The following is a 219,709-nucleotide window of genomic DNA, read 5'->3' on the forward strand; positions in this document are numbered from 1 at the left end:
GCGGCGGTTGATGGCGATTTTCGAACCCTCGGGCGCGCACACGGGCCGCTTGAGCTGGACGTCGCACTCGCCGTCGCGAGCGCTCGTCACGGAGCCGACGGTGGTCGCGGTGCCGACGGTCAACATCAGCGGTTCGCCGGTGTTGATTTCGTCGATGGTCTCGCCCTCCTCGGCGCCGACGAGGCGTTCGAGCAGGTCGACGTCCATCGTGAAGGAGTCCCACGTCGGCGGGAGCGTCTCCGGCGGGCCGGCGACCTGCCCGGCGAGCGCGTCACCCTTCGTGAGGCTCGGGTCGAGACCGGTTCCGACGCCGAGCAGGCCACCGGGCGACGCCGCGTCGACGTCCTCGCCGCCGGCCTGGAGGCTGCGGACGGTGGTAGACACCGACCGCCACTCCGTCTTGCCGCCCTCCTCGACCTCGCGGCCGGGGCGGAGTTCGATGTCCTCGTCGACGTCGAGTTCGCCCTGCACGAGACTGCCGCCGAGCACGCCGCCCAGCAGACCGTCCCACGTGGTGCCGGGGCGGTTGATGTCGAACGAACGCGCGACGTACATCCGGGGGTCCGCGTCCGGGTCGCGGTCCGGCGTCGGAATCTCGGACTCGAGCGCGTCGATGACGAGGTCGATGTTGATCTCCTGTTCGGCGGAGATGGGGACGATGGGTGCGCCCTCGGCGACCGTGCCCTCGACGAAGTCCTGAATCTCCTCGTAGTTCTGTCGGGCCTGCTCGCCGTCCACGAGGTCGACCTTGTTCTGGGCGATGACGATGTTCTCGATGCCGATGATGTCCAGCGCCATCAGGTGTTCCTCCGTCTGGGGCTGGGGGACGGGCTCGTTGGCGCTGACGACCAGCACCGCGCCGTCCATGATTGCCGCACCCGAGAGCATCGTCGCCATCAGGGTCTCGTGGCCGGGTGCGTCCACGAACGAGACCGTGCGCAGCACCTCCGTCTCGGTGCCGTGCTCGGGACACTCCTCGGCGACGGTGTAACACTCGGGCTCGTCGCAGTCCGGACACCGCCGCAGCGTCGCGTCGGCGTACCCGAGGCGAATGGAGATGCCGCGTTTCATCTCCTCGGAGTGCTGGTCCGTCCACTCGCCGCTGAGCGCCCGGACGAGCGTGGTCTTTCCGTGGTCGACGTGACCAACCAGTCCGATGTTCACCTCCGGTTGTCGGTGATTGTCTGCCATGTTCACAGAGTAATCTTGCGTGAATTTCGCCCCGAACGACTGATAAACCTACTGTTACAGAGGCGCCGGGTCAGCGAGCGTCAAAACGCCGTTCGCTGGCGCGATATAGCGTCGCCCACGCCGCGACCGAACCGGGCGTTTAACCCCGTCAACGACGAACGGAGAGGCGTGCGAGAGTTCGGATTCGAACTCCGGCTGTGCGCCCACCTCGAAGCCAGCGGCGTCCCGAGCGTCGGCGACGCGGGAATCGTCGCACGGCAACTCGGGACGAGCGTCCACGCCGCGGGCGGCCGCATCGTGGACACCGTCTGCGTACTCGGCGGCCCGGAGTTCGACGCCCGCACCGAACTCACCAGCGAGACGATTCCACCCGCGGTGTTCGACGCCGACGTCCCGGTCGGCGAGTACGAGCGCGTCACGCGGGTCTTCGACGGCCCGCCGGAGCGCGCCCGCAGCCTCGCCGAGCGGGGTGCCGATACGGGCTTCCTAGACCTCGACCGCCGCGGTGGACAGACGGTCGTCCGCCAGCACGCCCGCTACCCGGACTGGATAGGGGGACTGGTCGGCGTCGAGAACAAGCCCGACCTCGGACGGCCGGGCGACCTCGAAACCCAGATGCGCCACGACGCCAGCCTCGGAGTCCTCGACTACGCGGTCGTCGCGACCGCCTCCCACGTCACGCGCGCCCACCTGAACCGGCTCCCCGACGCGGTCGGCGTCTGGCGCGTGGACTTCGATTCCGACGAGCCAATCGACGTGATACGGGAGCCCGAGCCCCTGGACTCGGCGGGCCCCGGGCTGGAAGTGCTCGATTCGGAGCCGGGGAAGACGGACGTGCGACCAGTGACGGCCGCCGAGAAGGCGCGCCAGCGCCGTCGTGTCGCCGAGCGCGCGTACGGCAAGGGCTGGCGGACGTACGACCGCCCGGACTGCGCACGGGCCGCTCGCGGCGAGGCAGGCGATACTGCCACGCTCCCGTTCTGCGCGTACAAGAACCGGCTCGTCGACCCCGCCAGCGAGTGCGGCGCCGACTGCCCGGGCTACGAGCCGGCAGACGCACCCGAAGCGGACCTCGACGCCGAACGCGAGCGGAACACGCCGTGGAACGCGGACGCGGGCGGCCGCCGGCGGCAGTCCGGGCTCGACCAGTTCTGAGAGTGGGAGCCGGTCAGAGGTCGAACGTCTCGCCGTCGACGGCGAGCGCGTCGTCGAAGGCCTCGTCGGCCGGGTAGAAGTGTGAGACGTGGACGACGCGCGTCTCGTCGGCGTCGAGTTCGTCGCCGAGCGCGAGCGCGCCCTCCTTCGTCATGTGTTTCGTGCCGAACGTCCGCGCCACGCCGTCGTCGTCCTCGTGGCGGCCGCCGACGGGGTGGTGGTCGGCGAGGTGCGCGGGGACGATGCCGTCCGCGAGCAAGAGGTCCGGGTCCCGCATCGCGGCCAGCGACTCGTCGGGAATGTCGTACGTCGTGTCCCCGGAGAGTGAGAGTTTCGCGCCGTCCCGTTCGACGACCACACCGTAGCACAGCAGCGGCGGGTGGTCGACGGGCACGAGCGTCACGTCGAAGCCCGCGGCCTCGAAGGGCTCGTGCGGCGTGACCGCTCGCGGGTCGACGTTGTCGAGGTAGTCGTACTTCCGGGCGACGGTCTCGGCGACGCTCTCGTCGGTTTTTGGGTCGGTCTCGTCGGCGGCGTACACGGGAAGCTCGTCGAACAGCCGGTAGGAGTTCCCGAGGCCGTCCAGGTGGTCGAAGTGGATGTGGGAGACGACGCCCGCGTCCGGCAGCGAGACCTCTTCGCGGAGGAACTGCGTACGGAAGTCGGGGCTGAAGTCGAGGAGGAGCGCGTCGCCGCTGGCTTCGTCCTCGACGTGGACGGCGAACCGCGTGCGTTCGACGCCGCGGTCGCGGGCTGCCTGGCACGTCTCGCAGTCACACCCGGGCGTCGGCGTGCCCGTGGTGTCACCCGTGCCGAGCAGCGTGACCCTCATGCGTGGTCGTGGCCAGCGTGCGCAGCGTCGTCGTCGGGTTCGTCCGGGTCGTCGATAGCCTCCTCGAGCGTGTCGAGGTTGCGGAGGTGGTCGCGGTCCTCGAAGTCGGAGACGGCGGCCACGAGGTCGTCCTGCGTGAGCGTCCGGCGGTCCTCCATGAGCGCGTCGAGGACGGCCTCGCGGAGCACGAGCCGGAGGTCGCTCCCCGTCAGGCCCTCGGTCTCGGCGGCGAGCGCCTCGGCGTCGAGGTCGTCGACCGCGAGTTCGCGGGTGACGATTTCCAGTATTTCGGCGCGCATCCCCTCGTCGGGCCGCGGGAACGACAGAATCTCGTCGAAGCGCCGCCACGCCGCGGCGTCGAGTTCGTCGGGGTGGTTGGTCGCGCCGATGAGCAACACGTCGTCGTTGACGAGGCTCACCTCGTCGATGCTCTTCAGGAGCGTATTCACCGCGCGCTTGATGGCGTTGTGCTCGTCGCCCGTCCGCGTGGTGGCGACGAAGTCGAACTCGTCCATGAAGAGGATACACGGCGAGAGCCGCTTGGCCACCTCGAAGACCTTCTCGACGTTCTTCGCCGTCTCGCCGAGGTACTGGCTCGTAATCATCGAGAGCTTCACCTCCACGAACGGCAGGTCGAGCTGGTGGGCGAGCCCCCGGGCCGTCGACGTCTTCCCGGTTCCGGGTGGGCCGACGAACAGGAGCTTCCCGATTTCGCTGAGCCCGATGGTCGCGAGGTAGTCGCGGTGCTCGATGGCCTTCGCGACCTTCGTAATCTCGGCCTCCTGCTCGTCCGTGAGCACGATGTCGTCGAGAGTCACGTCGATTTCCGCGGGCGAGCGCACTTCCACGAGGTCCAGCATCTCCTCGTCGTCCTCGTCGAAGTACTCCGAGAGCAGGCCGTCGATCCACTGCGGGTCGGCCTGCACGGGTCGGTTGTCCTCGCGGACCTCCTCGTAGTCCACGTCGAACTCGTCGCCGACGGCGTACGCCAGCACGGGATTCTCGCGGACGCGGTCGGCGTCGGCGTTGTCGACGAACCAGTCGACGGCCATCTCGTCGTCCACGAGGCTCATGCTCCCCGCGAACGTGTCGCGGTCGGTGAACATCAGCCCGGAGATGGCTTCCCAGGGCTCGTCCACGCCGGAGCCCTCGCTGACGGCTGTCTCCGTGGTCTTCGGCGGTCGCGGGACGCCGTCGTCCCCCCAGAGCACGGTGCGGTACGCGGGCGGCAGGTCGTTCTCGTCGAGTTCCCGGTGCTTGTCGTAGATGCGGGCCGACAACAGGAATTCGACGACGTCGAGCGCCTCAGTCACTACCACTGACCTACCACCTCGGGGCGCATAAGCGCGTCGCAGTCGTCCTGGAAGGAGAACAGTACTGGAGTGGTTAGCGTTGATCTCATCTAAAACGCCTCGAAAGCCCCGGCGCGCTCGCGGTCGCTCGTCGACATATCCGCTCCCTCCGGTCGTGGATAGGGGTCGCCGAGACGACTAAACGAAGCGCGACCGCGCCGCCCCTTTCAGTCCCGGAAGACTCACTGCGTTCGTCTTCCGTCCCGCCCGCAGTCAGGCCGTCGCGTTCGCGCGGATGTAGAACACGACCGGGCGGCTGTGCTGGTAGCCCTGGTGGACGGTGCGGGTGTAGCCGCGTTCGGTGAGCGTGTCTTCGAGGGCCGCGTCCTCGTCGTCGAGCGCGATGACGACCGGCGGCTCGTGTTCGAACACCGTCTCGTTGTAGAGCGTGCTGGAGGCGTTCGTGCCGTACTGGTCGAAGTACCACGGCAGCGGCAGGCGCTCGAACCAGCCCGTGTAGCCGCCGCGCGTGATGTTCAACTCGGGCTTCTCCGAGAGGTCGTCGGGGTGGTGGAACTCGTCGCCGTAGTACATCACGTCGACGCCGTCGTTGGTCGCGGAGATGTCGCGAATCTCCTGTAGCGTCAGCTGCATCTCGCCGGCGGGCTGGGCGTACTGGACGAGCGTGTTGTCCGGCCCCTGCGGGTTCGCGTACGTCGTCTGCGCGGCGACCGCGCCCGTGCCGGCGGCAGCGACGAGCAGCGCGAGCGCGACGGCGCGAGCACCGGCGGAGTTCCCGGACGCGGCGGCCGCGCGGCCGCGCTCGTAGACGAGCGCAACGCCGACGCCAGCGGGCACCGCCAGCGGCACGATGGCGTTTATCATCGTCCACGCCGCGGAGATGTCCGCGACCGCGGGGTAGCCGAACACCGAGAACAGCCCCCAGTAGAAACAGACCTCGACGACCGGCCGCGGCTCCACCGTGGCGTACCGCTCGTAGAGGAAGCCGAGCACGGCGAACACGACGAGCGCGGTCGCGCCGGCGCCGAGCACTGTGAGGTCGTGTTTCAGGAACGCGACGTAGGAGTGCTCCTGCATCCCCGTCGACCCCCACAGTCCCAGGAACTCGTTCCACGACCCGAGCGTCGCGTCGCGGAGCACGCCCGGCAGCAGCGCGGGATCGCCGAGCGCCTCGTAGAGGTCGGGTTTGGGCGCGTAGAACGCCACGACGACGACCGCGCCCTCCGCGAGCGCGGCGCCGAGGTGGAGTTTGTACTGCCACGCGGCGCGCGCAGCACGTCGGACGTGCGACCGCGCGACCTCCCAGCGCGACGTCCCGTCGTCGGCTTTCGCGAGCACGAGCCGGCCGTCGAGAACGAGCGCGAGCGCGCCCAGCCAGCAGACGGGGTAGAGGAGCGCGTTCTCCTTGGTCGTGAACGCGAGCGCGAACGGGAGCGCCGCGGCGTAGAGGTAGCGCGCCTTCCCCGTGTCGAGCGCGCGGACGAACAGCCCGAACGCGGTGAACATGAACGCTGCCAGCAGCAGGTCGTTGCGCATGAACCGCGAGTAGTACAGCAACACGGGATTGGCGGCGAAGAAGAGGCTCGTCGCGACGAGTGCGGGCTGCGAGAGCCGCTCGCGCAGCAGCCACGGCGTCACCACGAGCAGCGCGCCGGCGACCGCGACGACCAGCCGCATCGTGAAGTCCGACGGCCCGAGCAGGTCGAAGACGACGCCGTTGACGTGCGGGAGGAACGGCCCGTGGATGATGGGGCGGTACGTCCACGCGCCGACCTCCATGTAGTGGAGAATCCAGTCGGCGACGCGGGCTTCGTCCTGGTGGGCGACCCGCCAGCCGAGGTTCCAGAGTCGCGCGAGGAGGGCGAGGGCGGCGACGGCGACGAGCGCGGCGGCGACGCGGCGTCGCGACGTCCGGCCGCCACTGGACCGAGACATACCACGCGATTGCGACGGGGTCGATAAACGCTTTCCGGATAGCGAGGGGCGGCGCGAAGCGCCGGCCCTCGGGAACGCGAACGGCGACCGTCGGAGTCGTGAGCAGCGAGAGGCCGAACGTAGTGAGGGCTCTCGGGAAGTGAGCGGTGAGCGCGGCGAGCCGCGAACAGCGAGGCGCGCCGCATAGCGGCGGTCCCCAAAAATGCGAGCAGCGACGCCCGAATTACGACCCGTCCAGCAGTTTGGCAACGGCTTCGATTGGATGCGGTGGAATGTCGTCGGCGGCGTCGCGGTCGCCGAGTTGGGAGCGACAGGAGCCGCCGGGGGCGACGACGCGGTCGGCGGGGCTGTCCTCGACTTGCTCGAACAGCCGACTACCGATGGCCTGCGAGAGGTCGTAATGTTCGTCGTGGTAGCCGAAGCTCCCGGCCATCCCGCAGCACGTGGTGTCGAGGGGGTCGACGTCGTAGCCGACGCGCCGGAGGACGCCGACCGCGTGGTGGTCCTTGTTGGTGGCTTTCTGGTTGCAGTGGCCGTGGTAGCTGAGCACGCCGGCGGCACCGGGCGAGCGGTTTGGAACCGAGAGGTTCTCGTCGAGACGGAAGGCGTCGAGGTACTCGCAGACGCCGTAGGCGCTGTCAGCGACGCGTTCGACCGGCGTGCGGGAGCCGCCGTCCGCAACGCGAGAAGCGTCGCCGAGCAAGTCGCGATACTCGTCTTGGAACATCACGGCGTCCGAGGGCTCGACGAAGACGACATCCCAGCCGTCGGCGACGCGCGGCGCGAACTGGTCGACGTTGGCGCGCGCTCGCTCGCCGGCCTTATCGAGCATCCCAGCAGAGAACGCTGCGCGTCCGGAGGGAGCGGTGTCGTCGGGAATCGTGACGTGGACGCCCGCGGCTTCGAGTGTGCGAACGGCGGCCTTCCCCGCAGCCGGGTAGGAGTAGTTCGTGTACGTGTCCGGGAACAGGAGCACGCGACGGTCGGCGTCGATGACGGAGACGGCGGACCCACCACGGTTCTCGAACCAGTCTTGCAGGGTTTCGCGGCGGAACGGCGGCAGTTCGCGTTCGGGGGCGATACCGAAGACGGACTGAAGGACCTTTCTCGCGCCCGGAAGTTCGGTCGCCCAATTCGAGAGCGGTGCGAGTGCGGAGCCGAGCTTCGAGGCCGCGTCGATGTCCGCGAACAAGCGCTCGCGCAACGTCGCACCCGCCTCCTCGTGGTGGCGGTGCTTGGTTTCGGCCTTGAGCTTCGCCATGTCGACGCCCGTGGGGCAGTCGCTCTGGCAGCCCTTGCAGCCGACGCAGAGGTCCAGCACCTCCGACTGGAAGCGCTCGGAGTGAATCTCGTCCTCGGGGAGGTCGCCGCTGATGGCCGCGCGGAGCATGTTCGCTCGGCCGCGGGTCGTCTGGACCTCTTCCTTCGACGCGCGGTAGGTCGGACACATCACGTCCGAGTCAGTCTGTCGGCACGTCCCGCAGCCGTTGCAGCGCTCCACGAGTTCGGCGAACCCGCCGTCCTCGGCGAAGTCGAGTTCGGTCTGCGGTTCGACGGACTGGTAGTCGGGGCCGTACCGGAGGTGCTCGCGGTTGTCCGCGCCGACGCCGCGCTCGGAGTCCGGGCCGATGTCGGCGGCGCTCTCGCGGTAGACGACGTTCCCGGGATGCATCCACCACTCGGGGTCGAACGCCGTCTTCACCTCCTTGAACGCCGTCCAGAGGTCGTCGCCGTACATCTTCGGCGTGAATTCGGTGCGCGCCATGCCGTCGCCGTGCTCGCCCGAAAAGGAGCCGTGGTGGTCGAGCACGAGGTCGGTGACGGCCTCCGTGATGGAGTGCATCGCCTCGATGCCCACTTCTTCCTTGAGGTTCAGAATCGGCCGGATGTGTAGCGTCCCCGAGCCGGCGTGCGCGAAGTACGCCGCGGAGGTGTCGTGGTCGTCGAGAATCGCCTCGAACTGCTCGACGTACTCCGCGAGGTCTTCCGGGGGGACCGTCGCGTCCTCGATGAACGGGTACGGCTTCGGGTCGCCCGGCAGCGACATCAGCAGCGGAATCGCGGCCTTCCGGAGTTTCCAGAGGTCGTCCTGTGCGGACTCCGTGTACGCCTCCAGGACGTCGAACGCGGGCCCCTCGTCGAGGAATCGCTCGTTCGTCGCTTCGATGGCGGCTTCGAAGTCGTCGTGGAGTTCGGAGTCGAACTCCAGCATCAGGGCGGCCTCGGCGCCGTCAGGAATCGGCTCGACGTACTCCGCGTAGCCGTCGGATTCGGCGGCCAGCCGGAACACCTCGTCGTCCATCAGTTCGACCGCGCTGACGTCGTACTCCAGTGCCACGGGAACCATCCGCATCGCGTCGGTGAGATTCTCGAAGCAGTACAGCGCCAGCGCCGTCTCCTCGGGCACGGTCACGAGTGAGAGTTCGGCCTCGACGACGACGCCGAGCGTGCCCTCCGCGCCGACGAACAGTTTCGCGAGGTTCAGCACGCGCTCGCCGTCGTCGTTCTCGTAGACGACGCGGTCGAGGTTGTAGCCGGAGACGCGGCGCTTGAGGTCCGGGTAGCGCGCCTCGATTTCGTCGGCGTGCTCCTCGACGAGCGCGTGGACCGTCCGGTAGAGGTCGGCCTCGCGGTCGTCGCCCGCCACGATTTGCTCCCACTCCGGGGAGTCGATGACGACTTCGCGGGCTTCGATGACTGAGCCGTCCGAGAGGACCGCGGTGACGGCCTCGGTGTAGGCGTCGGTGATGCCGTAGCGCACGGAGTGCGCGCCCGTGGAGTTGTTCCCGATGCCGCCGCCGACGGTCGCGCGGTTCGAGGACGCGGGGTCGGGCGCGAATTTGAGGCCGTGCTCGGCGAGGCAGTCGTCGAGGTCGTCCTGCACGACGCCGGGCTGGACGCGCGCCCGCTTCGCGCCCGGGTCCACATCCAGCACGTCGTCCATGTGCCGGGAGACGTCGAGGACGACGCAGCCCGGGCCGACCGTCTGCCCCGCGAGCGACGACCCCGTGCCGCGCGGGAGAATCGGCACGCCGTGGCCGGTCGCCACTTCTATCGCAGCCTGGACGTCGGCTACGTCCGTCGGGAACACGACGCCCGCTGGCTGCGCGCCGTAGATGCTGCCGTCCGTCGCGTACAGGACGCGAGCGTACTCGTCGAACGCGACCCGGCCGTCCACGCGCGAACGGAGGTCGCCCGCTAATTTGCGGTACTCGGCAGCGTCCGGCCGCTCGACGTCGAGTTCCTGCGCGGACCACGTCGCGTGCGTTCCCTCGGAAGTCACGTTCCGGAATCCACACGGTCGATAATTAAAGTTAGTCGTCGCGTCAAAACCAGCGCGGTAAACCGCGAGCACCGTGCGACGCGTTGTCGGAGGTTTATGGTCCGTCGCGCGTCAGTAGCAGTATGGCAAGCGACACCACCCCAGTCATCGCGGCGGCCTACCGAACCCCCCAGGGCAAGGAAGGCGGCGTGTTCGCGGACACCCGCAGCGAGGACCTCTCGATTCCGCTAATCGACCACATCCTCGACGAACACGACCTGACGAGCGACGACATCGACGATCTCCAGTGGGGCGTCGCCCAGCAGCGCAAGGAACAGGACAACAACGTCGCGCGCGTCATCGCGCTCCTCTCGGAACTCGGCGAGGACGTGCCCGCGGCGACCGTGAACCGCTGGTGTGCGTCCTCGATGGAGGCCATCATGCGCGCGGCCGACTCCATCAGGGCGGGCCAGCGCCAAGCCATCATCGCGGGCGGCGTCGAGAACATGTCCCGCGTGCCGATGGACGGCGACTCCTACCAGCACCTCCACCCCGAACTCGCCGAGCACTACAACGTGCCCGAACTCCAGATGGGGATGACCGCCGAGGAGGTCGCCGAGCGCCACGACATCAGCCGCGAGCAGCAGGACGAGTACGCGCTCCAGAGCCAGCAGCGCGCCGCCGAGGCCACCGACTCCGGGCGCTTCGACGACGAAATCGTTCCCATCGAGACGGACGAGGGCGTCGTCGAGGAGGACGAGGGCATCCGCCGCGACACCTCTCTCGAAGCCCTCGGCCAGCTCCCGACCGTGTTCAAGGGCGACGGGACGGTGACCCCCGGGAACGCCAGCCAGATTTCGGACGGCGCGGCCGCGACGCTCGTCACGAGCGAGCAGTTCGCCGAGGACCACGACCTCGACGTGCTCGCGTACGTCGGCGACCACAACGTCACGGGCGTCGACCCCCGCGTCATGGGCATCGGCCCCGTCCCGGCCACCCGGGAACTCTTAGAGCGCACCGGCGAGGACGTCGACGACTTCGACCTCGTGGAACTCAACGAGGCGTTCGCGTCCCAGACCGTCTACGCGCGCGACGAACTCGGCATCGACAACGAGAAGTTCAACGTCAACGGCGGCGCCATCGCCATCGGCCACCCACTCGGCGCCAGCGGCGCCCGGCTCCCCGTCACGCTGATTCACGAGATGAACAAGCGCGACGCCGAGAAGGGGATGGCGACGCTCTGCGTCGGCTTCGGGCAGGGCGCGGCGATTACGTTCGAGCGGAAGTAGCCTCTCATCAGCGCGTCGCCCGCGCCGAAACCACGAAACTGATACCGGAGCCTCGTTTCTCTCGGCGTAATGCGTTCCGTCGGCATCGTCGTCCCCGCGTACGACCCGAACGTCGAGGTGCTCGTGTCGTACCTCGACTCCCTCCAGGAGACCCTCCAACCCGAGCGCCTGCACGTGGAACTGGACGCGGGTACCACAGAGACGGCCGCCGCGATTCGTGAAACCGGAGCGACTGTCAACGACGCGGCCGAGCGCCGCGGCAAAGGGGCCGCCATCACCGCGGGGTTCGAGACGCTGGAGACGGACGTGCTCGCGTTCGCGGACGCCGACGGCGCGACGCCCGCGCCGTCGCTCGCGGAAGTCGTCGCACCAGTTCGCGACGGCGACGCCGACCTCGCGGTGGGGTCGCGGCGCCACCCCAACGCGACCGTCGCCAGCCACCAGACGTTCGCGCGCCGGTTCCTCGGCGACGCGTTCGCGTGGCTGGCGCGCCGGCTCCTCGACGTCGACCTCTACGACTACCAGTGCGGCGCGAAAGCCATCACCAGCGAGGGCTGGGAACAGGTACGGGACCACCTCTACGAGCCCGGGTTCGCGTGGGACGTCGAACTCGTCGCGATGGCGGGCGCGCTCGACCTCCGGGTGCGGGAAGTCCCCATCGAGTGGGAGGACCAGCCGGGGTCGACGGTGTCGCCGGTGGAGACGTCGATAGCGCTGTTCCGCGCGCTGCTGGCGTCCCGCCACCGGTCGAAACTCCTGCGGGACAGCCAGCTACACGAAGCCATCGCGGCGCGCCGCGACGACCCCGCCGCGCTCGTGGAGCGACACCGATGAGCCGCGTCGACCGCCTGCGGGAGGCGCTCCCCGAGCGGCTCGCGGCGCTCGTCTCGACGGTGCGGTTCGGGCAGTTCGTCTCCGTCGGCGCCATCGGTGCCGTCTTCGACGTCACGACGCTCGTCCTGCTCACCGAGCTGTTCGGCGTGCCGGCGGCCGTCGCGAACGTCGTCAGCATCGAGACGGCGATTCTCGTGATGTTCACGGTCAACGAGCGCTGGACGTTCGCGGAGCACGGCGCGACCGACCTGCACTCGATTGGCCGGCGACTCGTGCGCTCGCACGTCGTCCGCGCTGGCGGGTCGACGCTGCAGTACGTGCTGTTCGTCGCGGTGTTCTACAACGTCGCCGTCGACCTCTCGGTCGCGGGCGTGGACCTCTGGCTGGTCGTCGTGAAAGGCGGCGCCATCGGCGTGGCGATGCTCGTGAATTACGTCTTCGAGAGCCTGTTCACGTGGCGCGTCCACGCAGAAGAGTAGGAGAAGTCAGTCGTGGGGGTGACACCAGTCCAGCGCCTCGCGGACCGCTTCCTTTCGGCCGAGGAACGTGAGGTGGTCGCCCTGCTGGAGCGTGAAGTCGCCCGACGGCACCTGATTCTCGTCGTCGCGGCCGACGAGGGCGATGATGCAGCCGTTCGGGAGCTCCGCGTCGAGTTCGTCGATGGTCTTCCCGACGAGGTCCTCGGAGGTGACTTCGACCTCCTGAACGTCACCGGAGCGCCCGATTTCGGTCATCCAGTTGGCGAGCGCGGGGCGCTCGATGATGTTGTCGATGCCCCACGCGGTCGCCAGCGACGAGGAGACCGTGCGGACGCCGAGGTCCTCGAAGGCGTCGACGTTGTCCGGGTTGTTCGCCCGGGCGATGATGGTGTCGACGTCGAATTTCGAGTCCGCGAGCTGAGAGACGAGCAGGTTGGCGTCGTCGTCACCGGTCGCAGCGACGACGATGCGGGCGTTCTCCGCGCCCGCGGAGCGTAGCTCGTCGGTGTCCGTGCCGTCACCGTGGTGGACGGTGAACCCCTCGTTCCGCGTTCGTTCGACCATCTCTACGTCCTTCTCGATGAGGACGACGTTCTCACCGCGGTCTTCGAGGCGCTCACCGAGCGCCCGACCGACGGTGCCGCCGCCGACGATGATGACACGCATAGGTATGACCTCAAGTGCTTGCGCGATGTGTCTTGCGAACCCCCCTTCGAAGACGACAGTCAGCAGGATGACGAGGAAGACGACGCCGACCAGGAGGCTGGCTGCTTCCTCCATCCCGTTGCTCTGGAGCTGGACGGCGAACAGCGTCGCGACCGACGCGGGGATGATGCCGCGCGGCCCGACGACGCTCATGAACGTCCGCTCGGAGAGCGTGTAGCGCTCCCCCCGGGTGGAGAGGAAGACGCCCAGTGGCCGGATGACGAGCGCGACGAGCGCGACGACCGCGAGCCCGGCGACGCCGAGCTGGATGAGGTTGTCGAACGACAACAGCGCAGCGAGCCCGATGAACACGAACGAGAGGACGACCAGCGTCACATCGCCCTTGAAAGCCTCTATCTCCTCCTCGTAGGGGAGGTCGGCGTTCCCCAGCACCATGCCGGCGGTCGCGACCGCGGCGATGCCCGCTTCGCCGCGGAGGAAGTCGGCCGCGCCGTACGCGACGAGCGCGCCGGCGAGCACGATGAGGCGGGCGTTCTGCGGGGCGTTCCCCCGCGAGAGGTCGACGTGCCGCAGCAGGTACCAGACGGCGCCCGCGACGGCGAGCCCGAAGAGGACGCCGATGCCCAGTCGGACCGTGAATTCCTCGATAATCTGCATCCGGGTGAGCCCAGGGTTGTTCACGACCTCGAAGACGACGATTGCGAGGATGGCCGCGGTGACGTCGTTGACGACGCCCTCGGTTTCGAGCGCGGCGGCGACGCGGTTGCGCACGGGCACGATGTCCAGAATCGGCGTGATGACCGTCGGGCCGGTGGCGACCAGCAGGCTGCCGACGAGGAACGACATGTCCCAATTCGCGCCGAGCAGGTAGTGCACCGACAGCGCGGTCCCGACCAGCGAGATGGCGGCGCCGACCGTCGTGAGCCTGACCACCGCGCCCGGGGCTTCCCGGAGCTTCGGGAGCTTCAGGTGGAACGCGCCCTCGAAGACGATGATAGCGACGGAGAGCCCGACGATGCTAGACAGCGTCTCCGCGCCGCCGAACGTCTCCAGCGTGACGACGCCAAGCACTTCCGGGCCGACGAGAATTCCCGCGATGACGAGGAACAGCACGCTCGGCACTTGGAGGCGGTCCGCGATGACTTGCGACGCCACTCCGAGGGCGATTATCGTGGCGACCAGTGGGATGAGTTCGGAGCTCACAGGAGCACCTCCAGTGCCGGCATCGTCCCGTGATTCAGTGCCGCTACCCTTAAAGCGCCCGGATGCCGGCAGCCACGCCCGGCAGTGCGAGCTACTCCGCGTAGATGTCGCCGATTTCGTCGGCGAACGCTTCGAGGATGTTGCGGCGCTTCTTCTTCATCGTCGGCGTGAGCAGGTCGTTGGCCTCGGTGAATTCGGTGGGGACGAGGCGGAAGCGCTTGATTTGCTCGTAATCCTCGAAGTTCTCGTTGACGGCGTCGACCTCCCGCTGGATGCGGGCTTCGACGCGGTCGTCCCGGCAGATGGCGGCCTTGTCGTCGGGCAGGTCGACGCCCTCGCTGTCCGCCCACATGCGGAGCCCGTCGAAATTCGGGACGATGACCGCGGAGACGAACTTCCGGTTGTCGCCGACGACCATCGCCTGCTCGACCAGCGGGCTCGCCGCGAAGGCGTCCTCGATGGGACCGGGCGCGACGTTCTTCCCGGTCGACAGCGTGAGAATCTGTTTCGCGCGTTCGAGGAACGTGACGTAGCCGTCGTCGCGGAGTTCGACGACGTCACCGGTGCGGAACCACTCCTGGCCCTCGATTTCGGTGAACGCCTGCTCGGTGGCGTCGTCGAGCCCCCAGTAGCCGTCGAAGACCTGCGGGCCGCGTACGAGCAGCTCGCCGACCTCGCCGTCGCCTGGGTCGTGCTGCTCGGGGCTGGCGATGGTCTCGTCGACGCGAACCTCGGTGTCCACGACCGGCGGGCCGATGGTGCCGGGCTTGGGGTCCTCGGGCGGGTTCACGCAGAGCACAGGGCTGGTCTCCGTGAGACCGTACCCCTCCAGAATCGGGAGGCCCATGCCGTGGTAGAGCGCGCACAACTCCGGCGACAGCGACCCGCCGCCGGAGATGAAGAAGTCGACGTTTCCGCCGAGCGCGTCTCGCACTTGTTCGAAGACGAGTTTGTCCGCGACGGCGTGTTTCGCGCGGAGTGCCAGCCCGGGGTCGTCGGCCTCGTGGTAGTCGCGGCCGACGCCGGTCGCCCACTCGAAAATCCGCTCCTTGGTGGGCGATTCGGCGGCCTGCTCGCGGACCGCGTCGAAAATCTTCTCGTAGACGCGGGGGACGCTCGTGCCGACGGAGGGCTCGCAGAGCGCGAAGTCCTCCCGGAGCGTGTCCGGAGACTCGGCGTAACAGACGTGCGCGCCCGAGGCGAACAGCAGGAAGTGGCCGGCGAGCCGTTCGAGGACGTGCGCCAGCGGGAGAAAGGAGACGACCCGAGTCTCCTCGGTGATGGCGGGGAGGTTGGGCTTGTCGGGTCGCGGGCCGAAGCGCTTCCGGCACTGGTTGACGTTCTCCCGGAAATTCGCGTGGGTGAGTGCGACGCCCTTCGGCTGGCCGGTAGTGCCGGACGTGTAGATGAGGCTCGCGAGGTCGTCGTAGTCGGCCCCGTCGACCCACTCCTCGTAGGTCTCGCGGTCGAATACAGCCTTCCCGCGCTCGTACACCTCCGAGAGAGCGATGGCGTCGTCGTCGGCGACGTGGTCCATCGTGACGACGAACTCCACGTCGAGGTCGTCCTTGACCTCGCGGACGCGTTCGACTTCAGCCTCGCCCTCGACGACGACGCCGACCGCGCCGCTGTCACCGAGTAGGTGTTTCACCTGCCGCGGACTAGAACTCGGGTAGACGGTGGTGACTGCGCCGCCAGCCGCGAGAATCCCGAAGTCGCTCTGCGCCCACTCCATGCGGGTGTGCGCGAAGATGCCGACGCGCTCCCCGGCTTCGACGCCGAGGTCGCGGAACCCGGCCGCGAGATTGCGAACGATATCCCGCATCTCACCGTACGTGACGTCCGCGAACTCGCCGTCGGGCGCGGGCGGGAGCACGTCCGGGGTGAGCGTGCGGTCGTGGATGCCGCCCTTGTAGCCCTGTGCGGGGCGGGCTTCGTGTCGCTCCGCGGCGTCCTCGAACGTGCGGGCGAGGGTGGTCTCGCCGGTGACCTCGTCCTCGTAATCGCGTTCCGCCTCGCGGAAGTTCATACCACCTAGTGGGTCTCCCGGGTCTTAAGGTAGTGGAGAACTCCACGAACGTTCATTGCAGTTTCCGCGCGGGCCTTGTGGTCGCCCCAGACCTGCCAGACCTCGTTGGTGCTGGCGAGGTGGTCGATGGCGGCTTCCTCGCTGCCGCGCTCGATTACCTCCTGCTCGACGGTCTCCACCCAGCCGCGCAGTACTTGCTCGTACTGGCGGAGCACGGCGTCGACGTCGTCCGGGCCCGGTCCGAAGTGCGCGTACAGCAGGACGTCGGGGTCGAGGCGCCGAATCAGTTCGGCGTCGGTGATGCACTGTTCGAGGTCGAAGTTCGGCGGCGGGCTCGTCTCCCGGACGCGGTCCTGCTCGGGAATCCAGATGCCGGCGGCGTCCGCGGTGAAGACGGCGTCGTCGGCGTGGTCCTCGAAGACGACCTGGTGGGGAGCGTGCCCGGGCGCGTGGTGGGCGGTGAGTTCCCGGCTCCCGAGGTCGACGGTGTCGCCGTCTTCGAGTTCGACGATGCGCTCCTCGGGGACGGGCTCGGGTTCGACGTAGTACTGCCACTGGTCGCCTACTGCTTCCTTGGTGCCCTCCACGAGCCGCGAGGGGTCCACGAGGTGGCGCGCGCCGACTTCGTGGACGTAGACGTCCGCATTCGGACACTCCTCGGCGAGGAAGCCCGCCCCGCCCGCGTGGTCAAGGTGGACGTGCGTGACCAGAATCGCTTCGAGGTCCGCGGGCGCGATGCCGCACTCGTCGAGCGCGGCGAGGATTCGTTCGTAGTTCGTGCCGATGCCGGTGTCGACGATTGCCGGCCGGTCGGCGTCGACGACGTAGACGGAGCCGTACTCGGCGGTGTCGTACATGCCGGTGTCGACGTACGAGATGTCGGTACACTGTTCGACGTCGAAGACGTCGCCGGGTGCCATACCGGGAGTGGGGTGGCCGCACGCAAAAGATTTCGCGTGCAGGAACGCTTATGCGGGGCTACGCCGTCGAAGCAGACATTCCTGTGTCACGCCGTCACACCCTCGCCGTCGCGGCAGGTTCCCTAGCAGCGCTGGCTGGCTGTTCGGGCTCCTCGTCCTCGCCGACCACGACCCAGCAGGACGGGGGCACGACGACGCAGACGACCGCGGAGCCGACCGCCGAGCAGGTGCCGACGACCGACAGCGGGCCGGTCGTCCGCGTCGTCAACGACGGGGTGCAGATTCACACCGTGCGCGTGGAGGGCGTCCCGGACGCGGGCTCGGCGTCGCTCCCTCCGGGGAGCAGTTCGGATATCGGCACGCTGTACGCGCCCGTGGACGGCGAGATCGCCTACCACCTCGTCGTCTACGTGGACGACGAGCGAGTCGGCGAGCGCGACGTCAACGTCGCCGCAGACACCGACCTCACGCGCATCGAAGTCAGCGTCGACGGTGACGACATCTCATGGAACGAGGTTCGGGGCACGGCCTGACCGTCAGGGCGTCCCCGCCACGGGCAGCGCGTGGAACGCCAGATACGAGAACAGGGTCGCGGCGCTCGGCCCAAGAATCCAGAAAGAGACGAACCGCGCGACGGTCGACGGGTCGAACAGCGCCGCAGCGTTCTGCAGGTCCTCGGCGCGCGCCTCGCCGATTTCGGCGACGCCCTCGTCGGCTCCGGCGGCGACCGCGCTCACGGAGACGCCGCCCTCAACGTCGCCTCGCGCGAGTTCCGCCGCCGTCGCCGTCCGCGACGCGCGCCCCCAGCCGAGCCCGACGATGGTCATCACCGTCGAGAGCGCGAGGCTGATGGGGATACCGAGCCACGACGCGGCGGTCGTAATCGTCGCCGCGACCACCGTCACGACCATCGCGGCCAGCAGCGGGAGGTCCGTGAGTTCGCTCCCGACCGACGCCATCGTGCGCCGCGCGATGGTGAACGCGCCGACGCCGATGGCCGCCGCTGCGAGCACGACCGCCGGCCCCGGGTCGAGGAGCCCGCCGCCGACCAGCGGCGCGACCGCGTTCGCGACGTTGCTCGCGCCCGCCGAGAACGACATGTAACACGCGACGACGACGACGAGCGCGGTGCTGGCGAACTCCCGGAGCGACGTCCCCGGACCGAGCGCCGGTCGAGGGACGAACGACGACCAATCGAGAGTGATTAGCGGGCCGTCGGACTGCTCGATTTCGACGACGCGCTGCAGGTGGACGTAGAGGTAGCGCCCGACGACCCCACCACACCAGAAGCCGGCGACGGGCGCGACCAGCCACCAGACGACGATTTCGCCGAGCACCGCCCAGTCGAGCGTGTCCGTCGCGAGGCCGAGACCCGCGATGGCACCGACCGCCGTCATCGACGTCGAGATAGGGACGCCGTAGGCGTTCGCGACCACCATCCCGAGCCCGATGAACACGAGCACGACGATGCTCGCCTCGACGGTGAACGCGCTGGGTGCGACGACCCCGCTGCCCAGTGTTTCGACGACGTTCCGGCCGACCGTCCAGCCGCCCAGCAGGACGAACACCGTCATCAGCGCCGCCGCGGTCGTCTTCTTCGTGACGCCCGCGCCGACCGACGGCCCCCACGCGACGCCGGTCGACGACCCGCCGACGTTGAAGCCGACGAACGCCGCGGCGGCGACGGCGACGACCAACAGGACCTCCATGTGTCGCGGCGTACGCGATTCCGCGTGGTATAGATTCTGGGTGTCGCCCGGTTCGGGTTCGTGACCGGTTGACGGGGATGCGATACGTTCTTGCCGGCGCCCCCGCAAACTCCGGCAAATGCTGAGCAGACAGTACGTCCGCGAACACCCCGAGGAGGTCCGCGACGCCCTGCGGAAGAAGGGCGTGGACGCGGACCTCGACCGAATCCTGGAAGTCGACGAGGAGTGGCGCGACCTCAAGGCCCGCGGCGACGAACTCCGCCACGAGCGCAACGAGGTCTCCTCGAAAATCGGCGAACTCAAGCAGGAGGGCAAGGAGGAGGAGGCTCAGGAGGCCATCGAGCGCTCGCAGGAACTCAAGGAGGAGCTCGAGGAAATCGAAGCGCGAGCGGACGAACTCGAAACCGAACTGGAGCGCAAACTGCTCACGCTCCCGATGGTCCCCCACGAGGAGGTGCCGGTCGGCGAGGACGAGTCCGACAACGTCGAGCGCCGCCGCGAGGGCTTCGACGACCTCCGCGACCTCCCCGACGAGGTCACGCCGCACTACGACCTCGGCGAGGAACTGGACATTCTGGACTTCGAGCGCGGCGCGAAGGTCTCGGGCGGCGGCTTCTACTTCGCGAAGGGCGCGGGCGCCCGCCTCGAACACGCGCTCGTCCAATTCATGCTCGACGTCCACCGCGAGCAGGGCTACGAGGACGTCTTCCCGCCGATTCCCGTGAATTCGAAGTCGATGGAGGGGACCGGGCAGTTCCCGAAGTTCGTCGAGGACGCCTACCGCATCGGCGACGTCAACGACGCCGACTACGACGAAGACGACCTCTGGCTGCTCCCCACGGCGGAGGTCCCGGTGACGAACATGTACCGCGACGAGATTCTGCTCAGCGACGACCTCCCCCTGAAGCACCAGGCGTACTCGCCGAATTTCCGGCGGGAGGCCGGCGAGCACGGCACCGAGACCCGCGGCATCGTGCGCGTCCACCAATTCAACAAGGTGGAGATGGTGAATTTCGTCGAACCCGAGGAGAGCTACGAGCGCTTCGACGGCCTCGTCGACGAAGCCGAGTCGGTGCTGCGTCGGCTCGGCCTCCCCTACCGGATTTTGGAGATGTGCACGGGCGACCTCGGGTTTACGCAGGCGAAGAAGTACGACATCGAGGTGTGGGCGCCCGGCGATGACATGCCCGAGGGCCCCGAGGAGGGTGGGCGCTGGCTCGAGGTTTCCAGCGTCTCGAACTTCGAGGACTTCCAGGCGCGGCGCGCGGGCATCCAGTACCGGCCCGAGCGCCACGAGAGCGCGGAGTACCTCCACACGCTGAACGGCTCGGGGCTGGCGGTGCCGCGCGTGCTCGTCGCGATTCTGGAGTACTACCAGAACGACGACGGCACCGTCGACGTGCCCGAGGCGCTCCAGCCGTACATGAACGGCCAGGAAGTCGTCGAGGGCTCGGAGAAAGTCGGCGAGTCGGCGCTCGGCGCGGGCGAGCGCGAGTAGTCGGCGAGTAGGCTTTTCCTCGTTCGCTGCGACCCGCCCCGTATGAACGCGAGCGCACGGAGGTGTGGGTGAATGGTGGAACTCGGCTACACGCTCTCCAGCGAGGAGCACGAGCCCAACGACCTCGTGGAGTACGCCGCCCGCGCGGAGGACGTGGGGTTCGACTTCCTCTCGATTTCGGACCACTTCCACCCGTGGGTGAGCCAGCAGGGCGAGAGCGGCTTCGTCTGGTCGACGCTCGGCGGCGTCGCGCACGCCACCGACGACATCCCGGTGGGAATCGGCGTCGTCTGCCCGATCATGCGCTACCACCCCGCCATTGTCGCGCAGGCGTCGGCGTCGGTGGCGTCGATGCTCGACGGCCGGTTCTTCCTCGGCGTCGGCACGGGCGAACTGCTGAACGAGCACATCGTCGGGGAACACTGGCCCGAGCATGCGGTCCGCCTCGAGATGCTCGAAGAGGCGGTCGAAATCATCCGCAAACTCTGGGCCGGCGGCCAGCAGAGCCACCACGGCAAACACTACACCGTCCAGAACGCGCGGCTGTTCACGCGCCCCGAGGAGACGCCACCAATCATCGTCTCCGCGTACGGCCCGGCCGCAGCCAAGAGCGCCGCCGAAATCGGGGACGGCTTCTGGTCGGTCGGCCCGCAGGACACCGTCCAGACGTGGGCGGAGTACGGCGGCGAGGGCCCGCGATACACGCAGTTGAGCGTCTGTTACGCCGAGACCGAGAAGGAAGCAATCGAGACGGTCTACGAGTGGTGGCCCAATACTGCGCTCCCGGGCGAACTCGCCTCCCAGTTGCCGACGACCGCGCACTTCGAGCAGGCCTGCGAGATGGTCTCGAGGGAGGACATCGCGGAGTCGGGGCTCGTCACCAGTCCGGACCCCGAGGACCACGTCGCGTCCATCGAGAATGCCGTCGAGGCGGGCTACGACCGCGTCTACGTCCACCAGGTCGGCCCGAACCAAGAGGGGTTCTTCGAGTTCTACGAGGACGAGGTGCTGCCCGCCGTCGAGTCGATGGAGCCGGCGTAAGTCGTCAGTCCGCGGATTTCGCCGTCGGCAGTGTCGAAGGCGTCCACGAACGTGAACAGTTCGCGGCCGTCGTCGACGGCGAGCAAGCGTCCGTGGACCGCCACGCCCTCGGCGCCGTCGTAGATGGCGTCGACGACGTGGTGGGTGTCGGTGCGCGGACGGTCGTCGCGCATGAACGCGACGAACTCCTCGCGGCCCGAGAGCGTCATGTCCGGGCGGACGTGCTCGAAGTCGGGCGCGAGCACTTCACGGAGGGCGTCGTAGTCCCCGGCGTCGATGGCGTCGTAGTAGGCCCGCGCGAGCGAAGCGTCGTCCATGCATCGACAGTCGCCAGCGACGCCCAAGAAACCGCGGACTCCGGCGGACCGGGGCTACTGCCGCGGGTAGGCGTATTCGAGGACCGTGTTCCCGTCGGCGTCGCGGACCAGAATCGTGTCGCCGTCGTCGTTCCACACCGGCTGGCTCGCGCCCCAGTAGAGGTCGGTGTCGGTGCGCTCGCCGTCGCCCGTGTGCAGGCGGACCTCCTGACCCGCGTCGAGCGTGAAGCCGTCGGGGACGCGGAACTCGCGGCCGCTCTCGTCGCTGACGACGTAGCCGGACATGTCGAGGGGCGCGTCGCCGTCGTTCGTGAACGCGACGAACTCGTCAGCGAATGCATCCCCGTCGGGAGCGACGTCAAGGTCGCTGACGACGAGGGTCGCCTCGCTCGCAGCGGAGTTGTCGAAGCCGCCGGGCTGGACGGTGTCCTTCCCGCGGAACCACACCGAGTCGCTGACCTTCCCGACGACGAAGCCGTGCGCAGCGGAGAGGTCGAACTGGGCCGCGCGCGTCGTGTATTCGAGGTGGAGCGCGCCGTCCTCACGGGCGTACGACTGGGGCTGTGCGCCGTTCCCGCCGGCGAGGTACGACCGGCTGCCGAAATTCACCGAGTAGTTCCCGGGGTCGACGTCCGCGGGGTCGACCCAGTCGCCGTCGGCGGTCTCGGGCGGCGAGCGAATCGCGACCGTGATGCGGTCCTCGACGTACGGGTCGAACTCGTTGGGGTCCTCGCCGGGCATGATTTCGACGTTCGCGCGCTTCACCTGCCGCCCCTTCGCGGGCTTGAGCTGTGCCGGGCGGTCCTCGGCGAGGTCGATACGGCGCGGGTCGGCCGGGTCCCCGGCGAGGAACCGCCACGCGTCCACGCCGTTGAGGGTCTTCGGCGTGACCGAGATGGTGAAGTCCTCGCGGTCGAGGCCGCCCCAGAACGCGCCGCCGTCGGTCTTCCCGGCGCCCCACTGCCACTCCACGACGCTGTTGCCGCCCTCCCAGGGCTCGAAGTCGTCGTCGACGTTCACGGGGTCGTCGCGGACCGCCCACTCGCCGCTGTCCCGGGAGAGCCCCGAGAACGAGAAGCGCGCGGTACCGCCGTGCGGGACGTCGGGGCTCCCGTGGAGGAACGCCAGCGACGACCCGACCGGGCCGTCGTAGACGAACGTCCGCGCGACCTCGTCGTCCGCGAGGAGGTCGGTCGCGGGATTCGCGGACGTCCCCTCGGACTGGTAGTCGTAGAACTCCTCGACGGTGTCGTCGCCGTGGGACAGCGCCGTCACCGTCCACCGGAGTTTTCCCTGCCGGAGGAGGAACGTCCGCTGGTCGTCGCCGTCGTTCTGGAGGGTCTGGTAGACGCCCGCGCCGCCGAGCGCGAGCGCGCCGAGGCCGACGGCGCCAGCCGTGAACCCGCGTCGCGACAGCCCTCGCGTCGAGTCGCTGTCGGACACGGTGTCGCTCCCGTCAGTCATCTTAGCGGAGTGGTTGGTAGTTTGGTCGGAAAAGGTCGGTGGCCAGCACTGCAGAAATCGTGCGCGTGCGAGTGTCTACCGTGTCTGAGGGGTGGCTGGCCGAGCGGGGCGCTTTTGAGCGGCCGCGGCCTACGAGCGGTGTGGACCTGCACGTCCGGTACGAGGGCGACGACGACCCGAAGAAGTGCACGGCGCGCAAGCTCGCGCGCTTCGACAAGGCCGTCCTCCACGAAACGGCACGCGCGACGCCGTACGGCGTCGTCCTGAACCCGCACGCCGACACCGCGCTGTCGCCCGCGGACGCCGACCACGGGCGGCTGGTGGCGCTGGATTGCTCGTGGGAGACCGCCGGCGAAGCGATGTTCGAAATCGACGGCGAGCACCGCGCGCTCCCGTTCCTCGTCGCCGCCAACCCCGTGAATTACGGGCAGCCGTTCCAGCTCAACACCGTAGAGGCGTTCGCGGCCGGGCTGTGCATCCTCGGCGAGCGCGAGCACGCCGAGCGCATCCTCTCGAAATTCACGTGGGGGCACACGTTCCTCGAACTCAACGAGGAGCCGCTCCGGCGGTACAGCGAGTGCGCGAACTCCGCCGAAGTCGTCGCGGTGCAGGACGACTATCTCGCCGACGAGGACTGATTTTCCGGCATCCTTGCGGCAAATTCGACACCCGGTAACCTGGTGGAATCACCAAGGGCGACCGAGCGAGCACAGCGAGGCGCGGAGCGCCTCGGAGTGAGCGAACGGCGACTGGCAGGAGCCGTGGGAAGCGAGCGAGGGAGGGCTTGGTTTCGAACAGCTTAAACGCACCCCGAGCGAACGGGAGCGCATGAGCGAGACTATCGAGAAACGCCTGCTCGAGAAGCAGATTTGCATGCGCTGTAACGCCCGGAACCCGAAGCGCGCCTCCGAGTGCCGCAAGTGCGGGTACAAGAACCTGCGCCCGAAGGCCAAGGAGTCCCGCTCGACGTAATCAGTCCTTTTCGCCGTCCCACTCGTCTTCGAGCACCGAGTAGTAGCGCACGTCTCGGTACTCGCCGTCGACGAAGGCTTCGTCGCGGTGGGTGCCCTCCAACTCGAAGCCGAGTTTCTCCCAGATGCGCGCGGAGGCGTCGTTGTGCTCGAAGACGCGCGCGACGACGCGGTGGCGGCGGTGCTGGGCGAACGCGTACTGCGTGACGAGACGGCCGGCTTCGGTGCCGTAGCCGTTCTCCCAGAACTCCTCGGCGAGGAAGAGGCCGACTTCGGCGCTGCCGTTCACGTCGTCGACGTCGTTGACGCCGACGCTGCCGATTGGCTGGTCGTCCACTGCGACGACGAAGTCCACGCTCCCGTTGTCGGCGCTGGCGTGTTCCTCGTACCACTCTCGCTCCTGTTTCTCGGTCAGCGGTGTGCGCGCGGACAGCGACGGCCAGACGGCGGGGTCGTTGAGCGTCTCGCGGAGGAACTCCAGGTCGTCCTCGGCGACCGCACAGAGGTCGACGGCGTCGCCCTCGAGGAATGGTCTCCCGGGCATACGCGAGAGCACTACCCCCGTGGGAAAAAGGGTTTCTCGGGTGTGTCAGACCGCCTCATTCCCGAGATGCTACTCGTCGTACTTGGGTTCGCGGCGCTCGGCGCGTTCGAGCGCGCGCTCGACGACTGCGCGGACGTCGCCGTGGAAGACGCTGCCGTGACCCGCGTACATGTGCTCGACAGAATCGGACATGCGCTGGAGGAGTTCGCGGATGCTCCCGATGAGGCGCTCGCGAGACTGGCCGGTCATGTCGGTGCGGCCGAAACTCCCGTCGTCGAACGCGCCGTCGTCGTGGACGACGACGTCCCCGGAGAACAGCGCGGCGTCGGAGACCAGCGAGACGTGGTCGGGGGCGTGGCCGGGCGTGAACACGACGTTGAAGTCGTCGTCGCCGATTCGGACGGTGTCGCCGTCGCCGACTTCGTGCGTGCGGAGGCGGTGGTCGGCGAACGCGTACACGTCGGGGTCGAAGGTGTCCACGACCGCGTCCAGTTGCTCGACGTGGTCGCCGTGCTGGTGGGTGAGGACGACGCGTTCGAGGTCGTCGACGTGCCGCCGAACCTCGTCGACAACGCCGTCGTAGGCGCCGGCGTCCACGAGCGTCGGCTCGTCGCCGGGCACGAGGTAGGCGTTGCACGTGAACGTCTCGGCGTCGCGGGTGACGTGGACTACGTCCATGCCGACACCCAGGCCCGCGTGCGTGGTAAAACGGCCGGGTTTTTGACGGCCGCCCACCTACTCGGCGGGGAACTTTTGGGGGAGGAATCCGTATGTGTACACGAACATGGGTTTCGGGAGTTACGACGAATCCGAACAGGAGAACCAGTCTCTGGACTCGGATGACATCGACGCAGAGGAGGGGCTCGACACCGCGGAGTTCGAGCACAGCGGGGACGTGAATTACGAAATCGGGGCGTCGAACGACGAACTGCTCGACCGGCTGCAGGACATCAAAGGCGAGTAGCGTGGTCGTCCCCTGGACGACCACGAAGAGTACGAGCGGGGAGGAACGACCCGCGAGTAGCGTGGACGACCGCAGTGAGCCGCGAGTAGAACTGTGAAGTCCGGGACGCGGGCGCTCGGCGTCGCGGAGTCCTATCAGGGGGATACGTCGACGTTCGCCGGTGCGGTCGTGCGGGCGTCCCGCGTCGCGGACGGCTTCTCGTTTACTTCGTGTACGGTCGGTGGCCTCGACAGCACCGCGGCCGTCGTCGACTGCTACCAGCAGTTGGACCGCGAGGACGTCCAGTACGTCTTCGTGTCGGGCATCGCGCCCGCGTGGTTCAATATTGTCGATCTCCACGCCGTCCACGACGCCGTCTCGCGGCCCGTGCTCTCCGTCTCCTTCGAGGAGAGCGAAGGATTGGAAGCCGCCATCCGGCGGGAGTTCTCGGGCGACGAACGCGACCGGCGTCTCGCACGCTACGAGCGCCAGCCCGACCGCGAGCCCGTGACCGTGAACGACGAACAGGTGTTCGTGCGCGCGGTCGGCTGCGAGAATCCCAAAGAAGTCGTTCGGGCGTTCACGCCCGAAGGCGGCCGTCCCGAGCCGTTGCGGGTGGCACGGCTAGCGGCACGTGCGGCTGACCGAAGGGAGGCCGCAGACTGAGCGAGCGGAGAGCGCGTGCTCGACCGGATGGGAGAGCACGAAGCGACCCGTGAGCTGCGCGGCCGACGAGTACATGAGACCGCAGGCGACGACTCGGGTCTGTAACGCTTAACCCGGCGGCCGTGGTCGGCACACGCATGAGCGACATTGACGGCATGGAGGGCGTGGAAGTCACGGAGTGCACGCGCTGTGCGGACCTCGTGGAGTCCCGCAGCCAAATCGTGAACGGGGACGGTCCCGAGGACGCGGGCGTGCTGTTCGTCGGGGAGGCGCCCGGCGAGTCCGAAGACGAGGAGGGCGTGCCGTTCGTCGGGCGCAGCGGCGACGTGCTCGACGACGAACTCCGGGACGCGGGGCTGCCGCGTGCGGACATCCGCATCACGAACTGCGTGCGGTGTCGACCGCCCGAGAACCGCGACCCCAGTCAGGAGGAGTTAGCGAACTGCCGGCCGTACCTCGAACGCGAAATCGAGCTCGTCGACCCCGAAGTAATCGTCACGCTCGGGAAGGTCCCCGGCGAACACCTGCTCGGGCGGGACGTCGCGGTGACGAACGAAGCCGGCAGCGTCGAGCGCGTCGAACTCGGCGGCGAGCCCCGCGAAGTGCTGATTTGTCTGCATCCGGCGGCGACGCTGTACGACGCGAGCCAGCGCGAGACGTTCACGAGAACGATAGAGAAAGCGGCGACGATAGCGGGCGGGAACAGCGGACAGTCCCAGCTCGGCGAGTTTTAGGGCTGCCGGTCGCCGACACCGAGCCACTTCTTCGCGTCGAAGAGGCTCCGGACGGCTTCGAAGAAGCCTTTCCCCTCGTGTTCGCCGGGGCGGAGCCTGGCGCGAATCCGCGAGGAAATGAGTTCGATGCCCAGCACGACGACGAACACCATGATGAGTCCTGCTGCAGTCTGCCGGAACTGGAAGAGGTCCTGGCTGTTGCGAATCATCAACCCGAGCCCGCCGGCACCGACAACGCCCAGCGAGATGGCGATACGGGTGTTGATTTCGAGGATGTACAGCGTCCACGCGATGAACGACCGAGACACCTGGCTCAGCATGCCGAAGCTGACGGTCTGCGTTCCGGACGCGCCCGTCGAGCGAATCGCCTCGATGGGACCCTCGTCGATTTCTTCTAAGTCGTCCGTGAACAGGCGGCCCAGGTTCCCGATGCCGTCGGTCGCGATGGCCAGCACTGCGGTGACCTGGCCCGGCGGCCCAATAGGGATGTAGAGGAAGATCCAGACGATGGCGGGAATCGCGCGAATCGCGCTCAGAGTGCCACGGAAGATGAAGTTGAACGGGAACGGCGTGACGCGCTCGCTGCCGAGCACGCCCAGAACGAGCGCGAGTGGGAACGCGAGCACAGTCCCCATGAACCCCAGCAGAAGCGTCACCAGGCTGGCGCGGACCAGCGACTGCCGCTGCGACTGGAGGCTTTCGAGGATGTGAACGCCGCCGTCGCGGAAGCTAGCGGGAATGGCGCGCAGGCCGGTAATACCCTGGTCAGTCGTGTAGATGGTGAACCGCTGGAAGTCCGGGGGGAAGAAACCGGTCGCGATGAAGTCGTACATCGCGGGGTACCGGTCGGCGACGACGTTCGGCTGGAAGCCGACGAAGCCCAGCCCCCAGTACGTGATGGCGAGCACGGCGGCGACCAGGGAGACCCACAGCACGTACTTGATGCGACGCGCACGCTCTAGCTCCTGTAGCTTCTCTCGTACCGCGGGGTCTGTCGAGCCGCTCACGCGCTCTCACCACCGTCGGCGGAGGCGTTCCCGTCCGCGGCGCTGGATGTCACCGTGTCGGTGCCGGTCGGGTCCGTCTCAAGGTTTCCGTTGCTGTCCTCGCCGTAATAGATGTCGTCCATCTGTTCCATCGTGAGGTCGTCGGCGTCGCCGTCGAAGATGACTTCGCCGTCCCTGATGCCGAGGAATCGGTCGCCGAACTCGCGGGCGATGTTCACCTGATGGAGGCTCGTGACGGTCGTCAGGTCCTCCTCCTTGGCGGCCTTCTTCAGGTACCGCATTACGTCGCGAGCGGCCTTCGGGTCAAGGCTCGCGACAGGTTCGTCAGCGAGCAGAATCTGTGGTTCCTGGACGAGTGCGCGAGCGATGCCGACGCGCTGTTTCTGCCCGCCGCTCATCGACTCCGCGCGCTGGCCGGCCTCATCGAGGAGACCGACGGTTTGCAGCGCTTCCAGGGCGTTGATCTTGTCGTACTCAGAATGCATCCCGAGGGCGCTCCGCAGGAGGCCGTTCCGGGAGAGTGCTCCCGAGAGCGCGTTCCCGAATGCGGTCTTGCTCTCGAGGAGATAGTGTTCCTGAAACACCATACCGACCTCGCTGCGGTTGTGGCCAATCTCCTCGCCGCCGATGCGGACGGAGCCCTCGGTCGGTTCGGTGAGCCCGTTCAGGACGCGTAGCATCGTGGATTTACCGGCCCCCGACGGCCCGAGCAAGATGACGAACTCCCCCTCAGGAATGGTGAAGGACACGTCGTCGAGCGCGACGGTGTCCTCGTCGTATATCTTGGTGACGTTGTCGAACTCGATTTTTGGCATCGTGGGGTTCCTGTATCGGGGAATGTGTGGCCGTGGGAAAAACGGCCCGAACTAGCGCGAGAGCGCGCCGAGGCCTTACTCCTCGAATATTTCCGTGCCGACGCCGAGTTCGTTGGCGACGTCGATGACCGACTGGTAGTCCTCCTGGCTCGCTTCGCGGACGTCACTGAACCAGAGGTCGTCGTCGGTGCCTTCTTCGCCGTCTGCGCCGTGGTAGATGCTATCTGGTCCTTGGAGGAACGCCTCCTGGATGGCAGTCTTGACGTCGTCGCTGAGCTCTGGGGAGACGACGATGGGGGCGCGCGGCAGACCCGAGTCCTCGTGGAGCGTGGTTGCGACTGAGTCGAACTCCTCAGGCGACGGGCCGGTGCTCGTATCTCGGACGAATCCGCCCATCGCGGCGGCGTCGACCTGGCCCTGTTCAAGGAGCGTGTACGAGCCGACGTGGCCGCCGGCGAACCGAGCGTCGAACTCGGCTTGCGATCCGTTACCATCGGGAAGGTTCCCAATGTCGAGGCCGCCCTCCGAGGACATGCTGTACAGCGGGTACAGCGCGCCGCTGGTGGATAGTGTGTCGGAAAATGCAACCGTCTTTCCGGAGAGGTCCGATAGCTCCGTGATGTCGCTATCGTTGGGGACTGCGATAATGCTCTTGTACGTCCAGCCGCCGTAGCCGTACCGCTGGAGGATGATTTCGGCGTTGTCGGACATCACGCCGAGTGCGCCAGCGAACGGGCCAGTTTCGGCGACGTCCAGCGTTCCCTGTCCGAGCGACTGGATGATTGCGCTGTAGTTGCTGCCGATAGTCCCCTCGACGCTCAGGCCGCTGGGGACGTCGTAGTTCTCCTGGAGGTAGCTCCCGATGTGGTCTTCAAGGGGTGCGTACTGCACTTCGAGGTCCGACTGGGGGACCGACGGCGAGATGCCGAAGTCGATGGTCCCGTCGTCACCGAAGGACATCTGGTCGGAGGTCTCCGTGGTTGTGTCGCCACCGGAGGTCTCCGTAGTGGTCCGCGCTTCGGTCGTACCGCTGCCGCCGTCGCCGCCGTCACCGGTGCAGCCAGCGAGTCCCGTGAGTCCAGCGATACCTGTCGCACCTGCGATTTTGAGGAATTTGCGTCGTCCCGCCATGGGAAATTCGTTTGTGAATACGAGAGATAGTTGAAAAGGTTTGTCCTTCAACTATATCCAGCAGTAACCACCACTATGTAACAAACGGCGGAGGGAAACCCACTTGCAACTGGGGGTCGAAGTCACGAACATGAGTATCTCGTCGACCGACCAGACGACGGCCTCGGTCGTCGTCGTGGACTACGGGCTGGGGAACCTCCGGAGTGTCACGCGCGGGCTCGAACGCGCGAACGCGGCCGTGACAATCTCGGACGACCCCGGCGCACTCGACGACGCCGACGGCATCGTGCTCCCGGGCGTCGGCGCGTTCGGCGACGGCATGGAGAACGCCGGCCCGTTCCGCGACGCGCTCGTCGACGCCGCCGACGAGGGCCGCCCGCTGTTCGGCATCTGTCTCGGGATGCAGATGTTGCTCACGGAGAGCGAGGAAGCCGAACGCGAGGGGCAAGGCGACGTGAAGGGCCTGGACCTGATTCCGGGGCGCAACCGTCGATTCACGGGCGACGTGAAGGTCCCGCACATGGGCTGGAACGAACTCGACGTCGTCCGCGACCACCCGCTTGTCGAGGGCGTCGACGGCGAGTATGCGTACTTCGTGCACTCCTACTACGCCGAGCCGGACAGCGACGACCACGTGGTCGCCGAGACCGACTACGGCGAGGCGTTCCCGTCCATCGTCGCCAACGACGAGGGCAACGTCTTCGGCACCCAGTTCCACCCCGAGAAATCCGGCGAGACCGGGCTCCAGATTCTCCGGAACTTCGTGGACATCTGCGCCGACCAGTAGCCCGTCAGCTGTTCTCGGTCCCGAACAGCATTTTTCTCCCGTTCCGTCGACAACGAGCGTACGACCACCGTAGCGTAGGTTCGTGAGGCAGAGGAGGACGGCGTACTGACCAACCGACAACGAGCATCCGCGAGCGAGCGGCTCGAAAAGCCCGAGCGAAGCGGTTCACCGCGCGACCGCAGGGAGCGCGGGCCGACAACTGACCAGAGCGAGCGAGGCGAGCGTCGGGAAGAAGGAGTGCTTTTTCCGCAAGTTTTTGCCAGCGAGAGGCACGTAGCACCGTGAGCGCAGCAAAAAGTGTGTCTTAGAGAAAATCCCTAACTTCGCTGTAGAACATGTCGTGGTGGTCGACTTCGCCGACGCGTTGGGCGATGTCGGTGGCGATGGCATGCCAGCAGGATTCGTCGTGGTCGAGGTTGTACTGGCTGTCTTGGCAGTTGCAGTTGCCTTCTTCGACGATGTATTCGTCTTCGTGGCCGACGACGACGGTGAAGTCGTTGTACTGTTTGACGCGGCCTTCGCTGGCGGCTTCGATGGCGCGTTGGCCGCGGTCGCCGTGTTCGGCGAGGATGCGTTCGGTGATGGGGGCGGTGAGTTCGCCGGTGTCGGCGAGTGCGGCCCGCCAGTCGTCGACCTCGGGCACGACCCGCTGTTGGGTGGCGCGTGGTTTAGCAGGTTCGGTCGCGCGTCCGTGGTACGAGTTGGCGTATCAAAATAATTCCTTAATTATTGTTAATGCCATTCGAGCCATATAACATTATTATTCATTAACTTTATGCGGTTGGTCGTCCCGTCACCAGTTGCGATGCCCGTAGTACGCCACCGCACGACCGCTCGCACCGACTATCGACCACCACAACGACCCACAGAGACCCCACCATGCCCACCTACACGGACATAGAGAACACCGGCGCGCCGGTCGTCCCGGACCTCCGGGGCGACGCCGACGAGGAAGAATCGCTATCCGAGACCGTCTGGAGCCACCGACACACGGAGCCTACTGATGAGTGACGACTACCCTGACTACACGCACCGAGACATCGACAACGCCGCCGCGCGCGAATTCCGCGAACTGCTCGCGGACGACGACCCATACGTGTTCGCGCCCGGCCTCTACCACGCCCTCGACGCGCGGCTCGCCGAACGCGCCGGCCACGACGCCGTCTACATGAGCGGCTACTCGACGGTCCTCGGGCAGTTCGGCTTCCCGGACCTCGAGATGGTGTCGATGACCGAGATGGTCGAGAACGCCAAGCGCATCGTCGACGCCACCAGCCTCCCGGTCGTCGCCGACGCCGACACGGGCTACGGCGGCGTCCACAACGTCCGGCGCGCCGTCCGCGAGTACGAGAAGGCCGGCGTCGCCGCGATTCACATCGAGGACCAGACGACGCCCAAGCGCTGTGGCCACATCGCCGGGAAGGAAATCGTCTCCCGGGAGAAGGCCCAGGCGCGCTTCGAGGCCGCCGTCGACGCCAAGCAGTCCGAGGACACCGTCATCATCGCGCGCACCGACGCGTACGGCTCCGCGAACGGTGACTGGGAGGAACACCTCGAACGCGGCCGCATCTACGCCGACGCCGGCGTCGACCTCGTCTGGCCGGAGATGCCCGACCCGTCCCGCGAGGACGCCGTCGAGTACGCCGAGACCATCCACGAGACCCACCCGGACCTCGACCTCGCGTTCAACTACTCGTCGTCGTTCGCGTGGAGCGAGGAAGACGACCCGCTGACCTTCGAGGAGCTCGGCGACCTCGGCTACGAGTACATCTTCATCACCCTCTACGGCCTCCACTCGGGCGCCCACGCCGTCTACGAGGACATGGAGAACATCGCGAACAACGCCGAGCAGGCGCAGTTCGACCTCGAAGACCGCTACCTCGGCCACGAGACCGAGAGCCACCACGACCTCTCGCTGGTCAGTCGCTACCAGGACATCGAGACCCAGTTCGACCCCGAGGCCCGTCGCCGCATCAAGGAGTCCGAGGGGTACAGCGAGGACGAGAGCGACCCGATTACGGCCGACGACGAGGCCGCGGCGACGCAGGATGACTGACCCGACCGCGCGCCACTACGATCGCGAGTTCGTGCGGACGTTCTTCACGTCCCCGACGGCCGTCGAGGGCGAGGACGACTCCGCGAAACTGCTTCGCAGTGCAGCCCAACTCCGCGGCATCGAGGCACCCGACGTCTGGGTGCCGGACAACGAGGACGCCACCGCGCCCTCCATGCGCGCCGAAGGCGCACAAAACATCGTGGACGTGGTGAGCGACCACGGGAGCGAGTTCCCGGGCGAAATCCACCCGCGCGTGGTCTGGCACCGCGAGAGCCCGTCCACCCGCTACCGCGGCTTCCAGCAGATGCTCACCATCGCCGACCCCGACGCCGGCGCCGTCGACCACATCGACGGCTTCGTCATCCCTGAGGTCGGCGACATCGACGACTGGAAGAAAGCCGACGAGGCCATCACCGTCGTCGAAGCAGAGCACGGCCTCGACGAAGGCACCCTCTCGATGTCCGTCATCATCGAGAGCGGCGAAGCCGAACTCGCCATGGGCGACCTCCGCGAACAAATGGGCAACCCCTCGAACAACCTCGAACGCATGTTCCTGCTCGTCGACGGCGAAGTCGACTACACCAAAGACATGCGCGCGATGACCCCCACCGGCGAACTTCCACCGTGGCCCGAACTCCGCCACAACACCTCACGGGGCGCCAGCGCTGCCGGTCTCGTCGCCGTCGACGGTCCCTACGACGACATCCGCGACGTCGAGGGCTACCGCCAGCGCATGCAGGACAACCGCGCGAAAGGCATGACTGGCATCTGGTCGCTCACACCCGAGCAGGTCGAAGTTGCGAATACTGCGCCGCTCCCGCCCGAAACCGGGAGTTGGCTGCTTGAGGTCGACGGCCGCGAGGTCGAACTCGACGCCGAGGACGACCGCCAGGTCTACGACGGCGACCACCTCTCCCTGGAGCAAACAGAGGGCGGCTACGTGCTCCTTGAGGGCGGCGACGAGCGCGAACTCACCCAGGAGGAACTCCGCGAGGAACTGCTCGACCGCACCTCATACGTCCCCAGTATGAACGATATCGTCGACTCCATGGAGGAGTTCGAAGCCGCCAAGGAAGCCGGCAAGGGCGCCATCGCGATGACCCAGTCCGCCACCCTCGATATTGATGGCGTTACCATCGACCTCAGCAAGGACCGCATGTGGGACGAAGCCACTTACCAAGCGGCCCAGACGCCGATTACCCTCTTCCAGGACGTCTACCAGCACCGCCCCGACCAGCACGACGACCTCCAAGCCAAGTACGGCAAAGACGTCGTCGAACGCGCAACCAACGTCGGGAACTAACGACGCGCGGCCGCACGCGGACGTGCTCAGCCCGCCCGCGGCCGTTCCGTCGGCATCCAGAATCTCGTAGCTCGGGAGGTTCTCGCCTCCCACTTCTCACGACCCACAGTGCTGCACAACTCGGGAAACTACGTCTCCCGCTGCTCGCGCCTCGCTACGCTCAGCGCTCGCTTGACCCGAGAGACTTCGTCTCTCGCAACCGTCGGCCTTTTTTCCGCGTCGCACCGAGAAGCGGTATGCTCGTCGAGGAAGGCGGCGTGACCGTCGAAGTACCCGGGGAGGCTGGCGGCGGCGAGGGCGCCGGCGACGGCGTGTTCTTCAACCCCACGCAGGAACTCAACCGGGACCTGACGGTCGCGGCGCTGTCGGCGTACCGCGAGCGCGAGCCGCGCGCGGAGACGTACCTCGACGCGATGGCCGCCAGCGGTATCCGGGGCGTCCGCGCGGCCGCAAACGACTGGACGACGACGCTCGCGGACCTCGACCCTGATTCGGTCGAACTCGCGCGGGCGAACCTCGCGCGCAACGACCTCGACGGCGAGGTCGTCCAGCGCAACGTCAACAGCCTCCTCCACGAGGACGGCCAGTTCTTCGACGTGGTGGACCTCGACCCGTTCGGGACGCCGATTCCGTTCGCGGACGCGGCGTTCGCGAACGCCCGCAACCTCGTCTGCGTCACGGCCACCGACACCGCGCCGCTGTGTGGCGCGCACTTCGAGTCCGGCGTCCGGAAGTACTCCGCCGTCCCCCGGAACACCGAGTACCACGCCGAGATGGGGCTGCGCGTGCTGCTGTCCGCGCTCGCCCGGACCGCCGCGCGCTACGACGTCGGCGTCACGCCCATCCTCAGCCACGTCAGCGACCACTACGTCCGCACGTATCTGGACCTCTCGCACACCGCGACCGAGGCCAACGAAGCCATCGACGAACTCGGCTACGTCTACCACTGCCAGGAGTGTCTCCACCGCGAGCACGAGTACGGCCTGATTGCGGACCCACCGGAGACGTGCGCGCACTGCGGCGGCCGACAAGTGCTGCCCGCGGGCCCGCTGTGGCTCGGGGCCGCCCACGACCGGCAGTTCGTCGCCGAGGTCCGCGAGCACGTCACTGATTACATGGGCACCGCCAAACGCGCGCGCAAACTACTCGATACTGTCGCGGGCGAACTCCACGAACCCACGCACTTCGACCAGCACCGCCTCTACAAGCAGTGGGGAGAGCCCGCCGTGGGCATGGACGAGTTCCTCGACGAACTCCACGAGGCGGGGCTGGCGGCCTCGCGCACGCAGTACGGCGGCACGACGTTCAAGACCGACGGCACGCTCGCCGACGTCGAGGCCGCGGTCCGCGAGTAGGCGTCGCGCAGTAGCCCGATTTATGACCCACCACGTCGAAGTCCGTGACGTGACACGAATCGGGTCCGCCGTCGGGGTCGCGCGCCGCGTGGTCGGGACGGCCCAGGACGAGCAAGTGACGTTCCTCTCCGCGGCTGTCGCCTACTACGCGTTCGTCTCCCTGATTCCGCTGCTAGTGTTGTCAGTCGCAGTCGGGACCGTGCTCGGCGGCGTCGAACTCGTCGACGCCATCGTCGGCGCGCTCGGGCCGTTCCTCACCGAGTCCGGCGAGACAGCGCTCCGGGACGCGATGACGGACGGCCGCGGGCGGACGAGCGCGACCGTCGTCAGTCTCCTCCTGTTGACGTGGTCCGCGCTCAAACTGTTCCGCGGCCTCGACGTCGCGTTCTCGCAGGTGTACGGCGTCCAGGAGCCCGAGTCGCTGCTCGAACAGGTCGTCGACGGACTCGTCGTCCTGCTGACGCTGCCGCTGGCGGTCGGCGCGGCAATCGTCGTGACGGTGCTCGTGCCCTACCTCGACGTCCTGCCGTACCTCGACCTCGCCAGCGCGCTGACGCTGCCGGTCGCGCTCACGCTGGTGTTTCTGCCGTCGTACTACGTCTTCCCGGACGTCGAGATGTCCGTCCGGGAAGCGGTGCCGGGCGCAGCGTTCGCCGCGGTCGGGTGGACGCTCCTCGCGCAGGGGTTCCGCGTGTACGCCGCGTACGTCGGCGGCGGCGAACTGTACGGGATTCTGGGCGGCGCGCTCCTCCTCGTGACGTGGCTGTACTTCGGCGGCATCGTTATCACCCTCGGTGCGGTACTCAACGCCGTGCTGTCGGGACGACCTGACGACGACGAGAAGCCGGAGCCCGAGCCACCGAACGAGGCGCCGGACGTCGCCGAACTCGGCGCGGAAGTCGAAGCGCTGCGCGCCGAGTTGGACGCCAAGACCGTGCGCAAGTCCGAGCTGGAGGCGGACCTCAAGCAGTACGTCCGCCAGCGCCTGCGCCGCGGGAAAGCCCGCGGCTGGGGACCGTACCTCGTGTTGCTGTACGGCACCCTGATGACCGTCGGCGCGTTCCACTACCTCGACGGCGGCTGGTCCATCCTGGCGATGCTCGTAGTGTGGCTGTCGACGCTGGGCCTGTACGTGCTGATGGTGTTGTTCGGCCTGAGCATCAACGCAGTCGGACTGCCGGGCCGCATTGCCGACCGCGTGCGGTCGTGGCGACGATGAGCGCAATCGACAGGAGCGTCAGCGTCACGGAGACGCTCGCAGGAAGCCTCCCCGAGGCGCTGGTGCCGGTGTTCGTGGTGTTGACGTTCCTCGGGAGCACGTGGTTCGTGACGACTGTCGGCCCCGCGGTCTACCTGTTCGGCCCCAAACGCGACTGGCTGTCGCGCCGCGACGGCGCGCGCCTGCTCGCGGTGAGCATCGGCGCGCTCGCGCTCGTCGTCCTCACGAAGGGGCTGTTCGCGGAGCCGCGGCCGCCCGAGTCGGTGATGCGCATCGCCGAGGACGGCAACGGCTTCCCGAGCGGCCACGCCACCGGTGCGGCGGCGTTCTACGGCGGACTCGCAGCGCTCCTCGACGTGAGCGACCGCGCGCGCCGGTACGCTGCAGCCGCCGGGATGATTGCGCTCGTGGCGTTCACGCGGCTCGTGCTCGGCGTCCACTACCTCGGGGACGTAGTCGCGGGCGCGCTCCTCGGCACGGCGTTCGTCGTGGCGCTGCTCGCGCTCACCCGCCGCCGCGTCGGCTACGGGTTCGTCGTCGCGACCACTACCGCCGTCGCGGCCGTCGTGCTCGTCGGCCCTACCGAGGACCCAGTCGCGGCACTCGGCGGGACGGTCGGCGCGCTCGTCGGCTGGTGGCTGGTGACCCGCAGGGGCGCACTGCTGAACGACGTCTCGGTGAAGACCGCGGCCCCCATTCTCGTCGTGCTCGGCGGGACCGCCGCGCTCACGCTGAAAGTGGACGCGATGCTGCCCGCGATAGGTGTGGCACACGTCGTCGCCGGCGTCGCGTTCGTCGCGCTCCCGGTCCTGCGGCAGTGACGCCGTCGCTGGTCGGCGCGCGACGCGAAAGAAAACGTGGAGTAGAGCCGTCTAGAACTTCTCGAGGTAGCGGTCGAGCTCCCAGTCGGAGACGTCGACGCGGTAGTCGTCGTACTCGGCGTTCTTCGCTTCGAGGAACTTCTCGGAGACGTGGTCGCCGAGCGCGTCCAGGACGACCTCGTCGTCTTCGAGCTCGTCGAGGGCGTCGCCGAGGTTCGACGGCAGCGTCTCGATGCCGTACTCGTCGCGCTTGGCCTCGTCGAACTCGTAGATGTTCTCGCGGACCGGGTCGTCGCAGTCGAGGCCGCGCTCGATGCCGTCGAGGCCGGCATGGATGAGCGCCGCGAACGCCAGATACGGGTTACACGACGGGTCCGGGAAGCGCGCCTCGATACGGCTGGCGGCGGGCACGCGGGCCGCGGGCTTGCGGATGAGCGCGGAGCGGTTGCGGTCCGACCACGCGACGTACACCGGCGCTTCGTAGCCGGGGACGAGGCGCTTGTAGGAATTCACGGTCGGGTTCGTGACCGCGGCCAGCGCCGGCGCGTGTTCGAGGATGCCAGCCGTGAACTGCTTGGCCGTCTCCGAGAGGTCGAACTCGTCGTCGCCGTCGTGGAACGCGTTCTCGCCGTCCTCGGTGAACAGCGAGATGTGGGTGTGCATGCCGGAGCCGTTGATGCGCGGGATGGGCTTGGGCATGAACGTCGCGTGGAGATCGTGCTGGGCCGCGATGGCGCGCACGACCGTCCGGAACGTCCCGACGTTGTCCGCCGTCGTGAGGGCGTCGTCGTACTCGAAGTTGATCTCGTGCTGGCCCTGCGCGACCTCGTGGTGGGAGGCCTCGATTTCGAAGCCCATGTCTTCGAGGCCGTAGATGATGTCACGGCGGACGTCGCTGGCGAGGTCCTTCGGCGCGAGGTCGAAGTAGCCACCGGCGTCGTTGGTCTTCGTCGTCGCGCGACCTTCCTCGTCCTCCTCGAAGAGGAAGAACTCGGGTTCGGGCGCGGCGTTGACCTTGTACCCCATCTCCTCGGCGCGGTCGAGGGCCTGCTTGAGCACGTAGCGCGGGTCACCCTCGAACGGCTCGCCGGTCGAGGTGTCGACGACATCGCAGATGAGACGCGCAGCGCCGCCCTCTTCCTCGTCCTCGCGGGTGCGCCACGGGAGCACGGAGAACGTCTCGGGGTCGGGGACGAGGCGCATGTCCGACTCCTGGATGCGGACGAAGCCCTCGATGGACGAGCCGTCGAAGTAGATGCCGTCCTCGAACGCCTTCTCCGCCTGGCTGGCGGGGATGGAGACGTTCTTCACGGTGCCGAGGATGTCCGTGAATTGGAGACGGAGGAAGTCGATGTTCTGTTCGTCTATCTTCTCGAGTACCGCCTGCTCGCTCGGGCTGAGGCCCTCACTAGGATTCCCGTTCGTCATATCTGTGGACACTCCAGACGAGTACATCCACCATTAAAGCAGTAGCGGTTAGCGTAATTTTGGGAGACGCAGCGATAACTGAACATTCGTAAACTTCTATACGGCGGAGACGGTAGGGGTGGGTATGACGTACGAAAACCTCGACGCGCACCTCGTCAACGAGCTGCTGGCCGACGGCCGCGCCAGCCTGCGCAGCCTCGCCGACGAACTCGACGTATCGGTGACGACCGTCTCCAACCACCTCAAAGACCTGGAAAACGAGGGCGTCATCGAGGGGTACGTCCCAATCGTCGACTACGACCAGCTCGGCTACGACGTCACCGCCATCATCCAACTCAAGGTCGAGGGTGGCGCGCTCCCCGACATCACCGACCGCTTCCGCGACCACAAACAGATGGTCTCCGTCTACGAGGTCACCGGCGACCACGACGTCATCGCCGTCGGGAAGTTCAACGACACCGACGACATGAACGCGCTCATCAAGGAACTGCTCTCGGACGCCGACATCAAGGAGTCCAACACGAGCGTCGTGCTCAACGCCGCCGCCGAACACGAGCAGTTCGAGCTCGACGTCGACGACGAGTAACGCGACCACTCCTTTCTGCGACCGCGCGTGACCCGGAGCCGCCGCTATCCAGCGAAACGTCGAAAGAAAATCGCGAGTAGTCAGCCGACGGTGCAGCGCGGCGGAACGGGAGCATCCGGCGACCGGAGGTCGCCGGTTCACAGCGCGCGAAGCGCGCTGGCCCCGAGGACCCCCGAAGTGGGGTCCGTCGGGGCTTTTTAGCGTAGCTTTTTCCCAGCGAACGAGGGCGCGGTAGCGCCCGAGTGAGTGCAGGAAAAAGGTACTACATCATCCCGCCCATGCCGCCGCCCATGCCGCCTGCGGGGCCGCCGGCACCGCCCTCGTCACCCTTGTCGGTGGAGAGGTCGCCGGCGGAGATGATGTCGTCGATTTTGAGCACGAGGTTCGCGGCTTCGGAGGCGCTCGTGACGGCCTGCTCTTTGGCGTGTGCGGGCTCGACGACACCGGCTTCGAAGGTGTCCTCGAGGTTGCCCGAAAGCACGTTGAGGCCGGTGCGTTCCTCGCCGGATTCGTGCGCGGAGCGCAGGTCGACGAGCGTGTCGATGGAGTCGAGGCCGGCGTTCTCGGCGAGCACGCGCGGCACGAGTTCCAGGGAGTCCGCGAACGCTTCGACGGCGAGCTGTTCGCGGCCGGAGACGGAGTCCGCGAAGTCGCGGAGCCGGTCGGCGACTTCGACTTCGATGGCACCGCCGCCGGGGAGGACGCGGCCGTCGCTGAGCGTCTGCGCGGAGACGTCGAGCGCGTCAGTGACGCCGCGTTCGAGCTCGTCGACGACGTGTTCGGTGGAGGCGCGCAGGAGGATGGTGACGCCGTGGGCGTCCTCGTCGTGGCCCTCGACGTAGAAGAGTTCGTCCTCGCTGTCGCGAGAGATAGAACCGCTGGCGACGTTGGCTGCGGTCGCGGAGTCGAGGTCCGTGACGACTGCCGTGTTGAGGACGTTCGTCAGGAACTCGATGTCGGACTTCTTGGTGCGACGGATGGCGAGGATGCCCTCCTTCGCGAGGTAGTGCTGGGCCATGTCGTCGATGCCCTTCTGACAGAAGACGACGTTCGCGCCGGTGTCGACAATCTGCTGGACCTTCTGCTTGAGCTGCTCCTCTTCCTGGTCGAGGAAGGACTGGAGCTGGTCGGGGCTCTCGATGTTGACCGAGGTGTCGGCTTCGGCTTCCTCGACCTCGATAGCCTCGTTCAGCAGGAGGATTTTGGCGTCCTCGACGTCCGTCGGCATCTCGTCGTGGACCGGGTCCTTGTCGATGGCGGCACCGACGAGGAGCTCGGAGTCACCGACCGCGCGGCCGGTCTGGGTCTCGACGTTGATGTTCGCGGCGTCGACGACGGTGCTGCCGTCGGCGGCCTCGACGGAGACCTGATTGATGGCGTCGTAGATGATGCCGGAGAGCAGCTCCTTGTCGAGCTCGGCGCCCTTGCCGGTCATGGAGGTCTCGGCGACGCTGCGGATGAGGTCCTCGTCCTCGGGGTCAACGTCGATGGCGACGTTGTCGACTTCCTCGCGGGCCTGCTCGGCGGCGAGGTTGTAGCCCTTGATGATGGCGGTCGGGTGGATGTCGCGCTCGAGGAGGTCCTCGGCGTTCTTGAGGAGTTCGCCCGCAATGGCGACCGCGGTCGTCGTGCCGTCGCCGGCCTCGTCTTCCTGGGTTTCGGCGACTTCGACGATCATCTCCGCGGTCGGGTTGTCGATGTCCATCTCCTGGAGGATGGTGACGCCGTCGTTCGTGATGGTGACGTCGCCCATCGAGGAGACGAGCATCTTGTCCATCCCTTTCGGGCCAAGTGTGGAGCGGACGGCGTCCGCGACGGCTCGCGCCGCGGAGATGTTGTGCTCCTGAGCGTCCTTGTCCTTCACGCGCTGTGCGTCGTCTCCCATGATGATCATGGGCTGCCCCTGCATCCGCTGTTGTTGTGCCATAGGTACCTGGATGATTGATTGTGATTCTATATAAAATCTTCTATCCCGCTCCGAGGCCGGTCGCGCGCCGAATGGAAGAACACGCCCTGAGTCCCGCGGAAAATCACTACACGGCCCGAATAGTGTGTTAGTCGTTCACACGAGACGGGCGCGTCGAACCGGCCTTTAAGTTAGGCGACGTCGGATTCGTGCTCGACGAGCTCCGCCATCGCGAAGTCCGGCTCGACGCGGTCGATGCGCACCCGCACGCGGTCACCCATGTCGGCCTCGGGCACTAGCACCACGAAGTCGTCGACGTGCGCGACGCCGTCGCCCTCGTCGCCGATGTCCTCGACGTCCACGACGTACTCCTCGTCCTCCTCGACCGGTACGGGTGTGTCTGATTCGCGCATACACTCCCGTTCCCGACCCGGCGAAAAGAGCGCTGGGGCCGATGTGACGGTCAGGACTCGTGGTGCGAGCGCCACACGTCCTCGAGGTCGTCGCGGAAGTCGTGGAACTCGTTGACTGCGTAGTGGTGCGCGCCGATGCGCTCGCCGAGCGGCTCGCCGGTCTCCTCGTCCACGAGCGCGTAGTACTCTCGGGCGACGTCGCCGTCCTCGCGCTCCTCCTCAACTTTCTCCAGCAGGAGGTCGCCGTACTCGACGCTCTCGCCCAAGTCGTGGTAGCCCAGTTCCAGCACCTTCCGCGCGGTGTCCTCGTCGATGTTCGGCGGTTCCATACGGGCGACTCCGGCCGGCCCCCAAGTAGGCGCTGTGGCCGTTCGCTGGAAAATTCGAAGTACTCGACTACGCACTAGTTTGAGATGCCAACTCCCAAATAGAGCATACGCGCGGCTCTGCCTATCGGGATTTAAACTGGAGGAAGACGGTCCTGCTCGCTGTGGTGCGCGGGCTGCGACTTCCAGAGTTCAAATCCCGCCGTCGTTTACGAAACCATCGCGCGCCCAGCGACAGAACCGTCGCTGGGCGGCGCGAGTACGGTGAAAACGCCGGGACAGGGATTTGAACCCTGAACCCCGTAAGGGGACACGCTTTCCAGGCGTGCGCTTTGCCATTCGGCCATCCCGGCCCGTCGTAACCTATCCGGGTCTGTCGTTTAAACCCTTCTTTTCGCGTCAGTGGAGGCGAGTGGCCGCGAGGTGGGCGACCAGCGAGGACGCCGCGAAGACGACGACGGCGACGCCAAGCAGCGGGAGGAAGCCGACGCCCTCGTCGGCGAACAGTCGGTAGCCCTGGGCGAGCACGAGGAACGCGAGCGCGCCGACGGCGCCCCACGCCAGCGTGTCCAACGTGGAGCGACGCATCTAGTCGCGCTGGGCGGCGATGGCTTCGATTTCGACGGCCGCGCCCTTCGGGAGCGCCGAGACTTCGAGCGCGGAGCGGGCGGGCGGGTTGTCCTGGAAGTACTCCTTGTACGCCTCGTTCATCTCGTCGAAGTCGTCGATGTCGTCGAGGAACACCGAGACCTTGAGCACGTCCTGCATCGTGAGGCCCTCGGCTTCGAGGATGGCCTTGACGTTCTCGAGGCTCTGCCGGGTCTGGGTGGCGATGGGTTCGTCGTCGAGGTGGTCGCCGTCCGGCGTCAGCGGAATCTGGCCGGCGGTGAAGACGAGGTCGCCGTCGGTCGTCGCCTGGCTGTACGCGCCGACCGCAGCGGGGGCGTCGGGGGTGTCGATAATGCGTTTCATGTCCGGTGAGTCGCGGTCACACGTATTAAAGACCGGCGTCAGCGCTCGGCGGCGGCCGGGAAGCCGGCAGACGCCGGAGCCACCAGATTCGTGTCCGTTCGCGCGCAAGCGGGCGTATGCGTGGCCGAACAGTCGCCACCGGCGCCGTCGCGTCGCTGGCCGGCGCCGCGGCGTGGCGAGCGCGCGACGTGCCGTTCAGCCCGGTGACCGGCGGGGGCCACATCGGCGCGGAGTTCGTCGCACGGCGCGGACTCGCCGCCGAAGACCCCGCACTCGTCGGCGAGATGGACGACATGGCCGAGTTCGCGCGGCCGGACTTCGACCCCGAGCGCGTCGCGGGCGACGTCCGGCGGTTCTACGAGCGCACGACCGAGTACGAGATGCTGCTTCGCGCGCGCTGGCACCGCCCGTTCCGAAAGGGCGCGCGCCTCGCTGCGCCCGTGACGACCCGCATTCGCCAGTTGAATCTCCCGGGCCCGAGCGACGAGGACTGGCACCGGCTTGGAAGCGAGTTCGTCGCGCTCGACCCCGACGCCGACCCGCGGGACGGCGCGCGAGCGTGGATTCGCACGGACGAGTCCGGGGCGGCGGTGTTCGTAGCGCTGTACGCGAGCCACGAGTGCGACGGCGAGCGGTTCGTGAACATCGCGGCACCGCTGCCCGGCGGCAACCTCTCGACGGTGCTGCGCATCGGGCATCTCGGCGCGGGCGACGCGACCGGCGTGGAACTGACCACGAGAGCACCCGGCGACCCCGGGCTCTACTGGGTCACGCCGCCCGCTGGATTCGCGCTCCCCGCGGACCAGCGGTTCCGCGTGTGGCCGACGGACGGGACGGTGAGCGCGCCCGCAGAAGTAGACGACCCGACCGGCGGCGACGCGGTGGCGCTGGCGACCCACGAGATGTGGCTGTGTGGCGCGCAGTTCCTCACCGTCGAGTACGCGGTCGTGCCCGCGTAGTCAGTTCTGGGGGCGCGGTCCGTTGAGCACGGTGACCTCGAAGCCCGCCTCGCGGATGCGGTCCAGGAGCGCGTCGACGTGTTCGGGGCCGCGGGTCTCGAGGTCGAGTTCGACCTCCGCGGCGTTCATCGCGATGTCGCGGTTCGTGCGGTCGTGCTGGATGGCGTAGATGTTCGCGCGCTCGTCCGCGACGACGTCGATGAGGTCGTCGAGGGCGCCGGGGCGGTCCTTCAGGACAGTGCGAATCTTCACGTAGCGACCCTGATCGACGAGCCCGCGCATGACGACTGTCGTGAGGAGGTTGAGGTCGATGTTGCCGCCGCAGAGCGCGGGCACGACGACCTCGTCGTCCTCGTAGACGAACTTGCCTTCGAGCAGCGCCGCGAGTGGCGTCGCGCCCGCACCCTCGACGAGGGTCTTCCCGCGTTCGAGCATCAGCACGAGCGCGGTCGCGATCTCGTCGTCGGAGACGGTGACGACCTCGTCCACGCGCTCCCGGATGACCGGGAACGTCTGCTCGCCGACCCGGCGCACGGCGATGCCGTCCGCGATGGTGTCCACGGAGTCGAGGGCCTGCGGCTCGCCCTTCTGGAGCGAGGGGGCGACCGTGGAGGCACCTTCGGCCTGCACGCCGACGACGCGGACGTCCGGGTCGTGAGCCTTCACCGCAGTCGCGACGCCCGAGATGAGTCCGCCGCCGCCGATGGGGACGACGACGGTGTCGACTTCGGGGAGGTCGTCGACGATTTCGAGGCCAATCGTCCCCTGCCCGGCCATCACGTGCTCGTCGTCGAAGGCGTGGACGTAGGTGCGACCCTCCTCGTCTTCGAGTTCATGGGCGTGGGTCTGGGCGGCGTCGTAGTCGACGCCGTGGAGGACGACCTCCGCGCCGTAACTCTTCGTCGCCTTGACTTTCGAGATGGGCGCGGTCTCGGGCATCACGACCTTCGCGTCGACGCCCGAGCGCGAGGCCGCGAGCGCGACGCCCTGTGCGTGGTTGCCCGCCGAGGCGGTGACGACGCCGGCGTCGCGCTCGGCCTCCGACAGCGTGCGGATGCGGTTGGTCGCGCCGCGAATCTTGAACGACCCCGTCCGCTGGAAACACTCCAGTTTCAGGTGGACCTCCGCGTCGGTCATCCGGGAGAACGTGTTGGAGTAGTCCAGCGGGGTGTGGCGGGCGACGTCAGCGACGCGCTCGCGGGCGTCGAGCACGTCGTCGAGTCCAATCATGCTCGCGGCTACGGCGCTGTCGCTGTTAACGGTTGGTGGTGTGCTCCAAGAATACGTGGGGGACGGAGCGTGTGACGATTACGACGACGACCCGGATGGTGATAAAAGCGACCAAAGCACGGTAAAAGTGAAAGTGCAGGACTGCGGCGGGACGACGCGGGCAGCCGCGGACCGACAGCGGTTTTTCGCGGCGCTGTGAGTCTCGACCGTGCGCTCCCGACTCCGCGCGGTGTGGCGGCGCGTCTTCGCGCTCGCGTGGCCCGTGATGACCGAGCAGACGCTCCGCACGCTGATGCGGACCGTCGACGTCGTCGTCACCGCCGCCATCTCGCCGGCTGCCGTCGTCGCCGTCGGCATCGCGGACCTCTACGCGCGCTTCCCGCTGCGCGTCGGCCTCGGCTTGGGCGGCGGTGCCATCAGCCTCTCCAGTCAGGACACCGGCCGCGACGCCACCGTCACCCGCGACGAGGCCATCACGCAGGCCGTCCTCGTCGGCGCGCTCGCGGGCGTTCCGTTCGCCGCGTTCGGCGTGCTGTTCGGCCCGGCCGCCATCCGCCTGCTCGGCGCTGCACCGAACGTCGTCACGCTCGGAAGCACCTACCTTGCTGTCATCCTCCTCACCGCGCCCGCACGCCACGTCGCGCTCATCGCCGCCCGTGCCCTGCAAGGGACCGGCGACACGCGCACGCCGATGTACGTCAACGCCGTCTCCAACCTCGGCAACGTCGCCGGCAGCGTCGGCCTCGGCCTGGGCTACTTCGGCCTCCCCGAACTCGGCGTCGTCGGCGTCGGCGCCGCCACCGCCGCCGCGAACACCTTCACCGCCGTCGCGCTCACCGTCGCCATCGCGTCCTCGTACACCGCCGCCGGCTTCGCGCGCCCGCGCTCTCGAATCATCACGAAACAGCTGTTCGCGGTTAGCCTCCCGAAAATCGCGGAGGGGACCGTCTCCGCGCTCGCGGAGTTCCCGTTCAACGCCCTGCTGCTCTCCTTCGGGACGAACGTCAACGCCGCGTTCCAAATCGGCCGCCGCGTCTACCAGCAGGTCACCGGCCCGCTCTCCCGCGGCTACAACGTCGCGGCGAACGTCGTCGTCGGCCAGGCGCTCGGCGAAGGCGACCCCGACACCGCGCGCTTCGACGGCTGGGCGGTCGCCGCGCTCGGCGTGCTCACGGTCGGTGCTGTCGGCCTCCTCCTCTCGTACTACGCCCGGCCGCTGGTCTCGCTACTCGCCGACGAACCCGAGACAATCCGCCACGGCGTCTGGTTCGCCCGCGCGTACGGCCTGAGCGCGCCGTTCCTCGCGGCGTTCGTCGGGCTCTCGGGCGCGCTCCAGGGCGCCAGCGAGACCCGCGTCCCGTTCGTCGCGCGCGCCACCGGGATGGTCGGCTTCCTCGTCGGCTTCTCGTGGCTCGTCGGTCACACGCTCGACTACGGCCCGCTTGCGGCGTACTGGGGCATCGCGCTCTCGAACGTCTGGATGGCTGCCGTCGTCGCCGCCGGCTTCCACTACGGCGGCTGGGCGAGTCGCGCGGCGTCGATGATGGCGGAACGGAGCGACGCGTAGAAAGAAGTCGTTACGGCGCGACTGAGCCTACCGCTCGTCGAGCGGCACGAACTCCTGGTCTTCCTCGCCGACGTACCGCGAGCGCGGGCGGATGAGGCGGTTGTCCTCGTACTGTTCGAGCACGTGGGCAATCCAGCCGCCGGCGCGGGACATCGCGAAGATGGGCGTGTAGATGTCGACGGGGATGCCCATCTGGTAGTACGTCGAGGCGGAGTAGAAGTCGACGTTCGGCGCGAGGCCCTTCTCCTCTTTGACGTACTCCTCGATGGCGACGCTCATCTCGTACCACTTCGTGTCGCCGGCGGCCTCGCCGAGTTCCTCGCTGCGCTCGCCGAGAATCTTCGCGCGCGGGTCCTTGACGTTGTAGACGCGGTGACCGAACCCGGCGACGCGCTCGCCGTTCTCGAGGGCGTCCTCGACCCACTCGACGGGCTCCTTCTCGGACTCGTCGATGGTCTGGAGCATGCGCATGACGTTCGCGTTCGCGCCGCCGTGGAGGCTACCGCCGAGCGTGCCGACGGCCGACGTAATCGCGGAGTGGAGGTCCGCGAGCGTGCTGGACGTGACCATCGAGGAGAACGTCGACGCGTTCAGCCCGTGGTCGGCGTGGAGCACGAGCGCCTGGTCGAAGACGTCCGCGAGCACGTCGTCGGGCTCCTCGTCGTTCAGCATGTAGAGGAAGTTCGCCGCGTGGTCGAGGTCGTCCCGGGGCGCGACGGGGTCGTCGCCCTCGCGCAGGCGCGTGAACGCCGCGACGATGGTCGGAATCTTGGCGGTGATGCGCTTGCCCTTCCGGAGGTTCGCCTCGCGGTCGGTGGGGTCGGCGTCGGCGTCCGGGTCGAACGCCGACAGCTCCGAGACTGCCGTGCGCAGCGCCGCCATCGGGTCCTCGTCGGCGGCCGCGAGGTCCGCGACGAGGTCGAGCACGTCGTCGTCGAGCTCGCGGTGGGTGGTCATCTCCTCGCTGAACGCTTCGAGTTCCTCCCGGTCGGGGAGGCGGCCGTGCCAGAGCAGGTAGAGGACTTCCTCGTAGCTCGCGCCGCGCGCGAGGTCCTCGATGGTGTACCCGCGGTAGACGAGTTTGCCCTCGTCGCCGTCGATGTAGCTCAACTCGGACTCCGCGACGAGCACACCTTCCAAACCCTTCTTGAGTTCGTCGGCCATGTGCGTGGGTTCTTGACGGTTCTACCTAATGTGTGTCGGTTTCCTTCACGGTCGTCTACGAAAATATTGCGCGAGAGAACGATTACCGAGCGCTTCGTGTGAACAACTAACACGATTTTGGCGGTCGCCGCGAGCGCCCCGACTGACGCGAACGTTTTTCGGGGGCGGGGGCGAATCCGGGGGCATGAGCGGCCGCGTCGAGTACGAGCCCGCGAGCGTAAAAGACCTCCTCGCGGAGATGAAAGACACCGCCGAACTCCTCATCGACCTCTCCTACTCGGCGGTGCTGCACGGCAGCGACGACGTGGCGGCGGAAGTCCTCAAACTCGAAGAGCGCATGGACGTCCTCCAGTTGCGCGCACGCATGAGCCTCCTGATGGCGGCGCGCAACCCCGAGGACGCGGAGACGCTCGCGCCCGTCCTGGGCGTCGTCGGCGCGGCGGAGAAGATTAGCGACGCGGCCGGGGACATCGCGAAGGTCGTCCTCGAAGACATCCGCGTGCCCGACGCGATTCGCGCGGCGCTCCCCGAAGCCGTCGAGTCGCTGGAGCGTGCGGAGTTGACGGTCGACTCCGCGTACGCCGGCCGCACGCTGCTGGACGTGAATCTGGAGACCGAGACCGGGGTGCGCGTGCTCGCGATTCGGCGCGGCGGCGACTGGCTGCTGAACCCGGACCGCGACACGGAACTAGTGGCGGGCGACGTGCTGTTGCTCCGCGGGCCGGAGGACCGCATCGGCGGCGTCTACGAGACGGCGACGGGCGAGTCCTACGAGCCGCCTGCGGTCCCCGAACCGAGCATCGACGACCTCGGGCGCGCCGTCGACTCCGTGGTGACGATGAAGAACATGAGCGAACTCTCCGTCGACCTCGCGTACGGCGCCGTCCTCTTCGACTCGACGGACCTCGCGGCGGAGGTCGTCGAACTGGAAGCCGAAGTAGACGCGCTGAAGTCCCGCTTCGAGGCGTGGACGCTGCGGGCGGCCAGCCGCGTCGAGGACCCGGTGTCGCTGCGCGGGCTCGTCCACATCGCCACCGCGACGGAGGTCATCAGCGACGCCGCGGTCGAAATAAGCGAGGGGGTCCTCCGCGGGCTTGACACGCACGTCGTCGTCCAGGAAGCCGTCGAGGAGTCCGACGAGGTCATCGTCCGGGAGACCGTCGAAGCGGGGAGCGCGCTCGACGGCGCCACGCTCGGCGGGAAGGAGGTCGCAACCGAGACCGGGATGCGCGTCATCGCGGTGCGGCGGCCGGACGCCGAGACTGACGAGTGGGTCGTCCAGCCCGGCCCCGAGACGGAAGTCACGGCCGGCGACGTGCTGTTGGCGAAGGGGACGCGCGCGAGCGCCGACCGGCTCCGCGACCTCGCGTCGGCGTGAGTCAGTCCAATACGTCGCGCTCGGCCGCGACCGCGCGGAGCGCGAGGTCCGGCAGCGGCACGGAGAGGTAGTCGCGGCCGTCCGCGTAGCCGGTCACGGAGAGCACCGCGGTGTCTGTGGTCTCGAAGCGCAACTCGAAGCCCACGGGCTCGTCGGTGACGCGTGGCGTGGCGACGCGCGCGTCGACGCCGTTGGCGACGACCTTCCGGCGTCGTTTCGCGAGCCGAGCGACCGAGTCAGAACCGACGCCGAGCGCGTCGTACCCGGACTTGCCGCCCCGGACGCGAGACAGGAGCCCGCCGCTCTCTGGTGGGTGGACGCCGTGCCGGGCGTAGACGTAACCGTCCTCGCGATGGACGACGAGCCGGGCCGTGCAGTCGGTGCCCGCGAGTTCGACCGGGCACGTGAACGCGTAGCGTTTGTCGGCGTGGCTGGTCTCGGCGACCTCGAAGCGCTTCCCGCCCGGCGACTTGTCCGCCCCGCGCAGCGGCGCGAGCACGCCAGCGACGACGGCGGACGCCGACGGGAGTCCCTTCCCGTCGTCCGCGTCGTCGCCCGTGTACGCGGCGAGCCGGGTCGGGAAGTCCTCAGCCATCTTCGAAACGAAACAGACCCGCCGACAAGAGGTTTTCTTCGGCGAACCAACTACTCTAGTCGGCGGTAGAGCCGGTAGGCAGCGCCGGCGGTGAAGGCGAACGTCGCGAGCAAGCCGACCGTGAACGCGAGCACAGCGGCCAGCGCGACCAGGTACGGCGTCGAGTACGGCGACCCGCCCGACGCCACGACGAAGAAGTAGTACGTCGCGACGGCGACCAGCAGGCCGACCGCGAACCCGCGTTTCGCCTGCGTCACGACGCCGAGCGCGCGCACGAAGTTGTCGACGCCGGGGCGGTCGGACGCCGCGTCGGCGGACTGCTCGGACCGCTCGGACATACACGGGGGTTGGCTGTGGCACGTGAAAACGTCGCCGATTCCGGGACCGAACCGCTCAAGGCCACGCGTGCGTGGGATTACTGTAATGACTACGCTCGGCACGGCGTCCGCGGACCCCGGGGAGTTCGACACCGGTCGGCTCACCGTGGGTGAGATGCGGGACGGCACCGCAGTCGGCCTCCCGGTCGCGGTCGTGAACGGCGAACGCGACGGCAAAACCCTCTACCTGCAGGCAGCCAGCGACGGCGACGAACTGAACGGCGTCGGCGTGCTCCGCCGCGTCGTCCCCCAACTCGACCCCGCGGAGCTCGCGGGCGAAGTGCGCGTCGTCGGCATCACGAACTTCCACGCGTTCCAGGTCGCCGAACACCGCAACCCCATCGACGACACGAAACTCAACCGTGCGTACCCCGGCAGCGCGAACGGCTCCTCCTCCGAGCGCATCGCACACGCCACGTTCTCCGCCGCCGAGGACGCCGACCTCATCCTCGACCTCCACCAGGGCTCGACCTCCCGCATGATTAACGAGGTGCGCGTGCGCTGCGGCCGCCACCACCGCCTCCACAGCGACTGCCTCGAACTCGCGAAGGCGTTCGGCTGCGGGCACGTCCTCGACCAGAAAGGCCCCGAAGGCCAACTCGCACGTGCCGGCCCCTCCGAAGGCATCCCCACCGTCGACCCCGAACTCGGCGGCGCGGTCGGCTTCGACGAGGAATCGATCCAGTACGGCGTCGACGGCGTCTTCAACGTCCTCCGCTACTACGGCCTCCTCGACGGCGACGTCGAGACCGAACGCCAGACCCGCGCGAAGGACTTCGACCGCTACGGCTCCCCCGTCGGCGGCATCGTCGAGTACAAACAGGACCTCGGCGACGACGTCCGCGCCGGCGACACCCTCTTCGAAGTCACCGACGTCTTCGGCACGCTCAAAGCCACCGTCACCGCCGACAACCACGGTATCTTCTGGCGAAGCCGTCGCCTCCCACAGGTCGCCACCGGCGAGTACGTCTGTTCGGTCGGAACGGACGTGGATTCTTTCTAACCCACTTTTTCCAGCGCTCGGCGCGCTACGCGCGCCGTCGCTTGCAAAAACTTGGGAAAAAGCACTCCTCACCCCCTCCGGGGGTTCGTCGGCCTCCGCTCCCTCGCTATGCTCGGTCGCGGAGTGAATCGCGCAGCGGAGCCGCGCGAATGCTCGTTCATCGCCACGCTCAGGTAGCCCGTCCTCGTTCTCGGGAGTATGCTCGAATGCCGTTCCTGCGGTCGAACCTACGAGTCCGGACCCGAGGAGCCGTGGCGCTGCGAGTGCGGGCACGCGCTAGACTTCGCTGAGCAGCCGCTGCCGGACAGCGACGAGCCGGACGTCGACCCCCGCGAGGGGCTGTGGGCGTTCGACGAGTTCCTCCCAATCGGGGCGGAGGTGACACTCGGTGAAGGCTGGACGCCACTGGCCGATGCGCCGGAGTGGGACGCGCAGTTCAAACTGGACTACGTGTTCCCGTCGGGGAGCTACAAGGACCGCGGTGCGGCGCTGACGCTGTCGCGTGCAGCGGAGTTGGGCGTCGAACGAATCGTGGAGGACTCGTCGGGGAATGCAGGTGCGGCCATCGCGCAGTACGCCGCGCGCGCCGGCATCGACGCCGACATCTACGTGCCCGCGTCAGTCAAGCAGTCGAAACTCGACGCCATCGAGGCGGCGGGCGCGACGGCAGTCCGAATCGAGGGGAGCCGGCAGGACGTGACTGATGCCTGTATTCAGGAAGCCGTGGGCGGGGATGCGTGGTACGCGAGCCACGCGTGGAATCCGGCGTTCTACGCGGGGACGTCGACGTTCGCGCTCGAACTCGCGGCGCAACGCGACTGGACCGTCCCGGACACGGTGGTGCTCCCGCTCGGTCACGGCACGCTGTTCATCGGCGCGTACCGCGGGTTCTCTGCGCTCGAGGCGGCAGGGTGGACAGAGTCGGTGCCGCGGCTGCTCGGCGTGCAGGCGATGGGCGTCGCGCCAATCGTCGAAGAACTCCACGGCTCGGAAGAGGCAGGTACGAACGACGTCGCGGACGGCATCCAGATTCGGGAGCCCGCGCGGAAGGGGCAGATTCTAGACGCCATCGACGCGACCGACGGTGACGCCATCGCGTGCGACGCCGAAGTGACCGAGGACGCACTGGACGCGCTCCACGAGCGCGGCTTCTACGTGGAGCCGACGAGCGCCGTCGGCGTCGCCGGCTTAGAAGCGTACCGCGAGCGCGGCGTCCTCGACGCGGACGCCGACGTGGTCGTCGCGCTGACGGGCAGCGGACTGAAGAAGTAGGCCTACCGCCAGTTGGCGAGGGAGACGAACGCGTCGTCCTCGGCGGTCACCCACGTCGTGACGAGTTCGTCGCCGTCGGCGTTCGCGGGGAACAGCGTGCACGCCCGCTCGCCGTCCTGCACTTCGACGTGCGCGGCGAGTCGTCCCGCAGCGGCCTCGCTGTCGGTCGTCTCGCTGGCGACGCCAACCTCGTCAGGGGTACGGCGGTCCGGGCGCATGGTTACAGTTTAGGACGTGCTAGAATAAAGCGTTGTGGCTGCCTGTGAGAGTGTGACAACCAGCGAAAGCGATTTACTCGTCGGCACGCCGGCTACCGCTCGGGATGGATAGGAGCGTCCCAGTCGCCACGAATCAGTGGTTTGGCGACGTGGCGGCGCGCGCACGGCGGCACCTCGTACCAGCCGACGTCGAGGTCGCGGTCGACGGATTGCTCGACTTTCCCGGGCGCGGATGTCCCGCAGTCCCGGCAGCGGTAGCCCTGGTTCGCGCCCGCGCTCTCCATCGACGTCTCGCAGTCCGGGCACTGTGGCGTCACCGACTCCGTCTCGTCGAGGTCGCGGACCGCGAACTTCTCCAGTTTGAGCGTGCCGTCGCTGACCTCGCCACAGACCGTGACGCGGTCGCCCGGCCGGAGCGCCCGCACGCGGTCGCGGAACCGCTTGGTCGGCTCGAACGCCGCGCACTCCACGCGAACACCGTCGTCCTCAACGGGGGCGAAGACGTGCCCGCCGCGCCGCGTCGCGGGCTCCCCGACGACCGTCGCGTCCGTACAGTACGCGCGGCCGTCTTCGAGGTCGGCGAGGTCGACCGCGCGGAGGTGGGCGTCCGTCCCTTGGTTCGTGACGAACAGTTCGCTGGCGTGGACTGGCTCGCTCTCCACGGAGTTCGCGACTTCGGCGACGGTCTCGGCGTCGTCGCCGCGGATGCCGTAGAGGATGGGGCCGGGCGTGTGCGGCACGCAGACCAGCTCGGCCTCCTCGCGGTCGACGGTGTCCCACGCGTCGGGGTAGGCGTCGTCCGCGGCGGCGAACACGCTCTCGGCGTCGACGTCGCGCTCGGTCCCCCAGCGGTCGGGTGCACGGTAGTCGATGCGCTCGCAGGTCCAGTCGTCGAATGCCGTCCACGCGCCCACGGCAGCGAGTGCGCCGACGACGCCGCGGCCGTTCTCCCACTGCGCGGTCTCGTAACCGTGGGCGGCCGCCAGCGACTGCGCTTCGCCGGGGTCGAGGTGTTCGCGCATCGCGCGTTCGGCGAAGTCGGCGATTGGTTCGGGGGCGTCGGCCTCGGGCGCGACCACCACGCCCGGGTTCGTTCGTGGGTCGTCGACCTCGGCGACCTCGCCGACGACTTCCTCGGCGACCGCCAGCCCCACTCTGGGGTCGACGTCGGTGTGGATGGCGAGCGCGGCGTTCCCGCGCGTCTTGTACTCGACGGCGGGGTTCAGGCGCACGAGGAGCACGCGCTCGACGCTCGCGCCGCGGTCGCGCAGCCGCTCGGCGACCAGGTGGGCGGCGTACGTCGTGCACATCCCGCGCTCGCGGGAGTCCGTGTCGTCGAGGGCGACGACCGTCATCGCCTCCCGGCTAGTGCCCGCGCGCTTTTCGCGCTTCCGGTCCACGGCCCGAAGATAGTGGCGGCCGAATGACCGAAACCGCGGGGCAGCGCCGCCGTATCGGCACAACGCATATATGTCGCCGACGGCTTACACTCGTGTATGTCACGGTCGGTACTCATCGAGAACGTCACCGCCATGCTCGCGGACGCGGGGTTCACGGTGAGCGACCGGTGTGCGACGCGGCCCAAGAGCTTCGACGTGGCCGCCCGCCGCGAGAACGACGTCATCCTCGTGAAGATTCTCGGTAACATCGACGCCTTCGACGCGCCGACTGGCGCGGAGATGCGGCGGCTCGGCACCTACCTCGACGCCACCCCGATGGTCATCGGCCTCCGCACCCGCGACGAGGAATTGAAGCCAGGCGTCGTCTACTTCCGCCACGGCGTCCCCGTGCTCAGCCCCGACACCGCGATGGACTTCTTCGTGGAGGGCGTCCCGCCGCTCATCTACGCGGCCCCGGGCGGCCTCTACGTGAACATCGACGGCGACGTGCTCGCGGACCGCCGTCAGAACGAGGACTTGAGCCTCGGCCAGCTCGCCAACCAGCTCGGCGTCTCCCGGCGCACCGTCTCGAAGTACGAGGACGGCATGAACGCCAGCATCGAGGTCGCGATGGAACTCGAGGACCTCTTCGGCGGCGACCTCACCTCGCCCGTCTCCGTGATGGACGGCGCGGAGGAGGTCCGGGACGCCGAACCCACCCCGGAGGACCCCGAAGCCGACCCCGAGGACGTGCCCGTGCTCTCCGTGCTCGCGCGCGTCGGCTTCGAAGTCCACCCGACGGACCGCGCGCCGTTCAAGGCCGTCAGCGAGGACGCGTCCGGTGCGGACCGCATGCTGACGGGGCACTCGTCGTTCACGGACGCCGCCGTCAAGCGCGCCCGCATCATGAGTTCGCTCGGCGCGATTACGCACACCCGCGCCGTCTACGTCGTCGACGAGGCGTCCCGGGAGTCCGTCGACGACACCGCTATCGTCGAACGCAAGGAACTCGAAGACGTGGAGGACTCCGACGAATTCCGCGACCTGCTCGCCGACCGCGGCGCGCAGTCTGAAGCCTGACGGCGACTTTTATCGAAGCGACCAGTAGCCGAGGACGCCGCACACGGCGGTGAGCGAGACGGTGAGAAGGAAGCTCTCTGTCCACGCGTAGACGAGCGCGACGAAGCCGAGCAGCCCTAGAACCGACAGCAGCCCCACGCTGGAGGGGTCGTGGCGCGTCTCGGGGTCGTCGGTCGGAATCTCGGGCTCGGTCATCGTGTGGACGTTACGCTCGACTCCCGCTTCACCCTTCGCACGGTTCTCAGGCCGTCTCGTCCTCGCGTAGCCACTCCCACGCGTCGTCGAGGTCAGCCGCACCGAAGTACTCGAGGTCAACGTCGGTGACGCGGTCTTCGAGGTCCGTCACCCACTCTAGGAGTCTATTGTCACCGACGACGGCGTACTTCTCGAGGTCGTCGCCGTGGTGTAGCCAGAAGCCGATGTCCTCGTCGAGTGCGTCGAGGTCCGGCACCGGCACGGTCGGCATGTACACCAACACCCGCGCCGACCCCTCCTCGTGGATGGTCTCCTCGATGTCCTGGAGCATCGCCTCGACGTCCTCCTCTGAGAGTTCGTCGCGGACCTGGTAGCCGACGACTCGCCCACCACTCCGGTCGAGTTTCTCGTACATCGTCGGCGACTGCGTACGCCCGCAGCAAGTCGCTTCTGGCAGCGACTACCAGAAACCTAGGAAAACTCCGCTACGCCCCGTACGTCTCTTCTAGGTACTCCACGATGTCGTCCGACTCCGGCAGCCCCTCGATGCCGTGGTCGGTGTCGACGAGCACGGGGACGCCGGTCTGGCCGCTGACTTCTTCGACTTCGTCGCGCTGGCTGTGGGAACTCGGGACCTCGTGTTCGACGTAGTCGAGGCCGAGTTCGTCGAGTTTGGTCTCGACTTTCGCGCAGTACGGGCAGCCTGGCAGCTTGTACAGTTCGAGTGTCACACCCGAGCGTACGGGGCGGCGACGCAAAGAAGCCGTGGATGCGGCGGGCGGCGCTCAGACCGCGGCGGCGAGCGTGCCGCTGGTGCGGACGTAGAAGTAGACGACGAACGCGAGCGCGAGCAGCCACTGGCCCGCGGAGACCTCGTCGTACTCGCCGACCGCGACTTTCACGACCGGGTAAGAGACGATGCCGGCGGCGATACCGTAGCCGATGTTGTACGTGAACGGCATCATGAACACGGTGAGGCCGGCGGGAATCGCGTACGTCATGTCGTCCCACGCGACGTCGGTGACGTTCGCGAGCATGATGACGCCGACGACGACGAGCGCGATGTGGCTGGCGTAGAGGGGGACGATGGCCGCCAGCGGGACGACGGCGAGGCTCGCGAGGAACAGGACTGCGACGACGAGTGCGGTGAGACCGGTGCGGCCGCCCTCCTCGACGCCCGTCGCGGACTCGATGTACGTGGTGACCGTGGACGTGCCGAGCATGCTACCGATAGTGGTGCCGATTGCGTCCGCCATCAGCGGCTTGTCGATGTCCGGGAGGTTGCCGTCCTTGTCGAGGAACCCCGCGACCTGCCCGACGCCGACGAGCGTGCCGGCGGTGTCGAAGAAGTCCACGAAGAAGAACGTGAACACGATGAGCGCGAACGCGAACATGTCGATGCCCTCCGCGGGAGCGCCGACGAGCCCGTCGAGGAACGCGCCCGCGAGCGGCGTGATGTCGTACTGTGCGCCGGTGATGGTCGTCGTGAGCGTGCCCGGCGCGACGACGCCCGCCCACTCGATGACGTAGGCGGCGACCGTCGTGCCGAGGATGCCGACGACGATGGAGCCGGGGACGCCGCGTGCGTACAGCGCGAGCGTGAAGAACAACCCGGCGATGGCGAGCGTGGCGGCGGGGTCGGTCGCGATTTGGCCGAGCGTGACCATCGTCGCCTGGTCGGCGGCGACGACGCCCATCTCCTGGAGGCCGATGAGCGCGAGGAAGCCGCCGATACCCGCGCCGACCGCGAGTTTGACGGGTTCGGGGAACGCGCGGATGATGGCTTTGCGCGCGCCGGCGGCGGTCAGCAGGATGAAGATGATGCCTTCGACGAACACCGCGGCGAGCGCGACCTGCCACGGGATGCCGAGCCCGATGACGACGGTGTACGCGAAGAAGGCGTTGAGCCCGAGGCCGGGCGCTTGCGCGAACGGCCGGTTGGCGTACAGCGCCATCACCGTCGTCGCGACGAACGCCGAGATGATGGTGACGACCGCCAGCATCTGCTGGACCTGGTCGCCGGTGTACCCCGGGATGGAGATTGCTTGGCCGAGCGTCGCGGGGTTGACGAGGACGATGTACGACATCGCGAAGAATGTCGTCACGCCCGCGAGCACTTCCGTTCGGACGTCCGTGTCGTGTTCGTCGAGTGCGAAGTAGTCAGCGAGCCCCATTAACGATGCACGTTCGGGCATAACTACACCGCCCGCTTAAGCGTTGTTATGCACGTTGGTAGTTCGTGTCTGTCGACGATGAAGAATCGTCCAGAAGATGCACGGTCGTGTCTAGAATCGGGGGCTGCGACGGGTTGGGAGCGGCGTCGTGGTCGGAAGGTTATTCGAGTTCGGCGAGCGCGCCGACGGGGGCGTCCGTGAGTTCGCGAGCGCGTTCGACGCCGTCGTCGCCGACCGCGATGAGCGTGAACACGCCGGTGACGTCGGCGTCCGCGGCGCCGGCGATGTCCAGCAGAATCTCCTGGGTCTCGCCCGACCGGATGAGGTCGTCGACGACGAGCACGGTCTCGCCGCTGTCGATGGCCGACGCGGGGAGGTAGTAGGTCAGTTCGATGCCCGACGCGAAGCGCTTGCGGGCCTCGATGAACTCCTCGACGGCGGTCTCCTTGGACTTCTTGGCGTACGCGCAGCGAGCGCCGTAGTAGGAGGCCAGCGACGCCGCGAGCGTGATGCCGTCGGTGGCGGCGGTGAGCACGACGTCGGGGCGCTCGAAGTCGAACGTCTCGGCGGCGACCGGCGCGACCAGGTCGAGGAACGACTGGTCGAAGACGACGCCGGAGTTGTCGACGTAACCCTCGTCGTCGAGGCGGACGCGGGCTTCCAGTTCCTCGCGCAGGAGGCCAGCACCGGCGTCTTCGACGACTTCCCGGGCGCGCTCGGCGCTCGGGAGGACGTGACCGTTGACGTAGCGGTTGAGGTCGCCCGCGGGGAGCCCGGTCTCCTCGGAGAGTTCGTCGTACGTCCGGGTCTCCTTCAGCGTGCGCAGCACGTCGACCGCCCGCAACTGGAGGGCGGCCTTCTCTGCTCGGTTCATAGGGATACACACGTTTCCACAAACTTGAATATCCCGGAACTGTCGGCGTGCGAAGAAATCACAAACGCGCCCATCTCGGGCGGCGAAGCGGCCCGAACTACTCGGCGTCCAGCAGGTCGCTGGCCGTCACGAGCGCCTCCATCTCGACGCCGTGTTCGGCGAGCAGTTCGCGGCCACCTTCCTCGCGGTCCACAACGAGCAGCGCGCGATCGACTTCCGCACCCGCGTCGTGGAGCGCCTCCACGGCGTCGACGGCGGACTGGCCGGTCGTCGCGATGTCCTCCACGACGACGACTTCCTCGCCGTCTTCGAGGCGGCCCTCGATGCGGTTGCCGGTGCCGTACTCTTTCGCTTGCTTGCGCGCGATGACGTACGGCACGTCGGCTTCGACGGCCGTCGCGGCCGCCAGCGGGACGCCGCCGAGCGCGACGCCGCCGAGTTTCGCGTCCGCGTCGAGGCGCTCGGCGAATGCTTCGGCGATGGCGCGCAGGCAGTCGGGGTCGGTCTCGAAGAGGTACTTGTCCACGTAGTACTCGGACGTGCCACCGTGGGAGAGTTCGAACTCCCCGAATTTGACGGCGTCCGCGTCGCGGAGCAGTTGAACGAGGTCGTCGGTCATTACCAGAGTTGGCGGGCCACCCGACCAAAAGGGGTGCGATTACCGAGCCGAGACGAATGTGGTGGAGCATCCGCGAGCGAGCGGTCTGAAAGACCCGAACGAAGTGGTTCACTCTGCGACTGAAAGAAGTGAGGGAGCGGAGGCCGACGACTGAGGGACGCGAAGCGGACCGAAGGAGGAGTGCTTTTTCCGCAAGTTTTTGCCAGCGAACGCGCCGCAGGCGCGTGAGCGCAGCAAAAAGTGCTACCAGGGCTCGTTCTTCAGACCGAGCAGATAGGCGATGCCGTTGGTGACGACGTGGAGCAGCGGCGTGAGGACGAGGATGGCGACGACGACGTCGAGGGTGAAGATGGCGTCGAACCAGGCGGGGGCGGCGACGGCGGCGAGTGCGAGCGCGACGACGACGAAGTCGAGTTGGTCGAGGAGGGGGAAGGCGGCGCCGCGTTCGCGGCCGGTGCGACGTTTGAGGAAGGAGGCGAGGATGTCGCCGAGCATCGCGCCGGCGGGGAGCGCGACCATCGCTGCGGGCGGGAACGAGGGGAGTGTGACGCCGAGTGCGTCGCTGGCGGCTGGTTCGACAGTGTTCAGGACGAACGCGAGCGCGACGCCGGCGAGCACGCCGATGGCGGTGCCGCGCCACGTCTTCCCGTCGCCGAGCACGCGCTTGCCGCCCCACGTGCGGCCGCCGTCGATGGGGCGGCCGCCGCCCGCCAGCACCGCGGCGTTGTTCGGCACGTACGCGGGCAGCATCACCCAGACCGCAGTCGCGACCGTCGCTACGAGACCCATGCGTGGGGGTGGACGCGGCCGGCGGAAAAACCCGCGGGTTCGAGCGGGGGAGGCGCGTCGTTTAAGGGTCGTGACGCCGCAGATTCGGGTATGCTACCGCCCATCGCGAGCAACTTCGTCGCGGGTGAGACGCCCGCGGAGGCCATCGAGCACGCCGAGTCGCTGAACGCTCGCGGCGTCGCCGCCATCCTGAACCTCCTGGGCGAGCACTACGCGGAGCAGCCGCCCGCGGACGAGGACGCCGCGGCGTACGAGAACCTCGTGCGCGACGTCTCGAAGAGCGGGGTGGACGCCTGTATCTCGGTGAAGCCCTCCCAAATCGGGCTGGACGTCGGCGAGGACGTGTTCGCCGAGAACCTCGCGGGCATCGTCGCGGTAGCCGACGAGCACGACGTGTTCACGTGGGTGGACATGGAGGACCACGAGACGACGGACGCCACGCTGGACGCCTACGAGGACCTCACCACCGAGTACGGGGGCGGCGTCGGTGTCTGCATTCAGGCGAACCTCAAGCGCACCGAGGACGACCTCGAACGTCTCGCAGACCTTCCCGGTAAAGTCCGAATCGTGAAGGGCGCGTACGACGAGCCGAAGTCGATTGCGTACAAGCGCAAGGAGCGCGTGAACCAGGCGTACCGCGACTACCTAGAGTACATGTTCCGGGAGTTCGAGGGCGGCGTCGCGGTGGGCAGCCACGACCCGGAGATGATAGCGCACGCCCGCGACCTCCACGACGAGTACGGCACCGACTACGAGGTCCAGATGCTGATGGGCGTGCGCGACGACGCGCAGGTCGACCTCGCGGCCGACGGCGTCACGGTCTACCAGTACGTGCCGTACGGCGACAAGTGGTTCTCGTACTTCTACCGGCGCGCGATGGAGCGCAAGGAGAACCTGTTGTTCGCGCTGCGGGCGGTTCTGGGGCGGTAGGGCGGTCGTCTCGAAATCCCTATACGTCGGCGCTCAGTGGAATCCGGTATGACCTCGTGGAAGCGGGACTTCGCGAGCGGGCTCATCGTGCTCGCACCGATTCTGGTCACGCTGTACGTTCTCTACTGGCTGTTCTCGCTCATCGCGCGATTTTCGCTGCTGGCGACGAACGTCGACGACCCCGTCGTGGCGGTCAGCCTGACGGTCGTCATCTTCGTGTTGCTGGTGTTCTCCGTGGGGTACCTGATGCGGACCGCGCTCGGCACGTTCGCGGAGGAGGTGCTGGACGACCTCATTAACCGGCTACCGGGGCTGCGCATCGTCTACAACGCCTCGAAGATGGCCGTCGAGACGGTGCTGTCGGGCGGCGCCGACGAATTCCAGAAGCCCGTGAAGGTTGAACCGTGGGAGGGGATGCGCCTCACCGCGTTCAAGACGGGGAAGACTACCAACGACGGCCGCGAGGTGGTGTTCATGCCGACCGCGCCGAACATCACCTCGGGGTTCGTGATGGAGCTGGAACCCGAGGACATCATCGAGGTCGAGGAGTCCACGGAGGACGCCCTGACGCGGGTGCTCTCGGCGGGGTTCGGGGAGAACGAGCGTGACGTCCCGGAGCCGTTCACCGACGACAAGGACGAACAGGAGTAGACAGGCCGTCGCTGGTGGCGTGGGGTAGCGCGAGTCAGTCGTCCGCCGCCTGCTGCCGGTGTTCTATCCAGCCGACCGCGAGAATGTCGGTCGCACAGGTGTCACAGAGGTAGACCGTCACGTCGCGGCGCTCGCCGCCGGCGCGGTCGAACCGCAGCGAGTGCTCCGTGGCGGCGTTGCTCTCGTCGTTGCAGTTACTACAGACGACTTGGTCCGCCGGGCCGTGCACACGTCTCAGTGAATCCTCACGGGCATACGATGTGAGGGTTTTGACTACGCTGTTCGTTTTGATTAATCGGGTAACAGTTCGTGCCGGCGTCGTCGGGAGGGGGCTACGCGGCGTTTAGACGTAGTGGAACCACTCCTCGCGGTCGCCGGTCTCGACGACGTCGAAGAACGCCTGCTGGAGTTCCTCGGTGACGGGGCCGCGAGTCCCGGAGCCGATTTCGACGTTGTCGACCTGCCGGATGGGGGTGACTTCCGCGGCGGAGCCGGTGAAGAACAGTTCGTCAGCGGTGTGGAGTTCGCCCCGCGAGATGGAGACGTTGTCGTGGACGGTGTAGCCGCGTTCCTCCGCGAGCGTGATGACGGTGTCGCGGGTGATGCCGTCGAGGATGCTCTCGGAGAGCCCGGGCGTGAAAATCTCACCGTCGCGCACGAGGAAGAGGTTCTCGCCGGGGCCTTCCGCGACGTTGCCCTCCTTGTTGAGGACGATGGCTTCCGTGAAGCCGTTGCGGCGGGCTTCCTCGCCGGCGAGCATGGAGTTGACGTAGAGGCCGGTGGTCTTGGCGTTGGTCGGAATCTGGCTGGAGGCGTGCTTGCGCCACGAGGAGACCATCACTTCGACGCCCTCTTCGAGCGCTTCCTCGCCGAGGTACGTTCCCCACGGCCACGCGGCGACGGCGACGTCGGTCGGGCAGTCCTTCGGGGAGACGCCCAGTGAGTCGTAGCCGAAGTACGCGATGGGGCGGACGTAACACGACGCGAGGTCCTGGCGGTCGAGCAGTTCCACGGTCGCCTCGGTGAGCTCCTCGCGCGTGAAGTCGATGTCGAGGTCGTAGGGCTTCGCGGACGCGAACAGGCGGTCGAGGTGTTCCTCCCACCGGAACAACGCGGGGCCGTTGTCGGTGTCGTACGCGCGGACGCCCTCGAAGACGCCGCTACCGTAGTGCAGCGCGTGCGTGAGCACGTGGGTCGTGGCGTCCTCCCAGTCCACGAAGTCGCCGTTCATCCAGATGGTGTCGACGTCCATGTCGTCGAATCCGCTCATACGTCCGGGGACGGCGCGCCGTATCATAAAACCACGAGTGCCGGCTACGGGCAGTCGTTGCCGGTGAGTTCGAAAACCGGCGCGAATGTCCGAGGATAATTCAACCGAGACGCTTAATTACCGAAGAGAATTACAAGCGTTCGATGAGCGATTACGCACCCCTCACGTACGAGGACATCGACGAGGCTCGCCGCCCGAGCCTCGGCGAGGCGCTCGTGCCGATTCTCGCCGTCGTCGTCGCTCTCGGCGTCGGCTCCGGCTACCTCGGCCTCGCGCCACACGCTCCCCTCCTCTGGAGTATCGCCTTCACGGGACTGTTCGCGCGCTACCAGCTCGGCTACGACTGGGACGGCGTCTACGACGCCGCCGCCTCCGGCCTCCGCATGGGCCTGCAGGCGATTCTCATCCTGTTCGTCATCTACGGGCTCATCGCTACGTGGATTAGCGCCGGCACCATCCCGGGACTGATGTACTACGGCCTCGGCACGCTCACGCCAATCGTCTTCCTGCCCGTGACCGCCGTCCTCGCGGCCATCGTGGCGTTCGCAATCGGCTCCTCGTGGACGACCGTCGGGACGCTCGGCGTCGCGTTCGTCGGCATCGGCGAAGGGCTCGGCGTCCCGCTGGCGATGACCGCGGGTGCCATCGTCTCCGGCGCGTACGCTGGCGACAAGCAGAGCCCCCTCTCTGACACCACGAACCTCGCCGCCGCCGTCACGAACGCCGACCTCTACGACCACATCAAGGCGATGCGGAACGGCACCGCCATCGCGTTCGGGCTCTCCGTGGTCGCGTACGCCGTCCTCGGCGTGTACTTCATCGAGGGCGGGAGCGCCGACATCGCCGCAATCAGCGGACCGCTCGCGGACTCGTACGCGCTCGGCCCGCTCGTGTTCCTGCCGCTCGTGGTGACATTCGGGCTCGCGCTCCGCGGCTACCCGCCGCTCCCCTCGCTGATTGCGGGCATCTTTGCGGGCGCGCTCACCACCATCGTCGCGCAGGGTGCGAGCTTCACCGCCGCGTGGAACATCTTCCTCAACGGCACCAACCCCGCCACCGGCAGCGACCTCGTCAACAGCCTCCTGACCGCCGGCGGCATCTCGGGCTCGGCGTGGACCATCGCCGTGGTCGTCGCCGCGCTCGCCCTCGGCGGCCTGCTCGAGGGCACGGGCGTGCTCGCGACGCTCGCCCACCACCTCACGACCGCCGTCTGGTCGCCGGGCTCGCTGGTCGCCGGTACCGGCCTCGCCGCCATCGTGACCAACGCCTTCTCCGCCCAGCAGTACATGAGCATCGTCGTCCCGGGGCTCAGCCTCCGGAACCTCTACGAGGAGTACGACCTCCCCGAGACGGACCTCTCGCGAGCCGTCGAGGCCGCCGGCACACCGACCGGGCCGTTCTTCCCGTGGCACGCCGGCGCCGTCTTCATGACGAGCGCGCTCTACAGCGCGCCGGGCGCTATCTCGTGGTGGTGGGTGCCGTTCTACTTCTTCGGCATCCTCTCGCCAGTCGTGCTGTTCGTGATGGCGCTGACCGGTCACGGCTACACGCAACAGCCGAAGCCGGCCGACGCTGCGCCCGCGACGGACGACTGAGAAGAACCTCGCTTTTTACGCGCTGAACGCCGCCAACAGGTCGCTACCTTCCACGTAGACGAGGCCCTCGCGGTCGGCGTACGCCCTCGCGTCCGCGACCGAGAGCGCTTCGCCCGTCTCGTCGTCGAGCATCTCGCAGACGACCGCGGCGGGCGCGACGCCGGCTTCCTCGGCGAGCGCGACCGCGAGTTCCGTGTGGCCCTTCCGGTGGGACAGCGACGGCGCCGACCGGAGCACGTGGACGTGGCCGGGCGCGCGGAACTCCGTCGCGAAGTCCACGCTGGCGGGGTCCGCGGCCGCCTTTCCGAGCTCCGTGATGGTGAGCGCGCGGTCCTCGTCCGTGATGCCCGTGTAGGTGTCGCGGTGGTTCACGGGCAGCGAGAACGACGAACGGTCGTCGTACCCGAGGTGGCCGTGGTCGGCCGCCCGGTGGTCGATGACGTCGCCGAGGAACGGGAGGTCGAAGGCGTCGGACGCCGCTTCGCCGAGCGCGACGCAGATGAGGCCGCCGGCGTCGTTGCGGAGGCGGGCGACGTCGTCGGGCGTCACCGACTCCGCGGGGTAGACGAGGTCGACCTCTCCCTCGCGGTCGGCGGCGTCGTGGACGAGCACGGGCTCGCCAGCGCGGAACGCTGCGACGGCGCGCTCAACGCGGGTGGCGTTACTGCTCTTCGACACGAACAGTCACCTCGTCGCCGTCGAGCAGGCCGAGTTCCTCGCGGAGCTTCTCCGGCGCGATGAGTTCGACCTGCGTCTCGTCGTGGTGGGTGCGGTCCGGGACGATGACGTGCGCGGGGGAGAACGAGCCGTCGTCGTCGTTCTCGACGGTGGCGTGGTAGCACGTCGCCGGGCCGTAGGTGCGCTCCTCGTCCTCCCAGCCCTCGATGCGGACGCCGTCCATCGCCTCTAACGCGGAGCGGGCGCGCTGGCTCTCCGCGTCGAGTTCGACGTTGAGCGTGCCGAGGTACGGCTCGTAGCCGAGTTTCTCCTCGAACTGGCGCATGTACCCGGGGAGGCTGATGTAGTGGCGGCCCTCGCCCATCCCGCTGGTGACCGAGCCTTCCAGGGCGAGTTCGCCGGCGTCCTCGAAGATGCGGCGGTAGTCCTCGTACTCGCGTTCGAGCGTGCGCTCGCCGTCGTCGGTGATAGCGACCCACTGGCCGTCATTGACGAGGTCCCGCTGGACGAGCCCGGCGTCCTCCAGCGCCTGGAGGCGGCGGGAGGCGGTCTGGTTGGAGGCGTCGAGGCGGCCCGCGAGGTCCCCGCAGGAGACCTTGACTTCGCCGCGGCGCGCGCCGTCGAGCGCGAGCAGCTTCAGCACGGCGAGCTCGTCGAAGCCGACCTCGCTCGTGCCCGTTGCTTGCGACATACCCGCAAATTCGGGCGCGCGCCGCATAAGAATACCGGAAGTGGAACGCGTCCCGAAAGTGAGAGTGCGTCAGTCCGCCGTCGAGCCCGCCCAGAACTCCGAATCCGCGCGGAGCTTCGGCACCCACGTGTCCTGCTCGCGAGCGAGCAGCGCCACCCGCGAGACCTCCTGGTCGCGCAACACCGTGTGCTCGGGCATGTGCGCCTGGACCTCGCGGGCGAACTCCAGCACGTCCTCGTGGTTCGGCATCGCCTCCCGGTCGAGGCGGTCCCGCGAGTCGCCGACGTGCATGTACGCTTTCAGTTCCACGAAGTCGGGGTCCGCGCGGTCAAAGAAGCCCGCGTACCAGTCCGGGTTCTGCATGTTCTCGCCGCCGACGAGCGTCGTCCGCAGCACGGTCCGCGTCTCGTCTTTGTCGTGGAGGACGTCCATCGTGTCGACGAGTTTCTCCCACGCGTCGTCCTCGGTCGCGCCCACCACGTCGTCGAACGTCGCGCGCTCGGGGGCGTCCACGGAGACGTACAACTGCGTCGGGTCACACTCTTCGAGGACGTCGGGGCGCGTCCCGTTCGAGACGAGGAACGTCGTCAGGCCGCGGTCGTGGAACTCCTCCAGCAGTTCCGGGAGGTAGGGATACAGCGTCGGTTCGCCGTCCAGCGAGATGGCGACGTGGCGCGGGTCCATCGCCTCCTCGAAGCGTTCTCTCGGGACGTCGTCGTTGCCGCCGAACCCCGAGAGCAGTTTCTTCTGGAGTTCGATCGAGGCGTCCACCACTGCCTCCGGGTCGTCCCACTCCACGCCGTCCAGTTCGTACGTGTGGCCGGCGTGGTCCCGCCAGCAGAACACGCAGCGCTCGTTGCAGCGCACCACGGGCGTCATCTGGATGCAGCGGTGCGAGCGGATGCCGTAGAAGGCGTGCTTGTAACAGGTGCCCTCGCCGCGCAGGGAGTTCGCCGTCCACCCGCAGGTCTGGGCGGCGGTGTGGTTGTCGTGGTGGTAGTCCGGGTCGTCCACCTGCTTGGGCATACTCCGGGATTCGGCGAGCGCGTGGAAAAACGTGGCGTTCGGCGCCCAATTCGGAGTTAGCGTTCGAGAATCGTGCCGCTAGAGCCGACCGCGACGTCCGGGTCCGTGTCGCCGCCGTACGCGACGTCGTAGATGTCCGAGCCGACCGGCGTGTCGTACTCCTGCCAGCCGTTCGACGTGCGCTCGTAGACGTAGCCGCCGTTGCCCGCCGCCAATACCGGCTTGTCCGGCGCGACGCGGTCGAGGCCCTGGAGCGCGTTCTCGCCGACGTCGATTGGCGTCCACCGGCGACAGCCACAGTGGTAGCGGTAGATGGTGCCGCCGCCCGCGGAGACGTACACCGTCTCGTCGTCGCCGAGCACGTCGTAGAACGACTCGTTGGCGTTCGAGACGCCGATTTGCGTCCACGTGCTGTTGAAGTCGGTGCTCTCGAAGGCGGCCTGGCTGGTGCTGATGCCGTAGGCGGTGTCGCTGCTGCCGCGGGAGAACGCGACACCCGGGATGGTCGACCCGCCCGCGGGCTTCGTGACGCTTCCCCACTGCATGCAGTACGCGCCCTGGTCGTTCTGCTCGAAGACGCCGTGGAGCGTCTCCCCGGAGCCGTTCGCGACGATGACGTGCTCGCGGTCGATGGTGCCCGTCGTCGCGATGGCCTCCCACGTGCTCGTCTTCCCGTCGGGCGCCGTGTAGTCGTGTTTCTTCCCGGTCATGGCGTCGTAGGCGCCCATCGCGCCGGAGCCGCCCGCGAACCAGATGCGCTCGCCGTCGCTAGTGACGGCGACGTCGTTGAGCGGGTTGTTCGACGCGTCCGGGCCGCTGTCCACGACGAGCTGCCACTGCCCGTCGGCCAGGGCGAGGATGTTCCCGCTGGAGCCGACGGCGTGCGGGCCGTCGGCGGTCTGGACGACCGCCGATATCGACTTCGACGTCGGCGACGACACCTCGGCCCACGTGCTGCTGCTCTGTGCGGTCACCTGCGTCGCGGCCGCGCCGCCGCCGACGGCGACTGCAGCGGCACCGCCGGCTACTTTCAGGAACGTCCGTCGCGAGGTCGTGTGTTCTGTCATCTCACGTCACCGGTTGCACCGACGAATCGGATGAAAAATGTATATACTGGCTGTCTCCTAACAAAGAAAACCGAATAAGTGTATTCGCGAATAAAATTGAACTAATATTCCGAATCTATCCATAATTTTCTAACTACGCGCGAGGTCGCGCCGGCCGGCGACCGCGTCCGCTCGCCCGCTTCGGAAATCCCTTTAGCCGTCGCGTTGAACGAGCGAGCATGTTCATCGCTTTCCGCCGGGAAGTCGAGGCGGCCCTCGACGCCGCGCTCGACGACCTCGGCTACCCGACCGAGGACCTCGGCATCGAGGAACCGCCCGCGGACGTGCCCGCCGTGCTCGCGTCCAGCGTGGCGTTCCGACTCGCCGGCGAGGCGCAGGCACCGCCGCCGGAGGTCGCCGCCGAAATCGCCGACGCCGTCGACCTCTCCGATTCGGAGTGCGTCGCCAGCGCGTCCACGCAGGGGCCGTACGTGAACTTCACGCCCAGCGAAGCGTACTTCGAGGGCACGCTCGCTGACGCCCAAGAGACCGAGTGGGGTCGCCTCCCCGACACCGACACGTCGGTCGTCGTCGAGCACACCAGCGCGAACCCCACGGGCCCGGTCCACGTCGGCCGCGCCCGCAACCCGATTCTCGGCGACGCGCTCGCGCGCGTTCTCGACTACGCGGGCTACGACGTCACCCGCGAGTACTACGTCAACGACGCCGGCCGCCAGATGGCCGTGTTCACGTGGGCGTACGAGACTTTCGACGAGAGCGACCTCCCCGAGCCCGAGCGCGAGAAACCCGACTACGAACTCGTGCGCTACTACCGGAAGGGCAACGAGTTCTTAGAGGAGGGTGACCCCGAGGCCGTCGAGAAAGCCGAAGCCGAAATCGCGTCCATCATCGAAGGATTGGACGCCGGCGACGAGGAGACCTACGAGCGCGTCGGGGAAGTCGTCGACCAGGTGCTCGGCGGGATGAAGCAGACCCTCGACCGCCTCCCCGCGACCTTCGACGAATTCGTCAAGGAGACGCGGTTCCTCCGGGACAGCTCCACGCACGAGGTCGTCGAACGCCTCCAGGACTCCGAGTACGCCTACGAGGAGGAGGACGCGTGGCAGCTCGACCTCGAGGAGTGGGACATCGAGCAGTCGTTCGTCTTCCTGCGCTCGGACGACACCACGCTGTACACCACCCGCGACCTCGCCCACCACGAGTGGAAGTTCGACACCTTCGACCAGGCCATCACCGTGCTCGGCGAGGACCAGGAACTCCACGCGAACAAACTCAACGCCGCGCTGGACATCCTCGGTAACGACACCGAGCAACTGGAGGAAGTGTTCTACGCGTGGGTGAACCTCCCGGGCGGCGAGTCGATGAGCACCCGACAGGGCACAGGCGTGGACATGGACGACCTACTGGACGAGGCGGTCGCGCGCGCCGAGGACGCCGTCCGCTCCCGGCTGGACGACCGCATCCGCGGCGACGACCTGACCGACGAGGACGTCGAACGCATCGCGCGGCAGGTCGGCATCGGCGCGGTGCGCTACGACATCGTCTCCAAGCAGCCCACGAAGGCGATTACGTTCGACTGGGAGGACGCCCTCGACTTCGAGGGGCAGAGCGCGCCCTACGTCCAGTACGCCCACGCCCGCGCCTGCGGCATCGCGGCGGAAGCCGGCGACCTCGAACCGGAACTGGACGCCGGCCTGCTGGACTCGCCCGAGGAGCGCGACCTCCTGAAGGCAATCGCGCGGTTCCCGGGCGTCGTCGAGGAAGCCGCGGCGGACCGCGAACCGCACCAGATTGCGACGTTCGCCCGCGAGTTCGTGGACACGTTCAACGGGTTCTACCGCTCCCGGCACGTCCTCAGCGAGGACATCGACGACGACGTCGCGGCCGCGCGCCTCGCGCTCGTGAACGCCGCGCGGCACACGCTGGCGAACGCGCTGGACGTGCTCGGCATCGAAGCGCCGGAGTCGATGTAGGCGAAAAAGCAGTTACAGCGCGCCGACGTACACCAGCGAGCCGTAGATGATGAGCAGCGCGACCACGACGTAGACCAGCAGCCAGCCGGTCGAGACGGAGTTCTCGTTTGCCATAGTCGACATTCGGCGGCCGTGTTCGCTTAATTGTTCCCGTTCAGCCGAGCCGGCCGCCCGTCAGCCGCGACAGCAGCGACCGTCGCTCGGGCTCCTCCTCGTCGCCGGCGACTTCCGCGAACGCCGCGCCAGCGGACACCTCGCCTTCCTCCTCGTTGTCGCGGAACGAGACGGGCGGCGACTCGCCGAGCAGTTCGTAGCCGAGTTCGCGGTACGACTGCGCCGCCGGGTTCTCCGGCGCGTAGACGACCAGCGGCTCGCCGGCCTCCTCGCTGTCCGCGACCGCACCATCCTCGGGAATCGTCCCGAGCAGCGGCGCGTCGATGCGCTCGACGGCCTCGTCGACGTCCACGGCCGACCCGCCGACGCGCGTCAGAATCAGGCCCGTGACGTCGCCGCCGACGCGCTCGGCGAGTTCGAGAGTCTTCTTCGTGTTCTCCAGCGCGGCGACCTGCGGCGTCGACACGAGCAGCACGTCGTCGGCGAGCCCGAGCGGCACGGTCGTGTCGTGGCTGAGGCCGCCGCCCGTGTCCACGATGGTGACGTCGTACTCCGCGCGGAGGTCTTCGGCGACCTCGCGGAGTTTCGAGGGGTCCGCGCGCCCGAAGTCCTCGATGTGCGTGCCGCCGACCATCGCGTCGAACTCCCCGGGTGCCTCCGCGACGGCGTCCAGCGTGTCCGCGTCCCCCGCGAGCACGTCGTGGAGCGTCGCCTCAGCGGGCTCCACGTCAAGGACGGCGCCGACGTTCGACATCCCGAGGTCGTAGTCCACGAGCACGACCGAGCGGTCGGCCTCCGCCATCACCGCCGCGAGGTTCACGGCAGTCGTCGTCTTGCCGACGCCGCCCTTGCCGGAGGCGACGGCGAACACGCGTCCAGTCATACTCCCGGGTACACAGAGTGGCCCTTAAAGCGTTGGGCGGGATTCGGGGCTCGCACGCTCCGATAGCCGGCCAGCGAGCCGGCGGATTCCCCCACCACCCCCGGAGGTCAAAGGTTACTTACGCGCACGACGGCTATCTTCGGGTAATGAGCGAGCAGGAGGGCGCACCGTCCGAGGACCGCCGAAAGTACGAGTTCCAGAAGGTCATCGAGGACCTGAAGGACTACACCGGGAGCGGCACCCAGCTGGTGACCATCTACATCCCCCCGGACAAGCAGATTTCGGACGTCGTCGCCCACGTCACGCAGGAACACTCCGAAGCCTCCAACATCAAGTCCAAGCAGACCCGGACGAACGTCCAGGACGCACTCAAGTCCATCAAGGACCGCCTCCGGTACTACGACACGTTCCCGCCGGAGAACGGCCTCGTCGTCTTCTCCGGTGCCGTCGACACCGGCGGCGGCCGCACGGACATGGTGACGGAAGTGCTCGAATCGCCGCCCCAGCCCATCGAGTCGTTCCGCTACCACTGCGACGACGCGTTCCTCACCGAGCCCCTCGAGGAGATGCTCGGCGACAAGGGCCTCTACGGGCTCATCGTCCTCGACCGCCGCGAAGCCAACGTCGGCTGGCTGAAGGGCAAACGCATCGAGGCCGTCAAGTCAGCGTCAAGCCTCGTCCCCGGCAAACAGCGCAAGGGGGGGCAGTCCGCACAGCGGTTCGCCCGCCTCCGCCTGGAAGCCATCGACAACTTCTACCAGGAGGTCGCCGGGATGGCCGACGACCTCTTCGTCCCGAAGCGCCACGAGATCGACGGCATCCTCGTCGGCGGCCCCTCCCCGACGAAGGACGAGTTCCTCGACGGCGACTACCTCCACCACGAACTCCAGGACTCGGTGCTCGGGAAGTTCGACGTCTCCTACACGGACGAATCCGGCCTGAAGGAACTGGTCGACCGCGCCCAGGACACGCTCGCGGAAGCCGACCTGATGGACGACAAGTCCGACATGGAGACGTTCTTCAAGGAGCTCAACGGCGGCGACCTCGCCACCTACGGCTTCGAACCCACGCGCAAGAACCTCGTCATGGGCTCCGTCGAGACCCTACTCATCTCCGAGGACCTCCGCAAGGACATCGTCACCTACGAATGTCCCAACGGCCACGAGGAACGCGAACTCCTCGGCCAGCGCGCCGACACCCCCGAACACACGTGCACGGAGTGCGGCGACGACGCCGAAGTCGTCGAACGCGACGACGCCATCGACCACCTCATGGAAATCGCGGACAACCGCGGCACGGACACCCACTTCATCTCCACCGACTTCGAGAAAGGCGAACAGCTGCTCACCGCCTTCGGTGGGATTGCCGGGCTGCTACGGTACGGCACGGGCGTCTAGAACCCACTTTTTCCTGCGCTCGGTCGCTGACGCTCCCTCGCTTGCAAAAACTTGGGGAAAAAGCACTCCTCACCCCCTTCGGGGGTTCGTCGGCCTCGCGGCTTCGCTGCGAGCGAACCGCTTCGTTCGGGTCCTTCGGACCACTCACTCGCGGATGCTTGTCTTTGTTGGTGTAGGTGTTCGTCGACAGTCGCCTTTTCGCCGGCAGGGACAGGTACTTGTTACTCGGTCACATGGCCCAAGATGCATCGCCATGAAACCGTGCCAAAACTGTCAGACGGTCATCGACGAGTACGTCTTGGACAAACAACTCGAACCCCTGCGCGACCTGACAGTCGACGACTTCAACGTCTGCGCGGACTGTGCAACCGTCGTCGACGACGCGTGCGTGGAGTGTGGCGGCGCGGTGTACGTTCCCCGAAGCGACTCGGACGTCCCCGACTTCTGTCCGGCCTGCCGCTCGGACCTCATCGAGCAGACGGGCCACGACCCCGGCTGGCACCGCGACCCGATTTCGACCTGAAGCGCGGACCAGTCGCTGCTATCGCTTTTTGGCTACTTTTGCTCGGCAGACGTGAGTCAAGAAAAGCCGCTCTACGCCAGCGGCGTCCGCTCTACCACTTGGCTGTCGTACGTCGGGTACTGGTCAGACCCACCGTTTTCCCGCTCGGGTGTCCTCGCTCCGCTGCGGGCACCTCTCGCGGCAAAACCCTGGACGAAAAACACCTCGTCCTCGCTGCGCTCGGACGAGCGAATCGCGCCTCCGGCGCGAATACTCCACTCAGGCGAGCGGCGTCCGCTCGACAACCTGCCCGTCGTACGTCGGGTACTGCTCGACGATTTCGCCGCTGTCGATGTCGCCCTCCTCGACCATCTCTTCGAGAATCCACCACGCCACCTCGACGTGGTTGGACTTCACCGTGTAGAACTCCTCGGGGACGCCGAGTTCGCGGATGCGCTGGGGGCTGACGGTCGTCTTCCCGTAGACGAGCGTGCCGTCCTCGGTGACGTCGTCGAACTCCCGGCGGACGTTCCGCGCCATGCGCTTCAGGCGCGAGCGGTGCTGGGCGGCGTCCTTGAAGACGCTCGTGCAGAAGTACACCTTCTCGTGGTCGGCCATCTCTTCGAGGATGGCGTCCTTCGAGCCGTCGACGGCGCTCATGTGGTCCTCTTGGAGTTCGTAGCCGGCGTCCTGCATACGCTCGTAGTTGCCGTCGCTCATCTCGAACTCGTTGACGTTGCAGAAGTCGGCGGCTCCCTCGTCGAGGAAGTCAAGGAACTCCTGCTCGGCGCGGATGCCGGGAATCTCGAACGCCGGGGTCAGACCCTCCTCGCGCGCAATGTACAGAATCTCCTCCCACTCGGTGCCGTGGAGGTCGCCCCACTGCTCGTACGGCGGGTGGAAGCGAATCTCGTCGAGGCCAGCCTCCGAGAGGCGGCGCATGTTCTCGCGGCCGCCCGTGATGCCCGTGTAGAGGTGTGTGTGGTGGTCCTCGCCGAATTCGTCTTTCAGCAGGCGGAGGTACCGGCACGTGCGGTCGAGCACTTCCTGGGGCTCGCCGCCCGTAATCGAGGTGCCGAGCGCGTCCATCAGCTTCGCTTCCTTGACGATGTCCTCGTCGTCCTCGACGGGACGCTCGTTAGCGTACACCTGCTGGACGTTCTTCCGGTTCTCGCCCAGCGGGCAGTAGAAGCAGTCACGCTGGTCGCAGTACCCGTAGACGAAGAGCACCATCTTGCCGCCCTTCGCGCACTGCTCGCAGCCCTTCGAAATCATTCGTTGGAACACCTCTACTCCCCGAGGGCTGAAAAACTGTGCGAATCCAACTGGACGTACGTCCGACTCGGTGTGCGCTCCCGAAAGCAGTTATACCGCCCTCCCGTACCTCCCAGCGAATGCTGCTCGTGCTGTGCGTGGACCTCGACGACGACCTCGGACGGAAGACCGGCGTGCCGACGCCGGTGGTCGGGCGCAACGAGGTCGAACACGCCGCGGTGTCGCTGGCGGAGGCCGACCCCGAGGACAGCGACGTGAACGTCCTCTTCGAGGGCGTCCACCTCCACGACCAGTACAGCACCGACGAGGAGGTGGAGGTCGCCGCCGTCACGGGCCTCGAGCGCGGCGACGTCGCCGCCAACCGGAAGGTCGGACGCGAAGTCGACGAAGTATTGGCGAGCATCCAGAGCGACGACCCCGTTCGCGCGGTCGTCGTCACGGACGGCGCACAGGACGAGTCCGTCGTCCCGGTCATCCGCTCGCGGGTGCCCATCGACGCCGTCAAGCGCGTCGTCGTGCGGCAGGCCCAGGACCTCGAGTCGATGTACTACACGCTCAAGCAGGTGATGAACGACCCCGAGACCCGGGGGACGCTGTTGGTGCCGCTGGGCATCCTCCTGCTCATCTATCCGCTGGCGGTGCTCGCGGACGTGCTCGGGCTCCCCGGCGCGGTCTTGGGCGTCTCCTCGGCAGCGGTCGGACTGTACGCGCTGTTCCGCGGGCTCGGCCTCGAATCCACCGTGGACGCCGCGGTCGAGCGCGTGCGCTCGGGGCTGTACACGGGCCGCGTGACGCTCATCACGTACGTCGTCGCGGCCGCCCTGCTCGTCATCGGCGGCGTCGAAGGGATGAACGAACTCGCGACCGTCCGGGAGAGCACGGCTGGGTCGCTCGCACCCTCGACGGTCGTCGCGGCGCTCACGTACGGCGCCGTCCGGTGGTTCGCGGCGGCGGGACTCACCACGAGTCTCGGCCAGGTCACGGACGAGTACCTCGCCGAGCGGTTCCGCTGGCGGTACCTGAACGCGCCGTTCTACGTGCTCTCCATCGCCGCCGTGCTGCACATGCTGTCGGCGTTCTTCCTCGGGTACGTCACGCTCACCGAACTCGCCGCGGTGCTGACGGCCGGGACGCTGGTGAGCGTGCTGTCGACGTTGACGTTCGCTGTCGTCGAGTCGTGGCGCGCCGACCGGAAGGGCGGCCCGGACGCCGCTTAGGCTTCCCGGGAGACGACGAACTCCGCGAGGTACTCCAAGTAGTCGTAGGCTTCCCCGGCCGGCAGGTCGAGGCTGTCGAGGGCGTCCATCGCGCGCTCGCTCTCGCGCTCGGCGAGCGCGTTCAACTCCGCGGGCGACCGGTCGGTGACGCGCACGATGCTCGGGCGGTCCATCTCCTCGTCGATGCCCGCGGGCTTCCCGAGCGCCTCGCTCTCCGCGGTGGCGTCGAGGACGTCGTCCCGAATCTGGAACGCGACGCCGACGCGCTCGGCGTACTCGCCCAACGCCTCTATCGAGCGGCCGTCGGCGTCCGCCGCGACCGCGCCGAGTTCGGCGGCCGCGCGGAACAGCGCGCCCGTCTTCCGGCGCGCCAATTCCATGTACTCCTCCTCGGTCTCCGGGCGGTCGACGAGTTCGATGGCTTCGCCCTCGCCGAGTTCGACGAGCGCGTCGGTCACGCACTCCATCGCGCGGGGGTCGCGGGAGAACAGCGCGAACGCCTCCCCAAGCAGGCCGTTCGACGCGACGAGCGCGGGACCGTGGTCGAACTCCGCCCACGCGCTGGCCTTCCCGCGGCGGAGCGCGGACTGGTCGATGATGTCGTCGACGACGAGAGAGGCGTTGTGGACGAGTTCGATGCCGACCGCGAACCCCATCGCGTCCTCGCTGTCCCCGCCCGCGGCCTCGCAGACGAGCACGGTGAGCGTCGGGCGCACGCGCTTGCCGCCCGCGAGCACGACGTGTTCGAGTTCGTCGCTGAGCTCCGACGGCTCCACGGCCGCGACGGTCTCCGCGAGCCGTTGCTCGATGGCGGCGCGGCGCGCCTCCACGTACTCCATTATCCGTCTCTCGGGGATTCGCGCGGAAATATATGACGGGATTCCGCGGCCAGCGGCGCGCACGCGTCGCTCCCGGTCCGACAGAACTCGGTGGTCGAAGCTCGCTGCCCGCGTCGCCACAGCCGCGACTCACAGGAGATTACGCCGGCACCGAGCGAACGTGTCAACGAAGTCCGAAAATCCCTATTAACCCGCGCTACGAATATGTAAGTGAAGGATAAACTCAAACTTTTTCACAATTCTTTTTGCGGATGCCCGTATATCCAGAGAAGCCGTCACAGGACCGCGTACACTCTTGTCCATCGCATCGCCCACCAGCCGAGAGCGCAACGACACCATGACAGAGGACAGACAGTCAGCAGCTAGTCCGCCCGAAACCGACCACCGAACGCTCGACATCGAGGCCCGCGACGCCAGTCCGAACGACGAACCAATTACTGTTCGCGTCACGGGCGCGGAACCCGGCGAGGAGGTAACGCTCGTAGCGACGCTCGAAGACGCCGACGGCGTCGAGTGGACCTCGGAAGCGACGTTCACCGCTGACGGCGACGGCAACGTCGACTGTGCCGAGCACGCGCCCGACACTGGGAGTTACGACGCCGTCGAAGCGATGGGGTGGCTGTGGTCGATGACCAGCGACGCGGACGCGCCGTTCGCGCGACTCAGCGGCCTCCAGCACGTCGACGTCACCCTCCGTGCGACCACGGACGACGCGGAAGTGACCCGCACCGTCACGCGCGTCCTCCACGACGGCGACATCGAAACACGACCCGTCGAGCGCGACGGCCTCGTCGGCACGCTCTACCTCCCACCGGGCGACGGCCCACACCCTGGCGTGATAGAACTCCACGGGTCCGGCGGCCGGCGCGCCGACGGCACCGCGAAACAGCTCGCAACGAACGGCTACGCCGCGCTCGCGCTCACGTACTTCGGCGAGGACCACGACGCGCTCCCGGACCAACTCGAACGCGTCCCGCTGTCGTACGGCGACGACGCCGCGGACTGGCTGCGCGACCAGCCCGAGGTCGCCGACGGTTCTGTCGGCCTCGTCGGTGCCTCGCGCGGGGCCGAGTTCGCACTCCTGCTCGCCGCCCACCGCGACTGGGTCGGCGCAGTCGTCTCCTACGCCGGCAGCGGCGTCCCGTGGGACATCCCGAGCGGCGAGCCCGCGTGGACGCACGACGGCGTCCCAGTCCCCCACATCGAAGCAGACGAACACCCCATCGTCACCGACCTCGACGACCGCGACCTCGACGGGAACGTCCCGCCCGTCGAGAACGCCGGCGGCCCCATCCTGCTGCTCTCCGGGCAGGACGACAACATCTGGAACGCCAGCCGGCTCTCCGAAGTCGTCGTCGACCGTCTCGACGCCCACGACTTCCCCCACGACTACGAGCACCGCACCTACGACGACTGCGGGCACCTCATCGGCACGCCGTACGCTCCCGTCGCAGGCATCGATGACGTCGACCATGCCGGCGGCACCTCGCGCGGCACCGTCCGTGCCAGCGAAGACGCGTGGCCCGCCGTGCTCGACACGCTCGAAAACAGCCTAAAGAACGAGAACTGAGTCGATAGCCGGCTTCAGACGCTCGGCGGCTCCCCGCCGAACTCTTCGATGAGCGCGGGCACGACGTCGAAGAGGTCCCCAACAATACCATAGTCCGCGATGTCGAAGATGGGCGCATTCGGGTCGGTGTTGACCGCGATGATGGTGTCCGCGCCCTTCATCCCGGCAACGTGCTGGACCGCACCCGAAATGCCGATGGCGAGGTAGACGGTAGGGGTCACCTGCTTGCCGGACTGGCCGACCTGCCGGTTCTTCGGCAGCCAGCCGTTGTCCACGATGGGGCGCGACGAGGAGAGCGTCGCACCCGTCACTTCCGCGAGTTTCTCCACGAGTTCGAGGTTCTCCTCCTCCTCGATGCCGCGACCGATGGAGACGAGGAACTCCGCGTCGCTGATGTCGACGTCGCCGCCGCCGACCTCCTCGAAGCCCTTGACGTTCGACCGGACGGCGTCCTCGTCGACGTCCATGTCGAATTCGCTGACTTCGGCGTCGCCGACGCCTTCCGCGGGCGGCCACTCGCCGCCGCGGATGGAGACCGCGAACGGGCCTTCGGCGACGTCGACGGTCGTCTCGACCTTCGAGCCGTACATCTCCCGGGTGACTTCCAGCGTGCCGTCCGCGTAGTCGAGGTCGACCGCGTCGGAAACGTACGGGCGGTCGAGCCGGGTGGCGACGGCGGGCGCATAGTCGAGGCCGTTGACGCTGTTGGGCACCACGATGAATTCCGGCGCGAGGTCCGCGGCGAGCGCCTCAACCGCCTGCACGTAGACGTCGTGGTTGAACTCCTCGCCGTACGCGACCGTGTGAATCTGGTCGACGCCCTCGCGGTCGAGGTCCTCGGCGAACGACTCGACGTTCCCCGAAATCACGGCCGCGTGGAGGTCGCCGCCCGCGGCGTCCGCGAGGTCGCGGCCCGCCGAGAGCAGTTCCAGGCTGACGTCGCGCAGGTCGCCGCGTCGGTGGTCGGCGACCACGAGTACATCAGTCATTCGCCGACCACCCCCTTCTCGCGGAGCACGTCAGCGAGTTTCGCGGCCTGCTCGCTGGCGTCGCCGTCGAGGTACTGGGCCTCGCTCTCGGTCTCGGGCTCGTACATCGCCGTCACGTCGAGGCTGCTGGCGACATCTTCGGCACCGACTCCGAGGTCGGCGAGGCTCTGCACGTCGATTTCCTTCGACTGCGCCTGGCGGATGCCCCGGAGGCTGGCGTAGCGGGGCTCGTTGATGCCCGTCTGGATGGCCAGCACCGCGGGGAGTTCGACGTCCGTGAGTTCCTCGATGCCGCCTTCGAGTTCACGGCGGACCGAGGCGACGCCTTCGTCGACGACTTTCTCGGTGTCAAGGGCGTTCACGACCGCTGCCCACTCGAAGCCGACTGTTTCGGCGAGCGCGACGCCGGTCGCGCCGAAGCCGTCGTCGTTGGCCTGCACGCCCGAGAACACGAGGTCCGGGTTCTCGGCTTCGACGACAGCGCCGAGCAGTCGTGCTTTCGTCTCGACGTCGAGCAGTTCGACGTCCGCGATGGCGTCGTCCCAGACGCGGACCGCGCGGTCGGCGCCCTTCGCCAGCGCCATCCGAATCGTTTCCTCGCTTCGCTCGGGGCCGATGGTGACCGCGACGACTTCGACATCGTCGCCGGCTTCCGCGAGCTGGACGGCCTCCTCGACGGCGTAGTCGTCCCACTCGTTGAGGTCGTAGTCGAGGTACGTCTCCTCGATTTCCGTGCCGGAAATCTCGAAGTCGTCCTCGACAGTAGCGACCTCCTTGACGGTGACGAGAACCTTCATCGTGCGTGAGTGCTCCGGGACGGAGGTAAACGTTTTCGGAACCGCGAGGAGCGCACGAACAGTTTCTCCGGCGTTCCGGCGGGACGTTACTCCTCGTCGAGGTCGTCGTTGACGCCCTCTCCGGGCAGCGAGATGAGATTCTCGCGGCCGATGCGGAGCTTCTCGACGCGGCCCTCCTCGGCCATCGAAGAGAGTAACTGGGAGACTTTCGCCGTCGACCACCGCGTCTCCTCGACGATTTCGGACTGTTTCATCCGGCCGCCGTGCTCGTGTAGTAGTCGCTCGACGCGCTCCTCGTCGCTCAACAGCTCGGGGTCGACGTCCTTGGGTTCGGACTCGGCGGCTTCGCCCGCCGTCGTCGCCGCGGCACCGCCGGCCGGTTTCGTCGGTTCGGTCCCCGCTTCGGATTCCACGGACGGCTCGCCGGACGCAGCCTCGCCGCCGGACTCGCTGCTCTGGATGCTATCGCGAACGCGGCGCAGCCACGAGAGCGCCGGCTCGCCACGGTAGTACGCCCACACGGACGCGCCGCCCGCGACGAGCGCGAAGAGACCGACGACGACGAGCGCGGCCATCGAGACGCCGACCACGGAGTTGGCTTCGGTGAACACGACCGTCGGTTCGTCGGAGCCGAACGTCTGTGGCCCGTTCCATCGGTACGCACCGTTCGCGATGCTGTCGGGCCCAGGCTCGACCTGGTCAGTGTCGTAGCCGTCGGGCGGCCGAATCGTCAACGTCTGGTTCGCCGCGAGGTCGCCGAACCACCCCGTGGAGAACGCGTCGACGACCAGTCGCTCCTCCTCGACGCGCGAGAAGTTCGTCCACGTGAATTCGATGGTGAGCACGCCCGTGGAGTTGTTCCCTTCCCGCACGATGTGCGAGGACCGGCTGGCGTCCCGAATTTCCATCTCCCGGCCGACGCTTTCGCTGACCGACGGGGCGACCGCGCGGAACACGTCCACGGAGAACTCGCTGTCCGTCTCGCCGGCTTCGAATCGCTCGCGGAGCCGCTCGAACGCCGCGGTGGCGTTGGCGTCCTCGAGGGGGTACTTCGCAGAGACGTTCCAGCGCGCCGCACCGTCGGACTGAATCTGGACGGTGATGTCGACGCCCGACGCTGCCGGCTCGGTATCTTCTTGGAGGGCGGCCGACTGCGGAGCGGGCGCTCCGACTGCACCGGCCACGGGCACGGCGAGGAGACAGACGACGGCGACGAGGAGGGCGGCCTGCCGCATACCAATTCCGTCCACCCCGCTCGTGCAAAGTATTTTCTATCCCGTGGAATCTGCCACCTCGCCGGCGACGCGGCCGAATTCCGCAGCCACAGTCGTTACAGCGGTCTAACAAGACGTTCCGGCGCGTGAACCGGCGGCGCTCCGACCGAGACTCCGCTGCCTTCGTCGTCTCCTCATCGTTTTGTCGGGTGCGGCCGAACGCGTTCTCATGTCCCGCGTCCGCCCCGCCCTCGCCGCCGTCCTCCTCGTCGTCGCGACGACGGCCACGCTCGCCGCCAGCGGGACGTCGCTACACCCGCCGAACCCAGCGACAACCCCATCGTCGGTACGTCCGAGCGCTCCTCGCACGTGCTCCTCCTCACGGAGGCCGACGCAGCGGCCTACGACGAACCGAACGCGTCCGTGACGAGCACGCTCGAAACCGGTCACGCTGACCTCGCCATCGACCTCCAATTCGGCGAGGTCGAACAGCGCCTCGTGGCGACGGACAACCGGTCCGCTCGCCGCGAAATCCTCCAGAACGCCACCGACGAGGCCGACGAACGCGTCGCGAAACTCTGTGCTCGTGCGACCGCCGCCAACGACGCGTACCGGGACGGCGAGATGACCGCCGTAGCGTACGTCCGCACGCTCGGCGCGGTTCACGCGGAAGCCAGCAGCCTCTCCTCAATGCTCTGGAGTACGTCTAGCCCGGGAACGCTGTACACCTACGCCATCGGGAACAGCTTCTCCGAAACCGGCACGCGAGTGTACCAACTCCGCGCACAACTGGCGACCGTCGAGGGGCCGGTCCGGGAGCGCGTCGCCAAGGTTGTCCACGGCGACCGCGACCAGATTCGGGTCCACGTGACCGCCGGCAACGGCATCATGCTGTCGACCATCGACGACAGCCAGTACGTCCGCGAGACCGTCCGCCCGGACAACGCCGATGACAGTCTCGGCGGCGACTTCTCCGAGGCGTCGGCGATTACCCAGGCGCAGTATCCGTGGCCGGCGAACCAGTCGACGTCGCCGTGCATCACCGAGACACACGGCGGGTACGCCTTCTACTACCGGACGAACTACGGCCACGGCCAAATCACGGCGTACATCGACACGACGACCGAGCGCGTCTACGCGGAACACCACCAGCAGACGCTCGCACAGCTCCCCGCCGACGCCGAACGGAACGACACCGAGAACAACGCGACACTGACCACGTCCCGAACGTACGCTGGCGGGCCGCTGCTCGTTCGGATGGAGAACGAAGCCAGCGAACCCCTCGACACGACGGTCTCACTGAACGGGACGGTCGCCGGTGACACCGGCGCCGACGGCCGGCTCTGGCTGTAGAGTCCGGCCGGCGAGTACAACGTCACGACAGTGCACGACGGGACGACGCTGGAAGTCAACGTGACCGCACGACCGTCGCCCTGACGTTCCGAATCGTCCGAGCGTTCTTGTAGGAGAGCGCGACCACTGGAGCGCGTGGCTCGCGGCTACGCGCCCGTCGCGGTCGTGCTCCTGCTCGCGGTCACCGTCGTCGCCGCGGCAGCCGTCGCGACCGCCGTTCCCGCGCTCCCCGGAAGACCCGCCGCCACAACGCGCGGTAGACGCCGACGCGACCAGCGACGGCCGCGTCACGGTCAAGCTGCTCTCCGGGGAACCGCTTGACGTCCAGAGTGCGACCGTTCGCGTCGCGGTCGACGGCGAGCCGCTGGCTCATCAGTCGCCCGTGCCCTACTTCGCGGCGCGCGGATTCCGCGGCGGGCCGACCGGCCCGTTCAACGTCGCCGCCGACTCGTCGTGGACGTGGGTGAAACGGCGTCGCTACAGGTCGCAGGGCCGAACAGTCCCGAGTTGCGGGTAGGTGCGACGCTCACCGTGCGCGTGCTCGTCAGCGGACAGGTCGTCGCTGTCGGCGAGACGACCGTCGAGAAGGCGTCGTAGTCGTCAGGTAGAGGCGTCGGTGTTAGTCAGGCCGAGGCGTCGTCGCTCTCGTCGACAGGCGCTCGCGCGAGCGTGACGATGGCCCGCGGACTCCCAGGTTTCGCCTGCATCACGTGGTGTTCGACGTCGACGAAGCCGGCTTCCGCGAACATCCGGTCGGCCTCGGCCTCGTCGTAGAACAGCATGATGGCGTCGGCGACCTTCTGGAACACCGTCGAATTCGGGTAGTCGGGGCCGACGACGACCGTCCACTCGCCAGGCTTCAGCACGCGCCGAATCTCGCGCAGCCCCTCCACGGGGTTGGGCCAGTACTCGATGGAGCCCGACGACCACACGGCGTCGAACGTGTCGTCCTTGAACGGCAGGCGCTCGGCGTCACCGTAGTGGAACGCCACGGGGTCGTGCTTGCCGAGCTTCTCCCGCGCCTTGGCGAGCTGGTGGCGGCTCTGGTCGAGGCCGTAGACGTCGTCGGTGTACTGGAGGAGTCCCTCCGTGCCGAAGCCGGTGCCACAGCCGACGTCGAGTACGCGGTCGTCGGCGTCGAGGTCGAGCAGTTCGAGCGCCTCGTCGCGCATCTCCTCGTTCCACACGAACGGGTTGACGCGGTCGTACACCTTCGAGAGGTACTTGTAGAAGGTGCGGGCGCGCGCCTTGTCTTCGAGGACTCCCATTACTCCGGAATTGCGCCCGAGGACGCATAATAGCTTGCGTTAGCGCCCGCGAACTTCGCAACTACCATATAGGCCGTGGCCAAACTTCCGCCCGGTAAGAGTGTATGCCAAGGCCAGAGGTTCTCGAAGATATCAAATCGGCTGAATCGGACGCCGACGACATCGTGGCCGAGGCGGAGGAGGACCGCGAGGAACGGTTGTCCGAAGCCCGGCAGCGGGCCGATGAAATCCGCGACGAAGCGGAGGAGGAGGCTCGCGAGCTGAAAGAACAAAAACTCGAAGAGGCACGCGAAGACATCGAGGCGGAGCGCGACCGCATCCTCGAAGAGGGCGAAGCCGAGCGCGAGCAGCTCGAAGCCCTCGCGGACGAGAACGAGGAGGACGCAGTCGCGTACGCCGTCGAACAGTTCGAGGAGGCGGTACATGCTCAGACCTGAGCGCATGAGCAAGGTGTCGGTGACGGGCTCGAAGCGCGTCATCGACGACGTCATCGAGACGATTCACGACCTGAATCTCGTCCACCTCTCGGACTACGACGGCGAAATCGAGGGGTTCGACAACGGCAACCCGATGGAGGGTGCCGACGACGCCTCCGAGAAGCTCGTCACGGTGCGGTCGCTGGAGTCGACTCTCGACATCGACGAGGCCGACGCCGGCCCGACCCGCATCGTCACCGAGGAAGCCCTCGAGACGGAACTCGAGGAGATTCGCGTCGAAGTCAACGAGCTCGACGACCGGTACAGCGAGCTCGAGGACGAACTCCGCGACGTCGAAGAGCGAATCGACGCCGTCGAACCGTTCGCGGACCTCGGCATCGACCTCGACCTGCTCAGCGGCTACGACAGCCTGCAGGTCGCAGTCGGTGAGGGGAACGCCGACGACGTCCGCGACGAACTCCGGACCGCGGAACCCATCGAGGCGTTCGAGGTCTTCGAGGGGGACGACACGCTCGCGGTGTTCGCGTACCCGCGCAGCGACGACCCCGACGCGCTCGACGACGCGCTCGTCGGCGTGGAGTTCGCGCGACTGGAGGTCCCGGACGCCGAGGGCAGCCCCGAGGCGTACGTCGAGGACCTCCGTCACGAGCGCGAGACTATCGAGTCGAAGCTCGACAGCGTGGAGAGCGAACTCGACGACCTCCGCGTGGAGCACGCGGGCTTCCTGCTGGCCGCCGAGGAGAAACTCTCCATCGACGTCCAGAAGGCCGAAGTCCCGCTGCAGTTCGCGACCACCGAGCGCGCGTTCGTCGCCGAGGGCTGGATTCCCAGCGACGAGTACGCGACGTTCGTCGAGGGCATCCAGGACGCCGTCGGCGAGCACGCTGCCGTCGAGGAACTCGAACAGGCGGACTACGAGCCGTCCGGTCACGGCCACCACGGCCCCGTCGAAGAGGGGCACGACGTGGAGGAGGCCGCGACCGACGGCGGGACGGCCGCCGAATTCGACGCCGACGACAGCCCGCCGGTCATCCAGGACAACCCCGCGCCGACGCGCCCGTTCGAGGCGCTGACGGAGGTCATCAACCGACCGAAGTACACGGAACTCGACCCGACGGTCGTGCTGTTCCTGACGTTCCCGGCGTTCTACGGGTTCATGATCGGTGACCTCGGGTACGGCATCCTGTACGCCGCGCTCGGCTTCTGGCTGTACCGCGGTTTCGACAGCGAGATGATTTCGAAGCTCGGTGGCGTCGCCATGTGGGCCGGCGGATTCACGGCCCTGTTCGGCGTGTTGTACGGCGAAATATTCGGGCTCCACCTCGTCACGGAGTACCTGTGGCACGGTGTGTTCCACCTCGCGGACGCCCCGCTGAAGAAGGGGTTACACGTCGGCGCGTTCGCCGAACTGTGGCTCGCGGCGAGTCTCCTGTTCGGCATCGCGCACCTCGCCATCGGTTACCTGTTCGGGCTCGTCAACGAGACGCGCTCGCACGGCGTCAAGGCCGCCGTCACGGAGAGCGGCGGTCCGCTCCTGCTGATGGCAGGGGTCGGCGCGTGGCTGTTCAGCACGCACATGCAGTCCGGCGGCGGTCCGCGCCCCGAACTGCTCTACCGCGCGCTCGAGCTCCCGCCCATCGTGGGCATCGTGGGGCTCGCGCTCGCGCTCGTCGGCCTCGTACTCGTGACAATCGGCGAGGGCGCTGCCGGGTTCCTCGAGAGCCCGACGTACGCGCTCGTCAACACCGTCTCCTACACGCGGATTGCGGCGGTCCTGCTCGCGAAGGCGGGCATGGCGTACGTCGTCAATCTGCTCGTGTTCGGCGCCTACGAACTCCACCTCGAAGAACCCGAGACGGTCGAGTACATGTTCGGCCTGTTCTCGGCAGTCATCGAGCACGAGACGCACTTCATGCTGTTCAGCACCGACACCCACGGGGGCGAGGTGCTGTTCCCCGGCCTGATTCACATGGGCACCGCAGGGGTGCTCGCCGGCATCGTCGTGCTCGTACTCGGGCACCTCCTCGTGCTGGCGCTCGGCGTCACATCGGCCGGCTTACAGACGCTACGCCTCGAATACGTGGAGTTCTTTAACAAGTTTTATGAGGGCGGTGGCGAGAAGTACCACCCGTTCGGCTACCAGCGAAACTACACCACTGAGGACTAAGTAAAATGTTCGACACAATTCCAGAATTCGTCACGGTCGCACAGCAAACGACAGGCAGCAGCCCCGCAATCACCCCGAAGTCCGCCGCCGCACTCGCCGTCGGTCTCGCCGCCCTCGCCGCAGGGTACGCGGAGCGTGGCATCGGTAGCGCCGCCGTCGGCGCCATCGCGGAAGACCAGGACCTCTTCGGTACGGGCCTCATTCTGACGGTCCTCCCGGAGACGCTGGTCATCCTCGCGCTGGTCGTCGTCTTCGTCGTGCCGTCCGCATTCTAAACCACCGTCCCCCCTCTCATCTATGAGCTTGGAAACAGTAGTTGAGGACATTCGAGACGAGGCCCGCGAGCGCGCGAAGGAGATTCGGAACGATGCCGAATCGCGCGCCGAGGAGATTGTCGCGGACGCCGAAGCCGACGCCGAGGAGATTCTCTCCGAGGCCGAAGCCGACGCCGAGCGCGAAATCGAGCGGGAGCGCGAGCAGCGCCTCTCCAGCGCGAAACTCGAGGCCAAGCAGATGCGCCTCGAAGCGCGCCGCGACGCCCTCGAGGACGTCCGCGAAACCGCCGAGGAGGAAATCGCCGCCATCGACGGCGACGACCGCGAGGAACTCACTCGCGGCCTCCTCGACGCTGCGGCCGATGAATTCGACGCCGACGCCGACGTCAGCGTCTACGGCCGCGCGGACGACGAGGACCTCATCTCGGACATCCTCGACGACTACGACGGTTACGAGTACGCCGGCGAGCACGACTGTCTCGGCGGCGTCGTTGTCGAGAGCGAGACGTCCCGGGTCCGGGTGAACAACACGTTCGACTCGGTCATCGACGACGTCTGGGAGAACAACCTGAAGGAAATCAGCGCACGCCTCTTCGACGAGGAGCAATGAGCGTGTACGGGTCGGCAAACTACGAGTACGTGGTCGCCCGCGTCCGCCACCGCCGAGCCAGCCTGTTCAGCGACGACGAGTACCGGAAACTGCTCCGCATGGGAACCGGCGAAATCGCCCGGTTCATGGAGGAGACCCAGTACGAGGACGCGGTGAACGCGCTGGGCTCGCGGTTCAGCGGCGTCGACCTCGTCGAGCACGCGCTCAACGAGACGCTCGCCGAGGACTTCCAGGACTTGCTGCGGTACAGCGAGGGCCGGCTCTACGAGCAGGTCGTCCGCTACCTCCGCAAATTCGACGCGTGGAACGTCAAGACCGTGCTTCGCGGGCTCTACTCGGGCGCGACCGACGAGGAGGTCCGCTCGGACCTCATCGACGCCGGCGAGTTCGAGGACGCGTTCCTCGACCGCCTGGTCGCCGCCGAGTCCATCGAGTCCGTCGTCGAGCTACTCGACGGCACGCTGTTCGAGACGTACCTCGACAGCGCGTTCGAGGCCTACGAGGAGTCCGGGACGCTGGTCCCGCTGGAGAACGCGGTCGACCGCGCGTACTACGAGAACCTCGTGCCCGACGAGTCCGCGCGCGGCGAGGCCGCGCAGCTCTACCGGGAGTTCCTCGAAGCCGAAATCGACTTCCGGAACGTCCGGAACGCGCTACGGCTGGCGCGGTCGGGTGCCGACGTCGACCCCGCGGAGTACTTCATCGACGGCGGCGCGCTGTTCGACCGGAAGGAGGTCGGCCAGCTCGTCGCGGACCGTTCGACGCTGGTCACGCGCATCCGTGAGAGCAAGTACGGCGACGAGCTCTCGAAGGCGCTGGACGAGCTGGAGGACGCGGAGAGCCTCATCGGCTTCGAGCACGCCCTCGACCGGGCGCTGCTGGAGTACTCCGACCACCTCTCGTACGTCTACCCGCTGTCGGTCTGTCCGGTGCTGGCGTACGTCCTCGCGAAGGAACGCGAAGTGGACAACATCCGTGCCATCGCTCGCGGCCGCGAAGCCGGCCTGAGCGAGGCGGAAATCGAAGAGGAGCTGGTCATCCTATGAGCCAGGAAATCGCAGTCGTCGGCAGCCCGGACTTCACTACCGGGTTCCGGCTCGCGGGCGTCCGGAAATTCGAGAACGTCCCGCAGGACGAGAAAGACGAAGCGCTCGACGACGCAGTCGAGTCGGTGCTGGAAGACGAGGACGTCGGCATCGCGGTGATGCACGACGACGATCTCGACGCGCTCTCGCGGCAGGTCCGCGAGGAAGTCGAGACGAGCGTAGAGCCGACGTTCGTGACCATCGGCGGCGGTGCCGCCGGCGGGAGCGGACTGCGCGACCAGATCAAGCGAGCCATCGGGATCGACCTGATGGCCGAAGAAGACGAATCCAACGAATGAGTCAAGCAGAAGAAATCACTGACTCCGGCGTAATCGAGAGCGTGAGTGGTCCGGTCGTGACCGCCACGGACCTCGACGCCCAGATGAACGACGTCGTCTACGTGGGCGACGAAGGCCTGATGGGCGAGGTCATCGAAATCGAAGGCGAAGTAACAACCATCCAGGTCTACGAGGAGACCTCGGGCATCAGCCCGGGTGGCCCTGTGGACAACACGGGCGAACCCCTCACCGTCGACCTGGGCCCCGGTATGCTGGACTCCATCTACGACGGCGTCCAGCGCCCGCTGGACGTCCTGCAGGGCGAGATGGGCGCGTTCCTCGACCGCGGTGTCGACGCGCCCGGTATCGACCTGGAGAAGGAGTGGTCGTTCGAGCCCGTCGTTGAGGAGGGCGACCACGTCGAGGCCGGTGACGTCCTCGGCACCGTCGACGAGACGGTTAGCATCGAGCACAAGGTGCTCGTGCCGCCGCGCAGCGACGGCGGCGAGGTCACCGAAGTGAACGCCGGCGAGTACACGGTCGACGAACCCGTCGCCGTGCTCGACAGCGGCGAGGAAATCGCGATGCGCCAGGAGTGGCCGGTTCGGCGTGCGCGTCCGTCCAAGGACAAGCACACGCCGCGGACGCCGCTCGTCACGGGCCAGCGGATTCAGGACGGCCTGTTCCCGCTCGCGAAGGGTGGGACGGCCGCGATTCCGGGGCCGTTCGGCTCCGGGAAGACGGTCACCCAGCAGCAGCTCGCCAAGTGGTCCGACGCGGACATCGTCGTCTACATCGGTTGCGGGGAGCGCGGCAACGAGATGACGGAAGTCATCGAGGACTTCCCTGAACTGGAAGACCCCCAGACCGGGAACCCGCTGATGGCACGGACGTGCCTCATCGCGAACACGTCGAACATGCCGGTGGCGGCCCGCGAGTCCTGCATCTACACGGGCATCACCATCGCGGAGTACTACCGCGACATGGGCTACGACGTGGCGCTGATGGCCGACTCCACCTCGCGGTGGGCCGAGGCCATGCGCGAAATCTCCTCGCGCCTCGAGGAGATGCCGGGCGAGGAGGGGTACCCCGCGTACCTCGCCGCTCGCCTCGCACAGTTCTACGAGCGCGCGGGCCTCTACACCACCCTCAACGACGACGAGGGGTCGGTGTCCGTGGTCGGCGCGGTCAGTCCGCCGGGCGGCGACTTCTCCGAGCCGGTCACCCAGAACACGCTGCGCATCGTGAAGACGTTCTGGGCGCTGGACGCAGACCTCGCCGAACGCCGGCACTTCCCCGCTATCAACTGGAACGAGTCGTACTCGCTGTACAAGGACCAGCTCGACGACTGGTGGCGAGAGAACGTCTCCGAGGACTTCCCGGAGGTCCGGCAGTGGGCCGTCGACGTCCTCGACGAGGAGACCGAACTGCAGGAGATCGTCCAGCTCGTCGGCAAGGACGCGCTGCCGGACGACCAGCAGCTCACCCTCGAAGTGGCGCGGTACCTCCGCGAGGCGTGGCTCCAGCAGAACGCGCTCCACGACGTCGACACCAACTGTGAGCCGGCGAAGACGTACAAGATGCTCACGGCCATCAAGACGTTCAACGACGCGGCCTTCGACGCACTCGAAGCCGGCGTCCCCGTCGACGAGATTCAGAACGTCGACGCGGCGCCCCGCCTCAACCGTATGGGCGTCCAGGAGGACTGGGACGAGTACATCGAGGAGCTGAAAGACGACCTCACAGCGCAACTACGGGACCTCTACTAATGAAAGAGTACAAGACAATCTCGGAAGTCAGCGGCCCGCTGGTGTACGTCGACATCGACGAGCCGGTGGCCTACGACGAGATGGTGGAAATCGAGACACCTGACGGCGAAGTCAAGCGCGGTCAGGTGCTCGAATCCAGCGACGAGTTCGTCGCGATTCAGGTGTTCGAGGGCACCGAGGGCATCGGGCAGGACGCTTCGGTGCGGTTCCTCGGCGAGACCCTGAAGATGCCCGTGACCGAGGACCTCCTCGGTCGCGTGCTCGACGGCTCCGGCCAACCCATCGACGGCGGCCCGGACATCGTGCCCGAGGAACGCCGCGACATCGTCGGCGAAGCAATCAACCCCCACGCGCGAGAGTACCCCGAGGAGTTCATCCAGACGGGCGTCTCTGCCATCGACGGCATGAACACGCTCGTGCGCGGGCAGAAACTCCCCATCTTCTCGGCGTCGGGGCTGCCCCACAGCGACCTCGCGCTCCAGATTGCGCGACAGGCCTCCGTCCCCGAGGAAGAGGCCAGCGAAGAGGGCGGCAGCGAATTCGCCGTCGTCTTCGGCGCGATGGGTATCACCGCCGAGGAAGCCAACGAATTCATGGAGGACTTCGAGCGCACCGGCGCGCTCGAACGCAGCGTCGTCTTCATGAACCTCGCGGACGACCCCGCCGTCGAGCGGACGGTCACGCCGCGGATGGCGCTCACCACGGCGGAGTACCTCGCCTTCGAGAAGGACTACCACGTCCTCGTCATCCTGACGGACATGACCAACTACTGCGAGGCGCTCCGCGAAATCGGTGCGGCCCGCGAGGAAGTCCCCGGCCGCCGTGGCTACCCCGGGTACATGTACACCGACCTCGCGCAGCTGTACGAGCGCGCCGGCCGCATCGAGGGCCGGGAGGGGTCGGTCACCCAGATTCCCATCCTCACGATGCCCGGCGACGACGACACCCACCCGATTCCGGACCTCACGGGGTACATCACCGAGGGCCAGATTATGATGGACCGCGACCTGAACAGTCAGGGCGTGACGCCGCCCGTGAACGTCCTCCCGAGCCTCAGCCGGCTGATGGACGACGGTATCGGCGAGGGCCTCACGCGCGAGGACCACGGCGACGTCTCCGACCAGCTGTACGCGGCGTACGCGGAAGGTGAGGACCTCCGTGACCTCGTGAACATCGTCGGTCGCGAGGCGCTCAGCGACCGCGACAACCTCTACCTGGACTTCGCGGACCGCTTCGAGGCGGAGTTCGTCGACCAGGGCTTCGACACGAACCGCAGCGTCGAGGAGACGCTGGACCTCGGCTGGGAGCTGCTCAGCCTCTTCCCGAAGGAGGAGCTCAACCGCGTCGACGAGGAGCTCATCGAGCAGTACTACGTCGAGGACGAGGCCGAGGCCGAAGAGGCCGCGGCCGCCGACTAACCGCCGCGCCCGCGGCGTGCCGTCCACGTATCTTTTGCAGACGACCACCGTCGACCAGCCACGCGTGCGCACGGACGAACCGAGGGCGACCTGATGGCGACGTACCTCCAGTTCCTCGCCGCGTTCGTCGCGCCGCCGCTGCTCGCGCTCGCCGCGCTCCGCTTCCGTAACCACCGCGAGGACTGGTGGTCGTTGGCCGGCGTCGGCGTGCTGGTCGTGCTCGCGCTGGCGTACACGACGCCGTGGGACAACTACCTGATTCGCCGCGGCGTCTGGACGTATGGCGCGGACACGGTTCTGGGGACGCTGTGGCTCGCGCCAATCGAAGAGTACGCGTTCGTGGCGATGCAGACCGTCGTCGCGGGACTGTGGGTGCAGTTCATTGCTGGCCCGCCGGACGCCGGATTCGGTCCCTCGAAGCGTGACGCTGCAGTCGGCGCGCTCGCCGGCCTTGTCGTCACCGCCGCGGGCGCCGCGTTCCTCGGGACGGCGAGCACGTTCTATCTCGGCGCGATTCTCGCGTGGGCCGGACCCGTGCTCGCGCTCCAGTGGGCCGTCGGCTGGCAGTACCTCTGGGAACGCCCGCGCACAGTCGCAGTGGGCGTCGGCGTGCCGACGCTGTACTTCGCCACCGTGGACCGCATTGCGCTCGCGGACGGTATCTGGACGATTTCGACGGAGTACACGACCGGCGTCGCCGTCGCGGGCCTCCCGGTCGAGGAGGGCGCGTTCTTCCTCGTGACAAACCTCTTCGTCGTGCAGGGACTGCTCCTCTACGACTGGGTGGTCGCGCGATGGGCGTGAACAGCCTCGACGAGGACGTCCGCCGCACGCTCGCGCGTCCAGTGCTCGCTGCCGGCTGGATTGGGGTCGCCGTCGCAGCGCTTCCAACGCTCGCCGGCGTCGAGTTGCCGACGACGCTTCGGTACGCGCCGCTGGTCGCGAGCGTCGTGCTGTTCGGCTTCCCGCACGGCGCCATCGACTACGTCGCGCTCCCGCGCGCGGTCGCAGGTCGAGTGACCGGGCGCTGGCTCGCCGTCGTCGGCTGCCTCTACCTCGTACTCGGCGGCGCGTACGCAGCGGCGTGGTTCGCGTGGCCGGTCGCAGCGGCGCTGGCGTTCGTCGCGCTGACGTGGCTCCACTGGGGGCAGGGCGACGTCTACTCGCTGGCCGTGCTGCTGGACGCGGATTATCTCGATTCGCGCGCGCGACGCGTGGCGACCGGCGTCGTCCGCGGCGGCCTGCCGATGCTCGTGCCGCTGCTGGGCCACCCGGAGACGTACCGCGAGGTAGTGGCGGCGTTCGCCGCGCCGTTCGGCGGCAACGTCGGCGACTTGTGGCTGTTCACACCGGACGCCCGGCTCGTGCTCGGCGTCGCGTTCGCAGTCGTAACCGTCGGGACGCTGGCCGCGAACCGGCTCGCGACCGCCGAGTCGCCGCCGACCGCGTGGCGCGTCGACGCCGCCGAAACCGTCGGCCTGTGGGCGTTCTTCCTCGTCGTTCCACCTGTGTTCGCTGTGGGGGTGTACTTCTGTCTGTGGCACGCGGTCCGCCACGTCGCCCGCGCGGTCGCCGTCGACGGCACCTCGCGGCACGCGCTCGCGGCCGGCGACCTCCGGAAGCCCCTCGCGCGATTCGCGCGCGAGGCGACGCCCCTGACAGTTGCCGCGCTCGCGCTGCTCGCCGGCTTCTGGGTCGCCGTCCCGAACCCGCCGACGACACTCGCAGGCGCGACCGGACTGTACCTCGCGTTCGTCGCGGTGTTGACGCTCCCCCACGTCGCCGCCGTCACGTGGATGGACCGCGCGGCAGGACTGCTGTAGTTGGCGGCAGCGACAGGAAACGTTTACCTCCCTCCGTCCAGAAGTTGCTGCCAAGAGAACAGATGGCCCAGGACATCAAACCGACCCGGAAGAACCTCATGGAGATCGAGGACCGCATCGAACTCTCCGAGCGGGGCCACGACACGCTCGAGCAGAAGCGCGACGGCCTCATCATGGAGTTCATGGACATCCTCGACCAGGCACAGGACGTCCGCGAGGACCTCGAAGCCAACTACGAGACCGCCCAGAAGAAGATCAACATGGCGCGCGCGATGGAGGGCGACATGTCGGTCCGCGGCGCGGCGGCGGCCCTCGAAGAACACCCCGAGATTACGGTCGAGTCCCGGAACATCATGGGCGTCGTCGTCCCGCAAATCGAGTCCTCGAAGGTCCGCAAGAGCCTCGACGAACGTGGCTACGGCATCCTCGGCACGAGCGCGCGCATCGACGAAGCCGCGGAAGCCTACGAGGAACTCCTGGAGTCCATCGTGCTCGCGGCGGAAGTCGAGACCGCGATGAAGAAGATGCTCACGGAAATCGAGACCACCAAGCGCCGCGTGAACGCCCTGGAGTTCAAGCTCCTCCCCGAACTGTACGAGGGCCAGGAGTACATCGAGCAGAAGCTCGAGGAGCAGGAGCGCGAGGAAATCTTCCGCATGAAGAAGGTCAAAGCGAAGAAAGAGGAAGACGAGGAAGAGGAGGAGGAAGCCGCGCAGGCCGCCGAGGAAGCGCTGGCGGACTGACCGGTCTCGTCCACGCCGGCTAAGTACGACCCCTCCGTTCTCCGGGTATGAGCTGTCCGAACTGCGGCGGCGACGAAGTCTCCTTTCCCGTGCCCGACGCCGTCAGCGACTACCTCCCCGACGAGCGGCCCGCGGCGACGCTGTGCACGAACTGCCTACACGTATCGCCGGCCGACGAGGCGCCCGACGAGTATCCGGACTTCACGCGGGTCAGCGACGCGTTCCCCGCGGACGGCGAGACCGGCGCGGTCTTCGCGTGTCTGCTCGCGCTGCTCGACCGGCTGGTCGTCCACCGCAGCGACGCCGAGCAGGTCGCCACCGAGGCCGAACGGCGGGGCGTCGACGTGTTGCTCGTTCTCGACCGGCTCGCCGCGGACGACGGCCTCGACCCCCACCTCGACCTCGCCCGGCGACGCCGCCAACTCGAACAACTCATCTAGGGGCGCGGCCGGCCGTTGCCGGCGAGCGCGCGGGTGCGCTGACGCCGCTCCGGGACAGCGACGGCGTGCCGCAAGGGTTTAGCCGGCCGGCCAGTAACTCCCTGTATGGCAGACTGTCCACTCGCCGACGAATGCCCCAGTTTCCAGGAGCAAATCGAAGGGATGGGGTGTCAACACTACGGCGACCGCGGCGGGATGGAGTGGTGCAACCACTACAACCAGCCCATCAACGACCTGAAGACCGCGCCCGTAGTGCCCGGCGAGGAGGTCGTGCTGGAAGTCGACGACATGCACGAGAGCGGCGCCGGCGTCGGCCGGCAGGAGGAGAGCGGCTTCATCGTGATGGTCGACGGTGTGCTGCCGCCGGCCCGCGTGAAAGCCGAGATTACGAAGGTGAAGTCGAACTACGCCCGCGCCGACCTCGTCGAGAAGCTCCCCGACGAGCCCGAAGGCGAGGAGGGCGAAGAAGGTGAACCAGGCGAGGAAGACCGCGAGGACGTCGAGAGAGAGGAAGACGAAGACGAGCAAGCGGAAGAATCCGAGAGCGAGCGGCTCGGCAGCCGCGAGAACTTCTGGGGCAACTAGCGGAACTGCTCGACCGAGAGGTCGTCGGTGAGGCGGACAGTCCCGTCGACGAGTACCGGGATACCCGAGTCTGCGAAGAACTCGTCTAGTGCCGACTGCGGGAGCGTCGTCTCCCGGACCGACGCGTCGTAGACGGCCGAGGACGTGTCCGTGTGCAAGTACGCCGACATCCCGCCGATGCCGCTCTTCCTGTGTGGGTAGTGATGGAGGGACACTGGCCACGCCCCGGACGCTGCCCGGACGGCGTCGGTGTCGAATTCGTGGAGAATGGAGACGTTGGAGTGGCTCTGTCGAACGTTGCTCTGCCCGTCGCCGAGAATCGTGTACCGGTCGGCCGGCGTGCCGGCGAGTTCGAGCGCGTCGAGAATCCCGTACAGCGGGAACCCAACGCCGAGGAGGGTCGCCGCCATTTCGCCGACTGACCGCGCATCGTCGTCGGCCACGTCGTCTACCGTGACGAAGCCGCCGGCAGCGCCGGCAGTCAACAGCGCGCGGCCCTGCTCGTAGGAGCGACAGCCGTTCAGGAAGAACGCCTTCACGCCCGTTCGCGCCAGCGTTCGGGTGTCGAGCGCCCCGTCCGGGCACATCATCCCCGAGTCCGTGACGTGGCCCACAAAGTGGAAGTAGTCCACGTCCTCGTACAGCGCCTCGCGTAGCTCCGCCGTCGACAGGTCGTGGGACACCCGCACGTCCGTCTCCCGGTACGGGTGCGAGTCGAACAGGGAGACGTCGCCCTGCTGGAGTCGGGCGTCGTTGAACACGACGTGGACGTCGAGCGCGCCGGCGTCAGCCGACGCCGAGAGGTCCCGTCGGAACGACCCCACCGTCGGGTTCGACGCGCGGACCGCGTGCCCGGGTGCGACCCACGAGTGGCCGGGCGTCTCGGCGTCCTCCGGCACGACCACCGAGCGCGGCGTCGGCGCTGCCGTGCTCGCGGACCGTGCGAGCGCGCTGTCCGTGGACTGGAGCGCGTTCGGGGACGGCGTCAGGTCGACCTCCGAGGCCCGCCGCGGCGGACTCCGCACCAGCGCCAGGTCGTCGAGCAAATAGGGGAGCACCGGTGCGTACGCCGAGTCCGCTTCGACGTCCGCCGTGTAGTGCCAGTCGAGCAATCCTTCTGTCGCCGAGCGCGGAATCTCGAGGTACTCGGCCGTGCGCTCGGCCAGCGGCAGCTCGAACAGCCGCTGGTAATCCAACTCCACGCGCTCCTCCAACGCCGTGACGACTGTCGTCCGGAACGGGTAGACGCCAGCTGTCCGCACCGCGCAGTCCAGCGTGAACACGTGCTCCAGTATCGACCGCACGCTCTCGGCGAGGGCGTCGACACAGAAGTCGCGGCTGCGGCCGGCCGCGACGATTCGTGGCCGGTTCCCCGGTTCGACGGTGGCACCGAGGTAGTACGCCAGTGGCGCCACCGTGTAGATGGCCCCGTACTCCGGTGGGACCTCGATGCGCACTCCCGTCTCCGGGGGCGCGACCTCCGGCGGGATATTCAGCGTATCTCCTCGCTCGATGGCCGGCGGATGGCCCCGTAGCGTCGGCCACGACCGATCCGGTGACTCCGTCTTCAGCGCCGACCCGAACGTCGACACCGCAGCCATCAAATCTCGTGGGTCGTCCGTCGTCGTCACCGTCCCCGCCGGCGTCTCGTGGTGCGACCGAATACCGAGCACCATCCGCGTCGCGGCCTCCGTCTCGAGAACCGACCGACCGTCGTCGAAGCGAGTGGACGGCGCGGCGTCCTCGACGCGCACGTAGAGCTTCGCGTCGGGCGGCGAGAAGTCGACCTCGTAGGTGCCCTGCGGCAGTTGCTCGGTGGGCGCCCCAGATTCGGTGCGGTGGATGGCTTCACCGTCGCGCCAGAAAACCACGTTGGCGAACGTCGGCATGCGGAGTTCGCACGCTTCGACGGCGACCGCAGTATCGACGGGCATCGTGAACCCGTCAGTCGACGCGGGCGTCGGGTCGACGGCCCGGTCCGTGTACAGCGGGAACTGTTCGCCCTCGACAGTGTCCCGTACGCAGATTCCGTGCTCCTCGTCGAGCACGTCGACGTGGAACGTCACGCGTCGCGGCCCCCGCTGGCGGCCGCTTTCCAGTACATATCCGGACATAGGATGTTTCGATTAAAAACATTCGCCTCGCGGGGCGGCGCTTCACTCGAAGTCCGCCATCGTCAGGTTCGGCGTGTACCGGAGCTCGCCGTCGAGTAGCACGGGTGCCGGGGAGGAGTCGAGCAGCCGTTCGAGTTCCGACCGCGAGATTGGGTCGCAACGAGCGCTCGCGTCAGCGATGACCCCATCGACAGGAGTGTACGTCGGAGCGGCGAACGCACCCATCCCGTTTTCGTCGTAGGGGTACTGTCGGATAGTCACCGAGGTAGTGTCGGAGTCGGCGTCGAACTCGTCGACGTTGAAATCGTACAGCATCGGCAGCCCGCTCGCACTCTGACGAAACGCGAGTGTCCCGCTGCCGAGAATCGAGTAGCGCTCCACAGGCGTGCCAATCTGGTCGAGCACGTCCAGCACCGCGTACAACGGGAATCCGCTGTCCAACAGCAACGAGATGTCGTGGCCGACCCTCCCCGCCACGTCGTCGGCCACGTCGTCGACCGTGACGATACCCCCGACGCTCCCCGCGGTTAGCAGCGCCCGCCCCTGTTCGTACGACCGACACCCGTTCAGCAAGAACGCCTTCACGTCCGTTCTCGCGAGCGTCCGCGTGTCCAACGTCCCGTCGGGGCAAACCATCCCGTCGTCGGTGACGTGCCCCACGAAGTGCAGGAAGTCCGTCTCCTCGTACAGCGCTTCCCGGAGTTCCGCCGTCGTCAGCGAGTACGACACCTTGAGATTCGTCTCCGCCGTCTGGTGGGTGTCGTAGGCAGTCTCGTCGCTGGCGTCCAACCGTGCGTCGTTGTACACCACGTGTACGTCCAGCGGGTCGTCGCCCTGTGGCCAGTCGAACCCTCGCCGGAACGACCCGACTGTCGGGTTCGCTGCGCTCGGCGAAAAGTCGCCCGCGACCCACGAACGACCGGGCGTCCCCGTGTCCGACGGAACGACACCCGAGAGCGGTGCTGACGTGGTGTCGACGACCGAACGAGCGAGCACGCCGTCACTCTCCCGGGCAGCATCCGGAGAGGGGGTCAGGTCGACCTGCTGGGACCGCTGTGGTGGGCTCCGTACGAGTGCGAGTTTGTCCACCAAGTACGGCAGCGCCGATGCGTACTCGGGGTCTGCCGCCACGTCCGCCGTGTAGTGCCACTCCAGAATTCCCTCTGTCGCCGACCGCGGAATCTCGAAGTACTCGGCGGTACGTTCGTCTAGCGGTAGCTCGAACAGCCGCTCGTACTCTAACTCGACTCGCTCCTCCAACTCGTCGACAGCAGTCGTCCGAAACGGGTAGACGCCCGCCATTCGGACGACGCAGTCCAGCGTGAATACGTGCTCCAACACCGACCGTACGCTCCCCGGAAGGTCGTTCACGTTCAGATCGAAACTCTGTCCGTCCGCGACCACTCGCGGCCGAGTCCCCGATTCGACAGTCGCGCCGAGATAGTACGCCAGTGGCGCCACCGTGTAGATGGCCCCGTACTCCGGTGGGACCTCGATGTGCACGCCAGTTTCGGGGGCGGCGACCGCTTCGGGGATATCGAGTTCGTCGCCGCGTCGAATCGCCGGCGGATGCCCCCGCAGCGTCGGCCACGACCGGTCCGGCGACTCCGTCTTCAGCGCCGACCCCAGCGTCGACACCGCAGCCATCAAATCTCGCGGGTCCTCCGTCGTCGTCACCGTCCCCGCCGGCGTCTCGTGGTGTGAGCGAACCCCCACGACGACGCGACTCGCGTCACCGAAATCCAGGTAGGTGTGGTCGTCGACGAATTCCGCGGTCGGCTCAGCATCCTCGACGCGCACGTACACCTTCGCCGCGGGCGGCGAGAAGTCGATTTCGTACGTTCCACGGGACAGTCGTGGGGCATCGTCGCGCGTCGCGCGGTGCACGACTTCGCCGTCCTGCCAGAATATTGGCGAGAGGAACACAGGCGCGTGAAGTTCGCCAGCGTCGATAGCAACTGCGGTGTCGACCGGCATCGTGAACCCGTCCGTACTCGCGGGTTCCAGATTCGGTTCGCAGTCAGTACGCAGCGCTACCGCTTCACCCTCAGAGGTGTCGCGAATTCGGATTCCCGGGCCGTCGTCGAGCGCGTCGACGCGAACCGTCACAGCCTGCGACCCCATCCAGGAGCAGGCCTCTCGTTCATGGTGGGGGAAAGCCACGTTCGCGTAAAAGGATTCTGGGGCGCCGTCCACGGGGTTTTTGCGTTCCGGCGGCGTCGGTCCACGCATGGACGAGGGGGTTCCGGACGCCGACGAGGTGCTTGCCAGCGCCGGCTTCGACGCCGACGAGAGCGTGTTGACGCGGCGGCAGGCGGAGGTGCTGGCGCTGCGCGAGCGCGGCGCCTCCCAGGCCGCCATCGCCGACCAGCTCGGGACGTCCCGCGCGAACATCTCGAAGGTGGAGGCGAGCGCGCGCGAGAACGTCGCGAAGTCCCGGGAGACGGTGGCGTTCGCGGAGGCGCTGCAGGCGCCGGTGCGCGTGGAAATCGACGCCGGCACGGACCTCTACGACGTGCCGGACATGGTGTACGCGGCCTGCGACGAGGCGAACGTGAAGGTCTCGCTGTCCGCTCCGGAAGTGATGAAGCGCGTCAGCGACGCCGCCGGGTCCGCCGTCCGAGGCCGTGGCGTGCACGCGCCGCTTCTGGTGTCGGTGACCAGCGACGGCGACATTCAAGTCCGAGAGGGCGACGGCGAGTAGCTCAGAACTGGTCGTCCGCGCGGAGTTCGGCGACGACCTCGCGGACGCGCTGGGCGTCGTCGGTCGGCACGACGAGCACGCGGTCGTCGAACGCCGCGACGACGAGGTCGTCCGCGCCGACGACGGAGATGTGTTTGTCGTCGCTCGCGAGGACGTTCCCCGACGCGTCGATGGCGAGTGTGTCGCCCAGCGTCGCGTTCTTCTCGTCGGCGAGGCGGAGTAGCGCGTCCCACGCTCCGACGTCGTCCCACTCGAAGTCCGCCGGAACGACGCGCACGTCGTCGGCGCGCTCCAAGACCGCGTAGTCGACGCTCACTGAATCGATCTCGTCGAACGCACCAGCGACGTCGCCCCCGGTTTCGAGCGCGTCAACGACCGACTCGAGCGGGCCGTCGCGGGCGACGTCGAGGAACGCGTCGGGCGTCCACACGAACATCCCCGCGTTCCAGTAGCAGCCCGCGTCGAGGAGTTCCTCGGCCGTTTCCTCGTCGGGCTTTTCGCGGAACTGGTCGACCGCGTAGTGGTCGCCGTGGTCGGTTCCGGGTTGAATGTAGCCGTAGCCGGTAGCGGGGCGGTCCGGCTCGATGCCGAGCGTGACGAGCGCGTCGGTGCGGGCGGCCACGTCGACGGCAGTCTCGGCCGTCGCGCGGAAGCCGTCGCCGACGACGTGGTCGCTGGGCAGGCAGAGCAGTACGGCGTCGGGGTGGCGCTCGCGGACTTCGCTTGCGGCGTACGCGAGCGCCGGGCCGGTGTCGCGGCCGGCTGGTTCGACGAGCACGGTCGCTTCGGGGACGATGTCGCGCACGCGGTCGGCGTACGAGTCGCGCGTGACGACGAACAGTTCGTCGACGAAGTCGGCGCGGTCGGCGGTCCGGCGGAGGAGACTGCGGTCGTCGTCCCCAAGCGCGAGGAACTGCTTCGGGCGGTGGCTGCGGCTCGCGGGGTAGAGCCGCGTGCCGGTGCCGCCAGCGAGCAGGACGGCGGCCGTGGTCACCACGCGGAACCACCGGGGTTCGCGTGCGGCATCTCGTCGCAGACCGTGGGCGAGCAGTGCATCGAGTCGGGCTTGCACGGCTCGCGTTATAGGCCTGTTCGCGCGGGGGATTGCGGCGACCGCGAGGCTTACCGGGCGCGGCCGCGTCGGAGCGGTCGTGTTCGACGCGGGATTCGCGGCGTTCGTGCTCGCTGCGGCTGCGCTCGTGCTCGCCCCCGGGCCCGACACCGTGCTGGTGCTCTCGGCGGGCGCGACCGGCGGTCAGCGAGCGGGTGCGCTCGCCGCGCTCGGCGTCAGCGCGGGCGTACTCGTCCACACCGGACTCGTGACCGTCGGTGTGGCCGCGCTGCTCGCCGCGTCGCCGGTGGCGTTCGCGGCGCTGAAGCTCTGTGGCGGCGCGTACCTCTGCTGGCTCGGCGTCCGGACGCTCGCCGGCGGCGGCAGCCTCGGAAGCGGGAGTGACGTCTCGCGGCCGTTCGTCGCGGGCGTGACGACGAACGTCCTCAACCCGAAAGTCGCGGTGTTCTTCCTCGCGTTCCTCCCGCAGTTCGTGGATGGCGGCGCGGCGACGAACGTCCCCGTGCTCGGTGGGACGTACGCGGTGCTCACGGCAGCGTATCTCGGTGCGGTCGGCGCGACGGCCGGCCGAGCGCGCAGCCTGTTCGAGGAGCGCGCCGTACTGCTACGCGTGGTATCCGGCGTCGCACTCCTCGTCCTCGGTGTTGGGGTGCTCGTCGAGGCGGTCCCGACCTCCACTTTCACCACGGTTACGACAATTTAAATACGGTAGCGCACCAACCCCAATACGTCTCCCACCGAAAACACGCGGAGACGAATACGACCATGAGCGACCTTTCAGACACCGCTACGGAGATACACGACGAGCTCTCCGAGCACGTCGACGCCACCGTCGACGACGTAGAAGCACGGCTAGAGAAACTGGTTTCCGAGTACAAAGTCCCGCTCGACGAGGCACGGCGCTCCGTCGAGAACCACTACCTCGACGAGGCCGGCCTCGACCGCGACGACCTCGCGGGCGGGGGCGGCAACGAGACCGTCGAAATCGAGGACGTCGACGAGCCCGAGCAGTGGGTCGACCTCACTGCGAAGGTCGTCGAACTCTGGGAGCCCCGCTCGGACTCCGTCGGGCAGGTCGGCCTGCTCGGCGACCCGACGGGCACCATCAAATTCACCAAGTGGGCCAAATCCGACCTCCAGGACCTCCAGGAGGGCCAGACCTACCGCCTCGGCAACGTCGTCACCGACGAGTACCAGGGCCGGTACTCCGTGAAGCTCAACCGCACGACCTCCATCCAGGAGGTCGACGAGGAGTTCGACGTCGGCGACAACGAGGACGAGGTCGAGGGCGCGCTGGTGGACATCCAGTCCGGGAGCGGGCTCATCAAGCGCTGCCCCGAGGAGGACTGCACGCGCGTCCTCCAGAACGGCCGCTGCAACGAGCACGGCGAAGTGGAGGGCGAGTTCGACCTCCGCATCAAGGGCGTGCTCGACGACGGCCGCGACGTCCACGAAGTCATCTTCGACGAGGAAGCGACCGAGGCGCTGACCGGCATCGGCCTCGAAGAAGCCAAACAGATGGCAAAGGACGCCCTCGACACCACCGTCGTCGCCGACGAGATGCGCGAGACGGTGCTCGGGCGCTACTACCGCGTGACCGGCCCGACGTTCGGCCGGTACGTGCTCGCCAACGACACCGAACAGCTGGGCGAGCCCGCGGACCCGGAAGCCGTCCTCATCGAAGCGAGGTCGATATAACATGAGTAACGCACCCACTCGCGAGGTCGCACGCCGCGCCTTCGCCGCCGAATTCAACGACGCCGAATTCACGTTCAAGGAGTCCGACGACGAGCGCGCGCCGCTGTACGCGCTGTTGCCGACCGGGGAGCGCGCGAACCGCGTGTTCGTCGTCGGCACGCTCACCGAGACCGAGGACATCGGCGAAGATTCGGAGTACTGGCGGGGCCGCGTCGTCGACCCGACCGGGACGTTCTTCGTGTACGCGGGCCAGTACCAGCCGGAAGCGGCGTCCGCGCTCCGCGACGCCGACACGCCGCAGTACGTCGCCGTGGTCGGGAAGCCGCGGACCTTCGAGACCGACGACGGGTCCGTGAACGTCTCCCTGCGGCCGGAGTCCATCACGGCCGTCGACGAGGCGACCCGGGACCGCTGGGTCGTCGAGACCGCCGAGCGCACGCTCGAACGCCTCGACGCGTTCGACGACGAGGGCAACGAGTACGCCGAGCGCGCCCGCGCCGAGTACGGCGAGGACGTCTCCCCGTACCGCCGCGCGCTCCTCGAAGCCTTGGAGGACTTCGATACCGAGGGCGACGTACCCGCCGACGCGTGACTGTCTGACAAACGCTTATAGGGCTCGTTTCCTTATCTGGCGGTAGATGGGGAACAAGAACAAGACCATCTCGTTCCGCGTGAACGAGGACACGTTCGACGCGCTCCGGGACATCGCCGAGGAGCGCGACCTCTCGCTGTCCGCCGTGTTCCGGGACTACGTCGACTCGCTGGTCGCCCACGACGGCCAGGTCCGGGTCGTCCCCGAGAACCAGCCCGAGTCCGTGGAGAGCGAGGAGTTCCCGCCGAAAGTCGAGGTCCCGAAGAGCTTCGTGCGCGAGCACGAGCGTCTCGAACTCGAAGCCGAACACCTCCGCGACCAGCTCGAGGAGCACAAGAAATACATCGACCACCTCCGCGAGCAGGTCGAGTCCGAGGGCGACGTCGAGGAAGTCATCCACCTCGAAGAGTTGGACGGCGACGACGACGAAGAGCCCTACCAGCTCGGGTAGCTACCGCGACAGTTCGCGTTTCTCTCTGGTCGCGCGCTCGGCCTGCTCCTGGCGGCCGTCCACCTCGGCGAGGTCCTCGACGGCTTCGAGCGTGCGGACCGCGTCGTCGAGGAACGAGTAGATGTCACCGGGGTAGGCGTACACCATGTAGTCCTGGGTCATCACGTCGACCATCGACTCGGGGTCCAGTCCCTGCGCGCGCAGTTCCAGGAGGTACTTGACGAACTTCCGCTCGGGGTGGCCACAGTAGGGGTTGGACTCGCAGCCGCAGTCCAGGAAGTCCTCGGAGAAGTCCAGCACTTTGTCGCGGGTGGCTTCGTCCAGGTCGGAGAGGTCGCCCGTGAAGAGGATGTCCAGGGTCGCGCCGCTGAACGCGCTCTTCGGGAAGCGCGTGTCTATCTGGGACGCTATCTGGCGGTGGTTCTTCACGTAGATTTTGTCCGTAACGGCCACAGTCACCCGACAGTAGGCGGCAGCCGTGGAAAAGCGTATCGTCCGGTCAGTCGCCGGCGAGTTCGTCGAAGAGGTCAGCGACCCGTTCGCGGACGTCGTCCCGAATCCGCGCGACCTCGGCCGGAGAGCGGCCGTCGGGGTCGTCGAGGTCCCAGTCTCGGTTCTCGCCCGCCCAGCCCGCCGGACAGACGTCCTCCGCGGAACAGCCCATCGTAATCACGTAGTCGGCGTCCCGGACTTCCTCGAAGGTGACTTCTCTGGGCGAGCGGTCTCCGATGTCGAAGCCAGCGTCGGCCATCGTAGCGACGACTTCCTCGTGCACGTGGTCGGCAGGGTCGGTCCCGCCGGTCACGAGGTCGATTTCGGATTCGAGCCCGCGGTTCGCGCGCTCGCGCTCGGCGAACGCGTACGCCATCTGAGAGCGGCCAGCGTTCTGCACGCAGACAAAGGCGAGCATAGTCGTTTCAGTCATCGGTGAGTGGGGCGTCGAGGCTACCGGTGGTGTGGTCTGTCCAGTCGTAGCGGCGCTGGAAGTACAGCGCGACGTTCACGAGCGCCAGGAGAACTGGCACTTCGATGAGCGGGCCGACGACGGTGGCGAACGCGACGCCGGAGCCGACGCCGAAGACGGCGACGGAGACGGCGATGGCGAGTTCGAAGTTGTTCGAGGCGGCGGTGAAGCCGATGGCGGTGGTGGTGGAGTAGTCCGCGCCGATGCCCTTCCCCATGCCGAAGCTCACGAGGAACATCACGACGAAGTAGACGGTGAGGGGGACCGCGACGAGCAAGACGTCGCCGGGCGCCGCGACGATGTTGTTCCCCTGCGTGGCGAACATCACGACGACGGTGAACAGCAGCGCGACGAGCGTCAGCGGGTCGATTTTCGGCACGAAGTCGTTCTCGTACCAGTCCTCGCTACGGAGCCGCGTGCCCGCGAACCGGGTGAGGAAGCCCGCGGCGAACGGGACGCCGAGGAAGACGACGATGGCCTCGAAGACCTGCATCGGAGTGACGTCGAAGGTGGTGATGCCGGCGGCGAGCGCGTCCAGCCCGAACGCCGACGGGAGCACGAGCGCGAACAGCCAGACGTAGACGCCGTACGTGAGAATCTGGAAGAGGCTGTTGAACGCCACGAGCCCGGTGACGTACTCCGTGGAGCCCTCCGCGAGTTCGTTCCAGACGAGTACCATCGCGATGCAGCGCGCCATCCCGATGAACACGAGTCCGAGGAAGTACTCGGGGCGCGCGGGCAGCCCGGGGACGACGCCGCCGAAGAAGACGACGGCGAGCCCGAACATCAGCGTCGGGCCGATGAGCCAGTTCTGCACGAGGCTCAGGCTGAGGATGCGCCAGTTGCTGAACACCGCGCGCAGTTGCGAGTAGTCGGCTTTCGCCAGCGGCGGGTACATCATCAACACCAGCCCGATTTCCACGAGGTGGAGGTCCTGAATGGGCTGTGTGACCGACGGCGCGGCGTAGCCGAGGCCGACGCCGGCAGCCATCGCAGCGAAAATCCAGACAGTGAGGTACTTGTCGAGGACGTCCATCGAGCGCGGGTCGCCGCAGGCCTCGCAGCCGCAGTTCGGGCCGTGCTCGTGAGCGCTACTCATCAGTCTCCCCGCGGTCGGCGGCGGCGAAGAGGTCGTCCGCGAGCGCGGTGGTGTCGTAGTACCGCCAGTTGCCGTCCTTCCGCCGGGTGACGAGTCCGGCGTCGACGAGGTCCGAGAGCGCGTGGCTGACGGCGCTGTCGGAGACGTCGACGAGCGGTTCGAGCTCGCAGACGCAACGCTCGCCGTCGCTGGCGGCGAGCACGCGCGCGAGCCGGTAGCGGGTGTCGTTGCCGAGCACCGCGAACACGGACTGGGTGTCGTCGTCGAACGCGTCGTCAGCGAGCCCGTGGAGTTCGTCGAGCCGCCGCTCGACGTCGCCGTCGCAGCACTCGCCGAGTTCGTCGGTGAGCAGTCGTCGCAGCCGGTCGGCACTCTGAGCCATACGCCTACCTGAATTCTCGTTCAGATAGTCGTTCCGATGTGAACTGTCGTTCAGATAACGTGGGTGGCCCGGCGCGTGTCGTAACGTATTTGAATTCCAGTCGGCTAGAGATGGATGCAGTGTCCGGGGTAGGGTAGTGGACTATCCTTCAGCCTTGTGGAGGCTGAGACGCGGGTTCGATTCTCGCCCCTGGACCTTTTCATATACTCGAGCCACACAGCGACCGCTGTGCGCGCGCATCTGAACGCGTGCCACGCCACGGCAACGACTTTACACGTTCGCTACGCGTCACCGGTATGCGACGCAGAGCCCTCCTCGCCGGCTTCGCAGCCGGCACGACGACCGTCCTGGCCGGCTGCACGGACGCCGGGAGCCTGTTCGGCGACCCGGTGCAGGAAACCCGCGAGCAGTACTTCGACGTGCCCGACGGCACCCGAATTCGCGTCGAGAACACGAACGGCGACGTGGACGTGACCGGTCGCGACAGGCCGGATGGGAGCGTCGACGCGACGGTGACAGTGCCCGGCGAGAGCCGCCTCGACGACGTGACCGTCGCAGTGGACGAGGGCGGCGACGAGGTCACAGTCGCCGTCGACATCGGGGGTGACACCAGCCGTGTGAGCGTCGACCTCGACCTGTTAGTTCCCGAGGATGCCGCGATGGCAGCCGTAGAGACGGAGAACGGCCACGTCGAGGTGCGGGACGTATCGGGCGTGGGCACGGCGCGCTCGGCGAACGGGAACGTAACCGTCCGGAATGCAGGCCCCGTCTCGACGGTGTCGAGCGCGAACGGTGACGTCGCCGCGGACGTGCCGGCGCCGCTCCCCGGCGACGTGCTGGTGCGCACCGAGAACGGGAATGTCGAGGCGGCGCTGTCGCCGGACGTCGACGCGACGCTGGACGCGCGGACGGAGACGAAATACGTGGAAATCGAGGACGTAGAGGTTCAGAACCGGAGCGGCGACAACGCACACGTCACGGGGACGCTCGGGGACGGCACCCACGACGTGACGATGCGGACGACGAACGGCCGCATCGAGATTCGGGCGCTCCAGTAGTCAGGGCGCGGACTGGCCGCTCGCGCCGGGTATTTTGGGCTCCTCGCTGACGCCCGTCGACTGGATGATGTCGAAGGCAGTCATGAGGTCCGTGCGGGAGACGAGCCCGACCATCTCGTCGGCCTTGTCGACGACGACGAGGCGGCCGACGCCGTGCTCCTGCATGGCGTCGAGGGCGTCCATCGCGTTGCTGGACTGGGAAATCGTGTAGACTTCCTCGGACATGACGTCCTCGACGTGGATGGCGTCGCGTTCGACCGGGTCGACGTCCCGGGCGTCGTCGAGCGTGACCATGCCGACGACGCTGCCGTTGCGCATGACGGGGTAGCCGGTGTGGCGTTCTTCGAGCATGCGCTCCATGAGTTCGGCGACGGAGTCGTCGGCCTCGACGGTGTGGACGTCGTGGGTCATGATGTCGGCGACGCTGACGTCCTGGAAGACGGCGTTCATGACGGTGCGCTGGGCTTCGCCGGACGCGCCGATGTAGATGAAGAAGGCGATGGCGATGAGGATGAGGTTGAACCCGAGCAGGCCGACGATGCCGAGCAGGAGCGCGAACAGCTTCCCGACCTCGGCGGCAATCTGGGTGGCGCGGGCGAACGAGCGCTTGCGGGCGAGCAGCGCGCGGAGGACGCGGCCGCCGTCCATCGGGAAGCCGGGCAGGAGGTTGAACGCGGCGAGCGCGAAGTTCATCAGCGCGAGGTAGCCGAAGACGAACCGGAACGTGTCCAGTGACGCTGGCAAGAAGTGGAGCGCGCCGAACGACAAGACGCCGAGCGCGATGCTGACGATGGGGCCGGCGATGGCGATGAGCAGTTCCTGGCTCCACTCCTCGGGCTGGTCGGAGAGGCTGGCGATGCCGCCGAGAATCCACAGCGTGATGGAGTCGATGGGGAACCCGAAGTGCATCGCGACGACGCTGTGCCCGAGTTCGTGGAGGACGACGCCGGCGAACAGGCCGACGGCCGCGGCGATGCCGAGGTACCACCGCATGTTGCCGTCGGTGAGCGCGGCGGCGTCGAGGTTCGCGTTGAACGGCACGCTGTTGAGCGTCTCTATCCAGACGTCGACCTGCATCCCGATGAGGTAGGCGAACACCGGGAGAATCAGCAGGAACGTGACGTCGAGTTTTATCGGGATGCCGAACGCGCTCCCGATTTTGAAACTTCGCATACCCAACGATACCGGGGCGTCCCGCTTAAAAGCGGGGGCGGCTGTCCCACACGAGCACCGACGGCCGGGTCAGTAGGCCGCCCGGAGGACTGCTTCCACGTCGTCGGTCGTGAGGTCGAGGTCAGGTGGCGCGTTCGCCATGAAGGCGTCCGCGACGACAGTCTCGGCGACCGCAGGGAACTCGCTGGGCTCGGGACCAGCGACGTCGGCCAGCGAGTCGGGGAGGCCGAGGGCGTCCCGAACGTCCGCGACAGCCTCCACGACCGCTTCGGCGGGGTCGTCGGCATCCGCAGCGCCGAGCGCGTTCGCGAGCAGGTCGCGGCGACCGTCCACTTCCGCGAAGAGGTGGCGGAGGACGTGCGGCGCGACGACGGCATGGGCAGCGCCCTGCTGGACCGCGTAGCCGTCGGTGAGTCCGTGCCCGAACGCGTGAATCACGGAGAGCGTCGTCTCTCCCGGCCGCGAGATGCCGTACTGGACGAGCAACAGCCCCTCCAAGACGGGTTCGAGGGTATCGGCGTCCACGCTGCCACGCCCTAACTCGCGCAGGCCGTCGGCGAGAAGCCCGAGCCCGCGGGCAGCCGTCGCGTCCGTGACGGGCGTCGCGTTCGCGGCGTACAACGTCTCGATGCCCTTGTCGAAGCCGTTCATCGCGGAGCCGACGAGCACGTCCCGGGGCGTGGTGGCGACGAGCGCGGGGTCGTAGCAGACCGCGCACGGCATCAGCCGGCGGTCCGAGAGCCCCCCGCTGACAGGCACGTCGACCAGCCCGGACTCGGGGTGAGCGTTCAGTCCAGCGACCACGGAGAGGTCCGCGCCAGCGAGCGTGGTCGGCACGGCGACGATTGGTTCGAGGTCGCCGTCGGCGGAGAGCGTCCCGGTCTCGGCGAACTCCCGGGCGGCTGCCTCGGCGTCTTGGCCGCCCGTAGCGAGTACGCTGACGGCTTTCGCGACGTCGAGACTACTGCCGCCGCCGAGCGCGACGAGCACGTCGGCGTCGTGCTCGCGGTACGCGTCCCGGGCGTCGAGCGCGGTCGAGAGCCGCTTCTCGGGCGTCGTCTCGTCGAAGACGCCAGCCAGTTTGTCGCCCAGCCCGTCACGAATCGGCTCCATCACGGCGGGCGTGCTGCCGACGGTTGACCCGCAGACGACGAGCGCGCGCTCGAACCCCTGCCGGTCGAGTTCGTCGGCGAGGTCGGCGACGCTGTCGGTGCCGTACCGGAGCACGCCGGGGTCGTAGTCGAAGCGGAACGGCTCGCCGACGCGGTCGTTCGTGGCTGGGTTGGTCACGCTACGCCCCTCCGTTCTCTGGGTGGGGTGGTTCGAACTCGGGGAGCGCGGCCTCGATTTCGGCGCGCTCGGCCTCCAGCCACTCCGGGAGTACGAGACTGGACCCGAGGTCCTCGACGTCCTCGTCGACGTCGAAGCCGGGGCCGTCGGTCGCGATTTCGAAGAGCACGCCGCCGGGCTCGCGGCAGTACAGCGACTGGAAGTACTTCCGGTCGATGGGGCCGCTGGCGGAGAGGCCGTGGTCGGCGTAGGCTTCCTTGTACGCCTCAAGTTCGTCGACGTTCTCGGCGGTGAACGCGACGTGGTGGACGGTGCCGACGCCCATCGTGCCGCGGCCCGCGTCCGTCTGCACGAGGTCCAGAATCGAGTGCGGGCCGCCCGCAGGCGTCTGGTAGCGCCGGCGGTCGCCGTCGTCGCCGACGTGCTCGTAGCCCAGTACCTCGGTGAGAATCTCCTCGGTGGGGCCGAAGTCGCGGACTGCGAGCGTGACGCTGTGGAACCCGCGCAGTTGGTGGTTCTCGGGGACCGGGCCGTCGGGCCACGGCACCGCGTCGGAGTCGCGTGCGTGCTCGCTGGCGACGAGTTCGAGGCCGATGCCGTCCGGGTCCGAGAACCGGATGACGGTGTCGCCGAAGCGCTCGGACTCTTCGACGGCGACGCCCTGTTCGTCGAGGCGCTGGACCCAGAAGTCCACGGACTCGGGCGGAATCAAGTACGCGGTGTCCCGCGTCTGGCCCGCGCCGAACTGCCCGTCGCGGCCGCTGTCGCTCCACGGGAAGAATGTGATGTTCGTCCCGGGCGTCCCCTCGTAGTCGCCGAAGTAGAAGTGGTACGTGTTGGTGTCGTCGTGGTTGACGGTGCGCTTGACGAAGCGCAGGCCGAGCGTCTCGACGTAGAAGTCGGCGTTCGCCTGCGGGTCGCCCGCGATGGCCGTGACGTGGTGGAGTCCCGGCGTCGAATCTGTCATGCACCGACGTAGGCGGCCCACACACGTATAGCCACGTTAGACGGCACTGTCACCGGGTGACGCCTCCGTCACCACCGGACGGGGAGGCCAGCGAACGGTTAACACGCCGGCGGGCGAACGCGACGTATGACCTGCCCGCACCTGGAGTACCGCGAGGAGGGCGACGGCCACGAATTCGACACCGCGCGGGCGTACTGCACGATTACCGAGGAGTTCGTCCAGCCGATGCGCGCGGACGTCTGCAACGACCGCTACGGCCTCGACCACGCCGCGCACTGCGAGATATTCCGCGAGCACGAGGGCCAGTCGTGAGTTACGAATCGTTCCTCGCGGGCGACCCCGTCGTCGTGACGGCGGCGCTGACCGGCGGCGTCCACGGGAAGGAAGCGAACCCGAACGTCCCGGAGACGCCCGAGGAGATCGGACGCGCGGCCGCGGCAGCCGAGGACGCTGGCGCTGCGGTCGTCCACGTTCACGCGCGGAAGCCCAACGGCGAGCGCTCGTTCGCGACCGAGGACTTCCAGGCCATCGACGACGCCATCCGCGAGCACGCCGCCGACGTGATAATCCAGCACTCGACGGGCGGCACTGGCGCACCCGACGAACTCCGACACGAGCCGCTTCGCACGGACCCCGCGCCGGAGATGGCGAGCCTCGACATGGGGCCGCTGAACCGCTACGACCACCTCACGAGCGAGAACACCCGCGGGCTCGTGGACTCACTGTACGACGAGATGGACGAGCGCGGCATCAAGCCCGAGTTGGAGGTGTTCAACGACGGCCACCTCAACGAGGTCCATGGCCTGCTCGAGCGCCGCGACCTCGCCGACCCCGTCTACGCCACGCTGATTTTCGGGCCGGGCACGCTCACCCGGCCACGCCCCCGGAACTTCCTGAACCTCGTGTCGAACCTCCCCGATGGCGCGGCGTTCAACACGCTCGGGTTCGGCCCACACCAGCTCCCGTTCGCCACAATGGGCATCATGTTCGGCGGACACGTCCGCGTCGGCCTCGAGGACAACGTCTACTACGAAAAGGGCGAACTCGCGGAGAGCAACGCCCAACTCGTCGAGCGCGTGGTCGGCGTCGCGGAGACGCTCGGTCGCCCGGTCGCGTCGCCAGCCGAAGCCCGCGAGGTCCTCGGCCTCCGGGACGGTGACGCCTAAGGCCCGGGACCGCCACGGTACGTGTATGACGACTTCCGAGACCGCGAGCCACGTGGTTCGCCGCGCTGCCGACATCGAGTACGAGACCGTGGACGCCGCCGAGGGCATGCGGAAGGGCGTGCTGCTGGACGACACCGATGGAGCGCCCCACTTCGCGATGCGGCGGTTCGTCCTCGAACCGGGCGCGAGCGTCCCCGAGCACACGAACGAAGTCGAACACGAGCAGTACGTGCTCGCGGGCGAGTACACGGTCGGCATCGAGGGCGAGACCTACGAGGTGAGCGCCGGCGACAGCCTCCTCATCCCCGCGGGCGCGGTCCACTGGTACGACAACCCCGGCGACGAGGAAGGCGCGTTCGTCTGCGTCGTCCCGAACGGCGACGACGCCATCGAACTCGTGGAGTAGCGACGACACCGACCACCGCCGACAGCGACTGAACAACCGACACCGGGTGGACTGAAAGGGGCGGCACGGTCGCCGAACCCCGGCGACGTGAGCACGCGAATGAAGTGAGCGCGCGCAGCGAGCCGCGGGAGGCGACCGCGTCGAGGCTTTCGAGGACACGTCGAAAACACCGATAGTGAGCACGACCAATACGCGAAGACCTAGCAAGCGAATCGCTGAAATACCGTCCTCCCGTACGTTGGTTCGTGTCTGAGCAGGTCCAGCGCGTGGATACGTTGTTCCTCCACGAGACCGGAGACGACTACTTGGCGGTCGCCCAGCGGAGCGGCGACCGGTTGTTCCGCGCGAAACTGGAGTTAACGGAACGGGATGCGGGGCCGCGGCCCGGACGATTTCGCGTGAAGACGGGGAGCGGCGAGGAGCCGCGCAGCCCCGACCAGTTCGTGGACATCGCGCGGCGCGCGGACCGTATTCGCATCAGCGAGCAAACGAGCCGGAGCGGCCGCGAGGAGGTCCGGGAGATGCTGGACGCCTACCAGCAGGACGCGAAGGTCGTGCGGACGTGCCGGTACTGCGCGGGGAAGGGGCGGTACTCGCCCATCACGTCGGAGACGGCCATCGAGGCGGACGGCGAGTTCATCTGTCAGGACTGCGCGATTCGCGAATTGGAGCGCGAGCTATCGTTCAACGGTGGCATGACGGGCGCGGCGCAGGACCGCCTCGAAGAACTCCTGCTGGAGGAGCAGGACCTCGACCGCATCACCGGGCTACTGGGCGGGAACCTCGACCCGGACTTGACGAAGTTCGACGAGGTGAGCGCGACGACCGACGAGGTCGACCCGGTGCCGGTCGACAGCCTCGACCTCCACCCGGACGTGAAGGAACTGTTGACGGCGCGCTTCGACGAGTTGCTGCCCGTGCAGAGCCTCTCCGTGGAGAACGGGCTGCTCGACGGCGAGGACCAGCTGGTGGTGTCGGCGACGGCGACCGGGAAGACGCTCGTCGGGGAGATGGCGGGGCTGCACCGCCACCTCTCCGGGAAGGGGAAGATGCTGTTCCTGGTGCCGCTGGTCGCGCTCGCGAACCAGAAGCACGAGGACTTCAAGGACGAGTACGGCGACCTGGCGAACGTCACGATTCGCGTGGGGTCGTCGCGGATTCGGGACGACGGCCACGCGTTCGACCCGTCGGCGGACATCATCGTCGGGACGTACGAGGGCATCGACCACGCGCTCCGCACGGGGAAGGACCTCGGCGACGTCGGGACGGTGGTCATCGACGAGGTGCACACGCTCAAGGAGGACGAACGCGGCCACCGCCTCGACGGCCTCATCTCGCGGCTGAAGTACTACTGCGAGCAGCGCGAACAGCAGTACCGCAACTACGAGGGCGCGCAGTGGATCTACCTCTCGGCGACCGTCGGCAACCCCGGCGAACTCGCGCGGGGGATGCGCGCGAACCTCGTGGAGTTCGAGGAGCGCCCGATTCCCATCGAACGCCACGTGACGTTCGCGGAGGGCAACGAGAAGCCCGACATCGAGAACAAACTCGTGCGCCGGGAGTTCGACAAGGAGTCCTCGAAGGGGTACAAGGGCCAGACCATCATCTTCACGAACTCCCGCCGGCGCTGCCACGAAATCTCGCGAAAACTGGACTACCCCTCCGCCGCGTACCACGCGGGGCTGGACTACGGCGAGCGCAAGTCCGTCGAGCGCCGGTTCGGGAATCAGGACCTCTCGGCGGTCGTGACGACGGCGGCGCTCGCGGCTGGCGTCGACTTCCCCGCCTCGCAGGTCATCTTCGACACGCTCGCGATGGGCATCGAGTGGCTCTCCGTTCAGGAGTTCGAGCAGATGCTCGGGCGCGCGGGCCGCCCCGACTACCACGACCGCGGGAAGGTGTACATGCTCGTCGAACCCGACGCCTCCTACCACTCCTCGATGGAGGGCACGGAGGAGGAAATCGCGTTCAAACTCCTCAAGGGCGAGATGGAGGACGTCGTCACGCACTACGACGAGACCGCGGCCGTCGAGGAGACGCTGGCGAACGTCACGGTCGGCGGGAAGGCCGCCAAGCGCCTCAACGACCGGATGCTCGGCGAAGTGCCGACCAAGCACGCGCTCGGGAAACTCCTCGAGTACGACTTCGTCGACGGCTTCGAGCCGACGCCGCTCGGGCGCGCGGTGACGACGCACTTCCTCGAACCCGGCGCGGCGTTCACGATTCTGGACGGCGTGCGCAAGGAGAAACACCCCTACGACATCGTCGCGGACATCGAGTTGCGCGGCGAACAGCAGTAGTCCGGCGCGCCCGCTGGCGGGTCGCGCCTGCCGTTCGATTTTAACCGGAGGCGTGTGAACGGGTCGCACATGACTCTGGTCGCCGCGGCTGGACTGGCCGCGCTCTCGGTCGCCGCCGCCGGGCTCGTGCTCTACGCCGCGTGGCGCGCGGAACCGTCCCGCGACGCACAACCGACGCCGCCGAGCGACGGGAACGCGCTCGCGGACGGCGGCGAGCGCGCCAGCGGCCCGGCCGACGCCGAACCCGACGGCGGCGAACCCGCCGAGTCGGGCTACCTCCTCGGAACTTCCGCGTCGCACAAACTGAGCGGCGTCACGCGCTGGCTGACGACGGTCGACCACAAGGACATCGGGCTGCTGTACCTCGCGTTCGCCGCGACCGCGTTCCTCTGGGGCGGCACGGACGCGATGATGATGCGCACCGAACTGTACGACCCGGCGGTCTCCGTCTGGGACGAACACACGTACAACGCCCTGTTCACGATGCACGGGCTCACGATGCTGTTCCTGTTCGGGACGCCCGCGCTCGCCGGCCTCGGGAACTACCTGCTCCCGCTGTTTATCGGCGCCGACGACATGGCGTTCCCCCGCATCAACGCCATCGCCTTCTGGCTGCTCGTGCCCGCGCTCGTGCTCATGCGCGCCGGCCTGCTCTCGGACGTCCTCGGCCACGTCTTCGTCGCGGGCGGCCTCGGGGCCCTGGGCGAACAACTGCTCGCGCTCGCGCCGCCCGCGACCGGGTGGACGTTCTACGCGCCGCTGTCCGTGCAACTCGAACTCCCGACGGTGAGCGTCGTCCTGCTGGGCTTGCACCTCTCGGGGGTCGCCACCACGATGTCCGCCATCAACTTCATCGCGACCATCTTCACCGAGCGCGAGGTGTCGTGGCGCGAACTCGACATTTTCTCGTGGACGATGCTCACCCAGTCCGGCCTCATTCTGTTCGCGTTCCCGCTGCTGGGCAGCGCGCTCGTCATGCTCCTGTTAGACCGCACCGTCGGCACGACGTTCTTCGCCATTCAGGGCGGGAGCCCCATTCTCTGGCAACACCTGTTCTGGTTCTTCGGCCACCCCGAAGTGTACATACTGGTGTTGCCGCCGATGGGTATCGTCAGCCTCCTCGTCCCCAAGTTCTCGGGGCGGAAGCTGTTCGGGTTCAAATTCGTCGTCTACTCGACGCTGGCGATTGGGGTGCTCTCGTTCGGCGTGTGGGCCCATCACATGTTCACGACTGGTATCGACCCGCGGCTCCGCGCTAGCTTCATGGCCGTCTCCATCGCCATCGCCGTGCCGTCGGCGGTGAAGGTGTTCAACTGGATTACGACGATGTGGAACGGCCACGTCCGCCTCACCGCGCCGATGCTGTTCTGCATCGGCGGCATCGGGACGTTCATCGTCGGCGGCGTCACCGGCATCTTCCTCGCCGCCATCCCCATCGACCTCCTGTTGCACGACACCTACTACGTCGTCGGCCACTTCCACTTCATCATCATGGGGCTCATCTCGTTCGCGGTGTTCGCGGGCGTCTACTACTGGTACCCCCTCGTCGTCGGCAAACACACCGACTACCGGCTCTCCGTCGCGCACTTCCTGCTCACGACCGTGGGCATCGTGCTCGCGTTCGGCCCGATGATGATTATGGGCCAGGAAGGGCTGCCGCGGCGGTACGCCTCCTACCCCGCGGAGTTCGCGGGCCTCCAGCAGGTCGCGACGCTCGGCGCGATTCTCATCGCGCTCGGCACCGTCGTCTGGCTGTTCAACCTCGTGCAGTCCTACCGGATGGGCGAACCCGTCACCACGGACGACCCCTGGGACCTCCGCGAGCACGGCGACGACCGCACCGCGGAGTGGGACGAACTCCCCTACGGGCGCGGGTAATCAGACGTCTTCGAGGGAGTGGTAGACCGCGCCGAGCGTGAAGCCGTAGAGGAGGTGCGCGAACAGCGTGAAGGAGAGGTGGAGCGCGCCCTCCAGGGAGGTGAGGTCCGGCGACGCGACCACGACGTACACCACCCACAGCGGGATGCTGAACGCCATCCCTCGAATCGCGGGGTCGCCGCCGCCCGGCACCGTCGAGAGCACGCTTTCGAGGCGCACGAACACCAGCGGGAAGAGTACCATCCCCGCCAGCAGGAACACGAACAACCCCAGCACGGGCTGGTCGGAGACGCCCGCGTACCGCGCTATCGCCGGGCCGACGCCCAGCTCGAAGCGCGCCTCGACCTCCGCGATGACGAGCACCACGGACATCACGATCGTCCCGGCGACACCACCACCAATCGCGCGTCGTATCGGGTCCATGCGTTGTCACCTCCTCAGACCACCAGCGGCACCGCCAACAGCCCCGGCACGAACGCCACCCCCAGCGTCGCCAGCAGGATGACGAGTATCGCGCCCGGCAGCCCGCCGATTGCCACCACGAGCAACACCAGCGGCGTCACCGCCACCTGCGCGCCCAGGAACTCCGCGATGAGGATGACGACGAGCCCCACGACCGCGTTGACGATGAACGGCTTCACCGCGCGAATCACGCGGTACGCGCCGAACAACGCCACCAGTACGAGGACCGCGAGCCCGACCTCCAGCATCGTTGGCATACGTACCCGTGTGACACCCACCGCGAAAGTCGTTGTGGCGACAGCCCGCCGAACGAAACCCTTACGCCGTCCCCGGCGGTACGTCTACGTGCGGGACCGTGGGGTAGCTTGGTATCCTTCAGCGTTTGGGACGCTGTAACCCCGATTCAAATTCGGGCGGTCCCACTTCTCTGCGGCGCTACGACGACTAGCCCGGCTGCCGTAGCCCGGGTAGTCCGTAAGCATATATCTAATCGCGACGATATTATTTCGCATGGAGTCGCATCGGAAAGGAGACCTGACCGAAGCCACTGTAATCACGGAGTTGAAGCGGCGGGAGGTCCCCGTGGCAGTTCCGTTCGGTGACAACGAGCGCTACGATTTGGTCGCGGAATCAGCGGGCGACCTCTATCGGATTCAGGTGAAGACCGGCTGGCTCTCGGACGGCTGCGTGGAGTTCCACGGGAAATCGAGCCACACGAATTCGGCCGGCAACGTCTACAAGACGTACGACGGCGACACGGACTTCTTCGGGGTGTACTGCCACGAGCTCGAACAGCTGTATCTCGTCGACGAGGACGCGTTCGAGACGGAGATGCGCCTTCGCGTCGAGGACCCCGAAATCGAGCAGCCGAGCATCAACTGGGCCGCCGAGTACAAATTCGACGAGCAGTGGCCGCCGGAGGACGGCACGAACTCCGTCACGGGCGAGCGCGAGGCCATCGTCCGGACGCTGCGCGACCGCGGCGTGGACGTCATCGACGCGATGGACAGCGACGCGCCCTACGACGTCATCCTGCGCACGCCCGCGGACGACCTCCTGCGAGCGGCCGTGCGCCGGGGCTCGGTGACGAACGGCCGGATTCGGTTCGACACGAGCCAGACCGTCCCCGGTCCCGACGACATCGAGTACGTGGTCGTGGACTGCGCGGAGCGCGGCGAGCAGTATCTCGTCGAGCGCGCGAGCTACGAGCGCACGATGAGCCTGCGCGTGGCCGAACCCGAGCAGGCGCAACCGTCGATAAACTGGGCGGAAGAGTACGAGTTCGGGACGTGCTGGCCGCCGGGGTAGGTTCGCGTGGGATGTGGTCTGCCGCGATTACTGTGCAGAGGTTAGGGTCGCTAACCTCCCCCGTGATGGGGTCAGTTTTAGAGAAAGTTAAGTGAGAGCAGTTGAAGAGATTCTCAGTTCCCCGAATTTCTTTCGTCTTCGAATTCGTCCTTGAGTTCTGGGAACATGTCAAGAAGATCCTCACGGATCTCTTCTTCGTGCTTCTCGACTTCCTCGAAGTTCATTTCGGAATCATAGTCTGTATTCTCGTAGAGCCAAGACTCTTTACTCCAATTTTCGAGATCATCGTTGGAAATCCCAGCGGTTGCTTCCCGGATTTTCTCGATTAGATCTTCGTACTGGCTATATCCATCCGGATTCCCATCATTTACTCGGGGATGGTCAGCACCAAGATATTTCGTGACAACCTTCCCGTATAGCCAGTCCTGCTCTGTCGGTAGTTCTCCTTCTAAACCGTTCAGTGTGTCTCGAAGGCTATCCGAATAGCTACCGTACATATAGGGTTTAAAATCCGCATCAGTAGCGCGCTTTCCGTCTTCCTTTAGAGAAGTTACTAGGTCGAGGATGTAAACTAGCTTCTGCAGGCGAAACTCGTGAAGGTATTTGTGATGACGAAGGAAGTCTCGGAGGATAGCCTCAAGACTATCCGCATCCCTTTCCTCGGACATAGCGGAATCCTCCGTCTCACTCATACTAGAAGTTTAGAGCTAGAGCCCTCTAACTCCCACGGCCGTATTGAAAGTATAAATTTGTTTTGTCATTCTTCCCTTAGAACTCGCTAAGAGTCTGTTGCTGGCCTTCTTCAGTTTCATCCAGCTCGTAGTGGTCAATTACGAATCCTTCAATAACGTACTCAATATAGTGCCTCTTGTAGGTCCCAGCCGCGTCAACAAACACTACTGTGGCGATTAGTGTTAAGCCGGGAAGTAGTCGTTCAGTCTGACCGGGGAGAAGATAAACTATCCGGGGAGAATGAGATAGAATAGCAAAATCACCGAATGGCTGATAGAGCGCTAGTATGTACCCGACTGTTAGGATTAGAGAAACTACCCACATACTCCGACAGAACGAGTAAATTGCCTGAAACCGACGGTGAACAGAGAAGGGAGATATAGAGAGTCGAGCAGTTACTCGTGTATATAGATCGCAGGTTTTGTTGACGTCCTGCTGCCGGACGTTAATGTCAAACACTTCATCAACTGCCTCGGCAAAGGGTTCCAGCGCCTCATCACGTGCGCGTTCCTCCCAACGACTATCGAAAGGACGCCGACCGGAGGGCGGGTAGTTCCACTGGAACCACTTCGCGAATAGATAGCGGTGGCCGACAAAAGAATCGTAAGTTCCCCAAATACGTCGTCTTATCCAATCAACCATTCCGTTCCGCCAAGTCGGTGGAAAACGTGCGAAGCCAGACTTCCCCGTAGCCGAATCCACATTCTTAAAAGAGTCCAGATCGGTCGAGACATTCTTGAACTTCAACATCTGTTGTCCCTCGTATATCCGGCCTATAATCCAACCAAACATCTTCTCAATATTCTCTGCAAGAGTGTGCAAACCCTGACCAATCATCAATCCAATAACCAGAAGGACGACTAACAACGCGGCTGCACTCACGATTGAGCCACCATTAGGAACTGCCCCCGTCATATTAGCCTGACTAATAGGTAGCAGAGTCCAAATACCGAAGACAAGCGCTGCTCCGGGTACAGATTTGCCAAAGAAGTCATAAGATCCCAACAGCTGTAAAATGCTATATTGCATATTCAGTCAGTTATCATTTCATGTTCTCCAGGTTGAGGTTCTGCTTCTTCGGGCTGCTCGGACGACGAGACCCGCTGGATCACATGTGTAAGGAGGGTCCCGAGAAATCCCATCAGGGCATACATAAGCAGGAGGGCGTTGAGGCGAGTACTTCCGTCGAATAGTGTTGGGTCGGGAAGAAACTCGAACCCAAAAATCATTATCGCTGCTACGGCAAGAGTTACGGAGAGATACCGGTGGTCTGTTTCATCGGGTCTCCCGGTATGAGAACAAGTACTGGATGCAGTAAGTAAGCTGACGAAGAGTACGACCATAAGAGCAAATGCACCTAAGTCAGCCGAATTAACTAGATTCGCAGTGAGTAGATAAAGCCCACCGAGAAGGACTACACGTGGAGTCGTGATTTTCGTCTCTAATACAACGTAAGAAAGATAGGAGCGATTGGCTATCCCACTAATCAGGAGAAGAACGAACAGCACGACAATATCATCAGCTACCAACGGAATAATTCCTGCCACTCTGTACCTTATTCGTTTGGTGCGGGATTTTCCATAGTAAAGTTTTCGCCGTATTGTAAGGTCAAGTTCTGAAATTGACTCACAGAAAAGCGGGGCCGCTGTTAGTTCGCTATGTGTGGCACGACGATTTCGTGCAAGAAGCGAACGAACTCCAACGTATCGACACTACTATCGTAGATGTCGACATACCCGCTCTCAGTGATGAGGAACTTCAGCGACCGTCCGTTATAGCCGAAGTTCTCGACACCGAGGCGATTAATCGCTGCTTCGTCGATGAACTCGCGTGCATCCGTATCGCCACTGAGATCGCCGATATGGACACCCTTCTCAACTGGCCCATCGCGATCGTAGAAGCCACCCAGCCAGATATCAGCTTGGGGGTACTCCTCCGCGAAAGTACCAAGGTCGAGTTCGCTGTTGACAAGGGTCCCGCCAGTCGCGTCTTCGATGAGATTGTGCGCGAAATCGCTCTCGGTGTCGTTCGTGACGATGAACTCACCTTCAAGATGGAGGATATCCGTATCCTGAGTCGCGATTTCCGTTCCTTCGTCGTCAACAGCGATGGTACCGTCGTCCTGAATTCGAGTGGTTTCTACGTCGACGACATGCTCTTGTGCAGCACGACCGCGGCTTAGATCGAGTGGACCGCCGCCGTTGAACGCGCCGAGGTCTGTTTGCATGATCTCGCCGCGCATGTTGAGCGAGGACTTCAGCTCATGTCCCTGCTCAGTTCGGAAGTTGGGGAAGTCACCATCGTCGATCTCACTTCCTGGGTTGACGAAGTGCGCGAGTGCACCCCTATTCATGGGTGATACCTCGTTCGTGGGGAGTCGATTTTTGTCTGGTCATGTGACGTAGTTTCAGAGCCGTGACTCCCCCCTCAGAGAAACATTTACTAGGTCTGCACTCGCTTCATACGAGTGCTGGATTAGACCTCTGAGGCGGTCAAACGGTGTCTGCTGCCACAGCCACCGTATTGGCCCTTCTACAGCGTTGGTTCGCGAGTATCACACGAACCTATCAGTGATTACGTGGGTTGCGGTAATAATGGTACCCAAAGCGCGGTGAAAGTAGTTGAATTTGGTCGATTAAACCGTCTGTAGTATGCCGTTTTTTAGTTTCGGCAGCCCAGTGGAAGTGAAGGGGTCGATCTCTTCTAACGGTATGATATGATGAGAATCAATTAAAGCGATACACTTCAGCCGAAGTCTCAACCGATACCGCTTGTCGACCTCGCGTTCAAAATAGGGGGCACTCCTGCAGTTAACTCAGACGTCCAGCTGTAAATCGACTCCATACGGCCCACAAACAGCCGGCCTGGCACTCGAGTTCCATCCTCTAACTCATTCATTTCATCCCCACCTTCCACCCGGGAAAATACATTTACCGTCACCCCACCAACACGTACGCATGAGCGACCTGTCCCCGACTGACGTGGCACCGGCGTGGGTGTGGCTCGCGACGGCCGCGAGCGGCGTGCTCGCAGCAGTTATACACGTCGCGGGCGGCGCAGCCTACGAGTCCGTTGTCGGCGTGCTGACCGCCGGCGCAGTCGTCGGCGTGCTGTACCTGCTCTACCAGTGGGGACAGATTCGGGAAAAGCCGACCAGTGCGAAGAGCGACCGCAAGAAGGAGATGGAAGCGGAAGCGGGCGGCTACGGCGGCAACGGCGGCGGTGGCTAGCCCGGCCGCCTATTCCTCGCGGAGGACGTCGTAGACGCCGACCATCTCCGTTTCTTCGACGCGCGCCGTGAATTCAGCGCCTTCCTCGGGCGCGTCGTCGGCGACGAGCGTGACGGCTTCGATGGGGTCGCGCAGCAGGAACGACTTGATGCGTTCGAGCCACGACGGCGCGCCGCCCTTCCGGCAGACGAGCACGTACCGAGAACTGGCGAGGTCGCGGAGGGCGGGCTGGAGGTCGTGGTCGTCGACGTCCTCCGGGGGGACGACGGCGAGCACTTGCGTGTGAAGCGTTTCGGGCACACGCGACCCGAGGGGTTCGACCGGAATGAGTCTTGCTCGAACGCGGTGCTTTTCCGACGCACGCGAAACGCACCGGTATGGTCGGGTCGTCGGTTCTCATCGCGGTCGTGGCACTCGTGTTGTACGGCGCGTGGGCGGTCACCGCGGGCGTGGCGACGCGGAGCATGGCGCCCGTGAACGCCGTGTTCGTCTCGTACGTCGCGGGCATCGCTGTGGCTGGCGGGTACGCGCTCTGGACGCGCCAGCCGGTGACGGGCTCGCGCGTCGACCTCGCGTTCGCGGCAGTCTCAGGCCTCTGTCTGGCCGCCGGCACCATCGGCTTCTACGCGGCGCTGGCGCGCGGGAACATGGCCGTCGTCTCCGCCATCGTGGCGCTGTACTTCGTGATTCCCGCGGTCGTCGGCGTGCTCTACTTCGACGCGGCGCTGTCCGCGACGAACGTCGCGGGGCTCGTACTCGCGGTCGTGGCGGTCGTGCTCGTCGCGTCCTGACGAGATTCGACCCCGCTTCCGGGACTCTCTTATAGGCAACTCCGAACATCATCCGGGCGGCTCCCACGCAGTGAAAACTGCGAGGGTGGTTCTTGGAGAGCGCGCGGAGAGCCTCCGCTGACGGTCGAATCACGCGAGAGACGACGGGCGGCGGCCATTCGAGTCGCCCGCACGACGGAGGCTGACACGAATGCCAGACTCAGACGACGACACCCCAATATCGTTCGACGACGACGAAGAGGAGCGCATGGAGCGCCTGCTCGACGACACCGAGTACGACACGGAGCTCGGCGTCGAGATGGCGAAAGACGCCCAGCGCGTCGCCGCGGGCGAGCTCTCGGAGGCGGAGTTCTACCGCCAGTACCACGAGGACGTCCTCGAGGAGTTCGGCGAGGACGACCGCGAAATCTCGGGGCTGCTCGACGACGCCGGCGGCGACGGGTTCGCCGACCGGCTCTCCGGGCTCGCCGACGACGAGGGCCTCTCGCGGCGCGAAGTGATGAAGAAGGGTGGCGCCGCGGCGGTCGCGCTCGGGCTGTTCGCGAGCGTGGACAGCGAGACCGCCGCCGCTGCCCAGGAGGGCGACGAGGGCGAGGGCACGCGCTACGGGATGACCATCAACCTCAACAACTGCGACGGCTGTCTCGCCTGCGTCGTCGCGTGCAACGAGGAACACGGCACGTCCCGGGGCGCGAATTGGATGTACGTGTTCACGTACGAAGACGAGGCCCAGGGCGACGAGAACTTCCTCGTGCGGCCGTGCCAGCACTGCACCGACTCGCCGTGCACGAAGGTGTGTCCGGTCGGCGCGCGTCACACCCGCGAGCAGGACGGCCTCGTGCTCACCGACTACGACATCTGCATCGGCTGCCGGTACTGCGAGGTCTCCTGTCCGTACGGCGTGAACTACTTCCAGTGGGGCGAGCCCGACGTCCCGGACAGCGAAATCGACGACGACCACCAGTACGACGAGCGCGGCCGCTGGGTCGGCTCCCGGCCGCCGAAGGGCGTGATGGGCAAGTGCACGTTCTGCGTCGACCGCCAGGACGGCCAGATGGGCGAGGACAAAATCGGGACGACCGCCTGCGAGGAGGCGTGCGCGATGGACGCCATCCACTTCGGCGACATGAACGACCCGGAGAGCGCGCCCAACCAGCACCTCCGGGAGTACCGCGAGCAACAGGCCAACGACCAGTCGTACCCGAACCGCAAGGAGCACACCGTCTCCACGTTCGAGCTGATGGAGGAGCGCGGTACGGACCCGAACGTCCACTACATCGGGAACGAGCCGTCCCCGCACGCCGAACAGGTCGAGGGCCCCGTCACGTACGAGGACGCGGGCATCGTCGACAACCGCAAGGAGGAGGTGCTGGACAACGGCGCGATGGCCAACACGGAGGGCGAAGAGGCATGATTGGGGCCGCCGACCGCGAACGGCCCGAGCGCGCCGCCCGCGACGACGGGACGCGCCGCGTCACCACGAACGGAGGTGAGCGGCCGTGAGCGTCGACGTCACCGGCGTCGGCCGCGACACGCTCGTGCGGCCGATTCAGACGTTCTCGAAGCAATACGTCGCCGCCTTCCTGCTCGCGCTCGCGGGCGTCGGCGTCTGGCTGTTCTTCTACGTCCAGCAGCTCGAACACGGCCTCGTCGTCACCCACCTCGGGGACTGGGGCTCCGGCGGCGGCGTGCCGTGGGGCCTCTATATCGGCGCGTTCATCTGGTGGGTCGGCATCGCCCACGGCGGCATCATCCTCTCCGCCGCGGTGCGGCTGCTCGGCATGGACACCTACCAGCCGGTCGCGCGCATGGCCGAACTGCTCACGATTGCGGCGCTGACCTGCGCGGGTCTGTACATCCTCATCCACGTCGGCCGGCCGGACCGCCTCGTGACGAGCGTGCTGCCCGCGTGGCCGACGCGCGTCCAGTGGTCGCCGCTCGTCTGGGACGTCACCGTCATCACCGCGTACTTCGTGCTGACGGCGACGTACCTCCTGTTGACGATTCGCTACGACGTCCACCGGCTGCGCGACCGCCTCCCCGACCGCTTCGAGCCGCTGTACAAGGCGCTGCTCGTCGGGTACAGCGAGAAGGAGGACCAGGTCGTCGAGCGCATGGTGTGGTGGCTCGCGTTCGCCATCATCATCATGGCGCCGCTGTTGCTCCACGGCGGCGTCATCCCGTGGCTGTTCGCCCTGCTGCCGTCGATGGCGGGCTGGGCGGGCGGCGTGCAGGGGCCGTCGTTCCTCTCCATCGCGCTCACCTCGGCGGTCAGCGGCATCATCATCATCGCCGCGGCGTTCCGCTACGCCTACGACTGGCAGGAACTCATCCCGACGCAGGTGTTCTACGGCCTCTCGAAGTGGCTGGGCTTCTTCGGCCTGCTGTTCCTGTGGCTGCAGCTCCAGCAGGTCATCACGGGCATCTTCGCCGCGCCGACCACGCTCCAGCACGCCACCGAAGTGAAGATCGCGACCCCCATCTACTGGGTCGCCATCGGGCTCGTCGTCGCCGCGGAGCTGTACGTCTTCGCGGCCGCGCTGAAGTCCTCACTGTTCTCGATTCCGCGCATCGTCGCGGTCTCCGTGCTGGTGCTCGTCGGCACGCTCGTCGAGAAGACGCTGTTCGTCGTCGAGGGGCTCCAGCACGCGCACTTCCAACTGTACGACGCCGTCCCCGGCGTCTACGTGCCGTCGCCCGTGGAACTGTCGTCGCTGCTGGGCGCGGTGGGCATCGTCGTGCTGTTCTTCCTCGCCGTCTCGAAGGTGATTCCGGTGGTCGAACTGCACGCCATCGAGGACCACGAGGAGGTGACCGACTGATGTTGCCGCTCGCGTCGGCGCCGTACACGCTGCCGTTCGTCGGCCCGGGCACGTACCTCATCTTCGGCATCGTGCTCGCGCCCGTCTACGTGATGCTGGCCGCGTGGTACCTCGGCGAGCCCAGCGACGGCCGCACCGCCGGCCTCGGCGCCGCCTACCTCGCCGGCCTCACGACCGTGCTGTGGGGCGGCCTGTTCGTCGCCACGATGGTCATCAAAGTCGCGTTCTTCTGACAGCCAGCCACCCGCGCCGGGGGGACCCCGGCACCCACCCAACACCATGACCACTGCACCCGAACTCCGAGCACGACTCGCCGACGTGGAGGACCCGCTGAACGACGACGACATCGTCTCGATGGGGCTCGTCAACGACGTCACGGTGAGCGAGGACACCGCCCGCGTCTCGCTGGCGTTCAACGCGCCGTACTCGCCCGCCGAAATCGAGATCGGCAACGAAATCCGGGACGTCGTCGAGGGCGCCGGCCTCGACCCCGACCTGCGCGCGAACGTCGACGACGACCACGGCTTCGACGACGAGATTCTCCCGGGCGTGAAGAACGTCGTCGCCGTCGCCAGCGGGAAGGGCGGCGTCGGGAAGACGACGGTCGCGGCGAACCTCGCGGCCGGCCTGAACGACCGCGGCGCGCGCGTCGGCATCCTCGACGCGGACGTCCACGGTCCGAACGTCCCCCGCATCCTGCCGACCGAGAACGAGCCCGGCGTCACGCCCGACGGCGACATCGTGCCGCCCGCCTCGGACGGCGTGCGCGTGATGAGCACCGACCACATGATGCCCGACGGCGACGAGCCCGCGGTGATGCGCGGGCCGATGGTGAACAACGTGATGATGAAGTTCATCAACGAGGTCCAGTGGGGCCGCCTCGACTACCTCGTCGTCGACCTCCCGCCGGGCACTGGCGACGCGTCGCTGAACCTCCTGCAGACGCTGCCCGTCGCGGGCGTCGTGGTCGTCACGACCCCACAGGAGATGGCCGTCGCGGACGCCCGGAAGGGCCTGAAACTGTTCGCCGAGCACGACGCGCCCGTCCTCGGCGTCGTGGAGAACATGGCCGCGTACCACTGCCCGAACTGCGAGGACACCCACGAGGTGTTCGGCAGCGGCGGCGCCGCCGAAATCAGCGACGACTACGACGTCCCCGTGCTCGCGGAGCTCCCCGTCCACCCGGACTTCGGCAGCGAGGCCGGCGGTCCGACGATTCGCGACGAGGACAGCGCCGTCCAGGACGACCTCTTCGACTTCGTGGACGAGACCGCCGACCGCGTCGGCGAAATCAACCGCCGGAAAGTCGCCGAACACGTCGCCGAGCGTGGCGACGACGTGCCCGAGGAAGCCGACGCCCCCACTGGGTCGCCGTAGGCCGCGGCGTCACTCCGCGGACTCGACGCCAGTAATTTCGAAGCGCGCGCCCGTCTCACTCTGCGCCGCGTCCGTGGCAGCGACCTCCCAGCCGTGCGCGGACGCGATGGTTTCCACGATGGAGAGCCCGAGGCCCGTACCGTCGCTGGTCGTGTACCCCATCTCGAAGATGTCGTCCTGCAGGTCCGCGGGGATACCGGGGCCGTCGTCCTCGATATAGAACCCCGAACCGTCGGCGAGCGCGCCGACGCGCACCGTGACGTCTGGACCGCCGTGTTCGACGCTGTTCCGGTAGAGGTTCTCCATGAGTTGGACGACGCGGTCGGCGTCAGCGTCGAACGCGAGGTCGCCATCCACGACGTGCGTGGCTTCTTCGGCGGCGACCGACGCCCACGCCTGTTCGGCCAGTGCCGCCAGCGACACGCGCGAGCGCTCACCGATGTCCTCGCCCTCGCGCGCGAGCATCAGCACGCCCTCGATGATTTGCTCCATGCGGTCGAGCGCCCGCGCCGCCGCGTCGAGGTGCTCGCTGTTGCGCTGGTCGCGCTCCAGGTCCACGCGGCCCGCGGCGACGTTGAGAGGGTTACGGAGGTCGTGGCTGACGACGCTGGCGAACTGGCCGAGGCGCTCGTTCTGGCGCTGAATCTGGCGGCGCGCGTGCTCCTCGTTGGTGACGTCCGTGACGACGACCATCTCGCCGACGCGCGTCCGCCCGAACGTGAACGGCGTCGCCGACACCTGGTAGAACCGCCGCTCCCCGCCCCGGTCGAGTTCGATGACGTCGCGTTCGCCGGCGAGCCGGTCGGCGATTGCCGGGACGACGTCGGCGAGCGGTTCGCCAGTCGCGCCCATCAGCGCGGGGAACAGTTCGCGGGCGCGCTCGTTCGTGTCCCGAATCTCGTCCTCCTCGGTGAGGAAGACGACCGCGTTGTCGACGTCGCCCGCCAGTTGGACCGCCTGGAACCGGTCGAGGAAGACGAACAGCACGCCTACCGCGAACGCCGCGACGCCCAGTGACTCGTAGCTGAGTTCGGGAATTATCGACGTGGACGCGCCGACGATGTCCGCCGCGACCGGGAGGCCGGTGATGCCGACGAGCACGAGCAGGGGGCGCGTGTCGTAGCCCGTCTGCCCGAGCAGCTCGAACAGCATGAAGTAGCCGACCGCGGCGAGCGCGTACGCCGTCCCCATCACGACCCAGTGGAGGACGTAGTGGTCGACTGCGAGGTGCCGGAACGGGGCCGACGCCTGCTCGACGCCGAAGTAGAAGCCGTGCACGGGGTTCGTGACCTTCACCGCGACGACGGCGAGGAAGACACCCAGCGCGACCCGGCGGACCAGCGGGTCGCGGTGGAACGCCCGGCCCGTGTACGCCGAACAGAAGTACAGCCACGCGCCCACTGTGGCGAGCCCGAAGATGAGGCCGCCGGTGTACGCGGCGACCTTGAGTTGCGTCGACGGCAGGGCGAGGAAGCCCGCCTGCGCGGCCGCCCAGCCGCCGCTGGTCACGAGCAACGCGGCGAGCCCGCGGCGCGTGTCCGGGTCCTTGACGTGCTCGACCTGCGACAGCCCCGCGACGCACGCGAGCGCCGACACACCGAACACCGCGACGTAGCCAACGAACACCAGTCCTGTCATCAGACGACTCCGTAGTTGTCGGGGGTTCTCGGCGGAGCGGGATACCTGTTCGGGCGTGGATTCACTTCCACCCCGGTTTGCGAACCTTCTTAGGCGAGCGCGCGCTACCTACCGTGGACAGAATGGCCCAGGCCGCAAACCAGGAACTCGTCGACAGGTTCGAGGAGTTCTACCGCCGGTACTACAGCGACGACATCGCGGAACTCGCCCGCAAGTACCCCCGCGAGTCGAAGTCCCTCCACCTCGACTGGCGGGACCTCTACCAGATGGACCCCGACCTGGCCGACGACTACATCAACCACCCCGACGACCTCCGGGAGGCCGCCGAGGAGGCGCTGCGCCTCTACGACCTCCCCGTGGACGTCAGCCTCGGACAGGCCCACGTGCGCGTGTTCGGCCTCGACGAGCACACCGAGATTCGCGCGATTCGCGCCGAACACCTCAACACGCTCGTCAGCGTGCAGGGGATGGTGCGGAAGGCGACGGACGTGCGCCCGAAAATCGAGCGCGCGGTGTTCGTCTGCCAGCGCTGCGGCGCCGAAACCGAAGTGCCCCAAGGCGACGCCGGCTTCCAGGAGCCCTACCAGTGCGAGAGCTGCGAGCGCCAGGGGCCGTTCAAGCTCGACCCCGAGCGCTCCGAATTCGTCGACTCCCAGAAACTCCGGATTCAGGAGTCCCCAGAGGGGCTGGCGGGCGGCGAGACCCCGCAGAGCATCGACGTACACGTCGCCGACGACATCACCGGCGAAGTGACGCCCGGCGACCACGTGACCGTCTCGGGCGTGCTCCGCCTCGACCAGAGCGAGGGCAGCAACGAGTCTCCCGTCTTCGACCTCTACATGGAGGGGACGTCGGTCGTCATCGAGGACGAGGAGTTCGACGAGATGAACATCACCGAGGAGGACAAACAGCAAATCGTCGAAATCTCGAACCGCGAGAACATCTACGAGCAGATGGTCGACTCGATGGCGCCCTCCATCTACGGCCACCGGGAGGCCAAGCTCGCGATGATTCTCCAGCTGTTCTCCGGCGTCACCAAACACCTCCCCGACGAGTCCCGCATCCGCGGCGACCTCCACATGCTCCTCATCGGGGACCCCGGGACGGGGAAGTGTCTCGACGGAGACACGCACGTGACACTCGCGAACGGCACCGAACGCCCGATTCGGGACATCGTCGAGGAGAACCTCGACGATCCGAAGTCGGTCGACGACGGCGTGTACGACGACATCGACCTTCCGGTGCTCTCGATGGACGCCGACGGGACGCTCACCAAACGGCGAGCGACCCGGGTTTGGAAGCGCGAAGCACCGGATGAGATGTACCGGATTCGCACGTCAAGCGGACGTGAACTCGAAGTGACGCCGTCGCACCCGCTGTTCGTACAGCAGGACGGTAAAATCGAGGCACGAACGGCGGACGAACTCGGCACAGACGAGTTCGTCGCGACGCCGCGGTCGCTACAGACGAGCGGCGACGACACGCTCGACGTCGCGTACCGGCGCGCCAAGTCGGAGAACGCGGTCCGGCTGGACCTCCCGGACGAGTGGACGCCGTCGCTCACACGGCTCGTTGGCTACATTATCGCCGAAGGGTACGTCGTGCTCAACGACGACAACACTGGCGACGTCAGAGTGACGAACGAAGACGACGAGATACTCGACGACGTCACCGACGCGTTGGATAACCTCGGACTCAACTACGCAATCAGCGGACCGCGAGACGGAAAATCCGCGAAGACTGTCCGCTGCACCTCAGGCGAGTTCGCGAGCTTCCTCAAGAACCTCGAGCCGGCGATTCTGCAGCGGTCGGCGGACCAGCGCGTTCCCGACGCGATTCGTCGCGCGACTGCGGAGACGAAATGCGCGTTCCTTCGTGCGTACATCGACAGCGAGGGTCATGTCTCGGAGACCCAGCGCGAAATCACGGTCGCCTCGATGAGCCGCGAACTGCTCGATGACGTTCGCTCGCTGTTGCTCGCGTTCGACATCACCTCGAGCGTCGAAGCGCGGAACAACGGAAGCCACCGGCTCCGAATCGGCGGCGACAGCTTCAAGCGGTACGTCGAGCAGGTCGGCTTCGTCACGGAGCGAAAGTCGACGGCGGCCGGCTCCTACGACGACCAATCCTCGAACACGAACGTCGATGTCGTCCCCAACATCGGCGGCGAACTCCGCCGCATCCGAGAGGCACTCGAGGTCTCGCAGTTCGACTGCGGCGTCCCGAGAACGACGTACCAGCACTACGAGCGTGGCGACCGGAATCCGAGCCGGGACAGCCTCCGGCGGGTCGTCGAAGCGTTCGAGGATCGACTCGCGTGGCTCCGGGAAGTCAAACAGAGCGTCGAAGACGGAGACTGGCGAGACGTCTCCGCAGTCCGCAACGAACTGAACGTCTCGCAGGCGGAGCTTGCGGACGAGATGGACGTCGAGCAGACCGCTGTGAGTTACTACGAACGGAATGACGCCGTTCCGGATGGCGGGAAAGTGGCGTCGGCAAAGCGCGGGCTCGGCGCGCGAATCGACGAGGCGCTCTCGGTCGAGACGGACGTCGAGCACCTCCGTCACCTCGTCGAGAACGACGTTTCGTGGGACCGCATTGAGTCCATCGAGACCGTCGAACCGGCCGAGGAATGGGTGTACGACCTCGAAGTCGAGGGGACGCACGCGTACCTCTCGAACGGCGTCGTCTCCCACAACTCCGCGCTCATCTCCTACGTCCAGAACATCGCGCCGCGCTCCGTCTACACCTCCGGCAAGGGTTCGTCCTCGGCAGGTCTGACGGCGGCCGCGGTACGGGACGACTTCGGCGACGGCCAGCAGTGGACGCTGGAAGCCGGCGCGCTCGTGCTCGCCGACCAGGGCGTCGCGGCGGTGGACGAACTCGACAAGATGGCCGCCGACGACCGCTCGGCGATGCACGAAGCGCTCGAACAGCAGAAGATCTCGATTTCGAAGGCGGGCATCAACGCCACGCTGAAAGCCCGCTGTTCGCTGCTGGGCGCGGCGAACCCGAAGTACGGCCGCTTCGACCAGTACGAGCCCATCGGCGAGCAGATCGACCTCGAACCCGCGCTCATCTCCCGGTTCGACCTCATCTTCACGGTGACCGACGAGCCCGATCCCGAGGAGGACGCGAAGCTCGCCCGCCACATCCTCCAGACGAACTACGCGGGCGAACTCAACACCCAGCAGGAGCAGCTCGCGAGCGCGAACCACACCGAGGACGAGGTCGACGCGCAGACGGACACGGTCGCGCCGGCCATCGACGCCTCACTCTTGCGGAAGTACATCGCGTACTCGCGGCGGAACTGCTACCCGACGATGTCCGACGAAGCACGGGAGGCCATCGAGGACTTCTACGTGGACCTCCGCGCGGAGGGCCAGGGCGAGGACTCGCCCGTGCCGGTGACCGCGCGCCAACTCGAAGCGCTGGTGCGGCTCGGCGAGGCCTCCGCGCGCGTCCGACTCTCGGACACCGTGGAGGTCGAGGACGCCGAGCGCGTCATCGAAATCGTGCGCTCTTGCCTCCAGGATATCGGCGTCGACCCCGAGACCGGCGAGTACGACGCGGACGTCGTCGAAACCGGGCGCTCGAAAACCCAGCGCGACCGCGTGAAGAACGTCAAGGCCATCATCAAGGAGATCGAGGACGAGTTCGACGAGGGCGCGCCCGTCGAGGAAGTGTTGGACCGCGCCGAGGAGGTCGGGATGGACGCCTCGAAAGCCGAACACGAGATTGAGAAACTCAAGGAGAAGGGCGAGCTCTACCAACCGAACAAGGACCACCTGCGGGCGATATGAGAATCGGCGCGATCTGAAGGGCGCGAGTCCACGATATTTGGATGATTCTGGGTTGCGGTGACGCTACGTCAGTGGTTGTCGTCACTGGAACAAAAATTCAGGTGTTCGTCGCGTTACTCTTCGCCGGCGCCTTCAGCGATGCTGTCCGCGATGTCGTCGAGTTCGTCGTCGGCGAGGTCGGGACGCTCGCCGGCGACGGCGTGGATCGGCCGGCCGCCGTCGTCGTCGAAGCGCGGGATGATGTGGCCGTGCACGTGCGGGACTTCCTGGCCGGCGGCTTCGCCGTTGTTGAACGCGACATTGCTGCCGTCGGCGTCCACGACGTCCTCGACGATTGGCGTGAGGTAGTGCAACGCCGCGAACATCATCTCGCCGCTCTCCGGCGGGACGTCCCCGAGCCTCTCGTGGTGATCCTTGGGGATGACGAGCGTATGCCCGGGCGCCAGTGGGTTCGCGTCGAGGAACGCGAGCACGTCGGCGTCCTCGTAGACGACGCGTGCGGGAATCTCTCCATCGACGATCTGACAGAAGATGCAGTCCTCGGCCATACGCGGCCCAACACGGGCCTCGATTAAAAGCCTACTCGCAGGTTAGCGGTCGGCGACGCTGTCGCGGAACTGGTCGCGGTCGACGACGCGGAGCGTGAGGTCCCCGGTGGCGACAGATGCGCCGTCGTCGCGCTCGGCGCGGCACGCGAACGAGAGGTCCGGGCGGTCGACGCCGACGAGCGTCGCAGAGACGTCGACGTTGCGGCCGACGGCGACGGGCGCGAGGTGCGAGACCGACGCGCCACGGTCGACCACGCCCGTGCCTTCGGGGAGGTAGCCGCGGAGCGCCTCGCGGACGACGACCTCGAACTGTGCGAGGAGGTACGGCGTCCCGAGCACGCGCGTGGCTTCCTCGGGAGTGGCGTCGACGGCGGCGGGGTCGCCGGGCGGGTCGTCGTGGGAGCCGAACGCGACGGTGGCGTGCTCGGCGTCGAGCGTGAACGTGGACTCCCCGCGAACGTCGGCGTCGTCGAGGACGGCGAAGGCGTCCGTCATGGGTGACGAGACGGTGTAGCCGGTGTTAGTCCTGACGGCGAGTAGAACGCCGACTGCGTCGAAGCCGAGCGACCGGGCGGCCACGCTACTCCGTCAGCGGGAGGAGAACGCCGAAAACGAGCGGACAGACGACGATGCCGAGTACGCCGAGGACTTCCGCGTCAAAGAGGAGCGCGTGCTCCCAGCCGGGCAGCGAGGAGCCGCCGAGTTGGAGGCCGAGCGCGCCGACGACGAACAGCGCGAAGCTCGCCAGCGTGGAGCGTTTCACGAGCGACGAGTAGTCGAGGTTGCCGTAGCGTCCCATACGCCGAGGACGCGTGTCGTCGCTACTAAGCCTTCTGTCTCGAACAGAAAGGCTATGAGCGGTGGCTGGCTACGGCCGAGCATGCTCAGCAACTTCGCGGAACTGTTCGACGTCGCCATCACCCTCGCGTACGCGGTGCTCGGCGCGGGGCTCGTGGGGACGGGCGTGCTCACCGAGCTGCGGAGCGTCGCCACACTCGGCAGCGGCAACCTGGTCCTCGGCGCGTGGCTAGCGGTCATGGGGGTCGTCGCCATCGCCGCCGGTACGATGCTGTTCACGGACAAGGTGCGGGCGCGGGTCGGCAGCGGCAGCGCGTAACCCGGCGCCGACTGTACAACCGATTACCCTTTTAGGTGCGAGCGAGACGGGTACGCCATGAGCCGATTCGCCGACGTACCCGACCAGTACGACCCCGAGGACGTCGAGGACCGGGTGTTCGACTACTGGGACGACGTCGACGCCTACGAGCAGGCCAAACAGCACCGCGCCGACGGCGAGGACTTCTTCTTCGTCGACGGCCCGCCGTACACGTCCGGCGCTGCGCACATGGGGACGACGTGGAACAAGACGCTGAAGGACGCCTACATCCGCTACCACCGGATGCAGGGCTACGACGTCACGGACCGCCCGGGCTACGACATGCACGGGCTCCCCATCGAGACGAAAGTCGAGGAGGAACTCGGCTTCGAGTCGAAGAAGGACATCGAGGAGTACGGCGAGCAGAACTTCATCGACGCCTGCAAGGAGTTCGCCGACCGGAATCTCGAGGGCCTGCAGTCGGACTTCCAGAGCTTCGGCGTCTGGATGGACTGGGAGAACCCGTACAAGACCGTCGACCCGTCGTACATGGAGGCGGCGTGGTGGGCGTTCGACCGCGTGCACGAGCGCGACCTCGTCGAGCGCGGGAAGCGCTCCATCAGCCAGTGTCCGCGCTGCGAGACCGCCATCGCGAACAACGAAGTGGAGTACGACGACGTCGAGGACCCCTCCATCTACGTGACCTTCGACCTCGACGACCGCGAGGGGTCGCTGGTCGTGTGGACGACGACGCCGTGGACGATTCCCGCCAACGAGTACGTCGCCGTCGACGAGGAGGGCACCTACCAGCAGGTGCGCGCGACGAACACGACGACGACGCCCGACGGCGAGGAACTCGTCGAGGAGGACGTGCTCTACATCGCCGAGGAGTGCGTCGAGGACGTGCTCCGCGCGGGCGGCTACGACGACTACGAGGTCGAGGAGTCGTTCCTCGGCAGCCACATGCTCGGCTGGTCGTACACGCCGCCGCTCGCCGAGGAAGTGCCCGCGAACCCCGTGGACGCCGACGGCACGCACGAAGTCTACCACGGCGACTGGGTGGAGGCCGACCGCACGGGCCTCGTTCACTCCGCACCCGGCCACGGTGAGGAGGACTTCGAGCGCGGCGAGGAACTCGGCCTGCCGGTGTTCTGTCCGGTCGGCGAGGACGGCGTCTACACCGAGGAAGCCGGCAAGTACGAGGGTCAGTTCGTCCGGGACGCCAACGAGGGCATCATCGAGGACCTCTCCCGGAAGGGGTCGCTACTCGCCAAGGAGACGGTCACACACTCCTACGGGCACTGCTGGCGCTGCGACACGGGCATCATCCAGATCGTCACCGACCAGTGGTTCATCACCATCACGGACGTCAAAGACGAGCTCCTGGAGAACATGGAGGACTCGGAGTGGCACCCGCAGTGGGCCCGCGACAACCGCTTCCGGGACTTCGTGGAGGACGCGCCGGACTGGAACGTCAGCCGGCAGCGCTACTGGGGCATCCCGGTCCCCATCTGGACGCCCGAGGACTGGAGCGGCGACATGGACGACGTACTCGTCGTCGGCACTCGCGAGGAGCTCGCGGAATTGGCCGACCAGGAGGTCGACCCCGAGACGGTGGACCTGCACAAGGACACCGTCGACGACCTCACCATCACGCACCAGGGGACGACGTACACGCGCGTCCCGGACGTCTTCGACGTCTGGCTGGACTCCTCGGTGGCGTCGTGGGGCACCCTGAACTACCCCGAAGAGGAGGAGGACTTCGAGGAGCTGTGGCCGGCGGACCTCATCATGGAGGCCCACGACCAGACCCGCGGCTGGTTCTGGTCGCAACTCGGCATGGGCACCGCAGCGATGGGCGAGGTGCCCTACGACGAGGTGCTCATGCACGGCTACGCGAACATGCCCGACGGCCGCGGGATGTCCAAGTCGAAGGGCATCACCATCGAGCCCAACGAGGTCATCGAGGAGTACGGCGCGGACCCGATGCGCCTGTTCTTGCTGTCGGTGAGCCCGCAGGGCCAGGACATGCGGTTCTCGTGGGACGAGACCGAGAACATGCAGCGGGACCTCAACATCCTCTGGAACGTGTTCCGGTTCCCGCGGCCGTACATGGCGATGGACGACTTCGACGCGAACGTCCCCGAGCCGTTCGGCGGCGACGGGGCAGGGGTGTCCGTCGACGACGTCCACCTCGAGACGGTCGACCAGTGGCTGCTGTCGACGCTCCAGCGCGTCAAATCGGACGCCACCGACCACTGGGACGCCTTCGAGCAGCACAAGGCCCTCGACGAGATTCTGGACTTCGTCACGGGCGACCTCTCCCGGTACTACGTGCAGGTCGTCCGCGAGCGCATGTGGGAGGAGGGCGACTCCGAGTCGAAGACCGCGGCGTACGCCACCCTCCAGCGCGCGCTCCTAGAAGTGACCGCGATGCTGGCGCCGTACGCGCCGCTCGTCACCGACGAACTCTACCAGCACCTCACCGACGGCGACGCCTACGACACCGTCCACATGTGCGACTGGCCCGAGGTCGAGGAGCGCTACCGCCAGCCCGCGCTCGAGGACGACGTCGCGGCGCTGCGCGACATCGAGGAAGCCGGCAGCCACGCGCGCCAGCAGGCCGGCCGGAAGCTCCGCTGGCCGGTGACGCGCATCGTCGTGGATGCCGACGACGACCGCGTCGCGAGCGCGGTCCGCGACCACCCGAGTCTGCTGCGCGACCGCCTGAACGCGCGCCGCATCGAGGTCGTCGACGAGGGCGAGAACTGGGACGAACTGGCGTTCAGCGCGCGCGCCGACATGAGCGTGCTCGGCCCCGCGTTCGGCGACGACGCCGGCGAGGTCATGCAGGCGCTCAACGACGCGCACGTCGAGTCCGCGGACCTCGACGCGCTCGCTGAACAGGTCAGCGATGACCTCGGCCACGACGTCGAACTCACGCCCGAGATGGTGGAGTTCGTGGAGGAAGCGCCCGAGCACGTCTCCGGCGCGGACTTCGACGGCGGCACCGTCTACGTCGACACCGAACTCGACGAGGACGTCGAGAGCGAGGGGTACGCCCGCGAGGTCATCCGGCGCGTCCAGGAGATGCGCAAGGACCTCGACCTCGCGATGGACGCCGAAATCCGGCTGGACGTCGTGGTGTTCGACGACCGCGTCGCCCGGCTGGTTTCCGAGCACGAGGACCTCATCGAGGAGGAGACCCGCGCCCGCGAGCTCGGCGAAGTCGAGGACGGCTACCGCGAGGAGTGGGACGTCGAGGGCACGAAGATGGCGCTCGAAGTCGAGGAACTGTAGCGGGCCGCGAGCGCGAACGAACGACTATTTTCGGGGGAAAGAGCGCGTTACAGCGACTGCAGCGTCTCCGCGACGGCGGGCGCGGCACTCACGGTGGAGACGGCGCGCTCGATGGTGTCGGTGCCGTAGACGGCTTCGACGCCGGCGTTCGCTAACTTGAGACGGGCGTTCCCCACGAGCAGCGGGTGGACGCACGTGACGTAGACGCGCGCCGGGTCGTCGAGTTCGCCGACGGCCTCGCTCATCGTGGAGCCGGTGGCGATGATGTCGTCGACGACGACGACGTCGCGGCCGGAGACGTCGACGTCGCTAGGCGTGACGGTGACGTCGCTGCCGGAGTGGCGGTGTTTCTCGAAGTGGTCGGTCTCGCCGACGCCGTAGCCGTCCCGCACGGACTGGGCGAGGCCGACGGCCCCCTCGTCGGGCGCGAGGAAAACGGGATCCGCGAGGTCCGCGGGCAGCGGGTTCGCGAGGTGTGCGGACGCGTCCACGCCGGTCGCGGGGACGTCGAAGAAGCCGAGCACGCTCTGTTCGTGCGGGCAGACGGTGACCACGCGGTCGGTGCCCGTGGAGATGGCGCGCGCCATCGTGCGGGCCGAGACGGGTTCGCCGGGCTCGAACGCCTCGTCCTGGCGCGCGTAACCCATGTATGGAATCACGGTGACGATTTCGTCGGCGCCGGCCTCGTGAGCGGCGTCCTGCAACTGGAGGAGTTCGACGTGGGCGTCGCTGGAGACTGTCGACGCGACGACGACGGCGCGACCGTCGATGGGTGGGACGCGGACGATGTGCTCGCCGTCCGGGAACGACTCGTACTCGACGCGCGCGAGGTCGTCGCCGAGCTCCGCCGCGAGCGCCGCGGCGAGCTGCTGGGTCGCGGACCCGCTGAGTATCATACCAGACGCGAGGCCTGCCGGCGGCTTACGCGTTTCCCTCGGCGACGACGGCGAGCGCGGACGCCGCGCGGAGCCCGAGGCTGCGGTGCCGGAAGCCGTCCCCGGCGTCCGCCGCGAGCGTGCCGTCGGCAGTGAGCACGACGACGGCGTCCGTGGCGTACGCGACGTCGGCGACTGAGTCCTCGATGGGGAGGTCGCGGGCGTGCCATTCGTCGGCGGGGTCGTCGGGTGCGTGCTCGTAGAGCGCGTCCGCGGTCGCGGCGTGCGCACGGCCGAGGTCGCCCGCGTCGGCAGTCACGGGGTCACTGGTGACGACCGCGAAGTCGCCGTCGGCGGCGTGCATCCAGCCCGCACCGAGCCAGTAGAGGCCGTCGGACGTCGCGGCCAGCGGGACGCCGGCGGCCGCGACGTCCTTCGCGTCGTCCAGTCCGACCGCGGAGAGGCCGTCGTCGGTGAGGCGGTGGACGCCGTCCGCGGCGGCGACGAGGTCGGCGTCGAGCGCGCGAACGTCGCTGTCCACGGTGCCGACGGTCGTCCACGCATCGCCATCGTAGCGCGCGAGCCGCCCGTCCTCGCCAGCCGCGAGCACGTCGCCGTCGTAGGCCGTGACCGCGACTGCAGGCCCGAAGCCGGTCTCCTCGAAGCCGTCGTCGTCCCCGAGGAGGACGTCCTCGTCTGTCGCTGCGGCGATGCCGCGCGGGGTCGCCGCGACGTCGCGGGCCGTACAGCGCTCGACGAGACTGAACTCCCCGACTTTGTCCTGCGAGACGCGCGCGACGGCGACGCCGAGGTCGGCGGCCACGTACGCGTCGACGGTCTCGGACTGGTCGGTGTAGACGCGCTTCTCGCGGATGGTCGGCATACGTGAAGGCGTCTCGCGGGCGAGCGAAAGCGTTGCGGTTGCGCCGTGGACCGGGAAAAACCTTTGCCGTGGCCGCCGTAGGCGGGGGCATGCGACGGCGGGCGGTGCTCGCAGCGGTGGCCGCGCTGGCCGCCGGCAGCGGCTGTTCGCGGGTGGTCGGCGAGGACCCGGTGGAGGTCCGGGTACGACGTGCCAGCGAGGCCGCCGTCGAGAACGCCGACGTCCACTGCCCGCTGTCCGCGCCGTTCGTCGAAGCCCACCCCGCTCTGGAGCGCGTGCTGACGTCGGCGACGACCGCGCCCGACGGCGAGTGGGTCGTCACGGACGTCGACCGGGAGACCGGCGAAGCGCTCGCGGCGGACCTCCGGAAGCGCTGCGGACAGGTCGACGCCGTCTACCACTACGAGGACGACGAGTACCGGGTGCGCGTACTGGTCGAGGACAACAGCACGCAGAACCGGAACAGTTCGGCCAGTTCGGAAGCGATTAGGCGCGGGCCGCCCCAGAAACGCACATGAAAGTGTTCGGGTCCAGCGGCACCCGGGGCGTGGCGAACGAGGAACTCACACCCGGGTTCGTGCAGGGGGTCGCGAAGGCCGCGGGGTCGGTGTGGCGGACCGACCGCGTGGCGGTCGCGCGGGACACGCGAACGACCGGCCGGATGCTCGTGAACGCCGCGACCAGCGGCCTCCAGAGCGTCGGCATCGACGTCGACCGGCTTGGCGTGGTGCCGACGCCGGGCCTGCAGGCGTACGCCGAACGCGAGGGGATTCCCGCGGTAATGGTGACTGCGAGCCACAACCCCGCGGAGTACAACGGCGTCAAGCTCGTCGGCGCGGACGGCGTCGAACTCCCCGTTGACGAACTGGAGCGCATCGAGCGGAAGTTCCTCACCGAGCAGTTCGACGAGGTCGCGTGGGACGCGGTCGGCGCGGACGTCGATGTGGAGTCCGCGCGCCGCGAGTACGTCGAACAACTATTGGAAGCAGTCGACCGCGAGGCCGTCGCGGACGCGAACCTCACGGTCGCGCTGGACCCCGGCCATGGCGCGGGCGCGCTCACGAGCCCCGAGTTCTACCGCCGGCTCGGCTGCAAGGTCGTCACCGTGAACAGCCAGCCCGACGGCCACTTCCCGGGCCGGGACCCCGAGCCCGTCGCGGAGAACCTCGACGACCTCGGCGGCCTCGTGCGTGCGACGGACGCCGACGTCGGCATCGCCCACGACGGCGACGCGGACCGCGCCATCTTCTTCGACGAGCACGGCGACTACATCGAGGGCGACGCGACGCTGGCGGCGCTCGCGGAAGCCGAACTCGACGAGAGCGACACCACAGTTTCGGCGGTGAACGTCAGCCAGCGCCTCGTGGACGTCTGCGACCGCACGGGCGCGGACCTCGAACTCACGCCCATCGGGAGCACCCAGATTATGACCCGCATCCGCCAGCTCGAGTCCGAGGGCGAGACGGTACCGGTCGCCGGCGAGGGCAACGGCGGGGTCATCTTCCCGGGCTACCGGATGACCCGCGACGGTGCGTACACGGGCGCGCGCTTCCTCGAACTGCTCGCGGACAGTACGGCCAGCGAGGTCGTCGCGCCGTACAGCGACTACCACAACGTCCGCATCAACGTCGGCTACGACAACGACGCCGAGCGCGAGGCGCTGCTCGGCGCGGCCGAAGAACAGGCGCTGGACGCGGACGCCGAGCGCACCACCATCGACGGTTACCGGCTCGACTACGGCGACGCGTGGGTGCTCGCACGGCCCTCGGGCACGGAACCCGTCGTCCGCATCTACGCGGAAGCCACCAGCGAGGAGCGCGCGCGCTCGCTCGCCGACGAGTTCGCGGCCGCGCTCCGCGCCGCGAAGGCCGGCGTCTAGAGCCGGTCGAGGGCGTCCCGGAGTTCCTGCTCGGCCTCGCGGGCTTCTGCGAGGTCGTCGGCGACCCCGGCTTCGATGCGCTGTTTCTCAGAATCAGTGAGTTCGTGCTCCGCGACGGCAGCCGTTCGCAGTCGCTGGTAGTCGTCGTCGCGGACCCGGCGACGGACCGCGTGGAGCGCCGCGAGCACGTCGTCGTCGGCGAATCGCGCGACGACCGAGACGAGTTCCTCCAGCCGGTGCGTTAGTTCCTCGGCGGGCGCGGGCGGCCAGCCGACGGTGAGCGGCTCGGCGTCCAGTCGGTCGAGGTACGTGCGGTTGCCGCCGACCGCGCGCTTCAAGGCTCGCGGCTCGGCGACGTAGTGGTCGAGTTTCGACGGCGAGTACTCCGCATACTCCAGCAGTTTCGGGAGCGGCTCGGTGCCGGCCTCGCGGTCCGCGACGAACGCCTCGAGGTCGTCGGGCGCAGGGTCGAATCCCACGAGCGGGTACGACTGCGTCGTCTCCACGAAGCCGAGCACGTCGCGGGCGGGCGCCGACTCGCGGAACTCCCGGAATGCCGCACGCACGCGCTCGTCGTACGTCTGGATTGGGTCGCGCAACGTCTCCACGGGCGCGTCGAGGTCCGCGTCCCCGAGCCGCTGGAGGCGCTCCAGTTGCTCGACCTCCGCGGCGTACTCGTCGGCGCGCTCCGCTACCCGGGTTCGTGTGTCGCCGTACGCCTCTCGGGCATCCTCGAGGTCGTCCAGCCGGCTGACGAGGTCGCGGGCGTCCGCGAGCCGGTCGCGCGCCTCCGCGAAGTCGCTCTCGGAGAGCCGGCGCTTCTTGAACAAGTCCAACAGCGACTCGAAGGCCTCCCGCTCCGGGAGGTCCTCGTCCAACTCCTCGACGAACGCCACGAGGTCGTCCTGGAAGTCGATGTACGACTTGAAGTCCCCCGTGCCGGTCGCGTCGGCCTCGTACTGGTCGAACAGCCGTTCGAGACCGTCGAGAGCGTCCCGGATTTCACGGAGTCGAGCCTTGCCGACGTCCTCGACCGCTTCACGGGCGTCCTCGCGAGCGTCCCGCGCGGCTTCGAGGTCGGCGACGAGGCCGGAGGGGTCGGTGGTGCGGGCGGCCTGCGCGTCGGGCATTACGTGAATTGTGGGCGCTCGCGCTGATAGGCTTTCTGTGCGACGCATGGGAGCATCGTGGAACACTGCGAATGGTTCAGACAGTGCCTCTTCGAAAGCCCCGAGGCTGTAGACTCGGGAGGCTCGCTGTGCTCCTCGCTCACTGCGTTCGCTGCGGTACTTGCATCGCCTGCCTTCGTCTACAGCCGCGCCCCTTTCAATCCGCCCGTTGCCGGCTGACCAACCGGTCTAGGAAGGGCTTTCGAGGTCAGCCAAGAAACAGTTGGAACGACGAATACGAGCAGAGAATCACAGACGGAGTCAGTACACGTCGTCGGGGTCGAAGACCTGCTCGCCCACGACTTCCCCATCGAGCGTGCGGTGGAAGCAGGAGTGGTAGCCGGTGTGGCAAGCACCACCGGATTGGTGGACGCGATAGAGGAGCGCGTCGCCGTCGCAGTCCACGCGGACCTCCTCGATTTCCTGGGTGTGGCCGCTGGTCGCGCCTTTCTCCCAGAGTTCCTCGCGGGAGCGTGAGTAGTAGTGTGCGCGTCCGGTCTCGACGGTCTGCTCGACGGCGTCGCGGTTGGCGTACGCGAGCATCACGACTTCCTCGGTCTCGACGTCCTGGGCGACGACCGCGACGAGGCCGTCGTCGCCGAAGTCGAGGTCTACCTCGAAGTCCATACGGGAGCGACGGGGGCCGGCCGGTTAGCGGTTACGTCCCCGTCAGGCAGGCACGAGGCCGAGCACGTCCATCACCCAGAAGAGTACGTCGCCGCCGGTGAGTGCGACCAGCAGGCCGACGAACAGCGGGATGATGAACGGGACGCCGGGCGTCACCCAGACTTCCTCGTTGTCGACGATGACGTCGAGGCCCTCGCGGAGGTCGGCGGGCGTGGTGCCGTACGCGGAGCTCTCGATGTCTTCGAGAAACGCAGCGGCGCCCCACGGGTCGCCGCTGCCGTCCGTGACGACCGCGCCGCCGGTCGGGTCGTTGGGGTCGTCGGGGAGCGTGTCGGGGTCGCGGAGTTCCGGGTGTTCGCGGAGGTCCGCGAGGTCGAGGCCGCGCCACCGGAGGTACATCCGGAGTGCGTCCAGGTCGAGGCCGTCCCGGGTGAAGCCATCGTGGGTTTCGAGGAGGCTGCCGTGGGTGTCCGTGAGTTCGGGGACCGGGACGCGGCGGCCGACGAACATCACGACGGAGAACTCGCCGACGAGGGCGTTCCGGACGCCGAGCACGAGCGGGTACGCCAGCCCGAACAGGACGGTGTTCGTGAGAATCGTCAGCGAGAACACGCCGAGCGCGGTCTCGACGACCGGCAGGGAGTAGCCCAGCAGTTCGTAGGAGGGGTACGTCGGGAACACGACCGCGAGCGTCATGAACGCACGGGCGTCGGCGCCGCCGAAGCCACCGATGTACCAGAACGCGTACGCGAGGGGGACGACGAAGAGGAGACTAAACGCGACGCGGACCGCGAACGGCTGGAAGGCGTACGGCGTGCCGAGCGCGGCGTAGCCGTCCCAGACCAGGAGGACGGCACCGAGCAGGACGAGCGGCCCCCAGAGGTCGTTCGGGACGCGGCGCGTGCGCCAGTCCCGGAGCGCCGCCCAGCCCAGCGCCGGCACGACGAGCAACCGCAGGAGGTCGGGTATCGAGGCGTCCACTACCGGGTGTCGGGGACGCCGCCGGCTTAGGTGTTGTCCTTACCCGGGGACGGCGGTCGCTACGGGGTACGCGTGGATACGGGAGAGAAGACACGCCGTCCTCGGCGGACGGCGGCTCGCAAAAATTCGGAGTCGGGAGCGACCCGTGTCGCGGCTTAGATGACGCGGTTCTGCAGGTAGTCGAGGTGCTTGGCGTTGTAGACGATCTTGACTTCGTCGGCGGCCGGGGAGCCGATGCAGGTCAGGCGGACGTTCTTCTCTTCGACTTCCTCGTCGGAGAGAATCTGCTGCATGTCCATGTCGATTTCGCCTTCCTTCACGATGGACGCGCAGTTCGCACACGCGCCGGCGCGGCACGAGAACGGCCAGTCGTAGCCCTGCGCCTCGGCGGCTTCGAGGATGTACTCGCCCTCGGCAACGTCGAGCGTGCCGTAGTCCTCGTCGTCGAGGCCTGCGTCGGCAGCCTTCTCGAAGAGGTCGTCGTCGTCCATGTCCCAGCCCTGGTCGTCCAGAGTCTCGTAATTGAGGTATTCAACCGTCGGCATCGTTCGAACCGTTCGCAGTCCGCCGGCATAGTAGTTTTCGTTCTCGGCGAACGACGGGAATGGGTGCAACACCCCACGAACGTTCGATTTTCCGGGATTCGCCAGTGACGGGACGCTTTTAGGGGAGCCACCCCCACACGACGGTATGGCGTTCGAGTCCTTCGAGGTCGTACCGGCGGTGGACATGCAGGACGGCGAGGTCGTCCAGCTCGTGCAGGGCGAGCGCGGCACCGAGCGGCGCTACGGCGACCCCGTGGAGGCCGCCCAGCGGTGGGTGTCGGCGGGCGCGCGGACGCTCCACCTCGTCGACCTCGACGGGGCGTTCGAGGGCGAGCGCGGGAACGCGGAAGCCGTCGAGCGCATCCTCGACGCGACGAGCGTGGACGTCCAGGTCGGTGGCGGCATCCGCAGCGTCGCGGACGCCACCGAACTCCTGGAGCGCGGCGTCGACCGCGTCATCCTCGGCACCGCGGCCGTCGAGAACCCGGAAATCGTCGGCGAAATCAGCGCAGAGCACCCGGGCAGCGTGATGGTGAGCCTCGACGCGAAGGACGGCGAGGTCGTCGTCGAAGGCTGGACGGAGGGCACGGGCCTGGACCCCGCTGAGGCCGCCCAGCGCTACGCGGACCTCGGCGCTGGCTCGATTCTGTTCACGAACGTCGACGTCGAGGGCCAGCAGGAGGGCGTCGAGACCGAACCCGTCCAGCGGCTCGCCGACAGCGTGGACATCCCGGTCGTCGCGAGCGGCGGCGTCGCCGAAATCGACGACGTGCTCGCGCTCCGCGACGCGGGCGCGGCCGCCGTCGTCGTCGGCACCGCCCTTTACGAGGGGAACTTCACCCTCGAAGAAGCCAAGGAAGCCCTGTAATCGCTGCTCCTGCGCCAGATTACAGCCGTCCGACCAACCGCCGAACTCCAGCCGATTGACCAACCGATAGGGCGGGACTGAAAGGGGGCTTTCGAGGAAGCGTCGACTACGTTCTTGCAGGTGTCTCGGTTGAGTCTATCTAGCAGGCGGAACGGCCTTGTAGACGGACGCCCACGCCCCGTACATGACCGACCGGACGGCCGCCGTGAGCCGCGAGACGGCGGAGACGGACATCGACGTGACGCTGGACGTGGACGGGGACGGCGACAGCACCGTGGACACCGGCGTGGGCTTTTTCGACCACATGCTGGAGTCGTTCGCGAAGCACGGACTGTTCGACGTGACCGTGCGCTGTGACGGCGATCTAGATATCGACGACCACCACACCGTCGAGGACGTGGGCATCGCCGTCGGGGAGGCGTTCGCGGAGGCGCTCGGGGAGAAGCGCGGCATCGAGCGGTTCGCGGACCGCCGCGTGCCGCTGGACGAGGCAGTCGCGAGCGTCGTCGTGGACGTCTCGGGGCGGCCGCTGTACGAGTTCGAGGGCGAGTTCAGTCAGCCGTACGTCGGCGAGTTCACGAGCACGATGGCGGCGCACTTCTTCCGGTCGCTGGCGATGCACGCGGGCTTGACGCTGCACTGCGAGGTGGAGGGGGAGAACGCCCACCACGAGATAGAGGCGCTATTCAAGGGCGTCGCGCGGGCGCTGGACGACGCGACGCGCATCGACGAGCGGCGCTCCGGGACGCCGTCGACGAAAGGAGAACTGTAGCAGCCGACGGCGAGTCGGTGTGCGCGGCCGGTGACGGGCGCGCTATCGCTATCGCATTATTCGCGGAGGCACGCCGAGCAGCTGCCGGGCGTCGTCAGCGTGACGCGGTACTCGGTTTCGACCAGGCCGCTGCCGTTCTCGCTGGTGACGATCGAGTCCCACTTCGGGAAGACGAAGTCCGGCTCGCCGCCACAGTCGAAGCAGACGGCCATCGAGCAGCCGCCCGGCTCCGCGTGGCCGTTCAGCCAGCTCGTCTCGCAGGCCACGCACAGGCCGCCCTCCACAGTACCGGAGGACCGCTTCACGGTGATTCGGTCGTAGTCGCCGCCGCGGCCGCATCGGAAACATTCCATCGTGTGTATCTCGCTGGTCCCGGCGGAGCAGCGCTTCGAGTAGGACAGTGACGCAGGGCCTTATCAGTATTTGGGACGCCGCGACCGGTGCTCAGGTCGTCCGCAAGCCCGCAGGCGATTCCTCGAGGTCGCCGTTCTCGACGGCGGCCTCGACAACTTCGTCGAACTCGCGGCCGCCGAGGTCGTAGGCGTTCGTCGCGAGCGCGCGCAGGTCGTCGCGGGGCATCGCGCCGTCGCGGTTCTGGAGCAAGCGAATCACTTGCGCGTAGCCCGACGGCCGGCGCTTCGACTGCGTGCTACTGGTGTCGGCGTCGTCGACGTCCACCGTCTCCGCTGCTTCCGGTTCGTCCGCACTCCCGGATTCGATGACGATGCCGTCGTCCGCGGCGGGCTCGGCGGTCGAGTCGGCAGACTCGGCCGCGTCGGTCTGAGTATCGTCGTCAGTCCGCTCGGCGGATTCAGCCACCACAGACTCGCTCTCGGGTTCGGGGGCGGCGGACGGGGAGCCCGCGGCGTCGAGCAGCGGGTCGACGACCGACTGGAGGGTCGCTCGGCAGTCCGTGCAGAGCGCGAGGCGTCGGGACTCGCCGGCGACGGAGGCGGGCACGACCTCGTAGACGCCGTCGGCGGCGTCGCCACAGAAGTCACACGTGTCGAGTTGGCGCATGCACGAGGCGACGAGGCGGGGCGGCAAAAGTCCTGCCGAGCGCCGCGCACCCACACCGTTTTGCCGGCCCGCCGCCTGCGTCGTCGTATGTTCGAGGACATCATGCAGAAGTTTGCGGGCAGCCCCGGCCAGCAGGCCGTCATCCGGCTGCTGCTCGAACGGGGGTTCTCCGTGAACGACGACGGCCGCGTGGTCTCCGGCGACATCGAGATTCCGTACACGCAGGTCGCCGACGCCGCGGGCGTCGACCGCCGCGTCGTGGACTCGACGACGGAAGCAATCCTCGAGGACGACGAGTTGCGCCGCATCTTCCAGAACATCAGCCAGATTCCGAGCCTGATGGACCTCGCGCCCGTCCTCGACTTGACCGTCGTCACGGTGGAGGTGCAGGACGCCGACGAGCCCGGCATCGTCGCCGAAGTGACGGGGCTGCTCGCCGAGCACGGCATCAGCATCCGGCAGACGATCAGCGAGGACCCCGAATTCACGGACGAGCCGCGGCTCTACCTCGTCACGGACGAGGACCTGCCCGGTGACGTGTTGACCGAACTGATGAACAAGCCGTTCGTGCGGTCGGTCGAACTCTCCTAGCGGTCGCCGACGACGCTCGCGATGACGAAGAGGTAGCCGATGGTCGTGAGCGCGTAGTTGACCGTCAGGAGGACGATGGCGTTCCGGAAGTCCTGGGAGAACGCCGACACCGTGGTGGCGATTGCGGCCGCGACGATGATGGAGAAGCCCAGCGAGAGCAACAGCATCTCCCGGCGCTCGGTCTGGAGGTAGGCGTTCGCGGCGAGCGCCACCATCGCCAGCCCCGAGAGGGAGAGCGCGATGCTGAAGAGGACGTAGACGAGTTCCAGCGTCGTCAGCGCGGCCATCGACGTTCTGTTGCGCGAGCGTACGCATAACCCTTTGGGAGCGCGGCGCTGGCCCGTACTTCGGGCGACACGCGACCGTGCGTCGCCCGGCAGACGCGGCGCGCGCAACCGCAAACGGGAACGTGCTCGCTCCCCGAGACGAGCACGTGACTGACGCGTACCGGACGCTCGCGGGCCGCGGTGAGGCCGACTTCGAGGTGCAGGGCTCGGAGTTTATCGGGTACGCCGCGCCCGCGCCCGCCGTCGAGGACGCGGAGGCGTTCGTCGAGTCCGTCGAGCGCGAGCACGCTGACGCCACGCACAACGTGCCCGCGTACCGGGTGCGCGTGGAATCCGGCGGTCCCGGCGACGGGTACATGCTCCGCGAGTACCAGTCCGACGACGGCGAGCCCACGGGCTCCGCGGGGAAGCCCGCGCTGAACGTCCTCCAGCAGCAGGACGTCGAGAACGCGGTGGTCGTCGTGACGCGCTACTACGGCGGCACGAACCTCGGCGTCGGCGGGCTCGCGCGAGCGTACTCGCGGGCCGCGAAGGAAGCCATCGAGGCCGCCGGCGTCGTCGAGCAGCGGCCACAGGAGCGGTTCACCGTCACCGTGGAGTACGACGATTCGGGCACCGTGCGGGGGATTCTGGAGAGCGCGGACTGCGACTTCGACGCCGACTACGGTGAGGACGTAGCCTTCGACGTGACCGTCGCCAGCGAGGACGCCGGCGACCTCCGCGAGCGCATCCAGAGCGCGACGAGTGGGCGGGCAGCCGTCGAGTAGCCGGAAGACGTCGGGGAGCCAAACGCCTATGCGCGCGCCGGCAGTGGGTGCGGGCATGAATCGCGTCGAGGCCAGCGACTACTTCGAGTTCTCGCGGCTCTCCCACCCGGCGGTGTCGCCGGCCGGGGAGCGCGTGGCGTACGTCCAGCAGACCCCGGTATCCGAGACCGAGTACGAGGCGACGGTGTACGTCGCCCCGACCGACGGCGGCGAGCCAAAGCGCTTCACCGTCGAAGAGGGCATGGACTCCGAGCCGACATGGAGTCCGTCGGGAGACCGCATCGCGTTCGTTTCGACCAGAGGCGCGAGTGACGAGCGACCGCAGTTGTGGGTCGTGCCGACGGATGGCGGCGAAGCGGAACAAGTGACGGACGTTGTGGGCGGCGTCTCCGGCATTGCGTGGGGACCCGACGGAGAACGGATCGCCTTCCTACAGTCAGTGCGCCCGGAGGAAGTCGAGGCCGGGCACGACCTCGAAGTGGCCGCGGAGTACGAGCGCGAGGATCCGGACCCGCGGGTCATCGACCGCCACATCTACCGGTCGAACGAGTCGTACGCCGACGGCGCGCGCTCGCACGTCTACACCGCCGACGTCGACGCGGGCGAGGTCGAGCGCGTCACGAGCGGCGACGTCGACTGCCTGCGGCCGGCGTGGGGCGACGACCTCTACTACCCGATTCGGTACGGCAGCGACGACGAACTCCGCTGGGAGGTCGAGGCCTACGACCCCGAGGATGGCGAGACCGAGACGGTCACCGTCGTGGAGGGCTGGGGGCCGACGCTGGCCGTGGACTCGTCCCGGCCGCACGACCGCATCGCGTACACGACGACGCCCGCCGACGAACCGACGCTCGTCCAGACCGAGGTCGAACTGTTCACCCGAGAGGTCGGTGAAGTCACGCACCTCACGGCGGGCCTCGACCGCGACCTCGAACTGTGGAACGCGAGCCACGCGCCCGAGTGGGGGCCGGCCGGCGACTACCTCTACGTCTGCACACCCGACGAGGGCGGCTACGTGCTGCGGCGCCTCGACCCGAAGACGGGGGCGGTCGAGGTCGTGCTCGGTGGCGACCGCCACGTCCACGGGTTCTCCGTCTCCCGTGACGCCGTCGGCGTCGTGCAGTCGGAGTGGGACCACCCCGGAGACGTGGTGGCGGCGACGCCGGGCGGGGCCGAGGAGGTCACGCTGACGCGCGTGAACGCCGACTATCTCGCCGGGCGCGCGGTCCGCGAACCCGAGGAGGTCCGCTTCGAGTCCGGCGGTACGGAGATTCAGGGATGGGTGTTGACGCCGCCGGATTTCACGCCCGACAAGGAGTACCCGCTCGCCGTGGAGATTCACGGCGGCCCCCACCGGATGTGGTCGACGACGGGGTCGATGTGGCACGAATTCCAGACGCTGGCCGCGCGCGGCTACGTCGTCTTCTGGTGCAACCCGCGCGGCTCCACGGGCTACGGCGAGGACTTCATGACCAGCATCGAGCGCGACTGGGGCGACGTGACGATGCAGGACGTGATGGCGGGCACCCGCGAGGTCGCGGACCGGGAGTACGTCGACGAGGAAGCGGCGTTCGTCACGGGCGGGAGCTTCGGCGGGTTCATGACCGGCTGGATCGTCGGCCACACGGACTTCTTCGCGGGCGCGGTCGCCCAGCGCGGCGTCTACGACCTCACGGGCTTTTTCGGCTCCACGGACGCCTACAAACTCGTGGAGGGCGACTTCCGGGCGGTGCCGTGGAGCGACCCCGAGTTCCTCTGGGACCAGTCGCCCGCGGCGTACGTCGAGTACGTGGACACGCCCACGCTCCTGCTGCACTCCGAGCAGGACTACCGCACGCCCGCCAACACCGCCGAACTGTTCTACCTCTCGCTGAAGAAACACGACGTGGACACGCGGCTCGTGCGCTACCCCCGCGAGGGCCACGAACTCTCGCGCTCCGGCGAACCCGGCCACGTCGTCGACCGCATCGAGCGCCTCGTCCGGTGGTTCGACGGCTACACCGAGCACAGCGACGCCGAGCGCGCGCTCGACCGGCCGCGGAACGACGGGCTCACGGCTGGCGAGGAGGATGCCGACGAGAACGCTGACGACGAGCGCGAGTAGTCGGGAGCGCTCGGGACGACTATAGAGCAGTTCGGGGGTCGGCTTCGGGAGTGCCCGGGGAGCCGCGAAACCCCGTGACTGCGTAGGTCTCGGGAGGTGAAACGAAGGGGTCGCGGTTCGGCGTCAGTCGACGATGATGTCGGTGTCGCTGTCGCCGTCCTCGATGACGGTCTGGTCCGAGTCGTCGTCTTCCGGGCGCATCTCCGCGTCGTAGCGGTCGATCCAATTCGCGAAACACTCCGGGCAGAGCCGCTGGCTGTCGATTTGCGAACGGTCGACCGTCACGCGGACGGTCCGCGAGAGCGGGTCCGCCACCGACTCCCCGCACCAGTCACACGGCTCCGTGTCCTCGCTCATGGCCACGAACAGAACGGGCGGCGTCTTATACGTGCGGGTCAGGTCGTGCGGAACGCGCGGTCGCCGGCGTCGCCGAGGCCGGGGACGATGAAGCCGTCGTCGTCGAGGTGGTCGTCGATGGCGACCGTCAGCAGGTCCGTCTCCGGGAACTGCTCGCCGACGCGGAGCAGGCCGTCCGGCGCGCTCACCGCGGACAGCACGAACAGGTCCTCGACGTCGTCGGGCGCGACCTCGGTGACGTGGTCGAGCACCGTACACATCGTCGAGCCGGTGGCGAGCATCGGGTCCGCGACGATGACGGTGTCCTGGGGCGTGATTTCAGGGAGTTTCACGTAGTCGATGGTGATGGGGAACTCGCCGGCCTCGTTCATGCCGGCTTCCTCGTCGCGGCCCGCGCTGATGACGCCCTGCTTGGCGCGCGGGAACGCCTTCAGCAGGCCCTCGACGAACGGCGTGGCGGCGCGCAGGACGTTGATGATGACGACGTCGTCGAGGCCCTTCACGCGCTCGCCGGTCGTCTCCGTGAGCGGCGTCTCGATGGCGACGAACTCCGTCTCCATCGCGCCGTCGATGATTTCGTACCCGCAGATGCGGCCGAGCTTCACGAGGCCCTTGCGGAACTCCACCTGTTCGGTTTCGACGTCGCGGAGCCGCGAGAGCGTGTCTTTCGCCAGCGCGTGCGTGAGCACGTTCGCGTCGCCGCGGTCCTCGATGGGCATACGTAACGAGCGAGTCCGAGTCCGCTTAAAACCCGCTATCGCTCGCGCGCCGGGTGTGGCGCGTGCACACGACGCGACAAGATGTTTATTGGCGGGCATCGTAGGGGTGCCAACGATGGAGGAGAGCGTCGCCGGGTTCAAGGAACGCGGCACGTGGGGAGACGTCGTCGAGCACGGGGAGCGCGTGACACAGGCGCTGCGCGAGGCCGACGCCCACGAACAGTACCCGGACGCCTTCGAGGAGTGGAACGACTGGCGGCCGAAGTCACACGAGCGCATCGAGGAGGAGGTCAGCGAGAAGACCGCCGAGCAAGCCAGCGTCGGCGAGAGCGAGGGCGAGAAGGAAGGGCGTTCGCCCGACGAGGAGGTCCAGACCGCCGGCGAGCGCCTCACCGAGTCCTACGAGGAACTCGAGGAGGGCGAACCAGACACCGCCGTCGAGAAGTGGCAGGACACGCTCGGCCACGTCAAGCGCGCGGCGGACACGGCCGGCCGACAGGCCCTCCGCAAGGTCGAGAACGTCGTCTATCAGCGCGTGATGACCCAAGTCGCGCCCTACTACTTCGATAACGACCTCGTGAGCGCGAACATCCAGCGCATCCGCAGCCAGGAGGAGTTCGTCTTCGAGGTGAACGTCAACGACGACGACGTCAAGGACGGCGTCCGCGAGCACCTCGAGTCGTTCGAGGACCTCGACCGCTGGCACGTCGACACCGAGCGCGAGACCGAGACCGCGGAGGCCGTCGAGGGCGTCGAGCCGCCCGAGCAGAACGGCGACGACACGGACACGAAGTCCACGACGAACTGAACGGGTGCGGCAGCCCGACAGGTCGGTAGTCTCTTAGGTGGGCCGCACGGAGAACGGGCGTAATGGCTGGAGCCGGACTCGCGGTACTCGTGGTCGCGGCGGTAGCGAGCCTGTTCATGGCGTGGGCTATCGGTGCCGGCTCGTCGGGGTCGACGCCGTTCGCCCCCGCAGTCGGCGCGAACGCCATCACCGTGATGCGTGCCGGCTTCATCGTCGGCATCCTCGGGTTCGCCGGCGCGGTCTTCCAGGGTGCGAACGTCTCCGAGGCGGTCGGCAGCGAACTGCTCGTCGGCGCAAACCTGTCGCCGCTGGCCGCCACGACCGCGCTCATCATCGCCGCGACGCTGGTCGCCATCGGCGTGTTCACCGGCTACCCGATAGCGACCGCGTTCACCGTGACGGGTGCGGTCGTCGGCACCGGGCTGGCGATGGGCGCGGGCCCGGCGTGGGCGAAGTATCAGCAGATTGCGACGCTGTGGGTGCTCGTGCCGTTCGTCGGCGGCGGCATCGCGTACGTGACCGCGCGCGGTCTCCGCGGCATCGACCGGGACACGCAGACGGTACCGGTGCTCGGCGCGGTCGTCGGCGTCATTCTCGCGAACGTCCAGTTCGTCTTCCTCGGGCCGTCCGGGACGAGTCAGTCGCTCGCCCGAGCAGCCGCAGTCAGCGCCGGCCGGTTCGAACTCGGCGTCCACGTGGGCGTCACGCTGCTGTGCGCGCTCGTCGTCGCGGGCGTGCTCTACCAGGACCTCAAGGGCGACCCGGAGCGCGGCCAGCGCCACTTCCTGCTGGCGCTCGGCGGGCTCGTCGCGTTCTCCGCGGGCGGCAGTCAGGTCGGGCTCGCGGTCGGGCCGCTGCTCCCGCTGGTCGGCGGCGACATCCCGTTGACGTACGTGCTCGTCGGCGGCGGCATCGGCCTGCTCGTCGGGTCGTGGACCGGCGCGCCGCGCATGATTAAGGCCATCAGCCAGGACTACTCCTCGCTGGGGCCGCGGCGCTCGATTGCCGCGCTCATCCCGAGTTTCGCCATCGCGCAGACCGCCGTCTTCTTCGGCATCCCCGTCTCCTTCAACGAAATCATCGTCAGCGCCATCGTCGGCTCCGGCTACGCAGCCTCGACGGGCGGCGGCGTCAGCAAGCGCAAGATGCTGTTCACGGTGCTGGCGTGGGTGGCGTCGCTGGCGCTCGCGCTCGGCATCGGCTACGGCGGCTTCCTCGCGGTGGACGCGATTCTGTAGCAGGAGCACTGGCAGTTCGTCGCGTAGAGCGACCCGGAGAACAGCCGGAAAGCGCAGGGGATAGTCGACGAACGGCGGGCGGATACTGTGTCCCACCGGCAGGTCTTTTAATCCTGCTGACGTGAACGTGGTATGGCACTCAGTGCTCGTAACAGACTCTCCGGAACCGTCAAGTCCGTAAATACGAACGACGTCGTGGCCGAAGTCGTCATCGAACTTCCCGACGGACAGACAGTCGCGTCCACCATCACGCGGTCGTCTGCCGACCGACTCGACCTCGCCGAAGGCGACGACGTTCAGGCCGTCATCAAGGCTAGCGAAGTGATGGTCAACAAAGACTGAGCGAGGAACCCGCGCCAGCAGCCACGCGGAAACGAACGGGGCCGGCTACGCTTCGTGCAGGTCGTCGTCTTCGAGGGACTCGTGTTCGGTCTCCTCGGAGGCTTCCTCCTCGGGGAGCCGACGCACGCGCGCCTTCATGATTCGGGTGTTCTCCACGCGCTCGGCGGTGAGCTCGACGTCCTCGAAGCGGAACGTCTCGTCCTCCTCGACCAGCCGGCCGGCGCGATTGAAGATGAACCCCGCGATGGTCTCGAACTCCTCGCCCTCCGGCAGGTCGATGTCGAGGGCGTCGTTGACCTCCTCGATGTTCACCTCGCCGCGCACCCGGACGGTGTCGTCGTCGACGAAGTTGAGGGGGAGTTCCTCCTCGCCCTCCAGGATTTCCCCGACGATCTCCTCGGTGATGTCCTCGGCGGTGAGCAGGCCCTCGGTGGTGCCGAACTCGTCGATGACGATGACCAACTGGACGCGCTCGTCCTGCATCTCCCGGAGCAGGTCGTCGACGTTCTTCGACTCGGGGACGTGCAGCGTCGGCTCGATGAGGTCCTCGAGTTCGATGCCCTCGCTCTCCCCGTAGAGGTACTCGCGGACGAGGTCTTCGAGGCTGACGACGCCGATGATGTTGTCGAGTGCGCCCTCGTAGACCGGGATGCGCTCGTGGCCGGCCTGCGTGCACGTCTGAATCGCCTCCTCGATGGTGGCGTCCTTCGGGACGGCGTTCATGTCCAGGCGCGGCGTCATCACTTCCTTCGCGATGGTGTTGTTGAACCGGAAGATGCGCTGGAGCATCTCCCGCTCGTCCTCCTCGATGACGCCCTCGCGCTCCCCGGTCTTGATCATGTCCTGAATCTCGGAGCGCGTGACGTAGCTCGTCTCGATGGCGGCGCGACCGCCGGTCACCTGGTTGACCCACCGCGTCAGGTGGTCGAAGAGGACGACCAGCGGGTAGAGCAAGCGCTCGGACCACTTCAGGGGGCCGGCGATGGTGAGCGCCCACGACTCCGTGTTCTCGACGGCGTAGGACTTCGGCGCGCTCTCCCCGAACAGCAGGACGAGCGCGGTGACGCCGAACGTCGCCGCGAGCACGGCCTGCCCCTGCGAGAGGTAGAAGCCCAGCAGGCCCGTCGCGATGGAGGACATCGCGATGTTCACGAGGTTGTTGCCGACGAGAATCGTGATGAGCAGGCGGTGCGGGTCGCTCTTGAGTTCCGCGACGAGGTTCGCGCCGGGCCGGCCGTCCTCCTGGAGGGCTTCGATGCGGTGACGCGCCAGCGAGAACATCGCCAGCTCCGACGACGAGAAGAACGCCGACAGCCCCATCAGGACGACCATCGCGACGACGCCGACGATGGCGATGACGTCCTGCGTGAGCTCGACCCCGAACAGGAACACTGCCAGCGGGAGCGACGAAGTACCCATTCCAGCCTCCCTTTTCAGCGCGCGGTTTAAGAGTTTACTCACTACACCCGCGGAGGCCGCCGCGGGCGAAGCGTTTACCCGGGTTTCGAGCGAACGACCGTACATGAGCGCGCGAACCGCACCGCCGCGACCCGAGCACAGCGACGCCCACGTCACGCTGTACCGCCTGCAGGCGTGCCCGTTCTGCGAGCGCGTCGTCCGCAAGCTGGACGAACTGGACATCGACTACCACTCCCGGTTCGTCGAACCGATGCACTCCGACCGCGACGCCGTCAAGCGCATCGTCGGCGCGCGCACGGTGCCCGCCATCATCGACGACGAGACCGGCGTGGCGATGGCCGAGAGCGCGAACATCGTGGAGTACCTCGACGCCACCTACGGGGGTGACGACTGATGGAACTCGACTTCGAGGTCGTCGACCTCCCCGAGACCGACCACGTCGAGGAGGGCGACGAGGCGCCCGACTTCACGCGGCCGCTCGTGAACGACGAGTACTGGGAGGACGTCGCGCTGTCGGACCTCCTGAACGACGGTCCCGTCCTCCTGGTGTTCACGCCGATGGACGGCGCGTTCCCGACGACGTACATCTGGAACGAGCTCCGCGAGCGCGGCGTCGAGGAGTACGGCGTCCAGATTGCGGGCGTCTCCATCTCGACGCCGTACGAGCACAAGACCACCATCGAGGAGCGCGACATCCAGGACTTCGTGGGCCTGTTCAGCGACCCGCAGAACGGCGTCGCCGAGCAGTACGGCATCAGCCACGACCTCGACGGGATGGCGGGCGTCAGCGAACCCCGGCCCGCGGTGTTCCTCGTCGCCGCCGACGGCACCGTCGAGTACGCGTGGGTCGCCGAGGAGTGGCCGAACTTCCCGGACTACGACGCGGTCGAGGACGCGCTCGTCGGCCTGTAGCCCGAGACTGTAACGCTTTTTCGCGCGGCGACCGACCACTCGAGTATGACTGTCAGCGACGCGGCCCTCGACGCGGCCGCCGACACCATCCGGGACGGCGGCCTCGTCGTCTATCCGACAGAGACCGTCTACGGCCTCGGTGCGGACGCCCTCGACGCGGACGTCGTCGAAGCCGTCTTCGAGGCGAAGGGCCGAGACCGCGACAAGCCGCTCTCCGCGGCGTTCCCGGACGCGCGCAGCGCCAGCGAGCACGTCCGACTGAGCGAGACCGAGCGCGCGTTCGCCGACGAGTTCCTCCCCGGTCCGGTGACGCTCGTCTGCGAGAAGCGCGACAGCGTGCCGGACGTCCTCACGGGCGGCCGCGCAAAGGTCGGCGTCCGCGTCCCCGACCACGACGTCGCGCTCGCGCTGCTCAACCGCGTGGCGCCGATTACGGCGACGAGCGCGAACGTCTCCGGCGAGCCGAGCGTCACGAACCCCGGCGACCTCAACCCCGAATTCCGCGATCAGGTCGACGCCGTCCTCAACGCCGGCGAAACCCCGGGCGGGACCGGGAGCACGGTCGTGGACGTCGAACGCAGCGAGATTCTCCGCGAGGGCGCGAACGCCGACGCTGTCCGCGACTGGCTCGCCGAGCACGCGTAGCGCGACCGCTCGCGATCAGTCGTCTCCGAGCGACAGCAGCGAACTGAGCGTGCGGGTCTTCGTCCCGCACTCGTCGCTGTACTCGCAGGCGCCGCACTTCGCGTCGTCGTGGAGCCGCGGCGGTGGGCCGTCGAGCGCGCGGCCGGCGCGGAGCGCACGCTGGTAGGCGGCTCTCCGGCGGGTCGTCAGCGTGAGTTCGCGGACGACGCCGTGGCGAGCGTACTCGACGTCCGCGCGCTCGACCGGCTCTTGCTCTCGCCACGCGAGCGCTTTCGCGTCGGCAACCGTGCGCACTGACTGGGGCTCCCACACCCCGGCTTCGGGTGGGCTCCCGGGCGTGACTACCGACACCGCCAGTGGGCCAGTGTGAACGCTTCCCACGCGACCGTGTGCGCCCTTCCCGCGGACGAACACGGCGGTCTCCGCGGGGTCGGCGACGCGGGGGTGGCGGTCGAGGCTAGCGCGGAGGTTCGACCGGAACTCGGGGGGTTCGACAGCGAGGTCGTAGGTCGCGAGCGCAGCCTCGGAAGCGACCGCGAGCGCGTCGTACTGGCCGGCGAGCTCGCGGGCGTGGTCGTGCTCGGCCGGCGGGCTGCGATCGTCGCGACGCGCGTAGTAGAGTTGGCGCGGGCAGTACGCGGCGCGCGCGAGGTCGCTGAACGCGACAGAATTCGAGCGGTCGTCGGACACGCCACGGGGTGGTCCCGTACTCGTACTTGAACGTTCGCTACCGGGCGAGCCACCAGTCCTCGACGGTCTCGGCGACGCCGACGAGGTGGGCCTGCCCGAACACGCCGACGACGAGCGCGCCCAGCGAGTTGTACATGAAGTCCTTGACCGTGTCGTCGAGGCCGTGCTGGGCCAGCGGCATCGTCAGCCCGGTCTCCTGGGAGGCGACATCGAGAGCGAACTCGAACAGCTCCCAGACGACGCCGAACGACAACACCACGACGAAGAGGTAGACGAACGCGATGCGCGACGGGATGGTGATTTCCTCGTGGTGGAGGTCGATGGCGCGCGCGACCGTGTAGCCCGCGCCGGCGACCAGCGACGCCGACAGCGCGTGCGTGACGTGGTCCCACCACGGGATGTGGACGTACAGCCCCGACGAGCCGAGCACGTGGAGGAAGACGGCGGCAGTGAGCCAGAGCGCGAGCCACGGGTCCAGCGGGAGGTCGTAGCGGCGCTCCAACAGTGCAGGAACGAACGTGATGAGCAGCGTAATCGAGCCATTGACAACGGCCTTGGAGTTGCCGCGGAGGAAGCCGTAGACGACGAGCCCGGCGAGCACGACCTGCATCGTGCGCGTGATGGCGCGCTGGGTCGCGGGCGCGGGCCGCGGGAGCAGCGTCATACCGGCACCACCCGGGAGAGCGCGCGGCGGAGCCAGCGGTCGCGCCGCCGGAAGTACGCGTCGAAGAGGACGCCCGCGGCGAACCCGGCGAGCGTCACCCAGACGAACTCCATCATCAGCGCGTAGTTGTCCGTGAGATACGAGGTGCCGAGGAACTGGTCGAAGTTCCAGCGGACGACCGCCCACGCGGCACCCGACGCCAGCGTCGTCATCACGACGAGCACGACGGCGAACCAGTGCGTGACTTCCAGCGCGGTGAACAGGTGGAGTTCGACGACGACGACGAGCGCGAGCGCGGCGAGCGCGAAGTACGTCGCGAACGTGCCGACGGTGCCGCCGAACAGCCCGCGCACGAGAATCGGGAGCAACGCGAGCACGAGCAGTTCCCACGGGAGCATGACGCGCCACTCGCGGAAGGCGACCGGCGGCACGAGGACGATAGCGCCGGCGGCGGCGACGAAGACCATCCACTGCCGGTCGAAGTCGAGGACGCTGTCGGCGAACACGAGCGCGAGCACGGCGACCAGCAGCCACGCGAGCACGGCGTTCGTCCAACTGTCACGGAACAGCCGTTCGAGCACGTCCTCGGCGAGCTCCGCGCTGGACGCCTCGTCGGAAGGGGCACCGTCGCTCATTCGTACGTGCTGTCGGGAGAACCAGGCATAAAACCGCCGGCACGCGCGGCCGCCGACTGGCGCGCGCTCAGATGTCCATGTTCGTCTCCTGGCCCTCCGTCGCGCCCTCGAGGCCGTCCTCGTGGACGGAACTCGTGAGGCGTTCGGATATCTCGCGGTCCTGGAGCGCGTTCTCGAATTCAGCGCGGTAGCGGTCGTTGAGCCGCCGGCGCTCCTCGCGAGTCTCGACGACGCGCTGGTAGTGCCGGATGGTCCCCGCGTCGACGCCGAGTTCGTCCGCGAGGGCCTCGGCGGACTCGTCGGCGTCGCGCACGCGGTCGAGGGGGGCGTCGGTGTCGGCCTCGCGGAGCAGGTGGAGGTCGAGGCGGGCCTCGATTACGGTCTGCTCGTCGACGCCGAGTTCGTCCGCGATGTCGGCGTCGCTGTCCTCGTCGTAGAAGCGCTCGACGAGTGTCGTGAGTTCGTCGACGGACAGCGACGTCTCGAAGTCGAGGTCCTCGCGCATCTCCGCGACCGTCTCGCGGAGCCGGGCTTCGACGTCGGCCTCGGAGGCGAGCGACCCGTGGGTCTCCTCCTGGGATTCGGTGACAGTGTCGCCGTCGGCGACGTCGACGAAGATGTCCCGGAGTTCCTCGGTCTTCTCGTCCATGTAATAGTGACACCCTAGCGGAGTGCGCCGCTATATGTCTGTTGGCTTACCACGCTAGCCCCGTGAACCAGAGAATTGAAACGGGTTGACGAGAGTGGTCGGTCCGTGAGCGTCGAATCCGACTCCGTCGACCTTGTCGGCGACGAAATCGTCGAACGCGTCGCCCGCGCCGCCGTCTTCGCGGCGCTCGCGGGCGCGTTCGCGTACGTATCGTTCCCGAACCCCGTCTCCCCGGCCCCGGTCACGCTGCAGGTGCTGGGCGTGTTCCTCGCAGGCATCTACCTCGGCCCCGTCTGGGGCGGCCTCTCGCTGGCGCTGTACCTCGCGGCGGGCGCGGTCGGCGCACCCGTCTTCGCGGGCGGTAGCGCGGGCCTCGGCGCACTACTGGGCCCCTACGGCGGCTACCTCTGGTCGTACCCGGTCGCGGCCGCGCTGGTCGGCCTGCTCGCGCACGGCACGAGCGGGCTCTCGAAACCCCGGGACGTCTCGGTCCCGCGGCTGGTCGCCGCGATGCTCGCGGGCACCGTCGTCGTCTACGCGGGCGGCACGCTCGGCTACGCCGTCGTCCAGAACGTCGGCCTCTACCGCGCGTTCCTCGTCGCCGCCGTCGCGTTCGTCCCCGCGGAGGCGTTCAAAATCGCGGCCGCGGTCGGCATCACGCGCACCGAAGACCTCGGCGCCGCCTGATGCTCGCCGTCGACGACCTCACGCACCGCTACGGCGACGCCGCCGCCCTCGACGGCGTCAGCCTCGACGTCGCGGACGGCGAGTGCGTCGTGCTCGCGGGCGCGAACGGCTCCGGGAAGACGACGCTGGTCCGCCACCTCAACGGCCTGCTCGAACCCGACGAGGGGGAGGTCCGCGTGAACGGCACGCCAGTCCACGACGACCTCGTGGCGGCGCGCGCGAGCGTGGGCATGGTCTTCCAGGACCCACGCGACGGCTTCGTCGGCGCGACCGTCGGCGCCGACGTCGCGTTTGGCCCGGAGAACCTCGGCCTCCCCCGCGAGGAAATCGACGAGCGCGTCGCGGAAGCGCTCGACGCGGTCGAACTCGGGGGCCGCGCCGACGAGCGCATCGACGAACTCTCCGGCGGCGAGCAGGCCCGCGTCGCCATCGCCGGCGCGCTCGCGATGCGCCCCGACCACCTCGTGCTCGACGAACCGTTCACGGGTCTGGACTGGCCCGCGCGTCAGTCCGTCCTCGACCGCCTGCGCGCGCTCCACGACGCCGGGACCAGCCTCGTCGTTGTCACCCACGACCTCCGCGATGTCTGGGAATTTGCGGACCGCGTGGTCGCGCTCGCGGACGGCGGGATTGCGGCCGACGGCCCGCCCGAGCGCGTCCGTGAACGCCTCCCCGACCTCGGGGTGCGCCTGCCGTGACGCTCGCGTACCGGCCGGGTAGTGGAGTCCTGCACGCCCTCGACCCCCGAGCGAAACTCGCGCTGCAGGCCGCGTTCGCGCTAGTCGCGTTCGCGCACACCACCCCAGTCGGGCTCGCGCTGTTGACGCCGCTGGCAGTCGTCGCGCCGTACCTCGCGGACGCCTCGCCGCTCGCGGCGCTCCGCGAGTTCTGGGTCGCGCTCCCGTTCCTCGTGGCCGGCCCGGTCGTCGCCGCGCTCACGCTCGGACCACCGTGGGTTCGCCTCGAAGCGGCCGCGGCCGCGGCGCTGGCGTCCTACCGCGTCGTGCTCGTGTTGCTCGTCGCGGCCGCGTACGTCTACAGCACCCCGACGCGGGACTCGCGGGCGGCCGTGCGGTGGCTGCTGCCGGGGCGCGTCGGCGCGGTCGCGGGCGTCGCCATCGCGCTCGTCTTCCGCTTCCTCCCCGTGCTCCAGTCGGACTTAGCGGGCCGCCGCGACGCCGTGAACGCGCGCCTCGGGAGCGAGCGCCCGCTCCGCGAACGCATCCGCCTCGTCGCCGTCGGCGGCCTCGCCCGGGCGCTCGACCGCGCGAGCCGGCTCTCGGTCGCGCTCCGCGCGCGCTGTTTCGCGTGGAACCCCACGCCACCGCCGCTCGCATATCGTGGGCGTGACTGGCTGGCGACCGGCGTCGCGCTCGCGCTGGCGGCCGCCGCGCTCATCTGAGAAGAAACTGTTCGCACGTGGTCTTCCGGTTGCCAACCTTTATGCGGGTCGTCGCCGGGGTTTCAGCTATGTCTTCGTTCGTGCTGGCGCAAGCAGGGGCCGAGACGCGGCCCACGTTCTGGCGCATCGGCCACGTCGGCGAGGCATTGTTCTACTACCTCGCCGCGGTCGCCGTCGCCATCTTCCTGTACGGCGTCTACCACCGATTCGCCACGTACGCCCGCGGCGCCGACGACCCCGTCGACCGACTCACCGACCTGCCCGTACGCGTCCTCACCGCCGCGAAACTCGCCATCACTAACGAAAAACAGTTCGACCGCGACCTCTACGCCGGCCTCATGCACACCTTCATTCTCTGGGGGTTCCTGACGCTGTTGATTGCGACCACCATCCTCGGCATCGACATGGACCTCTGGACGCTCGTCCTCGGCCAGCCCTCCTTCTTCGTCGGCGACTTCTACCTCATCTATTCATTCCTCGCCGACGCGATGGGACTCTTGTTCGTCGTCGGCGTCGGCATGGCCATCTACCGCCGCTACTGGGTGCGCTATGGTCGCCTCTGGGGCAAACACACTAGCACCGAGGACGACCTCTTCGTCTGGACGCTGTTCCTCCTGGGCGTCGGCGGCTACCTCACCGAGGGCGTCCGCATCCTCGGCACCAGCGCCACCCGCGACGTCTCCTTCGAAACCGTCTCCTTCGTCGGCTGGTTCGTCAAAGACGTCCTGCAAGCGGTAGGTGTCACCGCCGACGCCGCAGCCGCCGCCTACCCCGTCGTCTGGTGGAGTCACGCGCTGCTCGCGCTCGCGTTCGTCGCCAGCGTCCCCTACGCCAAGCCGTTCCACATGCTCTCCAGTTACGCCAACCTCGTCACCCGCGACGAGGACGCCGGCAAACGGCTCCCCCGCGTCCCCGAGGACGCCAGCCCCGAGGAAATCGGCCCCTCCGACATCGAGGACTTCACCTGGAAGCAGCTGCTCGACCACGACGCCTGCACGAAGTGCGGACGCTGCTCGTCGGCCTGCCCCGCCAAGGCCGCCGGCCGCCCCCTCGACCCCCGCGACGTCATCCTCGACCTGAAAGCCTACCGCGAAGGCCTCGAAGCGGGCGACCGCGAGGAGGTCGACATCGTCGCGGACGGCGGCACCTCCGTCGTCGACGCCCAGACGATGGAGTCCTGCATGTCCTGTATGGCGTGCATGGACGCCTGCCCGGTGGACATCGAGCACGTCACGCAATTCACGGAGATGAACCGCCGCCTCACCGAGTCCGGCCAGATGAACAAGAACGTCGAGGAGGCCGTGATGAACGTCTTCCAGAAGGGCAACACGTTCGGCGACCCCGACCGCAAACGCCCCGACTGGACCGAGGAACTGGACTTCGAGGTGCCCGACGCCCGCGAGCAGTCCGTGGAGTACCTCTGGTACGTCGGCGACTACCCGAGTTACGACGAGCGCAACCAGCACGTCGCGCGCTCCCTAGCGCGGGTCTTCGAGGAGGCTGGCGTCTCCTACGGCATCCTCTACGAGGACGAGCAGAACGACGGCAACGACATCCGCCGCGTCGGCGAGGAGGGTCTCTACGAGATGGTCGCCGAACAGAACATCGAGGCCTTCCAGGCCTGCGACTACGAGAACATCGTCTGCACGGACCCCCACTCGTATAACACCTTCTCGAACGAGTACGAGCAGTTCGGCTTCAAGGACGGCGACTCCGTCTACCACTACACGCAGGTCGTCGAGAACCTCGTCAATCAGGGCGCGCTCGGGCTCACGGGGACGGAACTGGACGAGACGGTTACGTACCACGACCCCTGTCACCTCGGACGGTACAACGGCGAGTTCGAGGCGCCCCGCGAAGTCGTACGCGCGACCGGCGTCACGCTCGACGAGATGCCGCGCAACCGCGACGACTCGTTCTGCTGTGGTGGCGGCGGTGGCGGTCTCTGGATGGACTTCGAGGAAGAGACCAAGCCCAGCGAGGAGCGCATCCGCGAGGCCTTAGAGGACACGGACGCCGGCCCGGACGTCGACCGCTTCGTCGTCGCGTGCCCGATGTGCATGACGATGTACGAGGACGGCCGCAAAACGGGTGGCTACGAGGACGACATCGAAATCACGGACGTCACTGAACTACTCGTGGAAGCCATCGAGGCGAAAAACGAAGAGAACAGTGCGGGCGCGACGAGCGCGGCCGCGGACTAGCCGTAGTTGCTGGCGCGATTTCTTTATTCAGATTTGTGCCCGAAACTGAGCGAGTGATTCGGCGAGTCGGTTTGCGTATTGACCGCTGATATTTCCATCAGTCTCAGACGACGTCCGGACCGACGTGTAAGATATGGCAAGCATGTTCAGCTTCGGGTTTGAGGGCGATGTGGCACCGAGTCAACTGCGACGGGCACGGTGGCCCGTGGCTTGTCAGTGGACTCACCGCGTCATACCCGAAGGGGTTTCGGGCGTTCACGGGTCGGCATCCCTGACTTCAGGGCCGGTTGACTGCGGCCCGTGGCCGGCGACAACTGTGGGCCGCCGGCCACTACCAGACTAGTGGGATGGGATTCACTAAAAGACTGGTATGATGCAGCGAGTGTCGGCTTCCTCCCCGCCCACGGTGGGGCGGGGAATCCGCCTTGGTTTTCTTTTGAAACGGTCGAAGGTCCTGAGCAGCCCGACGTTCTGGCCAGCATATCGACATTCGAGTGCTGCAGCAACCGCTGTACTACGAATTTGAGTTCGCAAATGAGCATCCGCCCTGATAGGACGGGACCTCCTCACACCAGTCCTGGATTAGCCATCCAAACTCAGTTGAGCCGTATCTTGCGTATGCCCCTTCGGCAATGACGCACTTCGGAGTCTCCTCATCGATCGTGTGGTCGACCACGCGTTCGACCCAGTCACCATCAGCAATCCGACCTCGGAGGGTGTATGGTCCCGGCTCATCTCCCCACGTGCACTCCAGCACCGCACCAGGGATTCGACTCTCAGGTTTCCCCGCGAGTTCGTGACGCGATTCGTGAACGACGGTATCCTCACGTTCGATCTCGATTTCGAGGCGCTGTGGGTCTGGATGATAGTTTTCGACGGCTACCCATCCGAGCTGGGGATGAGAGGGGGAGCTTCCTCGGATCAGGTCTAAGCAACCGCTACTCAAGCCAACGGAACTTGTAGCGGCCAAAGCCAAGACATCACGGCGACGTACACTGTTTGCTCTTTCCCCCATATATCGAGATAGTGCGTTTATGTAATATATTATTTGTGTACTGGAAATAATATTGGGGAGTTCAGAGGCTGTACTTAGCGGCTGTTGCACTCAGAACGCTGCACAAAGAACCCGCAGAGACAACTACCCTAGGCGTCCAGCCACTCCTCGTCGAGCAGGCCGTAGGAGTACGCGTCGACGTACTCGCCGTCGAGGATGGCGTCGTCGCGGCGGCGGCCCTCGCGCTCGAATCCGAGTTTTTCGAGGGCCTTCCACGACGGCTCGTTCGGCACGAGGACGCGCGCGTCGACCTTGTGGAAGCCACACTCGCCGAACGCGTAGTCAAGGAACAGCTCTGTCCCCTCGGTGACGTAGCCGTTCCCCTGGTGTTCGGGCGCGACCCAGTACATGAGGTTGCCGCGCTCGCCGGGCGCACTCACCCAGCCGAACGCCACAACTCCGACCGGCTCGGGGTCGCCCTCTTCTCCCTCAGTGCAGATGAGGAAGTGGTAGTCCTCGTCTTCGAGCATCTCCGCGACGTCCTCGACGGTCTTGATGGTCGTGTCCGTCAGCGGCACGCGCACGTCGGGGTGGTTGCGGCCGTACTGGATGAACTCGTGGTCCTCCTCCTCGATGGGGTGGAGGGAGACGCTGTCGCCAATCTGGAAGGCTGGTCCGGGCATAGTCGACGGTGACGCTCGCGAGCGGTTATAGGTTCGCTGAAATTCAGTTCACCACTCCGTGAGCGCTTGCGCGCCGTGTGTGCGCACGAGCACCGCGAGGAACGTCGCGACGCCGGTGAGCGCGAACGCGCCGCCGACGTAGAACGCCCACTCCATCCCGAACTGCGACATGAGGTACCCGCCGAGGACGGGCGCGAGCACGCTGCCGGGACGCCAAACGAGTTCGCGCACGCCGAACGAGGACGCGATGCCCTCGCCGTCGATGCCCTCGTCGGCGAACAGCGCCATGCTCGCTGGCTCGCGGAACGAGTCCGCGATGCCGAGGAGGCCGTTGGCGGCGACGAGCGGCACGAACGCCGTCGACGCCGCACCCAGCAGGGGGAGCGAAGCCGGGAAGCCGAGCGCGGACCCGATGGCGGGCGTGAACGGGACCGCGAGCGCGACGAAGCCGTAGGCAGCGCCGCCCGCAGCGACGAATAGCGAGCGCCCGTAGGTGTCCGAGAGACGGCCCGTGAACGGCTGGAACAGCATGTTCGTGAACTTCTCGGCGCTGAGCACGACCGCGAGGACGGTGCCGCTGTACGCGAGGCCGCCCTGTGCGGCGGTGACGCCCGCGAAGACGGCGACCCACGAGCGCACGAGCGTGACGGCGACGGCGTACTGCGCGCGGAAGCTCGTGAGCGTGAGGATGCGGCCGTTCAGCGCGAGATTGCTGAACGGGAACCCCTCGATGCGAGTGTCGTCGGCGTCCAGCAGCACGAGGACCGCAACGAACGCGACGACGAACAGCACCGCGAGCACGTAGAAGACGGGTTCGAAGCCGTAGCGGTCGTAGAGCACGCCCGCGGCGGCGAGGCCGAGCAGCGACGCGGCCAGCCGCCACGAGTTCGCCTTCCCGATGTAGTTCGCGCGCGTCTCCGCGGTCGCGAGTTCGCCCACCAGCGAGAGGCTCAACAACCCCATCCCAGTCGCGAGAATCCCCTGTCCGCCGCGAACTGCGACGAGTTGCCACGAGGTCTCAACGAGCGTGAACGCCAGCGAGACGACGACGCCGAACGCGAGCAGTCCGAGGAAGATGGCGCGCTTGTCGTAGCGGTCGCCCGCCCACGCCAGCGGCACAACGACGAGTGCCTGCGTCGCCGTGAACCCCGCGTAGAACAGCCCGAGCATGATGCCCGACGCGTCGAGCGCGTTGGCGTACTTCGGCAGGAGCACCGCGAGCGCGCTGAACCCGAAGCCGCCCGCGAACCGCGAGACGTACAGCGAGTAGAGTTGGAGTCGGTCCCGGTCCACAGTCGCGGGTAGATTGGGTGGGCAAAGACGGTTGTGAAACCGGACGGCGACGTGGGCCCTCGGCGATGTCACAGCCGACCGATTCGGCCAGTGAGACAACCGCTACCCTGGCGGATTGAAAGGGCGAGCGGCTCCCTGCGAAGGCGGACGAAGCAAGCACGTGAGCGACCAGCGGGAGCGAGCGCGCGCAGCGAGTCCCCCGAGCCGAGAGCCGCTCGCCCTTTCAGGTGTTAACGTCGTCTACGGCAGCGTTCCAAGCAACTACGATAACTGACGCCGGTTCCGCGAACCCTTTTGGCTCGCGGCTCCCAGACTCCTGCATGGACCTGACGGACCGACCGCGGCGGCTGCGGCGGGACGGCGTGCGCGGGCTGGTGTCGGAGACGAGCCTGGAGCCGACGGACTTCGTCGCGCCCGTATTCGTGGACGCGACGACCGACGAGCGGGTGCCCATCGAGTCGATGCCTGGCCACGAGCGCGTGCCGGTCGACGAGGCGGTGGCGCGCGTCGAGGAGATTCTCACGACGGGCGTGGAGGCCGTCATCGTGTTCGGCATTCCGGAGTCGAAAGACGAGCGCGGCACGCGGGCGTACGCCGACGACGGGGTCGTCCAGGAGGCCGTGCGTCGCATCACGAATGAGACGGACGCGTACGTCATCACGGACGTCTGCCTCTGTGAGTACACGAGCCACGGCCACTGCGGGATTCTCGAGGAGCACGCCGACGAGGACCCCGACCTCACAGTGAAGAACGACGAGACGCTGGACCTCCTGGCGAAGACGGCGGTCTCGCACGCGGAGGCGGGCGCGGAGATGATTGCGCCGTCGTCGATGACCGACGGGATGGTCGCGGCCATCCGCGAGGCGCTGGACGCCGCGGGCTTCACGGACGTCCCCATCATGAGCTACGCGGCGAAGTACGAATCGGCGTTCTACGGGCCGTTCCGGGACGCCGCGGACGGCGCGCCCGCGTTCGGCGACCGGCGGCACTACCAGATGGACCCGGCGAACCGCCGCGAGGCAACGCGGGAGGTCGCACTCGACGTCGAACAGGGCGCGGACGTGTTGATGGTCAAGCCCGCGCTCCCGTACCTCGACATCGTCTCGGACGTGCGCGAGCAGTTCGACCGCCCGGTCGCGGCGTACAACGTCTCCGGCGAGTACGCGATGCTGCACGCTGCCGCGGAGAACGGCTGGATGGACGTCGAGGAGACCGCCCGGGAGTCCCTGCTGTCCATCAAGCGCGCGGGCGCGGACCTCATCATCACGTACTTTGCAGAGGACGTCGCCGAGTCGCTGTCGGAGTAGCGCACGGCTCGCGGTCCCGCTGCGCTCGACCGCGCGCCCGCTTCCCCGGCCATTTCCGGCAATTATTTCGTAGACGTGTGTCCAGTCCCGGCAGTCGAACGGCCAGTTATCTGGACGGTTTACGACCTTATATGGACTAAATCCGATTGTAATTCGAGCGCTCGTCTACCCTATACGAACTAAACAACACATTCGTCAAGCAAACTTTTACATACCATCCAGTCCTGTCACTGTACTGTAGATGCGCGAAACGAACGCCCCAGTTTCGAATCTGGGAGTGGACGTGCGTACATCCATAACGCCTGTGTCAGCCACGCCCGGATTCGACGGTGGACCCACCCGAAACCCGGACTGTGTGCTCGCGCCCCGTGCAGGCGCGCTTTCGCGGGCGGACGTGCCCGAATTCGGGTCCCCGACCGGCGGCGTCGGGTCGCGCATCTCCACGGGGGTGATACAGTGACACGACCACGAAACCGTCTGTGACCACAGCGGACTGTGCTCACCGTGTGTTCGCCGGCCAGCATCGTCGGACTGTGCTCACCGGCCGGCACTTTCGCGGTTGCGGCTGCGACTGATTCTGTGTGACCTCGCCTCGGTAGCGACGCCGACCGCCGAACCCATCAACTATTTTCGGGGACCCCTCCAACGCTCCTCCATGAACCGCGAGACGTCACGCGACCTCTACGACCGCTCGCTCGACGTACTCGTCGGCGGCGTGAACTCCACGGTGCGGGCCGCCCCGCAACCGTACCCGACGTTCGTCCGGAAGGGCGACGGCGGCCACGTCGTCGACGCGGACGGCAACCGCTACGTCGACTGGGTGATGGGCCTCGGCCCGCTCCTGTTGGGCCACGACCTCCCCGAACCAGTCGAAGCCGCCGTCCAGCAGCGCACCAGCGAGGGCCCGATGTACGGCCTCCCCACGGAGCTGGAGGTCGAGCACGCGGAGTTCGTCGCGCGCCACGTCCCGAGCGTCGAGATGATGCGGTACGTCAACACCGGCACCGAAGCCACGACCTCGGCGGTGCGGCTCGCGCGGGGCTACACCGGCCGCGACAAAATCGTCGTGATGCAGTCCGGCTACCACGGCGCCCAGGAGTCCACGCTCGTCGAGGGCGACAGCGAGGAGCGCGGCCCGTCCAGCGCGGGCATCCCCGCGGCGTTCGCCGAACACACGATTCCCGTCCCGTTCAACGACACCGACGCCGTCACCGAGGTGTTCGAGGAGCACGACGACGACATCGCCGCCGTCCTCGTGGAACCCATCCTCGCGAACAAGGGCATCGTTGAACCCATCGACGGCTACCACCAGACGTTGCGCGACCTCACGCGCGACAACGGCGCGCTGCTCGTCTGGGACGAGGTCATCACGGGGTTCCGCGTCGGCGGTCTCGGCTGCGCGCAGTCGAAGTACGGCATCACGCCAGACGTCACGACGTTCGGGAAAATCGTCGGCGGCGGCTTCCCCATCGGCGCCATCGGCGGCCGCACCGACATTATGGAGGAATTCACGCCCGTCGGCGACGTCTTCCAGGCGGGGACGTTCTCCGGCCACCCCGTGACGATGGCCGCGGGTCTCGAGACGCTGAAGTACGCCGCGGAGCATGACGTCTACGAGCACGTCAACGGTCTCGGCCGAAAACTCCGCGAGGGGCTCACCGACATCGTCGCCGAGCAAGCGCCCGAGTACACCGTCGTCGGCACGGACAGCCTGTTCAAGGTGCTGTTCACGCGCCGCGGCGACGCCCAGTCCGGGCCGTGTGCGGACGGCTGCGAGCAGAACCCCGAGTGCGACCGCTTCGACGCCTGCCCGAAGAACGGCGCCGACGTCGGCCGCGGCGCGGTCGACCGCTGGAACCGCGTGTTCCGCCCGCAGGTCCTCGACGACGGCGTTCTACTCTCCCAGAACCAGTTCGAGTCCCAGTTCGTCGCCTACGGCCACACCGAGGAGGACGTCGAGCGCACGCTCGAAGCCTACCGGAACGCCCTCTAGGCTTTTCTTCTCCGGGCGCGAACACCCGGGTATGGCAGAGACGCCCTCCACGAAAACGGACGCGCGCAGCGACGCCAATCCGGAGTCGGGCTGGTGGTACTGGGTCGCCGCCGTCCCCGTTTACTACGTAATCGGGACCGTGCTCGGATTCGTCGTCGGACTCGCCGCGTTCGCGTTCGCGCTCACCGGCATGGGCACGATGGACCCCGGGACGATGGAACCGGGCATGGGGATACCGATGGGCGTCGGCTTCGGGTTCGCCGGCGTGTTCGTGCTCGTCTTCGTGCTGGCAGCGGTCGGCTTGCTGCTGTCGCTGGTGTTCCCGCTGGCCATCTACTACGACGCGACCGCCGTCGAGGACGCGCCCGGTCGCTGGAACCCCGACCCCGTGCTCTACGGCCTGCTCGGGCTCGCGGGCCTCGTCGCCCAACCCCTCCAGGTGCCGCTGGCGGTGTACTACCTGTACAAGCGCCACGAGTCGGTGGGCGTCCCGTGAGGTACAAACGCCGTGACGCCTAACGGACGGGCATGAGTGAGGTCCGCGTGGACTCGCGGTGGTGGTACTGGGTCGCCGCAGTCCCGCTGGTCACCGCGTTCTGGGTGGTGTGTTCGGTGTGGATGTTCGTCGTCGTCCAGGTCGTCCCGGAGGCCGTCGTCGCGGACGCCGGCGAGGTGCTCTCGCTGCCCGCCGTCGCGCTCGGCATCCCCGCGCTCGTGGCGTTCCTCGCGCTGCCGCTGGCGCTCTGGATGGACGGCCACGCGGTCGACGCCGCGGGCAGCGACTGGCCCGGCGACGACTTCTCCGCGCCCGGCATCGCCGTGCTCGCGGACGCCCTCGTCGTCGGCGGCAGCGTGTTGCTGTTCCGGGGCGCGACCCTCGCCGCGGTCGTCGTCGTCGCCGGCGCCGGCCTCGGCACGTGGATCTCGGTTCGCTACCTCCGCAACCGCCGCGACCACGTCGCCATGCCCGCCTCATTCTGGGAGTGGCGCGACGAACTGCGCGCGGGCGACCGCAGGGAGCCCGCCGGCGGCGAACGCGAGTAGGTCGCCTCGCGACGATTCGGATTTGATTTTCTCGTCGTGCGTTACGTCATAGTCACGCGGCTCGCGGTTCCCTGCGCTCACGGCTCACTTCATTCGCTGCCCGCGCTAACGTGGTCTCCCTGCGGTCGACCACGCAGACAAACGCAGGGGGTTTCAACCCAGCACGCCGAGATACGTACATGACCGACGCGATACGCCTCGCCACCCGCGGGTCGGACTTGGCGCTCCGACAAGCCAGCGAGGTCAAGACCGAACTCGAAGACCACCGCACCGACGTGGAACTCGTGGAAGTGGAGACCACCGGCGACCGTATCGACGACGAACTCATCCAGGACCTCGGGAAGACGGGCGCGTTCGTGCGCTCGCTCGACCGGAAAGTCCTGGACGGCGACGTCGACGCGGCCGTCCACTCGATGAAGGACGTGCCGACCGACGTCCCCGAGGATCTCGTGGTGGCGGCGGTGCCGCGCCGCGGGAACCCCGCGGACGCGCTCGTGACGCCGAACGGCACGAGTCTCGAGAACCTCCCGGCGGGCAGCGTGGTGGGGACCGCGAGCCTGCGCCGCGGCGCGCAGATTCAGGCCCACCGCCCCGGCCTCGAAGTCGAGCCGATTCGCGGGAACGTCGACACGCGCGTGGAGAAACTGCTCGCGCCCGCGCTCCAGGACGAGCACGAGCGCCGCACGGAAGCCGAGAAGGAGCGCATGAGCGAGGACGCGCGCCAGCAGGAGCGCGGCGACTACGAGGCCAGCGAGACCATCGAGGAGGGCGTCGAGAACCTCGACAACGACAGCGAGAGCGACAGTGAGAGCGGCGGCGACAGCGAGCCCGACAACCGGCAGAACGCGGAGTTCGACCAGCCCGTCGAGGAGTGGTTCGAGTCGCTGACGCCGCTCCAGCAGTCCGCGCTTGGCCGCGAGGTCGAGACGGAGTTCGACGCGGTCGTGCTCGCGCAGGTCGGCCTCGAACGCACCGGCCTCACCCACCACGTCCACGACGAGGAACTCCCGACGCACACGCACGTGCCGGCGCCCGGTCAGGGCGCGCTCGCGATTACGGCGCGGAAGGACAGCGACGTCGCCGACGTGCTCCGGGACGCGCTCGACCACGTGCGCTCCCGGGTGGAGACGACGGCCGAGCGCATCGTCCTCGAGGAAGTCGGGGGCGGCTGCATCGCGCCAATCGGCGTCTACGCACTCGTGCAGGGCGACGTCGTGCGGACGGACGTCCAAGTGTTCAGTCGGGACGGCACCGAGCAGGTCGGAGAGACGCGCGAACTCGACATCGAGAACTACGCGAGGGACGCCCGCGCGTTCGCAGCGGACCTCCGCGAGCGCGGCGCGACCGACCTCATCGAGGAGGCCCAACGGGAATGACTGGCACCGTCTACCTCGTCGGCAGCGGCCCGGGCGACCCGGAGCTGTTGACGGTGAAGGCCGCGCGGCTGCTCGAGGACGCGGACGTGGTGCTTCACGACAAACTCCCCGGCCCAGCGATTCTCTCCGAGATTCCCGAGGACAAACGCGAGGACGTCGGTAAGCGCGCGGGCGGCGAGCGCACGCCTCAGTCCGCCATCAACGAGCGCATGGTCGAACTCGCGCGCGAGGGCAACGACGTCGTCCGGCTGAAGGGCGGCGACCCGTTCGTGTTCGGGCGCGGCGGCGAGGAGATGGTGTACCTCGCCGACCACGACATCCCCTTCGAAATTGTCCCTGGCATCTCGTCGGCGGTCGCCGCGCCCGCCGCAGCAGACATTCCGGTGACCCACCGCGACCACGCCTCCTCCGTCTCGTTCGTCACGGGTCACGAGGACCCGACGAAGGAGGAGTCCGCGGTGGACTGGCAGGCGCTCGCTGACACCGGCGGCACCATCGTCGTGCTGATGGGCGTCGGCAAGCTCCCCGACTACACGCAAGCGCTCCGGGAGGCGGGGATGGACCCCGAGACGCCCGTCGCGCTCGTCGAGAAGGGGACCCGGCCCGGGCAGAAGGTCGCGACGGGCACCCTCGACACTATCGTCGAGGCGCGCGACGAGGCCGGCATCAAGCCGCCCGCCGTCACTGTCATCGGCGGCGTCGCGGGGGTGCGGGAGGAACTCCGATGACGAAGCCGACGGTCGCGGTGTTCCGGCCCGCGGACGACCGCCTCGACGACGCGACCGCACTCCTCGAATCCCTCGACGCGGAGCCGGTCCCGGACCCGATGCTCGCCGTCGAGCCGACCGGCGACATCCCGAGAGACGGCGCTGACTACGTGCTGCTGACGAGCAAGACCGGCGTCGAGCTCGCCGCCGAGGCGGGCTGGACACCCGGCGACGCGACCCTCTGCGCCATCGGCGAGTCGACTGCCGACGCCTGCCGCAAGGCGGGCTGGCCGGTCGACCTCGTGCCCGAGGAGTACACGAGCAGCGGGCTCGTCGCCGCGCTCAAGAGCGAGGTCGACGGCGCGCGCGTGGAGGTCGCGCGCTCGGACCACGGCTCCGCGGTGCTCACGGACGGCCTGAACGCCGCCGGCGCGTACGTCCACGAGACGATTCTCTACGAACTCGTGGTGCCCGCTGAGGCCGGCGACTCCGTGGAGCTGGCTGCCGGCGGCGACCTCGACGCCGCGCTGTTCTCGTCGTCGCTGACCGTCGACCACTGGCTCGACGAGGCCGAACAGCGGGGCATCAGAGAGGCCGCGCTCGCCGGCCTGAACGACGCCGTCGTCGGCTGCATCGGCCCACCGACCCGCGAGACCGCCGAATCGCTGGGTGTCGGCGTGGACGTCGTCCCCGCGGACGCGGACTTCGAGCAGTTGGCGCGCGCGGTCCGCGAACGACTCTGACGTCGAGCCGGTAGTTTATACCCGAAGCCGCGCTACCTGCTCGTGATGGACGCTCCGGTCCCGGAACTCGAAGCGCGGGCGACGGCGTGTGCGGACGCACTCGAAGCCGCCGACTCGGTATTGCTCGCGTCGCACATCGACGCCGACGGCCTGACGAGCGCGGGCATCGCCGCGAGCGCGCTCGAACGCGCCGACATCCCCCACGACGTCGTCTTCTCAAAACAGCTCGACGACGAGGAAATCGCGGGTATCGCCGCCCACGACCACGACACTGTGCTGTTCACGGACTTCGGGAGCGGACAACTGGACGCGATAACCGAACACGAGCGGGCGGGCGACTTCACCCCAATAATCGCGGACCACCACCAGCCCGCCGACGCGGACACGCAGTTCCACCTGAACCCCCTCCTGGAGGGTGTGGACGGCGGGAAGGAACTCTCCGGAGCGGGCGCGGCGTACGTGCTCGCGCGCGCCCTGCTCGGCGAGGACGCGACCGACCTCGCGGCGCTCGCGATCGTCGGCGCGGTCGGCGACCGGCAGACCGTCGACGGCGAACTCGTCGGCGCGAACACCCAGATTGCCGCAGAGGGCGTCGAGGCCGGCGTGCTCGACACTGCGAAGGACCTCGCGCTGTACGGCACGCAGACCCGCCCGCTCCCGAAACTGCTGGAGTACGCCAGCGAGGTGTACGTCCCCGGCATCACGAACGACGAGAACGGCGCGGTGCGCTTCCTCGACGGCCTCGACTTGGAACTGCACGACGGCGGCGACTGGCGGACGTGGGCCGACCTGAGTCACGACGAGCGCCAGACGGTCGTGAGCGCGCTGCTCAAGCGCGCGGTCCGCCACGGCGTCTCCAGCGAGGACGTGACGAAGCTCGTCGGGCAGACGTACACGCTCACGGCCGAGGAGCCAGGGACCGAACTCCGGGACGCCAGCGAGTTCTCCACGCTGCTGAACGCGACGGCCCGCTACGAGCGCGCGGACGTCGGACTCGCGGTCTGTCTCGGCGAGCGCGGCGAACCCCTAGAGGCCGCCCGTCGCCTCCTGCGCGAGCACCGCCGGAACCTCTCGGAGGGCCTCCAGTGGGTGAAACGCGAGGGCGTCACGATCGAGGACGACCTCCAGTGGTTCCACGCGGAGGACCGCATCCGGGAGACCATCGTCGGCATCGTCGCAGGGATGGCGCTCGGCAGCGACGCCACCGAGAGCGATCGCCCCATCATCGGGTTCGGCTACAAGAACGACGAGGAGACGAAGGTCTCCGCGAGGGGGACGTCGCGGCTCGTCGACCGAGGCCTTGACCTCTCCGCAGTGATGAGCGAGGCCTCACAGGCGGTCGGCGGCGACGGCGGCGGTCACACGGTCGCAGCGGGCGCGACTGTTCCCCGGGGCCGCGAGCAAGAGTTCCTCGACGAAGTCGGCGACGTGCTCGCCGACCAACTCTAGTCCCAGGTCGCCTCGCAGACGCGCAGCCAGTTCTCGTGCGCGAGCTTCCGGAGTGCTGAGTTCTCGTAGCCAGCGTCGCGGAGCGCCGCGAGCACGTCGCGGGCCCCGGCGGCGTCGCCAATCGAGTCGGGAATCGTGGCGCCGTCGAAGTCCGAGCCGAGCGCGACGTGCTCGACGCCCATCCGGTCGACGAGGTGGTCGACGTGGTCGACGACCACGTCGAGGCTCGTGTCCGCGTCGTTGGCCCCGTCCGGCCGGAGCGCGCTCGCCGCGAACGTCAACCCGACGACGCCGTCCGTGTCGGCGACGGCGTCGAGTTGCTCGTCGGTGAGGTTCCGCGAGGACGGACAGACCGCGTGCGCGGCGGCGTGAGAGACGACCAGCGGGGCCGTCGACGCGTCGTGGACGTCCCAGAACCCCTGTTCAGTGAGGTGCGCGCAGTCCACGAGCACGCCGTCGTCGTTGCAGCGCTCGACCAGCCGGCGGCCGCGCTCCGTGAGACCACCGCCGACGTCGGGCGAACTCGGGAATCGGAAGGGGACGCCGTCCGCGAACGCGGTGGGGCGACTCCACGCCAGTCCGAGCGACCGCAGGCCGCGCTCGTAGTAGTCCGCGAAGTTCGAGCGGTCCGGGCGAATCGGCTCTGCGCCCTCGAAGTGGACGACGACGCCGAAGTCGTCCCCTTCGATGCACGCCCGCAGGTCCGCGGCGGTCTCGACGCGCCGGACGCCAGGCCTCGCGACGAGGTCGTCCAGCGCGGCGAGCATCTCGTCGGCCGCGTTCGCGGCGAACGACGGCGCGAGCGGCGGTGGCGACCGAATGCGGTAGCCGTCGTCGGTTTCCACGCGGTTGCCGTCCGCGTCGGGCGCGAACTGCTCTTCGGAGGGGACGAACACCGCGAAGAGGCCGGCAGCGAGCCCGCCGTCGCGTGCCCGCGGCAGGCCGAGGTGGCCGTCGTCGCGGCCGTCCACGAGGTCGTCGACGGTCGCTTCGCCGCGCCAGACCGCGAGCGCGGCGTCGTTGTGGCCGTCGACGACGGCAGGTGAGTCCATCTGGTCGCATCGACAGACGGCGACGCGTAAAGCGATTGCGCCGCGCTACAGCGACAGCCGTGACGAGTGTTTCTGTATCGCAGTATAGAATTTATTACCGCATGAGCGGGGAAGAACGAGAAATACAGAACAGCCCCAGAGGCGGCCCTCACGCTGCAGGGTCGACGGTTCAGGCGAACCTGGGGAACAGGTGGATAACTCGATGTCGAGCAAACGACGGTCACGAGCGGGATCGTGCTGGTCCCATGACAGCGTGAACGAGGGTGCTCGGAAGAGAGCGAATCGAGTGGTATCGACGAAACAGTTGGTTAAGTGCGGGCAGCACGTACAAACGAACGGTAGCTGTGAGTCGTAGCAAACTGGACCGATAGAAGCGACTGTGAGCAGTGGGCTCGTTGGCTGCGACTCCCGGGCTGGTCAAACTGCTGGCCGGTACGACCGCGAACGTCAGCCCAACGATCTTCGGCAGTACCGTCGGTCTGGTCTCGCGTGCTCGCGCGCGAACGCGAGCACAAGGGAGCACGTGAACATCAGGGGAGACGCCGTGACGCGGAGTGGGAGATTCAATATCTCACTCCGGGCCTGCGAATCTCACCATCTCGGTCGGCTCGGGGTGCTGGTTGGTTTCGGGCCGGCCCACGGTTCTATTGCGTCAACGAACCGCATCTACTCTCCGCGTGTACCCAGTGAGGGGCACGAACCAAGTATAAATTCTATTCTACGATATAGAATTGGTTATATCACGCCGGCCAACCGGTTCGCGGCTACCGACGGGCACTTCAATCCGACACGGCAAACAACAGGTAATGAGCGACCTGACGCCCGAGGAGTTCGAGGAGGAGAAGTACGTCGACTACTTCCCGAAGCTCCAGACCGCGTACAAGAGCGCCTTCGAGACGATGAACGAAGCGTTCGACTCGGACATCGTCCACGGCATCGACCAGACGATTCTCGCCGAGAGCGAGCCCCACTACGAGGGCGACGGCGAGTTCACCGTCGAACTCCCCGACGACCCCCTCGACAAGCTCGACGGCGTCGTCGCGACCGACGAGAAGACCCAGCACGTCCTCGACCGCTACCTCGAGGAGCTTCGGGCGGAACTGCGCGCGCAGTTCGACGTAGAGGCGTAACTGCGGGCGGACCTCCGGAGCGAACATCTTGCACCACAGGAGATAAGCCACGTCAGCACCAAGGGGTTCTTATGAGCACCGAGAGTCAGAGCGGCGACGACCTGGAGGAGCGCGTCAACAACTTCCTCCGCCGGAACTTCCCCCAGATTCAGATGCACGGCGGCACGGCCGCCATCCAGAACATCGACCGCGAGGAGGGTGTCGTCGACCTCCAGCTCGGCGGCGCGTGTTCGGGCTGTGGTATCTCCCCGATGACGATTCAGGCCATCAAGTCCCGGATGACCAAGGAGATTCCCGAAGTCGACGCGGTCAACGCCGACACCGGCATGGGCGGCGGTCACGACAGCGGCATGAGCCCGTCGTTCCCCGGCGAGGACGCCGACGGCGAGGACGTCGAGGAAGACGAAGGCCCGCAGGCCCCGTTCTAACTCCGAACTTCTCCACGTTTTTCGCGCTGCTGAGCGACTGCTTTCTCGTGAACCGACCGCAGGAAGCGGTTAGTCCTCGGTCCAGTAGTAGATGGCTTCCTTCTCGACGCCGCAGTTCGGGCACTCCTCTGGGAACGACTCCTGGAGATCGCCGAGTTCGCCGCACTCCGAACACCGCCACATGAGCTCGGCTTCGCCGAACTCGTGGCCGGCGCGCTCGTGCTCGATGGAGAGCGCTTCGACGCCCTCGCGGGTCGTCACGTAGAAGCCGTCCTCGTCGAAGCCGCGAATCGTCCCGAGTTTCTCGCCGTCGTCGTCGTAGACGGCCGTCCCGAGGCCGACACTAGGAGTTTCCTCACTCATACGTAGTCGTTCAGCACGGGTCGTGATAAAATCAATTGCCGGTCCGTAGCGGGGCCACGGTGCCGCGCCGTCGCGCACCACGGCAGCGCTACGACAGCTCCGTGAGCAGTTCCGTGAACAGGCCGCCCGGGGAGTCGATTTCTTCGACGCGCTGTTCGACGGTGTCGCCTTTCACGCCCGTGACGTTCGACATCGGCACGACGGTGTCGCGTTCGTCCTCGCTCACGGCCCACGCGACGTTGCCGATGATGCGCACTTCCTCGCAGTCAAGGCGGTACTCGTCGCCCGCAATCGGCACGTCCAGGAAAACGGTCGCGGTCATGGTCCAGCGGCGCTTCGTCGTGAACCACCAAGACCGTCGTGGCCGATTGTGGGTGGCGCGTCACCGCGCCGTCAGTCACAGCGTTCGATAGAGAACCGAACAGGCCATCTAATCCGTCACGACGCCTCCTGTCCGGGGTTACAGTTGTTCGGGCGTGATTCGTTGACGTCGGCGGTTACGGTCGCATCGAATCCGTCACCGACAATTTCGACCGTTATCTCGGTTGCGTTGAAGTCGAGGTTGTACGTTTTTCGCGCTCCGGGACCGATATGGCTGCTCGGCTCTTCCTGTGCATCTCCCGCTGCCTCGGTGATGCGTTCGACGGTTATGTCCCTCGAGTATCGATTCCTCACCGAGACGTACACCTCAGTGTTCCCAACACCCTGACCGCTGCTGGCGTTCGCACTACTCGACGCTCCGTTACTATTCTGGGGAGCACACGCAGTGACTCCGACGTACGCGTCCTCGCTGTCCACGACGTTCACGGAGACACCGCGCTCGGCGCTGACGCTCGTGAACCCGAGCGTACCGGTGGCGAGCATGCTCACCGCGGCGAGCGCGAGCACGATGCTGACGACTCGTGGAACGTTCATCAGTTCCTGAGTTCCGGTGGTTCGTCAGTTGCTCCGATGCGTTGCCCCCGTGCGTAATACGTGTGCGCGACTGCCGAGACAGCGAACATCGAAGTGACGGCAATCCCCCACGCGACATCCGGTAGCACCGTGAACGGCCACGCGCCAGTCCAGACCGCCGCCATCAGGGCCGCTGCCACTCCCGCGAGGCCAAGATAGTAGACGCTCCACGGAATCTCGTTGCCCTGCACGACGTCCATGTAGACCTCGATGTCGTCGAGGGAGTCCGTGGGCTCGACAGTCCCGCGGTTCTTGTCGAAGTTGACGACGCCGACGTCGTCCATCTTCGGCAGGTGTGACTGCTGGAGCGCGGTGTAGACACGCTTGCGCTCCTCGTAGGACACCTGATCGACGTCGACGCCGTACTCCCATGCGGCGACCTGCTCGGCGACGTCTCCAATTTCGGCAGTGCTATCCACTGCTTTCAGCGCGTGTGCAGCATACCGCCGCCGCCGGTTCGAGAGTACGTCGAACAGTTCGTCCTCCGTCGGCGGCTCAGTTGACACCTCGTCGCCCGGTTCCCCCTCCCCTGTATCGGCGGGCTTCCCCTGCCCCCGATGTTGTGACGCCGATGACACGACAAGCAATCCTTGTCTACTACGCGCCCATAAGTGTTGGCTATAATTAACGTATCAATATCTGACGAGAACAACCATGAATGTGCCCTATTCATGGTTTACAGGCCTGTTCGCCCCAAATTGCAGACATTAGTTCGGGAATGGTTCTCGGATATGAACCGGTTTTCGGCCGGTCAGGGCTGGCCTGACAGTCGCTCAGGTTGGGGTTGTTGGTGGACAGCAGCTCCTCAGGTGCGGTCAGACGGTCGTCCGACGAACGACAGACCGAGGCTGAACTCGCTCAGTCGTGTCAATACTACCTACCATAGGGGTGATGGGGGAAGTGAGCGCTCTGGTGGACCGCGGTGGTCCGCGGGAGTGCACAACGAGGCAACTCCAACAATGCAACGTCGCAAGTTCATCGCCGGACTCGGATCGCTCGCTGCCGCCGGGGCAGCTGGAATTGGTACGGGCGCGTTTAACGTCGCACGTGTGGATCGTGGTATTACGGTCAGTACGACTGGCGACGCGTCGGCTTATCTCGCCCTCGACGCATCGACCAGTGAATACGCGTCTGGGACTAGTGGTGGAGAACTCTCGGTTACCTTCGACGAGCTCGGGACAGAATCCAACTACGTCTTCAACGACGTGTTCCGCATCCAGAACAACGGACAGGACAACATTATCATCGACCTCGCAGATAGTGAGGATTCGATTTCGTGGGATACTGACTACCCAGAGGCCTACTGGACAGATGATGAGCTAGGTACCACGCAGAATGTCGGTGGGGACGGTGAGTTCAATAGCGATCGCCCCATTCTCAGTCCGGGTGACGACGTGTACGTTCAGTTTAATTTCGTTGGTCGCGATGCCGATACCGGCGGGGACGAAACCGATCCTGATCCTGCTCCTGACATCATCGGGATCTACGCCGAAGCTACGGATCAATCATCGAACACCACCTCAAGCAGCAGTGGAAGCAGCGAGAGCGCCTGACGATTCCCGGGATACCCGGTCTACAGCCGGATAGCTCCCGGAAGAACCCCTATGAAACGACGAACCCTACTCGCGCTGGTCGGGACGACCGGGACAAGCGCACTCGCAGTCGGAACTAGTGCGTTCAACGTTTCCCGGGTGGACCGAGCGATTACGGTCGGTGTCGAAGAAGACTACGATGCTTATCTCCAGCTCGAGGAATTAGGTTCTGGAGAGCGCTCCGAACTTGACGGGGGGACACTCGAGCTGAACGTCCTCGGAGATGACGAAAACGACCACAACGACCAGAATCCTGAAGGAATCGGGACGGACTCCGTCTACTGGTTCGGTAGGGATGCTGGAGGAAGTCTTGGTGAGGGCTTGTTCAAGGTCACGAACCAAGGTACGGAACCTGTCGTGATTTACAGCTCTCAAGCAGAAACTGACGGTGTCCCCTCAGTTACGATGTTCAATGTCGACGGAAACACCCTTCTGACGCAAGACGACCCCTCGCCAACAATCGGCGTCGGGCAGTCGATCAAGTGTGGTGTTCACGTCGATACGCACAACGTGCCAATTCAGGATGAGGCGTACGATATCGAACTCACAATTAACGCCGAAGCTGTGAGTGAGTGACCGCTCCTTCCCCATCTACCTCACATATAGTGCACTCGCCGGCGGTTTAGTTTCGTTATATGATTTGCGAGGTGACAAATGAAACGCCATCTCGCCCTCGCCGCGGCACTCGCACTCGCGGGAACGCTCGTGTTCCCGTCGGTAGCCGCGCCGCTGTTCTCCGGGCCGACCGACAGTATCGGCGAGGACGTGGAGCTCGCGCCGAGCAGCGACTACGCGCACCTCGACAACGGCGAACTCGTCGTCGACCTGTCGGCGGCGAACCCTGACGCGGAGGGCGTGAACGACGACGCCGTGACGAGCATCGACGACGTGTTTCGGGTGAGGTACAATGGCTCGCAGTACGCGCACGTGTGGCTCACTCACGAGTCCGATGCGGTGACGTTCTACGCGAACGGCGAGCGCGTGCAGTCCGAGGCTGCCAACGTGACGCTCGCACCGAACGAGACAACCGCGGTTGGGATGCGCGTGGATACGACCGGAGAGACCACTGACGGGCTCATCGATGCGATTACGATTCACGCGCGGGCGGCCGAGCCCGAGGACGTCGCCGGCAGCGAGAGTGGAGACACAGATACAAACTCGGTCTCGTCCAGCGGGTCGACAGTACAGACGTGGGCGCCCGATGCGACTTCGCGGCGGTTCGTCGCGCTCGGTGTGAGTGCGGGGGAGACGACCGTCTTCGACGCGTCCAGGCTCGCCTTAGGTGGTACGGACGGCGAACTCACGCTCGACGAAGTCGACGTCTCGAGCACGGACGGGTCGCTGTCGCTGGACGTCGACGCGACCGGGACCGAGAACTCGCGCTCTCGAGTAGCCGAGCGAGGCGCGGAGGCACTCGGCGCGGTCAGCGTGGTGGACAGGCTGGACAGCGCGGGGAGCGCGACGTTGCGGTTCAGCGTCCCCGAGGGGTACTTTGAGGCGCGCGACATCGCGCCCGAGCACCTCGCTGTCTACCGCGACGACGGCGGCACGCTCTCGAAACGCCCCGTGTCGATGACCGGCGAGCGCGGCGGGCGCGTGCACTTCGAGACCGAGACACCTGGATTCTCGACGTTCGTGGTGGCCGCAGACCGTGCACGCCTCCGAGTCACCGACGCCACACTGGAACGCGCGAGCGCTGCACCCGGGGAGGCCATCGCGGTGACGGCGAACATCTCGAACGCGGGCAGCCTCACCGGTGAGCGGACCGTCGCAGTGTCCGTCGACGGAAGCGTCGTCGCGGAGCGTACGGTCGAGGTAGAAGCCAGCGAAACCGCGCGCGTGACGGCGCAAGTCGCGCACGACGAGACCGGCGAGCACGCGGTCGCCGTGGACGGCGTCGATGCCGGGACCCTCGTCGTGCAGTCCGACGACCCGAGTGACGCGACCACAGAACAGTCCCCGGCCGAGGACGCAGCCGACGAGCCAGTGCGGGAGGCAGCCGGATTCGGGCTGACTGACTTGGTCGGGCTGGTCGCACTCCTCGCTATCGTCGCGGCGTCACTCGTGCTCGCACGGAGGACACCGTGGCGATGACGGGAACGACACCGGTACGGCGGGTAGTCTTTTGCCAACCACGCGAGCAGTTCGACGTATGAATCGGGGAGACGGCCCGCAGTCGTTCCGGGCGGCTCTCCGTGACGCCGTCAGGCTACGGGACTGTCTCGCGCTGTCGGTCGTCCCCGCCGTCGTCCTCGGCGTCTTCACGCTCCCCGAAGCGACTCGCGAGTCGCTGGCGTTCGCGTACCGCGACCCGACGCTGGTGACAGCATACGCGGCCCACTTCGTCCACTTCGAGGTGGAACATCTTGTGGCGAACCTGCTCGGGTATGCGCTGCTCGCGGGTTTCGGGTACGTGCTCGCGGTGCTGGCGGACTGTCGGCGACTGTTTGGCGTCGCCGCCGTGACGTACGTGCTGGCGTTCCCGGTCGTGTTGTCGGGGCTGAACCTCGCGGTGCCGCGGAACGCAGTCGGATACGGGCTTTCGGGCGTGAACATGGCGTTCGCGGGGTTACTCGGCGTGGTACTCGTGGCGTACGTCGGCCGGCAACTCGACGCGAGGGTTCGCGTCCGGTACGCACCCGGCGTGTTCTTCGTGGCCGTTACCGTCGTCTCGCTAGTCGCACTTCCGGCCAGGCGTGCGTCGGTCGCGCTCGCAGCGCTGAGCGCAGTCGTCGCTGCCGGGTACGCAATCGCCGTGTGGCGGGCGTGGAGTGCGTCACCTGAGCCAGTCTCGCAGGAGTGCAGCACTCGACCCGGATGGTTCGACGTTGGCGTGCTCGGTGCCGTGGCGTTCCTCGGCTACCCGTTCGTCGGATTCCCAGCGCCAACACCCACCGACGGCAGCGTGGTGAACGTCTACGTGCACTTGCTCGGGTTCTGCCTCGGATTCATCGTCCCGTACGTCGCGCTCGCGGCGGGCGCGTTCGACGCGGGCGGAGAAGCAGTGGAACGAACGTCCGAGGGTTTTTGACGGATTGACACGTTCGACCGAGTGAATGTCCGTCCGCCGCGCACTTACGCTCGGCGCTGAAGCCCTCGTCGTCCTCGTCGTCGTCGCTCTGCTCGTCGGCCAACTGCTCGGCACGCCCGTCCTGCTGGGGTACGTCGAAACTGGGAGCATGGAACCGACGATGGAGCCAGGGGACGGCTTCGTCGCGATACCGACGGCCATCGACAGCGACGTCGAGGAGGGTGACGTCATCGTCTTCCGCGCAGAGGAGCTCCAGGGCGGCGGTCTGACGACACACCGCGTCGTCGGTGAAACCGACCGCGGGTACATCACCAGAGGTGACGCGAACCCGTTCACCGATCAGGACGGCGGCGAACCACCGGTGAAGGACGCGCAAGTCGTCGCGAAAGCACTCCAGGTCGGCGGCACGGTCGTCGTCGTTCCGAACCTCGGCACGCTCGTCACCGGACTCCAGAGCGCGTTCGCCACCGTCCAGCGCCAACTCGCGACAGCGACCGGGACGCGCGCGCTGCTCGGCACGCAAGGCATCGCCTACCTCCTCCTGGGGCTGTCGGCGCTGCTGTACGTTTTCGACCTGTTCTTCGCAACGAGCGGTCCCGACCGGAGCCGCGACCGAGACCGTGACCGCGACCAGGGGATCTCGCCGGGACTCGTCGTCGCCGCCCTCGCTGCAGTGCTCGTAATCGCCGCGACCGCCGCGATGGTGGTGCCTGCGGGTACGCAGGAGTTCGGCATCGTGAGCGCGGAGTTCGCCTCCGAGAACCCCACAGTTATCGAGCAGGGTGAGTCCGCGACGCTGCCGTACAGCGTTCCGAACGCCGGCCTCGTTCCGGTCGTCGCGTACGTCCAGCCGGCCAGCGAGGGCGTCTCGGTGACGCCCGAGCGCGTCCACGTCGACGGCCGCGGCGAAGCAGCCGTCGACGTCACGCTGTCCGCGCCCGAGGAGACGGGGTACTATCGGCGGTTCGTCACCGAGCACCGCTACCTCGCGGTGCTCCCGACTTCGATGATTGAGTCACTGCACGGCGTCCACCCGTGGCTCCCGATTCTCGTCATCGACGCCGCGCTCGCGGGCGGCATGGCGGTGCTCGGACTGGTCGTGCTCGGTGGGCGTCGCGTTCGCGTGCGGAAGCGGGAGTCGCGCCACGACCGGTCGCTGTGGCAGCGCGCGCTCCGGTATCTGACACGGTGACGGGGGTACGGTTGGCTTACCAACAAGTCTATACAACCGCGTTACACAGGGGGAGCCATGGGGGAGGGGACACGTTGGCTCAGGGTTCGAGCAGTCGTATCGGCGTGGGTTCCCGTACTAGTCGCGGTACTGGCGGTGTTCGCACTCGCGGGCGGATGGGCGGCGTATACGGCTCATGCCGCGCCCGGAACCATCACGGAGCAGTCCGAGCAGGCGCACTGGACCGTTACCGGTGAGTTCCAGCACTCCGCGGACGTCACCCGCGAGAACCCGATTTTCGACGTGGGAACGACGCTCTCGAACCGCTCGACGTACTTCACGGGCGCGTCGCCCGTGCTCGACGGCCGATACGTCGCAACGTACTCCGGCATCGACGCCGCGGCCGCGACTATCGACCTCGACGCCGCGCTCGTTATGCGGTCGGTTGGTGAGGACACCGTTTACTGGACCGACCGAACATCGCTGGACGAGGCAAGCGTAGACGACGTACAGGCCGGTGAATCGACCAACATCGCCTTCGCGCTGAACGCCACTCGGATCGCGAACCGACAGTCAGCGATTCAGGAGTCGCTCGGACAGACACCCGGCGACATCGAGGCGTTCGTCGTAGTCCGCACGGCCGTCAACGGAACCGCAGACGGGCGGCCTGCCTCGCTGTCGCTCACGCATCGTCTCCCCATCTCGGTCGACGGCGGCGCGTACACCGTCGGCCCCGCGGAAACCGGCAGCGAAACCGTGACAACGACCGAGACGGTGACCGTCACCAACGAGTACGGCTTGCTGTGGACGGTCGGCGGCCCGCTACTCCTCCTCGGTGGCGTCAGCGGGCTCGCGATACTCGGCGTCGGGCGACGCCGGGACGCGTTCGCGCTGTCGGAGAATGAGCGCGACCTGCTCGCGTTCCGCGACGAGCGCGCGGAGTTCGACGAGTGGGTCGTGCGGGCCCGGCTTCCCGACTCCGTCCACGACCGACAGCGGGCAGAGGCGGCGTCGCTCGCGGACGTCGTGGACTTCGCTATCGACTCGGACACTGGCGTCGTCGAGGACACCGAAACCGGGACGTTCTACGCTATCTCCGAGCAACTGCTCGTCGCGTACGAACCACCCGCACTGGCTCGCAGCGCCGACACGGATGGCGACACGAGAGCCGGATTACTCGACGGTGTCTACGAACAACTCGATAGTATCGAAGACGAAACCGACAGCGAAACAGGCGAGAGCGAAGCGACCGACGGCGACCACGAGGAGACCCCGCGACCGCAGGACTAAGCGCGGACGGTGGCGGTTGCGTCCCCGAGTGGATTACATGAAGTCCGCGATGCCTGACTGCTTGTTCTTGTCATTCTCGAAAATCGACTCGAGACTCGCCTCCAGGACTTCCAGGCGCTGTTTCGTGTACTCGCGGCAGTCGTACTCCTCGGCGACCGTAATCGCGGTGTCCATGTACTTGTTCACGGAGCCCTCGTGGACGGTCAGATTCACGCGACCGCCACACTCCCGGCAGTCGCCCGTCAGCGGCATCCGGCGGTACTTCTCCCCGCAGTCCAGACACCGCGTCTCCTGGCGGCTGAACGCGCGCAGGTTCCCGATGAGGTCCGGGAGGAAGTGGTACTCGATGACGCGCTCGGCGACATCCGTCTCGTCGACCGCCCGGAGTTTGCGCGCCAATTCGAGCTGGGCGTCCATCTTGTCCATCATCGACCCGAGCGTCTTGTACGCCGACAGGCTCGGCCCGAGGTGGATGTCGGAGGTGTCGTGGGTGTGCTCGAAGCCCGCGTACTCCGTGTCGGTGCCGAGGCTCTCCTCGGCGATTTCCACGAGGTCCTCGACCTCACCGGGGTCGGCCATTTCGCGGGTCGCCTCGTAGAACTCCCGCGGGTACTGGCTGACGACGTCCATATTGTGCGCCTCGTCGTCGATTTCGCTCGGGTCGATGCGCGAGGACATCACCAGCGGCGCGTCCATCCGGCCGCCGCGCTGGTCCGGCAAGAACGACTTAGAGAAGTTGATAAGTCCGTCCATTAGGAGCATCACGCAGTCCTCGTCGCCGTCGCACTGTCCGGAGTACACGTCGTTCGCGACGAGCGTGTTCGTCTCTTCGACCGTTAAACAGTACGTGTGGTCGACGTCGGATTGGACTGTTTCGACAGACACGACTTCGTCGGCCCAGACGTCGCCACCGTCGCCGAGGAGTCGCTGCGACCGGGTATCGACGCGGTCCAGCACGTCGGTGAGTGTCTCCTCCTTACGGTCGAGGTGGAAACCAACTCGGTCGGCGAACCGAACGGCATTCTGCGACGTGACCTTGAGAACCCACGTCTCGAAAGACCTCTCGTCGTCGTAGAATTCGGCTACAGCGCCCGTCCTCGGAATGCGCTCCTCTTGGTACACTTTCGTGGCGATGCCGAACCGCTTGAGCGCTGCGACGAGGTCCGACTGCAGGTCGTCGCTCACTGTGTGCGCTCGAATTTCTACGCGTTCACTGGACGTACTTCCGTCACCGGAGAAGTACGCCGCGAGGAACGATTGAAGCACAGGCTCGGGTGCAGAGAGCACGCAGTCGGGAACGCGCTTCGTCTCCGCACGACTCCCAGCGTCGAGAACGTCCGAGAACAGCGTCGCGACGAGTCGACTGGAGACCGTAATTTTCCACTCGTTCTCCTCGAACGCCTCGACGTTCAGCACGTCGTCGAAGACGTCGATAATCTCGTCGCGCGGCACGTCGTCCGGCGTACAGATGGTGGTCTGATAGAACGAACCTGCTTCTCGCCGGGTGAAGCCTTCAGCAGCGTAGTACCCGAGCATCGTGCCGACAGCGTCGTCGACCTCGAACTGGCGCGACACCGAAGCACCGTCGCGACGGATACCGAGTGTCACGTCGTCAGGAATGCGTTCGACGACAGCGTCGCGCTCGTACAGTTCGAGCAGGACACCGGCCGGGATGCTGTCGCGGGACACCCAGTTGTACACCGTCGACTGGCTAACGTCGAGGAGTTCCGCGACGGGCTTCAGGTAGCTCTCGGCGTCCGTCGCGTCGTCGAGGAATTCTTTGAGAGCGGACTCGCCGAGCCCCCGAATCATCAGGTCGTCGTTCGGTATCGCGTCTGCATCGAGGAACTCTGCGAGCAGGTCGAACGTGGTCGTTTCCCCGTCGACCGGAATCTGCTTCGGCGCGGGCAACGCGTCTTCCGTGGTCAGCTCTCGGGCCGGCACGCGCTCGATCCCGTCACCAGTCCACCGGCGCATCGAGTGGTCGGGGGTTACTGTCAGCTCCTGTCCGCTCTTGGTTTCGACGCGGACGAGGTGGTCCGGCGACGGATGTTTCGAGACTGCTTCGACCCGCTGGAGCGTGTCCTCCCCATTTTCGGTCGCGGACGGCACGAACACGTCGCCGTCGAGTTCCTGGACGAGCGTTCCGAAGTCGTCCTGGTTGGCCGTTTCGGGGTCGAGTCGGTCCTCGACGAGCGTTTCGATTGGGTCGTAGTGCCACTCGCCGGCTTCGTCCTCGAACCACACCTTCGTCTCCGGGTGGAAGCAGTTCCGACGCTTCGCGGCGTGAAAGTACGGATGCGCGTAGCCAACCGAAGCTGACGTGAAGCCGATAACTCTGCCGACGACGGCGGCGGAGGTGTGGGGCGCCATCCCGAAGACGAGTTCGCCGACGAGGTCGTCGCGCTCCTCCAATTCGTAGAAGGCGTCGAGGCCGTAATACTGGGTGAGGAGGTCGTCGACGAAGTCCGCGGTCTGGAGCATGTGCTCGGCGGCGCCATCGGAGAGCACGACGTCCTGCACGCGGAGTTCGACCAGTTGGTCGTCGTGCTCGAGGGGGTCGCCGTGGATGTCCTCCTCGTAGCCGAGTTCGCGGAAGTGTTCGACGGTGACGTCGAGTTCGCTGGGTTTGACCGACGTGACGGGGAGGTCGGTCATATCGTAGCGGACGGTGCCGTCCTTGAACGCGGAGACGTCGTGTTTCGCGCGGAGGACGCCCTTCTCCATGGGTTCGGGGACTTTCTCCGCGGACATCAGTCCCTGGACGCCCTTGAGCTGGTCGAAGGCGTTCTCGCGCTCGCCGACCGCCTGAAGCGCGTTACGGTACTCTGCGCCGACGTCGACGGTCTGGACCTCGACGTTGTCGAGTTCGCGCTCGCAGCGCGGGCACTCGACGCGGCCGGACTCGTCGGGGTCGGCGCTAATGTTGCAGTCCGGGCACTCGTAGTGGGGGTCAGTCCACTCGCCGCAGTCCTCGCAGCGCGGCTCGAACGTGTGGTCACCACAAGACGGGCACTCGCGGACGCCCAGCTGCACGTCGAGTTCGCCGGGAGTGTCGCTCATGTCGGGAGCGTGCCGGGCGGCCTGGCTGACGTCGCGCTGGCTGCCGCCGGCTTCGCCGATGGGGAAGAGGGTGTGGACCGCGGGGGAGAGGTCGCGGGATTCGGACTTCTCCGGGCGGCCCATACGGTTCCCGATGCGCGTGGGCGCGCGTTCGCGGACCTCGAACGGGGCGACTTCGTTGACGGCGGCGAGCGCGTTCGGCCACTCGCGGGCGTCCGCGGAGAGGTCGTCCCACTCCCGAGTCAGGTCCTCGGTAACTCCGAGCGAACGCGCGAACGGCAGCCAGTCCGGAACCCGAATCTCCTCGTCGTCCTGCGTGTGTTCGACGAGCAGCGCTTCGAGCGGCTCGCGGACCGCGTCCACGTTGGGGACGACGAGGTCGCCGTCCTCCGTGCGGGCGTCCACGACGGCGTCGGCGAGTGTCTCGAAGTCAGCGACCTCGACGTCGTGCCAGAGGTGCGTGTACGTCGGGTGCAGCGGCGCGTCGTACTCGGTCGCCCACTCCAGCGCCTGGTCGGCGTCCGGTGCTTCGAGGTCGACGTACGGCGAATCCCGAAGTGCTTGGATGTCCGCGCCCGCTGCTTCGAAGTCCTGAATCCACCACTCCGAGGTGTAGGAGGCGGGCGCGAGTTCGTGGTTGTTTTCGACGAACTCGCCGTAATTCACGAGGTACTCGCCGACGTCCAGAATTTCGACGACGCCGTTGCGCACTTCGAGGGCTTCCTCGGGGTCGTCGATGCGGCGAACGTCGCCGTTCGCGAGTTTGACCGTGGGGCCCTCGATGGAGTCGACGGGGACGATGCCCGCCGCCTTCCCGGGGCGCTCGGTCTTGATTTGGGTGCCGGTCGCGAGGAAGTCGTCCACGAGGTGCATCGTCGCGGGGTGGATGCCCGCCGTCGCGAACCCGTGGTTGCGCGAGCGGCCGTAGCGCAGGCGGAAGCCACCCTCGTTGGAGGGGTGGCCGAAGACTGGGCGGCCAGCGATGAGGTCGCGGAGGAACTTGTTCGACGGGTCCACGCGGGGCGGGCCGTCGGGCTCCTCGCTGGCGTCGTCGGCGTCGGTAGACGCCTCGGCCTCACCCTCAGCGTCGTCGCTGGCTTCGTCACCCTCGCTGTCGTCGTCTTTGCCGATGGTGCCGTCGATGAGGTCTTGGAGCCACGGCCACTCGACCTCCTCGAGATTTCGGGTGTAGCGCTGAATCTTCGGGGCTTTCAGCGCGATGCCCTCCGCGAGCACGAGACACATCCCGCCGCGCGCGGAGTTCGTCGCGATGCGTTCGAGGTCGCGGAAGCCGTCGACCTCCTCGTCGCCGGTCGCCTCCCCGTCCAGCATGACGGGGCAGTGCTCGGTGATGAACTTCGTCTCCTTGTCCTTCGGCGAGTACTGGAGGCCCGTCTCGGAGTCGTAGAGGGCGACCTCCTCGGCGTAGCGCTCGATCTCGTCGTCGCGGGGCTTGAAGCGGTCGATATCCAGCAGCGCGCGGGCGTAGTCCGCGACGAGCACGGACAGCGCCTGTGCGGTCCCGCCCGCCGAGCGGATTGGGCCGGCGTAGTAGACGGCGACGTACTCGGTGCCGTCGTCGTTGGCGTTGACCTCCACGCGGTCGATGCCCTCGATGGGCGCCGCGACCACGCCCTCCGTAAGGAGCGCGACCGCGGTGCGGACCGCGCCCTCGACTTTGCCGGCTTTCGTCTCGTAGTCGCCGACGCGCCCGTCGACGAAGTCCTCGACGAGTTCGAGCGCGGCCTCCTCGCGGCTCATCTCGCCTTCGAGGTCGCGCACGCGCTCGGCGACGCCGTCGATGCCGAGGATGTTCTCGACGCGGTCGGCCATGTCCTTGGCGACCGGGATCTCGACTTCGGGCTTGGGGTCCTCGCCGCGGCGCTTCGCGCGCTCGGCGACGTCGAAGGCCTCGTCGAGGCCGGCTTCCAGGGACGCGAAGTAGTCCTCGTCCTCGGGCCGCATTACAGCCAGAGGTCGAGGTCGGTGGCGTCGTCGTGCTCGCGGACCAGCTCGGTGTCGAGCTCGCGGACGTACAGTTCACCCGCGAACACGGTCGCGCGGTCGAGGTGGCCGGCCAGCGCCTGCCCGGACCGCCGCGAGAGAGTTACGTGCGTGTGCGCGAACGGTTCCCCATCTAGCTCGGAGAGGTTCCCGACGCAGGCCGCGACCTCCAGTGGCTCCTCGAAGCGCGCGGCCTGGTACTCGAAGTCGTCCTGGTCGTAGTACCAGAGTTCGGCGTCCTGGACGGCGCCCATGCCGACGAACCACGCGGCGTCGATGCCCTCGTCGACCGCCAGCGACTCGATTTCCTCGCGCCAGTCGGCGCCGTGGTCGAGTCGCGCGACGAACTCGCGGCCGCCGGAGACTTCGCGAACGTTCATGGATGCACCCAACGGGCGCGCCAGCAAAAGTCCTACCGTCTAGGTGCCGCGGCAGTACGAAAAGTCGGAACGCCGTCGCAGTCGGCCTATCGCCAGGCCGAGAGTGCGGTTGCGTGGTCGGCTGTTACCGACATCCACGCCTCGTCGCAGGAGATGTCCGCGATGACGAGTCGTGACTCGGGGCCCTCGTCGTCGAGGGAGGCCATCACGTCGGTGCCGGACGGGTTCGCCGGCTGCGCGGCGTCAGTCGCCATGACGTATGATACAACGTGACAACCCATACTTAAACGCATCGAACTGACACCTCGCAGTCCACAGCTGTGAGTTAAGCAAACGAAGCAGATCGACACACGTTTCGCTCAATTGGTGAGACGACGGGCGAGGAGGTGTGACAAGGCCTTTGAGCCTGGCAGCACACATTATTCATATGGTCAATCAGACGCCGGGCGGCGGGACGCCGACGGACGCCGAGCGGCTCTCCCAGACGAGCGACGAAGCGAAAAGCGGGTGGGAGCGCGCGGTTCAGGATATGCGAGCGATGGCAGCCGACCGCGAGGAGAAAGGGTTCTCGACAGTGACGATCGCCGCCGGTGACACCTCCCCCGTTGCGCCGGAGATGGGTGACACGGACGAGTTCGGGTTGTCGTACATCATCCCGGGAAACACTGTCGAAGAGTTTGAGGAGGCGTATCTGGGTAACGACTTCACCGAAACCGGCGTCTATCAAACGTCGAGTGCTGGCCACGTCTACATCGTCACGGAGTGTATCGATGTGGATGCCGAGGAGATCGTGTTCATCGCGGGCGTCTACCAGAAGCGCCACGCGGCACCCCTCGTGCGAGCGGCAACCGAACGTGGGACGATGTTTACGCGCGTCAAAACACTCGATCACACGGAAGTCGGGGTCTTCGAGCACGACGACGTCGCCGCCTTCTTCCCGAATCCCGACGAGTTCTACGCCTACGAAGTCGATCGGTAACAACCATCTCCTTGGGGGCCGTTCTCCTCGCACGACCAGTCGTTTCGAATCCAGCGACTGCTATCGCCGAAGACCACCTGCAGCAGCGGCAAGCAAAACGAGGGCTACCAGTTCGAGAGCAGGTAGAAACCGCCGATGCCGAGCAGGACGTAGAGGACGACCGCGAGGATATTGTCTGCGCGAATGGACTGATAGATGCTCCCGAAGGCGGCGTAGATGATGAAGAGGCTGACGAGTTTCCGAAGCACCCATTTCAGCCTGGGTAGCCGAGCGGATTCGGTCGTCGTGGACATGCCTGAATCCTTGGGGGAGAAGCGCTTAAAGCCACGTGGATTTGAGCGCGAATGACTGCTACGCGGCGCTGGCTGTGACACCAAGCCCGAGCTCAAGGAATAATGAGACGCCTAACACAATCAGGCTAGTCACGAGAAGCTTCCAGCTTCGACTGATTCGGTCGGCAAACCGCAACGGATGGTCGTTGAGTGGTGGGAGCTGTTGAATCCAGGTTTCGAAGCCCGACGGTGACTTACCCTCCGGGGAGAAGCGTTTCTCCTTGTGGGGTGCAGCTGGGGCTGGCCGGATTCCGATCGCGCCGATGCCGAAGAGGAGGAAGCCAACGACGAACAGGAGATACTTGACCGTGACGAGCGAGTTCCCGGCCGCGAAGCCGAGAACACCGGCCACGACGAGGACCACGACTGAAGCGGCGAGGACCCAGTACACGAACTCGATCAGCCGCAGGACGCGTCGATTCATGGCGACACGACGGATTAGTGGCCGTCAGTACGGCGTTCGAGTGTGGTATCGACGTCCGCGTATTCGTCGCTGTGGCGATGACAGTAGCTCAGGCGGCCGGACGCACTGACGGGATGCATCTCCGGTCGCTGGGTGTCGCAGACACCGCCGAATTCGGCTTTGAGGTGATTGCGGGCGCGGCCGGGGTAGCCGTCCTTGACGTGCTCGATTGCGGTCTGGATCGGCGTCTCGACGGCCGGCGGGGTTTCGACATCGTCGAAGAGCTCGGTTGCGGCGGCCTCGATGTCGTCGAATTTCGAGAAGACGCCGAGTTGGCGCTTCATGCGGTCCCGGACCCCGACGTCGAGCCGTGTGCGTTCGCGGACGACTTCACGGAACTGCTCGATTGCGTCCCACGTGTCGTCGTTGAGGTCTGCGAACTGCTCGGGGCGGATTTTCGCGGGGCAGCGAGTACTGAACTGGCAGCCCTCCGGTGGGTCGCGTGGACTTGGCGGGGTGCCCGGCAGCGTGATTCGTGTTCGCTCGCTGGTCGGGTCCGGACGTGGGATTGCTGAGAGCAGCGATTTCGTGTACGGATTTTGGGCGTCCGTGTACAGTTCTTCGGTCTCCCCGATCTCCATGATTTTTCCGAGATACATCACCGCAACGCGGTCACAGATGTGGCGCACCACGGAGAGGTCGTGCGCGATGAACAGGTACGTCAGGCCGAACTCCTCCTGAAGATCCTCGAGGAGGTTCAGAATCTTCGCCTGTACAGATGCGTCGAGCGCGCTCACCGGCTCGTCAAGCACGAGGAAGTCAGGTTCGAGGGCGAGTGCGCGCGCGATACCGATGCGTTGGCGCTGGCCGCCGGAGAACTGGTGAGGGTACCGGAAGTAGTGGTCTTCCTGCAAGCCGACGGCGGACAGCAGCGAGCGGACCTTCTCGCGACGGTCGGCTGGTGACTTCCAGTCGTGGGCGTCGAGCGGCTCCCGCACGAGCTCGCCGACAGTCATCCGGTCGTTGAGACTGGACTCGGGATCCTGGAAGACGATCTGTGCATTCTTCCGCCACTGCTTGAGCTCGTCACCACTGAGCTTCGTGATGTCCTGACCGGAGAACGAGACACGGCCCTCTGTGGCGGTTTCCAGCTGGATTAACGTCCGGCCAAGTGTCGTCTTGCCGGAGCCGGACTCGCCGACGAGCCCGAGCGTCTCCCCTTCCTCGATATTGAACGTAACGCCGTCGACAGCCTTCACGGGCGGCCCACTGAACCGGCCAGCTTCCCCGTAGTATTTTTTCAGCCCCTCGACTTCGACGAGCGTCTCATTCGGCTGGTCGGTCGCGGAACTCGGCGATGTGGACGGCTTACTCATGCGTAATCACCCTCGTGAACGTCTTCGGCTTCACGGCCGCGTTCGCGGTGGTATTCGACAGCCGCCTCGGTGGACCGGTCCTCCGGATACAACAGGCAGGCCGCGGAGTGTTCGCCGTCCTCAGAGATGGGGACGTGGACCGGATGAACCTGCTCGCAATCTTCGAACGCTTTCGGGCAGCGGGGTGCGAACCGACAGTACGTCGCCTGCTCGTTCGGCGTCGGGACGTCACCCTCAATCGTGTTCAGGCGTTCCGTCTCCGCGTTCGTCCCCGGGATGGCGTCGAGCAGCCCCTCCGTATACGGATGCTTCGGGTTCTCGAAAAGCTCGGTCACGGGGGCTTTCTCGACGAACTCACCCGCGTACATGACGTTAACGCGGTCACTGATCTCCGCGATCACGCCCATGTCGTGGGTGATGAACAGGATAGCGAGGTCCCGTTCTTCCTGGAGGTCCTGTAACAGCTCGATGATCTGTGCTTGAATGGTGACGTCGAGCGCGGTGGTTGGTTCGTCACAGATGAGGAGCTCGGGATCGCAGGCGAGCATCATCGCGATCACGGCACGCTGGCGCATCCCGCCGGAGAACTCGTGGGGATACTCCTTCAGGCGGCGAGCAGGGTCGGGAATTGCGACGTCCTCAAGCAGCTCGATTGCTTTGTCGGTGGCTTCTTGGCCGCTGATCCCGCGATTGATTCGGAGGGCTTCCTTGATTTGGTTGCCGACCGTGTAGACGGGGTTGAGGGATTTGAGGGGGTCTTGGAACACCATCCCGATGCCGCTGCCGCGGATCTGTTGGTATTCCGCGTCAGTGTACTCGGTGAGTTCCTCGCCGTTGAATTTGATCGACGATTTAGGAAGGATTTCACCGGGAGAGTCAACCAAGCCCATAATCGACCGGGCGGTGACGCTTTTCCCGGAGCCGGATTCGCCGACGATGCCGAGGGTTTCGCCTTTGCTGATGTCGAAGCTGATGCCGTCGACGGCCCGAATGAGTTCGCGGTCCGTGTGGAAGACCGTTTGGAGATTTCGAACCGACAGGACGGGTTCGGTGCTGCTGTCAGGGTTGGCGTCGTTGCGTGTCGAGTTCATTTAGGCACCACCTCCAGCGGCGGCAGCTTCCTCTTCGGAGTCACCCTCGCTCTCGGGATCGATGGCGTCACGGATGCCGTCACCGAGCGCGTTCGCGCCCGTGACGAGAATGACGATCATCACCCCGGGGATAAGGGAGATATGCCAGGATTGGGTCGAAACGTACGGCTGTCCCAGGGAGATTGCACGTCCCCAGGCGGGTGTCGGTGGCGTAATCCCGAGGCCGTTCCCGAGGAACGAGAGGGAGGCCATCCCGATGATGATTCCCCCGACAGACATGGAGGCGTAGATCAGGAGATAGCCGAGGACGTAAGGGAGCATGTGTTTTCGCATCGTCGTCGTCGGGCGTTGGCCGAAGCTCTTGGCGGCGTCAACCCATTCCTCTTCGGCGACTTGGAGGGCGGGACCGCGAAGCGACCGCCAGAGGAACGGCCAGGTGGTTAGCCCGAAGATGAGCGCAAGGAGTAAGCCGCCGTTGAGGACGGATGACAGCCAGTGGTTCTGGAAGACGACGCTAACGAGAATCAATAACAGGAGTTGCGGGATCGATACCACACCGTCGGCGAGGGTGAGAATCGAGAGGTCGACAACGCCGGTGTAGTAGGAGGCGACAAGCGCGAGCAGCGCCGCGATCAGGCTAGCGAGCCCGATGGCGATGCCAGCCACCATGAGCGTGATCTGGGCGCCGCCCATCATATAGGTGAAGAGATCGCGGCCGTTTGTGAGCGTCCCGAACGGGTGGAACCGGTCGTACTGGTCGTACGACATCACCCCGACGTTCTGGTCGCCAGCACCCTTCGATTTCGAGTTGAAGTTCGCCTGTCCGACGGTGACCGTCTCGACTTGGCCGGACTCCTCCGAGAAGTACTGGATTTCGTGGGAGTACGAGGAAGTGATGTTCTGGTCGACAGTCGACGGTGCCATCGTCGACCCGAACAGGGACATCGTCAAGAACAGCACCAGGACGATGATTCCGAACTTGCCCCAGCTGTGGGTCTGGAGGCGAGCCACCATGTCGTCACGGGGCGTCCAATCTGCTTTCCGGTAGTGCGTGCGGAAGAGCTGCCAGCCCTTGTACAGCCAGTAGAAGGCGAACAGCGAGTACACCAACACTAAGCTCAGGCGAAGTGCCCAGGCGGCAGCGGGGGAGAGCCCCAAGAAGGTGCCTTCCCAGGCGCCGCTTTGGGTTTGATAGCCTTGGTTCGGAATGACGTCTCGGCTGAGCAGCGTCGGGAGGCTTTCGGCCGCATGTCGAACCCCCTCGATGAAGGTGCTGGCTGCGAGTTGGACGTCGACAATCGATTGGGCGAGCCCGGGGGCGAAGATGCCAACGACAACGTCGAGGAGCGCGGTCGCCCCCATAACGATGGCGTCGAGGATGGTGAGCAGGCCGCCAGCGAAGGCACCGAACTCGAGGAGCAGGAGGACCGTGGCGACGGCAGCCCAGCGAGCTGCAGGCGTTGGGTTCGTCATTACTCGCGACCAGAGACCGTCCGACTCGCGGTCAGCGAGGTCGTCTGCGTTCTCCATGGAAGTAGCGTTTGCACACATTGAAGGTCACTCGTTGTTGTCCGCAAGGGTGATTCGCGGGTCGATATACGTGTACAGGATGTCCTGGGTGGTGTTGAAGAGGATCTGAATCACGATGAAGATGAACGTCAGCGACATCAGAACGGGGATGTCCGCCGCGAACGCGGCCCGCAGGAAGAGGTTCCCGAGGCCGTTGATGCTGAACACGCTTTCGACGAGGACGGACCCGCCAATTAGCAAGTAGAACTCACCCATGATGACGGGGAGCAGCGGAATCACTGCGTTCCGGCCGACGTGTTTGGTGATGATTCGCCGCGTCGAAACCCCCTTTGCCTTTGCCGTGTCGATGTATTCGGAATTGAGGCTCTCGAGGACGGCCGTGCGGCCGATGCGGACTTCGTTCCCCATCGAGGCGGAGCCGAGGACGAGCGCGGCTGGCAGAATCCACTTGAAGGCTGCCGCCATCGGCATGAGGTTCGGGATGGGAATCCAGAGATATTCCAGAATCGGGATACCGGGGAAGACGTCGATACCGGAGAAGAGGTATTGGAGTTCGTCGGGCGTACCGATGACGTCCGTTTTGATGAGGAAATTCCGATACCCGGAGAGAATGCCGCCGGCTGAGAGGACGCCCGCGAACATCACGGCCAGCCAGAAGTTCGGCATTGCGCGCCAGACGATGCCGCCGAAAGACGCGAAGTAGTCGCCCCACGTGTTGGAGTTAAGGCCGGCGTAGAGGCCGATCGGGACGCCGAAGCCGAGCGCGATGACGACCGACCAGAAGCCCAGCCAGAGCGTTGCGGGAAGTCGGCCGATGATCAGGTCCATGACCGGCTGGTTGCGGGCCACCCCCCAGGAGGTGCCGAAATTGAACGTCACCATGTCGACGAGGAAGTTCTTATACTGGACCCAGAGCGGGACCATACTCCCGTCGGCGTACCGGATCCCGAGTGCGATTTCGAGTTGGCGTGCGGCGGCAGGATTGGCGTCGCGACCGAGAATTGCGAGAACGGGGTCGATCGGGCCGAGGTAGAGTACAAGAAACGTGATGGTAAGCCCGAAGAGCAGAACGGGGACACCGAGCAGTAGTCGTTTGAGGAAGTAGATGAATCGGTTCACATTCTCTCACCGGCGCTGACCTGTTGGGTACGGCTCATAATTGCCATTATGTGTGGAATCAGGGCGTTCGTCAGCCTAAGGCATGAATTGTGTTTTGAAAAATGGTTCGATTTCCCGGTGGAAACGGGCCGTTAACCCTGGTAATGCTGGTCGTAAGCCGACTGGCCACCCGGGAAGACTTGTGGGGGTTCGAGGTGGTACGCGCCAGCACCACGCTCCTTGAACACGTTCGAGACGAACTGTTCGCGGTTCACGACGTACGCCATCGCCTGCCGGACTGCCTTCGGCACCTTCTCCATGTGGAAGCCGACGTAGTACGTGTCGATCGTCGGCACGCCGGAGTAGTTGACCGTCTGGTCGTTCTCCATGGGGCCGTACGTCCCGATTTCACGTCCGCCCTCGAGAGTCTCCTCAACGGAGACGAGGCTGGGGTCGTACTGTGAGGTCGGAATTGGAGCGATGTCGGCGTTCTCGTTGATGAAGTAGTTGTACCGGGCGGACGAGTCGGTGATGATCGCGTTGTCGACACCCTCGAACGAGGCGGCGTCGCCGTGGTAGTCGTCGAACGTATCGAGGTTCACTTCTCCGCCGTTGCCGGATTCCCAGTTGACGAACTGGAAGGGACCGCAGCCGACGGGGTTGGACGCGGAGAACTCCGAGTACTCCATGTCGCCCTCGTAGCCGTCGATGTCGCCGACGATGCCTTCCGGCAGCACCGAGAACGCACCGTACGCCAGCACCGAGAGGCCGTACGGGAACGGCTGCTCGAGGGAGAGCGTGAACTCGTAGGTCCCAGTAGCTTCGACGCCAGTTGCTTCCGTGATGTTGCCGTCGTCGTCGGTTTCGTGCTCGATGCCGAGCACGGAGACGGGGAAGTACTGGTTCGTGGAGTTCGTCGACTCCATCACGCGGCGAATCGAGTAGACGACGTCGGCGGCCGTGAGCTCGCCGTAGTCGTCGTGGAACTGGACGCCCTCTTTGAGCGTGAAGGTGTACTCCGTGAGGTCGTCGCTGATCTCGTAATCCTGGATGAGCAGGTTCTCGACCTCGGTCGTGCCGTTACGGTAGTTGAGCGGCGCGTCAAACATGTACATGACTTGCGCGCCACTCTGCGTGTTCCCGGAGGCGGCCGGGTCGAGGGAGTTGAACGTGTCCGAGATCTCGCTCAGGCGGTCTTTGCCTTCGAGCGAGTTGACGGCGATGTTCGCTTTCTGTCGGGACGCGCCCATCCCACCGTACGGCTCGTAGTCGACGTGGTCGTACCAGAAGGCTTCGTCCTTCTGGTGGTAGATGGGGATGAGAGCGCACGACTCCCACAGCGCCTGCTCCATGTTGACGGCGGCTTCGCCACGCGTCTGGATGGCTTCCTCGGAGTCGTTCGGATTGTCCAAAATGCGGCTGTACTGCTCGCTCATGTACTGCCTGACCTGGTCGGATTCGTTGGCGTCCTCCGTCCAGAAGAGGCGGGCACCGTTGGCGCCGCTCTTACCGTAGTTCGTGTTCTCCGGCTGGACGAGCTGCAGGAAGTTTCGGGGCTGAGGGTAGTCAGCGACCCAGCCGAGCGTGTACGCTTCGTGGTTGCCCTGCTCGGTGTCGTTGAGCAGTGCCCCGAAGTCCGCCTGGTTGATGTTCATATCGATGTGGGCGGATTCCAGGCGCGCTCGGATGGTGTTCGCCATCTCCTCCCAGGAGGGGTCCTGATACTGGAGCCAGTTGAGCTCGTAGCGGTTGTTCGGCCCGTAACCGGCGTCCTCCATCACCTGGCGGGCTTGGTCGACTTGCGTCTCGTTAATCCCGTAGGGATAGCTATCGAAATCCGGCGAGAACGCCCCCTCGTCCGTAGTCGTCGTGGCGCTCGTGGTCGACTCGCCATCGCTGTCTCCACCACTGCTGCAGCCTGCGACCGCAGAAGTGAGGGCGACCGCACCAGTTGCTTTGAGGAACCGCCGGCGGCTGGTATTCTTCTCGTCTTTGCCTTTGCGTGGCATACCCCCATTTCCATAGCTGACCCACTTAAAGGCTTCGTGAACAGGTGGCATGTTTTTTCGATGGGGTCCACAATATCTGTGTGAGTGACCAACAAACACCAAATACAGTCGGTAGTTCGGGGATTATCGCGACAGAATCAAAATTACCCACATCATACATGATGGATAACACTTGCCGTGGTGACTATCTTTATTTGAGGGCGTATAGGTGGTGCTCCCATCGAAATTGAGGAAGTAGGAGAATAACGAGTAGCGCGGCGTAGCATAGTTCGCTGATTGGCACGACACAGAAGACCACCCGTAGAGAGAGCGAACATTCGCCGAGCAGTCCTGTCGGTGGCGTTGGTGGCTCTGGCATGATGAATCATGGTTAATCAACAGAAGGCCGCTTACAGGGCGTTCTGTTGGTTAACGCTCGTGCGCGCCTGGTCCGGCAGTCGACCATCGGGTCGGGGAACGCGGCCGAGCTTGAGTTCGACGTCGACACGCCCCAGATGCTTGCAACCACCCTCAGGGTGCGGTACTCCCAATCCGAGCAGGTGCACGTCTCCGCGACGACATCAACGTCGTACCAGGTCCTGGACGCAGTCCGTACCTCGTAGCGGCCGCCCTTTTCGAGCAAGGAGACGCATCGCCTCCTTGGATGATCGTTTCGTTCGTAGTTCAACATCCACCCGTGCGATCCTTCCGGGACGGCTTCAGGAACCGCGCTGAGTTGCTTGGAAGACATACTTCAGTGGAGACGCGAGTACGCCTCCCCCACTTCGCGGGTGCAAATGAACATGACCGCAACCGAGCGCCTATGATTTGAGGGGATTCGATGAGCTGCTCGGCCGTCCGACCAATCCGAGAAAGCCGATCACGAACAACCTCGGCGACGTCTGCCGCCCATGCAGCGAGGGAGAACGCCGAACGGAGAGACATCCATGAACCTGAGCCGTTCACAGACTCCCGTTAGGTCGCCATACACCCGTTCGTCCGCGGGAATGATTCGCGCCGTCACCTCAAGATCGTCCCCCGACCCCGCAAGCACAAGGCGTGCAACGGCGGTCACGGGCGTTCGACACCACCTCGTAGCAGTACACAGCAATCTCGTGTCCAACACCCACCAGCGGTCACGCCGACTGTTGTATCCCACCCTAAATTCCAGTGCTTCCAAACGTACGGATGAGTCTCATACGGCCACACATCATGCGCCACCCATCACTCAGCCCCCACTCGCCATACGTGGCCCCCGAGCAGTTCAGGACCACCCGCCAGTACCGCCACCTCCAGCCCAACACCGACCCCCTGTACCCGCATGCCGTCGCCCCAATCACGCGGCTTCACCGCATGACAACCTGCAAACCCACCTACGGGTGGCTGTTCGTCGCAACCCGAGACACCGAGCCCACGGCCGACCGACACCACACCCACGGGGCCTAACACCGATGCACCACTCGAAGACAACAGCAGCCAGCAACTACAAAGAGGGTCTCCTCCGCAAGAAAACAGCCGAGAGAGCTCTGTACCGTCACCACCGCTGGTGAGTCGCTAGCTGGCGGTTAGTGGGGAGCAAGACGTGAAGGGGCGAGAGGCCAGCGAGCCGAATGAGCGTGCTCAGGGATGGCTGCGGGTACCGACCACGGAGTGCAAACCACGATCCAGCGAGGGGGTGTGTGCGTGTCGGGGCTGCAGGGTGGGGGTGAACAACGGGTGCAATCCGGCGACGCTAACGCATGGGCGTCGACGCTCCGTCCGATCCGTGGTTGCGGTCAGCCGCTCAGATCGCTCTCGTCGTCGCCGCGGGAATCGCGAGCCGGCGTGACTCTGTACAAGTATTGGCGACGCCGGCAGCGGCCGACAGCGCGATCCGCGACGACGGCATCGGGCGACCGGTCGGCGCGGCCAGCCCCCGGCTCATAGCCGGCCATTGACCGGCGACGTACACGCCCGCAAACCGCCAGCCGACGTCCGGCTTCGCTGCTGGCACTCCCGCCATCGAACCGCGCCAGCGGCCCCCGAGCACGCCGGCATTACCCCATCGCTGGCGCCACCCTCGCGGTGGCCCACACCACCCCTAGCAAGGCCACATCATCGACGCGAACATCCCCGACAGCGGGAGTCTGTACAATAATCTCGGCACGACTAGCGTCACACCACACCCCCATCGATCGTCGGAGCCACAGCCGCCTACACGCCCGGGAGACCGGCTCGCAACCCGCGCTCGGCATCCGCCCCCAGTCGCGCCACCACGAATCCACACGTGCCCACGGCGAGTCGCCGCCCGCCCTACAGCGGGGGTTGTCGGTGGAGCTTGCGGAGTGGGAGGGGCTCTGTAGGGGGGTGTGATTGAGGCCGGAGTGGCCATTCGCTGTAGGTGTGGCGGTTACGTTGATCCTGAAGCCGGCGTTTAGCGGGTGAGGCGTCGCTGTACTGTCGGCGTTTCGTGTCGACGTGCGGTGGCGGCGGGCGGGCAGTTCGGCCACATCGGTACCGTGTCTGCAGGAGGTACAGAGAATTATTGGGTGGAAGGCAACCTGAGCGCCCATAATTCTCGAGGTGGCGGTTGGTGGTTCGGATCGTAGATGGTGGGGCAGCGGGTGTGCGTTGCAGACTTCGTGGTCTAGCAGCCAGCCGGTACGTTGCCGATCTGCAGTTTGTTTGCTGGCGATCCGAGGAGTATGCGGCCACGACGGTGCCGCCAGCCGCCTCGGCTCGCCGCTCCGGAGGCTGTTTCCTCGTAGCACGCGGGGTTCTCGTCGTCGTGAGGGATCGTCTGCAGTAGAGCTGTTCGGGGCCCACACAGGGCGTTCGTGGCCGCGCGGTCAGGCGCGGCTGCACCGAAGGGTGGGAACGACTAGTAGTGGCGGTGAGCGTCTGGAATGCGGTGTCGTAGCCTACAAATGGGTGGGGAAAGTACGACGCCTACATGAACGTCGCTGACGCGATGACCCCTCGGGACGACGTAGTGACGGTTGAGCTTCCGGGGACGCGGGACGACATCCTCGAGTACATTCAGGAGCGGGCGTTCTCCTCCGTGCCCGTGGTGAAGCCGACGAGCGACGGCGAGCAGTACCGGGGACTGGTCTCCCGGGACGACCTCATCGAGCACCCCGAGGAGGACCAGTTAGCGATGCTGATGCGGGACGTACCGACGACAACCACGGACGCCACCGTCCGGGAGGTCGCGGGGCTGATGCACCGCGAGGGGACGCGTCGCGTCCCGGTCGTCGAGGACGGCCGCCTCGAAGGCATCATCACGGTCACGGACGTCGTGCGCGCCATCGCGGACGGCGAGGAGGACGGCGACACTGGCGTCGGCGAATTGGCGCGAAGGGACGTGAACACGACGTACGCGGAGACGCCGCTGACCGTCGCGGAGCGCGAAATCTCGTACGCGAACGTCCCCTACACTGTGGTTCTGGGCGACGACGCCGAGATGGCGGGGATGCTGACGGAAGTGGACATCATCGAGGTCGCGCGCGTCGTCGAAGGCGAGGCCGACACCGGCGACTCCATCGCGGACGACGACGACGACTGGAAGTGGGAGTCCATCAAGGCGGTCGGCGCGCGCTACCTGCCGACGCGGAACGTCGAGATTCCGGCGGCACCCGTGCGGGAGTTCATGACTCCCGACGTGGTGACGGTGACCAAGCGCCGGAATGCCCGCGAGGTCGCACAGACGATGCTCACCAACGACATCGAGCAGGTGCCGCTGGTGTCCGGCGACAGCCTCGTCGGCATCGTGCGCGACGTCGACCTGCTGGCGGGGCTGACCGATGAGTGAGCTCGACGAGCTCGCGCGGCGACGCGGGTTCTTCTTCCAGGCGAACGAGGCCTACGGCGGCGTCTCCGGGTTCTACACGTACGGCCCGGAGGGCGCGGCGCTGAAGCGCAACGTCGAGGAGACGTGGCGCGACCGCTTCGTCACCCGCGAGGGGAACATGGAAATCGACGCACCGACGGTCACGCCCGAACCCGTCTTCGTGGCCTCGGGCCACCTCGACGGCTTCGACGACATGCTCGTGGAGTGCGCGGAGTGCGGGGAGAGCCACCGCGCGGACCACGTCGTCGAGGACAACACGGACATCGCGGACGCCGAGACCTACCCCACGGAGAAGGTCGAGGAAGTCATCGCCGAGCACGACCTCGTCTGTCCGTCGTGTGGCGCGCCGCTGGCGGGCCAGTCCGTCGACGAGTTCAACCTGATGTTCGAGACGTCCATCGGGCCGGGGTCGGGCCAGCCGGGCTACCTGCGTCCGGAGACCGCCCAGGGGATGTTCACGGAGTTCCCGCGCCTCAAGGAGTACGCGCGCAACCAGTTGCCGTTCGGCGCCGCCCAAATTGGGACGGGCTACCGGAACGAGATTAGCCCGCGGAAGGCGCTCGTGCGCGCCCGCGAATTCACGATGGCGGAGTTGGAGTTCTTCGTGGACCCCGAGGGCGAGGGCCCGGACCTCTCCCGGGTTGCGGACGTCGAACTGCCGCTGTACCCGGCGGGCGCACAGGAGTCCGAGGGCGAGGAGTACCTCCACTTGACGCCGCGCGAGGCGCTCGAGGAGGGCGTCGTCGGCGACGAGTGGGTGGCGTACTTCCTCGCGCGCTCGAAGGTGTGGTTCGAGCGCGTCGGCGTGGACATGGAGCGGTTCCGGTTCCGCCAGCACCTCCCCGGCGAACTCGCGCACTACGCCTCGGATTGCTGGGACGCGGAGGGCGAGGTCGACGGCGACTGGATCGAACTGGAGGGCGTCGCCTCCCGCACTGACTACGACCTCTCGAAGCACAGCGAGCACGCCGACGACACCTTCACCATCTTCAAGCAGTACGACGAACCGAAGACGGTCGAGCGCGCGACCGTCGACCCCGACATGTCCTACCTCGGGCCGGAGTTCGGCGGCGACGCGGGCGCGGTCGCGGACGCTCTGGAAGCGCTCGCGGAGCGCGACCGCTCGGCGTTCGACGGCGACGAAGTGACAGTAGAGGTCGACGGCGAGAAGTACACGGTACCGACGGAGAAGACCGGCTTCGCCGTCGAGGAAGTGACGGAGTCGGGCCGCCACATCGTCCCGCACGTCGTGGAGCCGGCGTTCGGCGTCGGGCGCGCGGTGTACACGGTGCTGGCGCACAACTACGACGAGGACGAAGTCGAGGGCGAGACCCGCGACGTGCTGCGCCTGCCCGCGGAAGTCTCCCCGACGACGGTCGGCGTGTTCCCGCTGATGGACAAGGACGGCCTCGGTGACACCGCGCGCGACCTCGCGGCGGACCTCCGCGAAGCCGGGCTCTCGGTGACGTACGACGACTCCGGGAACATCGGCCGGCGCTACCGCCGCCAGGACGAAGTCGGGACGCCGTACTGCGTCACCGTCGACTACGAGTCCCTCGAGGACGACACGGTGACGCTGCGGGACCGCGACACCACCGACCAGGTGCGAGTCGATACTGATGACCTCGTAGACGTCGTGGCCGCGCTCCGGGACGGCGAGCGCGACTTCGCGGACCTGTAACGGTGAGCGAACTCGATCGCCGGCTCGTCCACGCCAGCGGCGTGCTCCTCCCCGGGGCGTTCCTCGCTGGCGTCCTCCCGTGGCCGGCGGTCCAGTGGCTGCTCGTCGCGGGGTCGGTCGTCGCGGCCGGCCTCGAAGTACTGCGGCTCTCCGGCTACGTCTCGTGGTGGATTTTCGACCGGCTCACCCGCGAGTACGAGCAGGACAACCCCGCGGGGTACGCGCTGTACATGTTCTCGTGGACGGCGACCGCGTGGTTGTTCGACCCCACGATTGCGGTGCCTGCGATGCTGATGCTGGCGCTCGCGGATCCCGCGAGCGGCCTGCTCTCCCAGACCAGCGGCCTCGAAATGAAACAGGGGTGGGTGTTGCTCGCGACGTTCGGCATCTGCATGGCCATCGCGAGCCTGCTCGGTGTGCCGCCCGTGCCGGCTGCAGCCGGCGCGCTCGCCGCGACGATTGCCGACGGCACCAACCCGGTGGTTCGCGGCTACGTCATCGACGATAACGCCTCCATTCCGCTCGGTGCGGCGGCGGCGATGTGGCTCGTGTGGACGTTCGTGTGAAATCAGTCTGGGGACCGCTGTTGACTCGGTCTTTTACGACACCTCGGGCCCGTGTTCGCTCACGCTTGCGTGGCCGTCTCGTGGACCACTATCTACAAGCGTGGCGAGCGGGGGAGTTCGAGGTGTTCATAGACGGGGTAGGCGACAGATACGCGAGGAGCAGCGAAACCACGTTGGCGGGTGCGACAGTTTAAACCGCGGGACGCGCCTACTTCGGCGTAATGAAAGTCGCGGACGTACCCGGGCTCCCCGAGGGGGTCGCCGACCATCTCGAATCGGGGGGCATCGAGGAGCTCTACCCGCCGCAGGCGGAGGCCGTGGAGGCGGGCGTCGCCGAGGGCGAGAGCCTCGTGGCGAGCGTGCCGACCGCCAGCGGGAAGACTCTTATCGCGGAGTTGGCGATGCTGTCGGCGGTCGCTGACGGCGGGAAGGCGCTGTATATCGTGCCGCTGCGCGCGCTCGCCGGCGAGAAGGCCACCGAGTTCGAGGAGTTCGAACAGTTCGGATTCTCCGTTGGTGTTTCCACGGGGAACTACGAGGACGACGGCTCGCGGCTGTCGGACAACGACATCATCGTCGCCACCTCCGAGAAGGTCGACTCGCTGGTGCGCAACGGCGCGGGCTGGATCGACGACCTCTCCTGCGTGGTCGCGGACGAGGTCCACCTCGTGGACGACGACCACCGCGGGCCCACGCTCGAGGTGACGCTGGCGAAACTCCGCCAGCGCGTGCAGGACCTCCAAGTGGTTGCGCTGTCGGCGACGGTCGGGAACGCCGACGAGATTGCGGAGTGGCTGGACGCCGAACTCGTGGACTCGGAGTGGCGGCCCATCGACCTGCGGACGGGCGTCCACTACGGGCAGGCCGTCCACTACGACGACGGCACGCAGGAGGAGTTGGCGACCGGCGGCAGCGACAGCCAGACCGCCGCCATCGTGGAGGACACGCTCGCGGACGACGGCTCGACGCTCGTGTTCGTGAATTCGCGGCGGAACGCCGAGGCCGCGGCGCGCCGGCTCGCGGACGTGACCAAGCAGGGCATCAGCGACGACGACCGGAAGCGCCTCCGGGAGGTCGCCGACGAAATCCGGGGCGTCAGCGACACGGAGACCAGCGACGACCTCGCGGACGCCGTGGAGAAGGGCGCGGCGTTCCACCACGCGGGACTGGCGCGCGAGCACCGCGAACTCGTCGAGGAGGCGTTCCGCGACCGCGCCATCAAGGTCGTCTCCGCGACGCCGACGCTCGCGGCGGGCGTGAACACGCCGAGCCGCCGGGTCGTCGTGCGGGACTGGCAGCGCTACGACGGCACTGCGGGCGGGATGCAGCCGCTGTCCGTGCTGGAAGTCCACCAGATGTTCGGGCGCGCGGGTCGCCCCGGCCGGGACCCGTACGGCGAAGCGGTGCTGCTCGCGAACAACCACGACGAGCTGGAGGAGCTGTTCGACCGCTACATCTACGCGGAGCCCGAGCCCGTGCGCTCGAAACTCGCGGCTGAGCCCGCGCTCCGGACGCACGTGCTCGCGGCGGTCGCGACGGGCTTCACAACTACGGAGGACGCGCTCCACGAGTTCCTCGGGGAGACGCTGTACGCGACGCAGACCGACGACCCCGGGCGGCTGAAGAGCGTCACGCGGGACGTACTGACGTACCTCGAACGGAACGAGTTCGTCGAGCGCGAGGACGGCACGCTGCGCGCGACCAGCACGGGCCACCTCGTGAGCCAGCTGTACGTCGACCCGATGAGCGCGGCGACGCTCGTCGACGGACTGCGGGCGGCCGAACGCGGGGAAACGGCAGCCGAGGCGAGCGGTGAAGCCGCGAGCCGCGCGGGGGAAGCAACGTTCCAGACCGCCAGCGAGCTCCAGGACGACAGCGCGCCCGGAACGAGCGACGAGGACGCCGAAACGGGTGACGCAGAGGGCGAGGGCGCGAGCCCGACGCCGTTCGGCCTGTTCCACCTCGTGAGCCGGACGCCGGACATGTACGAACTCTACCTGCGCTCGGGGGACCGCGAGCAGTACACGGAACTCGCCTACGAGCGCGAGGACGAGCTGCTCGGATCCGCGCCCCGCGAAGAGGAGGCGGCTTTCGAGGACTGGCTGTCCGCGCTGAAGACCGCGAAACTCCTCGAAGACTGGGCCTCCGAATTGGACGAGGACCGCATCGCGGAGCGCTACGGCGTCGGCCCAGGCGACATCCGTGGGAAGGTCGAGACCGCGGAGTGGCTGCTCCACGCCGCCGAGCGCCTCGCGGGCGACCTCGACGACGTGGAGTCCGCGGCCGCCGTGCGCGAGGCGCGCAAGCGCGTGGAGTACGGCGTCCGCGAGGAACTCCTGGACCTCGCCGGCGTGCGCAACGTCGGTCGGAAGCGCGCGCGGCGCCTCTACAACGCGGGCATCGAGTCGCGGGCAGATCTCCGGAACGCCGAGAAGAGCCTCGTGCTGGGCGCGGTCCGCGGCCGTGAGAAGACCGCCGAGCGCATCCTCGAGAACGTCGGCCACCCGGACCCGGAGATGGACGCCGTGAACGCGGACGCCGACGCGGTGGCGGCCGCCGAGGAGGCCGACCGGAGCGGGCAGGCGAATCTGGGGGACTTCTCGTGAAACTGGTCGCGGGCACGGCGGTCGTGGAGGACGTCGAAACGTTCGTCGCCGCCCTCCCGGACGGCGGCCACGAGACGGCGGTACAGGCGTTCGACGCGGACTACGTCGCGGGCCGCGAGCACCTCGCGTCGGCGGTCGAGCACGCCAACCGTGCGTTCGAGCGCGAGGAGAACGTCGCCAGCAACCGCGCGGTCGAAATTCTGCTGTACGCGGCGGGTCGCCGACAGATTCGGGAGGCGCTCGCGATGGGTGTCGCCGAGGGCGAGCAGGAGGTCGTGGTCGTCGTCGCGGGCGGTGACGAGGACGACGCGGTGACCGCCGTCGTGGACTTCCTCGACGACGCCGTCGTACTCCCGGCAGTGGAGCCACCCGAGGCGGGCGTCTACGGGGACCGCGAGACGATTCGGGAGTTCTTCGACGTGGGCGACGCCGAGTTGGATGCGGCCGCGGGCGACCTGTCAGGTGTCGTCCGGGAGCGCGTGGCGCTGCTGGACGTCGAGAAGTAGGCGGCCAGCACGCATTTGGCGGGCGCGTCGAACCACCTAGGCATGAGCGACGACGCTGACTACGTGCCAGAGGAGTCGACCGAGGAGTTCCCCAGCGAGCACGAGGAGCCGCTCGCCGAACACGTCGAGGAGACCCTCGAAGCGATGGAGGCAGCCGTCCAGGGGTCGAGTTACCCGACGAACGCGAGTTCACTCAAATCCGAGTACGCGACCGAGCGCGACGAAATCGTCAACGAGACGGAGGCGCTGGCGGACGTCTTCGACCGGCTGGTGCCCGAGGAGTACGACACCCCCGAGGACGCTCGCGAGGCGATTCTCGGCGAGTTGACCGGGCGAGCAGGTATCGAGCACGGCGACCTCGCGGAGTACAACCCCGAACGCGAACTCGACGCGATGGACCTCGTGCAGGACGAATAGTAAGAGACGGTAACATACCCCTCTCCAGTCGAAACGAAGGGGTATCGGGTGGTCGCTTTCCCGTGGTTCTGCCGTCGGAAAGGTAGTGGTGGGCCGCGTTGCGCCGTCGCTATCAGTTGGTTTTCCACTCGAAACGCCGCCCGCGAAGAGCAGACAGTCGTCAGACACTAGACGTACAGCGTGTTACTGTCGGAGGTCGCGGCGGTCGTAGTGGCGCTGGCAACTCCGGCAGTAGTATCGGCCGTCGCGCTGCCGGCGCAGTCGCGTGTGGCCGCGTGGACACTTGACACGCCAGCCGGCGTCGGACGGGTGGTCGCCCATGTAGATTCGTCTGACGCTCGTCGCACACAAGAATGGAATCCTGCCGCGCGGTGAAACTGAAAGTGACGTCAGGCCAGCGAGAGCACGAACAGCAGCACGGCGACGATGCCGGACGCGACGGCCGCGCTGCCCGGCTGGGCGTCGTGGCCTTCCTGGAGGCCGTGCGTCCAAATGTACGCCTGCCATGCAGTGCCGACGAGCGCGCCGAGCACGCCGATGGCGGTACCGGTCGTGTTCGTGAGTCGCCGGAGCTGCTCGGCCAGCAGTTCGGGGTCGCTGGCGAAGTCGACGCCCGACAGCAGGAAGACGAGGCCGGCCGCGCCGAGCACGGTCTGGACGAGTTGGGCCGGCGTCGCCCAGCCGGTGACCGCCAGCGTCGCAGTGAACGAGCCGCGGCTCCCGGTGAATGCACCCACCGCGTGCAGCGCGACGGCGACCAGCACCCAGCCCAGTAGGGTGCCGAAGAAAACCACGGGGATGCGTCCGTATATCGCGTCCCGGAGTTTCGCGCCGACCGAGACCTGCTTCGTCCGCGGTTCGTCGATAGTACAGGGTTCGGGTAGCGAGCCGTTCATGTCGGCGAACGACTGGCACGTCGACTCCGGCCACGGTTCCATTGTCGTGACCGTGACGGTGGCGTCGATTTGGGCGGCCATGTACTCGCCGATGGCGACGAACGCGACGGTCGTGACTGCGGCGACCGCGACGACGACCAGCGCGGCGCTACCCAGCGACCGCTCGGGCGGGTGCGTCTCGAAGAACGAGCGCGGGTCGAACAGCAGCGTCCGCAGGGCGTGGAGGGCGTCCCGAAGCATGGGACGGGTGGTTCGCCCACGGTGCGTTTCAACGTACCGGCGACTCGCGGCGCGTGCGAGGTTAGTCGTGCTTCCGGAGCGCTTCCTCGCGGAGTTCGCCGCGGGCGTGCCACGTCCGCGGCCGGCACGCGACGGCGACCGCAGTTCCGTACGTCACGGCGACGGCGGCAGTCACGACGACGCCGGGCAGCGAGCCGATGGCGGCACTCGACGGCCACGACGCCGGGGAGAACGCGGTGACGCGCACCACCCACGCCACGAGCAGTACCGTCGACAGCGGCAGGTAGATGCGGCGCAGGCGGTGGGCAATCGCCTCCTCCGCGGAGACCTTGATGGTGGGTTCGCGGTAGTCGCGGGCGAGGCGCTCGCGCCAGTCGGTGTCCGGCGACGTTTCGTCGGGCGCGAGGCCGACGGCGACGACGTTCTCTTGGAGCGTGCGGACGCGGCTCCGCCAGATGTCGTAGCCGCGGTAGCGACGCGCCTCGACGCCCAGAAACGCGCCGAGCGCGACGACACCCACGAGCAGGAGGTAGTGGGGGTTCGAGCGCCCGGAGAACGCCCACGTGAGGACCGCCGCCATCACGACGACTGCCCAGTTCGTGGTGCGGTCGAGGCGCTCGCGCCAGAACTTCATGCGGTGAATCTCCCCGCGGTAGACGTGCGCGAGCGCGGAGCTGGGGCCCATGTCGGTCTCGAACAGTCCCACGCCGAGTTCGGGGTCGGACGCGGTCGCGTCGTCACCGTCGGTCGAGTCGGCAGTGTCGTCGGGCATCGGTCAGACGAGTAGTTGGACGTCCGCGTCGGCCATGTCTCGGAGCGCGGTGGCGGCGCCGACGCCGACGGTGACCCCGTCGTAGAAGTCGTCGGCGTCGTAGTCCAGCAGGTCGATGGTCATCTGGCAGGCCTGGAACTCCACGCCCATCTCGATGCCCGTCTCAAGGAGGTCGGCGACCGAAGCGGTGCCGTTGGCGTCGAGTTTGCGCTCCAGCATGTGCGTGGTCACGCGGTCCATCCCGGGCAGCGCCGCGACAGCGTTGGGAATCGGGAGGTTCGGGTTGCCGACGGCGCTCAGTTCGAGGCTGTCGGCGCGCTCCTCGTGGAGGATATCCAGTCCCCAGAACGTGTGGAAGACGGTGACGTCCCAGTCGAAGGCGGCGGCCGTGGTCGCGAGGATGAGCGGCGGGTACGCCATGTCAAGCGTGCCCTTCGTGGCGATAATGCTCAGTTTCGGCTGGTCCTCGTCAGCGTCGTCGCCGTCGCCGAGGCGGGCTTCGAGGTCGGCGACGCGCGCCGCGAGTTCCTCGCGCGTGGGTTCGGGTGACTCCGCGCTCATCGTTCCGTCCGGCGGACGTAGTGCGTGTAGACGTCACCGTCCTCAGTCTGGTCGAGGAGTTCGACGCCGCTGGTACCGTCGGCCCACCCGGCGAGGTCGCTGACACTCCCGGGGTCGGTCGCGCGCACTTCGAGGACGTCGCCGACCGCGAGGTCGTCGGTCGCCTGCTTGGTCTTGACCACTGGCATCGGACAGCTCAGTCCGGTCGCGTCGAGGGTCTCGTCTGCATCCATGATTGTGCTCGGCCTGCAATACCGACTGGTCAGGGAAAAACTCGTCGGTAGAAATCCAGTAGTGAAGCAATAAAGCAATATCAAAACAGCCACAGAAAGTGCAAGGACGTATTTCTGACGTTCTGTTGGGGCATAGTATTGTATCATATACACTCGTCTACGCGAAGGTTTATTCGTGCGCGTCCGGTAGCCACGGCCGAGATGAAACCCGACGACTTCCCGGCGACCGACGCGAGCCCCGACAGCGTCGCGCCGAGCGAACTGAAGTCCCGCATCGACGCCGGCGAGGACGTCTTCGTCCTCGACGTGCGTGCGGCGAGCAACTACGAGGAGTGGCACATCGACAGCGGCGTCGAGTCGCTGAACGTCCCGTACTTCGAATTCCTCGACGGACTCCCCGAGGACAGCCTCGCAGCGCTGCCCGACGACCGCACGGTCACGGTGGTCTGTGCGAAGGGCACGTCGAGCGAGTTCGTCGCGGGTCGCCTGCTCGACGCGGGCTACGACGCCGAACAGCTCGCCGACGGCATGCGCGGCTGGGCGCGCGTCTACGAATCCCGCGAAGTCGAGACGGGCGGCGATGCGACGGTCGTGCAGTACCGGCGGCCGTCCAGCGGCTGTCTCGCGTACCTCGTCGCCTCGAACGGTGAGGGCGCAGTCGTTGACCCGCTACGCGCGTTCACCGACGCGTACGTCGAAGACGCCCGCGAGCGCGGCGTCAGCATCGAATACGCCGTCGACACGCACGTCCACGCCGACCACGTCTCGGGCGTCCGGGGACTCACCGCAGCGACCGGCGCGACGACGGTCCTCCCCGAAGCGGCCGTCGCGCGCGGCGTCGACTACGAGGCGCCGTTCGAGACTGTCGCGGACGGCGACGAACTGACGGTCGGCGACGCGACCATCGAGGCCGTCCACACGCCCGGCCACACGACCGGGATGACGGCGTACCGCGTCGACGACGTCCTGTTCACGGGCGACGGCCTGTTCACCGAGAGCGTCGCGCGCCCCGACCTCGAAGACCCGGAGGCCGCCCGCGGAGCCGCGGAGACGCTGTACGACACGCTCCACGAGCGCGTGCTCGCGCACGACGACGAGACGCTCGTCGCGCCCGCCCACTACGGCGACGGCGCGGTGCGGCGCGAGGACGACACGTACACCGCGCGACTCGGCGAAATCGTCGACCGTGTGGACGCGCTCTCGCTGGACCGCGAGGCGTTCGTCGAATTCGTCACCACCGACATGCCGCCGCGCCCGGCGAACCACGAGGACATCGTCGCGACGAACCTCGGGGAGCGCGCGCCCGGCGACGACGAGGCGTTCACGCTCGAACTCGGGCCGAACAACTGCGCGGCCAGCGGGGAGGCGGCCGAGTAGATGACGGGCGCACTCGTCGCCGCCGACCTGTTCCCGCGCGGCATCGCGCAGTACCTCGTCGGCGGCCTGCTCGTCGGATTGGGGACCGCCATCATCTACTTCGGTACCGGCATCATCGCCGGCGCGAGCACGTTCCTCGAATCCACGCTGTCGTACGTCTCCGACGTCGACCGGTTCAACCGCGGGAAGTACGTGCGCTCACGGGACTGGCGCGTCGTGTTCACCGTCGGCATCGTCGCCGGTGCCGCCGTCTACACGCTCGTCTCCGGGAGCGGCGCGTGGACGACTGACGTCCAGTGGTGGCGGCTGCTCGGCGGCGGCGTGCTCGTCGGTATCGGCACCCGCGTCGGGAAGGGCTGCACGTCCGGTCACGGCGTCTGCGGCGTCGGGTCGCTGTCCAACGCCTCGCTCGTGAACGTCGTAACGTTCCTCGGCGTCGCCATCGGGACGGCGCAACTGGTGCAGGCTGTGGGGGTGTCGCCGTGAGCCGCGAGGGCGAAGTGACCGACGGGAGCGAACGCAGTCCGTGGGTGCTGGCCGTCGTGCTGCTGGGCGGGCTCGTGTTCGGGTTCGGGCTGGCGCTCAGCGAGATGGCGAAACCCGAAGTCGTCCTGGACTTCCTCCAGTTGGAGGACCTCGGGCTCGTCTTCGTGATGGGCGGCGCGGCCGTCGTCTCCGGGCTGTCCTTTTTCGTCGCGACGCGGTACCTCGACCGCGCACCGGTGACGGGAACGAGGTACTCGCGTCGGCTGAAGGACCTCGACCGGAACGTCGTCGGCGGCGGCGCGGTGTTCGGGGTCGGCTGGGGAATCTCGGGCATCTGCCCGGGCGCGGCGTACGCCAGCCTCGGCATCGGCAACCTCCCGATTCTGTGGGGCGTCGCGGGGATGGTCCTCGGGGCGTACGCACAGGGGTACTGGCGGAGCCGCGACTGACGGTATTGCAGGGTCGCTACAAACCTTTTTACGGCTCAGCGGCGTACTTCCCGCCGAGATGCCAGATTCGATGCGCGACTACCTCCAGCGGGACATGGAGTGCGAGGGGCTCCTCGAATGTTTCCACGGGCTCCGCGACCTCGACCGGCGCGTGTTCGGGCTGCTCGTCGAGACGGGCGAGCCGCTGACCGTCGACGAAGTCAGCGACCGCATCGACCGCGAGCGCTCGACGGCCTACCGGTCGGTCCAGCGGCTGATGGACGCCGACCTCGTCGAGAAGCACCAGGTGAACTACGACCACGGCGGCTACTACCACGTCTACGAGCCCGCCGACCCCGACGAGATCGCCGACGAGATGCAGCGCATGCTCAACGACTGGTACGCGAAGATGGGCCAGCTCATCGGCGAGTTCCGCGAGGAGTACGAGCGCGTCGACGCGGCCGACACGGACGCCGACCCCGAGACCGCAGCACCGCCCGCCGACCAGTAACGCGGCCGTCGCTGTCAGTGCGCGTGCGCCCCCTCGGCTTCTTCGTCGGCGCTCGTGCCGTACATCAGGTAGAGCTGCGCGAGCAACACCAGCGTGAACGCCGCGTTCAGGTAGCGCGTGTAGCCGGACGGTGCGGTGCCGCCGACTTCACCCGGTTGCGGGACGAGTTCGAGCCCGTGCCACGTGTAGTGAATGACGATGCCGGAGACGACGGCCGTCACGAAGATCCCGACGAACAGCACCGCCGCCATCCGTAGCCCGTAGTACCGCCGGTAGGCGTCGGTGATGGTCGGGACGATGAGGTCCGCGAAGATGAAACTCATCACGCCGCCAAACGCGATGCCGTTGCTCCAGAGGATGACCGCGAACGGGACGTTCCCCACCGAGCAGACGAACGTCACGACGCCGACCGTGACGCCGATTATCGCGCTCGCGGCGACCCACGTGAACGACCCCTGCGCGCCGACGTCGAACAGCGTCGTCCACCACGCGCGCGGCACGAACGCGCCGATGAGCCCCGCGACGAGGAACCCGGCGACGATGTCCGTCCACAGCATCTTCCACTCGCCGACCGCGTTCTTCGCGGCGAGCCGCCAGCCCTGCCGGGTCGCGAGACTGGGCTGGCGCTCACCGGCCTCCCGTTCGTCGCGATACGTGCGCTTGCAGGACTCCGAGCAGAAGTACTCGGTCCCCGAGTCGGTCTCCAGCGTGACGACGTCGTCGCTGGTCGGGTCGACGTCCATCCCGCAGACCGGGTCGCGGACGCCCTCCGCGGACTGGACGTGGTCGCGGGCGGCCGCGAACCACTCCTCGGGCACGACGTACTGGAAGACGGCGGCGAGCAGCACGATGAGCAACAGGCCGGCGGCGTAGTCCGCGAGCACGAACTCCCAGCCGAGCAGAATCCACATCACGAGCCCGAGCTCGATGACGAGGTTCGTGGATGCGAACTGGAACGCCGCCAGACTCGCTATCGGCGACGCGCCCTTCTTGAAGAGGCTCTTCGTCGTCGCGACCGCGCCGAACGAACACGACGACGACGCCGCGCCGAACAGCGTGCCGAGGCCGAACTCGCGTAGGCCAGACCCGCCGAGCACCCGGGACATCCGCTCCTCGCTGACGAACGTCTCGACGGCACCCGCGATGGTGAACCCGAACACGAGCGCCCACCACGTCTCCCAGAACATCTCCCCGCCGAGCCGGAGTCCCTCCGCGAGCGTGTCGACGACGCTCATGTACGAGGGTACGGACGCCTCGCTTAGTGGCGTTGTGGTTGGATTCGTTCGGCTATCTGCGGGTGAAAGTTTGGAACGTAAAGCGAACGCACCGCTACGAAGTCGAGTGTCGAAGTAGAATAGTCCATCCTGGATTCGAACCAGGGTCGAAGCCCCCAGAAGGCTTCAGGATTGGCCGCTACCCCAATGGACTGCTCGCACACGATAGAAGGCGACTGTGGCTTATGAGTGTTGCGAACCCCGACGACGGAGACGCGCCGAGCAGCCGTGACGCCGCGTCGCGCCGACACCGCGAACGTGTGTAGTTCGACGCCTATTTGCCGCCCGAGAATGCACGTTCTCGTATGTACGTCGGACGGTTCGTCGTCGTCGGTCCGGACGTGGCAGCGTATCGAGTGTCCTCGCGGTCGTTCCCGAACCGCCAGGTGGTCGATCGCGAGGATGCGCTGACGGTCGCGCCCACGCCGGACGCGCCGGAGACGGACAACCCCTACGTGTCGTACAACTGCTACCGGACGGCAGCGGGCCACGCGGTCGTCGGGAACGGCAGCCACGTCGACCCGATTACGGAGAAACTCGGCCTGGGCTACCCGGCGCGGGACGCGCTCGCGGCGTCGCTGCTCGCGCTCGACTACGAGAAAGACGACTACGACACACCCCGCATCGCGGGCGTGCTGACGCCCGACGGCGACGCGTTCCTTGGGACCGTGCGGAAGGACGCGCTGCTCGTGGAGGCCGTCGACGAGCCGACGCTCGTCGCGACCTACGAGAAGGACAGCCCGGAGCCAATCGGTTTCGAGGCCGACACCGCGAGCGAAGTGGCTGCGGAGGCGTACAGCGCGGCGTTCGAGCACGCGGTCTGTGCGGTCGGCGTCGTGCGCGACGGCGACGGCTACGCGACGGCAATCGAGAACGGGCCCGAGAACTAAGGGCGACCGGCACCGACCGGCAGCCATGAAGGTCGGCGTCGTCTCCGATATCCACTCGAATCTGGTCGCGCTGGAGGCAGTGTTCGACGACCTGCCGGCCGTGGACGCGCTCGTCTGCGCCGGCGACGTCGTCGGCTACAACCCGTGGCCCGCGGAGTGCGTGGACGCGCTCCGCGAGCGCGACGTCCCGACGGTGATGGGAAACCACGACCGGATGGTGGCGACCGACCGGAACTTCGGCGGGAACGGGATGGCACAGGCGGGCGTGAGACACGCCAAGCGGGAGTTGAACGACGTCCAGCGCGGCTGGGTCGAACGACTCCCCCGCGAGCGGACGCTGTTCGACGGGCGCGTGAAGGTCGTCCACGACCATCCCGAGGTACAGGACCGCTACACGTACCCGGAGGCGTTCGGTCCGCACCTGCTCGGCGACGAGGACGTCCTGATTCTCGGGCACACGCACGTCCAGCACCACGAGGTCTACGACGAGGGCGTCGTGCTGAACCCGGGGAGCGTCGGCCAGCCGCGGGACCGCGACCCGCGCGCGGCGTACGCAGTGCTGGACGTCGAGGAAGCGACGGTCGAAGAACACCGCGTCGAATACGACGTCGACCGCGTCGCGGAGGCAGTGCGGGACGCGGGGTTGCCGGACGCGACCGCCGAGCGACTCGCGGACGGCCGGTGATTAGGATTAGGAACTGAAGTGGTCCTGGACGATGTCCAGGGTCTTCTCGCGGTCGTCCCAGTCGACGAAGACGGCCACGGAGGTGGCGCTGGAGATGATGTCGATGACGTTGATGCCGGCCTCCGCGATGGGGTCGACGATGCGCCGGAGGACGCCCGGCTGGTTCGGAAGTTCGCCGCCCAGCACGCGGATGACCGCGACCTCGTCGCGGACGGTGACCGAGGAGAGTTCGCCGACCTCGATGACCTCGCTGTGGAGGACGTTCTCGGCGCGCTCGGCGACGCCCTCGTCGACGTAGAACGTCATCGAGTCCATGCCGGAGGCGACCGCGTCGACGTTGATGTCGCTGTCGTGGAGCGCGGTCGACAGTGTCGACATGATGCCGGGGCGGTTGCGGATGGCGCGCCCGGCGACGGTGAGACACGCCAGCGGCGTGTCCCGCATGTCGATCATGTTCTCGAACTGGCCCTCGATTTTCGTGCCACCCGAGAGCAGGTCGCCGTGCTGGTAGTGAATGACGCGGACGTCGAGGTCGTCGTCCTTGAACGAGAGGGCGGAGGGGGCGACCACCTCGGCACCGCGGAAGGAGAGGTTGCGGAGTTCGTCGACGGTGATTTCGCCGACGTTGCGCGCGCCCTCGACGACGTGGGGGTCGCCGGTCATGACGCCCTCGACGTCGGTGACGATGACGACCTCGTCGGCGTTGGCGTACCGGCCGAGCATCACGGCAGTGGTGTCGCTGCCGCCGCGCCCGAGCGTCGTCACGTTGCCCTCGTGGTCCTCGGCGAGGAAGCCCGTGATGACGGGGACGACCTCGTCGAGGTC

Annotated in this window: 231 protein-coding genes, 4 tRNA genes and 1 pseudogene (2 of these 236 cut by a window edge); 121 read left to right on the plus strand and 115 right to left on the minus strand. The window is 67.1% G+C overall.

The features are described 5' to 3' along the window. On the minus strand, nucleotides 1–1,191 hold the 5' portion of the coding sequence (locus LPA46_RS05535) for a translation initiation factor IF-2 subunit gamma (protein ID WP_230888055.1). The gene continues 48 nt to the left of window position 1, outside the view; 1,191 of the gene's 1,239 nt are visible here — the first part of the coding sequence; its start codon is at nucleotides 1,189–1,191; its stop codon lies beyond the left edge, outside the window. 168 nt (nucleotides 1,192–1,359) lie between these two features. On the opposite strand from LPA46_RS05535, the gene LPA46_RS05540 reads away from it, so the two are divergent. After that, nucleotides 1,360–2,346 carry a DUF5787 family protein gene (locus LPA46_RS05540; protein WP_230891765.1) on the plus strand — a complete coding sequence of 329 codons (987 nt, stop codon included), beginning with the start codon at nucleotides 1,360–1,362 and terminating at the stop codon, nucleotides 2,344–2,346. 13 nt (nucleotides 2,347–2,359) lie between these two features. Here the strand turns inward: LPA46_RS05540 and LPA46_RS05545 are convergent, their stop codons facing one another. From LPA46_RS05545 to LPA46_RS05560, 4 genes are all read right to left on the minus strand, one after another. Continuing rightward, on the minus strand, nucleotides 2,360–3,178 hold the full coding sequence (locus LPA46_RS05545) for an MBL fold metallo-hydrolase (protein WP_230891766.1): 819 nt from the start codon (nucleotides 3,176–3,178) through the stop codon (nucleotides 2,360–2,362). Then, entirely contained in the window at nucleotides 3,175–4,491 is a 1,317-nt protein-coding gene (locus LPA46_RS05550; protein WP_230891767.1) for an ATP-binding protein, read from the minus strand. The genes LPA46_RS05545 and LPA46_RS05550 overlap by 4 nt, the downstream gene beginning before the upstream one ends. Nucleotides 4,492–4,743: 252 nt before the next feature. Further along, nucleotides 4,744–6,426, minus strand: a complete 1,683-nt coding sequence (locus LPA46_RS05555; protein WP_230891768.1) for a flippase activity-associated protein Agl23 — start codon at nucleotides 6,424–6,426, stop codon at nucleotides 4,744–4,746. 223 nt (nucleotides 6,427–6,649) lie between these two features. Then, nucleotides 6,650–9,709, minus strand: a complete 3,060-nt coding sequence (locus LPA46_RS05560) for an FAD-binding and (Fe-S)-binding domain-containing protein (protein WP_230891769.1) — start codon at nucleotides 9,707–9,709, stop codon at nucleotides 6,650–6,652. 122 nt (nucleotides 9,710–9,831) lie between these two features. Between LPA46_RS05560 and LPA46_RS05565 the strand changes: the two genes are divergently transcribed. The 3 genes from LPA46_RS05565 (at nucleotide 9,832) to LPA46_RS05575 (ending at nucleotide 12,290) form a co-directional block, all read left to right on the plus strand. Then, nucleotides 9,832–10,977: a thiolase family protein gene (locus tag LPA46_RS05565; protein ID WP_230891770.1), complete on the plus strand. Its 1,146-nt coding sequence runs from the start codon at nucleotides 9,832–9,834 to the stop codon at nucleotides 10,975–10,977. A 69-nt stretch (nucleotides 10,978–11,046) separates the two neighbouring features. Beyond that, nucleotides 11,047–11,811, plus strand: a complete 765-nt coding sequence (locus LPA46_RS05570) for a glycosyltransferase (RefSeq protein ID WP_230891771.1) — start codon at nucleotides 11,047–11,049, stop codon at nucleotides 11,809–11,811. Then, complete coding sequence (locus LPA46_RS05575; protein WP_230891772.1) at nucleotides 11,808–12,290, plus strand: GtrA family protein; 483 nt, start codon at nucleotides 11,808–11,810, stop codon at nucleotides 12,288–12,290. Before LPA46_RS05570 ends, LPA46_RS05575 begins: the two co-directional genes overlap by 4 nt. 6 nt (nucleotides 12,291–12,296) lie before the next feature. Here the strand turns inward: LPA46_RS05575 and LPA46_RS05580 are convergent, their stop codons facing one another. From LPA46_RS05580 to LPA46_RS05590, 3 genes are all read right to left on the minus strand, one after another. Further along, a complete protein-coding gene (locus LPA46_RS05580; protein WP_230891773.1) occupies nucleotides 12,297–14,159 on the minus strand; it encodes a cation:proton antiporter domain-containing protein in 1,863 nt (620 codons plus the stop codon). 91 nt (nucleotides 14,160–14,250) lie between these two features. Continuing rightward, nucleotides 14,251–16,188: an AMP-dependent synthetase/ligase gene (locus LPA46_RS05585; protein WP_230891774.1), complete on the minus strand. Its 1,938-nt coding sequence runs from the start codon at nucleotides 16,186–16,188 to the stop codon at nucleotides 14,251–14,253. 5 nt (nucleotides 16,189–16,193) lie between these two features. Then, entirely contained in the window at nucleotides 16,194–17,108 is a 915-nt protein-coding gene (locus LPA46_RS05590; protein WP_230891775.1) for an MBL fold metallo-hydrolase, read from the minus strand. A 50-nt stretch (nucleotides 17,109–17,158) separates the two neighbouring features. Between LPA46_RS05590 and LPA46_RS05595 the strand changes: the two genes are divergently transcribed. Further along, nucleotides 17,159–17,641 (plus strand): hypothetical protein, encoded by a 483-nt coding sequence (locus LPA46_RS05595; protein WP_230891776.1) that lies wholly within the window; start codon nucleotides 17,159–17,161, stop codon nucleotides 17,639–17,641. A gap of 3 nt (nucleotides 17,642–17,644) precedes the next feature. Here LPA46_RS05595 and LPA46_RS05600 read toward each other — a convergent pair whose 3' ends face one another. After that, on the minus strand, nucleotides 17,645–18,817 hold the full coding sequence (locus LPA46_RS05600) for an inorganic phosphate transporter (RefSeq protein WP_230891777.1): 1,173 nt from the start codon (nucleotides 18,815–18,817) through the stop codon (nucleotides 17,645–17,647). A 118-nt stretch (nucleotides 18,818–18,935) separates the two neighbouring features. On the opposite strand from LPA46_RS05600, the gene serS reads away from it, so the two are divergent. Together serS and LPA46_RS05610 are read left to right on the plus strand one after the other, a co-directional pair. Next, complete coding sequence (serS, locus tag LPA46_RS05605; RefSeq protein ID WP_230891778.1) at nucleotides 18,936–20,315, plus strand: serine--tRNA ligase; 1,380 nt, start codon at nucleotides 18,936–18,938, stop codon at nucleotides 20,313–20,315. A gap of 72 nt (nucleotides 20,316–20,387) precedes the next feature. After that, nucleotides 20,388–21,356 carry a TIGR03557 family F420-dependent LLM class oxidoreductase gene (locus LPA46_RS05610; protein ID WP_230891779.1) on the plus strand — a complete coding sequence of 323 codons (969 nt, stop codon included), beginning with the start codon at nucleotides 20,388–20,390 and terminating at the stop codon, nucleotides 21,354–21,356. Here LPA46_RS05610 and LPA46_RS05615 read toward each other — a convergent pair. Beyond that, nucleotides 21,308–21,673, minus strand: coding sequence for a nuclear transport factor 2 family protein (locus tag LPA46_RS05615; protein ID WP_230891780.1), 366 nt, complete (start codon nucleotides 21,671–21,673; stop codon nucleotides 21,308–21,310). The two genes, LPA46_RS05610 and LPA46_RS05615, sit on opposite strands and share 49 nt — an antisense overlap. 54 nt (nucleotides 21,674–21,727) lie before the next feature. Further along, nucleotides 21,728–23,137, minus strand: coding sequence for a lamin tail domain-containing protein (locus LPA46_RS05620; protein WP_230891781.1), 1,410 nt, complete (start codon nucleotides 23,135–23,137; stop codon nucleotides 21,728–21,730). A 140-nt stretch (nucleotides 23,138–23,277) separates the two neighbouring features. Here LPA46_RS05620 and LPA46_RS05625 point away from each other — a divergent pair, with 140 nt between their 5' ends. Together LPA46_RS05625 and LPA46_RS05630 are read left to right on the plus strand one after the other, a co-directional pair. Continuing rightward, entirely contained in the window at nucleotides 23,278–23,775 is a 498-nt protein-coding gene (locus LPA46_RS05625; RefSeq protein WP_230891782.1) for a DUF367 family protein, read from the plus strand. A 190-nt stretch (nucleotides 23,776–23,965) separates the two neighbouring features. Then, nucleotides 23,966–24,109 carry a 50S ribosomal protein L40e gene (locus LPA46_RS05630; protein WP_230888073.1) on the plus strand — a complete coding sequence of 48 codons (144 nt, stop codon included), beginning with the start codon at nucleotides 23,966–23,968 and terminating at the stop codon, nucleotides 24,107–24,109. Here LPA46_RS05630 and LPA46_RS05635 read toward each other — a convergent pair whose 3' ends face one another. Together LPA46_RS05635 and LPA46_RS05640 are read right to left on the minus strand one after the other, a co-directional pair. After that, on the minus strand, nucleotides 24,110–24,652 hold the full coding sequence (locus LPA46_RS05635; RefSeq protein WP_230891783.1) for a GNAT family N-acetyltransferase: 543 nt from the start codon (nucleotides 24,650–24,652) through the stop codon (nucleotides 24,110–24,112). It lies immediately after the preceding gene. 69 nt (nucleotides 24,653–24,721) lie between these two features. Then, the gene (locus LPA46_RS05640) at nucleotides 24,722–25,330 is read right to left on the minus strand and encodes an MBL fold metallo-hydrolase (protein WP_230891784.1); all 609 of its coding nucleotides are present in this window, start codon (nucleotides 25,328–25,330) and stop codon (nucleotides 24,722–24,724) included. A gap of 106 nt (nucleotides 25,331–25,436) precedes the next feature. On the opposite strand from LPA46_RS05640, the gene LPA46_RS05645 reads away from it, so the two are divergent. From LPA46_RS05645 to LPA46_RS05655, 3 genes are all read left to right on the plus strand, one after another. Beyond that, nucleotides 25,437–25,616: a DUF5786 family protein gene (locus tag LPA46_RS05645; RefSeq protein ID WP_230888297.1), complete on the plus strand. Its 180-nt coding sequence runs from the start codon at nucleotides 25,437–25,439 to the stop codon at nucleotides 25,614–25,616. A gap of 93 nt (nucleotides 25,617–25,709) precedes the next feature. After that, on the plus strand, nucleotides 25,710–26,261 hold the full coding sequence (locus LPA46_RS05650) for an endonuclease dU (RefSeq protein WP_230891785.1): 552 nt from the start codon (nucleotides 25,710–25,712) through the stop codon (nucleotides 26,259–26,261). A gap of 137 nt (nucleotides 26,262–26,398) precedes the next feature. Further along, nucleotides 26,399–26,995 (plus strand): uracil-DNA glycosylase, encoded by a 597-nt coding sequence (locus LPA46_RS05655; RefSeq protein WP_230891786.1) that lies wholly within the window; start codon nucleotides 26,399–26,401, stop codon nucleotides 26,993–26,995. On the opposite strand, the gene phnE is transcribed toward LPA46_RS05655, so the two are convergent. The 3 genes from phnE to LPA46_RS05670 form a co-directional block, all read right to left on the minus strand. Then, nucleotides 26,992–28,002, minus strand: coding sequence for a phosphonate ABC transporter, permease protein PhnE (gene phnE / locus LPA46_RS05660; protein ID WP_230891787.1), 1,011 nt, complete (start codon nucleotides 28,000–28,002; stop codon nucleotides 26,992–26,994). The two genes, LPA46_RS05655 and phnE, sit on opposite strands and share 4 nt — an antisense overlap. Beyond that, nucleotides 27,999–28,817, minus strand: a complete 819-nt coding sequence (gene phnC, locus LPA46_RS05665) for a phosphonate ABC transporter ATP-binding protein (RefSeq protein ID WP_230891788.1) — start codon at nucleotides 28,815–28,817, stop codon at nucleotides 27,999–28,001. Before phnC ends, phnE begins: the two co-directional genes overlap by 4 nt. A gap of 75 nt (nucleotides 28,818–28,892) precedes the next feature. Then, nucleotides 28,893–29,948 (minus strand): phosphate/phosphite/phosphonate ABC transporter substrate-binding protein, encoded by a 1,056-nt coding sequence (locus LPA46_RS05670; protein WP_230891789.1) that lies wholly within the window; start codon nucleotides 29,946–29,948, stop codon nucleotides 28,893–28,895. A gap of 130 nt (nucleotides 29,949–30,078) precedes the next feature. Here LPA46_RS05670 and hisH point away from each other — a divergent pair, with 130 nt between their 5' ends. Continuing rightward, the gene (hisH, locus tag LPA46_RS05675; RefSeq protein WP_230891790.1) at nucleotides 30,079–30,735 is read left to right on the plus strand and encodes an imidazole glycerol phosphate synthase subunit HisH; all 657 of its coding nucleotides are present in this window, start codon (nucleotides 30,079–30,081) and stop codon (nucleotides 30,733–30,735) included. A 304-nt stretch (nucleotides 30,736–31,039) separates the two neighbouring features. Here the strand turns inward: hisH and LPA46_RS05680 are convergent, their stop codons facing one another. Further along, the gene (locus LPA46_RS05680; RefSeq protein WP_230891791.1) at nucleotides 31,040–31,378 is read right to left on the minus strand and encodes a hypothetical protein; all 339 of its coding nucleotides are present in this window, start codon (nucleotides 31,376–31,378) and stop codon (nucleotides 31,040–31,042) included. Nucleotides 31,379–31,614: 236 nt separating this feature from the next. On the opposite strand from LPA46_RS05680, the gene LPA46_RS18800 reads away from it, so the two are divergent. The 6 genes from LPA46_RS18800 (at nucleotide 31,615) to LPA46_RS05705 (ending at nucleotide 37,489) form a co-directional block, all read left to right on the plus strand. Continuing rightward, nucleotides 31,615–31,746, plus strand: coding sequence for a hypothetical protein (locus LPA46_RS18800; RefSeq protein WP_269069528.1), 132 nt, complete (start codon nucleotides 31,615–31,617; stop codon nucleotides 31,744–31,746). After that, the gene (gene aceA, locus LPA46_RS05685; RefSeq protein WP_230891792.1) at nucleotides 31,739–32,791 is read left to right on the plus strand and encodes an isocitrate lyase; all 1,053 of its coding nucleotides are present in this window, start codon (nucleotides 31,739–31,741) and stop codon (nucleotides 32,789–32,791) included. Before LPA46_RS18800 ends, aceA begins: the two co-directional genes overlap by 8 nt. Continuing rightward, nucleotides 32,784–34,094 carry a malate synthase AceB gene (gene aceB, locus LPA46_RS05690; protein WP_230891793.1) on the plus strand — a complete coding sequence of 437 codons (1,311 nt, stop codon included), beginning with the start codon at nucleotides 32,784–32,786 and terminating at the stop codon, nucleotides 34,092–34,094. Before aceA ends, aceB begins: the two co-directional genes overlap by 8 nt. A 236-nt stretch (nucleotides 34,095–34,330) precedes the next feature. After that, on the plus strand, nucleotides 34,331–35,449 hold the full coding sequence (locus LPA46_RS05695) for a tRNA (guanine(26)-N(2))-dimethyltransferase (RefSeq protein ID WP_230888085.1): 1,119 nt from the start codon (nucleotides 34,331–34,333) through the stop codon (nucleotides 35,447–35,449). A gap of 22 nt (nucleotides 35,450–35,471) precedes the next feature. After that, complete coding sequence (locus LPA46_RS05700; RefSeq protein ID WP_230891794.1) at nucleotides 35,472–36,668, plus strand: YihY/virulence factor BrkB family protein; 1,197 nt, start codon at nucleotides 35,472–35,474, stop codon at nucleotides 36,666–36,668. After that, nucleotides 36,665–37,489 carry a phosphatase PAP2 family protein gene (locus tag LPA46_RS05705; protein WP_230888087.1) on the plus strand — a complete coding sequence of 275 codons (825 nt, stop codon included), beginning with the start codon at nucleotides 36,665–36,667 and terminating at the stop codon, nucleotides 37,487–37,489. Before LPA46_RS05700 ends, LPA46_RS05705 begins: the two co-directional genes overlap by 4 nt. A gap of 51 nt (nucleotides 37,490–37,540) precedes the next feature. Here LPA46_RS05705 and glnA read toward each other — a convergent pair whose 3' ends face one another. Beyond that, nucleotides 37,541–38,917, minus strand: coding sequence for a type I glutamate--ammonia ligase (glnA, locus tag LPA46_RS05710; RefSeq protein ID WP_230888088.1), 1,377 nt, complete (start codon nucleotides 38,915–38,917; stop codon nucleotides 37,541–37,543). A gap of 124 nt (nucleotides 38,918–39,041) precedes the next feature. Here glnA and lrp point away from each other — a divergent pair, with 124 nt between their 5' ends. After that, complete coding sequence (gene lrp / locus LPA46_RS05715) at nucleotides 39,042–39,503, plus strand: HTH-type transcriptional regulator Lrp (RefSeq protein ID WP_230888089.1); 462 nt, start codon at nucleotides 39,042–39,044, stop codon at nucleotides 39,501–39,503. A 262-nt stretch (nucleotides 39,504–39,765) separates the two neighbouring features. Here the strand turns inward: lrp and thsB are convergent, their stop codons facing one another. The 6 genes from thsB to LPA46_RS05745 form a co-directional block, all read right to left on the minus strand. Beyond that, nucleotides 39,766–41,430 (minus strand): thermosome subunit beta, encoded by a 1,665-nt coding sequence (thsB, locus tag LPA46_RS05720; protein WP_230888090.1) that lies wholly within the window; start codon nucleotides 41,428–41,430, stop codon nucleotides 39,766–39,768. 170 nt (nucleotides 41,431–41,600) lie between these two features. Then, on the minus strand, nucleotides 41,601–41,822 hold the full coding sequence (locus LPA46_RS05725) for a TRAM domain-containing protein (protein ID WP_230888091.1): 222 nt from the start codon (nucleotides 41,820–41,822) through the stop codon (nucleotides 41,601–41,603). 50 nt (nucleotides 41,823–41,872) lie between these two features. Then, complete coding sequence (locus LPA46_RS05730) at nucleotides 41,873–42,151, minus strand: hypothetical protein (RefSeq protein WP_230888092.1); 279 nt, start codon at nucleotides 42,149–42,151, stop codon at nucleotides 41,873–41,875. A 268-nt stretch (nucleotides 42,152–42,419) separates the two neighbouring features. Continuing rightward, nucleotides 42,420–42,501, minus strand: a tRNA-Ser gene (locus LPA46_RS05735). 46 nt (nucleotides 42,502–42,547) lie between these two features. Beyond that, on the minus strand, nucleotides 42,548–42,736 hold the full coding sequence (locus LPA46_RS05740; RefSeq protein ID WP_230888093.1) for a hypothetical protein: 189 nt from the start codon (nucleotides 42,734–42,736) through the stop codon (nucleotides 42,548–42,550). Continuing rightward, complete coding sequence (locus tag LPA46_RS05745; protein ID WP_230888094.1) at nucleotides 42,737–43,120, minus strand: Rid family detoxifying hydrolase; 384 nt, start codon at nucleotides 43,118–43,120, stop codon at nucleotides 42,737–42,739. It abuts the gene before it with no gap. Between the two features lie 116 nt (nucleotides 43,121–43,236). On the opposite strand from LPA46_RS05745, the gene LPA46_RS05750 reads away from it, so the two are divergent. Further along, the gene (locus LPA46_RS05750) at nucleotides 43,237–44,079 is read left to right on the plus strand and encodes a hypothetical protein (RefSeq protein ID WP_230891795.1); all 843 of its coding nucleotides are present in this window, start codon (nucleotides 43,237–43,239) and stop codon (nucleotides 44,077–44,079) included. Here LPA46_RS05750 and ilvA read toward each other — a convergent pair whose 3' ends face one another. Continuing rightward, nucleotides 44,080–45,309 (minus strand): threonine ammonia-lyase, encoded by a 1,230-nt coding sequence (gene ilvA, locus LPA46_RS05755; protein ID WP_230888096.1) that lies wholly within the window; start codon nucleotides 45,307–45,309, stop codon nucleotides 44,080–44,082. It abuts the gene before it with no gap. On the opposite strand from ilvA, the gene LPA46_RS05760 reads away from it, so the two are divergent. Both LPA46_RS05760 and LPA46_RS05765 read left to right on the plus strand, forming a co-directional pair. Further along, nucleotides 45,308–45,508 carry a hypothetical protein gene (locus LPA46_RS05760; RefSeq protein ID WP_230891796.1) on the plus strand — a complete coding sequence of 67 codons (201 nt, stop codon included), beginning with the start codon at nucleotides 45,308–45,310 and terminating at the stop codon, nucleotides 45,506–45,508. The two genes, ilvA and LPA46_RS05760, sit on opposite strands and share 2 nt — an antisense overlap. A gap of 66 nt (nucleotides 45,509–45,574) precedes the next feature. Then, on the plus strand, nucleotides 45,575–46,876 hold the full coding sequence (locus LPA46_RS05765) for an MATE family efflux transporter (RefSeq protein ID WP_269069619.1): 1,302 nt from the start codon (nucleotides 45,575–45,577) through the stop codon (nucleotides 46,874–46,876). Between the two features lie 27 nt (nucleotides 46,877–46,903). On the opposite strand, the gene citZ is transcribed toward LPA46_RS05765, so the two are convergent. Then, nucleotides 46,904–48,040 carry a citrate synthase gene (citZ, locus tag LPA46_RS05770; protein ID WP_230891797.1) on the minus strand — a complete coding sequence of 379 codons (1,137 nt, stop codon included), beginning with the start codon at nucleotides 48,038–48,040 and terminating at the stop codon, nucleotides 46,904–46,906. 184 nt (nucleotides 48,041–48,224) lie between these two features. Here citZ and LPA46_RS05775 point away from each other — a divergent pair, with 184 nt between their 5' ends. Beyond that, nucleotides 48,225–49,418, plus strand: a complete 1,194-nt coding sequence (locus LPA46_RS05775) for a potassium channel family protein (RefSeq protein ID WP_230891798.1) — start codon at nucleotides 48,225–48,227, stop codon at nucleotides 49,416–49,418. Nucleotide 49,419: 1 nt separating this feature from the next. On the opposite strand, the gene LPA46_RS05780 is transcribed toward LPA46_RS05775, so the two are convergent. Both LPA46_RS05780 and LPA46_RS05785 read right to left on the minus strand, forming a co-directional pair. Next, on the minus strand, nucleotides 49,420–50,013 hold the full coding sequence (locus tag LPA46_RS05780) for a hypothetical protein (RefSeq protein ID WP_230891799.1): 594 nt from the start codon (nucleotides 50,011–50,013) through the stop codon (nucleotides 49,420–49,422). Between the two features lie 50 nt (nucleotides 50,014–50,063). Beyond that, nucleotides 50,064–50,351 carry a DUF7536 family protein gene (locus LPA46_RS05785; protein WP_230888102.1) on the minus strand — a complete coding sequence of 96 codons (288 nt, stop codon included), beginning with the start codon at nucleotides 50,349–50,351 and terminating at the stop codon, nucleotides 50,064–50,066. Nucleotides 50,352–50,436: 85 nt separating this feature from the next. Here LPA46_RS05785 and LPA46_RS05790 point away from each other — a divergent pair, with 85 nt between their 5' ends. After that, a complete protein-coding gene (locus tag LPA46_RS05790) occupies nucleotides 50,437–51,393 on the plus strand; it encodes a succinylglutamate desuccinylase/aspartoacylase family protein (RefSeq protein WP_230888103.1) in 957 nt (318 codons plus the stop codon). A 198-nt stretch (nucleotides 51,394–51,591) separates the two neighbouring features. Beyond that, nucleotides 51,592–52,665, plus strand: a complete 1,074-nt coding sequence (locus LPA46_RS05795) for a pyridoxal-phosphate dependent enzyme (protein WP_230888104.1) — start codon at nucleotides 51,592–51,594, stop codon at nucleotides 52,663–52,665. Nucleotides 52,666–52,667: 2 nt separating this feature from the next. On the opposite strand, the gene LPA46_RS05800 is transcribed toward LPA46_RS05795, so the two are convergent. Then, the gene (locus LPA46_RS05800; RefSeq protein ID WP_230888105.1) at nucleotides 52,668–52,883 is read right to left on the minus strand and encodes a DUF7511 domain-containing protein; all 216 of its coding nucleotides are present in this window, start codon (nucleotides 52,881–52,883) and stop codon (nucleotides 52,668–52,670) included. Nucleotides 52,884–52,975: 92 nt separating this feature from the next. Then, nucleotides 52,976–54,238, minus strand: a complete 1,263-nt coding sequence (locus LPA46_RS05805; protein ID WP_230892061.1) for a tRNA(Ile)(2)-agmatinylcytidine synthase — start codon at nucleotides 54,236–54,238, stop codon at nucleotides 52,976–52,978. 141 nt (nucleotides 54,239–54,379) lie between these two features. Between LPA46_RS05805 and LPA46_RS05810 the strand changes: the two genes are divergently transcribed. Beyond that, entirely contained in the window at nucleotides 54,380–55,342 is a 963-nt protein-coding gene (locus LPA46_RS05810; RefSeq protein WP_230888107.1) for a transcriptional regulator, read from the plus strand. A gap of 9 nt (nucleotides 55,343–55,351) precedes the next feature. Here LPA46_RS05810 and LPA46_RS05815 read toward each other — a convergent pair whose 3' ends face one another. From LPA46_RS05815 to LPA46_RS05845, 7 genes are all read right to left on the minus strand, one after another. After that, nucleotides 55,352–55,537: a hypothetical protein gene (locus LPA46_RS05815; RefSeq protein ID WP_230891800.1), complete on the minus strand. Its 186-nt coding sequence runs from the start codon at nucleotides 55,535–55,537 to the stop codon at nucleotides 55,352–55,354. 46 nt (nucleotides 55,538–55,583) lie between these two features. Further along, nucleotides 55,584–55,952, minus strand: a complete 369-nt coding sequence (locus LPA46_RS05820; RefSeq protein WP_230888109.1) for an STAS/SEC14 domain-containing protein — start codon at nucleotides 55,950–55,952, stop codon at nucleotides 55,584–55,586. A 70-nt stretch (nucleotides 55,953–56,022) separates the two neighbouring features. Next, nucleotides 56,023–56,268, minus strand: coding sequence for a glutaredoxin family protein (locus LPA46_RS05825; RefSeq protein ID WP_230888110.1), 246 nt, complete (start codon nucleotides 56,266–56,268; stop codon nucleotides 56,023–56,025). A 54-nt stretch (nucleotides 56,269–56,322) separates the two neighbouring features. Continuing rightward, a complete protein-coding gene (locus LPA46_RS05830; RefSeq protein ID WP_230892062.1) occupies nucleotides 56,323–57,711 on the minus strand; it encodes an NCS2 family permease in 1,389 nt (462 codons plus the stop codon). A gap of 160 nt (nucleotides 57,712–57,871) precedes the next feature. After that, nucleotides 57,872–58,585, minus strand: a complete 714-nt coding sequence (locus LPA46_RS05835) for a phosphoribosyltransferase family protein (protein ID WP_230888111.1) — start codon at nucleotides 58,583–58,585, stop codon at nucleotides 57,872–57,874. 97 nt (nucleotides 58,586–58,682) lie between these two features. Beyond that, a complete protein-coding gene (gene pyrE / locus LPA46_RS05840) occupies nucleotides 58,683–59,210 on the minus strand; it encodes an orotate phosphoribosyltransferase (protein ID WP_230892063.1) in 528 nt (175 codons plus the stop codon). Nucleotides 59,211–59,447: 237 nt separating this feature from the next. Continuing rightward, entirely contained in the window at nucleotides 59,448–59,993 is a 546-nt protein-coding gene (locus tag LPA46_RS05845; protein WP_230888112.1) for a CDP-2,3-bis-(O-geranylgeranyl)-sn-glycerol synthase, read from the minus strand. A gap of 90 nt (nucleotides 59,994–60,083) precedes the next feature. Here LPA46_RS05845 and LPA46_RS05850 point away from each other — a divergent pair, with 90 nt between their 5' ends. Then, nucleotides 60,084–60,923 carry a proline dehydrogenase family protein gene (locus LPA46_RS05850; protein WP_230891801.1) on the plus strand — a complete coding sequence of 280 codons (840 nt, stop codon included), beginning with the start codon at nucleotides 60,084–60,086 and terminating at the stop codon, nucleotides 60,921–60,923. 48 nt (nucleotides 60,924–60,971) lie between these two features. Then, nucleotides 60,972–61,574: a DUF502 domain-containing protein gene (locus LPA46_RS05855; RefSeq protein ID WP_230888114.1), complete on the plus strand. Its 603-nt coding sequence runs from the start codon at nucleotides 60,972–60,974 to the stop codon at nucleotides 61,572–61,574. A gap of 34 nt (nucleotides 61,575–61,608) precedes the next feature. On the opposite strand, the gene LPA46_RS05860 is transcribed toward LPA46_RS05855, so the two are convergent. Further along, nucleotides 61,609–61,803, minus strand: a complete 195-nt coding sequence (locus tag LPA46_RS05860) for a hypothetical protein (protein WP_230888115.1) — start codon at nucleotides 61,801–61,803, stop codon at nucleotides 61,609–61,611. 114 nt (nucleotides 61,804–61,917) lie between these two features. Then, a complete protein-coding gene (locus LPA46_RS05865) occupies nucleotides 61,918–62,844 on the minus strand; it encodes a branched-chain amino acid transaminase (RefSeq protein WP_230891802.1) in 927 nt (308 codons plus the stop codon). Between the two features lie 143 nt (nucleotides 62,845–62,987). On the opposite strand from LPA46_RS05865, the gene arcD reads away from it, so the two are divergent. After that, on the plus strand, nucleotides 62,988–64,439 hold the full coding sequence (arcD, locus tag LPA46_RS05870) for an arginine/ornithine antiporter ArcD (protein ID WP_230888117.1): 1,452 nt from the start codon (nucleotides 62,988–62,990) through the stop codon (nucleotides 64,437–64,439). A 15-nt stretch (nucleotides 64,440–64,454) separates the two neighbouring features. Here the strand turns inward: arcD and ribB are convergent, their stop codons facing one another. From ribB to LPA46_RS05890, 4 genes are all read right to left on the minus strand, one after another. Beyond that, on the minus strand, nucleotides 64,455–65,117 hold the full coding sequence (gene ribB / locus LPA46_RS05875; protein ID WP_230891803.1) for a 3,4-dihydroxy-2-butanone-4-phosphate synthase: 663 nt from the start codon (nucleotides 65,115–65,117) through the stop codon (nucleotides 64,455–64,457). After that, nucleotides 65,101–65,808 (minus strand): CTP-dependent riboflavin kinase, encoded by a 708-nt coding sequence (locus LPA46_RS05880; RefSeq protein WP_230888119.1) that lies wholly within the window; start codon nucleotides 65,806–65,808, stop codon nucleotides 65,101–65,103. The genes ribB and LPA46_RS05880 overlap by 17 nt, the downstream gene beginning before the upstream one ends. A gap of 69 nt (nucleotides 65,809–65,877) precedes the next feature. Beyond that, entirely contained in the window at nucleotides 65,878–66,834 is a 957-nt protein-coding gene (gene twy1 / locus LPA46_RS05885) for a 4-demethylwyosine synthase TYW1 (protein ID WP_230888120.1), read from the minus strand. 56 nt (nucleotides 66,835–66,890) lie between these two features. Beyond that, nucleotides 66,891–67,901 carry a WD40/YVTN/BNR-like repeat-containing protein gene (locus LPA46_RS05890; RefSeq protein WP_230891804.1) on the minus strand — a complete coding sequence of 337 codons (1,011 nt, stop codon included), beginning with the start codon at nucleotides 67,899–67,901 and terminating at the stop codon, nucleotides 66,891–66,893. A gap of 218 nt (nucleotides 67,902–68,119) precedes the next feature. Here LPA46_RS05890 and argS point away from each other — a divergent pair, with 218 nt between their 5' ends. Further along, on the plus strand, nucleotides 68,120–69,874 hold the full coding sequence (gene argS / locus LPA46_RS05895; protein ID WP_230891805.1) for an arginine--tRNA ligase: 1,755 nt from the start codon (nucleotides 68,120–68,122) through the stop codon (nucleotides 69,872–69,874). 154 nt (nucleotides 69,875–70,028) lie between these two features. Here argS and LPA46_RS05900 read toward each other — a convergent pair whose 3' ends face one another. Further along, nucleotides 70,029–70,871, minus strand: a complete 843-nt coding sequence (locus tag LPA46_RS05900) for a MinD/ParA family ATP-binding protein (RefSeq protein WP_230891806.1) — start codon at nucleotides 70,869–70,871, stop codon at nucleotides 70,029–70,031. Nucleotides 70,872–71,017: 146 nt separating this feature from the next. Between LPA46_RS05900 and prf1 the strand changes: the two genes are divergently transcribed. Further along, on the plus strand, nucleotides 71,018–72,268 hold the full coding sequence (gene prf1, locus LPA46_RS05905) for a peptide chain release factor aRF-1 (RefSeq protein ID WP_230888124.1): 1,251 nt from the start codon (nucleotides 71,018–71,020) through the stop codon (nucleotides 72,266–72,268). Between the two features lie 253 nt (nucleotides 72,269–72,521). Then, entirely contained in the window at nucleotides 72,522–72,791 is a 270-nt protein-coding gene (locus LPA46_RS05910; protein ID WP_230891807.1) for a DUF7571 family protein, read from the plus strand. A 258-nt stretch (nucleotides 72,792–73,049) separates the two neighbouring features. Here the strand turns inward: LPA46_RS05910 and LPA46_RS05915 are convergent, their stop codons facing one another. Next, a complete protein-coding gene (locus LPA46_RS05915) occupies nucleotides 73,050–74,045 on the minus strand; it encodes a radical SAM protein (RefSeq protein ID WP_230888300.1) in 996 nt (331 codons plus the stop codon). A gap of 119 nt (nucleotides 74,046–74,164) precedes the next feature. On the opposite strand from LPA46_RS05915, the gene LPA46_RS05920 reads away from it, so the two are divergent. After that, a complete protein-coding gene (locus LPA46_RS05920) occupies nucleotides 74,165–75,262 on the plus strand; it encodes a DUF373 family protein (RefSeq protein WP_230888126.1) in 1,098 nt (365 codons plus the stop codon). Here LPA46_RS05920 and LPA46_RS05925 read toward each other — a convergent pair. Continuing rightward, nucleotides 75,259–76,101, minus strand: coding sequence for a polyprenyl synthetase family protein (locus LPA46_RS05925; RefSeq protein WP_230888127.1), 843 nt, complete (start codon nucleotides 76,099–76,101; stop codon nucleotides 75,259–75,261). The genes LPA46_RS05920 and LPA46_RS05925 overlap by 4 nt on opposite strands. A 337-nt stretch (nucleotides 76,102–76,438) precedes the next feature. Here LPA46_RS05925 and LPA46_RS05930 point away from each other — a divergent pair, with 337 nt between their 5' ends. Beyond that, nucleotides 76,439–77,671 (plus strand): acyl-CoA thioester hydrolase/BAAT C-terminal domain-containing protein, encoded by a 1,233-nt coding sequence (locus tag LPA46_RS05930; RefSeq protein ID WP_230891808.1) that lies wholly within the window; start codon nucleotides 76,439–76,441, stop codon nucleotides 77,669–77,671. Between the two features lie 14 nt (nucleotides 77,672–77,685). On the opposite strand, the gene LPA46_RS05935 is transcribed toward LPA46_RS05930, so the two are convergent. From LPA46_RS05935 to LPA46_RS05945, 3 genes are all read right to left on the minus strand, one after another. Then, on the minus strand, nucleotides 77,686–78,660 hold the full coding sequence (locus LPA46_RS05935) for an electron transfer flavoprotein subunit alpha/FixB family protein (protein WP_230891809.1): 975 nt from the start codon (nucleotides 78,658–78,660) through the stop codon (nucleotides 77,686–77,688). After that, the gene (locus LPA46_RS05940; RefSeq protein WP_230891810.1) at nucleotides 78,657–79,457 is read right to left on the minus strand and encodes an electron transfer flavoprotein subunit beta/FixA family protein; all 801 of its coding nucleotides are present in this window, start codon (nucleotides 79,455–79,457) and stop codon (nucleotides 78,657–78,659) included. Before LPA46_RS05940 ends, LPA46_RS05935 begins: the two co-directional genes overlap by 4 nt. Before the next feature lie 86 nt (nucleotides 79,458–79,543). After that, nucleotides 79,544–80,692, minus strand: coding sequence for a helix-turn-helix transcriptional regulator (locus tag LPA46_RS05945; RefSeq protein ID WP_230891811.1), 1,149 nt, complete (start codon nucleotides 80,690–80,692; stop codon nucleotides 79,544–79,546). 156 nt (nucleotides 80,693–80,848) lie between these two features. On the opposite strand from LPA46_RS05945, the gene LPA46_RS05950 reads away from it, so the two are divergent. Beyond that, nucleotides 80,849–82,024, plus strand: a complete 1,176-nt coding sequence (locus tag LPA46_RS05950; RefSeq protein ID WP_442908218.1) for a DUF7094 domain-containing protein — start codon at nucleotides 80,849–80,851, stop codon at nucleotides 82,022–82,024. Between the two features lie 181 nt (nucleotides 82,025–82,205). Here LPA46_RS05950 and LPA46_RS05955 read toward each other — a convergent pair whose 3' ends face one another. Beyond that, on the minus strand, nucleotides 82,206–82,397 hold the full coding sequence (locus tag LPA46_RS05955) for a hypothetical protein (RefSeq protein ID WP_230891813.1): 192 nt from the start codon (nucleotides 82,395–82,397) through the stop codon (nucleotides 82,206–82,208). Between the two features lie 80 nt (nucleotides 82,398–82,477). On the opposite strand from LPA46_RS05955, the gene LPA46_RS05960 reads away from it, so the two are divergent. Beyond that, nucleotides 82,478–82,621, plus strand: coding sequence for a hypothetical protein (locus tag LPA46_RS05960; RefSeq protein WP_230891814.1), 144 nt, complete (start codon nucleotides 82,478–82,480; stop codon nucleotides 82,619–82,621). Nucleotides 82,622–82,647: 26 nt separating this feature from the next. Here the strand turns inward: LPA46_RS05960 and LPA46_RS05965 are convergent, their stop codons facing one another. Next, nucleotides 82,648–83,292 carry a methyltransferase domain-containing protein gene (locus LPA46_RS05965; protein ID WP_230888135.1) on the minus strand — a complete coding sequence of 215 codons (645 nt, stop codon included), beginning with the start codon at nucleotides 83,290–83,292 and terminating at the stop codon, nucleotides 82,648–82,650. 104 nt (nucleotides 83,293–83,396) lie between these two features. Here LPA46_RS05965 and ahaH point away from each other — a divergent pair, with 104 nt between their 5' ends. The 13 genes from ahaH to LPA46_RS06030 all read left to right on the plus strand — a co-directional run bounded on the left by ahaH (nucleotide 83,397) and on the right by LPA46_RS06030 (nucleotide 94,922). Continuing rightward, nucleotides 83,397–83,729: an ATP synthase archaeal subunit H gene (gene ahaH, locus LPA46_RS05970; protein WP_230888136.1), complete on the plus strand. Its 333-nt coding sequence runs from the start codon at nucleotides 83,397–83,399 to the stop codon at nucleotides 83,727–83,729. After that, the gene (locus tag LPA46_RS05975; protein ID WP_230891815.1) at nucleotides 83,716–85,896 is read left to right on the plus strand and encodes a V-type ATP synthase subunit I; all 2,181 of its coding nucleotides are present in this window, start codon (nucleotides 83,716–83,718) and stop codon (nucleotides 85,894–85,896) included. The genes ahaH and LPA46_RS05975 overlap by 14 nt, the downstream gene beginning before the upstream one ends. Nucleotides 85,897–85,901: 5 nt before the next feature. Further along, nucleotides 85,902–86,171: a F0F1 ATP synthase subunit C gene (locus LPA46_RS05980; protein ID WP_230888138.1), complete on the plus strand. Its 270-nt coding sequence runs from the start codon at nucleotides 85,902–85,904 to the stop codon at nucleotides 86,169–86,171. Nucleotides 86,172–86,193: 22 nt separating this feature from the next. Continuing rightward, on the plus strand, nucleotides 86,194–86,781 hold the full coding sequence (locus LPA46_RS05985) for a V-type ATP synthase subunit E (protein ID WP_230891816.1): 588 nt from the start codon (nucleotides 86,194–86,196) through the stop codon (nucleotides 86,779–86,781). Further along, entirely contained in the window at nucleotides 86,778–87,827 is a 1,050-nt protein-coding gene (locus LPA46_RS05990) for a V-type ATP synthase subunit C (RefSeq protein WP_230891817.1), read from the plus strand. The genes LPA46_RS05985 and LPA46_RS05990 overlap by 4 nt, the downstream gene beginning before the upstream one ends. Then, nucleotides 87,824–88,165, plus strand: coding sequence for a V-type ATP synthase subunit F (locus tag LPA46_RS05995; protein ID WP_230891818.1), 342 nt, complete (start codon nucleotides 87,824–87,826; stop codon nucleotides 88,163–88,165). Before LPA46_RS05990 ends, LPA46_RS05995 begins: the two co-directional genes overlap by 4 nt. Beyond that, nucleotides 88,162–89,913, plus strand: a complete 1,752-nt coding sequence (locus LPA46_RS06000) for an ATP synthase subunit A (protein WP_230888142.1) — start codon at nucleotides 88,162–88,164, stop codon at nucleotides 89,911–89,913. Before LPA46_RS05995 ends, LPA46_RS06000 begins: the two co-directional genes overlap by 4 nt. Then, nucleotides 89,913–91,331, plus strand: a complete 1,419-nt coding sequence (locus LPA46_RS06005; RefSeq protein ID WP_230888143.1) for an ATP synthase subunit B — start codon at nucleotides 89,913–89,915, stop codon at nucleotides 91,329–91,331. The genes LPA46_RS06000 and LPA46_RS06005 overlap by 1 nt, the downstream gene beginning before the upstream one ends. A gap of 93 nt (nucleotides 91,332–91,424) precedes the next feature. Beyond that, nucleotides 91,425–92,135: a lycopene cyclase domain-containing protein gene (locus LPA46_RS06010; protein WP_330166324.1), complete on the plus strand. Its 711-nt coding sequence runs from the start codon at nucleotides 91,425–91,427 to the stop codon at nucleotides 92,133–92,135. Beyond that, a complete protein-coding gene (locus tag LPA46_RS06015; RefSeq protein WP_230891819.1) occupies nucleotides 92,126–93,154 on the plus strand; it encodes a Brp/Blh family beta-carotene 15,15'-dioxygenase in 1,029 nt (342 codons plus the stop codon). The genes LPA46_RS06010 and LPA46_RS06015 overlap by 10 nt, the downstream gene beginning before the upstream one ends. A 62-nt stretch (nucleotides 93,155–93,216) precedes the next feature. Continuing rightward, nucleotides 93,217–93,897: a V-type ATP synthase subunit D gene (locus tag LPA46_RS06020; RefSeq protein ID WP_059057781.1), complete on the plus strand. Its 681-nt coding sequence runs from the start codon at nucleotides 93,217–93,219 to the stop codon at nucleotides 93,895–93,897. Nucleotides 93,898–93,944: 47 nt separating this feature from the next. After that, complete coding sequence (locus LPA46_RS06025) at nucleotides 93,945–94,337, plus strand: DUF6276 family protein (protein WP_230891820.1); 393 nt, start codon at nucleotides 93,945–93,947, stop codon at nucleotides 94,335–94,337. A 105-nt stretch (nucleotides 94,338–94,442) separates the two neighbouring features. Beyond that, nucleotides 94,443–94,922, plus strand: coding sequence for a TRAM domain-containing protein (locus tag LPA46_RS06030; RefSeq protein ID WP_230891821.1), 480 nt, complete (start codon nucleotides 94,443–94,445; stop codon nucleotides 94,920–94,922). On the opposite strand, the gene LPA46_RS06035 is transcribed toward LPA46_RS06030, so the two are convergent. Both LPA46_RS06035 and LPA46_RS06040 read right to left on the minus strand, forming a co-directional pair. Beyond that, nucleotides 94,919–96,988: a hypothetical protein gene (locus tag LPA46_RS06035; RefSeq protein WP_230891822.1), complete on the minus strand. Its 2,070-nt coding sequence runs from the start codon at nucleotides 96,986–96,988 to the stop codon at nucleotides 94,919–94,921. The genes LPA46_RS06030 and LPA46_RS06035 overlap by 4 nt on opposite strands. A gap of 90 nt (nucleotides 96,989–97,078) precedes the next feature. Beyond that, a complete protein-coding gene (locus tag LPA46_RS06040; RefSeq protein ID WP_230891823.1) occupies nucleotides 97,079–99,145 on the minus strand; it encodes a hypothetical protein in 2,067 nt (688 codons plus the stop codon). Between the two features lie 121 nt (nucleotides 99,146–99,266). On the opposite strand from LPA46_RS06040, the gene LPA46_RS06045 reads away from it, so the two are divergent. Beyond that, on the plus strand, nucleotides 99,267–99,740 hold the full coding sequence (locus LPA46_RS06045; RefSeq protein ID WP_230891824.1) for a Tfx family DNA-binding protein: 474 nt from the start codon (nucleotides 99,267–99,269) through the stop codon (nucleotides 99,738–99,740). Between the two features lies 1 nt (nucleotide 99,741). On the opposite strand, the gene LPA46_RS06050 is transcribed toward LPA46_RS06045, so the two are convergent. Further along, complete coding sequence (locus tag LPA46_RS06050; RefSeq protein WP_230892065.1) at nucleotides 99,742–100,737, minus strand: mannose-1-phosphate guanylyltransferase; 996 nt, start codon at nucleotides 100,735–100,737, stop codon at nucleotides 99,742–99,744. A gap of 154 nt (nucleotides 100,738–100,891) precedes the next feature. On the opposite strand from LPA46_RS06050, the gene LPA46_RS06055 reads away from it, so the two are divergent. The 4 genes from LPA46_RS06055 to LPA46_RS06070 all read left to right on the plus strand — a co-directional run bounded on the left by LPA46_RS06055 (nucleotide 100,892) and on the right by LPA46_RS06070 (nucleotide 103,553). Continuing rightward, nucleotides 100,892–101,515 (plus strand): LysE family translocator, encoded by a 624-nt coding sequence (locus LPA46_RS06055; protein ID WP_230891825.1) that lies wholly within the window; start codon nucleotides 100,892–100,894, stop codon nucleotides 101,513–101,515. Between the two features lie 62 nt (nucleotides 101,516–101,577). Continuing rightward, nucleotides 101,578–102,510: a replication factor A gene (locus LPA46_RS06060; RefSeq protein ID WP_230888151.1), complete on the plus strand. Its 933-nt coding sequence runs from the start codon at nucleotides 101,578–101,580 to the stop codon at nucleotides 102,508–102,510. Nucleotide 102,511: 1 nt separating this feature from the next. Then, on the plus strand, nucleotides 102,512–103,102 hold the full coding sequence (locus tag LPA46_RS06065) for an RPA family protein (protein WP_230888152.1): 591 nt from the start codon (nucleotides 102,512–102,514) through the stop codon (nucleotides 103,100–103,102). Between the two features lie 46 nt (nucleotides 103,103–103,148). Next, complete coding sequence (locus tag LPA46_RS06070; RefSeq protein WP_230888153.1) at nucleotides 103,149–103,553, plus strand: CopG family transcriptional regulator; 405 nt, start codon at nucleotides 103,149–103,151, stop codon at nucleotides 103,551–103,553. Here LPA46_RS06070 and LPA46_RS06075 read toward each other — a convergent pair whose 3' ends face one another. The 4 genes from LPA46_RS06075 to LPA46_RS06090 are packed head-to-tail and all read right to left on the minus strand — an operon-like array spanning nucleotide 103,554 to nucleotide 105,998. Beyond that, entirely contained in the window at nucleotides 103,554–104,006 is a 453-nt protein-coding gene (locus LPA46_RS06075; RefSeq protein WP_230888154.1) for a DUF5814 domain-containing protein, read from the minus strand. Between the two features lie 46 nt (nucleotides 104,007–104,052). Further along, nucleotides 104,053–104,478: an arsenate-mycothiol transferase ArsC gene (locus LPA46_RS06080; protein WP_230888155.1), complete on the minus strand. Its 426-nt coding sequence runs from the start codon at nucleotides 104,476–104,478 to the stop codon at nucleotides 104,053–104,055. After that, nucleotides 104,471–105,616: an ACR3 family arsenite efflux transporter gene (gene arsB, locus LPA46_RS06085; protein WP_330166325.1), complete on the minus strand. Its 1,146-nt coding sequence runs from the start codon at nucleotides 105,614–105,616 to the stop codon at nucleotides 104,471–104,473. Before arsB ends, LPA46_RS06080 begins: the two co-directional genes overlap by 8 nt. Then, the gene (locus LPA46_RS06090; protein ID WP_230888156.1) at nucleotides 105,609–105,998 is read right to left on the minus strand and encodes an ArsR/SmtB family transcription factor; all 390 of its coding nucleotides are present in this window, start codon (nucleotides 105,996–105,998) and stop codon (nucleotides 105,609–105,611) included. Before LPA46_RS06090 ends, arsB begins: the two co-directional genes overlap by 8 nt. A 122-nt stretch (nucleotides 105,999–106,120) precedes the next feature. Here LPA46_RS06090 and LPA46_RS06095 point away from each other — a divergent pair. Then, nucleotides 106,121–106,193, plus strand: a tRNA-His gene (locus tag LPA46_RS06095). A 101-nt stretch (nucleotides 106,194–106,294) separates the two neighbouring features. Further along, nucleotides 106,295–107,056 carry a DUF4097 family beta strand repeat-containing protein gene (locus LPA46_RS06100; RefSeq protein WP_230891826.1) on the plus strand — a complete coding sequence of 254 codons (762 nt, stop codon included), beginning with the start codon at nucleotides 106,295–106,297 and terminating at the stop codon, nucleotides 107,054–107,056. Here LPA46_RS06100 and LPA46_RS06105 read toward each other — a convergent pair whose 3' ends face one another. From LPA46_RS06105 to LPA46_RS06115, 3 genes are all read right to left on the minus strand, one after another. Then, complete coding sequence (locus LPA46_RS06105) at nucleotides 107,057–108,229, minus strand: CBS domain-containing protein (protein WP_230891827.1); 1,173 nt, start codon at nucleotides 108,227–108,229, stop codon at nucleotides 107,057–107,059. Between the two features lie 69 nt (nucleotides 108,230–108,298). After that, entirely contained in the window at nucleotides 108,299–109,519 is a 1,221-nt protein-coding gene (locus tag LPA46_RS06110) for an iron-containing alcohol dehydrogenase family protein (protein ID WP_230891828.1), read from the minus strand. A 1-nt stretch (nucleotide 109,520) separates the two neighbouring features. After that, entirely contained in the window at nucleotides 109,521–110,486 is a 966-nt protein-coding gene (locus tag LPA46_RS06115) for a ring-cleaving dioxygenase (protein ID WP_230891829.1), read from the minus strand. Nucleotides 110,487–110,612: 126 nt separating this feature from the next. Between LPA46_RS06115 and LPA46_RS06120 the strand changes: the two genes are divergently transcribed. The 5 genes from LPA46_RS06120 to LPA46_RS06140 all read left to right on the plus strand — a co-directional run bounded on the left by LPA46_RS06120 (nucleotide 110,613) and on the right by LPA46_RS06140 (nucleotide 116,236). Then, complete coding sequence (locus LPA46_RS06120) at nucleotides 110,613–110,798, plus strand: hypothetical protein (protein WP_230891830.1); 186 nt, start codon at nucleotides 110,613–110,615, stop codon at nucleotides 110,796–110,798. Then, nucleotides 110,795–111,652 carry a 3-keto-5-aminohexanoate cleavage protein gene (locus LPA46_RS06125; RefSeq protein ID WP_230891831.1) on the plus strand — a complete coding sequence of 286 codons (858 nt, stop codon included), beginning with the start codon at nucleotides 110,795–110,797 and terminating at the stop codon, nucleotides 111,650–111,652. The genes LPA46_RS06120 and LPA46_RS06125 overlap by 4 nt, the downstream gene beginning before the upstream one ends. A 25-nt stretch (nucleotides 111,653–111,677) precedes the next feature. Beyond that, a complete protein-coding gene (locus tag LPA46_RS06130; RefSeq protein ID WP_230891832.1) occupies nucleotides 111,678–112,058 on the plus strand; it encodes a cupin domain-containing protein in 381 nt (126 codons plus the stop codon). 245 nt (nucleotides 112,059–112,303) lie between these two features. Then, nucleotides 112,304–114,358: a DEAD/DEAH box helicase gene (locus LPA46_RS06135; protein ID WP_230891833.1), complete on the plus strand. Its 2,055-nt coding sequence runs from the start codon at nucleotides 112,304–112,306 to the stop codon at nucleotides 114,356–114,358. A 69-nt stretch (nucleotides 114,359–114,427) separates the two neighbouring features. Further along, nucleotides 114,428–116,236 carry a cbb3-type cytochrome c oxidase subunit I gene (locus LPA46_RS06140; RefSeq protein ID WP_230891834.1) on the plus strand — a complete coding sequence of 603 codons (1,809 nt, stop codon included), beginning with the start codon at nucleotides 114,428–114,430 and terminating at the stop codon, nucleotides 116,234–116,236. On the opposite strand, the gene LPA46_RS06145 is transcribed toward LPA46_RS06140, so the two are convergent. Both LPA46_RS06145 and LPA46_RS06150 read right to left on the minus strand, forming a co-directional pair. Beyond that, nucleotides 116,237–116,659, minus strand: coding sequence for a DUF6789 family protein (locus tag LPA46_RS06145; RefSeq protein WP_230891835.1), 423 nt, complete (start codon nucleotides 116,657–116,659; stop codon nucleotides 116,237–116,239). A 14-nt stretch (nucleotides 116,660–116,673) separates the two neighbouring features. After that, nucleotides 116,674–116,955 carry a pro-sigmaK processing inhibitor BofA family protein gene (locus LPA46_RS06150; protein ID WP_230891836.1) on the minus strand — a complete coding sequence of 94 codons (282 nt, stop codon included), beginning with the start codon at nucleotides 116,953–116,955 and terminating at the stop codon, nucleotides 116,674–116,676. A 92-nt stretch (nucleotides 116,956–117,047) separates the two neighbouring features. Here LPA46_RS06150 and LPA46_RS06155 point away from each other — a divergent pair. Both LPA46_RS06155 and LPA46_RS06160 read left to right on the plus strand, forming a co-directional pair. Continuing rightward, a tRNA-Pro gene (locus LPA46_RS06155) sits at nucleotides 117,048–117,120 on the plus strand. Nucleotides 117,121–117,208: 88 nt separating this feature from the next. Beyond that, complete coding sequence (locus LPA46_RS06160; protein WP_230891837.1) at nucleotides 117,209–118,006, plus strand: group I intron-associated PD-(D/E)XK endonuclease; 798 nt, start codon at nucleotides 117,209–117,211, stop codon at nucleotides 118,004–118,006. A 113-nt stretch (nucleotides 118,007–118,119) separates the two neighbouring features. Here the strand turns inward: LPA46_RS06160 and LPA46_RS06165 are convergent, their stop codons facing one another. The 4 genes from LPA46_RS06165 to LPA46_RS06180 form a co-directional block, all read right to left on the minus strand. Then, the gene (locus LPA46_RS06165; protein ID WP_230891838.1) at nucleotides 118,120–118,698 is read right to left on the minus strand and encodes a SocA family protein; all 579 of its coding nucleotides are present in this window, start codon (nucleotides 118,696–118,698) and stop codon (nucleotides 118,120–118,122) included. 76 nt (nucleotides 118,699–118,774) lie between these two features. Further along, the gene (locus LPA46_RS06170) at nucleotides 118,775–119,620 is read right to left on the minus strand and encodes a hypothetical protein (protein ID WP_230891839.1); all 846 of its coding nucleotides are present in this window, start codon (nucleotides 119,618–119,620) and stop codon (nucleotides 118,775–118,777) included. 149 nt (nucleotides 119,621–119,769) lie between these two features. Next, nucleotides 119,770–120,285: a hypothetical protein gene (locus tag LPA46_RS06175; RefSeq protein WP_230891840.1), complete on the minus strand. Its 516-nt coding sequence runs from the start codon at nucleotides 120,283–120,285 to the stop codon at nucleotides 119,770–119,772. A 101-nt stretch (nucleotides 120,286–120,386) separates the two neighbouring features. Continuing rightward, nucleotides 120,387–121,091 (minus strand): hypothetical protein, encoded by a 705-nt coding sequence (locus tag LPA46_RS06180; protein WP_230891841.1) that lies wholly within the window; start codon nucleotides 121,089–121,091, stop codon nucleotides 120,387–120,389. Between the two features lie 604 nt (nucleotides 121,092–121,695). On the opposite strand from LPA46_RS06180, the gene LPA46_RS06185 reads away from it, so the two are divergent. Next, nucleotides 121,696–121,968, plus strand: a complete 273-nt coding sequence (locus LPA46_RS06185) for a hypothetical protein (RefSeq protein WP_230891842.1) — start codon at nucleotides 121,696–121,698, stop codon at nucleotides 121,966–121,968. Between the two features lie 9 nt (nucleotides 121,969–121,977). Here LPA46_RS06185 and LPA46_RS06190 read toward each other — a convergent pair whose 3' ends face one another. Next, nucleotides 121,978–122,268: a DUF7526 family protein gene (locus LPA46_RS06190; protein ID WP_230891843.1), complete on the minus strand. Its 291-nt coding sequence runs from the start codon at nucleotides 122,266–122,268 to the stop codon at nucleotides 121,978–121,980. A gap of 77 nt (nucleotides 122,269–122,345) precedes the next feature. On the opposite strand from LPA46_RS06190, the gene LPA46_RS06195 reads away from it, so the two are divergent. The 5 genes from LPA46_RS06195 (at nucleotide 122,346) to LPA46_RS06215 (ending at nucleotide 126,958) form a co-directional block, all read left to right on the plus strand. Then, the gene (locus tag LPA46_RS06195) at nucleotides 122,346–122,759 is read left to right on the plus strand and encodes an EamA family transporter (protein WP_230891844.1); all 414 of its coding nucleotides are present in this window, start codon (nucleotides 122,346–122,348) and stop codon (nucleotides 122,757–122,759) included. A 190-nt stretch (nucleotides 122,760–122,949) separates the two neighbouring features. After that, a complete protein-coding gene (locus LPA46_RS06200; protein ID WP_230891845.1) occupies nucleotides 122,950–124,173 on the plus strand; it encodes a 4Fe-4S ferredoxin N-terminal domain-containing protein in 1,224 nt (407 codons plus the stop codon). Nucleotides 124,174–124,258: 85 nt separating this feature from the next. Then, the gene (nrfD, locus tag LPA46_RS06205; RefSeq protein ID WP_230891846.1) at nucleotides 124,259–125,581 is read left to right on the plus strand and encodes an NrfD/PsrC family molybdoenzyme membrane anchor subunit; all 1,323 of its coding nucleotides are present in this window, start codon (nucleotides 124,259–124,261) and stop codon (nucleotides 125,579–125,581) included. Continuing rightward, nucleotides 125,581–125,814, plus strand: coding sequence for a hypothetical protein (locus tag LPA46_RS06210; RefSeq protein ID WP_230891847.1), 234 nt, complete (start codon nucleotides 125,581–125,583; stop codon nucleotides 125,812–125,814). The genes nrfD and LPA46_RS06210 overlap by 1 nt, the downstream gene beginning before the upstream one ends. 46 nt (nucleotides 125,815–125,860) lie before the next feature. Continuing rightward, nucleotides 125,861–126,958: an Mrp/NBP35 family ATP-binding protein gene (locus LPA46_RS06215; RefSeq protein ID WP_230891848.1), complete on the plus strand. Its 1,098-nt coding sequence runs from the start codon at nucleotides 125,861–125,863 to the stop codon at nucleotides 126,956–126,958. Nucleotides 126,959–126,967: 9 nt separating this feature from the next. Here LPA46_RS06215 and LPA46_RS06220 read toward each other — a convergent pair whose 3' ends face one another. After that, entirely contained in the window at nucleotides 126,968–128,596 is a 1,629-nt protein-coding gene (locus tag LPA46_RS06220; RefSeq protein WP_230891849.1) for a sensor histidine kinase, read from the minus strand. 122 nt (nucleotides 128,597–128,718) lie between these two features. Between LPA46_RS06220 and LPA46_RS06225 the strand changes: the two genes are divergently transcribed. After that, entirely contained in the window at nucleotides 128,719–132,399 is a 3,681-nt protein-coding gene (locus tag LPA46_RS06225; RefSeq protein ID WP_230891850.1) for an LAGLIDADG family homing endonuclease, read from the plus strand. A 113-nt stretch (nucleotides 132,400–132,512) separates the two neighbouring features. Here the strand turns inward: LPA46_RS06225 and LPA46_RS06230 are convergent, their stop codons facing one another. The 3 genes from LPA46_RS06230 to LPA46_RS06240 are packed head-to-tail and all read right to left on the minus strand — an operon-like array spanning nucleotide 132,513 to nucleotide 133,746. Next, nucleotides 132,513–132,947: an HIT family protein gene (locus tag LPA46_RS06230; RefSeq protein ID WP_230891851.1), complete on the minus strand. Its 435-nt coding sequence runs from the start codon at nucleotides 132,945–132,947 to the stop codon at nucleotides 132,513–132,515. Between the two features lie 42 nt (nucleotides 132,948–132,989). Next, a complete protein-coding gene (locus LPA46_RS06235) occupies nucleotides 132,990–133,526 on the minus strand; it encodes a thioesterase family protein (protein WP_230888180.1) in 537 nt (178 codons plus the stop codon). 1 nt (nucleotide 133,527) lies between these two features. Further along, nucleotides 133,528–133,746, minus strand: a complete 219-nt coding sequence (locus LPA46_RS06240) for a DUF7860 family protein (RefSeq protein ID WP_230888181.1) — start codon at nucleotides 133,744–133,746, stop codon at nucleotides 133,528–133,530. Nucleotides 133,747–133,827: 81 nt separating this feature from the next. Here LPA46_RS06240 and LPA46_RS06245 point away from each other — a divergent pair, with 81 nt between their 5' ends. After that, nucleotides 133,828–134,064, plus strand: coding sequence for a hypothetical protein (locus LPA46_RS06245; protein WP_230891852.1), 237 nt, complete (start codon nucleotides 133,828–133,830; stop codon nucleotides 134,062–134,064). A gap of 57 nt (nucleotides 134,065–134,121) precedes the next feature. Then, nucleotides 134,122–137,343 carry an isoleucine--tRNA ligase gene (gene ileS / locus LPA46_RS06250; RefSeq protein ID WP_230891853.1) on the plus strand — a complete coding sequence of 1,074 codons (3,222 nt, stop codon included), beginning with the start codon at nucleotides 134,122–134,124 and terminating at the stop codon, nucleotides 137,341–137,343. 47 nt (nucleotides 137,344–137,390) lie between these two features. On the opposite strand, the gene LPA46_RS06255 is transcribed toward ileS, so the two are convergent. Both LPA46_RS06255 and LPA46_RS06260 read right to left on the minus strand, forming a co-directional pair. After that, nucleotides 137,391–138,239, minus strand: coding sequence for a ribose-phosphate diphosphokinase (locus tag LPA46_RS06255; RefSeq protein ID WP_230891854.1), 849 nt, complete (start codon nucleotides 138,237–138,239; stop codon nucleotides 137,391–137,393). A 25-nt stretch (nucleotides 138,240–138,264) separates the two neighbouring features. Beyond that, a complete protein-coding gene (locus tag LPA46_RS06260) occupies nucleotides 138,265–139,101 on the minus strand; it encodes an HVO_0234 family beta-propeller protein (protein WP_230891855.1) in 837 nt (278 codons plus the stop codon). Nucleotides 139,102–139,190: 89 nt separating this feature from the next. Here LPA46_RS06260 and LPA46_RS06265 point away from each other — a divergent pair, with 89 nt between their 5' ends. Together LPA46_RS06265 and glmM are read left to right on the plus strand one after the other, a co-directional pair. After that, a complete protein-coding gene (locus LPA46_RS06265; RefSeq protein WP_230891856.1) occupies nucleotides 139,191–139,619 on the plus strand; it encodes a hypothetical protein in 429 nt (142 codons plus the stop codon). Further along, a complete protein-coding gene (glmM, locus tag LPA46_RS06270; protein WP_230888187.1) occupies nucleotides 139,616–140,980 on the plus strand; it encodes a phosphoglucosamine mutase in 1,365 nt (454 codons plus the stop codon). Before LPA46_RS06265 ends, glmM begins: the two co-directional genes overlap by 4 nt. Here glmM and LPA46_RS06275 read toward each other — a convergent pair. The 4 genes from LPA46_RS06275 to fer2 all read right to left on the minus strand — a co-directional run bounded on the left by LPA46_RS06275 (nucleotide 140,977) and on the right by fer2 (nucleotide 144,302). Continuing rightward, a complete protein-coding gene (locus tag LPA46_RS06275; protein WP_230888188.1) occupies nucleotides 140,977–142,110 on the minus strand; it encodes a DUF7118 family protein in 1,134 nt (377 codons plus the stop codon). The two genes, glmM and LPA46_RS06275, sit on opposite strands and share 4 nt — an antisense overlap. 300 nt (nucleotides 142,111–142,410) lie before the next feature. Next, nucleotides 142,411–142,776, minus strand: a complete 366-nt coding sequence (hisI, locus tag LPA46_RS06280) for a phosphoribosyl-AMP cyclohydrolase (protein ID WP_230888189.1) — start codon at nucleotides 142,774–142,776, stop codon at nucleotides 142,411–142,413. Nucleotides 142,777–142,818: 42 nt separating this feature from the next. Continuing rightward, complete coding sequence (locus LPA46_RS06285; RefSeq protein ID WP_230891857.1) at nucleotides 142,819–143,757, minus strand: A24 family peptidase; 939 nt, start codon at nucleotides 143,755–143,757, stop codon at nucleotides 142,819–142,821. Between the two features lie 155 nt (nucleotides 143,758–143,912). After that, nucleotides 143,913–144,302, minus strand: coding sequence for a ferredoxin Fer2 (fer2, locus tag LPA46_RS06290; protein ID WP_058984391.1), 390 nt, complete (start codon nucleotides 144,300–144,302; stop codon nucleotides 143,913–143,915). A gap of 145 nt (nucleotides 144,303–144,447) precedes the next feature. On the opposite strand from fer2, the gene hisA reads away from it, so the two are divergent. Together hisA and hisB are read left to right on the plus strand one after the other, a co-directional pair. Continuing rightward, a complete protein-coding gene (gene hisA, locus LPA46_RS06295) occupies nucleotides 144,448–145,170 on the plus strand; it encodes a 1-(5-phosphoribosyl)-5-[(5-phosphoribosylamino)methylideneamino]imidazole-4-carboxamide isomerase (RefSeq protein ID WP_230888191.1) in 723 nt (240 codons plus the stop codon). A gap of 184 nt (nucleotides 145,171–145,354) precedes the next feature. Beyond that, nucleotides 145,355–145,942, plus strand: coding sequence for an imidazoleglycerol-phosphate dehydratase HisB (gene hisB, locus LPA46_RS06300; protein ID WP_230891858.1), 588 nt, complete (start codon nucleotides 145,355–145,357; stop codon nucleotides 145,940–145,942). Nucleotides 145,943–145,998: 56 nt separating this feature from the next. Here hisB and LPA46_RS06305 read toward each other — a convergent pair whose 3' ends face one another. Further along, nucleotides 145,999–146,295, minus strand: a complete 297-nt coding sequence (locus tag LPA46_RS06305) for a hypothetical protein (protein ID WP_230888193.1) — start codon at nucleotides 146,293–146,295, stop codon at nucleotides 145,999–146,001. 91 nt (nucleotides 146,296–146,386) lie between these two features. Next, complete coding sequence (locus LPA46_RS06310; RefSeq protein WP_230891859.1) at nucleotides 146,387–146,962, minus strand: hypothetical protein; 576 nt, start codon at nucleotides 146,960–146,962, stop codon at nucleotides 146,387–146,389. An 87-nt stretch (nucleotides 146,963–147,049) separates the two neighbouring features. On the opposite strand from LPA46_RS06310, the gene LPA46_RS06315 reads away from it, so the two are divergent. Beyond that, nucleotides 147,050–147,553 carry an ACT domain-containing protein gene (locus tag LPA46_RS06315; protein WP_230888195.1) on the plus strand — a complete coding sequence of 168 codons (504 nt, stop codon included), beginning with the start codon at nucleotides 147,050–147,052 and terminating at the stop codon, nucleotides 147,551–147,553. Here the strand turns inward: LPA46_RS06315 and LPA46_RS06320 are convergent. After that, on the minus strand, nucleotides 147,550–147,840 hold the full coding sequence (locus tag LPA46_RS06320; protein ID WP_230888196.1) for a hypothetical protein: 291 nt from the start codon (nucleotides 147,838–147,840) through the stop codon (nucleotides 147,550–147,552). The two genes, LPA46_RS06315 and LPA46_RS06320, sit on opposite strands and share 4 nt — an antisense overlap. 146 nt (nucleotides 147,841–147,986) lie before the next feature. Here LPA46_RS06320 and LPA46_RS06325 point away from each other — a divergent pair, with 146 nt between their 5' ends. Further along, on the plus strand, nucleotides 147,987–148,607 hold the full coding sequence (locus LPA46_RS06325; RefSeq protein ID WP_230892067.1) for an IMPACT family protein: 621 nt from the start codon (nucleotides 147,987–147,989) through the stop codon (nucleotides 148,605–148,607). 55 nt (nucleotides 148,608–148,662) lie between these two features. Then, the gene (locus tag LPA46_RS06330; RefSeq protein WP_230891860.1) at nucleotides 148,663–150,711 is read left to right on the plus strand and encodes a S9 family peptidase; all 2,049 of its coding nucleotides are present in this window, start codon (nucleotides 148,663–148,665) and stop codon (nucleotides 150,709–150,711) included. 123 nt (nucleotides 150,712–150,834) lie between these two features. Here LPA46_RS06330 and LPA46_RS06335 read toward each other — a convergent pair whose 3' ends face one another. Both LPA46_RS06335 and upp read right to left on the minus strand, forming a co-directional pair. Next, complete coding sequence (locus tag LPA46_RS06335; protein ID WP_442908211.1) at nucleotides 150,835–151,074, minus strand: DUF7569 family protein; 240 nt, start codon at nucleotides 151,072–151,074, stop codon at nucleotides 150,835–150,837. Nucleotides 151,075–151,106: 32 nt separating this feature from the next. Next, nucleotides 151,107–151,787 carry a uracil phosphoribosyltransferase gene (gene upp, locus LPA46_RS06340; RefSeq protein ID WP_230888199.1) on the minus strand — a complete coding sequence of 227 codons (681 nt, stop codon included), beginning with the start codon at nucleotides 151,785–151,787 and terminating at the stop codon, nucleotides 151,107–151,109. 115 nt (nucleotides 151,788–151,902) lie between these two features. On the opposite strand from upp, the gene LPA46_RS06345 reads away from it, so the two are divergent. The 3 genes from LPA46_RS06345 to LPA46_RS06355 all read left to right on the plus strand — a co-directional run bounded on the left by LPA46_RS06345 (nucleotide 151,903) and on the right by LPA46_RS06355 (nucleotide 154,175). Beyond that, entirely contained in the window at nucleotides 151,903–152,595 is a 693-nt protein-coding gene (locus tag LPA46_RS06345) for a DUF5828 family protein (RefSeq protein WP_230891862.1), read from the plus strand. Nucleotides 152,596–152,657: 62 nt separating this feature from the next. Next, nucleotides 152,658–153,833, plus strand: a complete 1,176-nt coding sequence (locus LPA46_RS06350) for an inorganic phosphate transporter (RefSeq protein ID WP_230891863.1) — start codon at nucleotides 152,658–152,660, stop codon at nucleotides 153,831–153,833. A gap of 132 nt (nucleotides 153,834–153,965) precedes the next feature. Then, on the plus strand, nucleotides 153,966–154,175 hold the full coding sequence (locus tag LPA46_RS06355) for a TOBE domain-containing protein (RefSeq protein ID WP_230888202.1): 210 nt from the start codon (nucleotides 153,966–153,968) through the stop codon (nucleotides 154,173–154,175). Nucleotides 154,176–154,220: 45 nt separating this feature from the next. Here LPA46_RS06355 and LPA46_RS06360 read toward each other — a convergent pair whose 3' ends face one another. Beyond that, nucleotides 154,221–155,594, minus strand: coding sequence for a hemolysin family protein (locus tag LPA46_RS06360; RefSeq protein WP_230891864.1), 1,374 nt, complete (start codon nucleotides 155,592–155,594; stop codon nucleotides 154,221–154,223). 103 nt (nucleotides 155,595–155,697) lie between these two features. Here LPA46_RS06360 and LPA46_RS06365 point away from each other — a divergent pair, with 103 nt between their 5' ends. Genes LPA46_RS06365 through LPA46_RS06375 form a run of 3 tightly spaced genes read left to right on the plus strand, consistent with a single transcriptional unit; the run spans nucleotide 155,698 to nucleotide 157,151 of the window. Beyond that, entirely contained in the window at nucleotides 155,698–155,988 is a 291-nt protein-coding gene (locus LPA46_RS06365) for a glutaredoxin family protein (RefSeq protein WP_230888204.1), read from the plus strand. Beyond that, a complete protein-coding gene (locus LPA46_RS06370; protein ID WP_230891865.1) occupies nucleotides 155,988–156,506 on the plus strand; it encodes a redoxin domain-containing protein in 519 nt (172 codons plus the stop codon). The genes LPA46_RS06365 and LPA46_RS06370 overlap by 1 nt, the downstream gene beginning before the upstream one ends. Before the next feature lie 45 nt (nucleotides 156,507–156,551). Then, entirely contained in the window at nucleotides 156,552–157,151 is a 600-nt protein-coding gene (locus tag LPA46_RS06375; RefSeq protein ID WP_230888206.1) for an L-threonylcarbamoyladenylate synthase, read from the plus strand. A gap of 15 nt (nucleotides 157,152–157,166) precedes the next feature. On the opposite strand, the gene LPA46_RS06380 is transcribed toward LPA46_RS06375, so the two are convergent. The 4 genes from LPA46_RS06380 to LPA46_RS06395 all read right to left on the minus strand — a co-directional run bounded on the left by LPA46_RS06380 (nucleotide 157,167) and on the right by LPA46_RS06395 (nucleotide 159,789). Continuing rightward, nucleotides 157,167–157,841, minus strand: a complete 675-nt coding sequence (locus tag LPA46_RS06380) for a CRISPR-associated protein Cas4 (protein WP_230891866.1) — start codon at nucleotides 157,839–157,841, stop codon at nucleotides 157,167–157,169. Between the two features lie 37 nt (nucleotides 157,842–157,878). After that, nucleotides 157,879–158,505, minus strand: a complete 627-nt coding sequence (locus tag LPA46_RS06385; protein ID WP_230888208.1) for a hypothetical protein — start codon at nucleotides 158,503–158,505, stop codon at nucleotides 157,879–157,881. Further along, nucleotides 158,502–159,140, minus strand: a complete 639-nt coding sequence (locus LPA46_RS06390; protein WP_230888209.1) for a hypothetical protein — start codon at nucleotides 159,138–159,140, stop codon at nucleotides 158,502–158,504. Before LPA46_RS06390 ends, LPA46_RS06385 begins: the two co-directional genes overlap by 4 nt. Nucleotides 159,141–159,207: 67 nt before the next feature. Continuing rightward, entirely contained in the window at nucleotides 159,208–159,789 is a 582-nt protein-coding gene (locus tag LPA46_RS06395) for a conditioned medium-induced protein 4 (protein ID WP_230891867.1), read from the minus strand. A 105-nt stretch (nucleotides 159,790–159,894) separates the two neighbouring features. Between LPA46_RS06395 and LPA46_RS06400 the strand changes: the two genes are divergently transcribed. The 5 genes from LPA46_RS06400 (at nucleotide 159,895) to LPA46_RS06420 (ending at nucleotide 165,013) form a co-directional block, all read left to right on the plus strand. Beyond that, nucleotides 159,895–160,476 carry a biotin transporter BioY gene (locus tag LPA46_RS06400; protein WP_230891868.1) on the plus strand — a complete coding sequence of 194 codons (582 nt, stop codon included), beginning with the start codon at nucleotides 159,895–159,897 and terminating at the stop codon, nucleotides 160,474–160,476. Continuing rightward, nucleotides 160,476–161,174, plus strand: a complete 699-nt coding sequence (locus LPA46_RS06405) for an energy-coupling factor ABC transporter ATP-binding protein (protein ID WP_230891869.1) — start codon at nucleotides 160,476–160,478, stop codon at nucleotides 161,172–161,174. The genes LPA46_RS06400 and LPA46_RS06405 overlap by 1 nt, the downstream gene beginning before the upstream one ends. Then, entirely contained in the window at nucleotides 161,171–161,878 is a 708-nt protein-coding gene (locus LPA46_RS06410) for an energy-coupling factor transporter transmembrane component T family protein (protein WP_230891870.1), read from the plus strand. The genes LPA46_RS06405 and LPA46_RS06410 overlap by 4 nt, the downstream gene beginning before the upstream one ends. Nucleotides 161,879–161,946: 68 nt before the next feature. After that, the gene (locus LPA46_RS06415; RefSeq protein WP_230891871.1) at nucleotides 161,947–164,082 is read left to right on the plus strand and encodes a (Fe-S)-binding protein; all 2,136 of its coding nucleotides are present in this window, start codon (nucleotides 161,947–161,949) and stop codon (nucleotides 164,080–164,082) included. A 664-nt stretch (nucleotides 164,083–164,746) separates the two neighbouring features. Continuing rightward, nucleotides 164,747–165,013 (plus strand): hypothetical protein, encoded by a 267-nt coding sequence (locus tag LPA46_RS06420; protein WP_230888215.1) that lies wholly within the window; start codon nucleotides 164,747–164,749, stop codon nucleotides 165,011–165,013. Between the two features lie 212 nt (nucleotides 165,014–165,225). On the opposite strand, the gene LPA46_RS06425 is transcribed toward LPA46_RS06420, so the two are convergent. Together LPA46_RS06425 and LPA46_RS06430 are read right to left on the minus strand one after the other, a co-directional pair. Next, a complete protein-coding gene (locus LPA46_RS06425) occupies nucleotides 165,226–165,759 on the minus strand; it encodes a GNAT family N-acetyltransferase (protein ID WP_230891872.1) in 534 nt (177 codons plus the stop codon). A gap of 48 nt (nucleotides 165,760–165,807) precedes the next feature. Then, nucleotides 165,808–167,052 carry an MFS transporter gene (locus LPA46_RS06430; protein WP_230888217.1) on the minus strand — a complete coding sequence of 415 codons (1,245 nt, stop codon included), beginning with the start codon at nucleotides 167,050–167,052 and terminating at the stop codon, nucleotides 165,808–165,810. 320 nt (nucleotides 167,053–167,372) lie between these two features. Between LPA46_RS06430 and hemB the strand changes: the two genes are divergently transcribed. The 8 genes from hemB (at nucleotide 167,373) to LPA46_RS06470 (ending at nucleotide 175,671) form a co-directional block, all read left to right on the plus strand. After that, entirely contained in the window at nucleotides 167,373–168,359 is a 987-nt protein-coding gene (gene hemB, locus LPA46_RS06435; RefSeq protein ID WP_230891873.1) for a porphobilinogen synthase, read from the plus strand. A gap of 655 nt (nucleotides 168,360–169,014) precedes the next feature. Beyond that, the gene (gene hemL, locus LPA46_RS06440; protein WP_230891874.1) at nucleotides 169,015–170,352 is read left to right on the plus strand and encodes a glutamate-1-semialdehyde 2,1-aminomutase; all 1,338 of its coding nucleotides are present in this window, start codon (nucleotides 169,015–169,017) and stop codon (nucleotides 170,350–170,352) included. Between the two features lie 31 nt (nucleotides 170,353–170,383). Beyond that, nucleotides 170,384–170,848 (plus strand): hypothetical protein, encoded by a 465-nt coding sequence (locus tag LPA46_RS06445; RefSeq protein WP_230891875.1) that lies wholly within the window; start codon nucleotides 170,384–170,386, stop codon nucleotides 170,846–170,848. Nucleotides 170,849–170,880: 32 nt separating this feature from the next. Beyond that, complete coding sequence (locus tag LPA46_RS06450) at nucleotides 170,881–171,396, plus strand: hypothetical protein (RefSeq protein WP_230891876.1); 516 nt, start codon at nucleotides 170,881–170,883, stop codon at nucleotides 171,394–171,396. Nucleotides 171,397–171,575: 179 nt separating this feature from the next. Further along, nucleotides 171,576–172,772 (plus strand): hydroxymethylbilane synthase, encoded by a 1,197-nt coding sequence (hemC, locus tag LPA46_RS06455; protein WP_230891877.1) that lies wholly within the window; start codon nucleotides 171,576–171,578, stop codon nucleotides 172,770–172,772. Continuing rightward, nucleotides 172,769–173,500, plus strand: a complete 732-nt coding sequence (gene cobA / locus LPA46_RS06460; protein WP_230891878.1) for a uroporphyrinogen-III C-methyltransferase — start codon at nucleotides 172,769–172,771, stop codon at nucleotides 173,498–173,500. Before hemC ends, cobA begins: the two co-directional genes overlap by 4 nt. After that, nucleotides 173,497–174,222, plus strand: coding sequence for a uroporphyrinogen-III synthase (locus LPA46_RS06465; RefSeq protein WP_230891879.1), 726 nt, complete (start codon nucleotides 173,497–173,499; stop codon nucleotides 174,220–174,222). Before cobA ends, LPA46_RS06465 begins: the two co-directional genes overlap by 4 nt. A gap of 45 nt (nucleotides 174,223–174,267) precedes the next feature. Beyond that, nucleotides 174,268–175,671 (plus strand): single-stranded-DNA-specific exonuclease RecJ, encoded by a 1,404-nt coding sequence (locus LPA46_RS06470; RefSeq protein ID WP_230891880.1) that lies wholly within the window; start codon nucleotides 174,268–174,270, stop codon nucleotides 175,669–175,671. Here LPA46_RS06470 and LPA46_RS06475 read toward each other — a convergent pair. Continuing rightward, nucleotides 175,668–176,723: a dipeptidase gene (locus LPA46_RS06475; protein ID WP_230891881.1), complete on the minus strand. Its 1,056-nt coding sequence runs from the start codon at nucleotides 176,721–176,723 to the stop codon at nucleotides 175,668–175,670. The genes LPA46_RS06470 and LPA46_RS06475 overlap by 4 nt on opposite strands. Before the next feature lie 806 nt (nucleotides 176,724–177,529). Between LPA46_RS06475 and LPA46_RS06480 the strand changes: the two genes are divergently transcribed. Continuing rightward, nucleotides 177,530–177,853, plus strand: coding sequence for a DUF5783 family protein (locus tag LPA46_RS06480; protein ID WP_230891882.1), 324 nt, complete (start codon nucleotides 177,530–177,532; stop codon nucleotides 177,851–177,853). A 71-nt stretch (nucleotides 177,854–177,924) separates the two neighbouring features. Next, the gene (locus LPA46_RS06485; RefSeq protein WP_230888231.1) at nucleotides 177,925–178,281 is read left to right on the plus strand and encodes a NifU family protein; all 357 of its coding nucleotides are present in this window, start codon (nucleotides 177,925–177,927) and stop codon (nucleotides 178,279–178,281) included. Between the two features lie 69 nt (nucleotides 178,282–178,350). Here LPA46_RS06485 and LPA46_RS06490 read toward each other — a convergent pair whose 3' ends face one another. The 4 genes from LPA46_RS06490 to LPA46_RS06505 all read right to left on the minus strand — a co-directional run bounded on the left by LPA46_RS06490 (nucleotide 178,351) and on the right by LPA46_RS06505 (nucleotide 180,176). Further along, on the minus strand, nucleotides 178,351–178,644 hold the full coding sequence (locus LPA46_RS06490) for a DUF7130 family rubredoxin-like protein (protein WP_230888232.1): 294 nt from the start codon (nucleotides 178,642–178,644) through the stop codon (nucleotides 178,351–178,353). An 88-nt stretch (nucleotides 178,645–178,732) separates the two neighbouring features. After that, nucleotides 178,733–178,966 (minus strand): hypothetical protein, encoded by a 234-nt coding sequence (locus LPA46_RS06495; protein WP_230891883.1) that lies wholly within the window; start codon nucleotides 178,964–178,966, stop codon nucleotides 178,733–178,735. A gap of 116 nt (nucleotides 178,967–179,082) precedes the next feature. Further along, nucleotides 179,083–179,559 (minus strand): hypothetical protein, encoded by a 477-nt coding sequence (locus LPA46_RS06500; RefSeq protein ID WP_230891884.1) that lies wholly within the window; start codon nucleotides 179,557–179,559, stop codon nucleotides 179,083–179,085. Further along, entirely contained in the window at nucleotides 179,559–180,176 is a 618-nt protein-coding gene (locus LPA46_RS06505) for a DUF7344 domain-containing protein (RefSeq protein ID WP_230891885.1), read from the minus strand. The genes LPA46_RS06500 and LPA46_RS06505 overlap by 1 nt, the downstream gene beginning before the upstream one ends. Before the next feature lie 357 nt (nucleotides 180,177–180,533). Between LPA46_RS06505 and LPA46_RS06510 the strand changes: the two genes are divergently transcribed. From LPA46_RS06510 to LPA46_RS06535, 6 genes are all read left to right on the plus strand, one after another. Further along, nucleotides 180,534–181,151, plus strand: a complete 618-nt coding sequence (locus tag LPA46_RS06510) for a hypothetical protein (RefSeq protein ID WP_230891886.1) — start codon at nucleotides 180,534–180,536, stop codon at nucleotides 181,149–181,151. A 51-nt stretch (nucleotides 181,152–181,202) separates the two neighbouring features. Next, a complete protein-coding gene (locus LPA46_RS06515; RefSeq protein ID WP_230891887.1) occupies nucleotides 181,203–181,766 on the plus strand; it encodes a hypothetical protein in 564 nt (187 codons plus the stop codon). Nucleotides 181,767–181,844: 78 nt separating this feature from the next. Continuing rightward, complete coding sequence (locus LPA46_RS06520; RefSeq protein ID WP_230891888.1) at nucleotides 181,845–183,284, plus strand: DUF1102 domain-containing protein; 1,440 nt, start codon at nucleotides 181,845–181,847, stop codon at nucleotides 183,282–183,284. 58 nt (nucleotides 183,285–183,342) lie between these two features. Beyond that, nucleotides 183,343–184,221 (plus strand): hypothetical protein, encoded by an 879-nt coding sequence (locus tag LPA46_RS06525; RefSeq protein ID WP_230891889.1) that lies wholly within the window; start codon nucleotides 183,343–183,345, stop codon nucleotides 184,219–184,221. A 25-nt stretch (nucleotides 184,222–184,246) separates the two neighbouring features. Further along, nucleotides 184,247–185,413, plus strand: coding sequence for a signal peptidase I (locus LPA46_RS06530; protein WP_230891890.1), 1,167 nt, complete (start codon nucleotides 184,247–184,249; stop codon nucleotides 185,411–185,413). Nucleotides 185,414–185,470: 57 nt separating this feature from the next. Next, the gene (locus LPA46_RS06535) at nucleotides 185,471–186,682 is read left to right on the plus strand and encodes a DUF5305 family protein (RefSeq protein WP_230891891.1); all 1,212 of its coding nucleotides are present in this window, start codon (nucleotides 185,471–185,473) and stop codon (nucleotides 186,680–186,682) included. A gap of 33 nt (nucleotides 186,683–186,715) precedes the next feature. On the opposite strand, the gene LPA46_RS06540 is transcribed toward LPA46_RS06535, so the two are convergent. The 3 genes from LPA46_RS06540 to LPA46_RS06550 all read right to left on the minus strand — a co-directional run bounded on the left by LPA46_RS06540 (nucleotide 186,716) and on the right by LPA46_RS06550 (nucleotide 192,383). Then, nucleotides 186,716–191,710: a DNA polymerase II large subunit gene (locus LPA46_RS06540; RefSeq protein WP_230891892.1), complete on the minus strand. Its 4,995-nt coding sequence runs from the start codon at nucleotides 191,708–191,710 to the stop codon at nucleotides 186,716–186,718. Next, a complete protein-coding gene (locus LPA46_RS06545) occupies nucleotides 191,710–192,129 on the minus strand; it encodes a PPC domain-containing DNA-binding protein (RefSeq protein ID WP_230891893.1) in 420 nt (139 codons plus the stop codon). Before LPA46_RS06545 ends, LPA46_RS06540 begins: the two co-directional genes overlap by 1 nt. 86 nt (nucleotides 192,130–192,215) lie before the next feature. Further along, nucleotides 192,216–192,383, minus strand: coding sequence for a DUF7556 family protein (locus tag LPA46_RS06550; protein WP_230888236.1), 168 nt, complete (start codon nucleotides 192,381–192,383; stop codon nucleotides 192,216–192,218). A gap of 173 nt (nucleotides 192,384–192,556) precedes the next feature. Here LPA46_RS06550 and LPA46_RS06555 point away from each other — a divergent pair, with 173 nt between their 5' ends. Then, nucleotides 192,557–193,108 carry a DUF7529 family protein gene (locus tag LPA46_RS06555; RefSeq protein WP_230891894.1) on the plus strand — a complete coding sequence of 184 codons (552 nt, stop codon included), beginning with the start codon at nucleotides 192,557–192,559 and terminating at the stop codon, nucleotides 193,106–193,108. A 104-nt stretch (nucleotides 193,109–193,212) separates the two neighbouring features. On the opposite strand, the gene LPA46_RS06560 is transcribed toward LPA46_RS06555, so the two are convergent. The 8 genes and pseudogenes from LPA46_RS06560 to LPA46_RS06595 all read right to left on the minus strand — a co-directional run. Then, complete coding sequence (locus LPA46_RS06560; protein ID WP_230891895.1) at nucleotides 193,213–193,401, minus strand: hypothetical protein; 189 nt, start codon at nucleotides 193,399–193,401, stop codon at nucleotides 193,213–193,215. Nucleotides 193,402–193,459: 58 nt separating this feature from the next. Continuing rightward, nucleotides 193,460–193,864 carry a DUF7555 family protein gene (locus tag LPA46_RS06565; protein ID WP_230891896.1) on the minus strand — a complete coding sequence of 135 codons (405 nt, stop codon included), beginning with the start codon at nucleotides 193,862–193,864 and terminating at the stop codon, nucleotides 193,460–193,462. A 14-nt stretch (nucleotides 193,865–193,878) separates the two neighbouring features. Then, nucleotides 193,879–195,219 carry an ABC transporter ATP-binding protein gene (locus LPA46_RS06570; RefSeq protein WP_230891897.1) on the minus strand — a complete coding sequence of 447 codons (1,341 nt, stop codon included), beginning with the start codon at nucleotides 195,217–195,219 and terminating at the stop codon, nucleotides 193,879–193,881. Then, nucleotides 195,216–196,310, minus strand: a complete 1,095-nt coding sequence (locus LPA46_RS06575) for an ABC transporter ATP-binding protein (protein WP_230891898.1) — start codon at nucleotides 196,308–196,310, stop codon at nucleotides 195,216–195,218. Before LPA46_RS06575 ends, LPA46_RS06570 begins: the two co-directional genes overlap by 4 nt. Continuing rightward, complete coding sequence (locus LPA46_RS06580; protein WP_442908213.1) at nucleotides 196,311–197,861, minus strand: ABC transporter permease; 1,551 nt, start codon at nucleotides 197,859–197,861, stop codon at nucleotides 196,311–196,313. 6 nt (nucleotides 197,862–197,867) lie between these two features. Beyond that, nucleotides 197,868–198,959 carry an ABC transporter permease gene (locus LPA46_RS06585; RefSeq protein ID WP_230891900.1) on the minus strand — a complete coding sequence of 364 codons (1,092 nt, stop codon included), beginning with the start codon at nucleotides 198,957–198,959 and terminating at the stop codon, nucleotides 197,868–197,870. Nucleotides 198,960–199,090: 131 nt separating this feature from the next. Continuing rightward, nucleotides 199,091–200,947, minus strand: coding sequence for an ABC transporter substrate-binding protein (locus LPA46_RS06590; RefSeq protein WP_230891901.1), 1,857 nt, complete (start codon nucleotides 200,945–200,947; stop codon nucleotides 199,091–199,093). Between the two features lie 389 nt (nucleotides 200,948–201,336). Next, nucleotides 201,337–201,618, minus strand: a pseudogene (locus tag LPA46_RS06595) (hypothetical protein); the annotation flags it as partial. A gap of 496 nt (nucleotides 201,619–202,114) precedes the next feature. Between LPA46_RS06595 and LPA46_RS06600 the strand changes: the two are divergent. After that, the gene (locus LPA46_RS06600) at nucleotides 202,115–202,372 is read left to right on the plus strand and encodes a hypothetical protein (RefSeq protein WP_230891902.1); all 258 of its coding nucleotides are present in this window, start codon (nucleotides 202,115–202,117) and stop codon (nucleotides 202,370–202,372) included. A 337-nt stretch (nucleotides 202,373–202,709) separates the two neighbouring features. On the opposite strand, the gene LPA46_RS06605 is transcribed toward LPA46_RS06600, so the two are convergent. Beyond that, nucleotides 202,710–202,928: a hypothetical protein gene (locus LPA46_RS06605; RefSeq protein ID WP_230891903.1), complete on the minus strand. Its 219-nt coding sequence runs from the start codon at nucleotides 202,926–202,928 to the stop codon at nucleotides 202,710–202,712. 930 nt (nucleotides 202,929–203,858) lie between these two features. Between LPA46_RS06605 and LPA46_RS06610 the strand changes: the two genes are divergently transcribed. The 6 genes from LPA46_RS06610 to LPA46_RS06635 all read left to right on the plus strand — a co-directional run bounded on the left by LPA46_RS06610 (nucleotide 203,859) and on the right by LPA46_RS06635 (nucleotide 210,531). Then, the gene (locus LPA46_RS06610) at nucleotides 203,859–204,716 is read left to right on the plus strand and encodes a CBS domain-containing protein (RefSeq protein WP_230891904.1); all 858 of its coding nucleotides are present in this window, start codon (nucleotides 203,859–203,861) and stop codon (nucleotides 204,714–204,716) included. Further along, the gene (glyS, locus tag LPA46_RS06615; protein ID WP_230891905.1) at nucleotides 204,709–206,436 is read left to right on the plus strand and encodes a glycine--tRNA ligase; all 1,728 of its coding nucleotides are present in this window, start codon (nucleotides 204,709–204,711) and stop codon (nucleotides 206,434–206,436) included. The genes LPA46_RS06610 and glyS overlap by 8 nt, the downstream gene beginning before the upstream one ends. A 2-nt stretch (nucleotides 206,437–206,438) precedes the next feature. Next, on the plus strand, nucleotides 206,439–207,002 hold the full coding sequence (locus LPA46_RS06620) for a dolichol kinase (RefSeq protein WP_230891906.1): 564 nt from the start codon (nucleotides 206,439–206,441) through the stop codon (nucleotides 207,000–207,002). Nucleotides 207,003–207,223: 221 nt separating this feature from the next. Then, complete coding sequence (locus LPA46_RS06625) at nucleotides 207,224–209,608, plus strand: ATP-dependent DNA helicase (RefSeq protein WP_230891907.1); 2,385 nt, start codon at nucleotides 207,224–207,226, stop codon at nucleotides 209,606–209,608. Then, nucleotides 209,605–210,114, plus strand: coding sequence for a KEOPS complex subunit Cgi121 (cgi121, locus tag LPA46_RS06630; protein ID WP_230891908.1), 510 nt, complete (start codon nucleotides 209,605–209,607; stop codon nucleotides 210,112–210,114). Before LPA46_RS06625 ends, cgi121 begins: the two co-directional genes overlap by 4 nt. A gap of 42 nt (nucleotides 210,115–210,156) precedes the next feature. After that, a complete protein-coding gene (locus tag LPA46_RS06635; protein ID WP_230888251.1) occupies nucleotides 210,157–210,531 on the plus strand; it encodes a hypothetical protein in 375 nt (124 codons plus the stop codon). Nucleotides 210,532–210,714: 183 nt separating this feature from the next. Here the strand turns inward: LPA46_RS06635 and LPA46_RS06640 are convergent, their stop codons facing one another. The 5 genes from LPA46_RS06640 to LPA46_RS06660 form a co-directional block, all read right to left on the minus strand. Next, nucleotides 210,715–210,852 carry a hypothetical protein gene (locus tag LPA46_RS06640; protein ID WP_230888252.1) on the minus strand — a complete coding sequence of 46 codons (138 nt, stop codon included), beginning with the start codon at nucleotides 210,850–210,852 and terminating at the stop codon, nucleotides 210,715–210,717. A gap of 68 nt (nucleotides 210,853–210,920) precedes the next feature. Beyond that, the gene (locus LPA46_RS06645) at nucleotides 210,921–211,667 is read right to left on the minus strand and encodes a Yip1 family protein (protein WP_230891909.1); all 747 of its coding nucleotides are present in this window, start codon (nucleotides 211,665–211,667) and stop codon (nucleotides 210,921–210,923) included. Between the two features lie 61 nt (nucleotides 211,668–211,728). Next, complete coding sequence (locus LPA46_RS06650) at nucleotides 211,729–212,439, minus strand: DUF2270 domain-containing protein (protein WP_230891910.1); 711 nt, start codon at nucleotides 212,437–212,439, stop codon at nucleotides 211,729–211,731. Nucleotides 212,440–212,442: 3 nt separating this feature from the next. Then, nucleotides 212,443–213,000 carry a DsrE/DsrF/DrsH-like family protein gene (locus LPA46_RS06655; RefSeq protein ID WP_230891911.1) on the minus strand — a complete coding sequence of 186 codons (558 nt, stop codon included), beginning with the start codon at nucleotides 212,998–213,000 and terminating at the stop codon, nucleotides 212,443–212,445. After that, nucleotides 212,997–213,233, minus strand: a complete 237-nt coding sequence (locus tag LPA46_RS06660; RefSeq protein WP_230888256.1) for a sulfurtransferase TusA family protein — start codon at nucleotides 213,231–213,233, stop codon at nucleotides 212,997–212,999. The genes LPA46_RS06655 and LPA46_RS06660 overlap by 4 nt, the downstream gene beginning before the upstream one ends. Before the next feature lie 201 nt (nucleotides 213,234–213,434). Here LPA46_RS06660 and LPA46_RS06665 point away from each other — a divergent pair, with 201 nt between their 5' ends. The 4 genes from LPA46_RS06665 to LPA46_RS06680 are packed head-to-tail and all read left to right on the plus strand — an operon-like array spanning nucleotide 213,435 to nucleotide 216,035. Then, nucleotides 213,435–214,610, plus strand: coding sequence for an MBL fold metallo-hydrolase (locus tag LPA46_RS06665; RefSeq protein WP_230891912.1), 1,176 nt, complete (start codon nucleotides 213,435–213,437; stop codon nucleotides 214,608–214,610). After that, the gene (locus LPA46_RS06670; RefSeq protein ID WP_230891913.1) at nucleotides 214,611–215,096 is read left to right on the plus strand and encodes a YeeE/YedE family protein; all 486 of its coding nucleotides are present in this window, start codon (nucleotides 214,611–214,613) and stop codon (nucleotides 215,094–215,096) included. It abuts the gene before it with no gap. Then, nucleotides 215,093–215,545, plus strand: a complete 453-nt coding sequence (locus tag LPA46_RS06675; protein ID WP_442908215.1) for a DUF6691 family protein — start codon at nucleotides 215,093–215,095, stop codon at nucleotides 215,543–215,545. Before LPA46_RS06670 ends, LPA46_RS06675 begins: the two co-directional genes overlap by 4 nt. A 58-nt stretch (nucleotides 215,546–215,603) precedes the next feature. Further along, a complete protein-coding gene (locus LPA46_RS06680) occupies nucleotides 215,604–216,035 on the plus strand; it encodes a helix-turn-helix domain-containing protein (RefSeq protein ID WP_230891914.1) in 432 nt (143 codons plus the stop codon). A gap of 14 nt (nucleotides 216,036–216,049) precedes the next feature. Here LPA46_RS06680 and LPA46_RS06685 read toward each other — a convergent pair whose 3' ends face one another. Beyond that, a complete protein-coding gene (locus tag LPA46_RS06685; RefSeq protein WP_230891915.1) occupies nucleotides 216,050–217,270 on the minus strand; it encodes a permease in 1,221 nt (406 codons plus the stop codon). Between the two features lie 120 nt (nucleotides 217,271–217,390). Then, nucleotides 217,391–217,463, minus strand: a tRNA-Gln gene (locus tag LPA46_RS06690). Between the two features lie 151 nt (nucleotides 217,464–217,614). On the opposite strand from LPA46_RS06690, the gene LPA46_RS06695 reads away from it, so the two are divergent. Together LPA46_RS06695 and LPA46_RS06700 are read left to right on the plus strand one after the other, a co-directional pair. After that, complete coding sequence (locus LPA46_RS06695) at nucleotides 217,615–218,199, plus strand: IMP cyclohydrolase (protein ID WP_230891916.1); 585 nt, start codon at nucleotides 217,615–217,617, stop codon at nucleotides 218,197–218,199. Nucleotides 218,200–218,224: 25 nt separating this feature from the next. Continuing rightward, nucleotides 218,225–218,884 (plus strand): metallophosphoesterase family protein, encoded by a 660-nt coding sequence (locus LPA46_RS06700; protein ID WP_230888262.1) that lies wholly within the window; start codon nucleotides 218,225–218,227, stop codon nucleotides 218,882–218,884. 6 nt (nucleotides 218,885–218,890) lie between these two features. On the opposite strand, the gene LPA46_RS06705 is transcribed toward LPA46_RS06700, so the two are convergent. Beyond that, nucleotides 218,891–219,709: the 3' portion of an aspartate kinase gene (locus LPA46_RS06705; protein ID WP_230891917.1), read on the minus strand. The gene runs 366 nt beyond the window's last position; the window shows 819 of its 1,185 coding nt (coding positions 367–1,185); its start codon lies off the right edge, out of view — the gene reads right to left on this strand; the stop codon is at nucleotides 218,891–218,893.

The organism is Halobacterium sp. KA-6 (assembly GCF_021029015.1).
Taxonomy (GTDB): Archaea; Halobacteriota; Halobacteria; order Halobacteriales; family Halobacteriaceae; genus Halobacterium.

Excerpts from the sequence above, each read along its gene's own strand:
- lrp (WP_230888089.1), top strand. The coding sequence starts at position 39,042 with ATGACGTACGAAAACCTCGACGCGCACCTCGTCAACGAGCTGCTGGCC.
- LPA46_RS06355 (WP_230888202.1), top strand. The coding sequence starts at position 153,966 with ATGGCACTCAGTGCTCGTAACAGACTCTCCGGAACCGTCAAGTCCGTA.
- LPA46_RS06165 (WP_230891838.1), bottom strand. The coding sequence starts at position 118,698 with ATGAGTGAGACGGAGGATTCCGCTATGTCCGAGGAAAGGGATGCGGAT.
- LPA46_RS05990 (WP_230891817.1), top strand. The coding sequence starts at position 86,778 with ATGAGCGTGTACGGGTCGGCAAACTACGAGTACGTGGTCGCCCGCGTC.
- LPA46_RS06010 (WP_330166324.1), top strand. The coding sequence starts at position 91,425 with ATGGCGACGTACCTCCAGTTCCTCGCCGCGTTCGTCGCGCCGCCGCTG.
- LPA46_RS05705 (WP_230888087.1), top strand. The coding sequence starts at position 36,665 with ATGAGCGCAATCGACAGGAGCGTCAGCGTCACGGAGACGCTCGCAGGA.
- LPA46_RS05725 (WP_230888091.1), bottom strand. The coding sequence starts at position 41,822 with ATGCGCGAATCAGACACACCCGTACCGGTCGAGGAGGACGAGGAGTAC.
- LPA46_RS05620 (WP_230891781.1), bottom strand. The coding sequence starts at position 23,137 with ATGACTGACGGGAGCGACACCGTGTCCGACAGCGACTCGACGCGAGGG.
- LPA46_RS06245 (WP_230891852.1), top strand. The coding sequence starts at position 133,828 with ATGCTCAGCAACTTCGCGGAACTGTTCGACGTCGCCATCACCCTCGCG.
- LPA46_RS06560 (WP_230891895.1), bottom strand. The coding sequence starts at position 193,401 with ATGTCCACGACGACCGAATCCGCTCGGCTACCCAGGCTGAAATGGGTG.
- LPA46_RS06535 (WP_230891891.1), top strand. The coding sequence starts at position 185,471 with ATGGGGGAGGGGACACGTTGGCTCAGGGTTCGAGCAGTCGTATCGGCG.
- LPA46_RS06320 (WP_230888196.1), bottom strand. The coding sequence starts at position 147,840 with ATGGCCGCGCTGACGACGCTGGAACTCGTCTACGTCCTCTTCAGCATC.
- LPA46_RS05800 (WP_230888105.1), bottom strand. The coding sequence starts at position 52,883 with ATGCGCCCGGACCGCCGTACCCCTGACGAGGTTGGCGTCGCCAGCGAG.
- LPA46_RS06650 (WP_230891910.1), bottom strand. The coding sequence starts at position 212,439 with ATGCCCGACGACACTGCCGACTCGACCGACGGTGACGACGCGACCGCG.
- LPA46_RS05845 (WP_230888112.1), bottom strand. The coding sequence starts at position 59,993 with ATGGGTCTCGTAGCGACGGTCGCGACTGCGGTCTGGGTGATGCTGCCC.
- LPA46_RS06390 (WP_230888209.1), bottom strand. The coding sequence starts at position 159,140 with ATGAGCGACGGTGCCCCTTCCGACGAGGCGTCCAGCGCGGAGCTCGCC.
- LPA46_RS05750 (WP_230891795.1), top strand. The coding sequence starts at position 43,237 with ATGCGTGGCCGAACAGTCGCCACCGGCGCCGTCGCGTCGCTGGCCGGC.
- LPA46_RS05790 (WP_230888103.1), top strand. The coding sequence starts at position 50,437 with ATGACTACGCTCGGCACGGCGTCCGCGGACCCCGGGGAGTTCGACACC.
- LPA46_RS06565 (WP_230891896.1), bottom strand. The coding sequence starts at position 193,864 with ATGAATCGACGCGTCCTGCGGCTGATCGAGTTCGTGTACTGGGTCCTC.
- LPA46_RS05930 (WP_230891808.1), top strand. The coding sequence starts at position 76,439 with ATGACAGAGGACAGACAGTCAGCAGCTAGTCCGCCCGAAACCGACCAC.
- LPA46_RS06090 (WP_230888156.1), bottom strand. The coding sequence starts at position 105,998 with ATGGCTCAGAGTGCCGACCGGCTGCGACGACTGCTCACCGACGAACTC.
- LPA46_RS06130 (WP_230891832.1), top strand. The coding sequence starts at position 111,678 with ATGACGACTTCCGAGACCGCGAGCCACGTGGTTCGCCGCGCTGCCGAC.
- LPA46_RS06445 (WP_230891875.1), top strand. The coding sequence starts at position 170,384 with ATGGCAGAGACGCCCTCCACGAAAACGGACGCGCGCAGCGACGCCAAT.
- LPA46_RS05945 (WP_230891811.1), bottom strand. The coding sequence starts at position 80,692 with ATGCGGCAGGCCGCCCTCCTCGTCGCCGTCGTCTGTCTCCTCGCCGTG.
- LPA46_RS05555 (WP_230891768.1), bottom strand. The coding sequence starts at position 6,426 with ATGTCTCGGTCCAGTGGCGGCCGGACGTCGCGACGCCGCGTCGCCGCC.
- LPA46_RS05780 (WP_230891799.1), bottom strand. The coding sequence starts at position 50,013 with ATGGCTGAGGACTTCCCGACCCGGCTCGCCGCGTACACGGGCGACGAC.
- ileS (WP_230891853.1), top strand. The coding sequence starts at position 134,122 with ATGAGCCGATTCGCCGACGTACCCGACCAGTACGACCCCGAGGACGTC.
- LPA46_RS06180 (WP_230891841.1), bottom strand. The coding sequence starts at position 121,091 with ATGAATAGGGGTGCACTCGCGCACTTCGTCAACCCAGGAAGTGAGATC.
- LPA46_RS05545 (WP_230891766.1), bottom strand. The coding sequence starts at position 3,178 with ATGAGGGTCACGCTGCTCGGCACGGGTGACACCACGGGCACGCCGACG.
- LPA46_RS05745 (WP_230888094.1), bottom strand. The coding sequence starts at position 43,120 with ATGAAACGCATTATCGACACCCCCGACGCCCCCGCTGCGGTCGGCGCG.
- LPA46_RS06680 (WP_230891914.1), top strand. The coding sequence starts at position 215,604 with ATGCCAGATTCGATGCGCGACTACCTCCAGCGGGACATGGAGTGCGAG.
- LPA46_RS06345 (WP_230891862.1), top strand. The coding sequence starts at position 151,903 with ATGGAGGAGAGCGTCGCCGGGTTCAAGGAACGCGGCACGTGGGGAGAC.
- LPA46_RS06185 (WP_230891842.1), top strand. The coding sequence starts at position 121,696 with ATGAGCGACCTGTCCCCGACTGACGTGGCACCGGCGTGGGTGTGGCTC.
- LPA46_RS06485 (WP_230888231.1), top strand. The coding sequence starts at position 177,925 with ATGAGCACCGAGAGTCAGAGCGGCGACGACCTGGAGGAGCGCGTCAAC.
- LPA46_RS05595 (WP_230891776.1), top strand. The coding sequence starts at position 17,159 with ATGCGGGGCTACGCCGTCGAAGCAGACATTCCTGTGTCACGCCGTCAC.
- LPA46_RS06520 (WP_230891888.1), top strand. The coding sequence starts at position 181,845 with ATGAAACGCCATCTCGCCCTCGCCGCGGCACTCGCACTCGCGGGAACG.
- LPA46_RS06200 (WP_230891845.1), top strand. The coding sequence starts at position 122,950 with ATGCCAGACTCAGACGACGACACCCCAATATCGTTCGACGACGACGAA.
- LPA46_RS06065 (WP_230888152.1), top strand. The coding sequence starts at position 102,512 with ATGAGTAACGCACCCACTCGCGAGGTCGCACGCCGCGCCTTCGCCGCC.
- LPA46_RS06150 (WP_230891836.1), bottom strand. The coding sequence starts at position 116,955 with ATGCCAACGATGCTGGAGGTCGGGCTCGCGGTCCTCGTACTGGTGGCG.
- LPA46_RS06405 (WP_230891869.1), top strand. The coding sequence starts at position 160,476 with ATGCTCGCCGTCGACGACCTCACGCACCGCTACGGCGACGCCGCCGCC.
- LPA46_RS05925 (WP_230888127.1), bottom strand. The coding sequence starts at position 76,101 with ATGGAGTACGTGGAGGCGCGCCGCGCCGCCATCGAGCAACGGCTCGCG.
- thsB (WP_230888090.1), bottom strand. The coding sequence starts at position 41,430 with ATGGCACAACAACAGCGGATGCAGGGGCAGCCCATGATCATCATGGGA.
- LPA46_RS05920 (WP_230888126.1), top strand. The coding sequence starts at position 74,165 with ATGCTGCTCGTGCTGTGCGTGGACCTCGACGACGACCTCGGACGGAAG.
- LPA46_RS06115 (WP_230891829.1), bottom strand. The coding sequence starts at position 110,486 with ATGACAGATTCGACGCCGGGACTCCACCACGTCACGGCCATCGCGGGC.
- LPA46_RS06695 (WP_230891916.1), top strand. The coding sequence starts at position 217,615 with ATGTACGTCGGACGGTTCGTCGTCGTCGGTCCGGACGTGGCAGCGTAT.
- LPA46_RS05585 (WP_230891774.1), bottom strand. The coding sequence starts at position 16,188 with ATGAACTTCCGCGAGGCGGAACGCGATTACGAGGACGAGGTCACCGGC.
- hisB (WP_230891858.1), top strand. The coding sequence starts at position 145,355 with ATGACCGACCGGACGGCCGCCGTGAGCCGCGAGACGGCGGAGACGGAC.
- LPA46_RS06330 (WP_230891860.1), top strand. The coding sequence starts at position 148,663 with ATGAATCGCGTCGAGGCCAGCGACTACTTCGAGTTCTCGCGGCTCTCC.
- LPA46_RS06045 (WP_230891824.1), top strand. The coding sequence starts at position 99,267 with ATGGACGAGGGGGTTCCGGACGCCGACGAGGTGCTTGCCAGCGCCGGC.
- LPA46_RS05815 (WP_230891800.1), bottom strand. The coding sequence starts at position 55,537 with ATGACCGAGCCCGAGATTCCGACCGACGACCCCGAGACGCGCCACGAC.
- LPA46_RS06600 (WP_230891902.1), top strand. The coding sequence starts at position 202,115 with ATGAGTCTCATACGGCCACACATCATGCGCCACCCATCACTCAGCCCC.
- LPA46_RS06685 (WP_230891915.1), bottom strand. The coding sequence starts at position 217,270 with ATGAGCGTCGTCGACACGCTCGCGGAGGGACTCCGGCTCGGCGGGGAG.
- LPA46_RS05995 (WP_230891818.1), top strand. The coding sequence starts at position 87,824 with ATGAGCCAGGAAATCGCAGTCGTCGGCAGCCCGGACTTCACTACCGGG.
- LPA46_RS06305 (WP_230888193.1), bottom strand. The coding sequence starts at position 146,295 with ATGGAATGTTTCCGATGCGGCCGCGGCGGCGACTACGACCGAATCACC.
- LPA46_RS06540 (WP_230891892.1), bottom strand. The coding sequence starts at position 191,710 with ATGCGGCCCGAGGACGAGGACTACTTCGCGTCCCTGGAAGCCGGCCTC.
- LPA46_RS06240 (WP_230888181.1), bottom strand. The coding sequence starts at position 133,746 with ATGGGACGCTACGGCAACCTCGACTACTCGTCGCTCGTGAAACGCTCC.
- cobA (WP_230891878.1), top strand. The coding sequence starts at position 172,769 with ATGACTGGCACCGTCTACCTCGTCGGCAGCGGCCCGGGCGACCCGGAG.
- LPA46_RS05830 (WP_230892062.1), bottom strand. The coding sequence starts at position 57,711 with ATGGGGCTCGCTGACTACTTCGCACTCGACGAACACGACACGGACGTC.
- LPA46_RS06070 (WP_230888153.1), top strand. The coding sequence starts at position 103,149 with ATGGGGAACAAGAACAAGACCATCTCGTTCCGCGTGAACGAGGACACG.
- LPA46_RS05730 (WP_230888092.1), bottom strand. The coding sequence starts at position 42,151 with ATGGAACCGCCGAACATCGACGAGGACACCGCGCGGAAGGTGCTGGAA.
- LPA46_RS06350 (WP_230891863.1), top strand. The coding sequence starts at position 152,658 with ATGGCTGGAGCCGGACTCGCGGTACTCGTGGTCGCGGCGGTAGCGAGC.
- LPA46_RS06265 (WP_230891856.1), top strand. The coding sequence starts at position 139,191 with ATGCGACGGCGGGCGGTGCTCGCAGCGGTGGCCGCGCTGGCCGCCGGC.
- LPA46_RS05765 (WP_269069619.1), top strand. The coding sequence starts at position 45,575 with ATGACCGAGCAGACGCTCCGCACGCTGATGCGGACCGTCGACGTCGTC.
- LPA46_RS05635 (WP_230891783.1), bottom strand. The coding sequence starts at position 24,652 with ATGCCCGGGAGACCATTCCTCGAGGGCGACGCCGTCGACCTCTGTGCG.
- LPA46_RS06100 (WP_230891826.1), top strand. The coding sequence starts at position 106,295 with ATGCGACGCAGAGCCCTCCTCGCCGGCTTCGCAGCCGGCACGACGACC.
- LPA46_RS05565 (WP_230891770.1), top strand. The coding sequence starts at position 9,832 with ATGGCAAGCGACACCACCCCAGTCATCGCGGCGGCCTACCGAACCCCC.
- LPA46_RS06210 (WP_230891847.1), top strand. The coding sequence starts at position 125,581 with ATGTTGCCGCTCGCGTCGGCGCCGTACACGCTGCCGTTCGTCGGCCCG.
- LPA46_RS18800 (WP_269069528.1), top strand. The coding sequence starts at position 31,615 with ATGCCCACCTACACGGACATAGAGAACACCGGCGCGCCGGTCGTCCCG.
- LPA46_RS05805 (WP_230892061.1), bottom strand. The coding sequence starts at position 54,238 with ATGACGGTCGTCGCCCTCGACGACACGGACTCCCGCGAGCGCGGGATG.
- citZ (WP_230891797.1), bottom strand. The coding sequence starts at position 48,040 with ATGGCCGACGAACTCAAGAAGGGTTTGGAAGGTGTGCTCGTCGCGGAG.
- LPA46_RS06495 (WP_230891883.1), bottom strand. The coding sequence starts at position 178,966 with ATGACCGCGACCGTTTTCCTGGACGTGCCGATTGCGGGCGACGAGTAC.
- aceB (WP_230891793.1), top strand. The coding sequence starts at position 32,784 with ATGACTGACCCGACCGCGCGCCACTACGATCGCGAGTTCGTGCGGACG.
- LPA46_RS06020 (WP_059057781.1), top strand. The coding sequence starts at position 93,217 with ATGGCCCAGGACATCAAACCGACCCGGAAGAACCTCATGGAGATCGAG.
- LPA46_RS05850 (WP_230891801.1), top strand. The coding sequence starts at position 60,084 with ATGCTACCGCCCATCGCGAGCAACTTCGTCGCGGGTGAGACGCCCGCG.
- LPA46_RS06385 (WP_230888208.1), bottom strand. The coding sequence starts at position 158,505 with ATGACGCTGCTCCCGCGGCCCGCGCCCGCGACCCAGCGCGCCATCACG.
- LPA46_RS06145 (WP_230891835.1), bottom strand. The coding sequence starts at position 116,659 with ATGGACCCGATACGACGCGCGATTGGTGGTGGTGTCGCCGGGACGATC.
- LPA46_RS06480 (WP_230891882.1), top strand. The coding sequence starts at position 177,530 with ATGAGCGACCTGACGCCCGAGGAGTTCGAGGAGGAGAAGTACGTCGAC.
- LPA46_RS06215 (WP_230891848.1), top strand. The coding sequence starts at position 125,861 with ATGACCACTGCACCCGAACTCCGAGCACGACTCGCCGACGTGGAGGAC.
- LPA46_RS06230 (WP_230891851.1), bottom strand. The coding sequence starts at position 132,947 with ATGGCCGAGGACTGCATCTTCTGTCAGATCGTCGATGGAGAGATTCCC.
- LPA46_RS06470 (WP_230891880.1), top strand. The coding sequence starts at position 174,268 with ATGGACGCTCCGGTCCCGGAACTCGAAGCGCGGGCGACGGCGTGTGCG.
- LPA46_RS06395 (WP_230891867.1), bottom strand. The coding sequence starts at position 159,789 with ATGGACGAGAAGACCGAGGAACTCCGGGACATCTTCGTCGACGTCGCC.
- LPA46_RS05615 (WP_230891780.1), bottom strand. The coding sequence starts at position 21,673 with ATGGACGACGCTTCGCTCGCGCGGGCCTACTACGACGCCATCGACGCC.
- LPA46_RS05855 (WP_230888114.1), top strand. The coding sequence starts at position 60,972 with ATGACCTCGTGGAAGCGGGACTTCGCGAGCGGGCTCATCGTGCTCGCA.
- LPA46_RS05865 (WP_230891802.1), bottom strand. The coding sequence starts at position 62,844 with ATGAGCGGATTCGACGACATGGACGTCGACACCATCTGGATGAACGGC.
- LPA46_RS06525 (WP_230891889.1), top strand. The coding sequence starts at position 183,343 with ATGAATCGGGGAGACGGCCCGCAGTCGTTCCGGGCGGCTCTCCGTGAC.
- LPA46_RS06610 (WP_230891904.1), top strand. The coding sequence starts at position 203,859 with ATGAACGTCGCTGACGCGATGACCCCTCGGGACGACGTAGTGACGGTT.
- hemC (WP_230891877.1), top strand. The coding sequence starts at position 171,576 with ATGACCGACGCGATACGCCTCGCCACCCGCGGGTCGGACTTGGCGCTC.
- LPA46_RS06315 (WP_230888195.1), top strand. The coding sequence starts at position 147,050 with ATGTTCGAGGACATCATGCAGAAGTTTGCGGGCAGCCCCGGCCAGCAG.
- LPA46_RS06580 (WP_442908213.1), bottom strand. The coding sequence starts at position 197,861 with ATGTGTGCAAACGCTACTTCCATGGAGAACGCAGACGACCTCGCTGAC.
- glyS (WP_230891905.1), top strand. The coding sequence starts at position 204,709 with ATGAGTGAGCTCGACGAGCTCGCGCGGCGACGCGGGTTCTTCTTCCAG.
- LPA46_RS06060 (WP_230888151.1), top strand. The coding sequence starts at position 101,578 with ATGAGCGACCTTTCAGACACCGCTACGGAGATACACGACGAGCTCTCC.
- serS (WP_230891778.1), top strand. The coding sequence starts at position 18,936 with ATGCTGAGCAGACAGTACGTCCGCGAACACCCCGAGGAGGTCCGCGAC.
- LPA46_RS06415 (WP_230891871.1), top strand. The coding sequence starts at position 161,947 with ATGTCTTCGTTCGTGCTGGCGCAAGCAGGGGCCGAGACGCGGCCCACG.
- LPA46_RS05610 (WP_230891779.1), top strand. The coding sequence starts at position 20,388 with ATGGTGGAACTCGGCTACACGCTCTCCAGCGAGGAGCACGAGCCCAAC.
- LPA46_RS05575 (WP_230891772.1), top strand. The coding sequence starts at position 11,808 with ATGAGCCGCGTCGACCGCCTGCGGGAGGCGCTCCCCGAGCGGCTCGCG.
- LPA46_RS06660 (WP_230888256.1), bottom strand. The coding sequence starts at position 213,233 with ATGGATGCAGACGAGACCCTCGACGCGACCGGACTGAGCTGTCCGATG.
- LPA46_RS05645 (WP_230888297.1), top strand. The coding sequence starts at position 25,437 with ATGGGTTTCGGGAGTTACGACGAATCCGAACAGGAGAACCAGTCTCTG.
- LPA46_RS05975 (WP_230891815.1), top strand. The coding sequence starts at position 83,716 with ATGCTCAGACCTGAGCGCATGAGCAAGGTGTCGGTGACGGGCTCGAAG.
- LPA46_RS06570 (WP_230891897.1), bottom strand. The coding sequence starts at position 195,219 with ATGAGTAAGCCGTCCACATCGCCGAGTTCCGCGACCGACCAGCCGAAT.
- LPA46_RS05940 (WP_230891810.1), bottom strand. The coding sequence starts at position 79,457 with ATGAAGGTTCTCGTCACCGTCAAGGAGGTCGCTACTGTCGAGGACGAC.
- hisA (WP_230888191.1), top strand. The coding sequence starts at position 144,448 with ATGGCGTTCGAGTCCTTCGAGGTCGTACCGGCGGTGGACATGCAGGAC.
- glnA (WP_230888088.1), bottom strand. The coding sequence starts at position 38,917 with ATGACGAACGGGAATCCTAGTGAGGGCCTCAGCCCGAGCGAGCAGGCG.
- LPA46_RS05695 (WP_230888085.1), top strand. The coding sequence starts at position 34,331 with ATGCTCGTCGAGGAAGGCGGCGTGACCGTCGAAGTACCCGGGGAGGCT.
- LPA46_RS05935 (WP_230891809.1), bottom strand. The coding sequence starts at position 78,660 with ATGACTGATGTACTCGTGGTCGCCGACCACCGACGCGGCGACCTGCGC.
- LPA46_RS06425 (WP_230891872.1), bottom strand. The coding sequence starts at position 165,759 with ATGCCCGGACCAGCCTTCCAGATTGGCGACAGCGTCTCCCTCCACCCC.
- hisH (WP_230891790.1), top strand. The coding sequence starts at position 30,079 with ATGAGTATCTCGTCGACCGACCAGACGACGGCCTCGGTCGTCGTCGTG.
- LPA46_RS06575 (WP_230891898.1), bottom strand. The coding sequence starts at position 196,310 with ATGAACTCGACACGCAACGACGCCAACCCTGACAGCAGCACCGAACCC.
- hemL (WP_230891874.1), top strand. The coding sequence starts at position 169,015 with ATGAACCGCGAGACGTCACGCGACCTCTACGACCGCTCGCTCGACGTA.
- hisI (WP_230888189.1), bottom strand. The coding sequence starts at position 142,776 with ATGGACTTCGAGGTAGACCTCGACTTCGGCGACGACGGCCTCGTCGCG.
- LPA46_RS06530 (WP_230891890.1), top strand. The coding sequence starts at position 184,247 with ATGTCCGTCCGCCGCGCACTTACGCTCGGCGCTGAAGCCCTCGTCGTC.
- LPA46_RS06160 (WP_230891837.1), top strand. The coding sequence starts at position 117,209 with ATGGAGTCGCATCGGAAAGGAGACCTGACCGAAGCCACTGTAATCACG.
- LPA46_RS05880 (WP_230888119.1), bottom strand. The coding sequence starts at position 65,808 with ATGTCGCAAGCAACGGGCACGAGCGAGGTCGGCTTCGACGAGCTCGCC.
- LPA46_RS05740 (WP_230888093.1), bottom strand. The coding sequence starts at position 42,736 with ATGCGTCGCTCCACGTTGGACACGCTGGCGTGGGGCGCCGTCGGCGCG.
- aceA (WP_230891792.1), top strand. The coding sequence starts at position 31,739 with ATGAGTGACGACTACCCTGACTACACGCACCGAGACATCGACAACGCC.
- LPA46_RS06465 (WP_230891879.1), top strand. The coding sequence starts at position 173,497 with ATGACGAAGCCGACGGTCGCGGTGTTCCGGCCCGCGGACGACCGCCTC.
- LPA46_RS05760 (WP_230891796.1), top strand. The coding sequence starts at position 45,308 with ATGCTCGCGGCTACGGCGCTGTCGCTGTTAACGGTTGGTGGTGTGCTC.
- LPA46_RS06005 (WP_230888143.1), top strand. The coding sequence starts at position 89,913 with ATGAAAGAGTACAAGACAATCTCGGAAGTCAGCGGCCCGCTGGTGTAC.
- LPA46_RS05795 (WP_230888104.1), top strand. The coding sequence starts at position 51,592 with ATGCTCGAATGCCGTTCCTGCGGTCGAACCTACGAGTCCGGACCCGAG.
- LPA46_RS06590 (WP_230891901.1), bottom strand. The coding sequence starts at position 200,947 with ATGCCACGCAAAGGCAAAGACGAGAAGAATACCAGCCGCCGGCGGTTC.
- LPA46_RS06670 (WP_230891913.1), top strand. The coding sequence starts at position 214,611 with ATGACGGGCGCACTCGTCGCCGCCGACCTGTTCCCGCGCGGCATCGCG.
- LPA46_RS05630 (WP_230888073.1), top strand. The coding sequence starts at position 23,966 with ATGAGCGAGACTATCGAGAAACGCCTGCTCGAGAAGCAGATTTGCATG.
- phnC (WP_230891788.1), bottom strand. The coding sequence starts at position 28,817 with ATGCCAAAAATCGAGTTCGACAACGTCACCAAGATATACGACGAGGAC.
- LPA46_RS05570 (WP_230891771.1), top strand. The coding sequence starts at position 11,047 with ATGCGTTCCGTCGGCATCGTCGTCCCCGCGTACGACCCGAACGTCGAG.
- ilvA (WP_230888096.1), bottom strand. The coding sequence starts at position 45,309 with ATGATTGGACTCGACGACGTGCTCGACGCCCGCGAGCGCGTCGCTGAC.
- LPA46_RS06500 (WP_230891884.1), bottom strand. The coding sequence starts at position 179,559 with ATGAACGTTCCACGAGTCGTCAGCATCGTGCTCGCGCTCGCCGCGGTG.
- arcD (WP_230888117.1), top strand. The coding sequence starts at position 62,988 with ATGAGCGATTACGCACCCCTCACGTACGAGGACATCGACGAGGCTCGC.
- LPA46_RS06490 (WP_230888232.1), bottom strand. The coding sequence starts at position 178,644 with ATGAGTGAGGAAACTCCTAGTGTCGGCCTCGGGACGGCCGTCTACGAC.
- LPA46_RS05955 (WP_230891813.1), bottom strand. The coding sequence starts at position 82,397 with ATGAGCCAGCGGCTCGCCGTCGACCGCGACGCGAACGGTCGCACTCTG.
- LPA46_RS05820 (WP_230888109.1), bottom strand. The coding sequence starts at position 55,952 with ATGTACGAGAAACTCGACCGGAGTGGTGGGCGAGTCGTCGGCTACCAG.
- LPA46_RS06120 (WP_230891830.1), top strand. The coding sequence starts at position 110,613 with ATGACCTGCCCGCACCTGGAGTACCGCGAGGAGGGCGACGGCCACGAA.
- LPA46_RS05640 (WP_230891784.1), bottom strand. The coding sequence starts at position 25,330 with ATGGACGTAGTCCACGTCACCCGCGACGCCGAGACGTTCACGTGCAAC.
- LPA46_RS06475 (WP_230891881.1), bottom strand. The coding sequence starts at position 176,723 with ATGGACTCACCTGCCGTCGTCGACGGCCACAACGACGCCGCGCTCGCG.
- LPA46_RS06225 (WP_230891850.1), top strand. The coding sequence starts at position 128,719 with ATGGCCCAGGCCGCAAACCAGGAACTCGTCGACAGGTTCGAGGAGTTC.
- LPA46_RS06025 (WP_230891820.1), top strand. The coding sequence starts at position 93,945 with ATGAGCTGTCCGAACTGCGGCGGCGACGAAGTCTCCTTTCCCGTGCCC.
- LPA46_RS06625 (WP_230891907.1), top strand. The coding sequence starts at position 207,224 with ATGAAAGTCGCGGACGTACCCGGGCTCCCCGAGGGGGTCGCCGACCAT.
- LPA46_RS05785 (WP_230888102.1), bottom strand. The coding sequence starts at position 50,351 with ATGTCCGAGCGGTCCGAGCAGTCCGCCGACGCGGCGTCCGACCGCCCC.
- LPA46_RS05700 (WP_230891794.1), top strand. The coding sequence starts at position 35,472 with ATGACCCACCACGTCGAAGTCCGTGACGTGACACGAATCGGGTCCGCC.
- LPA46_RS06545 (WP_230891893.1), bottom strand. The coding sequence starts at position 192,129 with ATGAACGTTCGCGAAGTCTCCGGCGGCCGCGAGTTCGTCGCGCGACTC.
- fer2 (WP_058984391.1), bottom strand. The coding sequence starts at position 144,302 with ATGCCGACGGTTGAATACCTCAATTACGAGACTCTGGACGACCAGGGC.
- LPA46_RS06030 (WP_230891821.1), top strand. The coding sequence starts at position 94,443 with ATGGCAGACTGTCCACTCGCCGACGAATGCCCCAGTTTCCAGGAGCAA.
- LPA46_RS06080 (WP_230888155.1), bottom strand. The coding sequence starts at position 104,478 with ATGACTGAAACGACTATGCTCGCCTTTGTCTGCGTGCAGAACGCTGGC.
- LPA46_RS05590 (WP_230891775.1), bottom strand. The coding sequence starts at position 17,108 with ATGGCACCCGGCGACGTCTTCGACGTCGAACAGTGTACCGACATCTCG.
- LPA46_RS06605 (WP_230891903.1), bottom strand. The coding sequence starts at position 202,928 with ATGGCGGGAGTGCCAGCAGCGAAGCCGGACGTCGGCTGGCGGTTTGCG.
- LPA46_RS06370 (WP_230891865.1), top strand. The coding sequence starts at position 155,988 with ATGGAACTCGACTTCGAGGTCGTCGACCTCCCCGAGACCGACCACGTC.
- LPA46_RS06375 (WP_230888206.1), top strand. The coding sequence starts at position 156,552 with ATGACTGTCAGCGACGCGGCCCTCGACGCGGCCGCCGACACCATCCGG.
- LPA46_RS06220 (WP_230891849.1), bottom strand. The coding sequence starts at position 128,596 with ATGACAGGACTGGTGTTCGTTGGCTACGTCGCGGTGTTCGGTGTGTCG.
- LPA46_RS06195 (WP_230891844.1), top strand. The coding sequence starts at position 122,346 with ATGGTCGGGTCGTCGGTTCTCATCGCGGTCGTGGCACTCGTGTTGTAC.
- LPA46_RS05775 (WP_230891798.1), top strand. The coding sequence starts at position 48,225 with ATGAGCGGCCGCGTCGAGTACGAGCCCGCGAGCGTAAAAGACCTCCTC.
- LPA46_RS05890 (WP_230891804.1), bottom strand. The coding sequence starts at position 67,901 with ATGACAGAACACACGACCTCGCGACGGACGTTCCTGAAAGTAGCCGGC.
- argS (WP_230891805.1), top strand. The coding sequence starts at position 68,120 with ATGTTCATCGCTTTCCGCCGGGAAGTCGAGGCGGCCCTCGACGCCGCG.
- LPA46_RS06275 (WP_230888188.1), bottom strand. The coding sequence starts at position 142,110 with ATGCCCGACGCGCAGGCCGCCCGCACCACCGACCCCTCCGGCCTCGTC.
- LPA46_RS06550 (WP_230888236.1), bottom strand. The coding sequence starts at position 192,383 with ATGGCGACTGACGCCGCGCAGCCGGCGAACCCGTCCGGCACCGACGTG.
- LPA46_RS06450 (WP_230891876.1), top strand. The coding sequence starts at position 170,881 with ATGAGTGAGGTCCGCGTGGACTCGCGGTGGTGGTACTGGGTCGCCGCA.
- LPA46_RS06515 (WP_230891887.1), top strand. The coding sequence starts at position 181,203 with ATGAAACGACGAACCCTACTCGCGCTGGTCGGGACGACCGGGACAAGC.
- LPA46_RS06260 (WP_230891855.1), bottom strand. The coding sequence starts at position 139,101 with ATGCCGACCATCCGCGAGAAGCGCGTCTACACCGACCAGTCCGAGACC.
- LPA46_RS06640 (WP_230888252.1), bottom strand. The coding sequence starts at position 210,852 with ATGGGCGACCACCCGTCCGACGCCGGCTGGCGTGTCAAGTGTCCACGC.
- LPA46_RS05670 (WP_230891789.1), bottom strand. The coding sequence starts at position 29,948 with ATGGCGGGACGACGCAAATTCCTCAAAATCGCAGGTGCGACAGGTATC.
- LPA46_RS06360 (WP_230891864.1), bottom strand. The coding sequence starts at position 155,594 with ATGGGTACTTCGTCGCTCCCGCTGGCAGTGTTCCTGTTCGGGGTCGAG.
- LPA46_RS05810 (WP_230888107.1), top strand. The coding sequence starts at position 54,380 with ATGTCACGGTCGGTACTCATCGAGAACGTCACCGCCATGCTCGCGGAC.
- LPA46_RS06000 (WP_230888142.1), top strand. The coding sequence starts at position 88,162 with ATGAGTCAAGCAGAAGAAATCACTGACTCCGGCGTAATCGAGAGCGTG.
- LPA46_RS06310 (WP_230891859.1), bottom strand. The coding sequence starts at position 146,962 with ATGCGCCAACTCGACACGTGTGACTTCTGTGGCGACGCCGCCGACGGC.
- LPA46_RS06140 (WP_230891834.1), top strand. The coding sequence starts at position 114,428 with ATGACTCTGGTCGCCGCGGCTGGACTGGCCGCGCTCTCGGTCGCCGCC.
- LPA46_RS06645 (WP_230891909.1), bottom strand. The coding sequence starts at position 211,667 with ATGCTTCGGGACGCCCTCCACGCCCTGCGGACGCTGCTGTTCGACCCG.
- LPA46_RS06555 (WP_230891894.1), top strand. The coding sequence starts at position 192,557 with ATGGTCAATCAGACGCCGGGCGGCGGGACGCCGACGGACGCCGAGCGG.
- LPA46_RS05915 (WP_230888300.1), bottom strand. The coding sequence starts at position 74,045 with ATGATTTCGAAGGGCTGCGAGCAGTGCGCGAAGGGCGGCAAGATGGTG.
- LPA46_RS06655 (WP_230891911.1), bottom strand. The coding sequence starts at position 213,000 with ATGAGCGCGGAGTCACCCGAACCCACGCGCGAGGAACTCGCGGCGCGC.
- LPA46_RS05980 (WP_230888138.1), top strand. The coding sequence starts at position 85,902 with ATGTTCGACACAATTCCAGAATTCGTCACGGTCGCACAGCAAACGACA.
- LPA46_RS06700 (WP_230888262.1), top strand. The coding sequence starts at position 218,225 with ATGAAGGTCGGCGTCGTCTCCGATATCCACTCGAATCTGGTCGCGCTG.
- LPA46_RS06665 (WP_230891912.1), top strand. The coding sequence starts at position 213,435 with ATGAAACCCGACGACTTCCCGGCGACCGACGCGAGCCCCGACAGCGTC.
- upp (WP_230888199.1), bottom strand. The coding sequence starts at position 151,787 with ATGCCCATCGAGGACCGCGGCGACGCGAACGTGCTCACGCACGCGCTG.
- LPA46_RS06365 (WP_230888204.1), top strand. The coding sequence starts at position 155,698 with ATGAGCGCGCGAACCGCACCGCCGCGACCCGAGCACAGCGACGCCCAC.
- LPA46_RS05910 (WP_230891807.1), top strand. The coding sequence starts at position 72,522 with ATGAAACCGTGCCAAAACTGTCAGACGGTCATCGACGAGTACGTCTTG.
- LPA46_RS05655 (WP_230891786.1), top strand. The coding sequence starts at position 26,399 with ATGAGCGACATTGACGGCATGGAGGGCGTGGAAGTCACGGAGTGCACG.
- LPA46_RS05900 (WP_230891806.1), bottom strand. The coding sequence starts at position 70,871 with ATGACTGGACGCGTGTTCGCCGTCGCCTCCGGCAAGGGCGGCGTCGGC.
- twy1 (WP_230888120.1), bottom strand. The coding sequence starts at position 66,834 with ATGCCCAAGCAGGTGGACGACCCGGACTACCACCACGACAACCACACC.
- LPA46_RS06255 (WP_230891854.1), bottom strand. The coding sequence starts at position 138,239 with ATGATACTCAGCGGGTCCGCGACCCAGCAGCTCGCCGCGGCGCTCGCG.
- LPA46_RS05835 (WP_230888111.1), bottom strand. The coding sequence starts at position 58,585 with ATGAACCGAGCAGAGAAGGCCGCCCTCCAGTTGCGGGCGGTCGACGTG.
- LPA46_RS05600 (WP_230891777.1), bottom strand. The coding sequence starts at position 18,817 with ATGGAGGTCCTGTTGGTCGTCGCCGTCGCCGCCGCGGCGTTCGTCGGC.
- glmM (WP_230888187.1), top strand. The coding sequence starts at position 139,616 with ATGAAAGTGTTCGGGTCCAGCGGCACCCGGGGCGTGGCGAACGAGGAA.
- LPA46_RS06635 (WP_230888251.1), top strand. The coding sequence starts at position 210,157 with ATGAGCGACGACGCTGACTACGTGCCAGAGGAGTCGACCGAGGAGTTC.
- arsB (WP_330166325.1), bottom strand. The coding sequence starts at position 105,616 with ATGAGTAGCGCTCACGAGCACGGCCCGAACTGCGGCTGCGAGGCCTGC.
- prf1 (WP_230888124.1), top strand. The coding sequence starts at position 71,018 with ATGAGCGAGCAGGAGGGCGCACCGTCCGAGGACCGCCGAAAGTACGAG.
- LPA46_RS06015 (WP_230891819.1), top strand. The coding sequence starts at position 92,126 with ATGGGCGTGAACAGCCTCGACGAGGACGTCCGCCGCACGCTCGCGCGT.
- LPA46_RS05985 (WP_230891816.1), top strand. The coding sequence starts at position 86,194 with ATGAGCTTGGAAACAGTAGTTGAGGACATTCGAGACGAGGCCCGCGAG.
- ahaH (WP_230888136.1), top strand. The coding sequence starts at position 83,397 with ATGCCAAGGCCAGAGGTTCTCGAAGATATCAAATCGGCTGAATCGGAC.
- LPA46_RS05965 (WP_230888135.1), bottom strand. The coding sequence starts at position 83,292 with ATGGGAGTCCTCGAAGACAAGGCGCGCGCCCGCACCTTCTACAAGTAC.
- hemB (WP_230891873.1), top strand. The coding sequence starts at position 167,373 with ATGGACCTGACGGACCGACCGCGGCGGCTGCGGCGGGACGGCGTGCGC.
- LPA46_RS06105 (WP_230891827.1), bottom strand. The coding sequence starts at position 108,229 with ATGCGAAGTTTCAAAATCGGGAGCGCGTTCGGCATCCCGATAAAACTC.